229 protein-coding genes, 1 tRNA gene, 1 other RNA gene and 1 riboswitch (1 of these 232 running past the window's edge) are annotated in these 222,824 nt (G+C 61.0%); of the genes, 103 read left to right on the top strand and 128 right to left on the bottom strand.

All coding sequences use genetic code 11. The features are described from left to right. Window positions 1-400, top strand: partial view of a uroporphyrinogen decarboxylase gene (gene hemE / locus AB3Y40_RS01155; RefSeq protein WP_369436973.1) — the end only. The gene continues 629 nt to the left of window position 1, outside the view; the window shows 400 of its 1,029 coding nt (coding positions 630-1,029); the start codon falls outside the window, past its left edge; it ends in the stop codon at window positions 398-400. 18 nt (window positions 401-418) lie between these two features. Beyond that, window positions 419-751: a hypothetical protein gene (locus AB3Y40_RS01150; protein WP_369436972.1), complete on the top strand. Its 333-nt coding sequence runs from the start codon at window positions 419-421 to the stop codon at window positions 749-751. A 143-nt stretch (window positions 752-894) separates the two neighbouring features. Here the strand turns inward: AB3Y40_RS01150 and hemF are convergent, their stop codons facing one another. Beyond that, window positions 895-1,785 carry an oxygen-dependent coproporphyrinogen oxidase gene (hemF, locus tag AB3Y40_RS01145; protein WP_369439575.1) on the bottom strand — a complete coding sequence of 297 codons (891 nt, stop codon included), beginning with the start codon at window positions 1,783-1,785 and terminating at the stop codon, window positions 895-897. 99 nt (window positions 1,786-1,884) lie between these two features. Between hemF and AB3Y40_RS01140 the strand changes: the two genes are divergently transcribed. Beyond that, window positions 1,885-2,277, top strand: coding sequence for a hypothetical protein (locus tag AB3Y40_RS01140; protein ID WP_369436971.1), 393 nt, complete (start codon window positions 1,885-1,887; stop codon window positions 2,275-2,277). Here the strand turns inward: AB3Y40_RS01140 and AB3Y40_RS01135 are convergent. From AB3Y40_RS01135 to clpS, 3 genes are read right to left on the bottom strand one after another with little or no spacing between them, the layout of a single operon-like run. Continuing rightward, the gene (locus AB3Y40_RS01135; RefSeq protein ID WP_369436970.1) at window positions 2,274-3,080 is read right to left on the bottom strand and encodes an SDR family NAD(P)-dependent oxidoreductase; all 807 of its coding nucleotides are present in this window, start codon (window positions 3,078-3,080) and stop codon (window positions 2,274-2,276) included. The two genes, AB3Y40_RS01140 and AB3Y40_RS01135, sit on opposite strands and share 4 nt — an antisense overlap. 37 nt (window positions 3,081-3,117) lie before the next feature. Beyond that, window positions 3,118-4,092 carry a class I SAM-dependent methyltransferase gene (locus AB3Y40_RS01130; RefSeq protein ID WP_369436969.1) on the bottom strand — a complete coding sequence of 325 codons (975 nt, stop codon included), beginning with the start codon at window positions 4,090-4,092 and terminating at the stop codon, window positions 3,118-3,120. A 25-nt stretch (window positions 4,093-4,117) separates the two neighbouring features. Continuing rightward, window positions 4,118-4,459, bottom strand: coding sequence for an ATP-dependent Clp protease adapter ClpS (gene clpS / locus AB3Y40_RS01125; RefSeq protein ID WP_369436968.1), 342 nt, complete (start codon window positions 4,457-4,459; stop codon window positions 4,118-4,120). Window positions 4,460-4,870: 411 nt separating this feature from the next. Here clpS and AB3Y40_RS01120 point away from each other — a divergent pair, with 411 nt between their 5' ends. Next, a complete protein-coding gene (locus AB3Y40_RS01120) occupies window positions 4,871-6,286 on the top strand; it encodes a D-alanyl-D-alanine carboxypeptidase family protein (RefSeq protein WP_369436967.1) in 1,416 nt (471 codons plus the stop codon). A 3-nt stretch (window positions 6,287-6,289) separates the two neighbouring features. Here the strand turns inward: AB3Y40_RS01120 and AB3Y40_RS01115 are convergent, their stop codons facing one another. From AB3Y40_RS01115 to AB3Y40_RS01095, 5 genes are all read right to left on the bottom strand, one after another. After that, the gene (locus AB3Y40_RS01115) at window positions 6,290-7,885 is read right to left on the bottom strand and encodes an ABC transporter ATP-binding protein (RefSeq protein WP_369436966.1); all 1,596 of its coding nucleotides are present in this window, start codon (window positions 7,883-7,885) and stop codon (window positions 6,290-6,292) included. Next, complete coding sequence (locus AB3Y40_RS01110) at window positions 7,882-9,033, bottom strand: ABC transporter permease (protein WP_369436965.1); 1,152 nt, start codon at window positions 9,031-9,033, stop codon at window positions 7,882-7,884. The genes AB3Y40_RS01115 and AB3Y40_RS01110 overlap by 4 nt, the downstream gene beginning before the upstream one ends. Beyond that, window positions 9,033-10,106 (bottom strand): microcin C ABC transporter permease YejB, encoded by a 1,074-nt coding sequence (locus AB3Y40_RS01105; protein ID WP_369436964.1) that lies wholly within the window; start codon window positions 10,104-10,106, stop codon window positions 9,033-9,035. Before AB3Y40_RS01105 ends, AB3Y40_RS01110 begins: the two co-directional genes overlap by 1 nt. Before the next feature lie 6 nt (window positions 10,107-10,112). Beyond that, window positions 10,113-12,032 (bottom strand): extracellular solute-binding protein, encoded by a 1,920-nt coding sequence (locus AB3Y40_RS01100; RefSeq protein WP_369436963.1) that lies wholly within the window; start codon window positions 12,030-12,032, stop codon window positions 10,113-10,115. A 174-nt stretch (window positions 12,033-12,206) separates the two neighbouring features. After that, window positions 12,207-12,728 (bottom strand): c-type cytochrome, encoded by a 522-nt coding sequence (locus AB3Y40_RS01095; RefSeq protein ID WP_369436962.1) that lies wholly within the window; start codon window positions 12,726-12,728, stop codon window positions 12,207-12,209. A gap of 128 nt (window positions 12,729-12,856) precedes the next feature. On the opposite strand from AB3Y40_RS01095, the gene AB3Y40_RS01090 reads away from it, so the two are divergent. After that, a complete protein-coding gene (locus tag AB3Y40_RS01090; protein ID WP_369436961.1) occupies window positions 12,857-13,699 on the top strand; it encodes a prephenate dehydratase in 843 nt (280 codons plus the stop codon). Here the strand turns inward: AB3Y40_RS01090 and AB3Y40_RS01085 are convergent. The 4 genes from AB3Y40_RS01085 to AB3Y40_RS01070 are packed head-to-tail and all read right to left on the bottom strand — an operon-like array spanning window position 13,696 to window position 16,503. Continuing rightward, window positions 13,696-14,076 (bottom strand): carboxymuconolactone decarboxylase family protein, encoded by a 381-nt coding sequence (locus AB3Y40_RS01085; RefSeq protein WP_369436960.1) that lies wholly within the window; start codon window positions 14,074-14,076, stop codon window positions 13,696-13,698. The two genes, AB3Y40_RS01090 and AB3Y40_RS01085, sit on opposite strands and share 4 nt — an antisense overlap. Window positions 14,077-14,131: 55 nt before the next feature. Next, window positions 14,132-14,548, bottom strand: coding sequence for a GFA family protein (locus AB3Y40_RS01080; protein WP_369436959.1), 417 nt, complete (start codon window positions 14,546-14,548; stop codon window positions 14,132-14,134). Further along, window positions 14,541-15,620 carry an aromatic ring-hydroxylating oxygenase subunit alpha gene (locus AB3Y40_RS01075; RefSeq protein ID WP_369436958.1) on the bottom strand — a complete coding sequence of 360 codons (1,080 nt, stop codon included), beginning with the start codon at window positions 15,618-15,620 and terminating at the stop codon, window positions 14,541-14,543. The genes AB3Y40_RS01080 and AB3Y40_RS01075 overlap by 8 nt, the downstream gene beginning before the upstream one ends. Continuing rightward, window positions 15,613-16,503 carry a MurR/RpiR family transcriptional regulator gene (locus AB3Y40_RS01070; protein ID WP_369436957.1) on the bottom strand — a complete coding sequence of 297 codons (891 nt, stop codon included), beginning with the start codon at window positions 16,501-16,503 and terminating at the stop codon, window positions 15,613-15,615. The genes AB3Y40_RS01075 and AB3Y40_RS01070 overlap by 8 nt, the downstream gene beginning before the upstream one ends. Window positions 16,504-16,565: 62 nt before the next feature. Between AB3Y40_RS01070 and AB3Y40_RS01065 the strand changes: the two genes are divergently transcribed. The 10 genes from AB3Y40_RS01065 (at window position 16,566) to AB3Y40_RS01020 (ending at window position 27,782) form a co-directional block, all read left to right on the top strand. Continuing rightward, on the top strand, window positions 16,566-19,010 hold the full coding sequence (locus AB3Y40_RS01065) for an FAD-dependent oxidoreductase (protein WP_369436956.1): 2,445 nt from the start codon (window positions 16,566-16,568) through the stop codon (window positions 19,008-19,010). Continuing rightward, complete coding sequence (locus AB3Y40_RS01060) at window positions 19,007-20,089, top strand: alcohol dehydrogenase family protein (RefSeq protein ID WP_369436955.1); 1,083 nt, start codon at window positions 19,007-19,009, stop codon at window positions 20,087-20,089. Before AB3Y40_RS01065 ends, AB3Y40_RS01060 begins: the two co-directional genes overlap by 4 nt. Window positions 20,090-20,197: 108 nt before the next feature. Next, window positions 20,198-20,479, top strand: coding sequence for a hypothetical protein (locus AB3Y40_RS01055; RefSeq protein WP_369436954.1), 282 nt, complete (start codon window positions 20,198-20,200; stop codon window positions 20,477-20,479). 28 nt (window positions 20,480-20,507) lie between these two features. Beyond that, window positions 20,508-20,690, top strand: coding sequence for a hypothetical protein (locus AB3Y40_RS01050; RefSeq protein WP_369436953.1), 183 nt, complete (start codon window positions 20,508-20,510; stop codon window positions 20,688-20,690). Further along, entirely contained in the window at window positions 20,687-21,790 is a 1,104-nt protein-coding gene (locus tag AB3Y40_RS01045; RefSeq protein WP_369436952.1) for a mandelate racemase/muconate lactonizing enzyme family protein, read from the top strand. The genes AB3Y40_RS01050 and AB3Y40_RS01045 overlap by 4 nt, the downstream gene beginning before the upstream one ends. A gap of 1 nt (window position 21,791) precedes the next feature. Continuing rightward, window positions 21,792-23,066: an aspartate aminotransferase family protein gene (locus AB3Y40_RS01040; RefSeq protein ID WP_369436951.1), complete on the top strand. Its 1,275-nt coding sequence runs from the start codon at window positions 21,792-21,794 to the stop codon at window positions 23,064-23,066. A gap of 88 nt (window positions 23,067-23,154) precedes the next feature. Beyond that, window positions 23,155-24,024, top strand: a complete 870-nt coding sequence (locus AB3Y40_RS01035; protein ID WP_369436950.1) for an NAD(P)-dependent oxidoreductase — start codon at window positions 23,155-23,157, stop codon at window positions 24,022-24,024. A 119-nt stretch (window positions 24,025-24,143) separates the two neighbouring features. After that, on the top strand, window positions 24,144-26,258 hold the full coding sequence (locus AB3Y40_RS01030) for a type VI secretion system Vgr family protein (RefSeq protein ID WP_369436949.1): 2,115 nt from the start codon (window positions 24,144-24,146) through the stop codon (window positions 26,256-26,258). 43 nt (window positions 26,259-26,301) lie between these two features. Then, on the top strand, window positions 26,302-27,351 hold the full coding sequence (locus tag AB3Y40_RS01025; RefSeq protein ID WP_369436948.1) for a polymorphic toxin type 44 domain-containing protein: 1,050 nt from the start codon (window positions 26,302-26,304) through the stop codon (window positions 27,349-27,351). A 2-nt stretch (window positions 27,352-27,353) separates the two neighbouring features. After that, the gene (locus AB3Y40_RS01020; protein ID WP_369436947.1) at window positions 27,354-27,782 is read left to right on the top strand and encodes a hypothetical protein; all 429 of its coding nucleotides are present in this window, start codon (window positions 27,354-27,356) and stop codon (window positions 27,780-27,782) included. Here AB3Y40_RS01020 and AB3Y40_RS01015 read toward each other — a convergent pair. The 13 genes from AB3Y40_RS01015 to AB3Y40_RS00955 form a co-directional block, all read right to left on the bottom strand. Further along, window positions 27,779-28,978: a hypothetical protein gene (locus AB3Y40_RS01015; protein WP_369436946.1), complete on the bottom strand. Its 1,200-nt coding sequence runs from the start codon at window positions 28,976-28,978 to the stop codon at window positions 27,779-27,781. The two genes, AB3Y40_RS01020 and AB3Y40_RS01015, sit on opposite strands and share 4 nt — an antisense overlap. A gap of 1 nt (window position 28,979) precedes the next feature. Next, window positions 28,980-29,444 (bottom strand): DUF6484 domain-containing protein, encoded by a 465-nt coding sequence (locus AB3Y40_RS01010; protein ID WP_369436945.1) that lies wholly within the window; start codon window positions 29,442-29,444, stop codon window positions 28,980-28,982. Between the two features lie 10 nt (window positions 29,445-29,454). Further along, window positions 29,455-30,237, bottom strand: coding sequence for a hypothetical protein (locus tag AB3Y40_RS01005; protein WP_369436944.1), 783 nt, complete (start codon window positions 30,235-30,237; stop codon window positions 29,455-29,457). Continuing rightward, window positions 30,230-31,261, bottom strand: coding sequence for a type VI immunity family protein (locus AB3Y40_RS01000; RefSeq protein WP_369436943.1), 1,032 nt, complete (start codon window positions 31,259-31,261; stop codon window positions 30,230-30,232). The genes AB3Y40_RS01005 and AB3Y40_RS01000 overlap by 8 nt, the downstream gene beginning before the upstream one ends. Next, window positions 31,248-32,093 carry a tail fiber domain-containing protein gene (locus AB3Y40_RS00995; RefSeq protein ID WP_369436942.1) on the bottom strand — a complete coding sequence of 282 codons (846 nt, stop codon included), beginning with the start codon at window positions 32,091-32,093 and terminating at the stop codon, window positions 31,248-31,250. The genes AB3Y40_RS01000 and AB3Y40_RS00995 overlap by 14 nt, the downstream gene beginning before the upstream one ends. 16 nt (window positions 32,094-32,109) lie before the next feature. Beyond that, on the bottom strand, window positions 32,110-32,631 hold the full coding sequence (locus tag AB3Y40_RS00990) for a DUF4150 domain-containing protein (RefSeq protein ID WP_369436941.1): 522 nt from the start codon (window positions 32,629-32,631) through the stop codon (window positions 32,110-32,112). Window positions 32,632-32,642: 11 nt separating this feature from the next. After that, window positions 32,643-33,677 carry a hypothetical protein gene (locus tag AB3Y40_RS00985; protein WP_369436940.1) on the bottom strand — a complete coding sequence of 345 codons (1,035 nt, stop codon included), beginning with the start codon at window positions 33,675-33,677 and terminating at the stop codon, window positions 32,643-32,645. Then, entirely contained in the window at window positions 33,674-34,711 is a 1,038-nt protein-coding gene (locus tag AB3Y40_RS00980) for a DUF2169 family type VI secretion system accessory protein (RefSeq protein ID WP_369436939.1), read from the bottom strand. Before AB3Y40_RS00980 ends, AB3Y40_RS00985 begins: the two co-directional genes overlap by 4 nt. Before the next feature lie 440 nt (window positions 34,712-35,151). Beyond that, window positions 35,152-35,228, bottom strand: a tRNA-Pro gene (locus AB3Y40_RS00975). A gap of 42 nt (window positions 35,229-35,270) precedes the next feature. Further along, window positions 35,271-36,335: a DMT family transporter gene (locus tag AB3Y40_RS00970; protein ID WP_369436938.1), complete on the bottom strand. Its 1,065-nt coding sequence runs from the start codon at window positions 36,333-36,335 to the stop codon at window positions 35,271-35,273. 26 nt (window positions 36,336-36,361) lie between these two features. Beyond that, window positions 36,362-37,114, bottom strand: coding sequence for an SDR family NAD(P)-dependent oxidoreductase (locus AB3Y40_RS00965; RefSeq protein ID WP_369436937.1), 753 nt, complete (start codon window positions 37,112-37,114; stop codon window positions 36,362-36,364). Then, a complete protein-coding gene (gene leuB, locus AB3Y40_RS00960) occupies window positions 37,101-38,204 on the bottom strand; it encodes a 3-isopropylmalate dehydrogenase (protein WP_369436936.1) in 1,104 nt (367 codons plus the stop codon). The genes AB3Y40_RS00965 and leuB overlap by 14 nt, the downstream gene beginning before the upstream one ends. A gap of 56 nt (window positions 38,205-38,260) precedes the next feature. After that, window positions 38,261-39,142: a LysR family transcriptional regulator gene (locus AB3Y40_RS00955; RefSeq protein ID WP_369436935.1), complete on the bottom strand. Its 882-nt coding sequence runs from the start codon at window positions 39,140-39,142 to the stop codon at window positions 38,261-38,263. A gap of 88 nt (window positions 39,143-39,230) precedes the next feature. Between AB3Y40_RS00955 and AB3Y40_RS00950 the strand changes: the two genes are divergently transcribed. Further along, complete coding sequence (locus AB3Y40_RS00950) at window positions 39,231-40,142, top strand: NAD-dependent epimerase/dehydratase family protein (RefSeq protein WP_369436934.1); 912 nt, start codon at window positions 39,231-39,233, stop codon at window positions 40,140-40,142. Here the strand turns inward: AB3Y40_RS00950 and AB3Y40_RS00945 are convergent. From AB3Y40_RS00945 to leuC, 7 genes are all read right to left on the bottom strand, one after another. Continuing rightward, the gene (locus tag AB3Y40_RS00945; protein ID WP_369436933.1) at window positions 40,077-41,069 is read right to left on the bottom strand and encodes an endonuclease/exonuclease/phosphatase family protein; all 993 of its coding nucleotides are present in this window, start codon (window positions 41,067-41,069) and stop codon (window positions 40,077-40,079) included. The two genes, AB3Y40_RS00950 and AB3Y40_RS00945, sit on opposite strands and share 66 nt — an antisense overlap. Window positions 41,070-41,086: 17 nt before the next feature. Next, the gene (locus AB3Y40_RS00940) at window positions 41,087-41,866 is read right to left on the bottom strand and encodes a hypothetical protein (protein ID WP_369436932.1); all 780 of its coding nucleotides are present in this window, start codon (window positions 41,864-41,866) and stop codon (window positions 41,087-41,089) included. A 388-nt stretch (window positions 41,867-42,254) separates the two neighbouring features. Next, window positions 42,255-42,860, bottom strand: a complete 606-nt coding sequence (gene leuD / locus AB3Y40_RS00935) for a 3-isopropylmalate dehydratase small subunit (RefSeq protein ID WP_369436931.1) — start codon at window positions 42,858-42,860, stop codon at window positions 42,255-42,257. A gap of 126 nt (window positions 42,861-42,986) precedes the next feature. Continuing rightward, on the bottom strand, window positions 42,987-43,445 hold the full coding sequence (locus AB3Y40_RS00930) for a hypothetical protein (protein WP_369436930.1): 459 nt from the start codon (window positions 43,443-43,445) through the stop codon (window positions 42,987-42,989). Beyond that, entirely contained in the window at window positions 43,442-43,927 is a 486-nt protein-coding gene (locus AB3Y40_RS00925) for a hypothetical protein (protein ID WP_369436929.1), read from the bottom strand. Before AB3Y40_RS00925 ends, AB3Y40_RS00930 begins: the two co-directional genes overlap by 4 nt. After that, entirely contained in the window at window positions 43,924-44,400 is a 477-nt protein-coding gene (locus AB3Y40_RS00920; protein ID WP_369436928.1) for a hypothetical protein, read from the bottom strand. Before AB3Y40_RS00920 ends, AB3Y40_RS00925 begins: the two co-directional genes overlap by 4 nt. Window positions 44,401-44,409: 9 nt before the next feature. Then, complete coding sequence (gene leuC, locus AB3Y40_RS00915) at window positions 44,410-45,813, bottom strand: 3-isopropylmalate dehydratase large subunit (protein WP_369436927.1); 1,404 nt, start codon at window positions 45,811-45,813, stop codon at window positions 44,410-44,412. A 278-nt stretch (window positions 45,814-46,091) separates the two neighbouring features. Here leuC and AB3Y40_RS00910 point away from each other — a divergent pair, with 278 nt between their 5' ends. The 6 genes from AB3Y40_RS00910 to AB3Y40_RS00885 all read left to right on the top strand — a co-directional run bounded on the left by AB3Y40_RS00910 (window position 46,092) and on the right by AB3Y40_RS00885 (window position 50,355). Then, a complete protein-coding gene (locus AB3Y40_RS00910) occupies window positions 46,092-46,325 on the top strand; it encodes a hypothetical protein (RefSeq protein WP_369436926.1) in 234 nt (77 codons plus the stop codon). Continuing rightward, window positions 46,322-47,308, top strand: a complete 987-nt coding sequence (locus tag AB3Y40_RS00905) for a LuxR C-terminal-related transcriptional regulator (RefSeq protein WP_369436925.1) — start codon at window positions 46,322-46,324, stop codon at window positions 47,306-47,308. The genes AB3Y40_RS00910 and AB3Y40_RS00905 overlap by 4 nt, the downstream gene beginning before the upstream one ends. Window positions 47,309-47,366: 58 nt before the next feature. After that, window positions 47,367-47,993, top strand: coding sequence for an SOUL family heme-binding protein (locus AB3Y40_RS00900; RefSeq protein WP_369436924.1), 627 nt, complete (start codon window positions 47,367-47,369; stop codon window positions 47,991-47,993). Between the two features lie 230 nt (window positions 47,994-48,223). After that, window positions 48,224-48,616, top strand: a complete 393-nt coding sequence (locus AB3Y40_RS00895) for a hypothetical protein (protein ID WP_369436923.1) — start codon at window positions 48,224-48,226, stop codon at window positions 48,614-48,616. 109 nt (window positions 48,617-48,725) lie between these two features. Beyond that, entirely contained in the window at window positions 48,726-50,105 is a 1,380-nt protein-coding gene (locus tag AB3Y40_RS00890) for a mechanosensitive ion channel family protein (protein WP_369436922.1), read from the top strand. Beyond that, window positions 50,098-50,355, top strand: a complete 258-nt coding sequence (locus AB3Y40_RS00885) for an MBL fold metallo-hydrolase (protein ID WP_369436921.1) — start codon at window positions 50,098-50,100, stop codon at window positions 50,353-50,355. Before AB3Y40_RS00890 ends, AB3Y40_RS00885 begins: the two co-directional genes overlap by 8 nt. Here AB3Y40_RS00885 and AB3Y40_RS00880 read toward each other — a convergent pair. Further along, window positions 50,352-50,555 (bottom strand): helix-turn-helix domain-containing protein, encoded by a 204-nt coding sequence (locus AB3Y40_RS00880; RefSeq protein ID WP_369436920.1) that lies wholly within the window; start codon window positions 50,553-50,555, stop codon window positions 50,352-50,354. The genes AB3Y40_RS00885 and AB3Y40_RS00880 overlap by 4 nt on opposite strands. After that, complete coding sequence (locus AB3Y40_RS00875; protein ID WP_369436919.1) at window positions 50,555-51,085, bottom strand: hypothetical protein; 531 nt, start codon at window positions 51,083-51,085, stop codon at window positions 50,555-50,557. The genes AB3Y40_RS00880 and AB3Y40_RS00875 overlap by 1 nt, the downstream gene beginning before the upstream one ends. Before the next feature lie 70 nt (window positions 51,086-51,155). On the opposite strand from AB3Y40_RS00875, the gene AB3Y40_RS00870 reads away from it, so the two are divergent. The 6 genes from AB3Y40_RS00870 to AB3Y40_RS00845 all read left to right on the top strand — a co-directional run bounded on the left by AB3Y40_RS00870 (window position 51,156) and on the right by AB3Y40_RS00845 (window position 56,773). Beyond that, entirely contained in the window at window positions 51,156-51,692 is a 537-nt protein-coding gene (locus tag AB3Y40_RS00870; RefSeq protein WP_369436918.1) for a hypothetical protein, read from the top strand. Between the two features lie 164 nt (window positions 51,693-51,856). After that, on the top strand, window positions 51,857-52,222 hold the full coding sequence (gene rsfS, locus AB3Y40_RS00865; protein ID WP_369436917.1) for a ribosome silencing factor: 366 nt from the start codon (window positions 51,857-51,859) through the stop codon (window positions 52,220-52,222). Continuing rightward, window positions 52,222-52,692: a 23S rRNA (pseudouridine(1915)-N(3))-methyltransferase RlmH gene (gene rlmH / locus AB3Y40_RS00860; protein ID WP_369436916.1), complete on the top strand. Its 471-nt coding sequence runs from the start codon at window positions 52,222-52,224 to the stop codon at window positions 52,690-52,692. The genes rsfS and rlmH overlap by 1 nt, the downstream gene beginning before the upstream one ends. Window positions 52,693-52,790: 98 nt before the next feature. Further along, complete coding sequence (gene gpmI / locus AB3Y40_RS00855) at window positions 52,791-54,305, top strand: 2,3-bisphosphoglycerate-independent phosphoglycerate mutase (RefSeq protein WP_369436915.1); 1,515 nt, start codon at window positions 52,791-52,793, stop codon at window positions 54,303-54,305. Next, the gene (locus tag AB3Y40_RS00850) at window positions 54,305-55,417 is read left to right on the top strand and encodes a murein hydrolase activator EnvC family protein (RefSeq protein WP_369436914.1); all 1,113 of its coding nucleotides are present in this window, start codon (window positions 54,305-54,307) and stop codon (window positions 55,415-55,417) included. The genes gpmI and AB3Y40_RS00850 overlap by 1 nt, the downstream gene beginning before the upstream one ends. Window positions 55,418-55,429: 12 nt before the next feature. Continuing rightward, window positions 55,430-56,773 carry a S41 family peptidase gene (locus AB3Y40_RS00845; protein ID WP_369436913.1) on the top strand — a complete coding sequence of 448 codons (1,344 nt, stop codon included), beginning with the start codon at window positions 55,430-55,432 and terminating at the stop codon, window positions 56,771-56,773. A gap of 221 nt (window positions 56,774-56,994) precedes the next feature. On the opposite strand, the gene AB3Y40_RS00840 is transcribed toward AB3Y40_RS00845, so the two are convergent. The 9 genes from AB3Y40_RS00840 to AB3Y40_RS00800 form a co-directional block, all read right to left on the bottom strand. Next, the gene (locus AB3Y40_RS00840; RefSeq protein WP_369436912.1) at window positions 56,995-59,439 is read right to left on the bottom strand and encodes a GcvT family protein; all 2,445 of its coding nucleotides are present in this window, start codon (window positions 59,437-59,439) and stop codon (window positions 56,995-56,997) included. Window positions 59,440-59,450: 11 nt separating this feature from the next. Further along, complete coding sequence (locus AB3Y40_RS00835; RefSeq protein WP_369436911.1) at window positions 59,451-60,323, bottom strand: homocysteine S-methyltransferase family protein; 873 nt, start codon at window positions 60,321-60,323, stop codon at window positions 59,451-59,453. Then, on the bottom strand, window positions 60,320-60,769 hold the full coding sequence (locus AB3Y40_RS00830) for a pyridoxamine 5'-phosphate oxidase family protein (RefSeq protein ID WP_369436910.1): 450 nt from the start codon (window positions 60,767-60,769) through the stop codon (window positions 60,320-60,322). The genes AB3Y40_RS00835 and AB3Y40_RS00830 overlap by 4 nt, the downstream gene beginning before the upstream one ends. After that, entirely contained in the window at window positions 60,769-63,231 is a 2,463-nt protein-coding gene (locus AB3Y40_RS00825) for a GcvT family protein (RefSeq protein WP_369436909.1), read from the bottom strand. The genes AB3Y40_RS00830 and AB3Y40_RS00825 overlap by 1 nt, the downstream gene beginning before the upstream one ends. Beyond that, a complete protein-coding gene (locus AB3Y40_RS00820) occupies window positions 63,224-63,604 on the bottom strand; it encodes a GFA family protein (protein WP_369436908.1) in 381 nt (126 codons plus the stop codon). The genes AB3Y40_RS00825 and AB3Y40_RS00820 overlap by 8 nt, the downstream gene beginning before the upstream one ends. Continuing rightward, window positions 63,601-64,221 (bottom strand): LysE family translocator, encoded by a 621-nt coding sequence (locus AB3Y40_RS00815; RefSeq protein WP_369436907.1) that lies wholly within the window; start codon window positions 64,219-64,221, stop codon window positions 63,601-63,603. The genes AB3Y40_RS00820 and AB3Y40_RS00815 overlap by 4 nt, the downstream gene beginning before the upstream one ends. Beyond that, a complete protein-coding gene (locus tag AB3Y40_RS00810; protein ID WP_369436906.1) occupies window positions 64,221-64,790 on the bottom strand; it encodes a helix-turn-helix domain-containing protein in 570 nt (189 codons plus the stop codon). Before AB3Y40_RS00810 ends, AB3Y40_RS00815 begins: the two co-directional genes overlap by 1 nt. 113 nt (window positions 64,791-64,903) lie before the next feature. Beyond that, a complete protein-coding gene (locus AB3Y40_RS00805) occupies window positions 64,904-65,356 on the bottom strand; it encodes a GAF domain-containing protein (protein ID WP_369436905.1) in 453 nt (150 codons plus the stop codon). 68 nt (window positions 65,357-65,424) lie between these two features. Next, the gene (locus AB3Y40_RS00800; RefSeq protein WP_369436904.1) at window positions 65,425-66,573 is read right to left on the bottom strand and encodes a thiolase family protein; all 1,149 of its coding nucleotides are present in this window, start codon (window positions 66,571-66,573) and stop codon (window positions 65,425-65,427) included. Window positions 66,574-66,824: 251 nt separating this feature from the next. Between AB3Y40_RS00800 and AB3Y40_RS00795 the strand changes: the two genes are divergently transcribed. After that, window positions 66,825-68,402, top strand: coding sequence for a gamma-glutamyltransferase family protein (locus AB3Y40_RS00795; RefSeq protein ID WP_369436903.1), 1,578 nt, complete (start codon window positions 66,825-66,827; stop codon window positions 68,400-68,402). Between the two features lie 2 nt (window positions 68,403-68,404). On the opposite strand, the gene AB3Y40_RS00790 is transcribed toward AB3Y40_RS00795, so the two are convergent. The 4 genes from AB3Y40_RS00790 to AB3Y40_RS00775 are packed head-to-tail and all read right to left on the bottom strand — an operon-like array spanning window position 68,405 to window position 72,277. After that, window positions 68,405-69,883 (bottom strand): aldehyde dehydrogenase, encoded by a 1,479-nt coding sequence (locus AB3Y40_RS00790; protein WP_369436902.1) that lies wholly within the window; start codon window positions 69,881-69,883, stop codon window positions 68,405-68,407. A 9-nt stretch (window positions 69,884-69,892) separates the two neighbouring features. After that, window positions 69,893-70,927, bottom strand: coding sequence for an LLM class flavin-dependent oxidoreductase (locus AB3Y40_RS00785; RefSeq protein WP_369436901.1), 1,035 nt, complete (start codon window positions 70,925-70,927; stop codon window positions 69,893-69,895). A 2-nt stretch (window positions 70,928-70,929) separates the two neighbouring features. Then, window positions 70,930-71,706, bottom strand: coding sequence for an alpha/beta fold hydrolase (locus AB3Y40_RS00780; RefSeq protein WP_369436900.1), 777 nt, complete (start codon window positions 71,704-71,706; stop codon window positions 70,930-70,932). Further along, window positions 71,678-72,277 carry an amino acid synthesis family protein gene (locus AB3Y40_RS00775; protein ID WP_369436899.1) on the bottom strand — a complete coding sequence of 200 codons (600 nt, stop codon included), beginning with the start codon at window positions 72,275-72,277 and terminating at the stop codon, window positions 71,678-71,680. Before AB3Y40_RS00775 ends, AB3Y40_RS00780 begins: the two co-directional genes overlap by 29 nt. A gap of 106 nt (window positions 72,278-72,383) precedes the next feature. Here AB3Y40_RS00775 and AB3Y40_RS00770 point away from each other — a divergent pair, with 106 nt between their 5' ends. Further along, window positions 72,384-73,223, top strand: a complete 840-nt coding sequence (locus AB3Y40_RS00770) for a LysR family transcriptional regulator (protein WP_369436898.1) — start codon at window positions 72,384-72,386, stop codon at window positions 73,221-73,223. Here the strand turns inward: AB3Y40_RS00770 and AB3Y40_RS00765 are convergent, their stop codons facing one another. Continuing rightward, window positions 73,224-74,540: an aspartate aminotransferase family protein gene (locus tag AB3Y40_RS00765; RefSeq protein WP_369436897.1), complete on the bottom strand. Its 1,317-nt coding sequence runs from the start codon at window positions 74,538-74,540 to the stop codon at window positions 73,224-73,226. Next, complete coding sequence (locus AB3Y40_RS00760) at window positions 74,537-75,319, bottom strand: 3-keto-5-aminohexanoate cleavage protein (RefSeq protein ID WP_369436896.1); 783 nt, start codon at window positions 75,317-75,319, stop codon at window positions 74,537-74,539. The genes AB3Y40_RS00765 and AB3Y40_RS00760 overlap by 4 nt, the downstream gene beginning before the upstream one ends. Window positions 75,320-75,434: 115 nt before the next feature. Here AB3Y40_RS00760 and AB3Y40_RS00755 point away from each other — a divergent pair, with 115 nt between their 5' ends. The 4 genes from AB3Y40_RS00755 (at window position 75,435) to AB3Y40_RS00740 (ending at window position 80,633) form a co-directional block, all read left to right on the top strand. After that, window positions 75,435-76,322, top strand: a complete 888-nt coding sequence (locus AB3Y40_RS00755) for a MurR/RpiR family transcriptional regulator (RefSeq protein WP_369436895.1) — start codon at window positions 75,435-75,437, stop codon at window positions 76,320-76,322. 100 nt (window positions 76,323-76,422) lie between these two features. Continuing rightward, complete coding sequence (locus AB3Y40_RS00750) at window positions 76,423-77,388, top strand: TAXI family TRAP transporter solute-binding subunit (RefSeq protein ID WP_369439574.1); 966 nt, start codon at window positions 76,423-76,425, stop codon at window positions 77,386-77,388. A gap of 161 nt (window positions 77,389-77,549) precedes the next feature. Further along, complete coding sequence (locus AB3Y40_RS00745; protein ID WP_369439573.1) at window positions 77,550-80,195, top strand: TRAP transporter permease; 2,646 nt, start codon at window positions 77,550-77,552, stop codon at window positions 80,193-80,195. A 12-nt stretch (window positions 80,196-80,207) separates the two neighbouring features. Beyond that, complete coding sequence (locus tag AB3Y40_RS00740; RefSeq protein WP_369436894.1) at window positions 80,208-80,633, top strand: universal stress protein; 426 nt, start codon at window positions 80,208-80,210, stop codon at window positions 80,631-80,633. Between the two features lie 172 nt (window positions 80,634-80,805). Here the strand turns inward: AB3Y40_RS00740 and hspQ are convergent, their stop codons facing one another. Further along, window positions 80,806-81,132 carry a heat shock protein HspQ gene (hspQ, locus tag AB3Y40_RS00735; protein ID WP_369436893.1) on the bottom strand — a complete coding sequence of 109 codons (327 nt, stop codon included), beginning with the start codon at window positions 81,130-81,132 and terminating at the stop codon, window positions 80,806-80,808. Between the two features lie 83 nt (window positions 81,133-81,215). Between hspQ and AB3Y40_RS00730 the strand changes: the two genes are divergently transcribed. Together AB3Y40_RS00730 and AB3Y40_RS00725 are read left to right on the top strand one after the other, a co-directional pair. Then, entirely contained in the window at window positions 81,216-82,097 is an 882-nt protein-coding gene (locus tag AB3Y40_RS00730) for an AEC family transporter (RefSeq protein ID WP_369436892.1), read from the top strand. 80 nt (window positions 82,098-82,177) lie between these two features. Continuing rightward, window positions 82,178-82,762, top strand: a complete 585-nt coding sequence (locus AB3Y40_RS00725) for a transglycosylase SLT domain-containing protein (RefSeq protein WP_369436891.1) — start codon at window positions 82,178-82,180, stop codon at window positions 82,760-82,762. 4 nt (window positions 82,763-82,766) lie between these two features. On the opposite strand, the gene AB3Y40_RS00720 is transcribed toward AB3Y40_RS00725, so the two are convergent. The 7 genes from AB3Y40_RS00720 to AB3Y40_RS00690 all read right to left on the bottom strand — a co-directional run bounded on the left by AB3Y40_RS00720 (window position 82,767) and on the right by AB3Y40_RS00690 (window position 90,313). Further along, entirely contained in the window at window positions 82,767-83,819 is a 1,053-nt protein-coding gene (locus tag AB3Y40_RS00720) for an NAD(P)-dependent oxidoreductase (RefSeq protein ID WP_369436890.1), read from the bottom strand. Then, window positions 83,816-84,886, bottom strand: coding sequence for an ABC transporter ATP-binding protein (locus AB3Y40_RS00715; RefSeq protein ID WP_369436889.1), 1,071 nt, complete (start codon window positions 84,884-84,886; stop codon window positions 83,816-83,818). Before AB3Y40_RS00715 ends, AB3Y40_RS00720 begins: the two co-directional genes overlap by 4 nt. 3 nt (window positions 84,887-84,889) lie before the next feature. Then, window positions 84,890-85,876, bottom strand: a complete 987-nt coding sequence (locus tag AB3Y40_RS00710) for a glycoside hydrolase family protein (RefSeq protein WP_369436888.1) — start codon at window positions 85,874-85,876, stop codon at window positions 84,890-84,892. Between the two features lie 3 nt (window positions 85,877-85,879). Beyond that, window positions 85,880-86,758, bottom strand: coding sequence for a carbohydrate ABC transporter permease (locus tag AB3Y40_RS00705; RefSeq protein ID WP_369436887.1), 879 nt, complete (start codon window positions 86,756-86,758; stop codon window positions 85,880-85,882). Between the two features lie 3 nt (window positions 86,759-86,761). Next, window positions 86,762-87,829 carry a carbohydrate ABC transporter permease gene (locus AB3Y40_RS00700; protein ID WP_369436886.1) on the bottom strand — a complete coding sequence of 356 codons (1,068 nt, stop codon included), beginning with the start codon at window positions 87,827-87,829 and terminating at the stop codon, window positions 86,762-86,764. A gap of 64 nt (window positions 87,830-87,893) precedes the next feature. Further along, entirely contained in the window at window positions 87,894-89,156 is a 1,263-nt protein-coding gene (locus AB3Y40_RS00695; protein WP_369436885.1) for an ABC transporter substrate-binding protein, read from the bottom strand. Then, window positions 89,153-90,313 carry a LacI family DNA-binding transcriptional regulator gene (locus AB3Y40_RS00690; protein ID WP_369436884.1) on the bottom strand — a complete coding sequence of 387 codons (1,161 nt, stop codon included), beginning with the start codon at window positions 90,311-90,313 and terminating at the stop codon, window positions 89,153-89,155. The genes AB3Y40_RS00695 and AB3Y40_RS00690 overlap by 4 nt, the downstream gene beginning before the upstream one ends. Window positions 90,314-90,492: 179 nt before the next feature. Here AB3Y40_RS00690 and AB3Y40_RS00685 point away from each other — a divergent pair, with 179 nt between their 5' ends. The 5 genes from AB3Y40_RS00685 to AB3Y40_RS00665 all read left to right on the top strand — a co-directional run bounded on the left by AB3Y40_RS00685 (window position 90,493) and on the right by AB3Y40_RS00665 (window position 93,674). Further along, window positions 90,493-90,846, top strand: coding sequence for a PepSY domain-containing protein (locus AB3Y40_RS00685; protein ID WP_369436883.1), 354 nt, complete (start codon window positions 90,493-90,495; stop codon window positions 90,844-90,846). Between the two features lie 67 nt (window positions 90,847-90,913). Next, window positions 90,914-91,597, top strand: coding sequence for a winged helix-turn-helix domain-containing protein (locus AB3Y40_RS00680; protein ID WP_369436882.1), 684 nt, complete (start codon window positions 90,914-90,916; stop codon window positions 91,595-91,597). After that, complete coding sequence (locus AB3Y40_RS00675) at window positions 91,590-92,864, top strand: sensor histidine kinase (protein ID WP_369436881.1); 1,275 nt, start codon at window positions 91,590-91,592, stop codon at window positions 92,862-92,864. The genes AB3Y40_RS00680 and AB3Y40_RS00675 overlap by 8 nt, the downstream gene beginning before the upstream one ends. Before the next feature lie 77 nt (window positions 92,865-92,941). Continuing rightward, entirely contained in the window at window positions 92,942-93,145 is a 204-nt protein-coding gene (locus AB3Y40_RS00670; RefSeq protein ID WP_369436880.1) for a hypothetical protein, read from the top strand. A 25-nt stretch (window positions 93,146-93,170) separates the two neighbouring features. Beyond that, window positions 93,171-93,674 (top strand): cytochrome b, encoded by a 504-nt coding sequence (locus AB3Y40_RS00665; RefSeq protein WP_369436879.1) that lies wholly within the window; start codon window positions 93,171-93,173, stop codon window positions 93,672-93,674. A 57-nt stretch (window positions 93,675-93,731) separates the two neighbouring features. On the opposite strand, the gene AB3Y40_RS00660 is transcribed toward AB3Y40_RS00665, so the two are convergent. Both AB3Y40_RS00660 and nudC read right to left on the bottom strand, forming a co-directional pair. Then, a complete protein-coding gene (locus AB3Y40_RS00660) occupies window positions 93,732-94,196 on the bottom strand; it encodes an SRPBCC family protein (protein ID WP_369436878.1) in 465 nt (154 codons plus the stop codon). Between the two features lie 55 nt (window positions 94,197-94,251). Beyond that, a complete protein-coding gene (gene nudC / locus AB3Y40_RS00655; RefSeq protein WP_369436877.1) occupies window positions 94,252-95,199 on the bottom strand; it encodes an NAD(+) diphosphatase in 948 nt (315 codons plus the stop codon). A 125-nt stretch (window positions 95,200-95,324) separates the two neighbouring features. On the opposite strand from nudC, the gene AB3Y40_RS00650 reads away from it, so the two are divergent. The 3 genes from AB3Y40_RS00650 (at window position 95,325) to rsgA (ending at window position 98,573) form a co-directional block, all read left to right on the top strand. Further along, window positions 95,325-97,154 carry a 5'-nucleotidase C-terminal domain-containing protein gene (locus AB3Y40_RS00650; protein WP_369436876.1) on the top strand — a complete coding sequence of 610 codons (1,830 nt, stop codon included), beginning with the start codon at window positions 95,325-95,327 and terminating at the stop codon, window positions 97,152-97,154. Between the two features lie 52 nt (window positions 97,155-97,206). Next, window positions 97,207-97,304: signal recognition particle sRNA small type (gene ffs, locus AB3Y40_RS00645), an RNA gene on the top strand. A 231-nt stretch (window positions 97,305-97,535) separates the two neighbouring features. After that, window positions 97,536-98,573: a ribosome small subunit-dependent GTPase A gene (gene rsgA / locus AB3Y40_RS00640; protein WP_369436875.1), complete on the top strand. Its 1,038-nt coding sequence runs from the start codon at window positions 97,536-97,538 to the stop codon at window positions 98,571-98,573. Window positions 98,574-98,669: 96 nt separating this feature from the next. Here the strand turns inward: rsgA and AB3Y40_RS00635 are convergent, their stop codons facing one another. Both AB3Y40_RS00635 and AB3Y40_RS00630 read right to left on the bottom strand, forming a co-directional pair. Continuing rightward, on the bottom strand, window positions 98,670-98,801 hold the full coding sequence (locus tag AB3Y40_RS00635; RefSeq protein WP_369436874.1) for a hypothetical protein: 132 nt from the start codon (window positions 98,799-98,801) through the stop codon (window positions 98,670-98,672). Further along, the gene (locus tag AB3Y40_RS00630; protein WP_369436873.1) at window positions 98,801-99,502 is read right to left on the bottom strand and encodes a DUF6502 family protein; all 702 of its coding nucleotides are present in this window, start codon (window positions 99,500-99,502) and stop codon (window positions 98,801-98,803) included. The genes AB3Y40_RS00635 and AB3Y40_RS00630 overlap by 1 nt, the downstream gene beginning before the upstream one ends. Before the next feature lie 82 nt (window positions 99,503-99,584). On the opposite strand from AB3Y40_RS00630, the gene AB3Y40_RS00625 reads away from it, so the two are divergent. Further along, entirely contained in the window at window positions 99,585-100,202 is a 618-nt protein-coding gene (locus AB3Y40_RS00625; protein WP_369436872.1) for a hypothetical protein, read from the top strand. Between the two features lie 100 nt (window positions 100,203-100,302). On the opposite strand, the gene AB3Y40_RS00620 is transcribed toward AB3Y40_RS00625, so the two are convergent. Both AB3Y40_RS00620 and AB3Y40_RS00615 read right to left on the bottom strand, forming a co-directional pair. Then, complete coding sequence (locus AB3Y40_RS00620; protein WP_369436871.1) at window positions 100,303-100,797, bottom strand: phosphatase domain-containing putative toxin; 495 nt, start codon at window positions 100,795-100,797, stop codon at window positions 100,303-100,305. Further along, on the bottom strand, window positions 100,790-102,310 hold the full coding sequence (locus AB3Y40_RS00615) for an ankyrin repeat domain-containing protein (protein ID WP_369436870.1): 1,521 nt from the start codon (window positions 102,308-102,310) through the stop codon (window positions 100,790-100,792). Before AB3Y40_RS00615 ends, AB3Y40_RS00620 begins: the two co-directional genes overlap by 8 nt. A 237-nt stretch (window positions 102,311-102,547) precedes the next feature. On the opposite strand from AB3Y40_RS00615, the gene AB3Y40_RS00610 reads away from it, so the two are divergent. The 3 genes from AB3Y40_RS00610 (at window position 102,548) to recR (ending at window position 105,379) form a co-directional block, all read left to right on the top strand. Beyond that, entirely contained in the window at window positions 102,548-104,296 is a 1,749-nt protein-coding gene (locus AB3Y40_RS00610) for a DNA polymerase III subunit gamma/tau (RefSeq protein ID WP_369436869.1), read from the top strand. 45 nt (window positions 104,297-104,341) lie between these two features. After that, window positions 104,342-104,686 carry a YbaB/EbfC family nucleoid-associated protein gene (locus tag AB3Y40_RS00605; protein WP_369436868.1) on the top strand — a complete coding sequence of 115 codons (345 nt, stop codon included), beginning with the start codon at window positions 104,342-104,344 and terminating at the stop codon, window positions 104,684-104,686. A 99-nt stretch (window positions 104,687-104,785) separates the two neighbouring features. Next, window positions 104,786-105,379 carry a recombination mediator RecR gene (gene recR / locus AB3Y40_RS00600; protein WP_369436867.1) on the top strand — a complete coding sequence of 198 codons (594 nt, stop codon included), beginning with the start codon at window positions 104,786-104,788 and terminating at the stop codon, window positions 105,377-105,379. On the opposite strand, the gene AB3Y40_RS00595 is transcribed toward recR, so the two are convergent. Then, window positions 105,376-106,158: an endonuclease/exonuclease/phosphatase family protein gene (locus AB3Y40_RS00595; protein WP_369436866.1), complete on the bottom strand. Its 783-nt coding sequence runs from the start codon at window positions 106,156-106,158 to the stop codon at window positions 105,376-105,378. The genes recR and AB3Y40_RS00595 overlap by 4 nt on opposite strands. Here AB3Y40_RS00595 and AB3Y40_RS00590 point away from each other — a divergent pair. After that, the gene (locus AB3Y40_RS00590; RefSeq protein WP_369436865.1) at window positions 106,157-106,792 is read left to right on the top strand and encodes a hypothetical protein; all 636 of its coding nucleotides are present in this window, start codon (window positions 106,157-106,159) and stop codon (window positions 106,790-106,792) included. The genes AB3Y40_RS00595 and AB3Y40_RS00590 overlap by 2 nt on opposite strands. A 33-nt stretch (window positions 106,793-106,825) precedes the next feature. Here AB3Y40_RS00590 and AB3Y40_RS00585 read toward each other — a convergent pair whose 3' ends face one another. Next, entirely contained in the window at window positions 106,826-107,584 is a 759-nt protein-coding gene (locus AB3Y40_RS00585; protein WP_369436864.1) for a DUF1013 domain-containing protein, read from the bottom strand. Window positions 107,585-107,714: 130 nt separating this feature from the next. Here AB3Y40_RS00585 and AB3Y40_RS00580 point away from each other — a divergent pair, with 130 nt between their 5' ends. Then, window positions 107,715-108,344: a ribonuclease T2 family protein gene (locus AB3Y40_RS00580; protein WP_369436863.1), complete on the top strand. Its 630-nt coding sequence runs from the start codon at window positions 107,715-107,717 to the stop codon at window positions 108,342-108,344. Here AB3Y40_RS00580 and AB3Y40_RS00575 read toward each other — a convergent pair. The 7 genes from AB3Y40_RS00575 to def (AB3Y40_RS00545) all read right to left on the bottom strand — a co-directional run bounded on the left by AB3Y40_RS00575 (window position 108,341) and on the right by def (AB3Y40_RS00545) (window position 112,750). Further along, window positions 108,341-108,973, bottom strand: coding sequence for a YdeI/OmpD-associated family protein (locus AB3Y40_RS00575; RefSeq protein ID WP_369436862.1), 633 nt, complete (start codon window positions 108,971-108,973; stop codon window positions 108,341-108,343). The two genes, AB3Y40_RS00580 and AB3Y40_RS00575, sit on opposite strands and share 4 nt — an antisense overlap. Beyond that, entirely contained in the window at window positions 108,942-109,454 is a 513-nt protein-coding gene (locus tag AB3Y40_RS00570) for a VOC family protein (protein ID WP_369436861.1), read from the bottom strand. Before AB3Y40_RS00570 ends, AB3Y40_RS00575 begins: the two co-directional genes overlap by 32 nt. Window positions 109,455-109,456: 2 nt before the next feature. Beyond that, complete coding sequence (locus AB3Y40_RS00565; protein ID WP_369436860.1) at window positions 109,457-110,275, bottom strand: aldo/keto reductase; 819 nt, start codon at window positions 110,273-110,275, stop codon at window positions 109,457-109,459. A 60-nt stretch (window positions 110,276-110,335) separates the two neighbouring features. Continuing rightward, complete coding sequence (gene fmt / locus AB3Y40_RS00560) at window positions 110,336-111,232, bottom strand: methionyl-tRNA formyltransferase (RefSeq protein ID WP_369436859.1); 897 nt, start codon at window positions 111,230-111,232, stop codon at window positions 110,336-110,338. A gap of 62 nt (window positions 111,233-111,294) precedes the next feature. After that, on the bottom strand, window positions 111,295-111,792 hold the full coding sequence (def, locus tag AB3Y40_RS00555) for a peptide deformylase (protein ID WP_369436858.1): 498 nt from the start codon (window positions 111,790-111,792) through the stop codon (window positions 111,295-111,297). Next, on the bottom strand, window positions 111,789-112,232 hold the full coding sequence (gene def, locus AB3Y40_RS00550; RefSeq protein WP_369436857.1) for a peptide deformylase: 444 nt from the start codon (window positions 112,230-112,232) through the stop codon (window positions 111,789-111,791). Before def (AB3Y40_RS00550) ends, def (AB3Y40_RS00555) begins: the two co-directional genes overlap by 4 nt. Beyond that, complete coding sequence (def, locus tag AB3Y40_RS00545) at window positions 112,229-112,750, bottom strand: peptide deformylase (protein WP_369436856.1); 522 nt, start codon at window positions 112,748-112,750, stop codon at window positions 112,229-112,231. The genes def (AB3Y40_RS00550) and def (AB3Y40_RS00545) overlap by 4 nt, the downstream gene beginning before the upstream one ends. A 107-nt stretch (window positions 112,751-112,857) precedes the next feature. Here def (AB3Y40_RS00545) and AB3Y40_RS00540 point away from each other — a divergent pair, with 107 nt between their 5' ends. Both AB3Y40_RS00540 and AB3Y40_RS00535 read left to right on the top strand, forming a co-directional pair. Further along, a complete protein-coding gene (locus AB3Y40_RS00540) occupies window positions 112,858-114,039 on the top strand; it encodes a MalY/PatB family protein (RefSeq protein WP_369436855.1) in 1,182 nt (393 codons plus the stop codon). Next, window positions 114,036-114,554 (top strand): L,D-transpeptidase family protein, encoded by a 519-nt coding sequence (locus AB3Y40_RS00535; RefSeq protein ID WP_369436854.1) that lies wholly within the window; start codon window positions 114,036-114,038, stop codon window positions 114,552-114,554. Before AB3Y40_RS00540 ends, AB3Y40_RS00535 begins: the two co-directional genes overlap by 4 nt. On the opposite strand, the gene AB3Y40_RS00530 is transcribed toward AB3Y40_RS00535, so the two are convergent. The 9 genes from AB3Y40_RS00530 to AB3Y40_RS00490 all read right to left on the bottom strand — a co-directional run bounded on the left by AB3Y40_RS00530 (window position 114,544) and on the right by AB3Y40_RS00490 (window position 122,334). Further along, window positions 114,544-114,894, bottom strand: a complete 351-nt coding sequence (locus AB3Y40_RS00530; RefSeq protein WP_369436853.1) for a hypothetical protein — start codon at window positions 114,892-114,894, stop codon at window positions 114,544-114,546. The genes AB3Y40_RS00535 and AB3Y40_RS00530 overlap by 11 nt on opposite strands. Window positions 114,895-114,992: 98 nt before the next feature. After that, on the bottom strand, window positions 114,993-115,763 hold the full coding sequence (cobM, locus tag AB3Y40_RS00525) for a precorrin-4 C(11)-methyltransferase (RefSeq protein ID WP_369436852.1): 771 nt from the start codon (window positions 115,761-115,763) through the stop codon (window positions 114,993-114,995). Between the two features lie 247 nt (window positions 115,764-116,010). Beyond that, window positions 116,011-117,822 (bottom strand): precorrin-3B C(17)-methyltransferase, encoded by a 1,812-nt coding sequence (gene cobJ / locus AB3Y40_RS00520; RefSeq protein WP_369436851.1) that lies wholly within the window; start codon window positions 117,820-117,822, stop codon window positions 116,011-116,013. After that, on the bottom strand, window positions 117,813-118,514 hold the full coding sequence (gene cobI, locus AB3Y40_RS00515) for a precorrin-2 C(20)-methyltransferase (RefSeq protein ID WP_369436850.1): 702 nt from the start codon (window positions 118,512-118,514) through the stop codon (window positions 117,813-117,815). The genes cobJ and cobI overlap by 10 nt, the downstream gene beginning before the upstream one ends. Further along, window positions 118,511-119,713 carry a precorrin-6y C5,15-methyltransferase (decarboxylating) subunit CbiE gene (gene cbiE, locus AB3Y40_RS00510; protein WP_369436849.1) on the bottom strand — a complete coding sequence of 401 codons (1,203 nt, stop codon included), beginning with the start codon at window positions 119,711-119,713 and terminating at the stop codon, window positions 118,511-118,513. Before cbiE ends, cobI begins: the two co-directional genes overlap by 4 nt. Next, entirely contained in the window at window positions 119,710-120,204 is a 495-nt protein-coding gene (locus tag AB3Y40_RS00505) for a DUF5946 family protein (protein ID WP_369436848.1), read from the bottom strand. Before AB3Y40_RS00505 ends, cbiE begins: the two co-directional genes overlap by 4 nt. Next, window positions 120,201-120,839 carry a precorrin-8X methylmutase gene (locus AB3Y40_RS00500; RefSeq protein ID WP_369436847.1) on the bottom strand — a complete coding sequence of 213 codons (639 nt, stop codon included), beginning with the start codon at window positions 120,837-120,839 and terminating at the stop codon, window positions 120,201-120,203. The genes AB3Y40_RS00505 and AB3Y40_RS00500 overlap by 4 nt, the downstream gene beginning before the upstream one ends. An 86-nt stretch (window positions 120,840-120,925) precedes the next feature. After that, a complete protein-coding gene (locus AB3Y40_RS00495) occupies window positions 120,926-122,119 on the bottom strand; it encodes a sirohydrochlorin chelatase (protein ID WP_369436846.1) in 1,194 nt (397 codons plus the stop codon). Continuing rightward, window positions 122,116-122,334 (bottom strand): DUF6732 family protein, encoded by a 219-nt coding sequence (locus AB3Y40_RS00490; protein ID WP_369436845.1) that lies wholly within the window; start codon window positions 122,332-122,334, stop codon window positions 122,116-122,118. Before AB3Y40_RS00490 ends, AB3Y40_RS00495 begins: the two co-directional genes overlap by 4 nt. Before the next feature lie 287 nt (window positions 122,335-122,621). Here AB3Y40_RS00490 and AB3Y40_RS00485 point away from each other — a divergent pair, with 287 nt between their 5' ends. After that, window positions 122,622-123,596 carry a glutathione S-transferase family protein gene (locus tag AB3Y40_RS00485; protein ID WP_369436844.1) on the top strand — a complete coding sequence of 325 codons (975 nt, stop codon included), beginning with the start codon at window positions 122,622-122,624 and terminating at the stop codon, window positions 123,594-123,596. Here AB3Y40_RS00485 and AB3Y40_RS00480 read toward each other — a convergent pair. After that, window positions 123,553-123,954, bottom strand: a complete 402-nt coding sequence (locus AB3Y40_RS00480) for a response regulator (protein WP_369436843.1) — start codon at window positions 123,952-123,954, stop codon at window positions 123,553-123,555. The genes AB3Y40_RS00485 and AB3Y40_RS00480 overlap by 44 nt on opposite strands. 198 nt (window positions 123,955-124,152) lie before the next feature. On the opposite strand from AB3Y40_RS00480, the gene AB3Y40_RS00475 reads away from it, so the two are divergent. The 4 genes from AB3Y40_RS00475 to AB3Y40_RS00460 are packed head-to-tail and all read left to right on the top strand — an operon-like array spanning window position 124,153 to window position 127,575. Beyond that, on the top strand, window positions 124,153-124,527 hold the full coding sequence (locus tag AB3Y40_RS00475; RefSeq protein WP_369436842.1) for a DUF1636 family protein: 375 nt from the start codon (window positions 124,153-124,155) through the stop codon (window positions 124,525-124,527). Further along, window positions 124,524-125,459 (top strand): threonine-phosphate decarboxylase, encoded by a 936-nt coding sequence (locus tag AB3Y40_RS00470; RefSeq protein WP_369436841.1) that lies wholly within the window; start codon window positions 124,524-124,526, stop codon window positions 125,457-125,459. Before AB3Y40_RS00475 ends, AB3Y40_RS00470 begins: the two co-directional genes overlap by 4 nt. Window positions 125,460-125,473: 14 nt before the next feature. Next, entirely contained in the window at window positions 125,474-126,364 is an 891-nt protein-coding gene (gene cbiB, locus AB3Y40_RS00465; RefSeq protein WP_459553985.1) for an adenosylcobinamide-phosphate synthase CbiB, read from the top strand. Between the two features lie 38 nt (window positions 126,365-126,402). Beyond that, window positions 126,403-127,575, top strand: coding sequence for a lytic murein transglycosylase (locus tag AB3Y40_RS00460; protein ID WP_369436839.1), 1,173 nt, complete (start codon window positions 126,403-126,405; stop codon window positions 127,573-127,575). Here AB3Y40_RS00460 and AB3Y40_RS00455 read toward each other — a convergent pair. Continuing rightward, complete coding sequence (locus tag AB3Y40_RS00455) at window positions 127,572-127,979, bottom strand: hypothetical protein (RefSeq protein ID WP_369436838.1); 408 nt, start codon at window positions 127,977-127,979, stop codon at window positions 127,572-127,574. The two genes, AB3Y40_RS00460 and AB3Y40_RS00455, sit on opposite strands and share 4 nt — an antisense overlap. Before the next feature lie 78 nt (window positions 127,980-128,057). Continuing rightward, window positions 128,058-131,513: a chromosome segregation protein SMC gene (smc, locus tag AB3Y40_RS00450; RefSeq protein ID WP_369436837.1), complete on the bottom strand. Its 3,456-nt coding sequence runs from the start codon at window positions 131,511-131,513 to the stop codon at window positions 128,058-128,060. 432 nt (window positions 131,514-131,945) lie between these two features. On the opposite strand from smc, the gene hemP reads away from it, so the two are divergent. Genes hemP through AB3Y40_RS00435 form a run of 3 tightly spaced genes read left to right on the top strand, consistent with a single transcriptional unit; the run spans window position 131,946 to window position 132,862 of the window. Next, complete coding sequence (gene hemP / locus AB3Y40_RS00445) at window positions 131,946-132,113, top strand: hemin uptake protein HemP (protein ID WP_369436836.1); 168 nt, start codon at window positions 131,946-131,948, stop codon at window positions 132,111-132,113. Next, window positions 132,110-132,589: a hypothetical protein gene (locus tag AB3Y40_RS00440; RefSeq protein ID WP_369436835.1), complete on the top strand. Its 480-nt coding sequence runs from the start codon at window positions 132,110-132,112 to the stop codon at window positions 132,587-132,589. The genes hemP and AB3Y40_RS00440 overlap by 4 nt, the downstream gene beginning before the upstream one ends. Before the next feature lie 27 nt (window positions 132,590-132,616). Further along, complete coding sequence (locus AB3Y40_RS00435; RefSeq protein WP_369436834.1) at window positions 132,617-132,862, top strand: DUF1289 domain-containing protein; 246 nt, start codon at window positions 132,617-132,619, stop codon at window positions 132,860-132,862. Window positions 132,863-132,918: 56 nt separating this feature from the next. On the opposite strand, the gene AB3Y40_RS00430 is transcribed toward AB3Y40_RS00435, so the two are convergent. Both AB3Y40_RS00430 and AB3Y40_RS00425 read right to left on the bottom strand, forming a co-directional pair. After that, window positions 132,919-133,389 (bottom strand): Dps family protein, encoded by a 471-nt coding sequence (locus tag AB3Y40_RS00430; RefSeq protein ID WP_369436833.1) that lies wholly within the window; start codon window positions 133,387-133,389, stop codon window positions 132,919-132,921. Between the two features lie 106 nt (window positions 133,390-133,495). Beyond that, entirely contained in the window at window positions 133,496-133,924 is a 429-nt protein-coding gene (locus AB3Y40_RS00425; RefSeq protein WP_369436832.1) for a hypothetical protein, read from the bottom strand. A gap of 237 nt (window positions 133,925-134,161) precedes the next feature. Here AB3Y40_RS00425 and AB3Y40_RS00420 point away from each other — a divergent pair, with 237 nt between their 5' ends. Continuing rightward, window positions 134,162-135,175: an extracellular solute-binding protein gene (locus tag AB3Y40_RS00420; protein ID WP_369436831.1), complete on the top strand. Its 1,014-nt coding sequence runs from the start codon at window positions 134,162-134,164 to the stop codon at window positions 135,173-135,175. Window positions 135,176-135,232: 57 nt separating this feature from the next. On the opposite strand, the gene AB3Y40_RS00415 is transcribed toward AB3Y40_RS00420, so the two are convergent. From AB3Y40_RS00415 to AB3Y40_RS00380, 8 genes are all read right to left on the bottom strand, one after another. Then, a complete protein-coding gene (locus AB3Y40_RS00415) occupies window positions 135,233-136,858 on the bottom strand; it encodes an ABC transporter permease (RefSeq protein ID WP_369436830.1) in 1,626 nt (541 codons plus the stop codon). 105 nt (window positions 136,859-136,963) lie between these two features. Continuing rightward, window positions 136,964-137,560, bottom strand: coding sequence for a hypothetical protein (locus tag AB3Y40_RS00410; protein ID WP_369436829.1), 597 nt, complete (start codon window positions 137,558-137,560; stop codon window positions 136,964-136,966). Between the two features lie 3 nt (window positions 137,561-137,563). Further along, window positions 137,564-138,181 (bottom strand): hypothetical protein, encoded by a 618-nt coding sequence (locus AB3Y40_RS00405; protein ID WP_369436828.1) that lies wholly within the window; start codon window positions 138,179-138,181, stop codon window positions 137,564-137,566. After that, window positions 138,178-139,161 (bottom strand): DUF4123 domain-containing protein, encoded by a 984-nt coding sequence (locus AB3Y40_RS00400; RefSeq protein WP_369436827.1) that lies wholly within the window; start codon window positions 139,159-139,161, stop codon window positions 138,178-138,180. The genes AB3Y40_RS00405 and AB3Y40_RS00400 overlap by 4 nt, the downstream gene beginning before the upstream one ends. Beyond that, window positions 139,158-139,559 (bottom strand): PAAR domain-containing protein, encoded by a 402-nt coding sequence (locus AB3Y40_RS00395; protein ID WP_369436826.1) that lies wholly within the window; start codon window positions 139,557-139,559, stop codon window positions 139,158-139,160. Before AB3Y40_RS00395 ends, AB3Y40_RS00400 begins: the two co-directional genes overlap by 4 nt. A gap of 11 nt (window positions 139,560-139,570) precedes the next feature. After that, a complete protein-coding gene (locus AB3Y40_RS00390; RefSeq protein WP_369436825.1) occupies window positions 139,571-140,242 on the bottom strand; it encodes a hypothetical protein in 672 nt (223 codons plus the stop codon). Further along, a complete protein-coding gene (locus tag AB3Y40_RS00385) occupies window positions 140,243-141,121 on the bottom strand; it encodes a hypothetical protein (protein WP_369436824.1) in 879 nt (292 codons plus the stop codon). A gap of 11 nt (window positions 141,122-141,132) precedes the next feature. After that, window positions 141,133-143,217 carry a type VI secretion system Vgr family protein gene (locus AB3Y40_RS00380; protein ID WP_369436823.1) on the bottom strand — a complete coding sequence of 695 codons (2,085 nt, stop codon included), beginning with the start codon at window positions 143,215-143,217 and terminating at the stop codon, window positions 141,133-141,135. A gap of 268 nt (window positions 143,218-143,485) precedes the next feature. Beyond that, window positions 143,486-143,703, top strand: a riboswitch (cobalamin riboswitch). 111 nt (window positions 143,704-143,814) lie between these two features. Here AB3Y40_RS00380 and AB3Y40_RS00375 point away from each other — a divergent pair. From AB3Y40_RS00375 to bluB, 10 genes are all read left to right on the top strand, one after another. Next, a complete protein-coding gene (locus tag AB3Y40_RS00375; protein WP_369436822.1) occupies window positions 143,815-144,459 on the top strand; it encodes a HupE/UreJ family protein in 645 nt (214 codons plus the stop codon). A gap of 74 nt (window positions 144,460-144,533) precedes the next feature. Further along, on the top strand, window positions 144,534-145,601 hold the full coding sequence (cobW, locus tag AB3Y40_RS00370) for a cobalamin biosynthesis protein CobW (protein WP_369436821.1): 1,068 nt from the start codon (window positions 144,534-144,536) through the stop codon (window positions 145,599-145,601). Then, the gene (locus AB3Y40_RS00365) at window positions 145,598-146,050 is read left to right on the top strand and encodes a GNAT family N-acetyltransferase (RefSeq protein ID WP_369436820.1); all 453 of its coding nucleotides are present in this window, start codon (window positions 145,598-145,600) and stop codon (window positions 146,048-146,050) included. The genes cobW and AB3Y40_RS00365 overlap by 4 nt, the downstream gene beginning before the upstream one ends. An 82-nt stretch (window positions 146,051-146,132) precedes the next feature. Next, on the top strand, window positions 146,133-149,837 hold the full coding sequence (cobN, locus tag AB3Y40_RS00360) for a cobaltochelatase subunit CobN (RefSeq protein WP_369436819.1): 3,705 nt from the start codon (window positions 146,133-146,135) through the stop codon (window positions 149,835-149,837). Window positions 149,838-150,238: 401 nt separating this feature from the next. Next, the gene (locus tag AB3Y40_RS00355) at window positions 150,239-150,691 is read left to right on the top strand and encodes a GNAT family N-acetyltransferase (RefSeq protein ID WP_369436818.1); all 453 of its coding nucleotides are present in this window, start codon (window positions 150,239-150,241) and stop codon (window positions 150,689-150,691) included. 33 nt (window positions 150,692-150,724) lie between these two features. Then, complete coding sequence (cobO, locus tag AB3Y40_RS00350) at window positions 150,725-151,333, top strand: cob(I)yrinic acid a,c-diamide adenosyltransferase (RefSeq protein WP_369436817.1); 609 nt, start codon at window positions 150,725-150,727, stop codon at window positions 151,331-151,333. A gap of 3 nt (window positions 151,334-151,336) precedes the next feature. Next, window positions 151,337-151,792 carry a cupin domain-containing protein gene (locus AB3Y40_RS00345; RefSeq protein ID WP_369436816.1) on the top strand — a complete coding sequence of 152 codons (456 nt, stop codon included), beginning with the start codon at window positions 151,337-151,339 and terminating at the stop codon, window positions 151,790-151,792. Window positions 151,793-151,794: 2 nt separating this feature from the next. Next, the gene (locus tag AB3Y40_RS00340; RefSeq protein WP_369436815.1) at window positions 151,795-152,139 is read left to right on the top strand and encodes a Lin0512 family protein; all 345 of its coding nucleotides are present in this window, start codon (window positions 151,795-151,797) and stop codon (window positions 152,137-152,139) included. After that, complete coding sequence (locus AB3Y40_RS00335) at window positions 152,136-152,498, top strand: Lin0512 family protein (protein ID WP_369436814.1); 363 nt, start codon at window positions 152,136-152,138, stop codon at window positions 152,496-152,498. Before AB3Y40_RS00340 ends, AB3Y40_RS00335 begins: the two co-directional genes overlap by 4 nt. Beyond that, window positions 152,495-153,118, top strand: a complete 624-nt coding sequence (bluB, locus tag AB3Y40_RS00330) for a 5,6-dimethylbenzimidazole synthase (RefSeq protein WP_369436813.1) — start codon at window positions 152,495-152,497, stop codon at window positions 153,116-153,118. The genes AB3Y40_RS00335 and bluB overlap by 4 nt, the downstream gene beginning before the upstream one ends. Window positions 153,119-153,214: 96 nt before the next feature. Here the strand turns inward: bluB and AB3Y40_RS00325 are convergent, their stop codons facing one another. Next, window positions 153,215-154,858, bottom strand: a complete 1,644-nt coding sequence (locus tag AB3Y40_RS00325; RefSeq protein ID WP_369436812.1) for a thiamine pyrophosphate-binding protein — start codon at window positions 154,856-154,858, stop codon at window positions 153,215-153,217. 118 nt (window positions 154,859-154,976) lie between these two features. Between AB3Y40_RS00325 and AB3Y40_RS00320 the strand changes: the two genes are divergently transcribed. Then, window positions 154,977-155,507 carry an NADPH-dependent FMN reductase gene (locus AB3Y40_RS00320; protein WP_369436811.1) on the top strand — a complete coding sequence of 177 codons (531 nt, stop codon included), beginning with the start codon at window positions 154,977-154,979 and terminating at the stop codon, window positions 155,505-155,507. A 7-nt stretch (window positions 155,508-155,514) separates the two neighbouring features. On the opposite strand, the gene AB3Y40_RS00315 is transcribed toward AB3Y40_RS00320, so the two are convergent. Further along, window positions 155,515-155,904 (bottom strand): VOC family protein, encoded by a 390-nt coding sequence (locus AB3Y40_RS00315; RefSeq protein ID WP_369436810.1) that lies wholly within the window; start codon window positions 155,902-155,904, stop codon window positions 155,515-155,517. A 38-nt stretch (window positions 155,905-155,942) separates the two neighbouring features. On the opposite strand from AB3Y40_RS00315, the gene AB3Y40_RS00310 reads away from it, so the two are divergent. Beyond that, on the top strand, window positions 155,943-156,731 hold the full coding sequence (locus AB3Y40_RS00310; protein ID WP_369436809.1) for an HTD2 family dehydratase: 789 nt from the start codon (window positions 155,943-155,945) through the stop codon (window positions 156,729-156,731). Here the strand turns inward: AB3Y40_RS00310 and AB3Y40_RS00305 are convergent. Then, window positions 156,728-157,735 carry an NAD(P)/FAD-dependent oxidoreductase gene (locus AB3Y40_RS00305; RefSeq protein ID WP_369439572.1) on the bottom strand — a complete coding sequence of 336 codons (1,008 nt, stop codon included), beginning with the start codon at window positions 157,733-157,735 and terminating at the stop codon, window positions 156,728-156,730. The genes AB3Y40_RS00310 and AB3Y40_RS00305 overlap by 4 nt on opposite strands. Before the next feature lie 49 nt (window positions 157,736-157,784). Here AB3Y40_RS00305 and mnmC2 point away from each other — a divergent pair, with 49 nt between their 5' ends. Together mnmC2 and AB3Y40_RS00295 are read left to right on the top strand one after the other, a co-directional pair. Beyond that, entirely contained in the window at window positions 157,785-158,468 is a 684-nt protein-coding gene (gene mnmC2 / locus AB3Y40_RS00300; protein ID WP_369436808.1) for a tRNA (5-methylaminomethyl-2-thiouridine)(34)-methyltransferase MnmC2, read from the top strand. Then, the gene (locus AB3Y40_RS00295) at window positions 158,468-159,331 is read left to right on the top strand and encodes a DMT family transporter (RefSeq protein WP_369436807.1); all 864 of its coding nucleotides are present in this window, start codon (window positions 158,468-158,470) and stop codon (window positions 159,329-159,331) included. The genes mnmC2 and AB3Y40_RS00295 overlap by 1 nt, the downstream gene beginning before the upstream one ends. On the opposite strand, the gene AB3Y40_RS00290 is transcribed toward AB3Y40_RS00295, so the two are convergent. Then, entirely contained in the window at window positions 159,332-161,446 is a 2,115-nt protein-coding gene (locus AB3Y40_RS00290) for a lytic transglycosylase domain-containing protein (protein ID WP_369436806.1), read from the bottom strand. A 126-nt stretch (window positions 161,447-161,572) separates the two neighbouring features. Here AB3Y40_RS00290 and dapA point away from each other — a divergent pair, with 126 nt between their 5' ends. The 3 genes from dapA (at window position 161,573) to AB3Y40_RS00275 (ending at window position 163,512) form a co-directional block, all read left to right on the top strand. Then, window positions 161,573-162,445 (top strand): 4-hydroxy-tetrahydrodipicolinate synthase, encoded by an 873-nt coding sequence (dapA, locus tag AB3Y40_RS00285; protein ID WP_369436805.1) that lies wholly within the window; start codon window positions 161,573-161,575, stop codon window positions 162,443-162,445. Between the two features lie 108 nt (window positions 162,446-162,553). Then, window positions 162,554-162,853, top strand: coding sequence for a hypothetical protein (locus AB3Y40_RS00280; protein WP_369436804.1), 300 nt, complete (start codon window positions 162,554-162,556; stop codon window positions 162,851-162,853). An 86-nt stretch (window positions 162,854-162,939) separates the two neighbouring features. Next, window positions 162,940-163,512, top strand: coding sequence for a hypothetical protein (locus AB3Y40_RS00275; protein WP_369436803.1), 573 nt, complete (start codon window positions 162,940-162,942; stop codon window positions 163,510-163,512). On the opposite strand, the gene AB3Y40_RS00270 is transcribed toward AB3Y40_RS00275, so the two are convergent. Then, the gene (locus AB3Y40_RS00270) at window positions 163,509-164,699 is read right to left on the bottom strand and encodes a winged helix-turn-helix domain-containing protein (protein WP_369436802.1); all 1,191 of its coding nucleotides are present in this window, start codon (window positions 164,697-164,699) and stop codon (window positions 163,509-163,511) included. The two genes, AB3Y40_RS00275 and AB3Y40_RS00270, sit on opposite strands and share 4 nt — an antisense overlap. Continuing rightward, on the bottom strand, window positions 164,696-165,130 hold the full coding sequence (locus tag AB3Y40_RS00265) for an ion channel (RefSeq protein WP_369436801.1): 435 nt from the start codon (window positions 165,128-165,130) through the stop codon (window positions 164,696-164,698). Before AB3Y40_RS00265 ends, AB3Y40_RS00270 begins: the two co-directional genes overlap by 4 nt. A gap of 74 nt (window positions 165,131-165,204) precedes the next feature. On the opposite strand from AB3Y40_RS00265, the gene smpB reads away from it, so the two are divergent. The 6 genes from smpB to AB3Y40_RS00235 all read left to right on the top strand — a co-directional run bounded on the left by smpB (window position 165,205) and on the right by AB3Y40_RS00235 (window position 170,561). Continuing rightward, complete coding sequence (smpB, locus tag AB3Y40_RS00260; protein ID WP_369436800.1) at window positions 165,205-165,678, top strand: SsrA-binding protein SmpB; 474 nt, start codon at window positions 165,205-165,207, stop codon at window positions 165,676-165,678. Between the two features lie 126 nt (window positions 165,679-165,804). After that, window positions 165,805-166,062, top strand: a complete 258-nt coding sequence (locus tag AB3Y40_RS00255; protein ID WP_369436799.1) for a hypothetical protein — start codon at window positions 165,805-165,807, stop codon at window positions 166,060-166,062. A gap of 125 nt (window positions 166,063-166,187) precedes the next feature. Continuing rightward, window positions 166,188-167,030: a 3-mercaptopyruvate sulfurtransferase gene (gene sseA / locus AB3Y40_RS00250; protein ID WP_369436798.1), complete on the top strand. Its 843-nt coding sequence runs from the start codon at window positions 166,188-166,190 to the stop codon at window positions 167,028-167,030. 131 nt (window positions 167,031-167,161) lie between these two features. Beyond that, window positions 167,162-168,346, top strand: a complete 1,185-nt coding sequence (locus AB3Y40_RS00245) for an amino acid aminotransferase (RefSeq protein ID WP_369436797.1) — start codon at window positions 167,162-167,164, stop codon at window positions 168,344-168,346. Between the two features lie 224 nt (window positions 168,347-168,570). Continuing rightward, the gene (locus AB3Y40_RS00240) at window positions 168,571-169,527 is read left to right on the top strand and encodes an L-malyl-CoA/beta-methylmalyl-CoA lyase (RefSeq protein ID WP_369436796.1); all 957 of its coding nucleotides are present in this window, start codon (window positions 168,571-168,573) and stop codon (window positions 169,525-169,527) included. A gap of 71 nt (window positions 169,528-169,598) precedes the next feature. Next, entirely contained in the window at window positions 169,599-170,561 is a 963-nt protein-coding gene (locus tag AB3Y40_RS00235) for an acetyl-CoA carboxylase carboxyltransferase subunit alpha (protein WP_369436795.1), read from the top strand. Here the strand turns inward: AB3Y40_RS00235 and AB3Y40_RS00230 are convergent, their stop codons facing one another. From AB3Y40_RS00230 to AB3Y40_RS00215, 4 genes are read right to left on the bottom strand one after another with little or no spacing between them, the layout of a single operon-like run. After that, window positions 170,562-171,167: a pyridoxamine 5'-phosphate oxidase family protein gene (locus AB3Y40_RS00230; protein WP_369436794.1), complete on the bottom strand. Its 606-nt coding sequence runs from the start codon at window positions 171,165-171,167 to the stop codon at window positions 170,562-170,564. Beyond that, window positions 171,164-171,892, bottom strand: a complete 729-nt coding sequence (locus AB3Y40_RS00225) for a lysophospholipid acyltransferase family protein (protein ID WP_369436793.1) — start codon at window positions 171,890-171,892, stop codon at window positions 171,164-171,166. Before AB3Y40_RS00225 ends, AB3Y40_RS00230 begins: the two co-directional genes overlap by 4 nt. Next, window positions 171,889-172,794 (bottom strand): cell division protein FtsX, encoded by a 906-nt coding sequence (locus tag AB3Y40_RS00220; protein WP_369436792.1) that lies wholly within the window; start codon window positions 172,792-172,794, stop codon window positions 171,889-171,891. Before AB3Y40_RS00220 ends, AB3Y40_RS00225 begins: the two co-directional genes overlap by 4 nt. Continuing rightward, window positions 172,791-173,465, bottom strand: a complete 675-nt coding sequence (locus tag AB3Y40_RS00215; protein ID WP_369439571.1) for a cell division ATP-binding protein FtsE — start codon at window positions 173,463-173,465, stop codon at window positions 172,791-172,793. Before AB3Y40_RS00215 ends, AB3Y40_RS00220 begins: the two co-directional genes overlap by 4 nt. Before the next feature lie 169 nt (window positions 173,466-173,634). On the opposite strand from AB3Y40_RS00215, the gene AB3Y40_RS00210 reads away from it, so the two are divergent. Beyond that, window positions 173,635-174,513 (top strand): zinc-ribbon domain-containing protein, encoded by an 879-nt coding sequence (locus AB3Y40_RS00210; protein WP_369436791.1) that lies wholly within the window; start codon window positions 173,635-173,637, stop codon window positions 174,511-174,513. Here the strand turns inward: AB3Y40_RS00210 and AB3Y40_RS00205 are convergent. From AB3Y40_RS00205 to argH, 5 genes are all read right to left on the bottom strand, one after another. Continuing rightward, a complete protein-coding gene (locus tag AB3Y40_RS00205) occupies window positions 174,510-177,137 on the bottom strand; it encodes a DUF4175 domain-containing protein (RefSeq protein ID WP_369436790.1) in 2,628 nt (875 codons plus the stop codon). The two genes, AB3Y40_RS00210 and AB3Y40_RS00205, sit on opposite strands and share 4 nt — an antisense overlap. A gap of 65 nt (window positions 177,138-177,202) precedes the next feature. Beyond that, window positions 177,203-178,468 (bottom strand): diaminopimelate decarboxylase, encoded by a 1,266-nt coding sequence (lysA, locus tag AB3Y40_RS00200; protein WP_369436789.1) that lies wholly within the window; start codon window positions 178,466-178,468, stop codon window positions 177,203-177,205. A gap of 152 nt (window positions 178,469-178,620) precedes the next feature. Beyond that, complete coding sequence (locus tag AB3Y40_RS00195) at window positions 178,621-178,938, bottom strand: DUF2834 domain-containing protein (protein WP_369436788.1); 318 nt, start codon at window positions 178,936-178,938, stop codon at window positions 178,621-178,623. Further along, window positions 178,938-179,165 carry an argininosuccinate lyase gene (locus tag AB3Y40_RS00190; protein ID WP_369436787.1) on the bottom strand — a complete coding sequence of 76 codons (228 nt, stop codon included), beginning with the start codon at window positions 179,163-179,165 and terminating at the stop codon, window positions 178,938-178,940. Before AB3Y40_RS00190 ends, AB3Y40_RS00195 begins: the two co-directional genes overlap by 1 nt. Beyond that, window positions 179,162-180,550: an argininosuccinate lyase gene (gene argH, locus AB3Y40_RS00185; protein ID WP_369436786.1), complete on the bottom strand. Its 1,389-nt coding sequence runs from the start codon at window positions 180,548-180,550 to the stop codon at window positions 179,162-179,164. The genes AB3Y40_RS00190 and argH overlap by 4 nt, the downstream gene beginning before the upstream one ends. Here argH and AB3Y40_RS00180 point away from each other — a divergent pair. Together AB3Y40_RS00180 and AB3Y40_RS00175 are read left to right on the top strand one after the other, a co-directional pair. Then, on the top strand, window positions 180,549-181,127 hold the full coding sequence (locus AB3Y40_RS00180) for a TlpA disulfide reductase family protein (RefSeq protein ID WP_459553956.1): 579 nt from the start codon (window positions 180,549-180,551) through the stop codon (window positions 181,125-181,127). The genes argH and AB3Y40_RS00180 overlap by 2 nt on opposite strands. A 63-nt stretch (window positions 181,128-181,190) precedes the next feature. Next, window positions 181,191-181,796, top strand: a complete 606-nt coding sequence (locus AB3Y40_RS00175) for a baseplate J/gp47 family protein (RefSeq protein WP_369436785.1) — start codon at window positions 181,191-181,193, stop codon at window positions 181,794-181,796. A gap of 2 nt (window positions 181,797-181,798) precedes the next feature. Here AB3Y40_RS00175 and AB3Y40_RS00170 read toward each other — a convergent pair whose 3' ends face one another. Together AB3Y40_RS00170 and AB3Y40_RS00165 are read right to left on the bottom strand one after the other, a co-directional pair. Further along, window positions 181,799-183,859 (bottom strand): cation:proton antiporter domain-containing protein, encoded by a 2,061-nt coding sequence (locus AB3Y40_RS00170; protein WP_369436784.1) that lies wholly within the window; start codon window positions 183,857-183,859, stop codon window positions 181,799-181,801. Between the two features lie 61 nt (window positions 183,860-183,920). Further along, the gene (locus tag AB3Y40_RS00165) at window positions 183,921-184,490 is read right to left on the bottom strand and encodes a YqgE/AlgH family protein (RefSeq protein WP_369436783.1); all 570 of its coding nucleotides are present in this window, start codon (window positions 184,488-184,490) and stop codon (window positions 183,921-183,923) included. A gap of 105 nt (window positions 184,491-184,595) precedes the next feature. Here AB3Y40_RS00165 and AB3Y40_RS00160 point away from each other — a divergent pair, with 105 nt between their 5' ends. Further along, window positions 184,596-185,384 carry a protein-disulfide reductase DsbD domain-containing protein gene (locus tag AB3Y40_RS00160; RefSeq protein WP_369436782.1) on the top strand — a complete coding sequence of 263 codons (789 nt, stop codon included), beginning with the start codon at window positions 184,596-184,598 and terminating at the stop codon, window positions 185,382-185,384. On the opposite strand, the gene AB3Y40_RS00155 is transcribed toward AB3Y40_RS00160, so the two are convergent. From AB3Y40_RS00155 to AB3Y40_RS00140, 4 genes are all read right to left on the bottom strand, one after another. Then, window positions 185,381-188,767 (bottom strand): efflux RND transporter permease subunit, encoded by a 3,387-nt coding sequence (locus AB3Y40_RS00155; RefSeq protein ID WP_369436781.1) that lies wholly within the window; start codon window positions 188,765-188,767, stop codon window positions 185,381-185,383. The genes AB3Y40_RS00160 and AB3Y40_RS00155 overlap by 4 nt on opposite strands. Further along, window positions 188,767-190,221, bottom strand: coding sequence for an efflux RND transporter periplasmic adaptor subunit (locus tag AB3Y40_RS00150; RefSeq protein ID WP_369436780.1), 1,455 nt, complete (start codon window positions 190,219-190,221; stop codon window positions 188,767-188,769). The genes AB3Y40_RS00155 and AB3Y40_RS00150 overlap by 1 nt, the downstream gene beginning before the upstream one ends. Before the next feature lie 85 nt (window positions 190,222-190,306). Next, on the bottom strand, window positions 190,307-190,849 hold the full coding sequence (moaB, locus tag AB3Y40_RS00145) for a molybdenum cofactor biosynthesis protein B (protein ID WP_369436779.1): 543 nt from the start codon (window positions 190,847-190,849) through the stop codon (window positions 190,307-190,309). After that, complete coding sequence (locus AB3Y40_RS00140; protein WP_369436778.1) at window positions 190,846-191,637, bottom strand: uracil-DNA glycosylase; 792 nt, start codon at window positions 191,635-191,637, stop codon at window positions 190,846-190,848. The genes moaB and AB3Y40_RS00140 overlap by 4 nt, the downstream gene beginning before the upstream one ends. A 119-nt stretch (window positions 191,638-191,756) precedes the next feature. On the opposite strand from AB3Y40_RS00140, the gene AB3Y40_RS00135 reads away from it, so the two are divergent. The 6 genes from AB3Y40_RS00135 (at window position 191,757) to AB3Y40_RS00110 (ending at window position 197,680) form a co-directional block, all read left to right on the top strand. Continuing rightward, a complete protein-coding gene (locus tag AB3Y40_RS00135; RefSeq protein ID WP_369436777.1) occupies window positions 191,757-192,716 on the top strand; it encodes an aspartate carbamoyltransferase catalytic subunit in 960 nt (319 codons plus the stop codon). Continuing rightward, window positions 192,713-193,237: a hypothetical protein gene (locus tag AB3Y40_RS00130; protein ID WP_369436776.1), complete on the top strand. Its 525-nt coding sequence runs from the start codon at window positions 192,713-192,715 to the stop codon at window positions 193,235-193,237. Before AB3Y40_RS00135 ends, AB3Y40_RS00130 begins: the two co-directional genes overlap by 4 nt. A 600-nt stretch (window positions 193,238-193,837) precedes the next feature. Next, complete coding sequence (locus tag AB3Y40_RS00125) at window positions 193,838-195,010, top strand: matrixin family metalloprotease (RefSeq protein ID WP_369436775.1); 1,173 nt, start codon at window positions 193,838-193,840, stop codon at window positions 195,008-195,010. 73 nt (window positions 195,011-195,083) lie between these two features. After that, the gene (gene pyrC / locus AB3Y40_RS00120; protein ID WP_369436774.1) at window positions 195,084-196,364 is read left to right on the top strand and encodes a dihydroorotase; all 1,281 of its coding nucleotides are present in this window, start codon (window positions 195,084-195,086) and stop codon (window positions 196,362-196,364) included. 1 nt (window position 196,365) lies between these two features. Next, window positions 196,366-196,983: a glycerol-3-phosphate 1-O-acyltransferase PlsY gene (plsY, locus tag AB3Y40_RS00115; RefSeq protein ID WP_369436773.1), complete on the top strand. Its 618-nt coding sequence runs from the start codon at window positions 196,366-196,368 to the stop codon at window positions 196,981-196,983. Window positions 196,984-197,110: 127 nt separating this feature from the next. Continuing rightward, complete coding sequence (locus AB3Y40_RS00110; protein ID WP_369436772.1) at window positions 197,111-197,680, top strand: DUF805 domain-containing protein; 570 nt, start codon at window positions 197,111-197,113, stop codon at window positions 197,678-197,680. 11 nt (window positions 197,681-197,691) lie between these two features. On the opposite strand, the gene urtE is transcribed toward AB3Y40_RS00110, so the two are convergent. From urtE to AB3Y40_RS00055, 11 genes are all read right to left on the bottom strand, one after another. Continuing rightward, window positions 197,692-198,387, bottom strand: a complete 696-nt coding sequence (urtE, locus tag AB3Y40_RS00105; RefSeq protein ID WP_369436771.1) for an urea ABC transporter ATP-binding subunit UrtE — start codon at window positions 198,385-198,387, stop codon at window positions 197,692-197,694. Further along, entirely contained in the window at window positions 198,380-199,129 is a 750-nt protein-coding gene (gene urtD / locus AB3Y40_RS00100) for an urea ABC transporter ATP-binding protein UrtD (protein ID WP_369439569.1), read from the bottom strand. The genes urtE and urtD overlap by 8 nt, the downstream gene beginning before the upstream one ends. Beyond that, window positions 199,129-200,295: an urea ABC transporter permease subunit UrtC gene (gene urtC, locus AB3Y40_RS00095; protein WP_369436770.1), complete on the bottom strand. Its 1,167-nt coding sequence runs from the start codon at window positions 200,293-200,295 to the stop codon at window positions 199,129-199,131. Before urtC ends, urtD begins: the two co-directional genes overlap by 1 nt. 110 nt (window positions 200,296-200,405) lie before the next feature. Further along, entirely contained in the window at window positions 200,406-202,331 is a 1,926-nt protein-coding gene (gene urtB / locus AB3Y40_RS00090; RefSeq protein WP_369436769.1) for an urea ABC transporter permease subunit UrtB, read from the bottom strand. A gap of 62 nt (window positions 202,332-202,393) precedes the next feature. Next, window positions 202,394-203,668 (bottom strand): urea ABC transporter substrate-binding protein, encoded by a 1,275-nt coding sequence (urtA, locus tag AB3Y40_RS00085; RefSeq protein ID WP_369436768.1) that lies wholly within the window; start codon window positions 203,666-203,668, stop codon window positions 202,394-202,396. A gap of 336 nt (window positions 203,669-204,004) precedes the next feature. After that, the gene (locus tag AB3Y40_RS00080; RefSeq protein WP_369436767.1) at window positions 204,005-204,976 is read right to left on the bottom strand and encodes a peptidoglycan-binding domain-containing protein; all 972 of its coding nucleotides are present in this window, start codon (window positions 204,974-204,976) and stop codon (window positions 204,005-204,007) included. A gap of 204 nt (window positions 204,977-205,180) precedes the next feature. Next, on the bottom strand, window positions 205,181-205,450 hold the full coding sequence (locus AB3Y40_RS00075; RefSeq protein ID WP_369436766.1) for a hypothetical protein: 270 nt from the start codon (window positions 205,448-205,450) through the stop codon (window positions 205,181-205,183). Between the two features lie 35 nt (window positions 205,451-205,485). After that, on the bottom strand, window positions 205,486-206,856 hold the full coding sequence (locus AB3Y40_RS00070) for a glutamate--cysteine ligase (protein ID WP_369436765.1): 1,371 nt from the start codon (window positions 206,854-206,856) through the stop codon (window positions 205,486-205,488). 53 nt (window positions 206,857-206,909) lie between these two features. Further along, window positions 206,910-207,428, bottom strand: a complete 519-nt coding sequence (locus AB3Y40_RS00065; protein ID WP_369436764.1) for a hypothetical protein — start codon at window positions 207,426-207,428, stop codon at window positions 206,910-206,912. Next, window positions 207,421-208,257, bottom strand: coding sequence for a GNAT family N-acetyltransferase (locus AB3Y40_RS00060; RefSeq protein ID WP_369436763.1), 837 nt, complete (start codon window positions 208,255-208,257; stop codon window positions 207,421-207,423). The genes AB3Y40_RS00065 and AB3Y40_RS00060 overlap by 8 nt, the downstream gene beginning before the upstream one ends. A 219-nt stretch (window positions 208,258-208,476) precedes the next feature. After that, on the bottom strand, window positions 208,477-210,084 hold the full coding sequence (locus AB3Y40_RS00055) for a thiamine pyrophosphate-dependent enzyme (protein WP_369436762.1): 1,608 nt from the start codon (window positions 210,082-210,084) through the stop codon (window positions 208,477-208,479). A 168-nt stretch (window positions 210,085-210,252) separates the two neighbouring features. On the opposite strand from AB3Y40_RS00055, the gene AB3Y40_RS00050 reads away from it, so the two are divergent. Next, window positions 210,253-211,734, top strand: a complete 1,482-nt coding sequence (locus AB3Y40_RS00050) for an aldehyde dehydrogenase family protein (RefSeq protein ID WP_369439568.1) — start codon at window positions 210,253-210,255, stop codon at window positions 211,732-211,734. Here the strand turns inward: AB3Y40_RS00050 and AB3Y40_RS00045 are convergent. Further along, window positions 211,723-212,493, bottom strand: a complete 771-nt coding sequence (locus AB3Y40_RS00045) for a DNA-binding transcriptional regulator (protein WP_369436761.1) — start codon at window positions 212,491-212,493, stop codon at window positions 211,723-211,725. The two genes, AB3Y40_RS00050 and AB3Y40_RS00045, sit on opposite strands and share 12 nt — an antisense overlap. A 94-nt stretch (window positions 212,494-212,587) precedes the next feature. Here AB3Y40_RS00045 and AB3Y40_RS00040 point away from each other — a divergent pair, with 94 nt between their 5' ends. From AB3Y40_RS00040 to AB3Y40_RS00005, 8 genes are all read left to right on the top strand, one after another. After that, the gene (locus AB3Y40_RS00040; protein ID WP_369436760.1) at window positions 212,588-213,601 is read left to right on the top strand and encodes a VOC family protein; all 1,014 of its coding nucleotides are present in this window, start codon (window positions 212,588-212,590) and stop codon (window positions 213,599-213,601) included. Then, on the top strand, window positions 213,598-214,575 hold the full coding sequence (locus AB3Y40_RS00035; RefSeq protein WP_369436759.1) for a fumarylacetoacetate hydrolase family protein: 978 nt from the start codon (window positions 213,598-213,600) through the stop codon (window positions 214,573-214,575). The genes AB3Y40_RS00040 and AB3Y40_RS00035 overlap by 4 nt, the downstream gene beginning before the upstream one ends. Further along, window positions 214,575-214,961, top strand: a complete 387-nt coding sequence (locus AB3Y40_RS00030; protein WP_369436758.1) for a RidA family protein — start codon at window positions 214,575-214,577, stop codon at window positions 214,959-214,961. The genes AB3Y40_RS00035 and AB3Y40_RS00030 overlap by 1 nt, the downstream gene beginning before the upstream one ends. A 116-nt stretch (window positions 214,962-215,077) precedes the next feature. Beyond that, window positions 215,078-216,079: a TAXI family TRAP transporter solute-binding subunit gene (locus AB3Y40_RS00025; protein WP_369436757.1), complete on the top strand. Its 1,002-nt coding sequence runs from the start codon at window positions 215,078-215,080 to the stop codon at window positions 216,077-216,079. A gap of 51 nt (window positions 216,080-216,130) precedes the next feature. After that, a complete protein-coding gene (locus AB3Y40_RS00020) occupies window positions 216,131-218,050 on the top strand; it encodes a TRAP transporter permease (RefSeq protein ID WP_369436756.1) in 1,920 nt (639 codons plus the stop codon). 22 nt (window positions 218,051-218,072) lie between these two features. Further along, entirely contained in the window at window positions 218,073-219,647 is a 1,575-nt protein-coding gene (locus AB3Y40_RS00015) for a sulfatase family protein (RefSeq protein ID WP_369436755.1), read from the top strand. Between the two features lie 30 nt (window positions 219,648-219,677). After that, on the top strand, window positions 219,678-220,859 hold the full coding sequence (locus AB3Y40_RS00010; RefSeq protein WP_369436754.1) for an amino acid aminotransferase: 1,182 nt from the start codon (window positions 219,678-219,680) through the stop codon (window positions 220,857-220,859). Window positions 220,860-221,055: 196 nt separating this feature from the next. Beyond that, the coding region (locus AB3Y40_RS00005; protein ID WP_369436753.1) for a calcium-binding protein at window positions 221,056-222,824 on the top strand (1,769 nt) is incomplete at its 3' end.

Genomic DNA, 222,824 nt, shown 5'->3' with positions numbered 1-222,824 from the left:
GCAGGGTCAAGACTTTGTCGACTTTGCACTGCGCCCCACCGCCAGGATCGTGCTGGCACTCAAGGCGCGACACCCCGGCATCCCGGTCATCGCCTTCCCGCGTGGCGCGGGCGACAAATACGTTGGCACCCATGCCGCCACCGGGGCCGACTGCGTGGCCCTTGACGATGGTGTGACGGCCGACTGGGCCGCCGCAAACGTCCAGACCCAGGGCTGTGTGCAGGGCAATCTGGCCTCTTCGCATATGGTTACCGGCGGTCAGACGCTGGTTGATGAAACCCGCCGCATCGTGGATGCCTTCCGCAAAGGCCCCCATATCTTCAACCTCGGCCACGGCATCACGCCCGATGCCGACCCCAAAAATGTCGCATTGATGGTTGAGACTGTGCGCAACAGCTGAATTGCCACGGAAACGCCCATGCGGCACCTGATCAGAATTGTCTGGGTCACTGTCACCGGAACCGCCGCCATGCTTTGCGCGGCCTATCTGCTGGTCCCTGCCACCGCTGCGGAACAGGCAGCCCTCGCATCCGAGGACCGCATTGCACTGGTGCAACTGCGGCTGGCCCGCACCTTGCTGACCGTAGCACCAGACCAAACCGTCACACTTCTCGCCAGTCGCACCGGCCTGCCCGACGATCTTGTCCGCGCCGGGCTAGAGGCTTATGCCTACGGCGCAGACACAACACCACCCGTCACCCCCAACCGCCAAACCCGCGCAGGCGGCGCCCTTTTTGTCACTCCTGACTAGGGCCCTGACCCCACGTCTTTCTTTTGAATAAAAATATGCCCGCCGGAGGCGCAAGGCACCCGCGCCACATCCGGTCAAAAAGGCGGACCCGCACCACAGGCACCAAAATGTCGTGCGCGCCCCGCAGGGCGCGCTCCGCTGTTTCAGACCCACTTGGCCAGGGGTGGCAAGCTCATCAACACCGCATTGGCATCATGCCCCGTGGCCAGACCAAACTTGGTGCCCCGGTCGTAGACAAGGTTGTATTCGGCATAAAGCCCGCGATGCACAAGCTGCGTATCCTTGTCCGCGTCATCCCACGCCTGCATCCGCCGTTTTTCAACCAGCGGGACATAAGCCGGCAAAAACGCCCGCCCGATATCCTGCGTCAGAGCAAAATCCTTGGCCCAGTCCCCAGAACAATGGTCATCCATAAAGATACCGCCCACCCCACGCGCCCGGTTGCGATGCGGGATATAGAAATACTCATCCGCCCAGGCTTTCAGTTTGGGATAGAAATCCACCCCATGCGGGTCCAGATGGGTTTGCTGCGTGGCGTGAAAATGGGCCGTATCGTCTGCATATTCGATGCACGGGTTCAAATCCGACCCGCCACCAAACCACCAGGCATGCGGTGTCCAGAACATCCGGGTATTCATATGCACCGCAGGCGCATGCGGGTTCTGCATATGCGCCACCAGCGAAATACCTGACGCCCAGAACCGCGGATCATCGGCCATGCCCGGCACACCGCGCGCGGCCATCGCTTTTTGCGCAGCCTCCCCCAAATGCCCATAAACGGTCGAGGTATTCACCCCCACCTTTTCAAACACCCGGCCGCCGCGCATCACGCTCATCAGCCCGCCACCTGCGTCAGATCCGTCATCGGCTGTGCGCGTCGTGGCCGTCTGTTCAAACCGCCCCGCTGCCAATCCGGCCGTCGGCCCGCTGTTCTGGCTGTCTTCCAAAGCTTCAAAGGCTGCGACAATTTCGTCGCGCAGTGTCTCAAACCACGCCGCCGCCTGTGCCTTTTCCTGCTCCATTCCGCCTGTCATCGCCGTCATATCCCACTGCTATTGCATAACATCTCGTGTTCTGCACCCTAGCAGCCAGCGGACCAGAATCTTTGTCCCAGATCAACAGCGGAGATGGCAATGCGCCTATCAATCCTTCTTTTGCCGGTTCTTGCCCTTTCGGCATGCGCCACACAGCAGGAACAATGCCTTGGCAAGGTCACGCGCGACGCGCGGATCAACGCCAGCCTGATCACTCAGACACGTGCCAATCTTGAACGTGGCTTTGGCCTCCGCACCGAAGACCGGGTGCGTGAGGTCCGCAGCTTCTGCCGGGGTGAAACCGAAAGCGGCGAAAGCGTCGTCACTCGCTGTGAAAAGGTGCGCGTGACCAAGGTGCAGGTTCCCGTGGCGCTCGATCTGGCAGCAGAACGGGCGAAACTGGCCTCGCTGATTTCACAACGCGACCGTCTGGCCGTCGCCACAGCCGATGGCGTGGCGCAATGCCGCGCGCTTTATCCCGAAAGCGCCTAGTGGGCTGATACGTCGGCGGGATCAATCAGCGTCCGGCCACCATCAACGGTAATGATCTGGCCTGTGACAAAGCCCGCCGCGTCCGAGGCCAGATATTGCACCGCGTCCGACACTTCGCTAGGCCCCGCAATCCGGTGCAGCGGCGTGTTTTCGACAATTGTGTCGCGCATTTCGTCGTCTTCTTTCAGGGACCCCTTTAGGCTGGCACTCATCACCGACCCGAATGCAACGGCATTGACCCTGATCCGATTGGGGGCCAGGGCCACGGCAAGCGACCGTGTCATCTGGTCCAATGCCGCATTGCTGACCGAATACGCCAGCAGATTGGGATGCGCCCGGCGCGCCGAGATAGAGCTGATGTTGACGATCGACCCAATAGGGCCGCCGTCTTCGTCGTCCTTGGCAAGCTTGATCATCCGCCGCGCGGTCGCCTGGCTTAAGCGCAGGGCTGCCATCAGGTTTTGCTGCAACAGCTCTTCCATGCTGCTGTCATCGGGGTTCAGCGCATCGGTTTCCATCACCTGACGCGCGGCATTGACCAGAATATCCACCCGGTCAAAGGCATCGACGGTGGCCGACAGCAAATTGGCAATCGTCAGCTTTTTGCGCAGATCGCCCGCAAAAATGCGCGCCTGCCCTTCGTCCGATGCGGCGTCCCCCATTTCACGTTGCAGGGTTTCCTCGTCCATGTCAGCGAACATGACATTGGCTCCACCGGCCAGAAAGTGCCGCCCGATGGCCAGCCCCACCCCGTTGGCGGCCCCTGTGACAATGGCGGTCTTGCCCGCAATCGAAAATGACATCGACGTACTCCCGTTCGTCTTTCCCGCGCGGCTTATATCAGCGTCGGGGCCGTGTGGCGTGGAAAATCTTGAAGCCGCCTGAAACCGGCAATTCCGCGACATGTCGGAACGCGGCGTCCAGCGTCGCCTCGTAAGGCAGATGGCGGTTCGCCACCATCCACAGCTTACCCTGCGGCGTCAGCATCTTGGCAGCCTGCGCAATAAAGGCCTGCCCCAGGCCCGTGTCGCCCTTGCGGCCGGTGTGAAACGGCGGGTTCATGACGATCCCATCAAAGGGCGCGTCCGGCAAAAACCGCGTTGCGTCCGCCCAATGGAACTGCGCGCGTGGGTCGCTGACATTCATCCGGGCGCAGTCCAGCGCCAGCGCCTCATCCTCGATCAGGTCAATGCTGCTGACGCCGTCGCGCTGCAAAACCGCATCCGTCAGATACCCCCAACCGGCGCCCAGATCCGCCATGCGTCTGGGCAGTTTGGCCGGCAATTCCGCAGCCAGAAGGGCCGAGCCCTTGTCGACACCACCGTCCGAAAACACCCCGGCAGTGGTAAAGAAACCATGGTCGCCCTTGGCAGGTGGCGGTGCGGCCCAATCAGCGAAGGCATTTGTCTTTTCAAACCAGAAGATGCGCCCGTGATCCTTGGTCACGCTGGGCAACGGACCAAGCACTTTGCGCGTGGCGGTCCACAGGCTGTCGACCCCATCGGTCTTGGCCCCGTCGATCACCACCAGATCAGCCTTGTCCGCGGCCTCGGCCACCATCGCGCGCGCCAGCGCCTTGGCCCGTGGCACCACCACAATCGCCGTGCGGCATGGGGCAAGTGCTGTGCCAACGTCATAGCCCGCCTGCGTCGCGGCGGCATGGGCTGTGTATCGGCTGTGCATTAAGCGGACGTCATGGGCCTTCAACACGGCCAGATCATACTCGACCGGCGGACGCATCACCGTGACCGGCCCATCGGGCAGGACAAGCAGGCCATCGTCAATGGCAGTGCGCAGGCGTGAAACAGAAGCCATCAGCGGCGAATAGCGCGACGCGGCGCTATTCCTTCTCCATCGTGCATTGCAGCGGGTGCTGGTGTCGCTGGGCGAAATCCATCACCTGCGCCACTTTGGTTTCCGCAATCTCGTGGCTGTAAACCCCGACCACCGCGACACCTTTCTTGTGTACGGTGAGCATCAGATCAAAGGCCTGTGCATGGGTCATGCCAAAGAACCGCTCCAGCACCATGACGACAAATTCCATCGGCGTGAAATCGTCGTTCAGGATCAGCACCTTGTAAAGCGGCGGGCGCTTTGTCTTTGGCTTGGTTTCCAGAACGACGGCGATATCACCATCATCGTCGTCCTTGTCCGCTGCCATCATTTTCACATCAGCATGCATGCGCCGATCGGGTCCTGATCCAATTTACGATTGAACTGCTTATATAGAGCAGCGGGCCCCCGTGAAAACCCCCTGTCTTGACCGGGTACACCCGCTATCGCAGCGGAGGATCGCAAAAAATTTGCCCGCCGGTTGTCGCAACAACCACCCTTGGGAACGCTTTATCTAGCGTGGATCGCCCAGCATACCCCCTACATCCAGTAGATGTGCAGGAAAAACACACCTCAGAGCTTTGAAAATAAGGTGTTTTCGCGCGCACCACGCCTGTGCTAGCGTGATCGCAATCAATAAAGGCCACCGAAAAAATTCGGGGCCATCGAGGCAGTGTAAGAGGCAAACGACGTGGCAAGTCGTCCGGGATTCCAGGCCCTTCGTGGGCTATTTCTTTTCGTTTTCGTTTTGGCGTTTGCAATGGCTCCATTGCGCACGGTCGCAGCACCCTATGCCGCGATGGTGATGGATGCCCGCACCGGCGAGGTGCTGCATTCGCGCAATGCCGACACCCGGCTGCATCCGGCATCACTGACCAAAATGATGACGCTTTATGTGGCCTTCCAAGCTATTCAGCGCGGCGAGATCGGGTTGGACACAGAGGTGACGATCTCTCGACTGGCGGCCTCTGAACCGCCTTCAAAACTGGGCCTGCGTGCGGGCCAGAAAATCAAGCTGCGCTACCTTTTGCGCGCGGCAGCCGTCAAATCCGCCAATGACGCGGCCACCGCCATTGGTGTTGCAATCTCGGGCTCTGAAAGCGCATTTGCCACGCGGATGAACCGCACCGCGCGGGCGATGGGTATGACCAACACCACGTTCCACAACGCCCACGGGCTGACGCAAAACGGGCACCTGTCAACTGCGCGCGATATGTCGATCCTCGGGCGGCACGTGATTTATGATTTCCCGCAGTACTATAACCTTTTCTCGCGCCGCACAGCGGACGCGGGCATCAAGCGCGTGTCGCATACCAACACCCGCTGGCTGAACGCCTATGAAGGTGCTGACGGGATCAAAACCGGCTACACGCGCGCTGCCGGGTTCAACCTTGTGGCCTCGGCCCAGCGCGGCCAGCAGCGCGTGATTGCTACGGTATTTGGGGGCCGCTCGACCGCGACGCGTAACGCCAAGATCACCGAACTGATGGACCTCGGCTTTGCCCGCGCGCCCAATTCCGCGACCCTGCGTCGCCCCGATGTGCCCGCAGCACCCGAACCGTCTCAGGAACTTGTGGCAGGCAATAGCACCGCCGCCACCAACGGCGGCGCAGGCAAGACGATCCGTGTGACCGGCGTCATACGCACCAGTCTGCGCCCGGTCAGCCGCCCGGTCAGAGAAGCTGATCCAGTGCTGACCGCGACCGTTGAAGACATGATTGATTCAGCCGTGGCAGAGGCGATTGATGCCGACGCTATCACATCCGTGCTGGAAGAAGCTGTGCAAACCTCGGCCGTGACAACCTCTGCCGTTGTGGCACCACAGGCCCGCCCCACGGAAGAAGTGACGCTGGCCGCAGCCCCTGCAGCACGTCCCGCCGCCATCCTGCCCAGTCCCGCCCCGCAGCCAGAGATTGTTACCCGTATCTCCACCTCTGGTGGGCGACACTGGGGCGTGAACGTCGGGCGCTATGGCTCCCGGTATGAAGCAGAGCGTGTGTTGCTCAAGGTCGCCTTGAACGAGATGTCATCGCTTGATGGTGCGTTACGCCGCGTGGTGCAGCGCTCTGGCGGGTTTGATGCCAACTTTATGGGGCTGACCCGCGAAGGCGCTGATCTGGCCTGCCGCAGGCTTCAGGCGCGCGGAACAACCTGCTTCATGCTGGGTTCGGAATAGCGGTCAGACCGCCCGCCCCTCGAACGCGGCGGCCATCAACGTACGTGTGTAGTCGGTCTGCGGCGCGTCAAAGATGTCTGCCGCATTGCCCGCCTCGACCACATCGCCCTGTTTCATCACCATCACCTTGTGCGACAGCGCGCGCACGACCTTCAGGTCGTGGCTGATGAACAGATAGGCCAGCCCGAACTTCTTTTGCAGGTCGCGCAACAGTTCCACGATCTGCACTTGCACCGTCATGTCCAATGCGCTGGTTGGTTCATCCAGCACCACCAGTTTTGGCCGCAGGATCATCGCGCGCGCGATGGCAATCCGCTGCCGTTGCCCGCCGGAAAACTCGTGCGGGTAGCGGTGCATCATATCAGGATCAAGGCCCACTTCGGACATGATCTCGGCCACCATCTCGCGCGGGTCGCGGGTGGGATCTACATCGTGGATGGTCAGGCCCTCTGCGATGATCTGTTCAATCGTCATCCGTGGGCTCAGACTGCCGTAGGGGTCTTGAAACACAATCTGCATCTCTGACCGCAATGGTCGCATCTGCCGTTGGTTCAGGTGGTGAATGTCCGTGCCTTCGAAACTGATCCGCCCTTCGGACTGGATCAACCGCATCATCGCCAGCGCCAGCGTGGTCTTGCCCGACCCGCTTTCCCCCACGATCCCAACAGTTTCGCCCGCGCGGACCGTCAGCGTTGCGCTGTTGACCGCTTTGACATGCCCCACCGTCCGCTTGAGCAACCCGCGCTGGATCGGGAACCAGATTTTTAACGCATCGGTTTCGGCCACCGTGGCCGCTTCTGCGGGCACTGGGTCGGGAACGCCTGCACTTTCCGCGGCCAGCAACATCTGCGTATAGGGATGCTGCGGGTTGTCAAAAATCTCGGCTGTGGGGCCGGTTTCGACGATCTCGCCGTCCTTCATCACACAGACCCTGTCCGCGATTTTGCGCACGATCGTCAGATCATGCGTGATGAACAACATCGACAGCCCCTCTTTGCGTTTGAGGTCTTCGAGCAGGTCCAGAATTTGCGCCTGAATGGTCACATCCAGCGCCGTTGTGGGTTCATCCGCAATCAGCAAATCCGGCCCATTCGCCAACGCCATTGCGATCATCACCCGCTGACGCTGCCCCCCCGACAACTGATGCGGATAGGCCGACAGGCGGCTTTCGGCGTCGCGGATGCCCACCTGGTTCAGCAATTGAATGATCCGATTGGTGACCTTGGCCCCGCGCAGCCCCTGATGCAGTTCAATGGATTCCGACAACTGCCGCTCGATCGTGTGCAGCGGGTTCAGCGATGTCATCGGCTCTTGGAAGATGAAACTGATGTCATTGCCCCGCACGCGGCGGAGCTCATTTTCGTCGGCATCCACCATCTCGGCACCTTCGTAGCGGATCGACCCGCTGACTTCTGCGCTGTCGCCCAGCAATTGCACCGTCGACAGGGCCGTCACCGACTTACCCGACCCGCTTTCACCGACCAGCGCCACCGTCTCGCCTTTGACGATCTGGAACGAGACATCGCGCACCGCGGGGCTGACCTGCCCGTCCTGCCGGAAACCGACATTCAGGCCTTTGACGTCCAGAACAACACTCATGAAAAGGTCTTTCTGGGGTCAAATGCATCGCGCACGCCTTCAAAGACGAAGACCAGAAGCGACAGCATGATGGCAAAGGTAAAGAAGGCCGTGATACCCAGCCAAGGCGCTTGCAGGTTCTGCTTGGCCTGCAACGTCAACTCGCCCAGCGACGGGGCAGAGGACGGCAGGCCAAAGCCCAGAAAATCCAAGCCCGCCAGCCCGCCAATTGCGCCGGTGATCATAAAGGGCAGCATTGTCACAGTTGCCACCATCGCATTGGGCAGCATGTGGCGGAACATGATCGTGCGGTCGCCCACGCCCAATGCCTTGGCCGCGCGGACGTATTCAAAATTGCGCGCACGCAGGAATTCCGCCCGCACCAAGCCGACCAACGCAGGCCAGCCAAACACGATGGATAGTATGACAAGCAGCCAAAAACTTCGGCCCAGAATCGCGGTCATGATGATGATCACGTACAGCGACGGAATGCCTGACCAAACTTCGATGAACCGCTGGAACAGCAGATCAGTCCAGCCCCCGAAATAGCCCTGGACAGCCCCGGCCATAATGCCCAGAACGGCAATGCCTGATGTCACGATCAACGCATAGAAGATCGACAATCGAAAGCCGTAGATGATCCGCGCCGTCACATCGCGTTTGGTGTCATCGGTGCCCAACCAATTGGTATCCGATGGGGGTGCGGGTGCGACCCCGCGCACATCGACAATTGTGTCATAGCTGTAGGGAATGATCGGCCAAATCGCCCAGCCCTTCTGGAACCCTTCGATGTCCAGATCTACGCCTTGCTCGACAGCCTCGACCAGTGATTCCGGCTCAAACAGGCACTCTTCCAGACCGCCCGTCGCGATCAGGCATTTGACCTCGATGTCGTTATAACCCGCTTCAGTCGGGAAATCCCCGCCAAAGTCACGCTCGGAATAGAACTGGAAAATCGGCATCCGCAACTCGCCGCGATAGCTGACAAGAATCGGTTTGTTGTTGGCGATGAACTCTGCAAACAGCGAGAACACAAAAAGCACCAGAAAAATCCACAGCGACCAAACGGCCCGGCGGTTACGGTTGAAGTTCCGTAGACGGCGCTGGTTCAGAGGTGACAGCCACATGCGTTTCGGGGGCGAGGAGGGTGCAAAAAATGTCTCGGCCATCATCCGCGCCCTTCAAAGTCGATCCGTGGATCAATGAAGACATAAGTCAGGTCCGTCAAAATGCCGACCACGAGCCCGATGAGTGAAAAGGCAAAGAGCGTGCCAAAGACCACTGGATAGTCCCGTGCGACTGCGGCCTCAAAACCCAACCGCCCAAGCCCATCAAGGCTGAAAAACGTCTCGATAATCAGCGACCCACCAAAGAACACACCAATAAAAAGTGCGGGAAAGCCCGAGATCACGATCAGCATCGCGTTGCGAAAGACATGGCCATACAACACGCGGCTTTCGGTCAGGCCCTTGGCCTTGGCGGTGATTACATATTGCTTTTTGATCTCGTCCAGAAAGCTGTTCTTGGTCAACAGCGTCAGCGTCGCAAAGGCGCTGATGGTCGAGGCGAGCACCGGCAGCGTGATATGCCAGAAGTAATCCAGCACTTTGCCGATCAACGACAGTTGTTCCCAATTGTCGCTTGTCAGCCCACGCAGCGGGAAGATGCGCCAGTAAGACCCGCCTGCAAAGAACACAATCAGCAACAGTGCGAACAAAAAACCCGGGATCGCGTAGCCAATTATGATCGCGCCACTGGTCCAGGTGTCAAACTTTGACCCGTCGCGAATGGCCTTCTTGATCCCCAACGGGATCGAGACAAGATAGGCGATCAGGGTCGACCAAAGCCCCAAGGTGATGCTGACCGGCATCTTTTCAAGCACCAGATCAACCACGCTCACCGACCTGAAATAGCTCTCGCCGAAATCAAACCGCATGTAGTTCCACATCATGTTCAGGAACCGTTCCAAAGGCGGCTTGTCGAACCCGAATTCGCGCTCCAATTCTTCGATGAAGTCCTGCGGCAGCCCTCGGCCCCCGATGAAATCACCGTCACCGCTTTCCACCAATTCGCTGCCGCCGCCCGAGATGCTTTCGAAGACGTTTCCGCCGCCTTCCATCTCCGCGATGATTTGCTCAATTGGGCCACCCGGCACAAACTGGATCAGGCCAAAGTTGATAATCATGATCCCCAATAGAGTCGGGATCACCAGCAGCAACCTGCGTAGGATATAGGCGCCCATCGGTGGTTACTGGAACGCGCCTGCGGCTTCCAGTTCGGCCGCCGCTTCTGAATCGTACCACCAGTTGTCAAGTGGCGACAAGCCAAGCGCCGGGACAGGTTCCTTATACCGGAACACATCGTAATAGGCGATAAAGTGCTTGTCGTTCTGCCACTGTGGGATCCAAAAACCTTCGGCCCGCAGAACCCGGTCCAACGCACGGGTCGCGGTTGTCAGCTCGTCAAGGGACTCAGCATCCACAATCACGTCGATCAACCGATCCGACGCCTCCAATTTCAGCCGCATAGGGTTGCGCGAACTGTCATCAGCGGCGGCGCTTCCGAAGAATTGCGCCAATTGCTGGCCCGGCTCGTACCCCTGCCCAAGCGAGGCATTGACGATATCGAAATCGCCGGACCGACGCCGTTCAATCCATTGCGACGGGTCAACACGATCCAGCTTTGCATCGACCCCAAGCCGTTGCAGATTTTCAACGATCGGGTTGATGACCCGGTCAAACTGCGGCGAACGCTCAAGGAATGACAGCGTCAGACGCTTGCCATCCTTCACCCGCATCCCGTCATCCCCGATCACCCAACCAGCTTCGTCGAGAAGGGCGCTGGCGGCGCGCAGATTGCGGCGGTCAAGTGGGCGGTCAGTTGTGCTGGAAACCGGCGGTATCCGCGCCTCGTCTGTCAGGATCGAAGCATCCAAAAGCCCCTCGTCGACCAGCGGTTGCAAGATCGCAACCTCACCCTCACTCGGGGCACCGGTCGCCTTCAAGTCAGAGTTGTCCCAAAACGACTCGGGCCGCGCATACAGCCCATAGAACAAACTGTCGTTCATCCATTCAAAGTTCACCATCAGTGCAATGGCGTCACGCACACGCGGGTCCTGCCAGGTCTCGCGATTCAGGTTAAAGACAAAACCCTGACCCGACCCGATGGACCCGTCTGGCAGTTCCTCAACTTTCACCCAGCCATCATCAATGGCGGGAAAATCGTATCCGGTTGCCCACTGCTTTGAACTGTTCTCTGTACGGAATGTGTAGGCCCCGGCCTTGAACCCTTCAAACGCGGCAGAGCTATCTGCAAAGTATTCAACGCGGATCGTCTCGAAATTGTTGCGGCCCTGATTGATCGGCAGTTCTGCACCCCACCATTCGGGGTCATAACGATAAACGATCTGTCTTCCGATATCGACGCTGTCCAGGCGATAGGGACCCGTTGCCATAAACGGCGCGTCTGACGCTTCGTCCAGACGGGTTTCAGTGCTTTCAAACCAATCCTTGGAGAATGCTGATGTCCCGCCAACCCACGTCACCACGTCCCGGCGCGGCGCGCTTTCGGTGAAAGTGAACTTGATACGGTGGCTGTCCAAGACCTCAACGCTATCGATGAATTGCGAATAAACATTGCGATATTCTGTGATGCCCTGCTCAAGATAAAGCTCAAAGGTGAACTTGATGTCTTCGGCATCCATCGTTGTGCCGTCCCAGAACTTCACATCGTCGCGCAGATTGAAAATCACCCAGTCCCGGCTTTCGGGGTATTCCAATGTCTCGCAAAGGTAGCAGTACGCGCCATAAGGGTCATCCAGCGTCGAAGTCAGAATGCTTTCATAACCGATCGTGCTGAGCGCGGCAGGCGTCCCCTTGCGGGTCGACAGATTGAAGCTGTCAAAGGTGCCAAAACCCCACTGGCTGAACTCTCCGCCCTTAGGGGCATCCGGGTTCACATAGTCCAATACCGCATCAGGCCCGTACTTCAATTCGCCAAAGTTGGAATAGCCGTGGCTTTCGATCACCGTCTCGTGGCTGTCGGCAAAGGCTTGCCCGGCCCAGATCGCCGCGCCAATCAAGATTGCGGTCCCCGTCGTTATCAGTTTCAAAGGTACCGAAGGCTGGGCAGCTTTGGCTTTTGACACGCGGCGGGGGCGATCTGGCATCTTGTTCTCCATTCGTCGTTTGTGGCGTTCTACCACATGTGTAGCTAAAGCCGGGTTTGGCAAACATTCAAGTTGAGAATGTGTGAACAGCCCGTGAACCAACCGTGCGTTGCCCCCTCAATCACGAAAAAAGCCGCCCATCGGGCGGCTCAATTCGTTTGATCGTCTGGCGATTTAGTCGTCCAGGCTGTCCAGATAGGCGATCAGGTCAGCGCGATCTTCGATCTTGCGCATCCCGTTGTAGCCCATTGCGGTGCCAGGTGCGTAACCCTTGGGGTTTTCAAGGAACGCGTTCAGGTTCTCGGCCGTCCAGGTTTCGGCCACGGCGACAAGTGCGCCGGAATAGTTGAAGTCGTCATAGAACGCGACTTGGCGGTCAACCACACCGTAAAGGGCGGGGCCGGTACCGTGCTTGCCGGGTTCCAGCGCATGGCAGGACTGACAGTTGCGCCACAACCCTTCGCCATCCTCGGCAGAGGCAGAGGCCATAACTTCGGCAAAATCAATCTCTTCGACCACTTCTTCGGTCTCATCCGCACCGGCCACCTCGATCAGGTAACCCTGTGCATGGTCCTCACCATGATGCCCTCCACCACCGTGATAGATGATCTCGGCAGCCCAGCCACCCAGCAGAAACACCAAAAGCGCGCCACAAAAGCCACCCAGTGCCTTGGTCATCGTCATTGTGTCGAACATGTCGCGATCCATTCCGTTCGTCTTGTTTGGCGCTATGTATCCGTTTCCCTGTCCCAAGTGCAAGCTATAGTGCCGCGACGAATTCGTCCTTTTTGTGTGTCCAATCAGTTAACGGAGGCAGCGCTGCCATGACTGCTCGAATTGCCTTTCAGGGAGAGTTGGGCGCATACGGCCATCAGGCCTGTGTCGAAGCACGCCCCAACCATGACCCGTTGCCCTGTCCAACGTTTGAAGCGGCAATCGAAGCTGTGCGCAAAGGCGATGCAGACCTGGGCATGATAGCCGTCGAAAATTCGACCTATGGCCGCGTTGCGGACGTGCATTCACTGCTGCCTGACAGCGGGTTGCACATCGTGGACGAGGCCTTCGTGCGTGTGCATATCAACCTTCTGGCGCGTCCCGGCGCACAATTGGCGCAAATCGACCGCGCCTTGGGGCATGTGGTGATTCTTCCGCAATGCGCGGGGTTCCTGCGCGAACACGGGATCACCGGGCAGACAAGTTCCGACAATGCCAAGGCCGCGCGCGATGTGTCCGAAGGCGATGACATGACCATCGGCGCGCTCGCCTCCGAACTGGCCGCCGATATCTACGGGCTAAACATCGTGGCCCGCCATATCGAGGATCACGACCGCAACACCACCCGCTTTCTGGTGATGAGCCGCGAGCCCGATTACAAGAAACGCGGCAAACACGGGATGATGACCAGCTTTGTCTTCCGTGTCCGCAACATCCCTGCCGCGCTCTACAAGGCGATGGGTGGCTTTGCGACCAATGGCGTGAACATGACCAAGCTCGAAAGCTATATGGTCGGCGGCAACTTCAACGCCACGCAATTCTACGCGGAAATCGAGGGTCACCCAGATGACCGCAATGTCGCACTTGCGCTGGAAGAACTCGACTATTTCACCGACCACATCAAACTGATGGGCGTCTATCCCACCGCACCACGGCGGCACGAGCGCGGTTAGTCTTCGTCCAGCACCTTGCGGGCCACGCGAAAGCACTCCAGCGCCTGCGGCACGCCGCAGTAGATGCCAACGACGTGAATGATCGCGCGGATCTCTTCGCGCGACACACCGTTGTTGATCGCCCCCCGGCAATGGATCTCCCATTCGTGCATCTTGCCCAGCGCGCCAATCATCGACAGGTTCATCATGCTGCGGGTCTTGGCGTCGATCACATCGTCGCCCCAGCCAAAGCCCCAGCACCAGGCGGTCATCGCCTCTTGAAAAGGCCGGGTGAAATCGTCTGCGGCGGCAAGGTTCTTGTCGACATATTCCGCCCCCAACGTCGCCTTGCGCTGTTCCAGCCCCTTGAGAAACAGGTCTTCGTCAAATGTGCTCATGTCATTCCTTCTCGTGGCTTACGTGTCCGGCGTAGCTGCGCCACGCTGACGCGGTCTAGGGCAGCGGATCGGCGTTCTCAGCAGACGCCGCATATCGCGGCAGGCCATCGGTGATGCGGACCCATGGGAGGGCCTCGGCAAAGTGATAGTGCGCCTGCGGTTGAAACGCGGCGGGGTCGTCCAGTGTGGCGGCATAAAGGTGGGTCTCATCGGGCCAGCCAACATACTGATATGTAATCTGCGCGCCGCACTCTGGGCAATGCTGCCGCCGCACCTGCCCGCCTGATGACCGGCGTTCGGCAAGCCGGCCAATTATCTGACACGTGGCACGCGGCACACCGAAAAAGCTGGTAAAGGGTGAAGACGTGGCGCGGCGACAGCTGTCACAATGGCAGTGACCGGCCCAAAGCACCGGCCCCGGTGAGGTCCACCGCACTTGCCCGCAGGCGCAACGCCCTGACAAATCAGCCATCTATGCCCTCTCGCATCCAGCGCTGCAGATGCATGACCGGATGTTCAGAGTTCACACCGCCTTTGGGGTCCACCACCAGCGGGCCGGGGCGATAGCCGCGCGACTGCAGTCCGCGCTGCACCGATTCCACCAGATGGATGTCTTCTGCAACAGTGGTCGCGCGGTCCTGCTGCGCCAGCTGCCGCACGGTGGCATCCTCGGCCCCATCGACCGCATACCACCCGCGCCAGACCACCACCCGCCCCGCGCCATCGGGTCGCCAGTGATAGGTGTTCAGCACGTTGCCGGGATAGACCTGAAAGCTGAACATCGGCCAGAGGAACCAGCTGGAATATTCATGTGCGTGGGCAAAGCCAGAGTTGATGTCATAAGTCATCTGATCCAGCGCCTGACATTCGGTGGTGTGGCGCAGGCACATGCCCTGTGGCTGAATGTCATAGGTTTCAGGCTTGATCACGCCCTTGGCAAAGGTCGGGTGGTTCAGGCTGCAATGATAGCATTCCGAATAATTCTCGACCGAGACTTTCCAGTTGCAGGCCTCTGGCACGTCAACCCATTGAAGCGGGCGCAGGCTGGCCCAATGCGGCACCCAGTCTTCCAATTCCGCGCGCACGCGCGGGAACCAATCCTCCATCGGGGCCGCGTCAGGATCAAGGTTCACAAAGACAAAGCCCAACAACTCTTCGGTGCGCACTTCTGTCAGGCAAACGCTGGATTTGTCGAACCCCTCAACAGCGTTGAGGTTCGGCCCCGACCGCAACTGCCCTGTCAGCTCGTAGGTCCAGGCGTGATAGGGGCAAACCACGACCCGTGTGGTGCCCGTGCCCTGCACCAACTGATGCGCGCGGTGCTGGCAGACATTGTAAAAGGCGCGGATCTTGTCGTCCTGTCCGCGAACCGCGAACAGGCTCTCACCCGCGATTTCAAAGGTGGCATAGGCCCCCGGCTCTGCCAGATCAGAGGCATGGCAGCCGAACTGCCACGTCCGCGCCAACAGGCCCGCCTGCTCTGCGGCAAAAACATCCGGGTCGGTGTAATACCGCGCCGCGAGCGTTCTGACCGGTTCACCCATCCAGACCCTCATCATAGATGCCAAAGGCGTGGCGGCGCGCGTGAAACTTGGCAACGCGCCCGGCAATCTCGTCACTCGCCACGGCGATCACGAAGGACAACAGCGTCTCAAGCATGGCAATTGTGCTGACCGACGATGGAAAGAACTGCGGCGTGTCGGCTGACACGACAAAGCCGTGCGTGGCATTGCGGATGATCGGGCTTGCGGGACTGTCCGACAGACCAATCACCGTCACGCCCTGTTCGTTTGCAATGCGCACCGCCTCGACCACTTCGCTGCGATAGGGCTTACAGGTAATCGCGATCAGCACATCCTGATCGTCTGCCCAGGCCAGATCATCAATCGGTGTAGACCCCGCGCGCGGTATGGCGTGAAACTGCGTCATTCCGGTCGAGGCAAGGTAGGTAAAGTTGCGCGCGTTGGCGTTATTCACACCGACACCAAGCGTAAAGACATGGCGCGCGGCCCAGATCGCCTCGGCCGCTGCCTGCAGGTCATCGGCGGTGACGGCGGCAAAGCTGTCTTCGATATTGCGCAGCGCGGATTGGACCATATCAGCATAAAGCCCGCCCAGATCGCCCGATTTGCGAATGTCCTGCAACCAGCGCACACGGTCCGGGAAATCGGCATTGCCCGCGCGGATCGCGGCGCGAAACGGTTCTCGGAAGTCCTCGTAGCCTTCAAATCCAACCTGCCGTGCCATGCGCACCACCGTGTTGGGTTTCACCTTTGCCGCCTGCGCAATCTCGCGCACGGTCGATACGCCGACGTCGCGCGGGTTTTCCAACACGTAAGTCGCGGCCTTGCGCGCTTCTGGCGTCAGGGCGGGCAATTCGCCCGCGAGCCGTTCAAGGATTGTCGATGATACATCTGTGCCATTCATGATTGACGATGGTATATCTGTCCGATTATCCTGTCGAGGACTTTCAGCAAAGGTGATGCACCGTGCAAGACTTTCCGACGCAGGCAAAGGTTGTGATCATCGGCGGCGGCGTGATGGGCTGCGGGCTGGCCTATCACCTGACCCACGAAGGCTGGACCGATGTGGTCTTGCTGGAAAAGGCAGAGCTGACATCAGGCAGCACCTGGCATGCGGCAGGCCAGATCACCCATTCCACCAGCTCTTTCGGGTTGGGCAAATGCGTCGACTACAACATCGGGCTTTATGCAGGCGGGCTTGAGGCTGAGACAGGCCAGCCCGTGACATGGCACGGATGCGGGTCATTCCGGCTGGCCTACACACCGGATGAAATGGACTGGCTGCGCCACACGCTTTCGGTCGGCACTGCCTTGGGGTTCAACATTGAACTGGTCGGGCCAGACCGCGTGGCGGAACTGCATCCGTTCTATAACCTCGATGGCGTTCTGGGCGCATTGCACACACCCGATGACGGCCACGTCGACCCGACCAATGTCACCATGGCGCTGGCTGCTGGCGCGCGGGCCAAGGGCGCGCGGATCGTCCGCCGTTGTCGCGCCACCAATGTCACCCAAACGCCGGGCGGCGAATGGCTGGTCGAGACCGAAAAGGGCACGATCCGCTGCGAACATGTGGTCAACGCAGGCGGCACCTACGCGCGGCAAATGGGCGAATGGTCGGGTCTGCAACTGCCGATGACCTCGATGACGCACCATTATTTCGTCACCGAACCGGTGCCTGAATTTGCGGCTCTTGATACCGAACTGCCGGTCATCCGCGATGACCACAAGGTGTCCGGCTATATCCGCATGGAACAACAGCGCGGGTTGATCGGCATCTATGAAAAGGCCAACCCCAATTCGGTCTGGCACGATCATTGCCCGTGGGACTATGAAAACTGGCTCTTTGACGCCGACTACGACCGGGTCATGCCATGGCTCGAAGAATCGTTGAACCGGATGCCGGTGCTGGCCGATCGTGGCATCACCCGCGAGGTACACGGCGCCATCAGCCACCCGCCCGACGGCAACCCGCTGATTGGCCCCGCACCGGGTGTGTGCAACTACTGGTGCTGCTGCGGCACCCAGATCGGCATCGGCTGGGGGCCGGGCCTGACCCGCGAACTGGCCCGCTGGATGGTGCATGGCTCCGCCGATATCGCGATGCGTGAATTTGATCCGCGCCGCTTTGGGGCCTATGCCACGCCCGATTGGCAGGTGGTCAAGGCCTGCGAGGATTATTGCCTGCGCCACGAAATCCCCTTTCCGCATTTTAACCGGCTGGCCGGGCGTCCGGTCAAACCCTCACCACTTCATGACATCCTGACCGCCAAGGGCGCGGTCCACGAAGAGGTCTACGGCTTTGAACGCCCCCGTTGGTTCGCGCGCGATGGTGTGCCACAGCACGACCACTACGGGTTTCGTCGCAACGCCCTGCACGACCTTGTCGCGCAAGAGGTGCGTGCCGTGCGCGAACGTGTCGGCATCATGGATGTGACCGCCTTCACCAAGATCCACGTCTCTGGCCCGGACGCCGCCACCACGCTTGACCGGTTGACCGCCAACCGCCTGCCGTCTGTGGGCCGCATCGGCCTGACCCACCTGCTAAACCGCCGTGGCCGGATCGAGGTTGAGGCGACAATCGCCCGGTTTGACGACGACAGCTTTTATCTGGTCTGCGCCGCCTTCTTTGAACAACGCATGCGCGATCACCTGACCCACAACGCAAACGGTGCGGACATCACCATCGACGTGCTCAGCGACAGCCACGCCGCACTCAGCCTCAATGGTCCTGCCGCGCGCGAGGTGTTGGCAGCCTGCACACCCACACCATTGGACAATACCAGCTTCCCCTGGATGAGCCTGCAAACCATCACCATCGCCAGTCACCCGGTCTGGGCCTTCCGCATGTCCTACGCGGGCGAATTGGGGTGGGAATTGCACATGCCCGCCGAGGCCTGTGTGGATGTCTATGACGCGCTGACTGCGGCGGGCTCTGCACACGGCATCACCGACTACGGCAGCTTCGCGATGAACGTCATGCGCATGGAAAAGGGCTTCAAGGGCGCGGGTGAGCTGACAAACGAAGTCACGCTGGCCGAGGCTGACGTGCTGCGCTTTGCTCGCACTGACAAGTCCTATCTGGGCCGCGAACTGACGTTGAACAGCGATTTGCCCTGGGTCTGCGCCTATCTAGAGATTGAACCTGACGGCGAAGTTGACGGCCACGGCGGCGAACCGGTGCTATTGAACGGCTCTGTTGTTGGCGCAACCGCCTCTGTTGCCTATGGTCATACGGTCGGCACGATCCTGGCCTTTGCTTACATTGCCCCGTCCGCTGCTGCCCCCGGCACGGCGCTGACCGTGATGATCCATGGCACACCGCGCGCGGCCCGCGTTTTAGGTGAACCGGCCTATGATCCCCAATCCCTGCGCCCGCGAACGGACGCCATCAAGGAACCAGCAGAATGAACTTGCCCAAGACAATGCGTGCGATGGTGACAATGGGTCATGGTGATATCGACCAAGTGGTGCTTCACACCGACTGGCCCCGGCCCGACCCCGGCCCTGGACAGGTGCTGGTCAAGGTCGCCGCCTGCGGGCTGAACAACACCGACGTGAACACCCGTTCAGGCTGGTATTCCAAGGCCGTGACCGACGCCACCACCGGCGGCAGTTTTGCGGACGTGAACGACGAAGACCCCGCATGGGGCGGCACCCCGATCCAATTCCCGCGCATTCAGGGCGCGGATGCCTGCGGCCAGATCCTGGCCGTGGGTGACGGTGTTGACGCGGCCCGCATCGGCGAGCGGATCATCACCGACAACTGGCTGCGTGACCCTGACGACCCGTTGGACAAGTCCAAAACCGGTTATTTCGGGTCCGAGATGGACGGCGGCTTTGCCGAATACACCGTCATGCCGGCCCAGAATGCGCTGGCAATCACATCGGACCTCACCGATGCAGAACTGGCGACCTTTTCGTGCTCTTATTCGACGGCAGAGGGGATGCTGACCCGCGCCGCAGTGACACAGGCCGACACCGTGCTGGTGCCCGGTGCCTCGGGCGGGGTCGGCGGCGCTGTGGTGCAATTGGCAAAGATGCGCGGCGCGCGGGTGATTGCGCTGGCCTCTCCAGCGAAACATGGCGATGTGGCCGCCTTGGGGGCGGACCGCGTCCTGCCGCGCGCGCTCAACAACTTGCACACGGCCCTTGGCGACGAAAAGATCACCGTTGTCGCCGATGTGGTCGGTGGCCCTTATTGGCCGACGCTGATCGACGTGCTGCAACGTGGCGGGCGCTATACCTGTTCCGGTGCCATCGCCGGTCCGATCGTTGAATTTGACCTGCGCACCTTCTATCTGCGCGACCTCACCTTCACCGGCTCGACCGTCATCGACCCCGCTGTGATGACCAACCTCATCAGCTATATCGAAAGCGGCGCGATCAAACCCGCTCTGGCCGCCACCTACCCGCTGGACCAGCTTCATGATGCGCAAAAGACGTTCATCGCCAAGGCGCACACCGGCAATATCGTCGTGGTCCCCTGATGCCGCCGCACAATCGCAACACCTTCAGGCTTTCTGTCGCTGAAATCTTGCAAAATTTCGCATTTTCAGATAGTTATACATCAGAAACCCAATGTAGGAGGATTGCCATTGAAGGCCGTATTGTCGCGCCCGCCCAAGACACATGTCACCCATCTGACGTCTCCGCAGGTCCAACGATACTCCAAACCCGGCCATACCGTGCTGATCCTGTTTCTGGCAGCCCTGATGCTGCTGGCCTCGCTGATCCTCGCCGATGGCGGCGGGCCGCTCTTTGCGCTTGGCGCTCTTGCCACCGTGATCCTTGCAATCTGCGCCGCCGTCGCCCTGTTGCGGCAGACGCGGGCACACCTTGCGGCCCTCCTGGCGCGGCACCGCGCACCCAGCGGCTAGGCCCGCGCCTTTCTGCGGGGCATCAGCCATGAAAATCACCCGCAACACCGACAATCAAATCGGTCTCTCGCGCGCGCATCCCTACTGGCTGTCGGGCGGGCGACTAAAGTTTGAAACCCGCGCTGCGACCCTGGTAAAAATGGGCACCACCGCCGGGCCGATCGACTGGGGCGACGGTACGCTTGGCGATCCCGTGGCGGTCTATTCATGAAGGTCAGCAAAATCACCCTCTGGTCGGTCGCACTGACCAGCCACGACACCTATTACATGGCCGAAGGCAAGACCTGCGCCACCGTCACAACCCACGTCTTGCGGCTGGACACCGACAGCGGCCTCTCAGGCTGGGGAGAGGTCTGCCCAATCCCTCATTACCTACCCGCCTTTGCAGGCGGCATTCCCGCCGCGATCACCGAAATGGCCCCTGAAATCCTCGGGATCACACCCACAGGCATCGACGCGCCGATGCGCAAGCTTGATGGCTTTCTGCCCGGTCACGCGGCGGCAAAATCCATCGTGGACATGGCCCTGTGGGACCTCTACGGCCACGCGACCGATCTGCCGCTTTATCAATTGCTGGGCGGACGCACGCGGGCCGATATGCCGGTTTACCACTCGATCACCTGCGTTGCCCCGGATGAAATGGCCCGCATCGCGGCAGAGGCCTATGCCACAGGCGTCCGGCAGTTTCAGGCCAAGCTTGGCGCGGATGACAACTGGGAAGCGGACGCCGAACGCCTGATCAAGGTCCGCGCCGCTGTGGGCGACGGGCCGCTGGTTTACGGTGACTGGAACTGCGGCGCGTCCAAACTGCACGCCACCCGCACCGGTCGCGCCGTGGCGCATCTGGACGTGATGCTGGAACAGCCCTGTGCGACGCTCGAAGATTGCGCTGCCGTTCGGCAGGCGACGGGCCTGCCGATGAAGATTGACGAATGCGCCTTCGATCAGTCAACGCTTTTGCGCGCGCATGAATTGGGCTGCCTTGATGCGGTCGCGTTAAAGCTGTCCAAGTTCGGCGGATTGTCTGCGATGCGCCGCGCCCGCGATCTAACCGTCCACCTTGGTGCGCAGATCTGTGCCGAATGCACATGGGGGTCCGACATCGTGACTGCCGCATCGCTGCATTTTGCCGCCTCAACCCCGCGTGGCGCACTCCTCAACACCTGCGATCTGGCCTCCTATGTGGCCCCGCGACTTTGCGCGGACGCCCCCACCCGCAGGAATGGCCGCATCGCGCCACCCGAAGGTCCAGGATTGGGCGTCACCCCTGACCCGGACGTCCTTGGCAACCCCATACTGGAGCTTGGCTGACATGCACAAACTGACCTCTCAGGCCGATTGGATCGCCCGCGCACAAGCGGTCCTGCCCGCCGGTGGCTTTGGCAACTTTGACCCCGGCATCATCATCGCGCGCGGTGCAGGCAGCAGGGTCTGGGACGAAGACGGGGCGGAATATGTCGACTACCTGATCGGCTCTGGCCCGATGTTGCTGGGCCACGGCCACGCGGAAGTGACCGAAGCTGTGCTGGAACAGCTGCCCAAAGGCATGACTTTCTTTGCCAACAACGCCCAAGGCATCGCACTGGCCGAAGCGATCGTTGACGCGGTACCGTGCTGCGAACAGGTCCGGTTTGTCACCTCAGGCGGCGAAGCGGACATGTACGCCATCCGCCTCGCCCGCGCCTTCACCGGGCGCGACAAGATCCTCAAATTCGAAGGCGGCTACCACGGGATGAGCGCCGAGGCGCAGATGAGCCTCGCGCCCGCAACCCGCGTCAACTTTCCGCAAGCGGTGCCTGACAGCGCGGGCATCCCGCAGGGCGTCGCCGATCAGATGCTGATCGCCCCGTTCAATGATCTGGGCGCCGTTGCTTCGCTGCTGGACGAACATAGCGATATCGCCGCGATCATTGTGGAACCTTTGCAGCGGATCATCCCAGCCGCCCCCGGCTTTCTGCAAGGCCTGCGCGACCTCTGCGACCGGCACAACGGGCTGCTGATCTTTGACGAAATCGTCACCGGGTTCCGGCTTGCTTATGGCGGCGCGCAGGAACGCTATGGTGTGACCCCCGACATCTGCACATTGGGCAAGATCATCGGCGGCGGCTTTCCACTCGCCGCCGTTGGTGCCAGCGCCGACATCATGCGCCACTTTGACCTCCGCGCCGTTGGCCACGACAAATGGCTGATGCAACTGGGCACACTGTCCGGCAATCCCATAGCCGCCGCCGCAGGCCTCAAAACGATGGAGGTGCTGCGCCGCCCCGGCACCTACGACCGCCTGCGCGCGCTGGGACAAACTTTGCAGGACATGCAGTCCTCCGCGCTTGCAAAGGCAGGCATCCCGCACCAAATCTGCGGCGATCCCACACTCTTTGATCTGTACTTTACCGACACACCTTGCACCGACTACCGCACAGCACAGCACCGCGACCCAAAGACCAACGCGACCTACAATGCTGTCTTGCGGCAGCACGGCGTCTTCAAATCACCGGGCAAGCTTTACCCCTCGCTGGCGCTGACCAAGGCTGATCTGGACCTGACCCGTACAGCAGTGCAGGCCGCCGTTGCCGCCATCGCCGCCTGACAATCCGGTTGCCATCGGATCACCCCGCGATAGACTTTGCAGCAACGGCGCGCCGACGGCGCGCATTCGTCAGGTAAGGACCACATAAATGGCAAAACTCGCATTCCTTGGCCTTGGTGTCATGGGCTACCCCATGGCCGGACATCTGGCCGCCGCCGGGCATGACGTCACCGTCTACAACCGCACGAGTGCCAAGGCCGCGGCCTGGGTGGCGGAACATGGCGGCGCATCTGGCGACACGCCTGCCGCTGCCGCTGCCGGGGCAGAGATCGTGTTCGCCTGCGTTGGCAACGACGACGACCTGCGCGCCGTCTGTACCGGCCCCGACGGGGCCTTTGGCGCAATGTCGGCCGGCGCGCTTTTTGTGGACCACACCACCGTCTCCGCCAAAGTCACGGCAGAGCTTTATGCCACAGCCAAAGACGCGGGCCTTGGCTTTGTGGATGCGCCGATTTCGGGCGGTCAGGCAGGGGCCGAGAACGCGCAACTGTCGATCATGTGCGGCGGCGATCAGGCGCACTACGATCAGGCCGAACCGGTGATGAACACCTACGCCAAGCTGTGCCGCCGCATCGGCGACAGCGGCGCGGGCCAGATGACCAAGATGTGCAACCAGATCGCCATCGCCGGGCTTGTTCAGGGCCTGTCAGAGGCGCTGCACTTTGCGGATAAGGCGGGCCTTGATGGCCGCGCGGTGGTCGAAGTCATCAGCCAGGGTGCTGCTGGCAGCTGGCAGATGGCGAACCGGTTTGAAACCATGCTCGATGACCACTTTGACCACGGCTTTGCCGTTGACTGGATGCGCAAGGATCTGGGCATCTGCCTTGATACCGCAGATGAAAACGGTGCCAGCCTACCGGTGACCGCGCTGGTGGATCAGTTCTACAAGGACGTCCAGAAAATGGGCGGCGGACGCTGGGACACCTCATCCCTGTTCAAACGTCTGCAAAAGCTCTGACAGGCAGAATCTGGCCTGACGGGCCTGACAGGCCTGTCAAGACCGGGAACCCCTGATTGCCAAAAGTTCAATCCATGTTAGCCTGTGATTGTATTTTTCGACACAACCGGATTTGAGCCATGAACGCGCCATTCAAGCAAGATGCCCGTATGGGCCGCCTGTCCACGGCAATTGGCAAGGACAAGCTGAACCTGCTGCAGTTCGACGGGCAGGAACACGTCAACAGCCTGTTCTGCTATCGGGTCGAGGCTTTGGCAGATACCGATGCCGTCGATTTCGACGCATTGATCGGTACCCATGCGACCGTGCATCTGACAAGTTTTGACCTGCCAGAGGTGCCGTTTGACGGCGTAGTCTCCGAAACGCAACTGTTGGGGCCCGGCACAAACGGCTGGCGCTATGAACTGACCCTGCGCCCGTGGCTGTGGTTGCTCAGCCTGCGGCGCAAGCAGCAAATTTATCACAACATGACCGTTGTCGACATCATCGAAGAGGTATTCGGCCCCTACGGCAAAGACCATGAATTCAAGCTGTCCGACAGCTATCCGGTGCTGGAATACACCGTTCAATATGGCGAAAGCGATATGGCCTTCGTGATGCGCCTGATGGAACGCTTTGGCATCAACTACCACTTCACCCACAGCGAGGGCACGCACAAGCTGGTGCTGACCGACACGCTCAGCGCGCATGACGAAACCCCCGGCAAGGCCCGCCCGTTTCTGGGGGTCGAAGATCATCACCGCGCCGAAGAGGAACACTTTTGGGAAATGCGCCCAGTCCGCAGGTTGACCACCGGTGCGATCCGGCTGACCGACTACAACTTTAAAACCCCCACCGCCGCGATGGAGGCAGAGCGTGCAGGCGATGCCGCCTATACCGAAGGCCAACTCGAAAGCTATGACTACCCCGGTCTCTACCTCGATCAACCGCAGGGCAAGGGCGTGGCCCGTCTGCGCATTGATCAGGAACGCGGCCAGGACCCGCGCCACCGTGGCGTCGGCGATTGTGCGTCGCTGCGGGCGGGCCAGACCGTCAAGGTCACAGGGCTGACCGTCCCCGGCGTGGGCGAGGCGCTGTGCCTGTCTGCGCAACACAGCTACCGCGCGGGCGACTACAATTCGGCTGGCGACGATGGCGGCCCCAGCTACGAAGGGCGTCACCTCCTGATGCCCAGCACCACCCCCCTGCGCCCCGAGAAAAAGACCCCGCTGGCCCGCGTACAGGGCCCGCAAACGGCGACTGTCGTTGGCGAAGGCGAAATTGATTGCGACGAATATGGCCGCATCCTCGTACACTTTCACTGGGATCTGGAAAAGCGTTACTCCATGCGCTGCCGGGTCAGCCAGAACTGGGCTGGCAACGGCTGGGGTGGCATGGTCATCCCGCGCATCGGGATGGAAGTACTCGTCGAATTCCTTGAAGGCGACCCTGATAAACCGCTTGTCACCGGCTGCGTCTACAACGGCAAGAATGACGTCCCCTACCCGCTGCCTGACAACAAGACACGCAGCACCTTCAAGACCGACACGCACCAGGGCACCGGCTTTAACGAGTTGCGGTTCGAAGACAAGAATGGCGCGGAAGAGATCTATGTCCACGCACAGAAGGACCGCAACGAAAAGACCCTCAACAACCATTCCGAACGGATCGACAACAACTGGGTGCAATCCGTGGGCCACAACAAATCCATCGAGGTCCATAACAACCACGTCGAATCAATCGGCGGCAACATGAGCCTGACCGTCGGCCCCTCTGGCATAGGTCAGGTGGTCAGCGGCGCGGTGACTGGTATCGCGGGTGGCATTGGCAATATCGCCAAAGAACTTGGCATCCCCGGCGCGCTGAACCCCGGCGAGGGCAACTTGCAGGTTCTGATCGAAAAGGTCCGATCCGAAACCATCGGCCTTGCCTCGACCACGATGATTGGCGTCTCCTCCAGCACCACAGTCGGCAAGTCGATTGAGGTGACATCCGGCAAGACCATGGGTGTGACGGTTGGCGAACGCTCCACCGAAAGTGTCGGCAAAACCAAGTCAATTGACGTGGGCGATGAGCTGACAATCACCGTCGGTGCCAGCCGCCTGATCATGAAAAAGGACGGCACGATCCAACTGATTGGCAAGGACATCCAATTCAAGGCCTCCAGCAACATCAACAATGAGGCGGGCAGCAAGATGACCGTCAAGGCGGGTGGTGACATCATCTTGAAAGGCTCCAAGGTCAACATGAACTGACCGCCCTCGCGCGCCTATCCGTCAGTCAAGCTGGAAAAACCAAATGCATTGGATCGTTGTCAAACTACGCGCGCATGGGACCCACCCGGTGTCCCATGACACGGACATGATCCTGAAAACCTACTTTGACGAAGCTCCCGGCGAACACTCCGACCGCAACACTGATGGGGACCAATACACCGTTGATGCCGAACACGCGGTCACGATCCGCAACCCCCGCGCCAACAATTGCTGGCACCGGATCACAGAGGCTGAATTCAACACCGGCACCTATCATTTCTACGTCTGGGCCGAACCCTATGCGACCGCCGCCTTTGCTCATGGCAGCGATGTGGCCGTGGGGCGGGTGAAACTGGAACGCAGGCACGAAACCTATCGCGGCCCCGCCTCAGGCGCGGGCATGACACTTTACGCCGGTGTCGACCCAGAGGATGAACTGATCGTCTATGACCTCAAGATCGCCAATTCGGTGATCCAATATATCGTGGACGAGATGAACACCAACCGCACCAGCGGCTTTGTCATGCGACATCTGGATATGCGGGACGACGCGGCCTTTCTGCGCTGGCTGCAATGGCCCTGGGCCACCGGTGATGCCTTTCGCAGCTTTTTGACTACCTATGGACCCTGGGATCACAAACCCAAGATTGGCCCGCATTGGGGCGAATTGAACCGGCTGGGCAATGCGACCGAATACTATTTCTACGATTTCTGGAGCAACATTCACTACGGTTTCATCATGCGCATGGCAGGCTACAGCGAAGACGGCATGCTCTGGGGGTCAAACGCGATGCAATGGATCGATCACGCCGAAGGTGACAGCCAGTTTGATCAGGAACCGATGAAAGCCGGATGGCGTCTGGCGCAGGCGATGGGCGGCAATCCCAACGGGCGCGACGTGACCCGCACCGATATCCTGACCATCCTGCAAAACCACACCCACTGGAACCACCCCGTGCGCATGTCCCAAGGCGCCACAGCCGCGCCTGCACGTCCTTCGACGCTGCAACAGTTCCAGGACGAGATGAACCGCTTTGACAATATGTCACCCATAGATCAGGCCAACATGCTGCGCCGTATGTTAGGGGGTTAGCCATGAAACGTGTGCTTCTGGCCCTGATCGTCGGCGCAATTGTGGCGCTTTTCGTGTTCGGCAAAACGCCCTATCGCAACAGCATCATTGCACAGGCCGCCGGGATCGCGGGCAGCGATTTGACCTGCTTCTTTGACGGCCACTACATCCAGGGCGACGTGCCTGTGGCGGTGCTTTTGCCCGAAGGCACGGCGTTTCTGTCGCCTTTTGCCGATCTGCGCGACACGTTCCTTAACAGCGAAATGGCAAAACCATTTCACTTTGGCATCGTGGTCATCCGCAACGCGGGAACCGATGCGGCTTTCGCCGAACCTTGGGGCTGGTCGTACCGCGAAACGGCGTTCTGGCAGGATGGGGCATTTAACCCCTTTGATCTGGCCTACACCGGCGATCCCGTGGCCGATTGCGAACGTGCTTTGGTTGGCGGCTAGACGCGTTGAACAAACGCAGGCGCCTCGCACTGAAAGCCGGGCACCACACCAAACGTGATCCGCGCGCGCAAGGCGATCAACGGGCGGTCCCCCAATGCGGCAGCCTTCTGCGCCTCTGCCCAGTCGATTGTCGCCACCGCCTGCCCATTCAGATAGGGCCCGTTCGCCAGCTCTCGCTCCGCCTTGTCCCACCACTCCGCGACCTTCTGCGCCTTGCTGCGCAAAGGCGGCGGCGCATCCGTCGCAAAGGGGTCCGCGGCAACCGGCGGTAGGTCATCCTCAAAACGTGCGCTCAGGTCCACGCCTGTAATCCGCGCGATGCTGGCTTCTGCAATCTCGGCAAAGCTGTCGTGGCCCGCGCAATCCAGCAGCCACCCAATGCGCGCCGGATGCCCCGCGTATCCTGCCACCTCAATCTTTTGGTCCGGGCTGGCTGGCCCCTCTTCACTGGCGACCCAATCCGCAAGGTCCTGATCCGAAATCGCCACGCCCAGCACCATCCGCGCCAGCGCGCCACCTGCATCCATCGCGGCGGCGGCGTGTTTCAACCGCGCAAGGTAATCCACCGGGGCCACCATCATCGCAGCCGCCACCGCGCGCGCAAGCGCGCAATCCGCATCATCGTCGTCGCGCGCCTGCGCAATTTGTCCGGCGACAGCACTCACATTGCCCCACCCGGCCAGCCGCAGTGCCCAGACCCGCACAGCCGGCGGCCCGTCCAACCCTGTGGCAATCGCCTCTGCCGGGTAGACGCCGATCAACAGACAACAGGCCAGCCCCAGCGCCTGATGCTGCGGCGACGGCCCGCCCAACAACCGCAGCGCCAGATCATGCACCGCCGCGCGCCCGTGCCAGCAAAGGCCCAGTGCGGCACCGCGCATCAGGTCCGCATCTTCGGCCAATGCGGCCATCAGCACCGGCACCCGCGCGCGCCGGTCGCCCACATTCGCCAAATAGGCCAATGCTGCCACGGTGTCGGCGTCGGGGTCATCCTCGAACCGTTCCAGCGCGTGATCCCAGCCCACGGACCCGGCCAGCATCAGCCCTTCCAGATTGGCGCTGATCTGCGCATCGAGAGCCGCCAGATCATCCAGATCCGCCTCAGTGCTGCGCTGCATGTCGCGCCGCATCCGCAGCAGGATCGGCACCTCTGCCGCATGCTGTACGATGACCGGAACGATGACCTTGGCGTTCATGTCAGTTGATCTTGACCGACGCCCCGGCGATCCGGTTGGTGCCCTTGGCGGTGCTCAGAAGGTATTCACCGTTCAATTCGATCCGGCCATCCGCCGTCAGGGTGATCGCCGCTTTGCCACAGGTCAGTCGCAGCTTGCGGGGATGCGAAATCACCGTCTGATCACTGCCCTTGGTCACCACCAACGCCGCATCCTCGGGTGGCTGTTCCACCACCGGGGCCGGTTCACCCTGATCCTGCATCCGGCCCAGAATGATCGGCTTTGCCGCATCCCCGCCCTCGCACATCACTGCAACCTTGTCGCCCGCCGCCAAGGTATCAGCGGCCACCAGCAGCCTTGCCGCGCGGATCGTCTGTCCGGCCCAGCGGATGCGCACCGCGCCCTGCGCCACGCCAATCACCTGCGCCACCACAACCCCGTGAACCGCACCGGTGTGCTTTTCGATCTCTGTTACGTCGTCGCGCATGTCAGACCTCCTATCGGATCTTGATATGTTGCAGCGGGGCCGCGCGCCCCGCGCCGCTGTGAAAATAGGTGATGATCGGGGCAAAGGCAGCCTCGTCACAGGCAAAGGCAATGTCGATTGGCTGCACCACAAGCGTCGGCTCTACCAAGCCCGCCACCTCTGGCACAAGGCCCGCGGCCCGCGCACTTTGCCCCCTTCGCGGATAGGCCCCCAGCAGGGCCAACTGCCCCCAAAGCGTCAGCATCTCATAGGTCCCGGCCAGCACCGTATCATCGGGCGGCGCTGTAAAGGCGATCTCGACACTGCGGTCCTGTCCCAGCTTTTGCGGGCGCTTGTAATCCACCCCGAACCGCAGCCCTTTGGGCAACGGTGGATAGGGCAAATCGGCCGGGATCACCGGGGCTGCAATCGCCTCTGGCAATTGCAGAAACGCCAAATGGGTCACACCGCGTGCAATCAACACATGCGCGAGCAGCTTGATCGCGCCGGGATGCAGGTTCTGGGCCGCAATCGTCCAGGTCTGGCGCATCTTGGCTTCGTTGAATTGCGCCTCCTGCACGGCGCAGCTGACAGGCAACTCTGGATCGGCTGCCACGAAAAAGCCCGCCGTCACGCACCGCGCCCAAAACACCACGGGATCAGGGGTGACTGCATGTGGATCAGCGGGTTCATCCACCACGTTCGCCTCGAACAATGCCACACCCGGCCCCATCGCGATCACCTGAAACTGACCGGCCGATGCCGGGTCCATCGCAAAGCGAAACGTGTCGGATGGGGTCGGAAACTCAATCATAATCGGTCTCGAACGCCGCCAGCCAGGCATCCGCCACATCCTGATTGAAATAGCGATTGTTGCTCTTGAATTTTGGCAGGCGCGCGGGCGCAAGGGCAGCGGCCACCGCGCGGTAAGGGGCGATATAATCACCTGTGGTCACATCCCCGATCTGCGGTGCAGCACCGGCTTGCAAGATCATCCCATCGCTCAGATCGTGGCCGATCACGCCATCCGCACCTGACAGCGCGGCCTGCACGCTCTCCTGCCCGCCGCACAATTCCTCAAGCATCTGGTTGCGCACCAGCGTCAGCCATTGCGCCCGCTTGAAGCGCGGCAGGAACCACGGATGGTCCGGCCAATACTTCAGCAATTGCGTTGCCACACTGCCAAACACCTCATAGTCCAGCCCCGGATGCCGGGCCAGCATCGCCGCCAACCCGCTGTCCATCGTCTGACGCAAAGGACGCGATGAAACTTCGGTATGCGCCTTGATGCCATAGCCCGCATGACCACTAACAAACGCCGATTGCTGCACGCAGGCCAGCCCCTGCACCCAAGCCAACAACGCCTCGGGCGCGGCCAGCGGATGATCCAGCGGGAAGGACACCGAGATGGAGGACACCATCGGCATGAAGATCGCGTTCTGCACCTCGTACTTCTTGTAATTCGCCTCGACCGCCTCAGCGATGCCGGCCTCTGTCGTTGGCAGTGGCGGCAGCGGCTTGTAATGCACAAACAGCTCTGCCGCACTGACCCCATCGCCGGTGCCACGCATTTCCAGCCATTGCCGCGCGCCCACGCGGGGGCGTTCGAACAAGGCGGCAAAGGCCGCATCCGATTTTGCCCCGCGCTTGGCAAACCCACGCATTGTGCCGGTCACAAAATGCGTCAGTTGCCCGTCCAGTGCTGCCATCGCCTGATCCGCCATATCGCGCAGCAAGGCGGGATCGGCATGGTCAAAATACAGCGTGCAGGACATGCAGGGTGCCAGCAGCGTGGTCCCGTCGTCCGCCGTAACTGTCAGGGCCTCAGTTGTTGTCATCTTGGTCTTTCTGCAAGGCCGCAACCTGATCGGTCAGTGCTGCAATCTGGGCCTGCTGGGTCTTGATCAGCTCCAACAGGTAGAACGGCAATTGTGCCGCCTTGATGCCGCTGAACGACCCGTCCTTGTAGTAAAGCTCTGGCACCTGTGCCTGCACCTCTTCGGCGATCAACCCGACCTCTGGTGCGCCGTCATGCGCCCAGTTGAAGGATTTTACATCCAGCTCCAACAATCGCTCCGCCCGCAGATCAGCCTCGGCAATATCGGTTTTGTAACGCTTTGACGATGGAATGCGAATTGGGATGCCGCTACCACCGGGTACCCGTACAGGCGCACCCGACGTCCCCGGTGCCCCGCGCGGGATGCCAATGCCGCCGGTTTGCGGCATCCCAAAGGGGTCAAGTGCGGGCACTTCGACGCCCACCGGATTGGCCCCGCGCGCATCGCACTGGCAGGTCTCGGGGTCCAGCTTGGGGTCGTCGTTGTCAAAGTCGGGGTTATGCTGGCGGTTGATGTCGTTGTAATCATCGCGCTGCAATTCGCCATTGCCTTGCCCCGGCCTGCGCGACCAATCGTCCACCGTTCCATCATTGCGGGTGAACTTCAGGTCCACCACGGTATCGCCATTGATCGTCAAATCCGGCCTGCGGATTTGCGCGGCATTGCCCGACAGATAGGAATTCACCGTGGACCACCAGGAACTGCCACGCTCCCATGTGCCGTCCTGCAGCAGCCGCCACGGCTGCTGATGCTCCAACCCAAGGTCCTGGCCCGTCGCGTTCTGAAAGGCGTCGGCGGCATCCTCGAAACACTTTTCCTTATCTGTCGTCATCGCGCATCACGCCCCATCAGATCGACCCTTCGGGATAGAATTCGACAAAATCATCGCCATCATTGCCCGCATCACACCAGCAGAATATCCGGCACAGGATATCCTCGATATCGCCCAGCCCGGTCATGTTGCCCTGCAACTCGGCCGGGTTGGTGGTGTTGGGCGAATTGCCGTTCATCGTCATCGGATCGCTCAGCCGGGCGACATTCTTGCCCTCGGCCATCACGTCAAAGCTGTAGTTGATGAACTTGGCCTTGCCCTTGATCTTGCCTGATACGACGCCGCCGCCTGCCGTGCCGCCCTCGTCACCTGTGCTGGTCGAAAACTCCGACGTCTTCAACGCGATCGGCACACCATCGGCCTTCACCGTCTTGGTGCCTTTTGCCAGATGCTTCGACAAGGCGATGTTGGGATAGGGGATTGGCACCGGCCCGCCGGGGGACGGCGTCTTGCACACATCAGGCGGGCCACAGATCGCGATGCCATCGCTTTTCTTGTGCACGACCGTCAGCTTGTTGACGACAACGGTGGGGATCATGGTCTTCCCTTTCAGGCCTGTTGCTGCGCTGCCAGCAGGACAGCGCTGCGGTGCGGGTTGGTGTCAGAGGCGCAATAGACCAGCGCCGATTGCGGGCCGCCGGGTGCGGCATGGGTCAGATCGCGCCACGCAAGGGCTGCCAGCAAGGGGCCAGAGGCCGCCCCCACATCGCCCCAGCAATCCGCCGGATGTTGCAGGTCCAACGGGTGGCCGTGTTTGGCCCCGGTCCGCAGATACGCAGTCGACCATTCGTCGCTGCGCCAGACCTCGCCGTTCTGGTCGCAATAGGTCACATCAGCCTGATGCCCCTCAGGGTCCAGCAAGGCCTTGAGAACCGTGCTCAGCCCATCGCCAGTATTGGGCGCGCCATCATACCACGGGCTTGGTTCTTCGGCCTGGGCGGCGGCTTGCAGCAGCACCGCTTGCGACAAGTCCGCAATATGGGCCGCTGATGTCAGCATCACGAACCCCGCGCCCTCGCCGGGGATCAGGCCCATCGGGGCCTCGTCGCCCTTCAGCCGCCCCTGCCGGTCCAGCCAGTCCAGCGTCGCCTGCCCCTGACTTTCCAAACCGCCGACAAGGCACATCTCTGCCTCTCCGGCGGCGATCAATGCGGCTGCCTCGCCCATCAGTGCCAGCCCGCCATGATGGCCTGTTGCCACCATCCGGCTGCGGTCAGCATCCGCCGGGCACGGCAAGTTAGTGATCACCTCTGCGGCCAGACGGGCAATCTCGGCCTCGCCCCAGCCGGGGCGTTCCGCGGGCAGCGACAGGAACACCGGCACGGGTGCCGTGACCCGCAGCGTGGCGACACAATCGGCTGCGGCCATCAGGGCCATCTGGCGCAGGCGCGCGACCTCTCCGGGTACGGTCTCTGCACCGGGCAGGCGCGCCAGCGTCAGCGGCTGACCTGTGGTCGTGCTTGGATAGCGCGGGCTTTTGCGAAACTGGTTGATCCTTGCCCGCACCGCCGCCGACACCGCAGGCAATCCAATCCCGACAGAGGCAACAGCGCCCGCGCCCGCCAGATAGACCGCGCCGCTCATGCGGCGGCCTGTGCGTCAGCGCGCACGATGCGCTTTTGATCAACCGAAATGCGCGTGATCTTGCGCCCATCGGCACCACAGGGATAGACCGCGCGCCACATCAGCACCAGCTTGCCAAGGTCAGGCTCAATGATGATCCGGCGCATGTTCACCTCTTGCTGTACCCAACGTCCGGCCACCATCGTGCGCACAGTGGGGATCACGCGCGGAATGCGAAATGCCATTTCGCCGTCGGGGGTCAAATTGCGCAGGCTGACCGGCTCGTGCCCGCGCAGCGTCTTGGGGGATTGCAACGCCGGGGTAGCGACACGGAAAAATCCGGGCTGCACGTCATCAGGCCAAAACGGCATCCGGGTGTTTTGCCAGTGTTCGTCATAGGTGCCACCCATGCCGCGCCGCGGGAACCATGTGACCGGTTGGGCCGCGAACCCCGCCACCGGTGTGACGGTCCGTGCCGTGGCACGGCCGACCGGGTCATCGGGATCCTCGACCGTCGGGGCAGGTTGCCCCAGCAATTGCGCAGGATCCGCGGCAAAGCCACTGCCCGCAGGGTTGCGTTCGTCCCAAATAGGGCCTTTGGCGGTCTCTTGCCCGCCGCCCCAGGCGTTCTCATAAATGATCGGCATCCGGGTGAAGGGTTCGGGCGCATCCGGCACCACACCGGTCAGCCCGCGCACCCAGACCCGCGGCCCTGTCACCCGCACGCGGTCCGAGACAGGCCCGACGGTGACACCGGCCAAAACTTCGCTGACCATCTTGCCACCGGGCGCATGGGCCGAACCGTTGACCACCACGTCCGTGCCGGGATGATCTAGCGTCAATTCCAGATCGCGCAGCAGCGTGGCCTTGGGGTCATCGCCCAGATAAAGCGGTGTCTTGACCACCGGTTCCTGCACAGCTGACATCACAGGCGCCGCACCCTGCGCCAGATCAAATGTCGCCTTGATCACCACCACCAGCACATGCTGCCCATCTACCCCTGTCAGCAAGGCGCGCTCGCTGGCCATCTGGGTCAGATTGACAAGTTGCAACATGACGATCCTCGAAATTCATCCGGCTCAGGAAAACGGGGGAGCCACCGTTCATAATGACCCAAGGGTAACGCCGTTTGACAGGCCACCGCAAGCCTGCGCGAGGGTTAGGAATTCCTGACCTTCGCACCCCTGCGTGGCGCCCGATGTGCGGGCAACGCGCCTGCGCTTCAAACCGACCCGATCTCTGAAATCATCCCCAACGACGCGCGCGATCTGGGACAAAACAGACTTTCACGAAAGTCTGGTGCCAAATCCTTTCAAAGGATTTGAAGCCAATTTCTTTGAAAGAAATTGCCCCTCCACGTGGCTCACGTATTTGTAGCACCCAGTCCGTCGGGCTTTCACGCGCCCTCACAGCACCCGGATCAAAAGCCACTCGCAATCCAGATCAATCACCATCCTTTGGGGGTAAGTCAGCCAAGCTTTTCGCGTCGGCGATCTGGTCGGGCTGAGAGGATTCGAACCTCCGACCCCCTGCTCCCGAAGCAGGTGCGCTACCAGGCTGCGCTACAGCCCGACCGTGGCGGCGTCCTAGCCGGAGGCGCGTATTTTGACAAGCCTATTCGGCATCATCCCGGCGCGCCTCAGCCACCGGCGGGACACGCCCCGGCAGGCCGCGCATATGCGGCTTGGCGGTTGCCGATGGTGCTGTTGTGGCGGGTGCTGCGCGCGGGGCCGGCGTGCGCTTAGGGATACCCATGCGTGGGGTGCGCAGAAATGTGCCGGTCTCAAACCGGCTGCGGGTCCGCAGCACCGGCGCGTTCTGCGAAGCCTCGGGCCGGCTTTCGCGCAACACGATGTAAAGACCGCTGGCGATGATCACCGCCGCGCCAATGATGGTTGGGGTCTCCACCGCTTCGCCAAAGATGAAAAAGCCAAAAAGCGCGGCCCAAATGATCTGACTGTATTGCATCGGGGCCACAATCGCCGCCTCGCCCGCCTTATAGGCCGAGATGACCAGCCGCCCGGCGACAAAGGCCAGCACCGCGATCACCGCCAACATCGCCAGATGCGTAAACGGCATCGGCACATACACAAAGCCAACTGCAATCCCCATCAGCACAAAGTTGGCCACCATCGGGTACAGCATCAGCACCACGGGCCGCTCATCCGCACCGATCTTGCGCACAATGATCGAGGCCACGGATCCACCCACCGCCGCTGCCATCGCCGCCAGATGGCCCAGCGTCAGATCGGTTGCACCGGGTTGCAACACGATCATCACCCCTGCCAAGCCGACCAGAACCGCCATCCACCGGCGCAACCGCACGGTTTCGCCCAGCACGGGAATCGCAAGAACGGTGATCAGCAAGGGGGCCGCAAACAGGATCGCATAGGTCTGCGCCAGCGGCAGCACACTAAAGGCATAGAACGCCGACAGGCCAGTGATCACGGCTGCCACCGTGCGCAGCGCCATCCACCACGGGTGTACCGGCAACAATGTGCCCGGCTTGGCGTCGCGCATCAGGGTCAGCGTCGCCAACGGAAAGCTCAGCAGCACGCTGTAGAACACGATCTGGATTGGCGAATAGATTCCACCCAGAAACTTGATCAGCACGTCATGCGTGGCAAAGATCGCAAAAGCAAGCAACGCAAAAAGAGCGCCCCGGGCATTGGCAGACATAGCGTTTCAATCCAGTTTGTGGCGGGTCAGTCGCGAAGCGCAGGCAGGCCCACACCTGTGGCCTCGAACCCGCCATCCACGGCCAGAACTTGCCCCGTAATATAACTTGCACGCTGCGATGCAAGGAACACGATGGCTTCGGCGATTTCGCTTTCCTGCCCATAGCGGTTCAACGGGATCGCATCATGATAGGCATCAATGATATCTTGGGTGTGCACCGCCATCGCCAGCTTGGTGCGTACCGGACCGGGGCAAATGCAATTGGACCGCACGCCAAATTCGCCCCATTCCGCCGCCTGCTGCTTGGTGAGCTGGATCACAGCAGCCTTTGAGGTGCCATAGGCCACCCGCAGCGTGCTGGCCCGCAAGCCAGAGATGCTGGCGATATTCACAATCGCACCCTTGCGCGCCTTCAGCAGTGGTGCCGCCGCCTGACTGGTCAGGAACACACCGTCCAGATTGGTCTCCATCACGGTGCGCCAACGGGCGAAATCGGTGGTGTCAATCGGGCCGAAATCGGCCACACCGGCGTTGTTGACCAGCGCATCTAACCCAGTGCCCAGATCACCCATCAGCGCCGCAACCTGCTCCGCGTCCGAAACATCGACCACCTTCGGTGTCACACCGTCCAGCCCGGCACAGGCTTCTGCCAAGGCGTCCGCATCACGGTCGACCATCACCACCTGCCAACCCTCGGCCAGCATCAGCTTTGTGGTCGCCAATCCGATGCCGCGTGCGGCACCGGTGACAAGGGCAAGTGGCGCGTCAGAGGCTGTCATCAAGTGCGGCCAAAATCACATCGCCCATCTGCACGGTGTTCAGCGGGGTGCCGCCTTCTGGCCCCATCAGATCACCGGTGCGCGCGCCATCGGCCAGCACCTTTTCAATCGCCGCTTCCAGACGATCCGCTTCGGCGCCTTCGTCAAAGGAATAGCGCAGCGCCATGGCAAAGCTCAGGATACAGGCAATCGGGTTGGCCTTGCCCTGACCGGCGATGTCGGGGGCAGAACCGTGGACCGGTTCATACATCGCCTTCGGGCGTCCATTTGCCATCGGCAGACCAAGCGAGGCAGAGGGCAGCATCCCAAGGCTACCGGTCAGCATCGCGGCGCAATCGGACAGAATATCACCAAACAGATTGTCCGTCAGAATGACGTCAAATTGCTTGGGCGCGCGCACCAACTGCATCGCGCCATTGTCGGCATACATATGCGACAGCTCGACCTCGGGGTAATCCGCATGGACCTCTGTGACCACATCGCGCCACAGAATACCGCTTTCCATCACGTTGGCTTTTTCCATCGAACACAGGCGCTTGTCGCGCTTCATCGCCAGATCAAAGGCGGCGCGGGCGGCACGCTCAATCTCGGCCTCGGTATAGCGTTGCGTGTTGATGCCCACGCGCATGTTGTCCTCGATATGCACGCCGCGCGGCTCGCCGAAATAGACACCGCTGGTCAACTCGCGCACGATCATGATGTCGAGCCCGGCAACCACGTCCTTTTTCAACGACGAAAAATCGGCCAGCGCGTCAAAGCACTGCGCCGGACGCAGGTTGGCAAACAGGTCCATTTCCTTGCGCAGGCGCAGCAGGCCCCGCTCTGGCTTGACGCTGAAATCAAGGTTGTCATAGGCCGGGCCGCCCACGGCCCCCAGCAGCACCGCGTCCACCTCTTGCGCCTTGTCCATCGTGGCATCCGCCAACGGCACACCGTGCACGTCATAGGCAGCACCTCCCACCAGATCCTCGGACACATCAAAGGCAAGATCGCGCTTGTCACCGAACCAACCGATGATCCGCTTGACCTGATCCATCACTTCGGGGCCGATACCATCACCGGCCAGGATCAAAAGAGAGTGCTGCGACATGGTGCTTTTCCTTGACTGAAACTGTTGCGCTGCCCTAGCGCGACAGGGGCCGGGGATCAAGCCACCAAGGGTGCCAACCCATCTCGCAGCATATTCCAGACCCGCCTGATCCGTGGTGTCTGACGCATGGTTTCATGCGCGGTCAGCCAAACCGGCAGTTTGGGTAGCGGGATGCCAATGTCGATCCGGGTCACCGCATCGTCACCCTCCAGCAAACCCGCCTGATGAAACCCCACACCACAGCCTGCACGCACCAGTTGAAAATAGGACAACGGGTCATCGCAGCGCACACCAAAGAAATCAGGCGTCAGGTCAAACCCCGCCGCCGCGAAACCGTCAATGATCCGCTGGTCAGTGTCATAGCCAACAAAGTCATGGTCCATCATCGTCTCGACCGTCGGCATCCCGCGCCGCGCGATGTAGTCGTTGCTGGCAAATAGCGCCAACTCCAGATCACCCAGATGCTGCGTGACCAGATCAAGCTGCGTGGGCCGGTACATCCGCACCGCGATATCCGCTTCGCGGTAGGTCAGGTTGCGGCTGTCGTCTGTCGGTACCAGCTCGATCTGAATGGCCGGTTCCGCCGCCCTGATCTGGGCAATGATTGACGGCAGCAAATAGGCCGAGGCGATAACACTCGCCGTGATCCGCACGGTGCCCTCCAACGCGGTTTGCTGGCCCGCCGCTGTCAGCGCGATCTGCTGCATCGCCGCCTGCATCGCGCGCGCAGGCACCATCAGTGCCGCACCTGTGTCGGATAGCACCAGCCCGCGCGGTTGGCGCAGAAAAAGCTCGGCCTGCAACTGATCCTCCAGCGCCCTGATCTGCCGCCCCAGCGTTGGCTGGCTTGCCCCCAGCACCCGCGCAGCACCCGACAGGCTGCCCTGTTCGGCCACCGCCAGAAACGCCCGCACCAAAGACCAATCCAGATTATCCATTCAAACATGAATACATGATCTTCAATTTTCCGCAATTCCATTCATTTTCGGCAATAGCCATATTTGGATCAACACGAAAGGAAAGCACATGACACAAACAGTTTTGATCCTCGGCGCCAGCGGCAAGATCGGCTCTCATGCCGCAGATACCTTTTTGAATGCGGGCTGGCAGGTCCGCCGCTATGACCGCGCCACCGGTGATATGACCGCCGCCGCGATGGGCGCGGACGTGATTGTCAACGGGCTGAACCCGCCTGCCTATCAGAATTGGGCGGTCACGATCCCCGCCATCACCCAGCAGGTTATCGCCGCCGCCAAGGCCAGCGGGGCAACGGTGATCATCCCCGGCAACATCTACAACTATGGCGACCAGCCCGGTGTTCTGTCGGAAAACACGCCGCAAACACCCAACACCCGCAAAGGCAAGATCCGGGTTGAGATGGAACAGGCGTACCGTGCCTCCGGTGTGCGCACAATCGTGCTGCGGGCCGGCAACTTCATCGACCCCAACGGCAATGGCGACGCCATGTCGATGATGCTGCTGCGAGCGATAAAACAGGGCAAGGTTACTGCGATGGGCGACCCGGACGTGATGCAAACCTACGCCTATGTGCCCGATTGGGCGCGGGCGGCGCAGATGCTCGCCGACAAGCGCGACACGCTGCCCACCTTTGCCGACATTCCCTTCCCCGGCCATGCGTTTAGCACCACGCAATTGCGCGACGCGATTGCCCAGGCCACCGGACGGCGCATTACCATGACCCACTTCCCGTGGTGGCTGATGACCGCTCTGGCCCCGGTCTGGACACTAGCGCGGGAGTTGCGCGAGATGCGCTATCTGTTTGAGATGCCGCACACGCTGTCTGCTGACCGCTTTGATACGGTCCTGCCGGACTTTGCACCGACGCCGCTGGAACAGGTCATGCTCTGCGGGCTACCGGCTGACATCTACCCAGACCAACCGATGCGGCCCGGCCAGAAGACCATCCTCGCCAAGTAAGCTGGCCTCATCCGGTGCGGGCCAATAGACGCCCGCGCCCTTCACATCCCAAGTGGCGGCGGGCAACACATAGCTGACCCGCAGATTGCCCGGCGCCCCGTCCCGCCAATCGGCGGTGTCCAGCGCCGGGTCGCCATTGTGGTCGGGGTCAGCCGCCAGATCGCCACCCTTGCTGCGCGGCTGCGGGTCTTGCAGGCGCGGATCGTTCAGAAAATCCACCATCGCCGTGCTGTACCCCTGCCCGTCCACCGGGTCCAAATTGGCATTGCCCAGCACCACAAAGTTTTCGGGCGCATCCTGATCCAGCACCCATGACCACAACCGCAACTCATCGCGATTGCGCAGCCCGTTGCGATCCTCTGGCCCATCAAACACGGGCGGCGACGCAGAATAGGCCATCAGGTTCACCGCACCACCCGGTGCCGCGACCGGCACCACCCAATGACCACCGTGTGACAGCCGCTGGATCGCATGCACCTCGTCAGGCCACCCCTCGGGCAGGGTTGCGCCCGGCAGGTCCTGCCACAACATCGCGGAATAATCCGTGACCTCGCCAATCGGCCAGCGGCTTAGCACCGCCATCCCGCCATCCCCGCGAAACCGGCCGTAACCCTGCGCATCGCGTGGCTCTCCCAGCTTGCCGTTCTGATCCAGGTCCTGATCGGTCATCAGCCCGGTATTGGGTGGATTGGCAAACCAATGGGCGTATCCTGCGCGCGCGGCAAAGGCCGCAAGCGCGCGGCCTTCCATATCGTGATCAAAATCCGTCAGCAGCAGAATATCCGGCCCGATTTCGGCGATAATCGCCAGCACCGCGTCGATCTGGTCATCCTCGCGCCCCAGATCGCGCAACAACAGCCCCGGCCCATCACGGGACAACGGGGCTGCAAAGGTGGCAATGCGAAGCGTATCAGCCGCGGCAGGCATCGCCGCCAAAGCGGCAATCAGGCCGGCAGCATGCCTTCGGCCACGGCCTTGGCATAAGCTTTCTTGCGCTGTTTGTAGATCATCTGCGCCACCCGGCTCAGGGCCACACCGCGCATCAGCAAAGAGGCAGGCAGGAACGCCCATGCCGTAATCGTCCAAATCAGGGTCTGCGGGTCATTCAATGACACCGGCGTGACAAAAAGCGAGATCAGCTTGATCGCCGCGGGAATAATGAATGGCAGCAGAAATCCTAAGATAAGGTTAACCTGACTGTCCCGGTTGAGGCGCGCCACCACGTCTCCGCCGACTGTCGGGTCAAACGTGGGCAGGTTCACCCAGACGTTGAAGGTGCCATTTCGCTTAGGCCAGCGTTTCATCCGCAGCATGACAATGAAGATCGTGATCGAGATCAGCGAGATCAGATAACTGATGCCTGCCGCCGTGCGAATGTTGTTGAGCACCTCAAGGCTGGTGCCCTGCGGCATCATCAACACAGTCAGGCGCACCGGCGAATAAGGAAAATCGGTCGAGGCCCCGATGCGATCACCCAGCACATGCACCAACCTGCTAAAGCTGCCCACGTCCTCGTTCCCGCGCAGGATCAGCGACAGGACCAGCACGGTGACAAATAGCGCTGTAAAGCGCAGGCGGTTAAACGGCGGAGCATCGCGGAATTCAATGATACTGGGCGAGGCGGCGCTATATTCCACAAGCGTGAAAAGGGCCGCAAAGATCGCGACCAGCGCCACAATCTGCGGACCATCGGTGCCACCGACCGGCAAGATCAATGACGGCATTGCAACCAGCAACACCACAAGCATCGCGCGCGAAACCGCGCCTGGCAGTCTGGAAAACACTGCGTTCTTACCCTCATTCCGGCCGGATGCGATACGATGCCGCGTCCTTGTTCCGTTCTGATCCTGCGTTTGCGGCGCAGGGTGCCTCATTCTTGTCATAATTTTGCCCACATTCAGAAAGCCCTGCAAGTCACGGTTAACAATGACGAAATGAGTGGGGCTCTTTTGCGGTGGGGGTGGTGCGGAAAGGCAACCATTTTGCGACAGACCTGTGGCGATCTTGTTGCGGGCCCGAAATGTAGGGGGTCTGGCGGGCAGCGCACACAAGTCGCGGGCCCATATTGTTTCGCCCCACGCGACGGAAGACCCGCCGCGCAGGGCTTTGTCATCAGACCCAGGGACGTGCCTGGCTGGCCTGTTCTTCAAACGTCGCGATGCTGCCGGCCTTTTCCATGGTCAGGCCAATGTCGTCCAACCCGTTCAAAAGGCAGTGCTTCTTGAAGGAATCCACTTCAAACGCGATCTCGCCGCCATCAGGGCCGCTGATGGTCTGGTTTTCCAGATCAACGGTGATCACCGCATTGGCGCCACGCTCGGCGTCGTCCATCAGTTTGTCCACGTCTTCCTGAGGCAGCGCGATTGGCAGGATGCCGTTCTTAAAGCAGTTGTTGTAAAAGATGTCGGCAAAGCTTGGCGCGATCACGCAGCGAATGCCAAAGTCCTTGATCGCCCAAGGCGCATGTTCCCGGCTGGACCCGCAGCCAAAGTTCTCGCCCGCAACCAAAATCTCGGCGCTGCGATACTGCGGCTTGTTCAGCACGAAATCAGGGATTTCCTTGCCGTCGTCGTCATAACGCATCTCGTCAAACAGGTTCACCCCAAGGCCCGACCGCTTAATCGTCTTGAGAAACTGCTTGGGGATGATCATGTCGGTGTCGATGTTCACAAGCGGCATCGGCGCTGCAATCCCGCTGAGGGTAGTGAATTTGTCCATGTTAATGAACTCCTAATTTCGGCCTACCAGATGTAGACGGGTTAACGGGAAATGACGGGATGCACATGGCATGCACATTCCATACAGATGTCGGATGTCTAAAAGTCTGAAGCGGCGCTTGCGGCATCATGCAACGGCCCCCTTGGCCGCAAAGTAATCCGCGGCCAGCCGCTGCAGATGAGCCATCATCGTGGACATCGGCGCGTGGTCATCACCGCGCAGTTGCCGTGCTGCCTCCGACCGCTGCCGGGCCGCCTTGCGCGCGGCGCGCAGGCTGATCGCCTCGCTGGTCATCACGCGGCTACTCGCCCAACGCCCACCAAAGGTGGTGCCTTGCAACGGCCCCAGCACGCCGCGCTGGGACAAATCATGCATCAACGCCTCTGCACTTTCGGCCGAAACGTTCAGCGCCCGCGCCAACCCCCAGACGCTGAAGACCGCGCGCGATTGCGCGTGGATGATCGCGGCATGCACTGCAGCCGCTGAATAGGGTGCAACCTTGGCGGTTTTGGCCATCGCAGGTGCGGGCAGGAAAGGTGTCGCCGCCGCAGCCCCAAAAAGGCCCAAAAACTTGCGTCGCTTCATACTGCACCTCCCATCGCAGCACCGGCGCAGCGCGGGCTAAGCGTCAGGCCGTAGTCCACGCACATCCGGTGCAAATGCGCCATCATGGCAGAGCTTTCGGGCGCATCGCCGCGCGCCTCTGCCAACCGCTTTTGTCGCGCCCGCGCGCGGGCCTGTCGCGCAGTGCGTTCCAGCCCCCATGCATCCGGCGTCAGGATATTGCTGACCGCGCGCACATGCCCGCCCGCAGCCCCAAGGACGGGACGCACCATGCCCTTGGCCGACATCTCGCCGATCATCGCCTCGGCCTGTGGCACGGTCACCTTCAGGCAGTAGGCAAGGCCCCGTGCGCTGACATGGGCGCGGGTGCGCGCGTGAAACACCGCCAGCCCAAAGGTGTAGCGGTTATAGGTCGCAGCCGTCGCCACTGTGCCGCCCATCGCAGGCATTATAGGGGCCGCAATTGCAGCACCAAACATCCCAAGGAACCCGCGCCGCTTCATGCGAAACACCGGGGGCTCAACGTCATGCCGCGCTGACTGCAGATGTCCTGCACATGCGCCAGCCAAGGTGCAACCTTGGCCCGCGCGGGCTGCACGTCCGGCTCTTGGGCCTCAGCCGCGCGCTTCTGCGTGGCCGCCGCCTGTCGTTCCTGCGCCGTGCGAGCAATGCCCCAGGGATCATTGGTCAAAATCCGGCTTGCTGCGCGCGCAGCACCCGACCGGGACGGCCCGATCAGCTTGACCTTGCCTTCGGACGCCAGCCATTTGATCATCGCCTCGGCCTGTTCCGCCGTCAGCTTGCCGTGCTTTGACAGGCCTGCCGTGCTGATCACCGGAAACTTCTGCGCATGGGCCACGGCCACGTCAAACGCGGACTTTGACAGGCCCGCCGCGGGGGCCGCAGCCCCTGCCGCTGGCAGCATCGGCGCACCCATCGCCGCGCCAAGCATCGCCAAAAATCCGCGTCGCCGCATCGTCATGCCTTACATCATCTCCCGCACGTCGGTCAGCTTGCCGGTGATCGCGGCAGCGGCAGCCATTTGCGGTGACATCAGGTGGGTGCGTCCGCCCCGGCCCTGACGGCCCTCAAAGTTGCGGTTGCTGGTCGCCGCACAACGCTCGCCCGGGGCCAGCTGATCGGGGTTCATCGCCAGACACATAGAGCACCCTGCAAGACGCCATTCGAACCCGGCCTCTTTGAAGATGTCGGCAAGACCTTCTTCTTCGGCCTGTGCCCGCACAAGGCCTGATCCGGGTACGACCATCGCGCGTTTCACGGCGATCTTCTTGCCCTTCAGGATTTCAGCCGCAGCGCGCAGATCCTCGATCCGACCATTGGTGCAGGACCCGATAAAGACCGTGTCGATGGCGATATCGCTCAGCGGAGTACCGGGGGCGAGGTCCATATAGTCAAGGCTGCGCTGCGCGGCCCCAACCTTGCCGCCTTCGAAATCATCCGCCGCTGGCACGGCTGCAGTGATCGGCAGCACATCCTCGGGCGAGGTGCCCCATGTGACCACCGGGGCGATGTCTTCGCCTTTGAGCGTGATCACCGCGTCCCAATGGGCGTCGTCGTCAGAATACAGCGTCTTCCACCAGTCCATCGCTGCTTCCCATTGCGCGCCTTTGGGGGCGTGCGGACGACCTTTGCAGTAGTCAAAGGTCTTCTGATCCGGGGCGATCAGGCCTGCGCGTGCGCCGCCCTCGATGGCCATGTTGCAGACGGTCATGCGGCCTTCCATCGACAGATCGCGAATGGCCTCACCACAATACTCGATGACATAGCCGGTGCCGCCTGCGGTGCCGGTGGCGCCGATAACGGACAGCGTGATGTCCTTGGCGGTCACACCGGGGCGCAGTTTGCCGGTGATCTCGACCTTCATGTTCTTGGACTTCTTCTGGATCAGGGTTTGCGTGGCCAGCACATGTTCCACCTCTGACGTGCCGATGCCGTGGGCCAGTGCGCCGAATGCCCCGTGGGTGGCAGTGTGGCTGTCGCCGCAAACCACGGTCATGCCCGGCAGGGTCCAGCCCTGTTCAGGGCCAACGATATGCACGATGCCCTGACGCACGTCCGAGACGGGGTAATAGTGGATGCCGAAATCCCGCGCGTTCTTGTCAAGTGCGGCGACCTGAATGGCGCTGTCTTCGGTCATGTTTTTGGGATCTTCGCGGCCCGGCGTGGTCGGTACGTTGTGATCCGGCACCGCGATGGTCTTATCCGGCGCGTGGACCTGACGGCCCGCCATGCGCAGCCCTTCAAACGCCTGCGGGCTGGTCACTTCGTGCACCAGATGCCGGTCGATATACAGCAAACAAGTGCCATCCTCGGCCTCATGCGCCACATGGGCATCCCAGATTTTATCGTAGAGTGTCTTGGGGGACATCGGTCCTCTCCCGTTGATTATGTGTGGAATTGCGTCGTGATGGGGGTCAGACGGCCAAGGGCCGGGTGGTCATAGATGCGCCAGAATGGTGCAGCTTGCACCGTAAAAGCGCCACGGCAGGCGGGCGCGATCATCCATGTCAAAAACCATGTTCATATGCCTGATCTATGCGTTTGCGCGTCCCGGCGCAAGGCAGGAAAGGCCTTTGCGCCTGCCGCCGGGCGTGTCCACCAGCGGTGGGACAGATGGCGCAGGCGGCCTAGGGCAAGGTGGTTCTCATGAAGAATGGAGGACCAAACTTGACCTATTTCGAACACAAGATGCGCCAGCGGCTGGTCGATCAAAGCGGCGCGATCGACCGGGGGCAGGAAGAAGAGCTGTTTTATGCTAGTTACGGGGCGGGCACGGCTTTCTTCGCGAATCTGTGGGGCTGGCTGGCCCGCCGGACCAAGGCACCCGCCCGCCCGCGCCCGCAGGTGGCACGGCTTCACGCAAAAAGGGCCACCGGATGAAAGATGACACCGTCGCCACGGACCAAGGGATCACCGCCGACACGCAGGCCATCGAGAACCTGCTGACGCGCGAAATCAATGCGTTCTTCGCGCTCGACTACGATGCATGGGCCGATTGCTACCTGCACAGCGACCGGCTCCGGTCGACCATGATGAGCCATGAACTGGGGCTGGATGTGCGGATCGGCTGGCAAGCCCATGCAGAAGGCACGCGGCTGCACTTTGAAGGTACACCGCCCGGCGATGCGCAGTGGGAAAAGCAGACCGATCAGATCGTTGTGCGTGGCGACATGGCCTGGGTGACCTGCCGGGCGCGCACCAACACCGCGTTGTGCATGATGGGCGAGACCTATGAAACATGGGTGCTGGAACGCCATGACGGCGCGTGGAAGATCGCTTGCGTCAACGTCATGGCCGCCCGGTCCAACCGGCACGAGGTGGACGGTATCGCTGTTGATGCCGAAGGCCGGGTTGTGGGGCTGAACGCACGCGCCAGTGCCCGGCTGCAGCAGCACCCCGCCTTCACCATCCGTGACGGCCGCCTGCGGGCCACGGATGCCGACACCGACCGCGCACTGCAGGCCGCGATTGGCCGCGCCGGTGCCCTGCACGGCTTTTTCGAACAGGCAGCCTATGCCGAGATGGAAGGCCAGCGCTTTGCCTATCCGATCGTGATCGCGGGCGACGATGATAGCGGCCACGCGGTGATCATGCTGACCGTGCAGGATCGCCTGACCTATCTGGACATTGGCGCAAGTCAGGCGACGATGGCGCGTGTCGACGTGGCAGCCACAGTTTTCGCCCTGTCCGAGGCACAGCATAGGGTGGCCGCTGGCATCGTCGCGGGGCAAAGCCTGCCCGAGATCGCGGCCGCCCTGCAGATCAGCCCGGCCACCGCCAAGACCCACCTGCAACGGGTTTACCTCAAGACCGGCGCCAGCACGATGACCGCATTGGTGCGGACCTTGCTGAGTATCGGATAGCCGGCCAGTCATCCGATCGCATGTTTGCTGCGTAAAAACAGCAAAGGAGACCGGACAGTTGTCACTCTTCAAACGCGCGGCCTTTGGGGCTGCCATCGCTGCCACGCCGCTTGCGGCGGTGGCAGACACCTACGGCAAATACCAATCGCCGCCTTATCAGGTCGACGCGGTTCTGAACGCGGTTGAGCTGCGCAGCTACGCGCCGCATATCCTGGCAGAGGTCACCGTGCAGGGCGACCGCAGCGCTGCGCTGAACGCAGGCTTTCGGGTGCTGGCAGGCTATATCTTTGGCGGCAACACTGCACAGGCCAGCGTGGCGATGACCTCGCCCGTGGCGCAAAGCCAGACCATCGACATGACATCGCCCGTTGCGCAATCAGGATCGGGGGATCAATGGGTGGTCAGCTTCATGATGCCGCGCGACTGGACCATCGACAGCCTGCCGCGCCCCAACACCCCCGCGATCCGCTTTGTGCAAACCCAGCCGGAACAACGTGCCGTGCTGCGTTTCAGCGGGCGCGCGACCACGGCGGCGCTCGCGCGGGCAGAGACAACCCTGCGCGACACGCTGGCGCAAAACAGGATCGCGGTCAGCGGCCCGGCGGCGTTCTACTATTATGATGACCCGATGACCTTACCGTGGAACCGCCGGAATGAGGTGGCGCTGACGCTCAGTGGCAACTGACCCTGCCTCACAGGTTCCATGTGACCCCGGTGTCCGCACACACCTGCCCCAAAACCTGCAGCAACGAAATCTTAACAGTGATTTGGTGAAACCTGAACAGTGGCAACCACGATGCCACACCCCGACCTCTGCCAAAAAACTGCCATTTTCTATGCCTATGACCCCTGTTAAATTTTCTGCAACGCGCCACTATCCCCCGATGGTGCGCGCCCCGCACGATGGAGAATGCGATGTGTAGTTTTTGCGGTGGACGTCTCAGAGGCAGCGACATTGACCGGCTCAAGGAAGAACTGCCGCCCACGGCGGTCGAAATCGGCACCGCATATATGGCGGCGGTCGTCAGCTCTGGCGCGTCAGAACTCCGCGATGTGCAGCCCGCGCAAGACACCAGCTTTACCTTCCCGCTGGAACAAGACGCTGCCCGGACGACAACCGCAGCCGACGCCTTTGTCTTTGCCGCCACACCCGGCGACGGCACCAGCGTTTCCGACTGGGTGGCCTACTACATGTCCGACGCGGCCCAGAATGACGCCGCAGCGCGCCTGCCGCAGTTTGACGGCATGCCGCGCAGCGAAGACCTGTCACAAACCGTGTATTTCTCGGCAGAGGATTGGGTGTCCTAAGCGCCGCGCGCGGACACCTCACCACCCCACCACCACTGCGATACACCCGGCGAGAACTTGATCGCCCGGCCCCGCCTGTGCCACGGTACGTGGCAAAGCAGGGCGGGCCATGGCAGAACACACCACGACACTTACCGACGATCTGGTCGAGGCTTTGCCCGAAGACGCCCCGATTGAGGAAATTCTTAACGTTGGCAGTGCGTTGTTCCAGCAGGCCGATACCTTTCTGAACTCACTCTTCCGGCCGTGGAACGCTTATCAGTTGGGCATCATCGTGGGGTTGTTCATTGCAGCCCACCTGCTACGCACGGTTTTTGCACCGCGCCTGCATAGCTGGATGCGCAGCCGCGAAGGCTGGCCCAAATGGCGCATCCGCTGGATGGTGGTGATCCACAAACGCCTGCGCGCGATCTTCTTTGTGGCGTTGATCTGGATCACCCTGTTGATCATGCGCGAGATCACATGGCCCAGTCGCAGCTATCTTGTCGGCATCGCCGCCAATCTGGCACTGGCCTGGCTGATCGTGGCCTTTACCACCCGGTTGATTGGCAACAATTTTCTGCGCGCCATCGTGCGGTACGGCGCGTGGACGTGGATCACCCTGCGCATCCTCAACCTGACGGGCGAGTTTGAGGCGCTGCTTGATTCCGTCGCGCTTGAAATCGGGGCGATGCGCATCTCGCTTTGGCTGATCCTGCAGGCGCTTTTGATCATTGGTGTGCTGTTCATGGCCGCGCGGTTTCTATCGCGTACCGCGACCAGCCGGATCAGGGACAACAAGGACATCAGCCCCTCGATGCAGGTGCTGGCGGTCAAGGCGCTGCAAATCACGCTTTATGGTGCTGCGTTCTTTCTGGGCCTCAAGGCAATCGGGATCGACCTGACCGGGCTTGCTGTGCTGTCCGGTGCGATTGGTGTGGGCCTTGGCTTTGGCCTGCAAAAGGTGGTGTCCAACCTTGTGTCGGGCGTCATCATCCTGCTCGACAAGTCGATCAAACCCGGCGACGTCATCAGCCTTGGGGACACCTTCGGCTGGATCAACAGCCTTGGCGCGCGCTATGTCTCGATCACCACCCGCGACGGGCGCGAATACCTGATCCCGAACGAGGATCTGATCACCGGACAGGTGGTCAACTGGTCGCATTCCAATGACTTCGTACGGCTCGATATCCACTTTGGCACCGCCTATCACGACAACCCGCACGAGGTGCGCCGCATCGCGATTGAAGCGGCACAAAGCGTGGATCGGGTGCTATCGACCCGGCCAACGGTCTGCCATATCGTCGGCTTCGGTGACAGTTCAGTCGACTACATTCTGCGGTTCTGGATTTCCGATCCCACCGGCGGGCTGACAAACATTCGTGGCAATGTCTATCTGGCCCTGTGGGACGCCTTTGCCGACCACGGCATTTCGATCCCCTTCCCGCAGCGCGAGGTCAAAGTGCTGGCAGGGTCCGAGGTGCAAGCAAGGACGCTTCCAAGTGATTAAGATCGCCGATGGGGTGCATCAGATCCCCGTCACGCCGTTTCAGACCATCAATTGCTATCTTGTGGATGATGTTCTGGTGGATGCCGGGCTGAAGGTGTCAGGGCGCAAGCTCTTGCGGGTTCTGCGCGACACGCCACTTCGCGCCCATGTGCTGACCCACGCCCACCCCGACCATCAAGGCGCCAGCCACCGCATCTGCGCCGACCACGCGATCCCGCTCTGGTGTCACGCGGATGGGTGGCCCCCCTAAGGAGCCGCCTCCAGCAGATCACCGGGCTGGCACTCCAGCACCTCGCAAATCTTCGCCAATGTCTCGAACCGGATGCCTTTGACCTTGCCTGACTTCAGCAGGCTGATGTTCTGTTCTGTGATCCCGACGGCGGCCGCCAGATCACGCGACTTCATCTTGCGCGTCGCCAGCATCACATCCAGCCGCACCACGATCTGCATCACACAAACGCCCGGTTTTCTTCGGCCGCATGCGCGGCCTGCCCCATCGCCCAGCCGATCAGCACCAAGAGGCCCGACACAAAGGCAAAGCCCAGCATGTCACTGCTCAGCCCGATGCTGACCTGCCGCGCGCCGGGTGCGGCGTTCCAGCTCAGCAGGACCGATTGCGCGGGCTGCACCACCAGCGGCACCAGTGCCAGCACCAAAAATCCCTGCCCGATCCGCCTGATCCGCGCGGCCGATCCTGCCGTCAGCGCCGCCCCTTTGGCAAAGGCCGCAAACAAAAGCTGCATCTGCCGAAACGTCCAGATCAGCACCGCGACCGGCAACAGGCCCACGGCCACCGACGCCCAAAGTTGTGCCGTGCTGACCTCTGGCGCGACGGGCAGGCCGGACGTCGTCGCAAGCAGTTCCGCCGTAACGGGCATCAGGATCAACGCCAATGCGATCCCGACGGGCAAGACCACCATCGCGGCCAGACACAACCAGGCCAGGACCGCCGCCAGGCGTGGAATGGATTCATTTGTCATGTAATTTTCACCTTTTCATTTCTATCTTTTATCGTAAAACAATAAAAATTAGATGTCAAAGGAGATTCTCATGCGTTCCCTGATCCTCAGCGCCTTCATCCTCTTGGGCCTTGCCCTACAAGGCTGCGGCAGCGTCAACCCGCTGACCGCCGCACGGCTGTCTGCCGTCTCACCGCTCAAGGTTGATCCGGCTGACCTTGCCGTGGCGATCCGCTTGCCGGATGGTGTTTCAATCCCGCCCGGTGCGGCGCGCATGGTAATGACAGCCCAGAACCAGACAACCGGCGAAACCCTGCAAGACCGCATCGTTCTGGCCGAAAGCGGCGGGCAAACCCGTCTGTACAACGTGGCCCCCTCTGATCACGCGAAACTGCGTGCTTTTCAGGCACAGGCCCTTTCCTGGGAAGAAACCGACCCCGACGCCAGCAATGGCAGCATGTCATTCGACATCAGCTTTTGTCGCACCGGCGATGGCCCGGCCCCTGATGCCACGACCGACATCGCGATCCGGCTGACGGCGGGCGGCCCGCTTTTGCCACTGATCACCGGCGCACCCCTGTCCGAGGTGGCAAGCGCCTCTGACATCGCAGCCATGCCCCCTTGCTGACGACGCCCCACGTCACCCCACCGTCTTCATTGAAATGACACGAAGGGCTTGTTAAGTTTGACCCATGCCTCGCGCCGGGGCATGGGCCGGCGCTATCTTTGGAGGACAATGCACTGTCTTTATCCACAACGGCAGACCCATCTGCCAAACGCACGGCCGCTGCAATGAGTGCTGTGCAAACGCCCACCAGCGAAAAGCTGTTGGCTGCCATCCTGAAATCGCTGGACGACGACAAGGCCGAGGATGTGGTGCAAGCCGATCTGCGCGGTAAATCCGAAATGGGTGACTATATGGTCATCGCTTCGGGCCGCTCGACCCGGCAAGTCTCGTCGATGGCCGAAAAGCTGGTCGACCGTGTCAAACAGACCTTTGGCGTGATTTCCAAGGTCGAGGGCAAAGACACCGGCGATTGGGTGCTGATCGACACCGGCGACGTGATCGTCCACATCTTCCGCCCCGAAGTGCGCGAGTTCTATCAGCTTGAAAAGATGTGGGTCCCGGGGGCCGCAGGCGCGCAACAGGCAACCTGATGCGCGTGCATCTCTGTGCAGTGGGCCGCCTGCGCGGCGGGCCCGAGGCTGCGCTTTTTGACGACTACCAAACCCGATTTGACCGCACGGGCCGGGCGCTGGCGCTTGGCCCGCTGTCCCTGTCCGAGGTTGAGGACAAGAAAGGCGGCGGCATGGCGGCAGAAGCCACGCTGCTGGGCCGAGCCCTGCCCAAAGGTGCTACGGTCTGTGTGCTGGACGAACGCGGCAAGGTGATGACCTCACCCGCCTTTGCCGACAAACTGGGCAGCTGGCGCGATCAGGGGGTCAGCGATCTGGCCTTTGTGATCGGCGGCGCCGACGGGATCGACCCTGCCTTGCGGGCCCGCGCCGATTTCGCGCTGTCCTTTGGTGCGATGGTCTGGCCGCATATGCTGGTGCGGGTGATGCTGGCCGAACAACTTTACCGGGCCGCCTCTATTCTGGCCGGATCACCCTATCATCGGGCGTAGGACGCCTCCGGCGGGCATATTTATGTTCAAAAGAAAGACCAAGGGCGGTTTTGTTGACCGGATGGTTGCGTTAGGTCAAAGGCCAAGGAGATTTCAGCATGACCACACCCAAACCTGTTGCCCTGTGTATTCTGGACGGCTGGGGCCTGCGGGACGACACCACCGCAAACGCCCCCGCATTGGCGCAGACCCCCAACTTTGACCGGATCTGGGCGGAATGCCCCCACGCGCAGCTTTTGACGCACGGGCCAGATGCCGGGCTGCCCTCGGGGCAAATGGGCAATTCCGAGGTGGGGCATACCAACATCGGCGCGGGCCGTGTCGTGGCGATGGATCTGGGACAGATTGATCTGGCGATCGAGGATGGGTCATTTGCGCAGAAGCCCGCGATCCTTGATTTCGTGGCCAAGCTGAAAGAGACCGGCGGCTGGGCGCATCTGATGGGTGTTGTCTCTGACGGCGGCGTGCACGGGCATATCCACCACATCGTCGCCGCCGCCCATGTGCTGCGCAGCCATGGGATCACCGTGGTGGTCCATGCGATCACCGATGGCCGCGATGTGGCCCCGAAATCCGCCCATGATTTTATGGCCAAACTGCTCAAATGGCTGCCCGAGGGCGTGATGGTCGCCACCGTCACGGGCCGCTATTTTGCGATGGACCGCGACAACCGCTGGGACCGGGTCAAGACGGCCTATGACGCCATCGTGTTGGGCGAAGGCGCAACCGCCAAGGACCCGCGCGTGGCGATTGATGACGCCTATGCCGCCGACAAGACCGACGAATTCATCCCCGCCACCGTGATCGAAGGCTACACCGGGTTTGAACCCGAAGACGGCCTGTTCTGCCTGAACTTCCGCTCTGACCGGGCCCGCGAAATTCTTGAGGCGATTGCCAACCCCGATTTTGACGGCTTTCCGCGCGCCTTGCCGGAACTCGCCGCCCGGATCGGAATGTCGCCCTATTCCGACCGGCACGACGCCTGGTATCAGACGGTGTTTCCCAAGGAAAAGATCGTCAACACGCTCGGCGCATGGGTCGCGTCCAAGGGGTTGCGGCAATTCCGACTGGCCGAGACCGAGAAATACCCGCATGTCACGTTCTTCCTGAACGGCGGGCAGGAAACGCCCGAGCCGGGCGAGGATCGGCATATGCCAAAATCGCCATCCGTCGCGACCTATGATCTGCAGCCAGAAATGTCGGCAGGCGAAGTGTCAGACCATTTCGTAAAGGCCATCGCAGAGGGTTACGACCTGATTGTCACCAATTTCGCCAACCCTGATATGGTCGGCCACACCGGCGATCTGGACGCCGCGATCAAAGCCTGCGAGGCGGTGGATGCGGGCCTTGGCCGCGCGCTGGACGCGCTGGAACAGGCGGGGGGTGCGATGATCGTCACCGCCGATCACGGCAATTGCGAGGTTATGGTGGACCCTGACACCGGCGGGCCGCACACCGCCCATACGCTCAACCCGGTGCCAGTGGTGCTGGTCGGCGGGCCGGACGGGGCGCGCCTGCACAATGGCCGTCTGGCTGATCTGGCCCCCACGGTGCTGCAACTGATGGGGCTGGACCAGCCATCCGAAATGACCGGGCAGAGCCTGATCGACTGATGCGCGCGCTGCTCCTCTGCCTTGGCCTTTGGGCCGGTGCTGCCGCAGCACAAGACAGCCCCGCCGTGGCCGCGCAATCAGCGGCCAGCGGGCTGTCAATTGCCCAGGCCCTGCTCGACACCGCAGAGACAAAGCGCGACCGGGTCGCGGCCCTGACCGAAACCGTCAAAGCCTATGAGGCCGGGCTGATCGCCATGCGGGACGGGTTGCGCCGCGCAGCAATCCACCAGCGCACGCTGGAAGGCGCGCTTGCGGCGCAACAGGCCGAAGTGGGGCAATTGCTGGGTGTCTTGCAAGCGATGGGCCGCGCGCCTGCGCCGCTGCTGCTGCTGCACCCCAATGGCCCCTTGGGCACCGCGCGCGGCGGCATGATCGCCGCAGACGTGACACCGGCGCTGCAGCAAAAGGCCGATGCGCTGGCCGTCCAACTGGAAGAGCTTGCCGCACTTTATGCATTGCAGGAAAACGCCGTCGACACGCTGGCCGATGGGTTGCGCGGCGCGCAAGACGCGCGGTCGCGCCTGTCGGCTGCCATTTCCGACCGCACAGACCTGCCCAGCCGGTTTTCCGACGACCCGGTGCAAACAGCGCTGCTGCTGGCCAGCACCGAAACGCTCGAGGCATTCGCCTCGACCCTGACAGACGCTTTCCTGTCGGATACCGAAAACGCCGCCGCCGCAACCGCCACGGGCGACCTGCCGCTGCCGGTGCAGGGCCAGCTCTTGCGCCGCTTCAACGCGCCCGATGCCGCAGGCATCACCCGCCCCGGTGTGATCCTCGCCGCGCGCCCCCGCGCGCTTGTCACTTCGCCCACGGCGGCCACGATCCTGTTTCGCGGCCCGCTTCTGGACTATGGCAACGTGGTGATTACCGAACCGGCGGCAGGCGTTCTGTTCGTCTTTGCCGGTCTGGCAGAGGTCTACGGCGACCCCGGCCAAGTCATCCCCGAAGGCACACCCCTTGGCCTGATGGGCGGCGATCAGCCCACAGTTGACGCGATTTTGACTGAAACGGCGGGCGCCGGGGGTCCCGGTGCCACACAGACCCTTTATCTTGAGGTCAGAGACGGGCAAAGTCCCGTGGACCCGGGTGCATGGTTTGCGCTGGAATGAATAGGATGTGAGATGAAGAAACTGATGATGGCCGCTGCTGGCGGCACCGTTCTGGGCCTGGTCGCAACCACGCAAGTGGCAGGCCCGCTGGTCGCACAAGAAGCCGGGCAAGAGGTCAACATCTACGAACAGCTTGACCTGTTTGGCGATATCTTCAGCCGCATCCGCGAAGAATACGTCGAACCGGTCAACGAAAAGCAACTGGTCGAGGCCGCGATCAACGGCATGCTGACCTCGCTTGATCCGCACTCCAGCTATCTGTCCGAAGACGACGCCGCCGACATGCGCGTGCAGACCCGCGGTGAATTTGGCGGTCTGGGGCTCGAGGTCACACAGGAAGAAGGCTGGGTCAAGGTGGTCTCTCCCATCGACGATACGCCCGCCGCTGCCGCTGGCATGGAATCGGGCGACTTTATTACCGCCGTGGATGGCGAAAGCCTGCTGGGCCTGACGCTGGACGAGGCGCTGGAATTCCTGCGCGGCCCGGTGGGGTCAGAGGTGATTATCACCGTGGTCCGCGAGGGCGAGATTGAGCCCTTCGAGGTTTCGATCATCCGCGACACCATCAAACTGACCGCCGTGCGTCACCGCACCGAAGGCAATGCCGTGGTGCTGCGCGTGACCACGTTTAACAACCAGACATTCCCGAACCTGCAAGAAGGCCTTGCCGAACAGATCGAGGCTGCGGGCGGGATAGACAACATCGACGGTGTTGTGGTCGATCTGCGCAACAACCCCGGCGGGCTGCTCAATCAGGCGGTCTTTGTCTCGGACGCCTTCCTTGACGCCGGTGAAATCGTCTCGACCCGTGGCCGCGACCCGCAGGACGGCGACCGCTACAATGCCACGCCCGGCGATCTGGCCCAAGGCAAGCCGATTGTCGTGCTGATCAACGGCGGCTCTGCCTCAGCCTCTGAAATCGTGGCCGGTGCGCTGCAGGATCACCGCCGCGCGATTGTCGTCGGCACCAAGAGCTTCGGCAAAGGCTCTGTCCAGACGGTGGTGCCGCTGCGCGGCAATGGCGCGATGCGTCTGACCACGGCGCGCTATTACACGCCTTCAGGCCGGTCCATTCAGGCGCTCGGCATCTCGCCTGACATCATCGTCGAACAACCCCGCCGCGAACCCGAGGATCCCGATGCGGAAGAGGATGAAAACACTGGTTTCCGGTCAGAGGCCGACCTGCGTGGCGCCCTTGGCAACGACAGCCTGACCGACGACGAAATCCGCCAGATCGAAGAAGACCGCGCCCGCGCCGAAGCCGCCGCAGAGCTGCGCGAACAGGATTACCAACTGGCCTATGCCATTGATATCCTCAAAGGTCTGAACGCGCTGGGGCCGGAAGACGCCGAGTAATCACCGACGTGCGGCGCTACGGCAAAAGCGCCGCCACTGTCGGAATGGTAAAGGCCAGCAGGAAAAGCAGGACTGCAATGCGTAAGGTCATGGAAACACCGGACAAAAGATAATCCCGTACAGGGTGTACGGAATTTGGTTAACGTAACGTTAACTTCGCAAGAGGCACCCCGCCGGATGGCGGAATGTCGCCCGATGTTATCTTGACCCGATGCCCGCCATCAGGCTTTCACCCGCTCTGACTTGGGATCGTAAAAGGGCCGCGTCTGCGCCTCGGCCTTCACGCGCGTCCCCATCACGTCGATCTCATAGGTGCTGTCCAGCATCTCGGCCAGTGTCTCGCCCTTACACGGCACATAGCCCATGCCAAGTGCGGCCCCCAGATGGTGGCCATAGCCGCCCGACGACAGATATCCCACAACCTCGCCATCGCGCACAATCGGTTCATTGTGGTAGAGCAGCGGTTCCGGATCGGTCAGTTTGAACTGCACCAACCGCGCGTTTAGCCCCGTCTCTTTCTTGCGCAGCACCGCGTCACGACCAATGAAATCGGGCTTGTCGGTTTTCACCGCAAAGCCAAGCCCCGCCTCTAACACGTGATCCTCTGCAGTGATGTCATGCCCAAAGTGGCGGAACCCTTTTTCCATCCGCGCGGCATCCATCATGTGCATCCCGCACAGCTTCAGGTCCATGTCCTGCCCCGCAGCGTGCAATGTCTCAAACGCATGGGCGGCCATGTCGGAACTGACATAAACTTCCCACCCCAACTCGCCCACGTAAGTCACGCGATGCACCCGGGCGAGGCCCATTCCCAGCTCGATCTCCTGCGCCGTACCAAAGGGGTTCGCGTCATTGGAAAAGTCCGCAGGCGATACCTTTTCCAGCAGCTTGCGCGCATTCGGCCCCATCACTGCCAGCACACCTTCGCCCGCCGTGACATCGGTGATGACCACGTTGAAATCACCCTGATTGCGCCGCATCCATGTTTCATCCGCCAGCCGCGTGGCCGCCGGTGTCACCACCAGAAACGCGGTTTCCGACAGGCGCGTGACGGTCACATCCGCCTCGATCCCGCCATTGCGGTTCAGGAATTGGGTGTAAACGATCTTGCCCACATCGACGTAATATTGCCCGCCGCCCACGTGGTTCATGAACGCCACGGCATCGCGCCCTTCGACCCGGATTTTGCCGAATGATGACATGTCATACATGCCGACATTGGTACGGATCGCATTCACCTCTGCCGCGACGTTGCCAAAGAAGTTCTGCCGCTTCCAGGAATACGCATATTCCGGTGTCTGGCCTGCATCCGCGAACCAATTGGCCCGCTCCCAACCCGCCAATTCGCCCATGACAGCGCCCTGATCCAGCAGGTGCTGGTGGAACGGCGTGCGCCGGATGCCCCGCGCTGTGGCCTTTTGCAGATAGGGGAAATGGTCCGCGTAAAGCAGGCCCAGAGTCTCTTTCGACCGCTCAAACAGATAGGTCTTGTTGCCCTGAAACGGCTGCATCCGGGAAATGTCCACATCGCCCAGATCAAACGACTTTTCGCCCGCATCCATCCATTGCGCCAGCGCCATGCCCGCGCCACCCGCCGACTGAATCCCGATGGAGTTGAACCCCGCCGCGACCCAGACGTTATCCATCTCGGGCGCTTGGCCAAGGTGATAGGCATCGTCGGGGGTAAAGCTTTCGGGGCCGTTAAAGAACGTGTGAATCCCCGCCTCTGCCAACATCGGCAGGCGTTCCACTGCCGCCTCCAGAATCGGCTCAAAGTGGTCGAAATCTTCGGGCAATTGGTCAAACTCGAAATCTGCCGGGATACCATCCATCGCCCAGGGTTTCGCGTTGGGTTCAAACGCGCCCAGCAGCATTTTGCCCGCGTCTTCCTTGTAATAGGCGCATTCATCCGGCACCCGCAGCACCGGCATCTGGGTCAGGCCCGCAATCGCCTCGGTCACGATATAGAAGTGCTCGCAGGCATGGAGCGGCACATTCACCCCCAGCATTTTGCCCACCTGATGGCCCCACATGCCGCCGCAGTTCACCACCATGTCACAGGTGATATGACCGATCTCATCGCCTTGTTGCCAGTCCACACCGGTGATCCGGCGGCCATCGCGTTTGACACCGGTCACCAGTGTCCGCTCGATCACCTGCGCGCCCTTCTGGCGCGCGCCTTTGGCCATTGCCAGTGCGATATTGGCGGGGTCGCCCTGCCCGTCCAGCGGCAGATAGACCCCTGCCGTCACACCGTCGATGTTCAGATGTTCATAACGCTGCTTGACCTCAGCAGGGCTGATCTCTTCAACCTCAACGCCAAAGGCCCGTGCCATCCCCGCTTGGCGGAAAATCTCTTCGCGGCGCTCTTCGGTCAGCGCCACGGTGATCGACCCGCAGCGTTTGAACCCGGTGGCGACGCCAGTTTCGGCCTCAAGGTTGCCGTACAGCTCTTGGGAATACTTCGCGAGCTTCGTCATATTCGCCGTCGCGCGCAGTTGCGCGATCAGGCCAGCGGCGTGCCACGTGGTGCCGGATGTCAGCTGCTTGCGTTCCAGCAGCACCACGTCTTTCCAGCCCTGTTTGGCCAGATGATAGGCGACCGAACAGCCGATAACACCGCCACCGATGATGACGACACGCGCGGAAGAAGGGGGAGTTCCCATTTTGTTTAACCTTAAACTATCTCGTGTCCGGCTGCGTTCAACCGGTCAGCGATGGCTGCGATATGGGCCGGGCCGACCTCGCAGCAGCCACCCACAATAGTGGCCCCCGCATCGACCCATGACATGACGTGGTCGGCATAGACGTCCGGTGTGAAATCCCGCCGCATTTCCAAGGCATCAACTGTGGGTTTGTCCTTGAGGAAATCCTTGGTGATCTGGGTAAAACCGTTGGCATATCCGCCAAACGGCACCTCACCTTTGGCAAAGACCGCCAACGCCGCCGGGATCGCCTCGGGGGCAGAGCAATTGGCCAAAAGTGCCGCATAGCCGTCCAGCGCCAGCACCTCTGCCACCGGCTCTCCTGACCGCAACAGCGTCCCGTCTTCGTCATCGACGCTGACCGCCAGCCAGACCGGTTTCCCCCCCGCGGCCGCCCCTTCAAGGATCGCGCGGGCATGCGCCACAGAGACCACGGTTTCGCAGACAATCAGATCGACTTGGTGGGCCAAAAGCCCTGCGACTTCAGCGTATAACGGCACCGCGACGTCATGGCTGGGGTGCAGATCAGGACGATAGCTTTGCACCAAGGGGCCGATCGACCCCGCCACCCTGCCGTTGATCCCAGACACCTCTGCCAGCGCGCGGGCATACAGCACGGCAAACTGGCCTTCCATCGCCGTACCGGCCAATCGGTCGCGGTGAATGGCATAGGTGTTTGTGGTGGCAACCGTCGCTCCCGCCTTGGCGAAGTCCTGATGGACCTGCGCCACAAGTCCGGGGTGATCCACCATCACCTGCGTCGACCAAAGTGGCGTGGGCCTGTCCCCGGCGCGGTGCACCAGTTCCTGTCCCATCCCGCCATCCAGCAAGGTAATTCGGCTCATGGATACATCTCCGCAAATTTGGATTGATAGAGCGCAATCATCTCGCCTTCGGTTGCGCCATCGTCATAGGGCGGTGTGGTCAGGGGCCGCACATAGCCGACCTCGATCACCACCACCGCCTTGATCCGGTCCGCAAGATCGCCCCAGACCGCGCGCCACTTGGGCAGCAATGCCGCCATCGCATCGCCCTCCAGAACCTCCGCGCGGCCCTTCACCTCTGCCCCCTTGCGGGTGAACACGTCGATGAAATTGACCGACACCGCCGGGTTGCGCCCGATATTGGCGACCGTCCCGGCAGAGCGGATGTGCCCGAAAGCAATCCGCGCGTCATCCAGCACCAGAAACGTCCCCTTGGGTGCCAGCGACGGCGCGCCATCGGCCCCCACCGTGGCGACAAAGCCCAGTGGATGCCGTGCGATCAGGTCTTTGGTGGCGGCGTCCAGCATCAGGCCCGAATCCGCGCGTTGTCAGGGTCCCACATCGGCTGATCAGGCTGCACTGTCGCCTTGACGCGGGTGCCGTAGATCTCAACTTCCAATGCCGTACCCGGCTCCGCCAGATCGGCCCGCACCATGCCCAGGGCGATGCACTTGTCCACCCTGTAACCCCAGGCGCAGGACGTGGTCTCGCCCACAACCTCGCCGCCATAATGCACCGGCGACATATAAGGCGCATCCGCCTCGGTCGCGCCATCCAGCGTCAGTGTGACAAACCGCTTTGCAACGCCTTGCTGCTGTTCGGCTTGAATGGCGGCTTTGCCGGGAAAGTCCTTGTCCAGCTTGATGAACCGCTCCAACCCGCCTTCGAGCAGCGAGTAATCGGTCGACAAATCGCCCTTCCACGCGCGATAGCCCTTTTCGATCCGCAGCGAATTCAGCGCGTACATCCCGAAAGGCTTCAGCCCCAGCGGCTCACCCGCCGCCATGACCGCGTCAAAGACCGCGGGCGTATCCCCCACAGCAGAGTGGATTTCCCACCCCAATTCGCCCGCAAATGACACCCGCACCAGCCGCACCTCTGCGCCCGCAATCGTGGCCGTCTGATGGGTCAGCCAGCCTTGGCTCAGGTCCGCATCCGCACAAGCCGCCAGCACGTCCCGAGACTTTGGCCCGGTCAATATCTGACAGGTGAAATCGCGGGTGATATCGGTCAGCGTGAATGCAGCATCGGCTGGCATCCGGTCGCGCAGTACCTCAAAATCGTGCCACTGCGCAGGTGCGGCTGTGATCAGCACAAAGCTATCCTCGTCCAGCCGCATCGCCGACATCTCGGTCAGGATTTTGCCGCGCGTATCGGCAAAATAGATTAGACCGATCCGGCCCACCTTGCAGATGCCACCAGTGCAATTGTCGCGCAGGAATTGCGCCGCACCGGGACCTTCCAGCCGAAAGCGCGAGAACCCGGGCAAATCCAGAATGCCCGCCGCATCTCGCACCGCTTCCGCCTCTGCCTTGACGCGCGGTTCCCACGGGCCATTGCGGCCCCAGGTCTCAGTCGCCTCAAGCGACGTATCGTCGCCCGCTTCGGCATACCAATTCGCCCGTTCCCAACCGTTATACGGGCCCATCTGGCCGCCCATCGCGACAACGCGGTCATGCACCGGCGAATGTTTCTTGTCGCGCCCGGCGGGCCATTCCTTATGCGGGAAATGCATCCCGTATTCGTGGCCGTAGGTCTCAAGCGCCTTTTGTAGGCAATAGTCGTGATCGGCATAGTCGGTGTAGCGGCGCGGATCGACCGCCCACATGTCCTGACTGGTTTCGCCATGGATCAGCCATTCCGCCATGGTGCGCCCGGCACCACCGCCCTGCACAATACCAAAGGTAAAGGAATGCGCCTCAAACGCGTTCTTCACGCCCGGCATCGGGCCGATCATTGGCAGGCCATCGGGCGCATAGGGGATCGGGCCGTTGATATTGCGGCCAACGCCACCTGTGGCCAGCACCGGAACACGCGCCATCGCGTCCTCGATGTACCATTCCAAACGGTCCAGATCGTCCGGGTACAACTGAAAACTAAAGTCATCCGGCATCGGATCACTGGGTGTTACCCAATGCGCCTTGCAGTTCCGCTCATAAGGGCCAAGGTTCAGCCCGTTCTTGTCCTGCCGCAGGTAATAGCTGCTGTCGACGTCACGGATCATCGGAGTCTTCTTGCCATTCTCCTTGGTCCAGGCCTCGATCTCGGGGATCTCCTCGGTCAGGAAATACTGATGCGACATCACCACCATCGGCACCTCGCGCCCACCAAAGGGCTTGAACCATTCGCCCACCCGCTGGGCATAATATCCGGCGGCGTTGACCACCTTTTCGCAGGTGATGTCACCCTTGTCGGTGTGCACGACCCATTCGTCTGCATCATTCTGGCTGACGCCAGTGGCCGGACAGAAGCGTTCGATCCGGGCCCCCAGATCGCGGGCACCCTTGGCCAGTGCCTGCGTCAGCTGCGCGGGGTCAATGTCGCCATCCAGCGGGTCCCACAACACACCCGACAGATCATGCGTTTCCACGAAGGGGTTGTAGTTCTTCACCTCTTCGGGGCTGATCATCTCCAGCGGCAGCCCCATGCCCTGGGCCTGCCCGCAGACCCGCTCAAATTCCTGCCGGCGCTCTTTGGTGTGGCCCAGACGCAGCGCGCCAGTGACGTGGTAGTTCATCGGGTAATCCACGTCTTCGGCCAACGTGCGATACATCTCCAGCGAATAGCGCTGCATGTTCATCACCGCCCAGTTCGGCGCAAAGTTCGGGCAATTGCCCGCGGCGTGCCATGTGGACCCCGCCGTCAGCTCGTTCTTTTCCAGCAGCACGCAATCGGTCCAGCCTTCCTTGGCCAGATGATACAGCGTCGATGTACCCACGACACCGCCGCCGATGATGACCACGCGGGCCGTTGTTGGAAACTCAGCCATTCTCTTGCTCCTCCTGCGGGTCTGCGCCCGGAATGTCGTAATAATCGCCCTTGTCGGCGGTAAAGATGTGGCGGGTCAGGGTCAGCCCGGTCGCGCCATCCACTGCCCCAAGCGACACGCCCGTGTCGGGGTCCACGTCGGATTTCCAAAACAGGAACGACCCGCAATTGGGGCAGAACCCGCGCTTTGCACTGGCGCTTGATGGATACCAGCGCACCTCGCCCTGCACGGTCAGATCGGCATCCATCACCTGAACACTGGCCCAGTGATGCCCCGATTGCTTGCGGCATTGTCTGCAATGACAGGCCGCCGGTGCGCGGGCGACAGCTGCCGCCTCAAACGAAACCGCCCCACATAGACATGACCCCTTCATGCCGCCCTCCCCGGTGTCGCGGCACTGCCCAACAGCAGGCCGTAGATGATGAAACAACTTGCCAGCACCCGGCGCAGCCAGACATTGAACACAGCACCCAGCGCCGCGCGGCCCAACCCCGCGCCAAGTGCGGTGTAGGTCAGATAACTCGCCGCCGTCAGCGTCAGCGCCGTGGGCACGATCACCCACATCTGGATGGGCAAAGGCACGTCGGGCTGCACGAACTGGCTGAACGCAGCCAGATATCCCGCCACCGACTTGGGGTTGATGGTGGCAATCCCAAACGCCCGCCAGAACACCGACCCGGCCCCGCCGACCTGCGGCAGCGGTCGATGTGCCATCAGCCAGCCCCGGACCCCCAACCAGATCAACCAGCCGGCACCCGCCAGCTTGACCCACCAGAACAGACCGGGCGAAGCGACCAACAGCGCCGTCACCCCCGCCGCCGAGAGCGTCAGAAACAGGCTCGCCTGACACAGGATCGCTGCAACCCCCGGTAGGCTGCGGCGAAAGCCAAGTGTCATGCCGTTGCTGATGCAATTCACCGCATTTGGCCCCGGCGTGGTGACAAACACCAGCCAGAATAGCGCGAATATGATCCAAGCCTCAAACGTCATCAGTAGACCGGCGGTGCAATGACCCAGATCACCACACAAGGGGCGTCATGGGGGTTGGCCCAGCGATAGGCGGTTCCGCGAATGCGGAAGCTGTCGCCCGCGCCCACGTCAAAGGCGGTGCCATCAATCCAGACCCGCATCCGCCCGCTGACCACATAGCCCAGCTCTTGCGTGGCACGGGTCACTGGCTCGACCATCTCGGCCCCGGGGGCAAAGGTTGAATGCACGACCTCAAAATCATCCGTCAAATCGGGCGACAGCAATTCCTCGACCAGCCCTGCCGCGCGGCTGCCAATCGGCCTGCGCGCATCACAGCGCACCACGAACCCCTCTTCGCCCGCCGCGGCCGCCACGCGGAAGAGCGATGAAACGGACACATCCAAAACCGCGGCCAAACTGCGCAAATCGGTGATCGACGGCTCCGAGATGTCGCGCTCCACCTGAGACAGCCAACCAACCGACCGCCCCAGTGCATCCGCCAGCTCATGCAGCGTCAGCCCGCGCGCCTTGCGCAGGGCACGCAGGTCCGCCCCCAGCGTGCGTAGGTCTTTCGGCACATCATGCAGCATTGCGACTCACGTGAAAAATTGTTCCCGAATTTCACAATGCACCAGCTTCGTGAAATTCCAAAGCCATTTTTCATCTTCTTCTGGCCAAAATAATCCCCGCCGGAGGCAAGAATCTATGTCGCAAAGACCTCTCTCAGCACGCGGCTCAGGCCATCTGCGTCGTTTCGATCAAACGCACCCGGCTGATCGCTGTCGATGTCAAAGACACCCAACAGCGCGCCGTCCCGGTCCCAGACCGGCAGCACAATCTCGGACCGCGTGGAACTGGCGCAGGCGATATGGCCGGGGAAGGCATCCACATCGTCAACCAATTGCACCTCACCGGTGCGGGCGGCTGCCCCGCACACCCCGCGCGCAAAGGGGATCACAAGGCACCCATGCCCACCCTGATAGGGGCCGATCTTCAACAGCTCCGGGGCCACAACCCGGTAAAACCCGGTCCAGTCAAACCGGTCATCGCGCTGATGCACCTCGCAGGCCACCGTGGCCATCAACGCCACCACATCATCCTCGCCCGCCGTCAGCGCCGCCAGCACCTTGCTCAGGTCGTCGTAATCTATCCGCATCCTATCCTCTCGCGCCCCAGACTTTTGCAAAAGTCTGATCCAAATTCTGTCACAGAATTTGCCCCGCTCTACATCACCTCGATCGCGATGGCCGTTCCCTCACCGCCACCAATACAGATCGCGGCCACCCCGCGCTTCAGCCCGCGCGCTTCCAGCGCATGCAGCAATGTCACGATAATCCGCGCGCCCGACGCGCCAATCGGATGGCCCAGCGCACAGGCCCCGCCGTTGACGTTGATCTTGTCGCGCGGCACACCCATCTCGGTCATGAAGGCCATCGGCACCACGGCAAAGGCTTCGTTCACCTCCCACAGGTCCACATCCGCAACCTGCCAGCCAATCCGCGCCAAAAGCTTCTGCGCCGCAGGCACCGGTGCTGTGGTAAACCACCCCGGCGCTTGCGCATGACTGGCATGGCCCAGAATGCGCGCGCGGCCCGCACCGGTGCCCAACACCAGCGCCGCCGCCCCGTCAGAGATGCTCGAGGCATTGGCCGCCGTCACCGTGCCACCCTTGCGAAACGCCGGCTTCAGCGTCGGGATCTTCTCGGGCCGCGCCTTGGCCGGTTGCTCATCGCGGGCAATCACCTCTTCACCGTGGCGGGCATGGACCGTCACCGGGGTGATTTCAGCCTCAAACTCCCCCGACCGTTCGGCGGCCAGCGCATTATCCAGCGACCCAATCGCATATTGGTCCTGATCGGCGCGGGTAAACTGAAACTTCTCGGCGCAATCCTCGGCGAAGGTGCCCATCAGACGCCCCTTGTCATAGGCGTCTTCCAGGCCATCCAGAAACATCGAATCCACCACCTGCTGATGCCCGATCCGCGCACCACCGCGCATCTTTGGCATGAGGTACGGCGCCTCTGTCATGCTCTCCATGCCGCCGCAGACCATCACCTCAGCCCCGCCCAATGCGATCTGGTCAAACCCCATCATCGCGGCCTTCATCCCCGAACCGCACATCTTGTTCAGCGTGGTCGCAGGCACATCCTCGCCCAACCCGGCGGCAAAGCTGGCCTGCCGCGCCGGTGCCTGCCCCTGCCCGGCAGGCAAGACGCAGCCCATCAAGACCTCATCCACCCGGTCCACATCCGTTTGCGCCAAAGCCGCCTTAATCGCAGCCCCACCCAGCACCGGTGCCGCCACCCCGGCAAACACCCCCTGAAAGCCGCCCATCGGCGTGCGCGCGGCCCCTTTGATCACGACGTCCCGCATCGGTCACCTCTTTGTTCATCACTTCGAAACTACGTCCCGAAACGACCCTTGGAAAGCCCACCAATGACCACAATCGCGACATGACCCCGCCACAGCAATCCGCGACACCTGTCCTTGTAGCTGCATAGGCTCACCCGGCGTCGCTCAGTCATAGCCCCCACCCAGTTGGGCGGCGCCGGGACTTCCCCCCACACGCATTGCATCCCGCGCGATTTATCCTAACTTGCCGCCTGTTACGCGGGGAGGATCAGATGCGCGACTTTCACCAACCCGGCCGCTCGGCGGTCTATGCCACCAATGGCATGTGCGCCACGTCACACCCGTTGGCCGCCAAAGTGGCGGTGCAGATGCTCGAATCCGGCGGCAACGCAATGGATGCCGCGATTGCAGGTGCGGTGCTCTTGGGACTCTGCGAACCGCAGATGACTGGCATCGGTGGCGATTGCTTTGTGCTGTTCACCCCGCCCGGCAGTGACGAGGTGCGCGCGATGAACGGCTCGGGCCGCGCGCCTGCCGGTCTGTCCGCAGATGCGCTGCGCGCCGCAGGCCATACCAATGTGCCGCTTTATGACCCTGCCGCCGTGACCGTGCCGGGGGCGATTGACGCCTTTTGCCAGCTTTCCTCTGACTGGGGCAAACTCGGCCTGAAAACCCTGCTCGCACCCGCAATCCACTATGCCGAAGCTGGGGTGCCCGTGGCCCCCCGTGTCGCGTCTGACTGGGCCAAGGACGCGGCCAAACTGCAAGGGCAAGCCAAGACCGACTTTCTGCTGGGCGGCAATATCCCCCGTCCGGGCCAAATCTTCCGCGCCCCGCGCCAGGCCGAGGCCCTGCGCGAGGTTGCCTCCGAAGGCCGCGCCGGTTTCTACGAAGGCCCCGTAGCCGAAGACATGGTTGCCACGCTGCAGGCCCTTGGCGGCAGTCACACGCTGGATGACTTCGCGGCCCAAACCGCAGACTACGTCGATCCTATCACCGGCGGCTATGCCGGGCTGGAACTGCTCGAACACCCGCCCAACGGACAGGGCGCGGCTGCGATCCTTTTGCTGAACATTCTCAAACACTTCGACATCGCCGCGATGGACCCCTACGGCACCCAGCGCGCCCATATCGAGGCGGAGGCGACAAAACTCGCCTATGACGCCCGCAACCGCTTTGTTGCGGACCCCGATCATGTGACCCGGCTGGACCACCTGCTGTCCGAAGACACCGCCGCCGCCCTCGCCGCGATGATCGACCCCACCCGTGCCCTGCCGGCGGGCGAACCGCTGGCCGAATCCGTCCATAAGGACACGATCTATATTACTGTCGTTGACCGCGACCGCATGGCGGTATCGCTGATCTATTCGATCTTCCACGGCTTCGGCTCTGGTATCGCGTCAGAGAAATACGGCATTCTCTTTCAGAACCGCGGCGCCGGTTTCAACCTCACCCCCGGCCACCCGAATGAGGCCGGGCCAGGCAAGCGCCCGATGCACACAATCATCCCCGCCATGCTGCGCCGCGGCGGCAAGCTGCACATGCCCTTTGGCGTGATGGGCGGGCAATACCAATCCACCGGCCACGCGCGGTTTGTCTCCAACCTCACCGATTTCGGCATGGACCCGCAGGCGGCCATCGACGGCCCCCGCTGCTTTGTCGAGAATGGCGAACTTCGGGTCGAAAACGGCTATGCCGATCAGGTCAAACAGGACCTTGCCGACCTTGGTCACACCGTCGTGGCCCCACCCACCGCCATTGGCGGCGCGCAGGCGATCCTTGTGGGCGCTGACGGTGTGCTGGTGGGCGGCTCTGACCCGCGCAAGGACGGCTGCGCGCTGGGGTACTGACCCTAGCGGATCACAAAGGGGTTCGGGATCGGCGCGTCAGATGTGTTGATCCATGTGGTCTTGGTGCGCGTGTAATCGTGGATCGCATCCACCCCCGCCTCGCGCCCATAACCTGACTGGCCGTAGCCGCCAAAAGGCGCAATCGGCGACACCGCGCGATAGGTGTTCACCCAACAGATGCCCGCCTTCAACCGGGCAGAGACCCGGTGCGCCCGCGCTAGGTTCTGCGTGAACACCCCCGACCCCAGCCCAAAGGGCGTGTCATTGGCCAGCGCGATGGCCTCGTCCTCGGTGTCAAATGGCAGCAAGGACATGACCGGGCCAAACATCTCGACTTCCAGCGTCGCGGTGGACCTGTCCGCGCATTCCACCAGCGTCGGCGGCATGAAGTTCCCCGCCCGGTCCAACGGCACACCGCCAAAGCGGATCGTGGCCCCGCCTTCCACCGCGCGCGCCAAGGTCTCTCTGATCCGGTCGATCTGTGCCGCCGTGCACAGTGGCCCGATATGCGTAGCCGCATCCAGCGGATCACCGATGGTTACGCCCTTCACCTTCTCCGCAATCCGCGCCACCAGATCGTCATAGATGCTGCGCTGCACGAAACCCCGCGACCCCGCGACACAGCTTTGGCCAGATGCCCCAAAGTTCCCCGCAATCAACCCATTTGCGGCCCCATCCAGATCGGCGTCTTCAAAGACAATGATCGGCGATTTGCCCCCCAGTTCTAATGATGTGACTGCGAAACTCTCGGCCGAGTTTCGCACCACATGGCGCGCGGTCTCCGGCCCGCCGGTGAACGCGATCCGGTCCACATCCGGGTGCGCGGTCAACGGAATGGCACAGCCTTCTGCGTCGCCAGTGATCACCGACACGACCCCCTTGGGAAAGCCCGCCATCTCAATCAGCTTGGCAAACTCCAACATCGGGGCCGGGGCCATTTCAGAGGCTTTCAAAACGACAGTGCAGCCCGCCGCCAGCGCCGGGCCCAGCTTGGTTGCGGTCAGGAACATTTGCGCGTTCCACGGCACCACAGCGGCGACCACGCCAATCGGTTCGCGCCGGGTAAAAACATGCATGTCCGCCTTATCAATTGGCAGCACCGCGCCTTCGATCTTGTCCGCCAGCCCCGCATAATAGCGATAATAATCCGCGACATAGGCGCTTTGGGTCGCGGTTTCCGACAGCAGCTTGCCGCTGTCCAGCGTCTCCACCCGGCCAATTTCAGCGGCATGTTCCGCAATCAAATCCGCTAGGCGATACAGCAACTTGCCCCGCGCCGTCTGCGTCATATCCCGCCACGCGGGATCACCCAGTGCCCGCCGTGCGGCTGCCACCGCGCGGTCCACATCCGCAGGCGCGGCACAGGCAAATGTCGCCCAATCGGCCCCGGTCGCGGGGTTCTGGCTGGCCATCACCTGACCCGCCGACCCCTCTACCCAAGCTCCGTCGATGAACAATTGATAATGCGTCAGTTCTGTCATCGGTCCATCCTATTGAAACGCGGGCATCACTTCGTCGATGAACCGCCGCAGCGACGCGCGCTTGCGTTCAAAACTCATCCCACTGTCGATCCAGAACGCATATTCGTCGTACCCAAGGTCCTCGTAACGCTTGATCTGGTCAATCACCTCTTGTGCGGTGCCAATCGTCAGATCGCGGTGCATGTTTTCGGGCGACATCATTTTGTTGCCCGCCAGCTCTGCGTCGCTCAGTTCCGCGATTAGGCCCTGTTCCACCGGGCGCTTGTTCTGGAACCACGCGCCAAAGTAGCAATAGAACCGCGACAGCTCTTGCGCCGCGACACTCACGTCCGCCGCATCGGACCCGACATAGGTATGGTGCAGCAGCATGATCTTGGGGCGCGGCCCGTCATAGCTGGCGCAAGCCGCGTTGAACCGCTCCATCAGCACCTCGATTTCTTCAATCCCCTGCCACAGCGGCGTTACCTGAATGTTGAACCCGTTGTGCACCCCAAATTCATGGCTGTTTGGGTCGCGCGCCGCAATCCAAATGGGCGGGCCGCCGTCCTGCTTGGGTTTCGGCGCGGACGAGGTGCTGGGAAAGCTGTAAAATTCCCCCGTATGGGCGCAATCCCCGGCCCAAAGCTGTGGCAGCAGCGGCACGGTTTCGCGCATGCGCAGCCCCGCCTCCATCGCGTCCATGCCGGGCATCAACCGCTCGTATTCATAGGAATAGGCCCCGCGCGCCATCCCCAACTCGACCCGCCCTCCGGTGATCAAATCGGTTGATGCCGCCTCTCCGGCCAGTTTGATCGGATGCCAGAACGGCACCACAATCGTGCCGGTGCCAAGGCGCACATGTTTGGTGTGATGCGCCAAATTCACCAGATTCAGGAACGGGTTTGGCGCAATGGTGAAATCCATCCCATGATGTTCGCCCGTCCAGACCGCGCGCATCTTGGCGTCATCGGCCATCTGACACAGGGCAATGAACTCTGCATTCAACTGCTCTTGGGAATGTTCCGGCGTCGTGCGCTCCATATGCGCGAAAAGCGAAAACTCCATTCTCAGGTCCCTCCGGTGGCTGTGGCTAGGGCATGCAAGGCGCGGGTTACCGCATCCGCATGTGTCATCGGCATCATATGTGCGGCCCCCGGCACGATCACCGCGCGGCCTTTGGGGGCCAGACCCGCCATTGCCCGTGACATGGCAGGCGTTGAATTGGGTTCTTCCGCCCCGGTCATGAACAGCGCGGGGCAATCCAACCCCTGCAAAGCCGCAGGCGCTGGCCCATCGCCTTGTGCAAAGGCGGAATAGGCCGCGCGATAGGCCGCCGGGTCCACCCCGCGCAACCAAGCCTCGCAGGCACGCCGCTCCGCGCTGTCGGCCTCGCCGAACCACCGTTGCAAGGTCAGCGCCGGGTCCACAGCGCTGACCCCATCCAATGCCGCCGCCCGCGCCTGCACCGCCGCTGACGCCACCGGGTCACGCTCAAAGATCGCATTCAGCGCCGCAACACCGCACAGCTTGCCCGGATGACGCGATGCAACCTCCAGCGCGATCATCGCGCCCATCGAATGCCCCGCCACCAGTGCTGGTGCGTCCAATGATGCGGCCAGTTCCCCCGCCACGCGCGCCAGATCATCCACCACGCCGCCGCTTTCGCCATGCCCAGGCAGGTCCACCGCGATCACCCGGAATGCCCCTGCCAACGCATCAATCTGCGCCCCCCAGGCCTCTGCCCGCAGACCAACGCCATGCAGCAACAGAAGCACCGGCCCATTGCCCGCCACAACGGCGCGCAGGCCTGCAAAGTCAGACCGCTGCCGGGTTGTCCACGTCATGTCCCAGATCCTTTAGGTCCTGATAGCGGTCGCCAATCCGGTGATGTGGCCGCCCGCCATCGGCCCCGCCCAGCACCACCACAACCTCGTTATCGCGCGGCGCGTCAGGGATCGCGAATTGCAAGGTCAGGTAATGCGACCGGCGGCCCGCATCGTTCTTGTCCATCAGCGGCACCATGATCGGCGCATTGGCCCCGCCGCGCGTATTGGTGAACGACAGATAAGACTTCGCGCCCACCGCCTCGCGATAGAAATTGCCAAACCGCAACGTGTGGATCAGACCAGAGGCGTGCTCAATTTCGCCATTCAGCCCGACAACGGCGGCCTTGCCATAGGCCTCGATCCGGTCACCGCCGCCTGCCAACGCGATCATCCGCTCTGTCATCATCTGGCCCAGCACCGGGCCCATCGCCTGAATCTCGGGCTTCAGGTCATCCACAAACCGCCCCGCCCAAGGGTTCGTCAGCACAGCGGCCACCGCAAACATCCGCAACGGGCGCTTGGCAGTGCGAAACCCCTCGATCAGGGTCTCTTCTTCATAGGTCACGATCTTGCGGATTTCGGGGGTCATGGCGGTGCTTTCCTGTCAGTCGGCAGATGATCCGCGCGCGCCCCCGCTTTGACAAACGAATGTTCTTTGGGCTTAGGTATTAGCAAAGCTAATAGGTGACTTGTCCATGGCGAAATCCCTGCCGCCGCTCACATGGTTCCGCGCGTTCGAGGCGGCAGGCCGCCACCTCAGCTTCACCGCTGCGGCGGCAGAAATTGGCATGACCCAATCCGCCGTCAGCCAGCAGGTCAAAGCACTGGAAACCCGGCTGCGGGTGCCGCTGTTTACCCGTCGCGCGCGGGGGCTGTCGCTGACCGACGATGGCCGCCGTCTTTTGCCGCAGGTCGAGGCGGCACTGGGCCAGTTGCAGGCCGCGACCAAGGGCTTTGACGCAGGCCCCGCTGCCGATACGCTGACCGTCGCCAGTTCGGTCAGCGTCGCGCAATGGGTGATCGCGCCGCACTTGCAAAACTTCACAGCCGCACACCCGGCGCTGAAAATCCGCTTTCTGTCCGCCGTCTGGCCCGATGACTTTCACACCGCCCGTGCGGACGTGGAAATTCGCTTTGGCAGTCAAAAACAGGTGGGCCGTGATGCCCGGCTTTTGACACCGAACCACTTGATCGCGCTCAAGGCCCCCGGCCTCTCCGGCGACCTCAGCACGCTGCCGCTGATCGAGGCTGTCGGCACCTCCACCGGCTGGGCCGCATGGGGGCAAAAAATCAACCCCGTGCCAGACCCCGCACTTTTTGCCGACAGTTTTGGCATGGCCCTGCACATGGCCGCACTTGGCAACGGCGTGGCACTTGTCAGCGCGCTGCTGGCAACCCACGCACTGGACAGCGGCCAGTTGACCCGCGCCCATCCCGGCACGATCCCGTCGCAAGAGGGGTATTACCTTTCGGCCAGCGACACGCCCGCTGCGCGCGCGTTTCATGACTGGCTGCTAACCCGTCTGCCCGGCTGATCAGATCACCGCAAAGGCGGCATCCAGCTTGTCGACCAGCTCTGCCACGTGGTCCTCTGAATAGATGAACGGCGGGGCGAGCAGCACGTGATCGCCATGTTTGCCGTCGCGCGTCCCGCTCATCGGGTAACAGATCAACCCCGCCTCAAACGCCGCCGCCTTGATCGATGCGGCCAGCTTGCGCGCGGGGTCAAACGGCGCTTTGGTCGCCCGGTCCGCGACCAGCTCCAGCCCGATGAACAGCCCCCGCCCGCGGATATCGCCCACATGGGCGTGCTGGCCAAAGCGGTCCTGCAAGGCGGTGAACAACTGGGCAGAGGTGCGATTGACCGCCCGCAAGAGGTCACGCTCCAAAATCGCATTCACCACCGCCAGCCCCGCCGCGCAGGCCACCGGATGACCCAGATAGGTGTGACCATGCTGGAAAAACCCGCTGCCCCTGCCGATGACATCATAGATGGCGGCCGTGCACAGCATCGCGCCAATCGGCTGGTATCCGGCCCCTAACCCCTTGGCGATGCACAGGATATCGGGTGCGACACCCTCTGCCTCGCAGGCAAACAGGTGCCCGGTCCGTCCCATGCCGCACATCACCTCATCAAGGATCAGCAAGACCCCATAGCGGTCGCAGATTTCGCGGATGCGCCGGAAATAGCCCGCAACTGCAGGCACCGCCCCCATCGTGGCCCCCACCACCGGCTCGGCCACAAAGGCCATCACCGTTTCTGGCCCCAGCCGCAGGATTTCATCTTCCAGCTCTTGTGCCGCCCGCGCGCCGTAATCCTCTGCGCTCTCGCCGTCCGCCCGTTCCACATATTCATAGCAAGGCGCAATATGGCTGACCTCGACCAGCAGCGGCGCAAATTGCGCCCGCCGCCAGACATTGCCGCCCGTGGCCAGCGCGCCCAGCGTGTTGCCGTGGTAGCTTTGCCGCCTTGCGATGATGCGCTGGCGCTCCGGTTCGCCGTTTTCAATATGGTACTGCCGCGCGAGCTTCAGCGCCGCCTCCACCGCCTCGGACCCCCCCGACACGAAATAGACCCGGTCCAGATCGCCGGGCGCATGGGCGATCAACAGATCGGCCAGCGCCTCTGCCGGATCACTGGTGAAGAACCCGGTGTGGGCAAAGGCCAACTGGTCCACTTGCGCCTTGATCGCGGCTGTCACCTCTGCGTCGCCATGGCCCAGACAGGACACCGCCGCACCCCCCGACCCATCCAGATAGCGTTTGCCGCTGGCGTCGGTGATATAGCACCCCTCTGCCGCCACGGCTGTCGGCGGCGGGGCTTTGATCTGGCGTGGGAAAACATGGCTCATGCGGGCACCTCCATCGGTGTGAAACCGGCCTTTGCGGCCGCTGTGACAAACGCCGCGACCGATGCGGCGTTATCTTGAAATACGCGCCCATCCGGCGCTGTGCGGTTGTTCTCAAACCCGATCCGCGCATGCCCACCGGCCTGCAAGGCGGCCAACAAACAGGCCTGTTCCTGCGCGCCAAAGGCGCAAGCCGACCAGCGCAGCGGCACCTGCCCCATCTGCCGCAGGAACGGCGTCAGATCATCGGGCGTGGACACCTGCCCTGGCGCATAACGCCCCAGCACAAACAGCACCCGGCGCTGCCCCTCAGCAATCACGCCTTCGTCAAAGTACCGCAGCAACAGCGCCAGATCGTCGGTATCATAAAGGATATGCTGCACTTCGATCCCGCGCCCCGCCGCCATTGCATAGGTCGCGCGCAACCCTGCCGGATCGCGCGCAATCTCCCGCAGGGCGACGCTGGCGTCCGTGGCGTCAACTTCGGCCAGACAGCGCCGCTGTGCGTCCACGTCATAGATCCCCGCCGCCTCGGTCGTCACCTGCATGCGCAGCGTGGTCCGCGCCCTGATCTGCACCAAAACCTCGGCATAGGCCGCTGCATCCAGCGTGTGCCGGCCTGCCGCGTCGCGCGCATGGACATGGATCGCGCTGGCCCCTGCATCTGCACAGGCGGCCGCCGTCGCGGCCATCTCGGCCGGGGTGATTGGCACGCCCGGGTGGTCCGCCTTCTGCAGGCGCGCGCCATTTGGGGCGACCATCAGTTCAAACGGGGTTCCCACGGGGTGCCTCCTTTTGGCGAAATGCCGCCCAATCACAAAGGCCAGCATTACGAACGAAGTCAATCGCCGCTAAAAATAACATCCGTTATGTTCTTTCGAACCAAAGGCGAATCGCATGGACCCGACGCTCAAGACCAACACCATCACCGCGCTGATGCAGGGCATCCCTGCGTTTTCACCGCAGATGAAATCGGCGGCGAAATACGTGGTCGATCACCCCTCTGCCTTTGGGCTCGATTCCATCCGCGAAACCGCGCGCAAGGCGCATGTCAGTACCTATACCCTTGTAAACATGGCGAAAAGGCTGGGCTTCCCAAGTTTTGAGGCGTTCCGCGAGCCCTTTCGTCAGGCGCTTGTGTCCAGCACCAACACCCGGTCTGATCCGCTTTGGCTGGCAAACGTGCGGGACCAGTCCGACCTTGGTCCGACCTATGCCGATGCGGCGCAAAACGCGATGTCGGTGGTGTCGCACTCGCTCGAACGGCAGCAATTGGACAAGATGGAACAGGTGGCCGACATGCTGATGTCGGCCCGCACGGTCTATGTCACGGCGATCCGGTCCAGCTATGCGGTGGCCTATTACCTGCACTACGTGGGCCGGATGGCCCTGCCGTCGCTGCTGTTGATCCCGCGCCACCGCAACAGCGCCATTGACGATCTCAATGACGCAGGCCCGGGCGACGTGCTGATTGCGATCACCGTCACCCCTTACTCGCGCGAAACAATCGAGGCCTGTGATTTTGCACGCAAAAAGGGTGTAAAGCTCCTGCTCATCACGGATTCAGAGGTCGTCTCGCCCGAATTTCAGGCCGAACATACGCTGGTGGCCTCGGTCATCAGCAGCCACAACTTTGGCTGCTATTCGGGCATGATGGCCGTGGTCGAACTCTTGCTGGCGCTCTTGATGAAACGCGGCGGACGCGCGGCAATGGATCGAATCAAGTCCTACGAACAGGTCCGCACCGAGAACAACGCCTACTGGGTCCGGCAAAAAAAACATTAGTTTTTCCGTGACATCCCGGCAATCTCGTTAGACGCTCTTTGGATGGTTGCGCCGGTCAGGCGCTCCACGAGAGAGTTTTAGGGAGAACCTCATGAAACATATGAAAATGATGGGTGGCGTCTTTGCCGCGGCCATGATGGCCCTTGGTGGCGCTGCATCCGCGCAGGACCAGCAGTTTATCTCAATCGGCACCGGTGGCGTCACGGGCGTCTACTACCCCACTGGTGGTGCCATTTGCCGTCTGGTGAACCGCGACCGCAAGGATCACGGCATTCGCTGTGCTGTGGAATCGACCGGTGGCTCGGTCTACAACATCAACACCATCAAGGCAGGCGAGCTGGAATTTGGCGTCGCTCAGTCCGACTGGCAATTCCACGCCTACAACGGCACCTCCAAGTTCGAAGGCGATGCTGCATTCCCCGGTGTCCGCGCGATGTTCTCTGTCCACCCAGAGCCCTTCACGCTGATCGTGCGTGCTGACAGCGGCATCGAAAGCTTCGAGGATCTGGCAGGCAAGCGTGTCAACGTCGGAAACCCCGGTTCCGGCCAGCGCGCCACAATGGAAGTCGTCATGGACGCTTTCGGCATGGGCATGGACAGCTTTGCGCTCGCGACCGAATACAAAGGGTCAGAGATGGCCAAGCAGATCTGCGACGATAACATCGACGCAATGATCTACACCATCGGCCACCCGGCCGCTGCGATCAAAGAAGCGACAACCACCTGTGACGTGAAACTGGTGTCAGTTGTGGGCGAACCGATTGACCAGCTGGTCGCGGACAACCCCTACTACCGTGTCGCCACCATCCCCGGCGGGATGTACGCGGGCACAGACGGTGACACCACCACCTTTGGTGTGGGTGCGACGTTCGTGACCTCTGCCGACGTGTCCGACGATGTGGCCTATGTGGTCGCCAAGGCGGTGCTGTCGAACCTCGATGACTTCCGTGGCCTGCACCCGGCATTTGCCAACCTCGATGCGGCACAGATGATCAGCGATGGTCTCTCAGCGCCGCTGCACCCCGGTGCAGAACGAGCCTACAAAGAACTGGGCCTGATGGAATAATCAGACCTGTTGCGCCGGAGATGGGGAACCTCTCCGGCGCAATTGCATAGGCCCCGCGCATGCAGGGTCAGCTGATCGGGGCCAACATGCTTGGCCCCGATCACACCGGAACCGGGCCGCGTGCGGGTTCCGACAGAATTCAGGGATGGGGGGCCGCGGCAATGACCGACGCAGCGATGAAATCAGCAGAAGACATGGTGGCAGAGGCCGATACCGGCGCCCGCAACGCCGGTCCATTTGCCACCAAACTGGTCTTTGGACTTTGCATCGCATGGTCGATCTTCCAGCTTTATATCGCCTCCAAAGTGCCCGGCGTTCTGGCGCAGGCCACCGGCATCAGCATTTTCGCCAATATCGTGGCCCAGGCCCGTTTTGTGCACCTCGCCTTTGCCATTGCGCTGGCCACGCTGGCCTTTCCGATGTTCGGCCACCGCAACCGCATCCCGCTTTATGACTGGGCGCTGGTGATCCTTGGGGTCTCGGCCTGTCTCTATCTGGTGGTCTTCCGCTTTCAGATCGCGGATCGCCCCGGCCTGTGGAGCACCACCGATATCGTGATGTCGGGCATCGGCATGGGCGTGCTGATGGTCGCCGTTTTCCGCTCACTTGGCCTGCCGCTGGTGATCATCGCCTCGGCCTTCCTCGCCCTAGCTTTCTTTGGCGGCTACTCGGAATGGATCGGCAGCATCACCAACTACGGTGGATCGTCCTTCTCCAAGGCGATGGGCCACTACTGGATGCAGACCGAAGGCGTCTTTGGCGTGGCCTTGGGTGTCTCCACCTCGATGATCTTCCTGTTCGTTCTGTTCGGCGCGCTTTTGGAAAAGGCAGGCGGCGGCAATTGGTTCATTAAGGTCGCGATCGCCCTTCTGGGTGCCCTGCGTGGCGGCCCGGCCAAGGCGGCGGTGCTGTCCTCAATGATGACCGGGATGATCTCTGGCTCATCCATCGCCAACACCGTGACCACCGGCACATTCACCATCCCGCTGATGAAACGGATCGGCTTTAGCCCTGAAAAGGCAGGCGCGGTCGAAGTGGCCTCGTCCACCAACGGCCAGTTGACCCCGCCCGTGATGGGCGCTGCGGCCTTCCTGATGGTCGAATATGTGAACATCCCCTACATCGAAGTCGTCAAACACGCCTTCCTGCCTGCGGTGATTTCCTACATCGCGCTCTTGTACATCGTCCACCTCGAAAGCCTGAAGCTCGGCCTGCAGGGCCTGAAAAAGCCCGGCCGCCACATCGGCATCGTGATGATTATGATCCTGTTCCTGACCGGATTCTTCGCGATGGCCGCAATCACTTTCCTGGTCATCGGCTTCCGCGCCCTGCTGGAACCGATGATGCCCGGTGCAACGATATATCCCGCGCTGGTGCTGCTGGGCGTCGCCTATCTGGTACTCCTCTTTGTCGCCTCGCGCTTTCCCGATGTGGTGCCCGACGATCCCAACGCGACAGAGGTAGAGGCACCGCGCCTCACCCCCACCTTCCTCGGCGGCGCATACTATGCCCTGCCGATCTTTGTGCTGGTCTGGAACCTGATGGTCCGCACCGACACGCTGGACCGCCTGTCGCCTGCGCTGTCAGCCTTCTGGGCAACCATCGTGATGATCATCGTGGCGCTGACACACCGTCCGCTAAAGCAAATGATGCGCGGTCAGGGCTTTGCCCATCTGGCCGCCTCGCCCACCGGCAATAGCTTTGGCACCGCCTTCCGCGACTTCGTGGCGGGCCTTGAAAGTGGTGCCCGCAACATGATCGGGATTGGTGTCGCTACCGGGGCCGCCGGCATCATCGTCGGCACGATTTCTCTGACAGGCGCACACCAGATCATCGGTCAGGTGATTGAAACCATCGCCGGTGGCAACCTGATCATCCTGCTGGTTCTGGTGGCCGTGCTGTCACTGATCCTTGGCATGGGCCTGCCGACCACGGCCAACTACATCGTTGTGTCATCGCTCATGGCCCCTGTGATCGTTAGCGTCGGCGCGCAATCGGGCCTGATCGTTCCGCTGATCGCCGTGCACCTCTTTGTGTTCTACTTCGGGATTCTGGCAGATGACACGCCGCCCGTGGGCCTTGCGGCCTATGCGGCGGCGGCAATTTCGCGCGGTGACCCGATCAAAACCGGCGTTGTGGGCTTTAGCTATGACATCCGCACCGCCCTGCTGCCGTTCATGTTCATCTTCAACACAGACCTGTTGCTGATCGACGTAGGCCCCGGAAAGGCGGTGTTCGTCTTCTTCATCTCGCTCATCGCGATGCTGGTCTTTGCCGCCGTGACCCAAGGCTACTTCATCGCCAAAACCCGCAAGTGGGAGGCGGTCGTGATGATGCTGATCGTCTTCATGCTGTTCCGCCCAGATTTCTTCCTCGATCAATGGCAGGACAAATACACCGAAACCACCGGCCCTGCGGCGCTGACAGCACTAGAGGAGCTGCCAACCGGTGCCACCGCACGGCTGCGCATCTCGGCCCCGGACTTTGATACCGGCCTCGTCGGCAATACCACCGTGACCCTCACGCCAGAGGCAGACGGCTCTGCTATGGAACGCCTTGATGCGGTGGGCCTGACGGTCTTTGAAGACGGTGACATCCTTGCGCTGGATGAACCCTTCCCCGGCACGCCCTATTTCGATCAGCTTGCCAATGACTACGATTTCTACGGCGATGAACCCGCCCAGATCGAAGCCATCCAGGTCGAAAATGAACGGATGCCCAAGGAAATCTTCTTCATCCCGGCCTTGCTGCTGCTCTTGATGATCATCTTCATCCAGCGCCCACGCGCCACGCAACCGGCCTTCTAAGGGGGACACCTCATGTTCAAAACCGTATTGATCGCCGTCGACGTGTCTGTGCGCGATGATGCAACCCGGCTGCTGACCGCTGCCAGCACGCTCACCGCCAGTTGGGATTGCACTCTGCATGTGGTGACCGTGATCCCCAACGTCGGCATGGCCATCGTCGGGTCTTTCCTGAACGACACGTTCGAGGCGGACAGCCAGACTGCCGCCAAGGCAGAGCTTGCCAGCCTTATCGCAGCGCAAGGCATCACCGCGCAGGACCATGTGCTGTCCGGGCGGGTCTACGACAGCGTGATCTCGCAGGCGGACGCAGTCGGTGCCGATCTGATCCTTGTGGGCGCGCACCAGCCGGACTTTGGCGACTACCTGCTGGGGGCCAATGCCGCGCGCATCGTGCGCCACGCCCATCAGTCGGTGATGGTGCTGCGCGACGGGGCCTGACCCCGGCCACGCGGATGACCGGCGGCCCGCCCTGTGCTATGCTGCATCAAAGATCGAAAACATCCTGCGCCAACAACGTCGCGCGCCCGTAGGCCGGGCTTCAGACCGGTAGGCATCCCCGCAGATCAGGCGTCACACCGTCCGTAGACCGCTCTTCAGACCGGCTTGGCGCTTAGTTCAGCTGCACCTGCAACGGATAATGCCCATCCTCGAACGGGCCAAAAAGATCATCCAGATCGGGGTGTTCCACCGGTTCGCCGCTGTAATCAGCGACAAGGTTCTGCTCTGACACATACGCCACGTAGTAGCTTTGGTCGTTTTCAGCCAGCAAATGATAGAACGGTTGGTCCTTGTCGGGGCGCGATTCCTCTGGAATGGCCTCGTACCAGGCGTCGGTGTTCGAAAACATCGCATCCACATCAAACACCACACCGCGAAAAGGATGCTTGCGGTGGCGGACAACTTGTCCCAGATGATATTTTGCACGCGTCTTGAACATAACTAACGTTCCCCCAACGACCTTCTACGCCCGCGCACGGGGCAGAGTCTACGGTAACACCGTTAAATTTAAGGAAACAGTCTGTGAACCTGGCACTGACAGTGATGAATATCACCGCCCCGGTTTTCCTTTTGGCGACAGTTGGATTTGTCTGGGTCAAGCTGGGTTTTGAATACCGTCTGCAGTTCGTGACCCGCCTTGCAATGACCATTGCGGTGCCTTGCCTGATCTTCGTGGCGCTGATGCGCACAGATGTCGACCCTTCCGCCCTTGCTGACCTGTCCGTGGCAACCCTGGTGGCCTATGCGCTTGTCACGCTGGCCTGTTTTACACTCGTCAAACTGATGCGGCTGGACCTGCGCACCTATCTGGCCCCGCTGATCTTTGGCAATACCGGCAACCTTGGCCTGCCGCTGGCACTCTTTGCCTTTGGTGAGGCGGGGTTGGGCTATGCGGTGGTCGTCTTTGCGGTGATGGCGGTGCTGTCATTCACCTTTGGGATCTGGCTGGTCGCGGGCGCCGGGTCGCTTCTGCGCGTGGTGCGCGAACCGATGGTCGCTGCCACGCTCTTGGGTGCGCTGTTTCTGTGGCAGGGCTGGGAAACACCGCTTTTTCTGACCAACACGCTTGATCTCATTGGGCAACTGGCGATCCCGCTGATGCTGATCACGCTCGGCGTGGCCGTGGCCCGGCTGGAAATCGGCGGTTACGGGCGGGCAATCTTTCTGTCGCTGATCAAGGTGGCCCTTTGCGTGGCCGCCGCATGGGCTGCCGCCCTCTGGTTCGCACTGCCCGCCGTGGCCGCCGCCGTGCTGATCGTGCAGGTCGCCACGCCCGTGGCCGTCACATCCTATATGATCGCTGAAAAGTACGGCGCAGATGCGCAGCCCGTCGCGGGGCTTGTGGTGGTCTCAACTCTGCTGTCGGTGATCACATTACCGCTTATCCTGTCATTTGTGATCTGACGCAGGCCCTTTGACCGTTCACAGGGGCTGTAATTCGCGCTATAGTCCCCGCAATAAATATAAAGATAAGCGAGAGGCAGATGAGCAGTTTCTTTCGCGCAATGATCCTTTTGGTGCTTCTGGGCTCATGTTCCGGTGGCTATGGGTCTGCGCCCCGCAACCTCGATAACGCCTGCTCTATTGTGAGCGAACGGCCCGAATATCTGCGCGCCTTCAAACGGGTAGAACGCAAGTACGGCGTGCCTGTGCCCGGCCTGATGGCGATGATCTATCAGGAAAGCAAATTCATCTCCAACAACCGCCCGCCGCACCGCTTTGCGCTGGGTGTGATCCCGCTGGGGCGGCAATCCTCTGCGGTGGGGTACTCACAGGCGCTTGATGGCACATGGGCCGAATACAAGGCCGAAACCGGCGACCGCGGCGCGAAGCGGGACAATATCAACGATGCCACCGACTTTATGGGCTGGTACATGGTGCAGACCGTCGCCGAAAACGGCATCCCGATCCATGACATCCGCAACCAGTATCTGGCCTATCACGATGGTCGCACCGGGTATCGGCGCGGCACATGGAAATCCAAAAGCTGGCTCATTCGCATCGCCGGAGAGGTTGAAAGCCGCGCCGTGCTCTATGACCAGCAGTTGCGCGCCTGCGGCAAGCGGTGATGTCTTAGCGCTGGCCTGCGATCATGGCGACCTTTTCGGCGTCACCGACACCGGCAAGTGCTGCAATCGTGGCGGCATTGGCGCGCGCCAACTGCCGGTCATCGCGTCCCGCCGCGCTGGCCTGTAGGTCCGACAGGATCATATCCCCGATCAACTGCCGCCCGCCCTTGACGGCGGCGGCACGGTGCGGCGACAGGATCGCACCGGGGCTCTGCCTCAGGGGCGCATCCGCGTCCACTGGTTCGGTGGGAAAGACATCAATGCAGGCCCGCAACCGGCCCTGATCCAGCACCGCGCCCAGCGCATCGAAATCCACCAGATGCGCCCGGCTCAGCAAGACCAGCAGCGCGTTATCGGGCACCAGTGCCAGCCGTGCCGCGTTCAGCAGGTGGTAATTCTCGGACGTGGGAATGGCCGTGACAAACAGGCAGCGTGACGCGGTCAGCACTTCATCCAGCGGCAGCAACGTGACGTGATGCGCTTCCGCCACCGCCTCTGGCAACCACGGATCATAGGCCAGCAGTTTGGGCCGGAACGGTGCCAGCAGCCGCCCCATTTCCTGTGCGATCTGCCCAAACCCGATAAAGCCGATCGTCGCCCCAAACAGGGTGAAATCCGTCTCTGGGTTGTCGGCCAGCCAGCGTTCCCGGCCCGCACGAAACGCTTCGTGTTCCGTCACCAGCCCGCGCGCGCCCGCCAGCGCCATCGCCAGCCCCATCTCTGCCACCGACTGCCGGAAACCGGGCGCACAGCTCAGAACTTCGACGCCGCGCGCAAAGCAGGCAGCATAGTCGATCGTGCCGGGAAAGGACCCCGAAACCTCGATGATCATGCGCAGTTTGGGCGCGCGCGCCAGCACAGCTTCATCAACTTGCGGCATCGCCGCGATCAGCACCTCTGCATCCTGCAATGCCACGTCCAGCACATCGGGCGGGATCGCCCCATCCTTACCCCAGACCACCTCAAACTGGTCGCAGATCGCGCGCAGGGTCTTGGGCGCGAACAGCTCGTCCATCTGCCGCCAACCGGGGTCAAGGATCACAACAGGTCTGGTCATCGCGTCTCTGGAAACAGATGCGCCTGATTGGGGTCAAAGTCGAAATTGGCAACCGTGCCGGGGGCCTGAATGCTGTCCTCGGACAGGGCGGCGATGATCTTGCTGCCATCATCCAGTGCCACGTCAATCACCGTCTCGCTGCCCAGACGCTCGGTCAGCATGACCTTGCCGTGCAACTTGCCGCTGCCCTCTGCGACGGGGTGCAGATACTGCGGCCGGACGCCCAGCGTGGCAGTCTGCCCCACGGTCAGGGCACGGCCCTTGTGCGGCACCTCGATCCGGTCCAGCGACGCGTTGCTGACCGTCGCCGTGGCCTCGCCCACCGCCTCGACCGTGACATTGAGAAAGTTCATCGACGGCGCACCCAGAAAGCCTGCCACAAACAGGTTCGCCGGTTCGTGGTACAGCTCCATCGGGGCACCCACCTGCATCACCTTGCCATCCTTTAGCACCACGATCTTGTCGGCCAGTGTCATCGCCTCGACCTGATCGTGGGTCACATAGATCATCGAGGCACCCAGATCCTGATGCAGCTTGCCAATCTCCATCCGCATATCCATGCGCAGCGCGGCATCCAGGTTGGACAGCGGCTCATCAAACAGGAACACCTTGGGATCACGCACAATCGCGCGGCCAATCGCAACCCGCTGCCGCTGCCCCCCCGACAGCTCTGACGGACGCCGGTCCAGCAGATGTTCCATCTGCAAAATCCGCGCGGCCTCTGCCACCTTTTGCTCTTTCTCGGCCTTGCCCGCCTTGTTGATCGTCAGACCAAAGGCCACGTTCTCGCGCACCGTCATATGCGGGAAAATCGCATAGGACTGAAACACCATCGCAATCCCGCGCTTGGACGGCTCAAGATCGTTGACCCGCGTTCCGTCGATTTCCAGCGTGCCGCCGGTGATATCCTCCAGCCCCGCGATCATCCGCAACAATGTGGATTTGCCGCAGCCCGAGGGGCCGACGAACACAACAAACTCGCCGTCTTCAATGTCGATATCAACGCCCTTGATGACCTCGACCTTGCCATAGCTCTTGCGAATATCGCGCAGTTTGACATTGGCCATGATTTACTCCGCCGCTTTTACGTGTGATTTGATTTCAAGATGCCCGTCTTCGGTCACATGCACCGGGTCGGGGTCGGTGATCTGGCCCACGAATTCAGCGCCGCCGGGCCGGTCGGCAAAGCCAAGGATCACAAGGCCCGTGTCGGTGTCCAAGATCCGCGACGCATAGCGTCGGCAGGGCATGTCCCCATCCAGAAAGCCCGGTGCGATCCGCCAAGGCCCGCGCGGGCTGTCCCCGATCAGGTAATGGCTGCCGGTGACCCGTGGCCGCTGTGTCGCCTCATGGGCTGAAAAGTGATCCGCCGAGGTGCAGAACAGGCAATACCAGCGCCCCTGCACCTCAAACACCTGCGGCACCTCAAGCTGGCCGAAGCCGCCCGCAAATACCGGCGGCTGCAAGGTCCAGACATAACCGTCGGACGAGGTGGCAAAACCGATGCAGCCGCCGTTGTTCGCCTCTGCTTCGCCCGCGACCCGCGCGGTGAAATACATCAGCCAGCCGTCCCCGTCCGGATCGCGCATCACCCAAGGGTCGCGCATCGCCCGGTCGTGCCAGATGCTGTCTGCGAAATCCGCGTCATAAAGCGGCGCATGCGGCCCGGTCAGATCAAGGGCAAAGCCATCGCCAACCCGCTGCCAATCGTGCAAATCCGTCGATGTGGCGTGTCCAATACGCTGCGGCAGGCCAAACTCATCCTTGTGGGTGCCGGTGTAGTAGAGATGCCAAAGGTCATCATCCCCGCGCACCACCGACCCGGTCCAGACGGTGTAATTGTCCCACCCATCCCCGGTGCTGGGCTCAAAACAGGTGCCCAGATGTGTCCACGTGGTCAGATCATCGCTGACCGCATGGCCGTAGCTGACGTTGAAATGCCGCAACTCGGGGTCACCAATGGACTGCGGCGCTTTCAGGAAATAGCCGTGCCACCGCGTGCCGTCATGCACATACCAGCTGTCCCAGACAAAGTGATCTTTCAGCGCAAGCACCATCGGTCAGCCCTTCACGCCGGTTGATGCAATCGACGCGATAAAGGCGCGCTGCAGAACCAGATAAAAGCCCAGCACCGGCACGGTGATCACCGTCAGATAGGCCATGATCTCGCCCCAGGCGGGGTTCAGTTGGAAAAAATAGCCAAGGCCGACCATGACCGGGCGATAGGTTTCTTGCTGCACCACGATCAGCGGCCACAGGTACTGGTTATACATCACCAGAAACTTCAGGATCGCGGCGGTGGCAATCACCGGTCCCGCCAACGGCATGACCACGCGGCGGTAAATCTGGAACCACGTGGCCCCTTCCACCCGGCTCGCCTCGATCAAGTCGCGCGGCAGATCCTTGAAGAACTGCACGAACAGGAAAATCGTCAGACCGTCGGCAATCCACGGGATGATCTGCACGCGATAGGTGTTCAGCCACCCGGTTTCGAACCCGCCAAACCCGATCCACGGCATCTGACTGACCAGCAACAGCAGCGGGATGGCGATGGTCTCGAACGGGACAATCAGCGTCGCCAGCACAATCGACAACAGCACATTGCGCCCGGTCCAGCTCAGGAAGACAAAGGAAAACGCCGCCAGCGAACAAAACAGCAGCGACAGCAAGACTGTCAGCCCCGTCACAAAGACAGAGTTAAAGATAAATGTCGCCACCGGCGCGCGGTTAAAGGCGGCGGTGTAATTGTCAAAGCTGACATCGCCCACCGGCAGAAATGCCCGCATGCTGGATGTGTCGCGTAGCAATTGCAGATCGGGCTTCAGGCTCGACATCACCATAAAGACCAGCGGCATGATGAAAATCAGCGCGATCAGGGTCAGCACGACATAGCGCATGATCAGGCGCAGCCCATGGTTGTCGGATGTGACAGTCGCCATGCTTTATCTCTCCCGCGTCAGATAGCGTTGGATCAGGCTGATGGTCAGCACGATCAAGAACAGGATCACCGAAATGGCCGACCCGCCCGAGATGTCTTGCTTGCCATAGCCCCGTTCGACCGCCTGAAAGACCACCGTTGTGGTGCTGTCGAGCGGACCGCCATTGGTCATCACGTCGATCTGCGCAAACAGGGCAAAGGCCTGCATGGTGATCACGATCAGTACCAGAACGGCTGTGTTGCGCAGTCCCGGCCAAGTGACATAGCGGAAGGTCTGCCATTTGCTGGCGCCTTCGATGGATGACGCCTCGTACAGGGTCGGGCTGATGGTTTGCAGCCCCGACAGCCAGATCACCATGTGAAACCCGACCGCCTGCCAGATTGACATCGCCTTGATGGCACCCAGCGCCGTGTCCTCGCTGCCCAGCCAGTCAGGCCCGTCAAACAGCCCGAAACTCAACGCCCCCAGCACCGAATTTAACAGCCCCTCTTCGGCGTAAAGGAACCGCCACAAGAGCGAGACAACGACGATCGAAACCACGACAGGCATGAAATAGATCGCGCGGTAAATGTTGATCCCGCGCAGGCGCTGGTTGATCAGCAGCGCCAGCCCCAACGCCAACGCGCCCTGCACGGGGGCGACGACCAGCACGAACATGAAAGTGTTGCGCAGCGACTTCCAGAACACCACATCGGTGGCGACCACCACCTTTGCGTCATCGCCGCTGTGCCAGCGGAACCACTCGCGCATGCCCGCATATTGCGGATAGTCCGGGTTGTTGCGGGTAAAGGTTCGCACGCGGGGGTATTCCGCATTGCCCTCTGCATCGCGGATCACCGCGCCATTGTCGTCCCGCTCGGGCTCAATCGTCAGCACCGAAATGCTTAGCAGGTTGCGATAGTTGTCCAGCCCCACGAACTCCGTCGGATTGGGCGAGATCAGCCGCTGATTGGTCAGCGACAGATAGAAGGCGAAAAAGAAGGGCACCACGATGAACAACGCCAAAAGGCCAAAGCCCGGCAGCGCAAAGGCCCAGCCCGCGCGATTTGATGTGGTCAGCTTGGATGCCATTGTCTTGCTCCTTCACGAAAGGGGTGCAAGGGCGGCAGATGCGCCGCCCCCACACGCGGGAGGATCAGTGCCCGTAGCCGCCGTTGCGCTCGATGTCGGTGTTGATCTCGTCAACGGCTGCATCCAGCGTATCAGCCACGTCAGCGCCATTGGCGATGTCGGCCAGCGCCTTTTCAAACACCTTGGCCGCGACCACATAACCGGGCGAGACGGGCCGCACCAAAGCCTGCTGATTGCTCAGTTCAAAGAAGACGTTCAGCGGGCCACCTTCCTTGTAGGTCTCGGTCATCTCTGCGGCTGTTGGCGTCGATGGGATCAGGCCGATGCCATCGGTAAAGGCCGCCAGATACTTGTCCTGCAAGGCAAACTCGATGAACGCATTGGCCCCTTCAGGTGCCTCGGACGAGGCCGCGACACCAAACTGCCAGGATGCTGCGCCAATCGTGTTGCCGGCACCGAAATCAGGCGCGGGCAGGAACACCACGTCGTCCACACCTGCGTCCAGCGTGGCGACCGCAGCCCAGTTGCCGTTCCAGCTAAAGCAGTATTTGCCGTCGATGAAACCGGTGTCGCGATCCGCCGGGTCTTGACTGGTGCCGGGCGCATAGCCTTCGGTGAACAGCGATTGCCACCAGTCACCGAATTCCAGCGCAGCGTCGCCGTTCAGCGCGCCTTCTGCGGTCTGATAGGTGGACCGATCCACGATGTCGCCGCCAAAGGACTGCAACAACGGGCTAAAGGCGTATGGATACCACTCGCCCGTCCAGGCCATGCCCAGATCCAGCGCATATTCACATGACCCCGAGGCTTTGGCCGCATCCAGCGCCGCCATGAACTCCTCTCCGCTCCAGGGTGCGTCCAGCGTTGGCGTGCGCAGGCCCAGCTCATCCAGCATCGACTGGCGCGCGTAAAGGGCGACCGCTGCATCCCAAAGACCAATCGAATAAAGCTGCCCGTCCCACATGCCCTTGGTGCCCGGCAGGAAATCCGCGATCAGGCTTTCGTCAATGTCGAGTGGCTGCATATAGCCTGCCCATGCCCAGTTCGGCATCACGGGCCCGTCCACATCAATGATGTCCGGCAGATTGCCCGCCAATGCGGCAGCCACGATGGAATCGTTGTAGCTTTCTTGCGGAAAGCTTTCGAGCGTCACAGTATAGTCGCCCTGACTGGCGTTAAAATCATCCACGATCTGACGAATGATCGCTCCTTCCACTTCGCCACCGGCGCCGTGATACCACATCGAAAGCTCGGTTTGTGCCGCCGCCCCGCTGACCAGTCCCGTGGATGCCAGCAGCGCACCTGCCAAGGTTGCTCTCAGTTTCATGTTGTCGTCCTCCCTATGGATGAAAGTTGGGTAATGGGTGTCGCAATCTGTGTGACCGACTGGCGGTGATGCACCTGCCCGCTGACCAGCACCGGCTCGGTTGGCATCATCTCGTTGCGGTCAATGGCCCCCAGCAACAGCTGCGTGGCCCGAATACCAATCGCGTGATACGGCAGATCAACCGAGGTCAGCGGCGGATACAGCGTCTCTGTGATCAGCCGGTAATTGTCATATCCCACGATCGAGATGTCGTCGGGCAAGGTCAGCCCCCGTGACCGCAAAATGCCATAAGCACGCATCGCCATCCGATCATTGCCAAAGCAGATCGCCGTGGGCGGCTGTGGCATCGACAGCACCCGCTCGATGGAATCCCACAGCAGCTGCGCCTCTCCGTCGGGGTCATCGGTATCAATGTCAGAGGGGATCATCAGCGCGGGGTCCACCGCGACACCCGCCGCCGCCATCGCATCCTCAAACCCAAGCGTCCGCAGCACCGTGGCGTCCATTCTGGCCGACAACGACAGATAGGCAATCCGCCGGTGCCCCTTGGCCAGCAGCGCCTCGACAATGCGGCGCTGACCCTGCCGGTCGTCAGGCAATACACACGGCGTGCCCTTGTCGTCATAACAATTCGCAAGGATCATCCGCGTGTCCCGCGAAATCTCTGGCAAGGTGATCTGCCGGTGGTAATCAGCCACATAGATCAGCCCTTCGACCCGGTGTTCCTCAAAGGTGCGGATCAGTTGCGGCACCCGCTCCTGCCGCCCGCCGGTGTCGGCAATCAGCAGCGTCTTACCGCTGGCCTCAATCGCCTTCTGAATGCCCTGCACGATCAACAGATCCGGCAGGCCCGAAATTTCCTGATGCTGTTGCCGCAATGAAATCGCGCCGGTGATCAGCCCCACCAACCCGGATTTGTTTGACCGCATCGCCCGCGCAGCGGTGGACGGCACATAGCCCAGTTCGGCAATCGCCTTTTCCACGGCTTCCTTGGTGGATGCCTTGACCGCCGCATCGCGGTTGATGACCCGGCTCACCGTCTTGGGCGACACCCCGGATACCCGTGCAACATCGTAAATTGTGGCCAAATGCCGTCCCCCCAGCGCCTGCAGATCGCAATAAAGAATCGCAATCCACCAAAATGACACCGATGTCATGACACCGATGTCATAGCCCTGTCAAAGGTTTTTTGCCCAACCCCGCGCATCGGCCCCGACAACCTTCCGGAAACTTACAGATTTGTAATCCACACCTCAGGCGCTTGTAATTTGGCACCCCCATCTCTGTCTCATCGCAAGGCAACACCGCCTTGCACACAACAAACGGAGACAACGACATGAACACGAAACTCATCGCAGGCGGCGCACTTTCGGGCTTGGTACTGGCGGGTGGCTTTGCCGGCATGGTCTCGGCGCAATCCGTGGCCGACGCCACCGGGCTGACCGAAGCAGAGGTGATCGAAATTGCCCTGATGGAAGTCCCCGGCGAGGTGCAAGAGGTCGAAATGGAAACCGAAGACGGCCAATCAATCTTTGAGGTCGAAATCCTCTCTGCCGACGGGGAAGAGTTCGAGGTTGAGATCGCAGCAGAGACCGGCGATGTTCTCAAAGTCGCGGCAGACCGCGATGACAATGGGTGCGACCATGATCGCGACAACGACGATGATGACGACGACAGCGAAGACGCATAAACGTCCCGCTCTGCTGGGGGCCGCACCGCGCGGCCCCTTTGCGCGCGCTTGGGGGGTGTAACGCCAGATGCGGATTCTGCTTCTTGAAGACGACACACAGCTTGGCCCGTGGATCGCAGGCGGCCTGCGAGAAGAGGGCCACGTGGTGGACCACTTTGCCGATGGCAAGGACGCCCTGATCGCCGCGATGGGGCAGGATTTTGACCTGTTGATCCTCGACCGCATGGTCCCCGGCCTTGACGGCCTTGCGGTGCTGAAATCCCTGCGCGCCTCCAAGGACCAGACGCCCGCCTTGTTCCTGACCGCATTGGGAGAGGTTGACGCCCGCGTCGAAGGGTTCGAGGCAGGCGGCGATGATTATCTGACCAAACCTTTCGCCTTTGCCGAACTTTCTGCGCGTGTCAGCGCGCTGGGGCGGCGGCGCGATGTCCCTGACGGGGCGGATGCAGCCCCCACCACCCTGCGCTATGCCGATCTGACGCTCGATCTTCTGGCGCGGCGCTGCGACCGGCAGGGGCAGGCCATTGATTTGATGGCCAAGGAATTCAAATTGCTGGAATATTTCATGCGCCGCCCCGGTCGGCTGGTGACCCGCACCATGCTGCTGGAACAGGTCTGGGACATGAGCTTTGACCCCACCACCAGCGTCGTTGAAACCCACATCAGCCGGTTGCGCGCCAAGATCGACAAACCCTTTGATGCGGCCCTTTTGCGCACCCGCCGGGGCGAAGGCTATGTCTTTGGTGACTAGGCTGCTGGGTCATATCCGCTGGCTCTGGCGTTCCTCGATGGTGCGCCTGTCGCTGCTGTTGTCGGGCATCTTTGCGCTTGGCATGGCGGTGGCGGTCTTTGTGGCGCTGACCGTCGGGCAAGGGGCGATCGAACGACGGATCGACACCACCCTTGCCGCACTTGCCGCCACCTCTGATCTTTCGCAGGCCACGTCTGATACGCGCGCGATGATCCTGCGCGCGCCCGAAAACCTGCGGGGCCTGCCGCGCCCGTTTGGTCGTGCCGTGGCGCAAGGCGGTGGCACCGTCGCGCTCGACCGCAACTTTCTGAACGCCGACATCTGGCGCGTGCTGGTCGCCACCGACAGCACCGGCAACCCGGTGATGGTCGCGGTCCCGCTGGAAGAAAGCGAAGAAACCCGCGAATTGCTGGCTGGCATCCTGTGGACCACCGCGGCAGTGGTGATCGTGCTGGCCCTTGCGTTGGGGCTGGGGACCGGGCTTTTGGCGCAGCGCCGGTTGCGCCGCATCAACCACACGCTGGGGCAGTTGGCCGCCGGCGATCTGACCGCGCGCACCGGCCACGCGCGCAACCGCGATGACCTTGACGACATCGCCCGCCAGCTGGACGTGACCGCTGGCGCGCTGGAACGGCTGGTCACCCAGACCCGCCACCTTGGTGCCAGCATCGCACATGATCTGCGTACCCCGCTGGCCCGTCTGCGCGCCCAGCTTGAAATGCTGCCCGAAGACGACGCGCGCGGTGCAGCCCTTGAAGAAGCAGGCAAGCTTGCGGCGATCTTTGACACCATCATGCGCGTCGCGCGGATCGAAGCGGCACAAGGAAGCGACGGCTTTGAACCCGTGTCGCTGGCCGATCTCGCGGCGGAACTGGCAGAGGTCTTTGGCCCGGTGATCGAAGACGGCGGCAAAACCCTGACGCTTGACGTCGGCCCTGCCGCCACCGTGCAGGCCGACCGGCAAATGCTGATGCAAGCGATGGCAAACCTCATTCAAAACGCGCTGGTGCATGGCGGTGATGCGATCACACTCCATGCGCGGGGCCTGCGGCTGGGCCTCTCGGACAATGGCCCCGGCGTGCCGCCCGAGGCCTATGCCGAGATCGTCAAACCCATGGTCCGCCTTGATGCGGCCCGGTCAACCGAAGGCTCAGGCCTTGGGCTTGCGCTGGTGCGTGCTGTGGCCGAACGCCACGGGGCCAGGCTCGATCTCGGGGCCGCCAACCCCACTGGCCTGCGCGTCACGTTGGACTTTGCAGATTTGTAAGGTTCGGGTCAGGCGCCCGTAAAACCCGGTCTCCATATCGGTGTCATCACACAACAGATGATATCGGAGACCACAACATGACCACCCAAATCACCAAACTCAAAAACGCCGTGTCCCACGCCGCCCTGTTCACCATCGGTGTGATGATGCTGGGCCTCGGCTTTGTCTTTGCAGGCACGTTGGCGCTTTTTGCGCTGGTTGCCGTGGGCTTTGCCATGCTGGCGGCCCCCTTCGTCAAACTGGCGCAACCGGCCACGGCTGACACCCAGTCCGCCGCCTGATCCCAAGAGAACAAAGGATCCCGCCATGACCACCCAACCCGCCACCCCCCACGGCTTTGTCACCAAGGGCATCCATTGGCTCTCTGCCGGGCTGATCGGCTTTGGCTATTTCAAGGGCCTCGACAGCGTCCGGCAATTGGCCGACCCCGCCCTTCTGCAGTTCGAGGTGGTCTATGCCCTGCTGCTCGGCGGGCTTTTCGTGGCGCGCTACGCTTGGACCCGCGGCGTGGCCGGGACAACCCGCCTGCCCGCCAGCGCGCCGCGCTGGGAACACGTGGCATCCAAGACGGTCCACATGGGACTTTATGCCGCCGTCTTTGGGATCATCCTGTCCGGCCTCGGCATCGCTCTTGGTGTTTCGGTGCCAGCACTGGGCGGGCTGTTCCTGGTGGCAATGCTAGGCCTGCACGAGGTCGCATTGGTGGCCATGCCGCTTTTGCTGGTGGCCCATATCGCAGGCGCGCTCTGGCACAAACTGGTGCGCCGGGATGGTGTGCTTGAAAGCATGACAGGCAAGCTGCCAATCTAAGCGGCAGCACCCTTCTTGCAGCAGGCGGCCATCACATCGCGATGTGGTGGCCGTTTGCTATGCACCGGGTTTGTAACGTCCTTCGACGTCGCTGGCGAAATCGGCGACCCGCTTCTTGAAACGTGTGGTCAGGCTGGCCTTGGCCAGCTTGAGCGATTGCAGCAGCAACCGCGCCGACAGCGTCTTGGCCTTCAGCTCGATTGACACCGCCAACCGCGTGCGCCGCGGTGACAGCGGCACCAGATCAACCACCGTCTGCCCGTCAATCCCTGACGATACCGTATCAAGCTGCAAGCCCTGATCGTCCAACCGCGCAAGCAGCGCCTTCATGTTGCGTTCCTTGCCACGAAAGCTGAACTTTACGTCCCAGGTGGCCCCCACGGTGGCACCGCCGCTAACATCTGTGCGACGCACATCCGCACCGCGCCGCAGCGCCTGGCGTTCGAACGCGGGAAAATCGGTGATCGCGCGATAGACATGGTCCATCGGCGCTTCGATATCTTCGCGTGCACTGAATTTCATGATACAGCCCTTTGCTGGCGCACCGCTTGTGTGCGGCATCTTCGCTTATATGCGGTTAATCCAGCCTGTCCGCCAGCCAGTTTTCCAGCAGAAAGTGGGCAATAGAGCCCTTGCGGGCTGGCAAAATCTCTGGGTGTTGCCCGGCGAATACATCCGCCATCTCCTCACGTGTGATCCAGCGGGCATCATCAATTTCTGCGGGATCAATGGTGATCTTGGCGTCCAGTGCAATGCCGCTGCACCCAAACATCAGGCTGGACGGGAACGGCCAAGGCTGACTGCTCAGGTAATTCACCTCACCCACCGTGATCCCACTCTCCTCAAACACCTCACGGCGCACGGCAGCCTCCAGCGTCTCGCCGGGTTCGACAAAGCCTGCCAGCAGCGAAAACATCCCCGCGGGCCAACCGGGTGAGCGACCGACAAGCACGCTGTTGCCGTGGGTGATCAGCATGATCACCACCGGGTCAGTGCGCGGAAAGTGATGCGTCCCGCAAGCCGCGCAATTGCGCTGCCAGCCTCCCATGGCAAAGGCACTTTCAGCCCCGCACGCGGCGCAAAACTGGTGGCTGCGGTGCCAGCCGAACAGCGCCCGCGCCGTGGCCGCCAATTCCGCGTCAACGCGGCTCAACCGGGTCATCACGCTGCGCAATTCCAGAAAGGCGTGGCTTTCGGGCAGCGCGGGGTGATGCTGCGCGCTGGGATCGACAAAGTTCTGTAACACGGCCTCATCCAGATCATCAGGCACCCAATCCGACAGATCAGCCGCAAAAACGGGCGTGCCTGCATCCCGGCCCAACAGGATCTTGCCCGGGCGGGCATCGGCCATCACCGGGTGATCGGCGGCCACCCGCACCAAAGCGTCGCCCACCAGCATCGGCTTGCCGCGCCACATCAGGATGATCTGCCCGGCGGTCTGGGCCAGCGCACTGGCATCGTTGCGTAAATTTGCGGCACGGTCCAATTGCCCGCTGCCAAATGTGACTGTTTCTGCATGCTTCATGCGGCTTTGGTGACACGCTGTGACGTGATGTGCAATTCACCAACGTCTGGCCTTTCTTTCGCCCCAAGGTTGTGACACGCAGCAATAGCATCATACTCTGAATTACCTTCACCTTTCGGATACTCATGGTCACCGCTCAGCTGCGCCTTTTGCAAACCACCGACCTGCACATGCACCTCTTGGGGTATGATTATCTTGCTGACGGCCCCGCCCCGGCGCAGGGCCTGACCGAACTTGCTCCGCTGATTGCGGCGGCGCGGGACGAAGGGCCAGCAACGCTCTTGTTTGACAATGGCGACTTTCTGCAAGGCAACCCGGTGGCCGATCACATCGCCCGCCACGGCAGTGCAGCCGCCGTCCACCCGATGATCGCGGCGTTCAATACGCTGGACTATGACGCGATCACGCTGGGCAACCATGAATTTGACTACGGCCTCGACTTCTTGATGCAAGCGCTTTCGGACTGCACCATGCCTGTCGTCTCGGCCAATGTGCGCCGCACACCCACCCGCAACCTTGTCGCGCCCTGGACCGTGCTGACCCGCGATGTGCAAGGCTCTGACGGGCAATCCCATCAACTCAAGATCGGGGTGATCGGCTTTGTCACGCCGCAAGTGGTGAACTGGGATGCCCACGCGCTGGGCGGCGCGATTCAGACCGATGACATCCTTGATGCGGCCCGCAGCCACCTGCCCGCCCTGCGCCGTGCGGGGGCCGATGTGGTGGTGGCACTTTGCCACGCCGGCATCTCGGACGCGCCCTATCAGCAGCGGATGGAAAATGCCGCCCTGCATCTGGCCGGGCTGCCGGGTATCGACGTGGTGCTGGCCGGGCATACCCATGACCGCTTTCCCGGCCCCGATTTCGCGGGCTTTGCCCACGCCGACACGGATGCCGCCACCCTGCATGGCAAGCCCGGTGTGATGGCCGCCAGCCACGGGCAGGCGCTGGGGGTGATCGACCTTGACCTGCTGCTTGATCCCGACACCGGCTGGCGGATCGACACGCACCACTGTGAACTGCGGGAACTTGCGGATCTCCCGACCCTGCCCGCCACCCCGGCAAGCGCTGCCATCGCCCGTGACGTGGCCGCCGATCAGGACAAGACACTGGCGCATCTGGGCCAGACGATTTGTGACACGCCACGCCGCCTGACCAGCTATTTTGCGGCCATCGGGCGCGATGACACCGCCCCGCTTGTGGCCGCTGCCCAGCTTCTTCATATGCGCACCGCACTGGCCAAGACCGACTTTGCCGATCTGCCGCTCTTGGCAACGACGTCGCCCTATCGCGCAGGCGGGCATGGCGGCCCGGGCAATTACATTGACGTGGAACCGGGGCCCATGGCCCGGCGGCACGTGGCCGCCATTGTCCCCTTTGAAAACCCGATCTGCGGCGTGCTGCGGCGTGGCTGGCAAATCCGTCACTGGCTGGAAAACGCCAGCCGGTTCTACAACGTGCTGAAACCGGGGCTGCCGGGTCAAAAGCTGCTCGACCCTGCGGTGCCTGCCTATCACTTTGACCAATTCCACGGGCTGCGCTACCGGATCGACCTGACGACACCACCGCGTGATGGTGACGACCCGACCCGCCCCGCGCGGGTCCGCGACATCACCTATGAGGGCGCACCACTGGCCGACGACGCATTGTTTCTGGTCGCCACCTCCAGCTACCGCGCCCATGGCGGCGGCGGGCTGTCGCCGATCCCGACGCAGGACGTGGTCTATACGTCGCTCTTGGGGCTGCCCGATATCCTGATCGACTGCGTCGCCAATGACGGCATTCCCGCCACGCCGCCCGTCCCGAACATGGGCTTTCTGGCACAACCCGGCACCGGCGCCCTTTTCCCCGCCAGCCCGGCGACCGCCGACATCCCCCTGCCCTGCGACAGGCTCAGCCTGCTGGACAGGCCAGCAGACGCGCGCGGTTTCCGCACCATGCAGCTGACGCTCTAGGATCAGGACCCTAGCATCTTGCGCCGCTGGCCCGCCCGGCTTATATGACGCTTGAGGGGTTGGCGCGGGCAGGCGCCTCGCCAACCTGGTCAGGTCCGGAAGGAAGCAGCCATAACGAGCCCCGCTTGGGTCGTTGTCAGCCTCTCACCGTCAATGTCGCCTTTGGCGACTTGACGCGTTGGATAGAGCGAAAATCGCCCTTCGCGATTTTGGCGGAGTCCAACACCAACGTTCAGAAACCCCACAGAGGGAGGACAGCCATGACCCAGTCGCACACCTTCCCGGTCCGGGCACACTGACCTATTCCCTGCTGTCCCGACCGGAAATGCCCGGCCCCGCAACACTGCGGGCCGCCCTTTTCCTTTGTCACAGGACAGTCCATTGACCTCTGAACTCACCCTCGCCGACCTCGGCTGGACCAACTTTTACATGTCGCAATGCGACCTCGACGAAATCGAAACCCTGACCCCCGCCCGTATCTCGGGCGTGCAACGCGCCTCTGTCACCGGGCTGACCGTGGACGGCGCATTTGACCTCACACTTGATCCCGGCACCTCGACCGGCGAACTCGCCGTTGGTGATTGGGTGCTGGCCGATCTGGACCGGCACCGCGTGATTCGGCTGCTGGACCGGTCCAGCACCCTGCAACGGGGCAAAGAGCACCTGACAGGCGACCGCCAGCTGATCGCGGCCAACCTTGATACGCTCTTTATCACCACCTCCTGCAACGCGGATTTCAACCCCGCGCGGCTGGAACGCTACCTGGCGCTTGCCAATGACGCCGACATTACCCCGGTGATCATCCTGACCAAGGCTGACATGGCCGAAGACCCCGACAGCTATACCGACCGCGCCCGCGCGCTCGGTCGCGGGCTGGAGGTTGTGACGCTGAACGCCAAATCCCCCGACACCGCAGACAAGCTTTCGCTCTGGTCGGGCAAAGGACAGACGGTGGCGCTGGCCGGGTCATCCGGTGTCGGCAAAACCACCATCGCCAACGCGCTGACGGGTGGCGATGCCGCAACCCAGGGCATCCGCGAAGACGACGCACGCGGCCGCCATACCACCACCGACCGCAGCCTGCACCGCATCCCGGGTGGCGGTTGGCTGATCGACACGCCCGGTATGCGCGGTCTTGGCGTCGCTGATGTGGCCGCCGGGATCGAGGCGACGTTTTCCGAGATCACCGACCTGATCGGCCAGTGCAAGTTTCGCGATTGCCAACACGACAGCGAACCGGGCTGCGCCGTGCAGGCCGCCATCTCCGCCGGTGACATCGACCCCGAACGCCTGACGCGCTACAAAAAGCTCAAACGCGAAGACCAATACGCGACAGAGACAATCGCCCAGGCCCGCGACCGCTATCGCAAATTGGGCAAGATGTACCGCTCTGCCACGCAGAAGAAAAAGAACCGCTAGAGGTAGGGGGTGGGCCACCGGCCCACCCTATTCAGCCGCCACCGCGTGATCCGTCAGCGCAGCAAACAGCGCGGGGCATTGCCCGCCTTGGGCCTTCTAATGCGCTGCCTCCTGCGCACAGCCACCGGTGCCGCCAATGCCCCCGTCGCGGCCTCCCTCGCAGCTCGGCACTGTGGCCGCGCACCCCGCCAGCGCAGCCAGCGCCATCACCAAGATCAAACGCCGCATCAATCGCTCTCCTCTGCATAGAAAAAACCGCCCGCACGAAACCGATGCGTGCCGGGGCTGTCGTCTTGCAGGTCCCGCGCCCGTGCGGCGACCTCTTCCAGCACCGCCATCTGCCGGTCGGCAAACAGCGCCTGCAAGTCCGCCACCGCCTCGGGCGACAACTGGTTGAAATGCGCCGCCCGTTCAAAATGCCCGGCCCCGGCGATCACATTCTGCACCCCCGCGTTCAGAAAGTCCCCGCCATTGGCCGCCAGGAAATCCAACTGATCCACCGACCCCGCTGCCGGCTGGTAGGACCGTTTGACCCGCGTCACCCGGTCTGCATCCACCACCACCGTGCCTGCATCGACCAATTGCTCCAACAGCGTGCGCGGATGCACATCCTTGCGCACCGATGCCGCCAGCGCGTCAAAGCTTTTGCGGTCCAGCACCTTGGGATGATCCGCCACCCATATGGCCACCAGCCGCGACAAATGATGCACCACCGGCGCGTCTTCTGGCAGGGCGCGCAGTCTTGCAATATCGCGCCGCTGCAACCCGGTCATCACGCTGATCCGGCTGTCATTGGGCGCATCGGCCAGCGCCTCGGCCCCGCGCAGAAATTGGACTTTCAGCCGCGCGGCGGCCTGCGGAAACATCACGCCGCGCGCCACTGCAAGGCGGGCAATCGGGGCAAAGAGGGCATCCAGAATCCGGTTCATATGTGCATTTCACACATTTTCCTTGCGCGTGCAAGATTTTCAAATTATGTGCAATTTACACATTTATCTGAAAGGTTAACACATGCGCCTGTTCTTGATCCTGATCCTGCTGCCCCTGCTGGCCGCTTGTTCCACCACCACCCAGACCTCATCCGGGGCTGCGTTTCTTGCCGCGCGCAGCGGGCCAGTGGACCCTGCGGTCGCCCGTGCTGCCGCTGGTGAACCCGACCTGCGCCTGCCCGCCCGCATCGGCCTTGCGCGCGTGGTCAATGGACAGCTGACCCTGCCGACCGAGGAAGAGCTTGCGGGCCTGCCCTTGCCACCCGGCATTGGCCAAGTCACTGTCATCAACCCCTTGATTTCAAACGCACTCAAGTCCCGTCCACACAATCCAATCCGCCTTGCGCAACTGACCGCTGCGCGGCAGCACCAGGACTATGTGCTGATCTATGACATGTCCCAGATCGGGCGCGGGCTGGGCAAGATGGGGCAGGCCAACGCGGTGCTGATGGACGTCCGCAGTGGTTATATCTATGGCTCCGCTTCGGTGCGCGAAAACCTTGGCACCTACAACGGTATCTGGCTCGGCTGGGGTCGCGGCTACGGGTTGTCAGACCCCGCCGCCGCCCGTCTGGCGCGCGCCTTAGCACCCGAAGTCGTGGCGATGTTTTCTGAACTCACCGCGCGGGTAAATGGTTAATCACGGTGCCTTAACCCCCGGCTGCGCGCCCACTGTGCAGCCGGGATGTGTATGGGATGTGCATGCAATGTGCATCGGTTAACGCACCGCCTGACGCACCTTAACCCTTTGATTCGGCTTGGTCTTGCAGCGCCCAGGCCATCTGGTCTTCGGTTTCGACCGCACAGGGCCGCACCCGCCGCAAAACACGTAACGCATCCGGCACACCAGCGGCGATCATCAGCCGCAGCACCACCATCCCCGACCGCCCGCAACCACCAAAGCAATGCACCAACACCCGGCCGCCCTGCCGCAGCGTGTCCAGCACCTCGGCCTGCACCTCCGGCCAGGCTGCATCAAGTGCGGCATCAGGCGTGCCATAGTCCGGCACCGGCAGGTGCCGCCAGACAACGCCCGCATTCCGCAAATCCGCGCCAAGCGTGCCTGCGCCCTTGCGTTCCAACTCGTGCATTTCGGTCATGGAAACAACCACTTGCGGACCCCAGTCCGCCAGCCGCAGCCAGTCGGTATAGTAATGCCGCGTGCGCCCCGGCAGGGGCGAAATCGCAAGCACTCCGCCCCCGACCTGCATCTCGTGGATGACAAACTCAGGCACCGGTCACCTGCCCCGGATGCGCCTTAGCCCAATCCGTCAGAAACGCCGCCATCGCCGGGTCACCGGCCAGCCGCAGCGCCTCTTTCGGCAGGGCCACGCCCTGTTCCAGCGCGATCCGCGCACAGCCCACGTGATCCGATCTTTCTGACCGTGGCGCGTTTTCTGACCCGTGGATAATCGTGCTCAGCAGGGTGCCGCCGAACCCATTGATATGGCTCAAATCAGGACGCAACGTCAGGAAATAGGCCATCATCTCTGTTAACCCTTCCCAACCGGCCACCTGCACCGGCGTCAGCCCTTCGGTGTCGGGCTTGTCATAGAACAGCCCCAACGCCACCAAACCCTTGATATGTGGCAGTTTCCCCGGCAGATGCACCATCTCCCGAATGATGTTGCGATAGGCGCGCGGCAGCTGCGCCTCATCCAGATAGGTCCCTGCTGGCACTTGCCCTTCGGCCGCCAATGCCAACAATTCCTCTTCCGGTGACAACTTTGGCGCGGCGCCCAAATCCTCGATCATTGCCGCCAAACCGCGATGCCCAAAGACCCGCGCAAAGGCATAGGCGCTGGCCCATTGATAGTCGCGCCCCGGATCAGCCCCGGCCTCCAGCAAGACCTTGCACATCGCGTCTGACACTTGCCGCCTTGCCGCCTGATGCAGCGCCGGAATGACCCACGGCATTTCGCCCCCAACGGGCCCATCCTCAAACGCATTAGGGTCTGCGCCTGCGTCCAGCAACATCTGCACCGCTGGCACATCGTCAAAGTCCATCGCCCGCAGCAAGGCATTGGTCCCGTTGGGTTTTGCGCCGTGTTCCAGCAGCATCTTCAGACCCTCGTGATGGCCCAGCTCGGTCGCATGATAAAGCGATTCACCATCGTTCGGATCAGCACCCCGTTCCAGCAACCAGCGGCCCAACACCATGTTGTCCGCATGTCCAATCGCCCCATAGAGCGCCGACAGTGGGTGCCCGTCATGATCCATCGCGCTGTTCACATCGGCCCCATGCGCGATCAGCGCCTCAGCGATCCGCAGCATCGCTGCCTCGCGGTCAGGCCAGATGTGAATGGCGCGGGAAAAGGCCAGATGCAGCAAGGGCTTGCGCGGACCAGCGGGCCGCACCGCCAGCCCCGGATCATCGGCCAAAGCAGCCATAACTGGCGCATCCTGCAACAGCGCAACCTGAAGGCCGAAATGCCCCTCGGCCAGATCGGGGGTCTCTTCCAGCAAACGCTGCACCACGCCGTTCTGCCCGTGTGCCAAGGCAATCTTCAGCCGCTGCACCTTGGCCGCGCGGTCCATGCCAAGTGTCCCCACCGCCTCCTTCATCTGCGGCCATGTGGCAAAGCTGCGCTCGCGCGCAATCACATGCAGAAAATCGGCCCGTTTCAGCGGGTCTTTCTGGGGCCGCAGATGCGCAGCAACGCGTTCCAACGCCGACGTATCGCCATTTTCATATTGTTTTTGAAGGGTTTTTGCCTGCCTGCGCAGGTTATCCAATGGATCTGTCATGGGCTTCCTCATCCATGCGCCCCGTGGTCCGCTGCCCGGGCAATGAGAAAAACCAGATGTGGTCGTCTCGGTCTGTCAAAGGGTGCTGTGATCAGCTTTCCGCGAACCAGGATGCCGCCCATACGGCGCGTTAAGGGTATCGCAACCCCAATGGCGATACAATCCCGCCGACGTGGTGGACCTCTGGCACCCGGCCCCCTAGTCTGATCCGGTCATCCGAATCCGTCGAAAGTGCCCATGTCAGACCAACCCGCTTATCAGGTCCTCGCCCGCAAATACCGGCCCGAAACCTTTGCCGATCTGGTGGGACAGGATGCAATGGTCCGCACGCTGCGCAATGCCTTTGCCGCAGACCGGATTGCACAAGCCTTCATCATGACCGGCATCCGCGGCACTGGCAAAACCACGACCGCGCGGATCATCGCCAAAGGCATGAACTGCATCGGCCCTGATGGCACCGGTGGCCCTACGACCGATCCGTGTGGCCAGTGCGAACATTGCACCGCGATCATGGAAGGCCGCCATGTGGACGTCATGGAAATGGACGCGGCATCCAATACCGGTGTGCAGAATATCCGCGACGCGATCATTGAAACCGTCAGTTATCGCGCCGCCTCAGCCCGGTTCAAGATCTTCATCATTGATGAGGTGCACATGCTCTCGACCAGCGCCTTCAACGCGCTCTTGAAGACGCTGGAAGAACCCCCCGCCCACGTCAAATTCATCTTTGCCACGACCGAAATACGTAAGGTGCCGGTCACCGTCCTGTCGCGCTGCCAACGGTTTGACCTGCGCCGCATCGAACCCGAAGTGATGATCGCAATGCTGCGCCGGATCGCCACCGCCGAAGGCGCGGAGATTTCCGATGACGCGCTGGCGCTGATCACCCGTGCCGCCGAAGGCTCGGCCCGTGACGCGCAATCGCTTCTGGATCAGGCGATCAGCCACGGCGCCGGCGAAACCACCGCTGATCAGGTCCGCGCCATGCTGGGTCTGGCCGACCGGGGCCGGGTGCTGGACCTCTTTGACATGATCCTGCGGGGCGAGGCTGCAGCGGCCCTGAATGAGTTGTCGTCGCAATATTCCGACGGCGCCGACCCGATGGCCGTGCTGCGCGATCTGGCAGAGGTCTGCCACTGGGTCAGCGTCATCAAGATCACGCCCGAAGCGGCAGAAGATCCCACCATCAGCCCCGATGAACGCACCCGCGGGCAGGCGATGGCCGCCGGTTTGCCGATGCGGGTGCTCAGCCGGATGTGGCAGATGCTGTTGAAATCGCTGGAAGAAGTCAGCGTCGCGCCCAACGCCATGATGGCGGCCGAGATGGCAGTGATCCGCCTGACCCACGTGGCGGATCTGCCCACCCCGGATGAGCTGGTCAAGAAATTGCAAGACGCCACACCACCGCCCTCCGGCGGTCCAACGGGTGGCAGACCAGCGCCCACGGGTGGCACGACAACCACCGCTATGTCGTCGTCACCGGCCCCAACCCATAGCGGCCCATCTGGCCCCTCTGCGGCACTGGCCGTGGCGGCGGACACCGCAGCGCTGGCGCATTACGCCCGGTTCGAAGACGTGGTCGACCTGATCCGCACGCACCGCGATGTGAAACTGCTGGTGGACGTTGAAACCTCGCTCCGGCTGGTGGCCTATCAACCGGGCCGGATCACGGTGAACCCCACAGATAAAGCACCGCGCGATCTGGTGCAGAAACTGGGCAGCCGCCTGCAAGCCTGGACCGGCAACCGCTGGGCGATCACTGTGGTCAGCGAAGGTGGCGCGCCAACAATTGCAGAAGTCCGGGATGCCGCCGAAAACGCCCTGAAGGAAGAAGTGCAGAACCACCCGCTGATGCAGGCGGTGCTGGCCACGTTTCCGAAGGCCCGGATCACCCGGATCGAAACCCAACAGGACAAGGCCCAAGAGGCGCTGGAAGACGCGCTGCCAGAGGTGGACGACGAATGGGACCCCTTTGACGAGGACTGACCAAACACCTATCTGGAACCAGAACAAAGATAGCGGAGAAATGTGATGCTCAAAGGATTAGGCGGCCTTGGCGACATGGCCAAGATGATGAAACAAGCCCAGGAAATGCAGGGCAAAATGGCCGAGATGCAAAACGACCTCGACAACATCATGGTCGTGGGCGAAAGCGGCGCAGGTCTGGTCAAGGCAACCGCGACCGCCAAGGGCGAACTCAAGGGTCTCGACATCGACCCAAGCATCTTCAACGGCGATGACAAGGAAGTGGTCGAAGACTTGATCCTTGCCGCCATCAAGGACGCACAATCGCGCGCCTCCGAACGCAGCCAGCAGGAAATGTCAAAAATGGCAGAGGCCATGGGCCTGCCACCCGGCATGAACCTGCCGTTCTAAGGACGGTCCCCTGCTTCTTCTGGCCAAAATAATCCCCGCCGGAGGCATCAAATCCTTCCAAGGATTTGAACAAAATCCTGTGTCAGGATTTTGCCCCCGATGACGCAGGGCACCGAAGATCTCGACGACCTGATCGCACTTCTCGCCAAGCTCCCCGGGCTTGGCCCCCGCTCTGCCCGGCGGGCAGTCCTGCATCTGATCAAGAAGCGTGGGCAAGTCCTGCTGCCCTTGGCCGAAGCCATGCAGCGCGTCGGCACCACGGCGCGCGAATGCCTGAACTGCGGTAATATCGGCACTACGGACATCTGCGACATCTGCGCCTCTGAAAAGCGCGCCACGGGCGAGATTTGCGTGGTCGAAGACGTGGCCGACCTTTGGGCGATGGAACGCGCTGCGGTGTTCAAGGGCCGCTACCATGTGCTGGGCGGCACCCTTTCGGCGCTGGATGCTGTGGGCCCCGAAGAATTGCGCATCCCCAAGCTGATCGACCGGGTCAAAACCGAAGAGGTGACAGAGGTGATCCTCGCCCTCTCCGCCACCATCGACGGCCAAACCACGGCGCACTACATCGCAGATCAATTGCCGGGCATCTCTGTCACTTCACTGGCGCAAGGCGTGCCGGTAGGCGGTGAGCTTGACTACCTTGACGATGGCACCATCACCGCAGCCCTGAACGCGCGACGCCGGCTCTAGACAACGGCAGGCCGCGTGATTTCTGCCAAGATGGGCAAGTGGTCAGAGGCATGCGCCCCCTTGGGCAACGGCGGCAGCGGTAGGGTGGACAGGTTCAACTCCGGGCTATGTGCGATCCGGTCCAGCGCCAAGAGCGGTAGACGCGAAGGAAAGCTGCGCCCTGGCGTCTTTATGACAAATCCCCTCGCGATCCGCCCTAAACCGCGCCGCAAACTCCACTCATTGAAGTCCCCGATGATGACTGTCGGACGCTGATGCATGTCGCCCAAAGTTTGACGCAGATGATCCAACTGGCGGCGGCGGGCAGATCGGAGCAACCCCAAATGCACCCCAACGATCCGCAATGGTCCGATTGGGGTCTCGGCATCGGCAATGATCGCCCCGCGCGGCTCCAGCCCCGGCAGATCGATACAGACCCGGTCATTTACCGTGATCTCCGGGGCCACGAGCAGCGCGATCCCGTGCCAACCCAGGCTGTCGGGATGCCCGCCAAAATCGACAGCGCACAGACCCGCGTCAGCGATCAGGCGGCGTGGCAGGGCGCTGGGTCGATGCCCCATGCGAAAATCAGCCTCCTGCAACACCATCATCTGCGTCTTGAGCCCGATGATCGTCGCCAAGGTTCGCGCCGGGTTGCGGCGCAGGTCTGTCCCCAGTCCGGCACGGATGTTGTAGCTGCCGATGCGCAGGCTTATGTCAGATACATCACACATCACCCCGATATAGAAACAACGACAAGGCGTTGCGATGGTGAAGTCAGAGACATTCGTGCGGATCATGCAAGCCATCCTGCTGATTTCAGCTGGCTTTGCGCTTTTTGATGGAAAATGGTCGGTGGTCTTTGTGGCTCTTGCCACTTGGGTCCTGACACTGTCACCGCGTCGCTTTGCCCGCTGGTTGGGGATTGATCTGCCACCCAGCTTCTTGCTGGCGATTGTGGTCTTTACTTTTGGCACCTTGTTTCTGGGCGAAGTCTTTGACTTCTACGAACGATACTGGTGGTGGGACATCGCCCTGCATTTCGGCTCTGCCATGGGGTTCGGGTTGATCGGTTTTCTGTTTATTTTCATGCTGTTCGAGGGGGACCGCCTTGCCGCACTACCGCTTGCTATTGCGGTGCTGTCCTTTGCAACCGCTGTCGCCATCGGCGCGCTTTGGGAGGTGTTCGAATTTGCGATGGATCAGCTGTTCGGGCTGAACATGCAAAAGTCCGGGCTGGTCGATACCATGGCCGATCTTATCGTGGACATTTTGGGCGCATTCCTTGGGGCGACGGCAGGCTATTTCTACCTGAAGGGGCGGCAGCTTGGCGGATTGGGGGCGGCGATTGATGCCTTCGTGCAGCGCAATAAATCACTTTATCGGAAAATCAGACCGGGGCAGAAGTCGCCCAAACGCAAAAAGCCCCGCTAAGGTGGCGGGGCTTTTCGCATCGTACGGTCGGGATCAATCCTCGTCGGTGTCGCCGCCCTCTGGCAGGTTAAAGAAGCTGTCGGCATCCGCCACGTCGCGGGTATCCTCTTCTTCTTCGCCCTCTTCATCGCGTGGGTCGGACAGGCTGAACGTCTCAAGGCCAGCAATCGCACTTGGCATCTTGGGTTCTGGTTCCATGCCCAGCGACTGCTCGGTGCTGACCAGCTTGCGCCGCTCATCATCGGACATCACGCCGCCCTCTTTCGCCTTCTTGGCATTGGCCTTTTGCACAGCCGCATCCAGTTCGGATTGCTTGCACAGGCCCAGCGCCACGGGGTCAATCGGCTCAAGATTGTTGATGTTCCAATGGGTCCGTTCGCGGATCGCCTGAATGGTCGGCTTGGTCGTGCCCACCAGTTTAGAGATCTGGCCGTCGGACAATTCGGGGTGGAACTTCACCAGCCAATAGATTGACGCCGGGCGATCCTGACGCTTGGACAGCGGCGTATAGCGCGGACCACGGCGCTTTTCCTCACCGGCAGAGGCGGGGTTATAAAGCAACTTCAGCTTGTGCATCGGATCAGCCTCGGCCTTGTCGATCTCGGCCTGGGTCAGCTGTTTGTTGGCAATGGGGTCAAAGCCCTTCACACCGGTGGCCACATCACCATCGGCAATGCCCTGCACTTCCAGCTCGTGCAGGCCGCAGAAATCCGCGATCTGCTTGAATGTGATTGTCGTGTTATCGCAGAGCCAGACCGCCGTGGCCTTTGCCATAATCGGTAGATTTGCCATTCTCATCTCCATCTCATCAGACATGCCTCTCCCGCGCCCTTGAAGGGGCAGACCGCTGTGGGCCGGGTTCGCATTGTCGGGGAACTTGAGCCGTATATAGTGCGAGCGTTCCCGGTTGGAAAGACCCCAAATGCGCCGCCTGATCGCCCTTTTGCTTTGCCTTACCTCGCCCGCTGCCGCACAAGATGTGGCCGGAGAGTTCGACTATTACGTGCTGTCGCTGTCATGGTCGCCCAATTGGTGTGATCTGGAAGGGCGCGCCAAGGGATCTACCCAATGTGACGAAGGCGCAGGGTTCGGCTGGATCATGCACGGGCTTTGGCCGCAATACGAACGCGGCTGGCCTGCCAATTGCCCCACGAGCCAGCGCAACCCTTCGCGGGCCATGACTGCCGAGATGGCTGATATCATGGGGACCTCAGGCCTCGCCTGGTATCAATGGAACAAACATGGCGTCTGCGCGGGGCTTGCGGCAGATGACTATTTCGCGCTGGCGCGGCTGGCCTATGAAAAGGTCACGCGCCCGGCGGTTCTGCGCGAACTGACCCGCGACGTGACCCTGCCCGCTACGCTGATTCAAGAGGCTTTTCTGCGCGACAATCCTGACCTTGAGCCTGATCAGATCACCATCACCTGCAAGGCCGGTGCCATTCAAGAGGCGCGGATCTGTCTGACCCGTGATCTGGAATATCGCACTTGCGGCGCGGATGTGATCCGCGATTGCAGTCTGGACAGTGCCGCCTTCTCGGCGATTGATTAGCGTTCCTGCGCCCCTTTGCCCGCGATGATTTTGTCGCGAAATTTGGCGATCCGCGCGATGCGTGTCGCCGATTGTTTTGCCTGGTTCAGGTTGAACGCATAGCTTTTCTGCCGTCCCGGTGTCAGCGCCGCAAAGGCCTCTGCCAGTTCCGGGTCAGCATCCAGCGCTTCGATCAGCTCATCAGGGATCGGCACCTCACGCACGACCTTGGGGGGGTGAAAACCTGCCGCGGCATATTCCATTGCCTCTTTCAAATAGGCGATGATGACCGGGGCCATTGCGGCCGGTCCCGCGTTGTCTTCAAAGCGGATCATATCGGGGTTTTGCGTATTTGGGCCTTGCCTTTGCAGAACCCCCTCGGGGTCTTTCATCAGGGCGGCATTGAAGAAACTCAGGCGGAAATTGCTTTGAAACGCGCCGATAATCGCAATGTTGCGCCCAGCAAACATGTAACACGGATGCCCCCATTTCGCGGTCTCTTCCAGCCCCGCGTCGCGGCAAAGCTGCCTCAGTGTCAGCAGCCCCTCTTGCCAGATCAAGCTTGAACAACTTGGGCTATCGAACCTGTCGCAACGGCCACACCCCTTGGCAAAGTAGTCATCCGGCTCTGTGATCATCGCGCGTGTCATGCCCGGACCCTAACGCAACTGCGGCACTGTCATCAAACCCGCGGCCGTAGCGTCCGTCGGGATATTCCGCCGGGCCCTTGATCTCCAGCTTGTTGCCAAACGGATCACGCACATAGAACGAATGGCCCATGCCGCGCGCACCGCCGTGCATCGCCTCGCGTTCAATCGCGACACCGTGGGCGGCCAGATGGGCGCGCAAGGCGTTGTGATCAAAGGGCGTGGTGGCGATGCACACGTGATCGACATTGCGACCACCCGGTACCGGTGGCACGGCAGAGGCGGCACCGGGGTGGGTTGTGTCCCACAGGACGATCAGCGCCGAACCGGCCCAAACCTGGTCCATCCCCAAATCAGGGTAGGAATAGCCCGGCGGACAGCCCAGCACATCGCGATACCACGCAACCGCCCGGTCAAGGTCGTCGACCAGAAAGACAACATGGTCGATCCCGACCAAAGCAAAGGGCAACTTGCGATGAGGCATGGTCAGACGTCCCATTCCGGGCACCAGGGGCCGTTCACCAGCCGCATGTTGCGATCCAGCGCGTCGATCCGCGCAATCTGGTCAGGCGACAGGGTGATGTCCCCGGCGGCCAGGTTTTCAGCAATCCGTTCTGGGTTGCCAGAAGATGGGATCACCCAGTGCCCCTTCGCCAACAGCCACGCCAGCGCCACCTGACCGATGGTGGCACCCAACTCTGTCGCGACGGCCTGCAAGACTGGGTCATCCGCCACAGCACCGCGCGCAAGTGGCGAAAAGGCGGTCATCGCGATACCTTTTGTGCGGCAGTAATCCACGATGGGGCTGTTGTGCAGGAACGGATGCAATTCCACCTGATTGGTCAGGATTGGACGGTCACCCAAAAGCGCCAGCGCGCGGTCCATATAACGAATTGTAAAGTTTGAGACGCCAATATTGCGCGTCAGCCCCGCGTCATAGACGTCGGCAAACTGCGCCATGTAATCCTCGATCTGATACTCGTCGTTGATCGACGGATAATGCAGCAGCAACAGGTCGACAGGGCCGACACCCAGCTTGTCCAGCGAGGCCTCGACATGGCTGCGGATCTGGCCGGGGGCAAAGCTTTCGGGGGCGACCTTGGTGGTGACCCACAACTGGTCGCGCGGAATGCCCGCGTCGGCAATGGCGCGGCCCACGTCCGCTTCATTGTCATAGCCTTCTGCCCCGTCGATATGGCGATAGCCCACCTTTAGCGCCGTCAGGACACCCTGATAGGCGGCATCGCCCGGGCGGTTCCATGTGCCGTAACCAATCGGTGGCGGGGTGGTCATCATTGCTGACATGCGCTGCATCCTATCTATTGGAGGGCGCAGCCTATAACGATTTAGACGCCCTTGCCAATATCAATCAAGACGGTCCGGCAACGACAACCCCTTTAGAACATCCCCCGCCGCCATTGCCGACTTTCCGGCACGCTGCGCGCGCGTGATTTCAACAGCACCGTCACCGCACGCCACTCTAAACCCGCTCAGAACCGCCCCCGGCGGGCCAGAGCCTTCGGCCAGTCGCGACGACAGCAGCTTGACCCGCTCGCCCGCAACCTCGCACCATGCGCCCGGAAATGGCGACAGACCGCGGATCAGGCGGTCAACCTCTTGCGCGGGGCGCGTCCAATCCACCCGCGCCTCTGACTTGTCGATCTTGGCTGCATAGGTCACGCCGTCCTCGGGCTGCGCCTCTGCGTCCATCGGCAACCCGTCCAGCGCCTGCACGATCAGCCGTGCACCAAGGACCGACAAGCGGTCATGCAAGGCACCGGTCGTCTCTTCGGTGCCGATTGCCACAGCCTCACGCAGCAACACAGGGCCGGTGTCCAACCCTGCCTCCATCTGCATGATGCAGACGCCGGTTTCGGCGTCCCCGGACATGATCGCACGATGGATCGGGGCCGCCCCCCGCCAGCGCGGCAAAAGGCTCGCGTGGATATTAAGACAGCCCAGGCGCGGGGCGTCCAACACCGCTTGCGGCAGGATCAGCCCGTAAGCCACCACAACAGCCACGTCCGCCGCTAGCGCGGCAAACTCCGCCTGCGCAGCCGCATCTTTTAAAGACACCGGGTGGCGCACGTCCAAACCCAAGGCTGCGGCCTTGGCCTGCACGGGACTGGGCCGATCTTTCTTGCCGCGCCCCGCGGGCCTGGGCGGCTGGCAGTAGACGCAGGCGATATCATGGCCCGCATCGACCAGCGCCTGCAAAACCGGCACCGAAAAATCAGGCGTACCCATGAATATGACGCGCATCGTGGTCCCTTCTTCTGGCCAAAAATATCCCCGCCGGAGGCACAGAATTTTCGACGAAAATTCTACCCCCGTGCTTTGCGGGCCTTTTTGAGTAACATATCCCGCTTCACCCGGCTGAGATGATCAAAATACATCTTGCCCGCCAGATGATCGATCTGGTGCTGCACACTGGTCGCGGCAAGGCCCACAAACTCTTGCCGATCCCAAATCCCCTGATCGTTCAGGAACCGCACGGTCACGGCCCGGGGGCGTTTGATCGTGGCGCGGACACCGGGCAAGTTGGGCGACCCTTCGGAATGTTCGCGCAGCTCAACACTCGCATGCAGCACTTGCGGGTTCGCCAGCCGCACCGCTTTGCCTCGGCTGGTGCTGGCATCAACCACGGCCAGAGCCAGCGGGATGCCCAATTGTACCGCTGCCAGCCCCACACCAGGCATCGCATCCATCGCCACGATCATCTCGTCCCAGATCGCGCGGATTTCATCGTTGACCTCATCCACCGGCTGGGCCGGGGTGCGCAGGGCCTTGTCAGGCCACATCACAAAGGGGCGGTGCATCATATCGCGTAGTCCGTGCATAAAATCCCATCAAGGTGGTCACGCTCGTGCTGAATGCACCGCGCGGCAAATCCGTCAAATGCGGCTTCATGTGGCGCGCCTTCAAGGTCCTGCCACGTCAGCCTGATTGCCACGGGTCGGGTCACCATGCAGGGCGTATCCGGGATCGACAGGCATCCCTCTTCGCTCGCTTCGCAACGCTCATCGGCCCATGACACCACTGGGTTCACAAAAATCTGTGGGTCAGGCGCGCCGTCTTTCCACGTCGCATCCATGACGAAGATGCGTTTCATCACCCCTACCTGTGGTGCCGCCAGCCCGCGTCCCTGTGCGCGATACATCACCTCAAGCATGCCCTTGGCGAGTGCTGCCAGCGCCGGGTCAACCGGCTTGCAAACAGCCCGTAACACCGGGTCCGGTGCAAGGCGTAACGTCAGGCTCACGCGCGTGCCTTCTCGCGCTTCAGCTTTTGCATCTTTCGGGTGATCATCTGGCGTTTGAGCGGCTTGAGGTAGTCGATGAAAAGCTTGCCGTGCAGGTGGTCAATCTCGTGTTGCACACAGGTCGCCCAAAGCCCGTCAAACCGTTCCTTATGGGTTTCGCCGTCCAGCCCAAGCCATTCAACTTCGACCTCGGACGGGCGTTCGACATCGGCATATTGATCCGGGATCGACAGGCACCCTTCTTCATAGACCCCGGTTTCTTCCGACGCCCATGTCACAACCGGGTTCATCAGGACCATCGGGCGCGGCTCTTCCTCGTCTTCCTTGACGCAATCCATCACCAGAATCTGCTGCATCACACCGATCTGTGGTGCGGCAAGTCCAATGCCCGGTGCGGCATACATGGTTTCCAGCATGTCATCCGCAAGCGTGCGTAGTTCATCAGTGACCTCGGCAATCGGATCAGTTTCTTTCTTCAACCGCGGGTCGGGATGGATCAGGATGGTACGTTTTGTCATGGCGCTGATGTAATCGGGACCGCGTCAAAGCGCAACGGGCGTGGCCTTTCATCTTGCGCTTGCCGGACGGGGGGCTAGCTTGCACCCAAAGCCCCAAAGGACACCAAATGCAGTTCGATTTCGAGACCACCAAAGACCAAACCACCGGCCGCAGCTCTAAATGGGCGATGATGGAGGCGATGCTGGGCCGCGCGGTGCCGCAGGATATGATCCCGATGTGGATCGCGCAGTCTGACCTGCAACCTGCCCCGGTGCTGCTGGACGTCTTGGATGATCTGAGAGCCTGTGGCGAGTTTGGTTATTTCGACTATTCCGCTTTCGCCCGTCACGTGGCGTGGTGGTACGAACACCGCCACGGTTGGCGCCCGAATACCGATCACATTTTTGAGCTGCATGGCATCGGCAACGCTGTCGGTGTGACCTTGCAGGCGCTGACCGATCCCGGCGATGGCATTATCGTTTTCAGCCCGGTTTACCACGAGTTTGCCAACAAGATCCGCAAGAACGGCCGTGTCATGGTGCAGTCCCCGCTGCTGATAGATGACCAGGGCCTCTTTCGCATGGACCTTGAAACGCTGGAAACCCAACTGACCGGCAACGAAAAGGCAGTGATGTTCTGTTCCCCCCACAACCCGGCGGGCCGGGTCTGGGAAGCGGCCGAAATTCAGGCGCTGTCCGCCTTTTGCGCGCGCCATGATCTGATCCTGATCTCGGACGAGATTCATATGGATCTGGCCTTTCCCGGCCACACCCACCTGCCCACGGCCCTGCATGCGCCGGATTCACTGCCCAAGCTGGTGGTGATGTCGGCTGCCTCGAAAACCTTCGATATCGCTGGCCTGCGCACCGGCTATGTCATCATCCCCGATGATGACTTGCGCGCCCGGTTCGCCGCACTTTATGCAGCACTTGATATTCAGCCCAACCGACTGGGCGCTGATCTGACCTGTGCCGCCTACACGCCCCAAGGCGCGGCATGGGTTGATGCGATGGTGCAGCTGATCGATGGCAACCGCGCAGCCCTTTGCGCGGGTATGAATGCGATCCCCGGTGTGCAGGCGATGCCGATGCAATCCACCTTCCTGTCATGGGTCGATTTTTCCGGCACGGGTATGTCGGACGCGGACATCCGAAGCCGTCTTTATGATAACGCCCGCGTGCTTCCTACACCTGGTGACGGGTTGGGCATTGGCGGCGCGCTGCACCACCGCTTCAACGTTGCAACCACCCGCGCGGTGGTGGATGAGGCTGTCGCCCGCGTGCAGGCGGCCTTTGCCGATCTGCAATGACGCTGCGCGCCTCCCTTTTGGCCACGCTGCTGGCGCTGGCCTTTGCCATCTGGGGCGCGCTGAAACCACAGCCACCTTTGCCGCCAGAGATCACCGGTCAGATTGACCGCATCCTGATCGACAAATCCGACCGTATGTTGCTGGCCTATCAAGATGGCCGGGTCGTGCGCCGCCTGCCGGTCAACCTTGGCTTTGCGCCCGACGGTGACAAGGTCCGCCAAGGCGACGGCAAAACGCCCGAAGGCCTCTTTCGTGTTGACCGCCGCAACGCGCACAGCCGGTTCCACTTGTCACTGGGTATCGACTATCCGCAGCCCGACGACATCGCGCGCGCCCGCGCAGGCGGCTATTCACCGGGGGGCGACATCTTCATCCACGGCCAGCCGCGCGGCATCACCGGATTGCAACGGATCGCTTATGACTGGACCGAAGGCTGCATCGCCATCAACAACGACGCCATGACAGAGCTTTTCCACGCCACACCGCTGGGCACACCGGTGGAAATCAGACCCTAGGGATCAGTCCCGCAGGCACAAAATCGGGCCGTTCAAAATCAACGGGTGCAGTATCCGTGACCGGATGCAGCCATTTGAAGTCGAACACGATCTCTGCGCCCTCTTCCTGCCCATTCACGATCAAGGCCTGATACAGATGCCGCGCGCCGTCATAGATCTCGACCCGGCCACGCAGCTTGTCGCCGTGGTGACCGTCGATCGACATGCCGTTGTCCCAGAAACGGCGGATGCGGTACACTTCATCCCCGTCATGCACGCATAGCCGATCATTACGATGCAATGCGGCGCGGCGCGCCTGTTCCAAACCTTCACGAACAGCCTTTGGCAAAAATGATGACACGACTCGGTCCTCCTTGACCCTCAGCCAGCTAACTAGCTGAGAAGGTTAAAGATCAAGTGACAATTTCCGCCGCAATGCAGCAGTGCTGCTGCAACACATCAGCTGATTTTGACCTTGGGCCGCAAGACATGCGGTTTCGCCGCGTCATAAAGCGCTGAATCGGGGAACCCGTGACTGTCGCCCAGCGCGGTCCCCACCATGATCAGCGCGGTCCGGGTAATCTTAGCCGCGCGCACCTTCTCGCGCACATCGCTCAGCGTGCCGCGAATGATCATCTGATCCGGCCAGGACGCGCGATAAATCACCACACAGGGGCAATCTTCGCCGTAAAACGGGATCAACTGCCGCTCTATCTCGCGCAGCGCCCGCACACCCAGATGAATGGCCAGCGTCGCCCCGGTGCGGGCGAAATTCTCAAGCGTCTCGCCCGGCGGCATACCGGTCGATTTCATCGACATCCGTGTCAAAACAATGGATTGCGCGATTTCCGGCACTGTCAATTCGGTCCCAAGTGCAGCGGCCGCAGCGGCATAGGCGGGCACACCGGGGATGATCTGATAATCAATCCCTTCGGCCTTCAACAGCCGGATCTGCTCGGCAATCGCGCCATAAAGCGATGGGTCGCCCGAATGCACACGGGCCACATCCACGCCACGCTGATGGGCCGCCACAATCTCGGCATGGGTGTCCTCAAGCGTCATCGGCGCGGTGTCCAGCACCCGCGCATCCGCGGGTGCGCATCCCACCACCGCCTCTGGCACCAGCGATCCGGCATAAAGGCACACCGGGCATTCCCCGATGATACGCGCGGCCTTGAGCGTCAAAAGCTCCGGATCACCCGGACCCGCGCCAATAAAGAAAACAGTCATCGCATCACTCCTGCACGATTCGGGGCCGGGTCAAGGATCGCGGCACGCGACCGCGCTTGCGCGGCTTGTCCTTGAGGCGGGCGCGAATCGGTTTCATCCTCGATGTGGCCTGTTTGCGGCAGACCTGCCCGCAAACGGCCTCTCAGCAATTTCAAGCCGCCTGGACACCGCGCAGCAGCCGCATGGCGCCCCATCCGGGACGGCGGGCGGGGCGTTTTGCCCGACAGGGCAAGAGCGGCGCACGACGTCACGCCAGATCACCGTCAATCTTGCGCGCGTAGCCACGCGGCGTGAACATGCGTGGCCCCTCGCCCAACTGCGCCAGCCGTGAATTGCTCGACCCAACCAGCACGACGGTCAGCATATCTACCTCGTCCACCTGCAATTCATCCAGACGCCGATAGCGGATATGCTCCTCGGGTCGGCCCAGTGACGACGCCAACATCACCGGCGTGTCGGCGGGCCGGTGCTGCAACAGAATGTCCCGCCCTTCGGCCAGCAAAGTTCGCCGCGTCTTGGACACCGGATTGTAGAACGCGATCACGAAATCGCCCTCTGCGGCCGCCTTTAGCCGTCGCAGGATATCATCGCGCGGGGTCAGCAGGTCCGACAGGGATATCGCACAGAAATCATGCCCCAGCGGTGCCCCCGCCCGTGCCGCCGCGCCTTGCAAAGCACTCACACCGGGCGAACATTGCACCTCGACCCGACGCGCTGCGTCCGAGACACCCATCTGGTCCGGACCGCGATCCAGCAATTCAAAAACCAGCGCACCCATCGCATAGATGCCCGCATCGCCGGAACAGACAAGGGCCACGTTCTTGCCCTTGCCCGCCTGTTCAAGCGCATAGCGACAGCGGTCCTCTTCCCCGCCCAAGGGGAAATCCGACCGGTCCTTGCCAGCGGCCAACGGCCCAAGCAGATCGATATAAAGCCCGTAACCCACCAATTCCTCGGCATCTGCCACCAGCCGTGACACCTCTGGTGTGCGCCACGTCGCCTGCCCCGGTCCGATGCCCACAACCGACAGCTTGCCGCGCGGCCGTCCGCGCATCTCAATCAGCGGTGCTGGCACTTGCACCAACGCGCAGGTCGCATTGGCGGTCTTGCGCTTTGTCACGATCAGTTCTGCGTCAGCCCCGCCCTGCGCCAGGGCTGCCGCTTCGGCCACGCCATGCGTGCCGACCTCGGCAAAGACCACCTCGGATGGGTTCGCCAGGCGCGGCGTCTCGGCCTCAAGCTCTTGGGCTTCAAACAACCGCATCGGGACACCCAGATTACGGGCGAGGTTGATGATTGCCGGTTCATCGGCCTTGAGCGTGATCGTGTTGACGGAATGCACGGCTTGCGCGCAGATGTCCGCCTCGTCCAACACAACCTTGACCAGTGCCGACAGCTCCTCTGGCGGGCAGTTGCGGGCGCAGCCGACACCCAGCACCGTCCGCAAAGGCGTAAATTTCAGTAAGGTTTGCGTCGGTACGGGATGTGCATGAGTTGTGCATGCAATGTGTATCCCGTCGCCGCGCGGCAATTCCTGCAACCAATCGGCGGGTTCATCCCCTGTTAACGTCGCACCCTGCCCGTCCAACAGGGCCGCCATCGCACCCTTGGCTGCGTCGGGATTAACAAGCCGCCATCCCGGTGGTGGCGCATCAAGGGCCACCCCCAGGGCGACATCCCCTGCGGTGGTAACAGCCGCAACCCCTTCCAAAACATCAGCGATTTCCTTGGCCAACCGGTTCGCCCCGCGATGCCCACCAAGCAGCGGCACGATCACAGCCCCATCATCACTGACAGATATCACCGGCGGCTCTGTTGTCTTGTCCGCAAGTAGCGGCGCCACAGCCCGGATCAAAATTCCGCTCGCACAGACTCCAATCACCGGGTAACCCGCCGCAAACAGATCACGCACATGATCCAGCGCGTTTGCAAAAAATGCATCGGCCTGTTCAACCCGATCCTGCCGTCCATGCAGCGAGGCATCCAACAATTTGGCGATACGATGGGCTGTTGGTTCGCCGGATTTCGACAACGCCACAACAATGGGTTTCAAAGCCACGGATCGGCCCCCTTGGTCAGAAGTATCATGGAAAAATAGGGTGCCTTTTCAGGCGCTTGCGCCAGCGGCGTGACCACCTCTTGCGGCAGACTGACGCGTTCGACATAGACCGCCTGATCCAAGAGCCCCAGTGCTTCGATCACGCCGCGGATCTTCGGCAGATGCCGCCCCACTTTCATGATCGCCACGCTTTCGGCGCCTTCGATCCGGTGGCGCAGCTCATCCTCGGGCAATGGCCCGGGAAGGATGGTCAAACGCTCGTTCCGCGCCGCCAACGGCAACCCAGCTTGCGCAGCACAGGCGGTGACAGATGTCACACCGGGAACAACCTCGACCCGGTAAGCCTCTGACAGTCTTGCGAAAAGATACATGAAAGAGCCGTAGAAAAACGGGTCGCCTTCGCACAGACACACCACGTCCAGGCCTGCGTCCAGCGCGGCGGCAATTTCGGCAGCACCGGCGTCATAGGCCGCCTGAGCGGGGCCGCGTTCCACCGTCATCGGCACGTCCATCACGATCTCTTGGCAGCCGTCCGGGATCAGGTCCTTTGCAATCGCGCGCGCAAAGCTTTCGCCGCCTGCAAGTGTTGGATAAGCCACGACTTTCGCGCCCTCGATCAACCGTGCAGCCCGCAAGGTCATCAGGTCGGCCGCACCCGGCCCGACGCCCACACCATAAAGAACCCCTGTCATCTTTTCACAAGGCTCCACTGGGTGACGGGCATCGCGGGACGCCAGCCGGTCAATCGGCCCACAGGCTCTGCCCGGTGGACCGAAATACGAACCAATTCACCGCCGAATTTCTTATGTAATTCAATCAGTTCCGCTTCGCTTTCGAGCGTGACCGCATTGGCAACCAGCCGCCCCAGCGGACGCAGTGCGGCCCATGCTGTATCAAAAGTTGCGCGGCTTAACCCGCCACCGATGAAGATTGCGTCGGGTGCGGGCAGCCCGTCCAATGCAGCCGGCACCGATCCATCAATCAGTTCCAACCTTGGCGCGCCAAGGGCGGCAGCATTGGCCCCGGCCATCGCCCGGCGATCGGCGCGCGGTTCAATGCCCACGGCCCGCGCATAGCGTGCCGCGCGCATCCATTCGATGGCAACAGAGCCAGACCCACACCCGATGTCCCACAACAATGCTCCGCGCATTGGCATCAGTTTCGCAATCGTCGCGGCACGCACTTCGCGCTTTGTCATTGTGCCATCGGATTGAAACAGCTCATCAGCCAGCCCCGGCACCCGAGGCTGCAAGGCCGCATCAGGTGCAGCGATGCATTCGACAGCAAGCGTGTTGAAGGCTGGAACCGTCTGTTCCCAAGCCTTTGCCGTACCGTCAAAGCGCGCCTCGTCCTTGCCACCCATCGCGGCCAGCACGGTCATCTTTGACGCGCCATATCCGCGTTCAGCCAGATAGGCCGCAATCTGGGCAGGCGTGTCGGCACCCGTGGTCAGGATCAACAGGCGCGCGTCAGGCTGGATAAAGGCGATCATCTGTTCGACCGGGCGACCATGCACCGTCAACGTCTCGACGTCCGGCAGCGACCAGCCCATGCGGGCCGCGGCCAGTTGAAACGCGGAAAGCTGCGGATGGTAGGTGATCTCGGACGGGTCAATCGCGCGCCCGATCCGCGCACCGACCGAGAACCAAAGCGGATCACCGGTGACCAGCACCACCGCGCGACGCCCCTTCAGCCCCCTGATCGTGTCGATCATCGCGTCAAAGGGCGACGGCCAAGCCAGCCGTTCCGCCTCTGGATTGGCGGCCAGTGTGTGATGCCGATCGCCGCCCAGAATGACTTCTGCCGCTTCGACCACGGCGCGGGTCGCAGGGGTTAGTCCGTCTAAACCGTCCTCGCCAATGCCGACGATGTGCAACCACGGCGCACTCATGCTGCGACCTCTTGGATCAAACCCTCAAAGGCCGCGCGATGCGGGGCCCAGACGTCATGCACCGCGCGGGCGTAGGTCGTGACCTCGGCCACATGCGTGGCGGCGTCTGGTGCAGCGTGGATCGCGTCAATGTTAACGGTCAAGTTGGCATATGGCATGTCGAGCGGTGGGAAATCATACCCGGACTTTGCGGCCGTGCGCAGGAATGTCACGATCCTTTCCTCCGGGGACTGATGTTCAAAGTGCAGGATCAGCGCGGCCATGTGGATCCACAGCGATTGCCGCGCCCGCCGATCCGAGCCAATGGAATGCTGCCCGCAATAGGCATCAGTCAGCAATCGGTGTGATGTCCAATAGCGGGCGTCGCTATACTCGCGCGCCAAAACTTCGCCATAACGCGCCCAGCAGGCGGCAGAGGGGCTCATATAGGCGTGGGTCGGGCCATCGAGGTGGCCAGCAAATCCGCAGGCGGGGCAGCGCCGCGTTGTCATGACGTCACCTCTGGCAGGCCCGCGGCGAGCGCGTTGACCGCAGCCGAGGCCATTGCAGAGCCGCCGCGCCGACCGCGCAGGGCGACAAAGTCGCAGCCGCGCGGGTTGGCGGCCAGTTCGGCCTTGCTTTCCGCAGCACCAATAAAGCCGACGGGAAATCCAAGGATCACGGCAGGCTTTGGGCCGCCCGCGTCGATCAGTTCAAGCAGATGAAAAAGTGCGGTGGGCGCATTGCCCACTGCCACGACAGCACCATCGAGATGTGGTTCCCAAAGGTCCACGGCTGCCGCGGACCGCGTATTGCCGATGACCTTGGCATGGTCAGGGACAGATGGATCATTCAGCGTGACTATCACTTTGTTTTTCGCGGGCAGGTAGCGGCGGATAATGCCCGCGCCGACCATCTCGCAATCACACAAGACGGGCTTGCCAGCTTGCAGCGCCGCATGCCCAGCGGCAAATGCCCTGTCCGACCAGACCAGCCGATCGGCCACTTCGATCATCCCGCAAGCGTGGATCAACCGGGTGATCAGCGGGCGCATGTCTGTCTGAAACCGATCCAGCCGCGCCTCTGCCGCGACAGTGGCGAAACTGGCGGCATAGATCGCGGCTGGGTCTTTTTCATAAGGGCGCATTGGCGGGCCTTGGGTTGTCGTATGCGGTGGCGATCATTCGACGCATAATCGTGTCTCCGGCGGGGATTACTTTGGCCAGAAGAAAATCAGGCCTTGTTTGATTTGCGCGCGCTTTCCGGTCCATGCGGGTGATCCGCATGGGGATAGACAGCGTGGTCATGATGGTGATCATGACCGTGGTCGTGATGATGATGGTGGTGGTGATCATGTGTCGCTTCGAGCCGGCACATGCCCGTGCAAAACGTGTCGCACAGCGCGCAATCAGCCACATTGGACCCCGGCGCAGAGGCCCCCTGGCCTTCGACGTGGTGGTGGTGGCTTTCCTGAACCGCGCCCACCTCTGCCTCGAACCCCAGCACCTGCACACGGTATTTGCACAATACGCACGTGGGCGGTGGGACGCTGCCAAAGGCGGGGTGCTGGCGGTCTTCGGGGGTGATGTGGTGGTGGCCGCCATCCTTGGTCGCCAGCACCTGTTCGCGGTAGGCACAGATGCCACAGTTTGGCGGCGGAGTGGCGCTGTCTTGTTCCAGAATTCGTTCTGCAAAAGTCTCGAGCACCTTGGGATGGTCCCCCAGATAGGGCGCTTTGATGAACTGGATATTGGGGTGTTCGGCGGCGACCTGATCGGTAAAGCCATAGATACGGTCAATCAGGATGCCTGAGAACAGGAAATAGGGGAATACGATCACGCGCTTGTAGGGCAGATGCGCCACGTGTTGCAGGCAGGGTTCCACCAGCGGGAAGGTCACACCGGAATAGCCGACCTCGCACCAGCCAAAGCCCATCCCTTCTTGCAGCATCCGGGCGATTTTTGACACGTTCCCGTTGGCATCTGGGTCCGACGCACCGCGCCCGATGACGACCAGACAGGTCTCTGTCAGTGGCAGGTCGCCATGGGATGCGTTTGCCTGATCGACAGCCTCCTGGATACGGCCAGCGGCGGCGTCGATCATCTTGGGGTCTACGCCCAGCTCTCGGCCATAGCGGACGTCCAGCCCGTGTTTGCGGGCGTAGGTGTTCAAGACCGTGGGGATGTCATTCTTGGCGTGCATCGCGGCAAAAAGCATGCCGGGCACCGCCAGAATGCGGTCACAGCCGCCCTCGCGCAGCTTGTCCAACCCGTCGCGGATCACCGGGTTGGCGAATTCCAGATAGCCATAATCCGTTTCCCAGCTGTCGGGCAGATAGGCGGGCAGCTTTTCGGCGAGCACAGCGAATTCATCAACCGCCGATTGGCTACGCGAGCCGTGACCGCAGATCATCACACCGGTTTTCATGCCGCTTCCTCTTCCAGCTCGAGCTCGTCCTCGGGGCCGTCACCGTCGGTTTCTTTCTTGCCTTTCAGCACGCCCCACAGCCCGATCAACACGGCGGCACCAATGGCCGCACCCGCGACCCAGTGGTCGTGGCCCGCGACATCGACCAGGTGGCCGGGGTGCGCCGCAGCCATTTGGGCGCAAATGATCAGCAAAAGCGAAAGTATCAGGCGCATGGCGTGTCCTTGTGTCTGGTCAGGCCGAGAAGGACCGCGCGCAACGGTGTCGGACGACGTGGCGTTTGGTCCCCGTCAGGGTCGACCGCGCGCCACCACCTCTCTGGCCCATGGGCTTCGTCAGGGGCTGGTATATGGGCGGTGGCGGGTCGGCGCAAACGATTCCACGGCCTTTGTGGGCCATTTGCGACCTGTGCAGCCATGCAGAATGGACTGCGCGGGGGTGGGGGTATGCGCGGGCATGTGCCGCCGCTACCTGTGATGCAAGCAAAGAAAGGACCACTCAGATGGGACAATTGGTAGATGGCGTTTGGCATGACGTCTGGTACGACACGAAATCCACCGGCGGCGCGTTCAAGCGCACGCAAGCCAAGTTTCGCAACTGGATCACAGCAGACGGGAGCGCCGGCCCCTCAGGCGAGGGCGGATTCGCGGCCGCATCCGGGCGCTACCATCTTTATGTCTCTTATGCCTGCCCTTGGGCCCACCGCACCCTTGTGTTTCGCCAGTTGAAGGGTCTGACGGACCACATCAGCATCTCGGTGGTGCACCCCGATATGCTGACAGACGGTTGGACATTTGAGACGGATGACAAAGGCGCCACTGGTGACGATCTTTATGGTTTGCCTTTTGCGCGCGATATCTACCTCAAGGCGCAGCCCGATATGTCCGGCCGGGTGACCGTACCAATCTTGTGGGACAAGGAACGCGAAACCATCGTCTCCAACGAATCGTCCGAAATCATCCGCATGTTCAATAGCGCCTTTGACGGAATCACCGGCAATAAGGACGATTATTGGCCCACCGATTTGCGCGATGCCATCGCCCCGGTGAACGACCGGATCTATGACACATTGAACAACGGTGTCTACAAGTCAGGCTTTGCCACGACGCAATCGGCCTATGATGCCGCGGTGGGGCCATTGTTCGACACATTTGACTGGCTTGAGGCACGGCTGGCTGACAATCGCTATCTGATGGGCGACATACTGACCGAGGCGGACTGGCGCCTGTGGACAACCCTGATCCGCTTTGATCCGGTCTATCACCTGCATTTCAAGTGTAACCTGAAGACCCTGCGCGAGTACCCCAATCTATGGGGTTACACACGTGAATTGTACCAAATGCCCGGCATTGCTGCGACGGTGAACATGGACCATATCGTGCGCCATTATCACTTTAGTCACGAGAGTATTAACCCTCATCGGATCGTGCCGATCAACCCACGGTTGAACTATGCAGAGCCTCACGGTCGCGGCTAGCGCTGTGGCCATAGTGTTCCACAATCGCCGCCAGATCCGCTGGCGGCGTCGCCTTTTCTACAAAGGCACGGGCATTGGCGCTATGCGCGAAAATTGACCCGTCCGAAAAGAACGTCGTGTCGGTAACGAACACCACATTGGCGTCTGGTTGGCGGAAATTCGCAACATCAGCGACGGTCAATGCACTGCCTTCGCGCAGGACAAGGTCCAAAACAATCACATCAAAGGGCACATCTTCAATAATCTGAACGGCATCGGAACCGCTGGTTGCCAAAACAACCGACATGCCCAACCGCTCCAGATGACGTTGCCACAATGACCCCAACTGTGCGTTGCTCTGAACAATCAGAACGTGCATCTCACCTCCACATCCGCAACTCTTTTGTAACGGTTTCGTCACAAATTGACTAGTACGTTAAGCTGTCATTCATCCTTAGGGTAAACGAATGGTTAACATTTCGGCGGATCAGAGAAAGCAGACGATTTTCCGCTCATCATCTTGTCACTCAGGCCGAAATCCGCTTGAAAGTCGGCTTGGACCAACGGGATTTTTGCCATGACAACCTGGATCACCATTTGCGACACCTGCAAGCGCGAGGGGTGGGAATCAGGCGATATGTCCCAAACTGATGGCGAACGGCTGGCGGCCTTGATTGAGGCGGCGGCAGAAGATGCCCCCAACGTGCAAACCCGGCGCGTGTCCTGCCTGATGGGCTGCAAGAAAGGTTGCAACGTCGCGGTGCAGGGCCAAGACAAGCTGAACTACACCATCGGCGATTTTGAACCAGACGCAGAAGCAGCCGCGGGCATTGTCGACTATGCCGCCAAACACGCGGCCAGCGACACAGGCCAGGTGCCTTACCGCGAGTGGCCGCAGGCGATCAAAGGCCATTTTGTCACCCGCCACCCGCCATTGCCTGACGTATCATGACCACTCAGCGCGATCATGGCGGCGGTCTGGACGCGGCAATCAAACGATATGGTGGCGTGCGCGCCGAATGGCTTGACCTGTCGACCGGGATCAATCCGGTGCCTTATCCTATTCCGCCATTGCCTGGCCACGTCTGGACGGGCTTGCCTGACACGGACGCGATGGAACGCCTGATCGGGCTTGCCCGCAGCTATTGGCAGGTGCCGGAAGGTGCTGCGATTTTGCCGGCCTCGGGCGCCTCGGCGCTTATTGCGCAACTGCCCCGGATGCGCCCGGCGGGCCGCGTCGAAATCCCCGGCCCCACATACAATGAACATGGGGCAGCCTTTCGGGCAGCAGGCTGGACACTGGATGAAGACGGCTATGACGCGCTGGTGGCGGTTCACCCCAACAACCCGGATGGCCTGATGTGGGATGCGGACAATCTGAATGCGCCGCTGACAATCATCGACGAAAGCTTTTGCGACGTCACACCGGGCGAAAGTCATATCGCCTTGTCCGCAAGACCCGGCACTATTGTGCTGAAGAGTTTCGGCAAATTCTGGGGGCACGCGGGTCTGCGGCTGGGCTTTGCCATCGGGGACCCCGTGATCATCACCGACCTGAAAGAGGCGCTTGGCCCCTGGCACGTATCCGGTGTGGCGCTGGCCATCGGCGCAGAGGCGTTGTCAGACCCCGCATGGGCGGATGAAACGCGGACGCGATTGGCACAAGACGCAGCAAAGCTGGACAAGATCGTCACGGCCAAAGGTGCTGTCAGCCTTGGTGGAACGGACCTGTTCCGGCTTTATCAAGTGCAGGATGCCGCCGCCGCGCAAGCACATCTGGCCCGCCACAAGATCTGGTCGCGCATCTTCCCTTATGCCGACAATTGGCTGCGTCTGGGCTTGCCGCACCCAGACCGCTGGGCACAGGTTGAGGCCGCGTTTTGACCCTAACCATTGGCATGATCCTTGATGCGCTGCTGGGAGAGCCCAAGTGGCTGTGGTCCCGTGTGCCGCACCCTGCCGTATTGATGGGGCGGGTGATTGGATGGATGGATGAGGCGCTGAACCAGGGTGCCGCGCGCAAGGCCAAGGGGATCGCCGCGTTGGTGATCATGGTCCTGTCGGCACTGGCCATTGGCCTGCTGTTGCGCGCAATCCCCGGCACCGTGGTCGAGGTGATCGCACTGGCAGTTCTGCTTGCGCAACGTTCGCTGTGTGACCATGTGCTGGCCGTCGCGCGCGGGCTGCGCATCAGCCTTGGCGATGGCCGCCGTGCGGTCGCGCAGATCGTTGGCCGTGATACAAATGACATGACCGAGGCAGATATTGCCCGCGCGGCCATCGAAAGCGGGGCAGAAAACCTGTCGGACGGGGTGATCGCACCGATCTTCTGGTTTGTGATCGGCGGATTGCCGGGGCTGCTGATCTACAAGATCACCAATACCGCCGACAGCATGATCGGCTACCGCACTGACCGCCACGCAGAGTTCGGCTGGGCCGCCGCCCGGTTCGATGACTTGCTGAACTGGGTGCCCGCGCGCATCACCGCTGGGCTGATCCTGCTTGTGACCTTGCGCTTTGACGTCTTCGACGGGGTGGTCGACGATGCCCCGCTGCACCGGTCCCCCAACGCAGGCTGGCCCGAAGCGGCATTGGCCCATGCCCTGAACTTTGCCCTTTCAGGTCCGCGCGTCTATGACGGCACGGTGCAAGACTATCCTTTCGTCAACACGCGCGGCATCCGAGAGCTGAATGCCGACCACATCACAGAGGCTGTCTGGATTCTGTGGCGCGTCTGGGCGGCGGTTCTTATGCCTGCACTGTTGATCGGTCTCTTTCTGATCAGCTGACCCGCTGCTAGGCTGGGCCAAACCAGACAGGAATTGCCATGCGCCTTGCCTTTGCCCTCGCCCTTCTTGCCAGCCAGACCACCGCCCAGACCTGCGGCGGCCCGCTGCCCGCCTTTATTGACGGCGTAAAGGCTGAGGCAGCAGCGCAGAGCATCAGCGCCGCTGCGTCAGATGCGTTCTTCGCAGGTGCCGCGCTAGACCCTGCGGTGATCAAGGCGGATCGGTCGCAGGGCGTTTTTCAACGCGACTTTATCGACTTTTCGCGGCGCCTGATCAGCCAAAACCGGTTGGACAATGGCCGCATTTATGGCGACCGAAATGACGCCGTCTTTGACCAAATCGCCCGCGACTATGGCATCCCCCGTGGGGTGTTGCTGGCGTTTTGGGCGTTCGAGACGGATTACGGGCAGGTGCAAGGCGATTTCAACACGCGTAACGCGCTGCTGACGCTTGCGCATGACTGCCGCCGGCCAGAACTGTTTCGCCCGCAACTGATCGCCGCGATTGAACTGGCCGCGCGCGGCGACATGGACCCGGCCACCACTACCGGGGCCTGGGCGGGCGAGATTGGGCAGGTCCAGATGCTGCCCGAAGATATCATCGCCTACGGTCGCGACGGCGATGGCGACGGTCAGGTGACGCTCAAGACCTCAAGCGCCGATGCGCTTTTGTCGGGGGCGCATGTGCTGTCCGCATTGGGGTGGCGCGCGAATGAGCCGTGGTTGCAGGAAGTTACCGTGCCGCAAGACCTGAACTGGGCGCAGACCGGCCTTGATCACAAGATGTCGGTGGCCGATTGGCAAGCCGCAGGGGTGGCCGCGCGCAACGGCGACCTTGGCCCCGCAGACCTGCCTGCCGCGGTCCTGTTGCCGATGGGGCGCAAGGGGCCTACGTTCCTCGCCTATCCGAATTTCGAGGTCTATTTCGAGTGGAACAAAAGCTTTGTCTACGTCACCACCGCCGCCTACTTTGCAACCCGGCTGATGGGCGCACCGCCCTATGACGCGGGCAACCCAGACGCCGGGCTTTCGGGCGATCAAATGATGGTTTTGCAAGAACGTCTGACCGCACTGGGACACGATGTCGGCGGCATTGACGGAATCCTTGGTGCCAAGACGCGCGCCGCTGTGCAGGCCGAACAACAGCGCCTTGGGCTACCGGCTGATGCCTGGCCAACCCCTGCTTTTCTGTCAGCACTGTCCGCCGGTTAGCTTTCTGCGCGCACCGGGAACCGGGTGCCGTCCTCGGTGATCAGCACCAGCCGGGTGCCGTCATGCACATACATGTCGCAGCGCGAGAAACCGGCCTCGAAAGAGGTGCAAATGACGCCACCCGCACCATCATCGCGCAGCTGCCATTCACCATAGGCACGTGCACCGTCGTTGTAGGTATAGGTGTAAATGCCTGAGACCGAAAAGAACGAGACACCACCATCAAAAAACTCGTGCGTGCGACCCACAACCTGTGCCGCCATCGCGGCGGCATCCAGCACCTGGTCACTGGCCTTGGGTTCGAACTCCTGCGCCGCCGCTGGTCCCGCCAGCAGGGCCAGCATCCACAAAATCCGCATCGACATCCCTTCCGTTTGGCGCAGCTTAGCGGGTTTGAGCCTCATCAAACGTCACAACTGCGCGAGGGGTCAAACCTCTGCCGCAACACCGGCCTGCTTGCGCGCTCAGGTCGGTGTGGGTGCTCACGCCACCATTGCCTCGGCTTTCTTCAGATCGACAGAGACAAGCTGGCTCACGCCCTGTTCGCCCATGGTGACGCCAAACAGCCGGTCCATCCGGCTCATGGTCACCGCATGGTGGGTGATGATCAGGAACCGTGTTTCAGTGCGGCGCGTCATTTCGTCCAGCAGGTCGCAGAACCGGGTGACATTGGCATCGTCCAGCGGCGCGTCGACCTCGTCGAGCACACAGATCGGCGCGGGGTTAGCAAGGAACACCGCAAAGATCAGTGCAAGGGCCGTCAGGGTCTGTTCGCCCCCCGACAACAGCGACAGCGTCGACAGCTTCTTACCCGGTGGCTGGCACATGATTTCCAGCCCCGCCTCAAGCGGGTCATCGCTTTCGACCAGCACCAGTTTCGCTTCGCCGCCACCAAAGAGGTGGGTGAAAAGCAGGCCAAAGTTCTCGTTCACCTGCTCGAAAGCGGTCAGCAGACGTTCGCGACCTTCCTTGTTGAGGCTGGCAATCCCGGACCGCAATGCAGCAATGGCGGCTTCCAGATCGGCCTTTTCGGTGACAAGCTGGTCATGTTCGACCTGCACTTCCTTGGCGTCTTCTTCGGCGCGCAGGTTCACGGCCCCCAGCGCATCGCGCTGCCGTTTGAACGTATTGACCTGCGCTTCGATGGTTTCGGCGTCCGGCATTTTGTCGGGGTCCACGTCCAGCGCGTCAAGCAGTTGATCGGGGGACACCTCTTGTGCTTCCATGATCCGTTCTGCAGCTGCGGCAACGGTTTCTTTCGCGGCATCTGATCGCGCCTCCGACCGCGCGCGCGCCTCGCGCGCCTCGGACGCGCCGCGCTCGGCATCTCGCTCGACATCACTGCAGACACGCAGCGCATTTTCCGCCGCAGCCAGCGCATCGGCAGAGGCTTTGCGCCGCCCCTCGGCCTCGTCAATCGCGTCGGCAAGTTCGGCGCGCTTGGCCGCAATCTCTTCGGGTGCGGTGACGGCAGCTTTCAACTCTTCTTCGGATTCCGCCTTGCGCGATGCCAGCTCTGCGGTGCGCTTGTTGGCTGTCTCCAACCGATGCTTCCAGCCGCTGATTTCCTTGGTGATTTCCTGACTACGCTTCAGGCGCGCCTCACCCTCGCGGCGGACCTCGTCATGGGCCGACCGGCGAGACATCATCGTGATCCGCGCGGCCTCGACCGTCATCTTGATGTCTTCGACTTCGGCCCGTGCCGCATCCAGATCGCCCAAGCCCTGCGCAGCCTTTTCCGCTTCGCCCAGCGATTTGCGCGCGGTCATCGCTTCTTCTGCATGACGTTTGGCGGCCAAGCCAAGGCTTTCCACCTTGCCCGCGCCCAAATTGCGGTCCGCCTCTGCCCGGCTGAGCGCGCGATTGGCGTCGGCAACCAGCCGGTCCGCATCGCGCCGGGCCTGCCGTGCTTTCTGGTCGGCCTCGGTCAAGTCAGCCAGACGCCGGGTCAGGCTTTCGTGCGCCTGCACCATACCCGCCGCCTTGGCGTTGGCCTCTTCAAGATCAAGCTTCAGCGTCGCCAACCGGTTCAACTGCTGCAGCCGCAGTGCTGCGGCCGATGGCGCATCCTCGGCCCCGGCGCGGAACCCGTCCCAGCGCCACAAGTCGCCTTCGACACTCACCAATCGTTGGCCCGGTTTCAGATCAGCCTGCAAACGCGGGCCATCTGCGGCCTCGACCAGTCCCACCTGCCCCATGCGGCGCACCAACACCTCTGGCACGCTCACGAAATTGGTCAGTGCCTTGACCCCCGCAGGCAAGGTCTGTGGATCGGCATAGCCGGGAAGCGCTGCCCAGCCAGATGCCGCATCAGGCCCGACTGCAGGGGCGCGCAAATCGTCGGCCAAGGCAGCCCCAAGCGCTTTTTCATAACCGCCTTCGACGCGCAGCAGGTCCAGCACCTGCCCGCCTTCTGCGGTGTCACGTTCGACCATCCGGCTGAGCGCCGCGACCTCGGCCTTGAGTGCGTTTGCTTCGCCTTCGGCTTCGGACCGCATCACGCGCGCGTCGCTTTCGCGGGTCTGGGTTTCGGCCCGCGCTGCCTCTGCCTCAAGCAATGTTTCATCGGCCTTGGCTGCGGTCTCAACCGCCTGTGCCTCGGCCGCCTGTGCCGCGCCAAAGCGCGCCTCGGCATCGACAAGTGCCTGCTGCGCTTCGGCCATTGCGGCCTTGGCGCGGGCCTCTTCAGCCTCTGATTTCTCGAGCGTGGTGCGCGAATCCTCGAGCAGTCGCTGTGCCGACTGGTGCCGCGCGGCAAGGCGAGCCACATCTTCGGTCAGCTGCGAAAGATCGCCTTCGCGCGCTTGCAAGGTCTGAGCGGCCTCTGCCGCTGCTGCCTTTGCCGCATCAAGGCGGCTTTCGTGCCCTTTTCCGGCCTTGGCAAGTTCTGCCGTTTCCCATTCCAACCGTTCGATCGTCTCGCCTGCGTCCTTGTTCAACCCCGCCTCGCGGTCGATATCGCGGCCCAGCTGGTCAATCCGGCCTTGCAGCGTCTCGATCATCGACAGTGCGCGCACTTCCTGATCCTTGAGAGTATCGCGCTGCACCTGCAGGCGTTGCAGCACGGCAGCCGCGATGGCCTCTTCCTCACGTAGGGGCGGCAGCGCCGCTTCGGCTTCGGTTCGACCTTTGGACGCTTGCTGGGCCGTCTTCTCGGCCTGGGCTGCGGCAACGGTGCGTTCGCGCAATTGGTCGGCGGCTGCGGCCAGTGCCTGATCCGCTTCTTTCCAGCGCCGGTAAAGCAACATGCCCTCGGCTTTGCGCAGCCCCTCGCCAATCTGGCGATACCGCTGTGCCTGCCGCGCCTGCCGCGCCAGCTGGCCCAATTGCGTCGCAAGCTGTTCGATCACATCATCCACACGGGTCAGGTTGGTTTCCGCCCCTTTCAGCTTCAGCTCAGCCTCGTGCCGCCGTTGATATAGCCCCGAGATGCCCGCCGCCTCTTCCAGAATGCGCCGTCGCGCCTTGGGTTTGGCGTTAATCAGCTCTGATATCTGTCCCTGCCGCACCAGCGCCGGGCTATGCGCCCCGGTCGAGGCATCCGCGAAAAGCATCTGCACATCGCGCGCGCGCACATCCTTGGTGCCGACCTTATAGGCCGAACCCGCATCCCGCGTGATCCGGCGCACGATTTCCAGGACGTCGCTGTCGTTAAACGCCGCAGGTGCCAATCGTTCGCCATTGTCGATGTGCAGCGATACTTCAGCGAAGTTACGGGCAGGCCGGGTTGCGGCACCGGCAAAGATCACGTCTTCCATGCCACCGCCGCGCATCGCGGTTGGACGGTTTTCACCCATGACCCAGCGCAGGGCTTCCAGCAGATTCGACTTACCGCAGCCGTTTGGACCAACCACACCGGTCAGCCCGTCGGCGATAATCAAATCGGTCGGGTCCACAAAGCTTTTGAAGCCGTTCAATCGTAGCTTGGAAAAACGCAAAGGTGCCTACCCCGATTCCCACATGGACCCGAAACATGACCTCCGCATCCGCCTCAAGTCAACGCAAGAGCCCCTCATATGGCCCATTTCCGCCACTTATCCACAAGATATTGCGGGTCGCTGCCCCTTTCAGTCACCAAACCGGCCTTGTTGATAGGTCCCATTCCCCATGACCATCAACCTCTGCGGCATCCACCGGTTGGCTGCATTGCGAAAGACGTGCCTACCCGCGTTTCCGCGTCTTCAATGGCACGCTGCCCGTTTCAATTGACATCTCCGACTAAATCACTCAGGTTTATAGTATCAATCCAGCCACCCTGTTCACCGCACGGGAAGCCCGACAATTCATGAGATGAAAGGACGTCTTCGCATGTCAAAATCGTGGGTTCCGGTCAAACCGTCTGGCCGCTCAACACAAATGGAAACAGACTGATGGACCTTCAATCCAAGGCCCCCAAGACTGACCGATCCAAGGTGGCGCCATTACGTTATGATGCCCGCGATCTGATCAAGACCGGCGCAGAGGCGCGCATTGATCTGGACGGTCAGGTCTACGTGCTGCGGATCACCCGCGCTGGCAAATTGATCCTCACCAAATGAATGCGATGATCCCAGAGCGTGGCGGCGCAGCCGTTGGTCATTTGCAGGATTACGACAGCCTGAAGGCGACCGCTGTGATCTATCTGCGGATGTGGTGCGACGGCCCCGACATGCAGTCGATTGTTCAGCATGACATGACTCAGGCATTGGGCGCGGCGCGAGGTCAGCGCGTCTTTGAAGCCTTCTGCGATCTGTGCAGGTTATGCGCCCATCATGGGCGGCGGCCGCTTGCGCACCATGCCTTGCACTGCAAATGTGTCGGCGCCGACGAGGCGAGCTTTGCACAGTTTATCGCATCCGCGACAGAGGGCGACCGTGAAGATGCCATGCTGATCGCGATCTTGCTGGTGCGGCCCGACGTCGCCCCCGTCATCACTAGCCTTGCCACCCAATTTGGCATTTCGCTGAAACAGATGAAACTTTGCGCTCGGCGCGCAGCGGCCCCAAAGCCGACTGGGCGGCACCGGCTGCATTGATGCTGCACATTCACACCGGAACCAACGATGCCCAAGACCCCGAGCCCCTGCATTGACGTGTGCAAATACAAGCGCCAGGGCCATTGCATCGGCTGCGCCATGACCAAGACGCAGAAGTCGCTGTTCAAGTCACTAAAGAAGAATGCTCACCGTGCAGCCTTTGTTGACATGCTGATGGCGCAGCAGGCGCAGATGGGGAAATTTGATGGCTGGAAAACCGCCTATGCCAGGAAATGCCGCAAAAAGGGTGTGCCACCCCCGTTCGAGGTCTAGCAGGCAAAGGCGGGCCGCAGTGCGGCCCGTCTTTGATCGTGTTCAGCAGTGCTGACTTAGCCCAGATGCGCCCGCAGCATCCACGCGAATTTTTCGTGGGTCTGGCCGCGTGCGATGCACAGGTCTTCGGTCAGCGTATCGCCGTGGTGCGCCGCCAATTCCCCGCATTCCGCAAGCGTCGCGGCTAGGGTTTCTTGCGCGGTCTGCATCAGCTTGATCATGTCTTTGTCGCTGGCGCGACCATCATGTTCTGCCACTTTCGCCCGCTTCACCATGCCCGCCAAAGTACCTTCGACATGGGCATCGAGGGCGCGAATACGTTCGGCCAGATCATCTTGTGCCACGAAATGGTCTTCGTAGATCGTCTGGAACAGGTCATGCAGGGGGCCAAAAGCCATGCCCTTAACGTTCCAATGAAAATTCTGCGCAAGCATCGTTGTCACGGCGGTTTCCGCGACCGCTTGGTTCAGCGCTTCGGCAATCTGCGTCTGGGCGTCGGTGCTCAGTGCTGCTGCTGTTTGTGTCATTTCCAGTCTCCACTTTCGTTGAAATATGCTGGCTGGCATCAAGCTGGCTGGCTTGGACCATACATAATCGCTGCGGCCTCTGAGGCAAGCACTTATTAGAATTATTCTAAGTCTTGTTTGCGTGCTGCGCGATTCCGCTGATTAGAAAGCGGATGTGTCGCCGATGCACCTTTGGCACACGGCTGCCGACCAAGAACCGCAGGCTACCTTCGTCACCTTCGGTGGCAGCCATGACAGCGCGGATCAGCCACGCCTCGTCGAATGACACTTCGGTCGTTCCGGGTCGATAAAACACCGGGTTGCGTCCAATCGCATCGCCGATGCAGCGGAATAGGGCCTGCGCATAATTTTCATGTGTTGCAGACTTGGTGTTTGCAATCAGCGCACAGGCCCTGAACAAATCCGTCCGGGGCGCAACCCGGCAACGCCGCGCCACAACGCGCAGCGCATCCAGTGTCTCGTACCATGCCGCGGGAAATTGCGGAACGGGCTGCGGTGTAACTTGTGGTGTGGCGAGAGGGGCAACGGATCGCATCTTTGACAACCTGCGGGCTCAGGGTTCTGATTCCTGACTATATTTATAAGGAAAGTGAAAAATGTGAAGGGCTGCGGTCACACTCCTCAAGCTTTTTCGCATGTTTCCGGCGTTCTACGCCGCCAGATACGATCAGAAGATAAACCTGAGTATTTTGATCAGAAAGGCTTGCCATATCCCACTGATCGGGTATTTGACTAAAACAGTCAGATAACAGACCAACCTGGAGACCTCCCCATGAAACCCATGACTTCAATCCTTGCGACCGCGCTGGCCCTGACGGCCGCCGGCGCCACAGCAGAGGGCGAGCTGAACCTTTATTCCTCGCGCCACTATGACACCGACGAGCGTCTGTATTCGGACTTCACCGAACAAACCGGCATCACCATCAACCGCATCGAAGGTAAAGCCGACGAGCTGATCGCGCGTATGGAAGCCGAAGGCGACAATTCCCCCGTTGACGTCTTCCTGACCGTCGACACCGTGCGCATCACCCGCGCCAAGGACCTGGGCCTGCTGCAATCCATTGACAGCCCTGTGCTGGAATCCGCAATCCCTGCTTATCTGCAAGACGATGACAACCAGTGGTTTGCCTTTTCCCAGCGTGCGCGCATTCTGTTTTATGACAAGAACGATGTCGCCAACCCGCCGATGACCTATCAGGATCTGGCCAAGCCGGAATATGCAGGCATGGTCTGCATCCGCTCATCCTCGAACGTTTATACACAGAACATCGTTGCAGCATTGACCGCACATCTGGGTGAAGATGCGGCAGCGGATTGGGCCAAGGGCGTTGTTGCCAACTTTGCCCGTGACCCGCAGGGTGGCGATACTGATCAGTTGCGCGGGATCGTGTCGGGCGAATGCGATATCGCCATGTCCAACACCTATTACTTTGCCCGCGCCTTGCGTCGCGATGTATCTGATCTGTCCGACAGCATCGACACCATCGGCTGGGTCTTCCCCAACCAAGACGATATCGGGGCACATATGAACATCTCTGGTGGTGGCGTGGCGGTGAATGCCCCCAACAAGGACAACGCTGTGAAGTTCCTTGAATACCTCGCATCCGAACAGGCGCAGGAATATTTCTCGGCCGGGAATGATGAATACCCTGCCGTGCCGGGCGTGGGCCTCGCCCCATCGGTGGCGGCCCTTGGCATCTTCCGCCCTGATGCGATTGCACTGTCGGATATCGCCGACAACATTGCTGCGGCACAGACCATCCTGAACGAGGCGGGCTGGAAGTAATTCGCCCACATCGGCACTACACGATCCAAAGGCGCGCCACTCTCGGCGCGCCTTTCTTTATGACCGCTGTCGCCTGTCCCCGATCCGGACGCACAACAAGATCACCGGCAACAGACCGATCGCCGCAATCATCAGGCTTGGCACCGCCGCTCCTTCCAGCCGCTCGTCCGAGGCGAGACGAAAGGCCTGCACCGCCAGCGTGTCATAATTGAAGGGCCGCAGGATCAGCGTGGCGGGCAATTCCTTGATCGTATCGACAAAGACAATCAGCAGCGCCGTCAGGATGCTGCCCCGCAAGATTGGCATATGGATTGACCGGACGGTTCCCCATGCGCTGCGCCCCAGCACCCGCGCTGCCGCATCCACGTTCGGGGTGACCGTCGACAACCCGCTGTCATAGGCCCCGATTGCAGCGGCCAGAAACCGGATCAGATAGGCCGCAATCAACAACCAGATCGAACCCGAGATCAGCAGCCCGGTCGAGATGTCGAACCAGTCTTCCATCCGGGCATCAAACCAGTTGTCGAACCGTGCAAAGGGCACCATCAGCCCCACCGCGATTACCCCACCCGGAACCGCATAACCAAGCCGCCCGACGAACAGCGTCGCAAGCGACGTGCGGCTTTTCAGGATCCGGTCAAAGGTGCCAAGAATGATCGCAGCACTCACCGTCAGCACAGCGGCAATAGCTGCAAGCAGAAGCGAATTCTGGATGAACCCCACATAGCGCGGGCTAAAGATATCCTGTTCGGACCGCAGCCCCATCAGGATCAGTGTGATCGTTGGGATGACCACCCCCAGTAGCACCGGCAATGCACAGGCAATCTGTGCGGCCAAGGCGCGACCACCTGACAGATGGAACCGCGAAAACGGCTCTTGCTGGCCTTTGGTGGCATAGGTCGCCCTGCCCCGGTTGATGTATTCAAGGGCCGCCACCAGCAGCGCAAAGGTCAAAAGACCCAACGCCAATTGCGCCGCCGCGCCACGATCTGCCAACCCGAACCAACTGGTGTAGATACCCGTAGCAAAGGTTTGGACACTGAAATGCGCAACGGTGCCAAAATCGGCAATCGTCTCCATCACCACCAAAAGCGCGCCTGCGGCAATGGCGGGACGCGCCAGCGGCAAAGAGACCCGCAAATAGGCGTGCAACGGCGATGCACCCAGCGACCTTGCAGCATAGAACGGCGCGGCCGCCTGCAAGCGAAACGCGGTGCGTGCCAGCAGGTAGACATAAGGATAAAGTACCAGCGTCAGCATCAATGCCGCACCACCCAATGACCGGATTTCCGGGAACCAATAATCGCGCGGCCCCCATCCCATCAGATCGCGCAAAGTGGATTGCACAATGCCTGGATGGTCCAGCACATCGGTGTAGGCATAGGCCAAAACATAGGCCGGAAACGCCAGCGGGATGACCAGCCCGACTTCCAGCAACCGGCGCCCGCGAAACTCTGTCGTGACCACAAGCCAGGCAGTGACACTACCAATGAGGATGCTGCCGCTTGCGACCAGCACGACCAAAACCAGCGTCGTCCAAGTATAGCGCCACAGCACGGTCTGGGCGAGCTGTGAAAGCGTATCAAACGTCCCAAGAGCAGCGGCCGCAACGACGCCCAGCAGTGGCAACAGACACACCGCAGCAATCAGCAACGCTGTCCCGGTAATGATGTGCTTGTCCATGAAGTGTGCTCTGCTTGCTGGTCGCGGCGGTTTTAGCCCGATCCGTCGCACAATGACAGGCCCGATTGTTTTAGTCGGGATTGTGTCGCAGCCGAAAACGCGCCGTTAAGCAGCAGCTTGCCATGTCTCGAGGATTTCGGGCTGCAACTTTGACACGGCGGGGTCATAGCGTTTCAACAGAACCGCGCCTAACATCGGGGGCAGATCAACCAGCCACGCAGTCGAGACATCCATGACGATAGGTGCCGGATCGCAGAGCGCCACAAGCACTAACGCCTTGATGTCATAGCTGACCGCCTCTGCCAGTTGCATCAGGGATCGGCTTTGCGGTCGCATGGCCGGATTGAAAAGCCTGATCGCGCGTTCATCTATTTGCGCAGGCTCTTCGATGTCCAGCAGAACACCGTCCGCCACAGCTTGCAGATCCGCGCCCTTGCACCAGGACAGCGCAATCGCACCGATCTGAGTGATCCCCTGTGCCTCGATAAAGGCCTGCCACCGCGCGGCCTCGCAAGTGTCCAGAACCGCCAATAGCGCGTTGGTGTTGTCGGCCACCGCTGCCCGCTGCCGCAGCGTATCGGGCGCAAACGCGGCGCGCTGCCATTGCTTGGCGTCGCTGTGCAGTCCGATCCAGATGTCGGCAAGGCTCAGGTCCTGACCAAGGCGGAAGACGCCTTTTTCGGGGTCGTTTGGGCGGGTCATGGCTTAGAATGTCTCGGTCAGGTTTGGGGCGTAGTTAGGATTGGCGTTATGCGGGCTGACGTCCATGCTCATGTGCATCGACGTCCCACCGTCGGCATAATCGAATGTGCCCAGATCAAGGCTGGTGTCATCCAGAACACCGCCAAAATAGCGGCACTGCCAGCCGCGCCCGCCGGACAATGACAGGGCGACCCTGTAGGTCATGTTGGGCGCGTCTCGCGCCCCCAAACCGGCATCTCCATGAAAGCGCGGCGCTGAAAACATGCTGTCGGGCAGCCAATGGTTTCCTTCTGAGTCCTCGTAACGAACCACGACCTCTTTGTCGGGCAATGGCCACATCCGGCTTTGCACCTCTGTCACCGGGGTCGGATTGGTGGCAGGGCACCGGTTGCAGGCATTGCGCTCGACATGTTCGCGGCTGTCAGGGGCGATGGTATCGCCTGGCTTTACCTCTTCACACGGCTTGTCAGTGGCGCAGGTGCCCGTTGGGCAGTCATAGGGCGGCAATGGCCGCGTTGCCGGGTCCAGCGCCTCGCGCCGGGCCAAGCCTTCGGCCCAACGTCCCCCCTCGCGGCCCAGTTCGGCCAAGGCTTCCGCAGATTTTTGCGATGGGATGATCAAAGTTCCATCTCCTCTTCTGCTTTTCCAAACTCCCACCACCCGTTCAGCCGCTGATAAAAGGCAATGGCGGCGTCAGGTTCCAGTTCGATGATGATCCGGCCCAGAAACGCGCCAGAGCGTTGGTTCGGATTTGGCTTCTGGGCGATGACGGCCTCCCAGAATTCATCAGATGCGACCAGCGCAGGTTTGCGCATGCGCACGATCGCCATTGTGACGATATCCATCTCGCGACACACCTCGAGCCGGGCGCAATCGGCAATGGAAGCACCGATCAGGTCCTGCACCTCGTCGGGGGTGCGGTCACCAACATCGCCGCCCCATTCCGTGGTCAGGTAGGCCTGCAGCCGCTCACGAAAGACCGTGTCGGTGACCTTGCTCATTTGTTCCATCTGGTTGCTGTTGATCTGTTGCAGCACAGGGGGGCGGATATCACCTTCGGCGGGCTCAAGGTCGGTGGCGACGGACGCACCGGGAAGCAACGGCATATTGATCTTTGCGATCCCGGCGCCGCGCGCCACATAGGCCTGATCGACGGGTCCCCAGAACGCCGCCGCCTCTGTTGTGGTAAGCGAAGCCAGGAACGCCAGCAGAATGCGGGTGTCATAAAACCGGAAAAGCGCCATGTCTTGACCCTCGTTGATGATGACGTGCAAACGCCCGGCAAAATGCCTGCGCAGATCATCCAATGATGCATCGCTTTGCGCAACAAAACCCGCGTGGCGATGATTTGCCGCCTTGATCAGGTCCCGGACAGCTTTGGGCCTGTCCGGATCCAGAGCCACGACATAAGGGGCCTCACCCGACAACATGATCGCATCTTCGCCGGAAAACAGGCTTTCGAATGTCAGGCGGGATGCGCCGATAGTGGCCAGCAGATTATCATAGCTTGTGGCATCCAGCACGGCCGTCAATTGACCTGCGCGAAACGCGCGGCGCAGGCCGAACAGGGTCCTGCGGGATATGGGTGTCGCGCCGTTCATCCGGAACTGGTCACAAAGGCCTGACCCTTGCGGTTGGCATCGCGCATGCATTCGCGCACGCAGGGCGCACCTCGCGCCAGCCGCAGGGGTGAAAAGGTCGGTGCGGGCTGAACATCCGCCGTGACAGTGCCGGACCCGGCAGACACCGACCCACCGCAATCAACCCCATCCCCGATCCGGGCCAAAGGCCTGCCATTCACAAAGACCGTCGGTGACCCGGCAGAGACTGAACGCCCATGCGGCGGGCAGTTCGAACAGCCATGTGGCGCGACTGCATCGCCTTTGCGCAAGGCCGGAATGCCGTCAATAGAGACATTGGGGCTGCCCGCAATCGACGGTGTCGGCGGGAAGCATCCGTGACCGACGCAGATATCACCCTTGCGAGAGGCGGCTGGCATCAAGTTTTCCCCTAATCGGTCAAGGCATCCCACGCATTGCGCGCGGTTTCCTCGATCTGTTCCATCCCGGCGTCCGAGATGATCTCTTGCGGCATGAAATCGCGAGTCGGCGCGCCATTGCCCACCTGCACCGTGACGTCATAGCCCGCTTCGCCCATCGACAGCAGGCGGAACCCACCGCGTGTCAGCCAACCAGCGGTCTTGATCGCCTGGCGCAAGGCACGTTTTCCGGCCATTTCCGCCAGCCCCTGCCCGGGCAGGTTCCCTGACTTGATGATCACATAATAAAGCGCACCCCAGCCTTCTTCGCCATCCGGGCCACCACTGCTGACCTCAAGCTGGAACGATGCGGAGGACGTCGGCGGGCCAACGTAAAAGCTGGTCACCTTTTTGGGGCCGGGGCTGTCGTTGTGATAGACGTAAAGAATACCCGGCGGCAGGGCGAGGCCACTGCCCAATGTGCGGACATTAAAGCGCGCGGTAACTGTGCCGCTTGTGGTGATCACATTGGCAAAGCCCACAGCATAATTTTTGATGTCGCGAAGCTGAATTCCGTCCGCGTCGCGGCCCGATCCACCTAAGCGGCGCTCTTCCAGAAATGCTTCCCAATCTGAGGTTTTGGAAAAATCAAAGTCGGTCTTTGACAGAAACGCATCAAGGTCTTCTCTGGTGAATTCAACCATTTAACTGCCTCCGGCGGTCGTAAGATATGCAGTGGCTTCGGGATAGGCGGATTGCATGACACGCAAAGTGCCAGCCGACACGCCATCGATCCCGTTTGCGCGCACTAGGCGTGGGTAGTCGGCTGATCCAATGGCGGGCAATGCGCTGGCATCGAGCCCTGAAGGATAGCATGCCGTGCCAAGGGTTGCGGGATCAGCCATCGCACGGTTCACCGCCAACGTGCTGGTACATGCCGTATCAACAAGTCCCGCGCGGCGCAGACCCAGCACCCAACCGGGGCTAACTGGGCAAGCTGTCTGCACCTCTGCCAGTGTTGCAGTCCCCTGCGCGACCAGCAACTTGTCCGCCAAACCCACATAACCGGCGCAATCACTTGCATCAGTCGCGCAATCGAAATCACCGCATCCGTCCACGATGACTTCCATATTCGCATCATTGCCCCAAATCGGGATTGCCCGCAAAACCGCACCAACATCATCAGCTTGCGCCAACGCGCTCTGTGCATCGCGAGAGGCGCGCACAAAGTCTGCCGTCGGACCATCGGGCAGCCGATCAAGAATGGCAGGATCAGAGGCAAAGAATCCCCGGTCCCCCTCGCCTGCGGTCGCGTCGATCACTGCGAGCACTTCGTTTTCATCCGCATGATCAAAGGCCAAAGACGGGTAGCCCAAATCAAATGCGCGAGACGCATCGGTGTCGGCAACAAAGGCTGCCGCACAGGTCCGATCGAGCATCGCAGCCAATTCGGTCGGTACCTCTGCGCCGATTGCCTCGGTCACCGGCGCGCAGGCCGTGGCTACATCCGGTGCCTTTGGCCACATGGTCCAAGCCGCAAAACCGACCAGCGCCAGGCCACCAATTCCAATGACTGCTTTCATGTCGATGGCTCCTAGTTCAGGTCGATTTTCTTGGCGCGTAGCTTGATATGCGTGCCAACCAGCTCAATCTCGCCAGAGCGTTTCATGATGAACCGTGATGCCCCGCAGCGCAGGTCGATTTCCTTGCCAACATGCATGTAGCGGCCGCCGCCGACAGTTTCATACGACCCGTCACCCACCGTTTCGTTCTTTTGCGAACCCACGTTCATCTGCAAGCTTGTGCCAATTGCAATCGTGCTGCTGGACCCGACCCGTGTGTTTGATTGGGTGCCGATCACCTCTGTCATGGATTGCGCGACCATCAATTTGTAATGGCCACGCCCAGCATCGGGTTTGCCGTGGATCGTCGTTTTGTAGGCGAGCTGCAACGGCCCGTCATCATAGGCCTCCATCGGTTTTGGCGCATGCACGCTGACATCCGGCACACCAATCGCGGTAACCGCATTGCCACCGATTTGAAAGTTATAGTCCTTGCCGATCTCGGAAAATTTGCTGTTGCCGATGGATTCCACTTCACTGACATCAACGCGCTTGGCGCTGTTGTTCTGGATATGAACCTCGTGGTCCTTTTGCGCATGCAGATAGATGCGTTCGTCGCCACGTTCGTCTTCAAACGTGAATTCGTTGAACCCCTGCCCCTTGTGCGTATCGCTGCGAAAAACAGACCGGGTTTTGTGTTCCGGCAACGGATAGGGGACGTCATTCTTGCCGTTGTAAACACAGCCCGTGACCAGCGGTTTGTCAGGATCGCCTTCAAGGAATTCGACCACGACCTCCATCCCGATGCGCGGGATCACCATGCCACCCCAGCCCTTTGACGCCCAGTTCTGACTGACCCGGCAGCGCATCGAATAGCGCTTGTCGAGGTCCCAGTGGAAATGCACCAGAATCCGCCCGTATTCGTCGCAATCAATCTCGCCCTCGCCCACCACCGTGGCGGTTTGCGGGCCCTGCACGACGGCGCGTTTCGTCTTGCGTTCGGGGCGCATCTGCGCGCCCGAGGGCATCAGCAGATAATCACCCTGATACATGGTACCCGCATCATCGCCAGACCCATAGCCGCCCGAGGCATAGCTGTGCTGGGCAGACAGACAAAGTGACTTCCCTACACCGGGCACCTTGTCGCCCCTGATGTCGATGATCTGGCCCGCGCGCAAGCTGGCGCAATCGCCCTGCGCCTGATGGCGTGGATCTTGACCGCGTTCCTGATCGACACGCAACCGGGCAACCTTTTTGCCAGTGCCCTGTTCAAGGTAGTCGCCGGGGTAGTCGTAGCTTTCGATCTGACCCTCTTCGTAGACCGCATCACCTGATCGCTCGGTTTCCATCGCCGCCGTTGGGGTTTTGAAGTTGTAGTCCGTCAGCCGGATTGCCCCGGTGGTCATGCGCCGTGCCGGGCGCATCTCCCAGAAATGTTCTTCATCTGCCCGGTGGCCCGTTGCGGTGCTGATGTATTTGCGCGATCCACCCGGCAAAGGTTCGTGGGCGGTGATATTGTCGGTCAGCACCAACGTGTGGCTGCCCATGTCGTGGGCAAAATGAAAGCTGATACCAAAGCGTTCCATCATGCGCCGCGCAAAAGCCAGATCGCTTTCGCGATACTGCACTGTGTATTCAAGCACGGGATAATCACCGGCCAGCCTGACCTCGAACGCTGGCTCACCCAGCCCGGTGTAGGGTGCAAACAATTCCTGCAAGATTTGCACCACGGTCATCTCGTGATAGATTTGTTGCTTGCGGCGCAGTCCGAGCATCCAGAACCAGGGCCGCAAGATCAGTTCGTACCGCCACCCGTTGTCGCCTGGCCCCAAAAGCTGTGCTTCGGTGACGATGCCGTCAAAGGGGATGTCCGGCAGATCAAATGACGTCAGGCTGACGGTGGCGTGCGTGCCAATCAGGGCGTCAAAATCCACGTCATTGCGATTGGAAATCGCCTCGACCCGATAACGGAAAAGGTCGTTCATGTGTTCTTCGCCAACAAAACGCACAAGGCTAAGCTTGTCGGGACCCAAAACAGTCGTCAGCACGCCCATACGGGCGTCCTGTTTGAAGGAAACATTCATCTGAAAATACTCGTTTTCGCCTCTCCAACTCAACTTTGAGGTTAGCCATCAAGATTGTCAAATTTCAGGCAAATTGGGGTCAAATTTTGTGGGAATTTCATGATCTTGTTTGGTGTGCCACTGGTTTGGATCAGCAAGCTGATGCGCGAGCTTTCCGTCATCCTCCCGCGGAATGCAGTTTCAGGCCCACGATCATCCAATAACTGATCTTCGGTCGCTAAACCCCAATCACGACACCGGCGCGTGTCGTGACGTCGCCTGATGACGTCGCTTTCACCCTTGACGCTGGCTGCAGCGAAGGCGCACACATACGGCGCACGGTTCCCCCGACAAAGGCCAAGCCTTGGGGGATGAAATGGGAATGCGACGGGGCCGATCCTGACACGGGAGACCCTTAACCGCAGCCGCCCCCGCGACTGTAAGCGGTAAGTGCCTTGTGACGACGCCACTGGGAAACCGGGAAGGCAACAAGGTGCAACGACCCGCAGCCAGGAGACCAGCCATGCACGGCCCCGACATTGGGGACGGACTTGAAACAACGGACGGGGTGTTCCGTGGGGGTCTGATCCGGGCAGATAAACCGGACACTCCATGAAATCCCCCCTTTACGCGATCCAAAAGGGGACAGACATGAAAAAACTTCTTACCGCCGCGGGCCTCAGCCTTGCTGCCACACCAGCCTTGGCGCACCACCCACTGGGTGGATTGCCAATGGAAACCTTCGCGCATGGGCTTTTGTCCGGCGTGGGCCACCCGCTCTTGGGCTTTGACCATCTGTTCTTTGTGCTGGCGATGGGCATTGCAGCCACGTTCACAGCAGCCCGCTACACCGGGCCTGCCGCGTACATCGGTGCAATGCTGGCAGGCTGCGGCCTGATGTATGCAGGCGTTGCGATGCCGCTGGCAGAAACGGTGATCGTGATCTCGCTGCTGGCGATTGGCGGGTTGGTCCTTTCGGGTCGCGCAATTGACGCAGGCGTGGCGATAGCCATCTTTGCTGTCTTTGGCCTGTTCCACGGTTCTGCTTTCGGCGGCTCGATCGCCGCACAAGAAGGCGGCGTTGGCGGCGCAGTCCTCTTGGGTTACTTTATCGGCCTCGCTGTTCTGCAATATGCAATGGCGATCCTGGCTGGCTGGGCTGTTCGCAAACTTGGCGCATCTGACGCGGCTGCAGTCAACGCCCGCCTCGCGGGTGCAATGGTCGCCGGCGTCGGCGTCTTCTTGGCACTCGAAATTGTCGAGGGTCCGATTGTTGCTGCCCTTACGGGCGCCTAAATATTCGCCACCGTACCATGACGAGGGGGCCCGCGGCCCCCTTTTCACGTCAACCAAACGACAGGACCGTCACCATGCCCGCAAAAATCCCCGCTACCGTTGTCACCGGCTTTCTGGGCGCTGGCAAAACCACGCTAATTCGCCACATGCTGCAAAACGCAAATGGTCGCCGCATCGCGCTGATCATCAATGAATTCGGTGATCTAGGCGTCGATGGTGACATCCTTAAAGGCTGCGGCGACGAAACCTGCCGCGAAGAAGACGTGGTTGAACTGTCCAACGGCTGCATCTGCTGCACTGTTGCTGACGACTTCATACCGACCATGGAAAAGCTGCTCGCCCGCGAAGACGCACCCGACCACATCGTGATTGAAACCTCTGGCCTCGCCCTGCCGCAACCGCTGGTGCGCGCCTTCAATTGGCCCGGCATTTCGACAAAAGTGACCGTCGACGGCGTTGTCACCGTGGTTGACGGCAAGGCCGTAAATGACGGCCAATTTGCCCACAATCTTGCCGCCATCGACGCCCAGCGCGCGGCGGACGAAAACCTTGACCACGAAACACCTCTGTCAGAGCTTTTTGAAGATCAGATCGCCTGCGCCGACATGATCGTCGTCAACAAGACCGACCTTTTGACCGACGCCGAAACCGACAACCTGACAGGAAAGCTCAAATCGGACAGCCGGAACGGCGTGCAAGTTGTCCGCGCCGCGATGGGTGCGCTGCCCGTTGACGTGCTGCTGGGTCAGGGCGTTGGGGCTGAAACCGACCTCGCCGCCCGCCACGAGGTACACCACCATCACCACCACGATGACGACCACCATGACGATCATCATCACGACCATGAACATGAACACGGGCATGACGAATTTGAATCCTTCGTCGTCACTCGCCCCGAAATCACCGACGCAAATGCCTTTGCCGAACAGGTGGCAGAAGTGATCCGCGCCCATAACATCCTGCGCCTCAAAGGTTTTGCCGCTGTCGCAGGCAAGCCCATGCGCCTGACCCTGCAAGCCGTCGGTCCGCGCGTAGACACCTATTTTGATGGTCCCCTGACCGGCCCGCGCCAGACACGGCTGGTCGTGATTGGCGAGGCCGGACTTGACCAAGATGCGATCACCGCTGCGCTTTCAGCATGATCATCGTTGAACCCGGCAATCCCCATGACCCACAGGCGACGGCGCTGCTGCAAGCCAGTCACGCGCTTATGAAATCCCTCTTTCCGCCAGAAGATAACTTCTATCTCGACATCAATGACCTCACCGCAGACCATATCCGCTTTTTTATTGCGCGCGAAGGCGAGACGATCTTTGGAACCGGGGCGCTCGCACTGAAAGACACTTACGGCGAGGTCAAGTCCATGTTCGTGTCAGAAACGGCGCGCGGTCGTGGAATTGCCGATGCCTTGCTGCGCCAGATCGAGGACGAGGCCCGCGCCAACGCCTTGCCCGTCCTCAAACTTGAAACCGGCAATGTGCTGCATGCCGCCCACAAGCTCTACCGTCGCCACGGCTTTGTCGATTGTGGTGTCTTCGGCGACTATTCCGCCGCCAAATCCTCGATCTTCATGGAAAAGCCGCTGACATGACGCCGCTTGTTGCTTCTGGCCAAAAACGTGCGCGTGGGGGCCACTTCGCAGGGGGCGGCGTGCCCAAACCGGGGCGTCACTGATGCACCTGCTCGCCGCAACGCCGGGACAGATCGACGACGGCAAAGAACCCGTCGATCTAGGCCAAACCCCGGCCGACGTTATTTTCATTTCTGCCGCCGACACCGAACTGGCCGCACTGGCAGAGGCCCGCGCCGCGATGGACAGCCCGCCCTCGCTGCGGCTGGCCAATATGATGCACCTTCAGCACCCGATGTCGGTTGACCTGCACCTTGACGATTGCGCCACCAAATCCCGTCTTGTGGTTGCACGTGTCCTTGGTGGGATGGGCTACTGGACCTATGGCGTCACCCAATATGCCGCACGCCTGCGCGCCGCTGGCGTCCCTCTGGCCCTGCTGCCCGGTGATGACAAACCAGACCCCGATTTGCGTGGCCTCTCAACCGTCACTGATGCCGATTACGATGCGCTTTGGGCCTATCTGGTCGAAGGCGGTCCGCAAAATGCCACACAATTTGTCACCTATTGTCACGCAATCATCAACAAGGCGGACAAACCTGCCGCCGCCAACCCGCTGTTACGCGCTGGTGTCTACTGGCCCGGTAGCGGTCTCGCCGATCTGACGACCGCGCAATCCGCATGGACCCCCGACGCCCCCGTTGTCCCGATCATCTTTTATCGTGCGCTTGTGCAAGGCGGCGGGCTAAACCCGATCAACCGCCTAACAAAATCTCTGTTGCGCGCTGGTCTCAACCCGCTGCCCATTTTCGTAGCCTCACTCAAAGATCCCGTTTCAACTGCCACGCTTGCACAGATTTTCGACCTTGCCCCACCAGAGGTCATTCTCAACTGCACCGCCTTCGCGGTCGGCTCTCCGCATGACGGCGATGACAGCCCGGCCAACCCTCTTCTCGCCAATGACGCGCCGGTATTCCAAGTCATCCTGTCCGGCAGCTCAGAAACCGCATGGGCTGAAAACCCGCAGGGCCTCTCTGCCCGCGACATTGCCATGAACGTCGCCCTGCCAGAGGTGGACGGCCGCATCTTGTCGCGCGCCGTCTCTTTCAAATCGGAAGCTTTCTTTGATGAGGCAACCCAATGCCCCATCGCCACCTATCAAGGCGTCGGCGATCGCATCGACTTTGTCATGCAACTGGCCAAAAACTGGGCCGCTTTGCGCTGCAAGCCCCCCAAGGACCGCAAAATCGCGCTGATCCTCGCCAACTACCCCAACAAAGACGGACGGCTCGCCAATGGGGTGGGTCTCGACACCCCAGCCGCCACGGTTCATGTGATGAACCTCTTGGCCGGTGCGGGCTACACCACCACCCCACCCAAAAGCGCCCAATCTCTGATGGATCAGATGATGGCTGGACCCACCAACTGGCTCACTGACCGTGCCGACAAAGACGGCGGCGAAACCATGCCGCTGGACACCTACCTCACCCACCTCGCGGATCTGCCATGGTCCGCAAAGGAACAGCTGACCGACCACTGGGGCGCACCGGAACAAGACCCCTTCTTCTGGCCAGAAATATCCCAGGGGGAGGCGCAGCCGGGGGACAGCGTCCCCCAACCCGGCCTGAAACTCTCGATCCACAGGTTCGGCAATGTGGTCGTCGGTTTGCAACCCGCGCGCGGCTACAACATAGACCCGACCGAGACCTATCATTCTCCCGACCTTGTCCCGCCGCATAACTACGTCGCCTTCTATCACTGGCTGCGGCACGACTGGGGGGCTGACGCCATCGTCCACATGGGCAAACACGGCAATCTGGAATGGCTGCCCGGCAAGGCGCTGGCGCTGGATGCCGCAAGCTGGCCTGAAATCGCCCTTGGCCCGACCCCACATGTCTACCCCTTCATCGTCAACGACCCCGGCGAAGGTACGCAGGCGAAACGCCGCGCCGCAGGTGTCATCGTCGATCACCTCACACCGCCGCTGACCCGCGCCGAAACCTATGGCCCTTTGCGCGACCTCGAAGCACTGGTGGACGAATATTATGAGGCCGCAGGCGTCGATCCCCGCCGCATCGACCACCTGCGCCGCGAAATCCTGTCCCTATCGGATGTTACCGGCCTTGCCAAAGACGCGGCCTTCACAGGCGATGAAGACACCGATCTTGCAAAACTCGACGCTTACTTGTGCGAACTGAAAGAGGCGCAGATCAGGGATGGCCTGCACATCTTCGGCCAATCCCCTACCGGCCAGCAGGAAACCGACCTCGCCATTGCACTCGCGCGCATCCCGCGCGGCGACGGCAAAGGGGCGAACGCCTCACTCCTGCGCGCCCTCGCCGCTGATCTCAAACTCACCCTCGACCCGCTCGACTGCGACATGGCCGCCCCCGCCGCCGAAAGACCTAAGGCCCTCGCTGGCGGCACATGGCGCACAAATGGCGACACCATCGAACGGCTCGAATCCCTGGCGCAACGCCTCGTCACCAGCGATGAGGGACCACCGGGACCGAAGAGCGCCGCCGTCCTGCAAGAGATCAAGACCCATATCATCCCCACCATCGCCCAATGCGGCATTAACGAAGGCAGCAACCTGCTGACCGCCCTTGACGGCCGTGCCATCCCACCCGGCCCGTCCGGAGCACCGACCCGAGGCCGTCTTGACACCCTGCCCACCGGCAAAAATTTCTACTCCGTCGACAGCCGCGCCGTGCCCACCCCCACCGCTTGGGCGCTTGGTTGGAAATCCGCCAATCTGCTGATCGAAAAGCATCTGCAAGACCACGGCGACTGGCCGCGCAGCTTGCTGCTGACAGCCTGGGGCACCGCCAATATGCGCACCGGTGGCGATGATATCGCCCAAGCACTGGCGCTGATGGGATGCAAACCCACGTGGGACGCTGCCAACCGCCGCGTCACGGGGTTCGAAGTCATCCCGCACACCACCCTCGGCCGTCCTCGTGTTGATGTCACCTTGCGCATCTCCGGCTTCTTCCGCGACGCCTTCCCGCAGCTCATCGCGCTGGTGGATTCCGCCGCCCGCAAAGTGCAATCGCTTGATGAACCCGCCGGTCTCAACCCCGCTGCCGCCCGCGCGGCACAGGGCGAAAACCAATCTCGCGTTTTCGGCTCCAAACCCGGTGCCTACGGCGCGGGCCTGCAGGCGATGATCGACGAACAGCTCTGGGCCTCCAAGGCCGATCTGGCAGAGGCCTATTTGCAGTGGGGCTCTTACGCCTACAACGCCGGCGCAGAGGGAACCCAGAACCGCGCAGCCTTTGAAACCCGCTTGAAACAAACAGAAGCAATCGTCCAGAACCAGGACAACCGCGAACACGACATCCTCGATTCCGACGATTATTATCAGTTTGAGGGCGGTGCAGCGGCGGCGGTTTCAACCCTGCAGGGCACAGATCGCCCGATCTACCACAACGACCATTCCCGCCCCGAACGCCCCGTGATCCGCACGCTGGATGATGAGATTGGCCGCGTCGTCCGGTCCCGCGTGGTGAACCCAAAATGGATCGATGGCGTCAAACGCCACGGCTACAAAGGCGCGTTTGAAATGGCCGCGACTGTCGACTACCTGTTCGCCTTCGCGGCAACGACAGGGGCCGTGCGCAACCATCACTTTGATCTGGTGGAAGAAGCCTATCTTGCCGATGACACAACCCGTGACTTCATCGCCGAGGTAAACGCCCCGGCGCTGCGTGATATCGCAGCACGTCTGCAAGAAGCCATCGACCGCGACCTTTGGACTCCAAAATCCAATTCCGCCCGCGCCCGTATCGCGGGGCTTCTTGATTAGATGCCAGCTGCCATCGCCGCGACGCCCAGGTAACTCAGGAATAACCCCAAAACCACAAACTTCATCATGTCCCATACTCCCTCTTGGGCAGCGGGATAGGCCGGTCACACAGCTTAGATCAGGGGAATAGTTTGCCCGCAGGCCCCGTCAAAGACCCGTCGCAAGGGCGGCGGTTCCAACGTAGGCGGCAAACATGCAAAGGACGAAAATACGCATTTTTTGTCTTTCTTTTCTTCTTGGCGTCAGCGGCTGCTTCTCCCGCTGTTGCCTCGGTCATAGCGAAACTGGCACCGCCCGGTTAAGCCTTCGTGATCATCCGCCCGCAAATCCACAAAAACTGCGACCAAGCGGCCACACTCCGATGCTGGACCTGAAATTCGTAGCGTCATAACGTCACCCAAATGACACCCCGCCGCATTTCACCTGATGATCCGGACCTGCCAGCAATGCACGCCCTGATTCACCGCTGTTTTGCCGGAATGGAGGGGCGCGTAGATCCGCCGTCGTCGGTTCACCGCCTCACGCTCAAGGCGCTTAAGGCGCAGGCCCGTGACGCAGAGCTTTGGGCCCTGCCCGATGCCTGCATGATCCTGGCGCCCAAAGCGGACACGCTCTATCTGGGAAAGCTCGCCGTGGATGCTGCGGCCCGTGGTCAGGGCCGTGCACGCCAACTGATCACATGGGCCAAAACCCGCGCCCGCGCCTTGCAAAAAACCAGCCTCACATTAGAAACCCGGATCGAGTTGACAGAGAACCATGCCATCTTCCGCGCACTGGGATTTCGCGAAACCGCTCGTACCGCCCACCCGGGATTTGATCGCCCCACAAGCATCACATTTACCCTTCTCCTCTGACCCGCTACACCCATGCTATAGGGGGATCACATCATGACCGAAGACACCGACCGCCACGCCACCAAAATGGCCAAGAAAAAGGCCGCCCGTGATAAGATCATGGCCACAAAGACCGACAAAAAAGGCCTGATCATCGTTCATACTGGTAAGGGCAAAGGCAAATCCTCTGCCGCCTTTGGCATGATCTTCCGCTGCATCGCCCACGACATGAAATGCGCTGTGGTCCAGTTCATCAAGGGCGGCATGTCCACCGGCGAACGTGACCTCATCATGGGCAAATTCTCCGACACCTGCGCCTTCCACACGATGGGTGAAGGTTTTACTTGGGAAACCCAGGACAAGACCCGCGATACCGAAATGGCCCAGGCCGCTTGGGCCAAAGCCAAGGAACTCATTCTGGATGAGACCAACCACTTGGTCCTGCTGGACGAAATCAACATCGCGATCCGTTACGACTATGTCGATATCGCCGAGGTGGTTGAATTCCTCGCGACCCAAAAACCTGACATGACCCATGTGGTGCTGACGGGCCGCAACGCCCACGACGACCTGATCGAAATCGCCGATCTGGTGACAGAGATGGAGCTGGTCAAACACCCCTTCCGGTCCGGCGTAAAGGCGCAGATTGGCGTGGAATTCTGATCCATGCCAAAGATCACCAACCCGCGGATTGAAACCGGCACGGATGAACTGGGCAGCTTCACCGCGCACCTGTGGTCGGACGCCGGCGGGTTGACCCAATTTGGCGCTTTTACCGAAACGCTGACACCCGGCAGCGCCTCTTCCCGCCCGCATTGGCACCTTCACGAGGATGAGATGATCTATATGGTCTCGGGCACCGTCACCTTGCTGGAAGGCGATGAACAATCACCCCTGCACCCCGGCGATGTCGCCACCTTCAAAGCTGGCACACCGGTCGGCCATTGCCTGCGCAACGACAGCACAAAGGACGCCACCTATCTGGTGATCGGCACACGCTCCGGCCACGACGTCGGCACCTACACCGACAATGGCGATACCGTCACCATCGCCGATGGGGTCAAGACCCTGCGCAGCGCTGATGGCACCGTGCAAAAAACCTCACCCTACCACGGAGCATGACGATGCCGCGTCACCGCCTCTTGACTGAATTTGGCATGGGCACATCGTTGCGCCGTCAAGACTATACACAGGCCGCCACCCGCGCGCTGCAGAACGCGCTCTGGCACAATTCGATCAACCTTGCCGAACTCTTTGATCGGCCCAAGTCCGACATGCTGATCGACGTTGAAATCGGCGTGCAGCAACCCGATCTGGTCGACACATCCGCGCTCGCCAAGGTTTTTCCCTACGGCCAATTCACGTTCCACGTCACCCATGGCGGCCTCGATATCCCCCGCCCGGATGGCAAACCCACGGTAATCGCCAATGTCGCAATCCATGTTTCGTTCGATATGGTGCCCGCATGACAGATCAGCGTTTCATCATCGAAATGGGCATGGGCAATGACCTCTATGGCATGGATTATCAAAAGGCCGCCTCTCGCGCGATAGAAGACGCGATGCGGCATTCCTCAATTCCGATGTTCGAGGTACTCGACATCCCGCACGAACAGATGCGCATTTCCGTCACCATCGGCGTGCAAGACCCGGATCAAATCGACACTGCCAAGCTTGCCGCCCTGCTGCCACGTGGTCATGCGACCGTGACAGCCGTCAAAGGCGGGCTGAACTCCACTCACCCCCAGACCGGCAATACCATCGTCATCGCCACCGCCGCGATCGAAGCGTTCCTGCCCAATCAAGCCGCAAACTGGTCGCCTGCGTGATCCTGACAAAGGCCCATCGCAGCGCGCTGCATGACATCCTGGAATGGCGACGTGATGTCCGCCACTTCCGCACCGATCCAGTTGACCCCGCGGTCTTGGACCGCCTGAAATCCGCAATGGATCTGGCCCCTTCTGTGGGCAACGCCCGCCCCTGGCGTATCATGCAGGTTGAAACGCCAGCCCTGCGCGACACGGTGATTGCCAACTTCGAAGCCGCCAACACAAAGGCCGCCAAACGCTACACCAGTGAACGGCGCGCCGCCTACGACCGCTTGAAGCTCGCCGGCCTGCGCGACGCCCCGATTCACCTTGCCATCTTTACCGAAACGGACCCTGCGGCAGGTCACGGCCTTGGCCGCCAGACCATGCCCGAGATGCTCAACTATTCGACCGTTGCCGCAATCCACACGCTCTGGCTTGCCGCACGGGCCGAAAACATTGGGGTTGGATGGGTTTCAATCCTCGACGCAGCTGCGCTGCAAAGCAGTCTCAATGCCCCCGCCAACTGGACCCTGACCGCCTATCTCTGCCTCGGCCACGCCGAAACCCAGGACGACACACCCTTGCTGCACCGCACAAACTGGCAGGAAAACACCGCAACCCGGTGGCGCGTGGTCTAGGGTCCTGACCCTAGCTTCTTCTGGCCAGAATAATCCCCGCCGGAGGCACCGCGACGCGGAACGCGGCGCAAAACATCGTGCGCGCGCTTTGCGCGCTCAATGCGACAGATCACTCAGGCGCTGCCCGGTGCTCAACACGTCCGGGTCCAGCACGCATTCGATCACCGCAAGCACACCGCTGGCCCGCGCACGGTCAAAGGCCGCCGCGAATTCCGCACCATCTGTCACCGTCTCTCCATGCCCGCCATAGGCCCGCGCAAGGGCTGCGTAATCGGGCGAAGCGCAATCCGTCCCCGACACCCGCCCCGGATAGGTCTTTTCCTGATGCATCCGGATGGTGCCATAACGACCATTGTTCATCACGATCACAATCGGCTTCGCCCCGTGCTGCATGGCCGTCGACATCTCGTTCAGGGTCATCTGAAAACAGCCGTCTCCGGCCAGACACACCACATCACGTCCGGGGTACTCCAGCGATGCCGACACAGCGGCAGGGAACCCATAGCCCATACTGCCAGAGGTGGGCGCCAATTGGGTGCCATAGCCCTTATGCAAAAAATAGCGATGCAACCATGCTGCGTAATTGCCCGCACCACTGGCCAGAATGGCATCTTCCGGCAGAGTGTCGGACAGCCACTTGATCACCTGTTCCTGCTTCACTGCACCCGGGCTTTCCTGCGGCTGCTGCCACTTTTCAGCATCACGCCGCGCAGCTTTCAACCATTCCGACGGCTTGGGCGCTTTGCGTTTCTGTGCGCCCTGCCAAAGCGCTGCGATGGCATAATCCGCGCGGTTCACCCAACCGTAAGTCGCACCATAGACCCGACCGATTTCCGCTGCATCTGCATGAACATGCATAATCGTCTTGCCCGACCCACCAACATCCACAAGGCCGTAACCTTGTGTCGGAATGTCGCCAAACCGCGTCCCTAACAACAGCAAGCAATCCGCGTCGCGCACGCGCTGGGCAAGGGCGGGATCCATGCCCACATTCAGCGCGCCCGCAAAGTTTTCATGGCGGTTGTCGATATAGTCCTGCCTGCGAAATGATGTCACAACCGGCACACCCATTACTTGCGCATAGTTCTGCAACTGGGTCTGGGCCAGCGCCGACCAATGTGGCCCGCCCACGACAATCAGGGGCCGAACCGCCTCGTCAAGCGTTTCGGAAAAAAGTGTCGCACTCTCAAACTGTCTGGCATTGTCCGGCAAAATGGTGCCTTCAAAATCCGGCACGTCCGCACTGGCGCTCAGCATATTCTCCGGCAATGCCAGAACAACCGGCCCGGGCCTTCCGGACGTGGCCATCCGCCAGGCCCGCGCGATGTACTCCGGCAGACGCTCTGTCTGGTCGACCTGTGCTGCCCATTTCGCCAAACCACCAAACATGGCGCGGTAGTCCACCTCCTGAAAGGTCTCGCGATCGTTTTGTCGATTGTCGATCTGGCCCACAAACAGCAGCATCGGCGTGCTGTCCTGCATCGCAACATGCACGCCCGCACTGGCGTTTGTGGCCCCCGGCCCCCGCGTGACAAAACACACACCGGGCTGACCGGTCATTTTGCCATAGGCCTCGGCCATCATCGCGGCCCCACCCTCTTGGCGGCAGACCACATTCTGAATGCCGCTGTCACGCAACCCGTCAAGGGCGGCCAGAAAGCTCTCTCCCGGAACAGAAAAGACCCGTCGGACCCCCAGTTTCACCAACTGATCACTCAGGATTTTTCCGCCGTGCCGCATCGTGCCGAACCTCTTGCCTCTGCATGGCCGCACATTGGGTGAGCCATGGCGCAGTGACAACCCACTTGGCAGAAGACACAAGGCCGCTAAGTAAGTTGAAACGACAAAGGACATCACCATGACCACGCTACTTGGCCTCTCGGGCAGCCTGCGCGCCGACAGCACCAACACCAAACTGATGCGTAACGCAGCAAAGCTATTTGCAGCCGACACATTTATCGAAGGGGACATTCGCCTGCCGCTTTATGACGGAGATCTTGAAACGGCAGAGGGCATCCCCGCAGCGGTCCAGACCCTTGCAGACCAAATTGCCACGGCAGATGCAGTGATCATCGCAACGCCGGAATACAACAAATCCTTGTCCGGCAGCCTCAAAAACGCACTCGATTGGGTCAGCCGCACCAAGGGCAGCCCGTGGTCGGGTAAGCCCGTGGCAATCATGTCAGCAGCAGCTGGGCGTGCGGGCGGCGAACGCGCGCAATACGCGCTGCGCCACGCCATGACCCCGTTCCGCCCAATGATCCTTCAGGGACCAGAGGTGATGGTGGCCGCCAGCGGCAGCCAGTTCGACGATGCCGGAAAGCTGATAAATGAACAGAATATCAAGGCATTGACGGACCTGATGACCGCCCTGCGCGCCCTGACCTGAACAAACCTCAGCCGTTATCCTGTGTGGCAACCTCGATCAGGTTGCCGTCCGGGTCGCGCAGATAAAGCGATGTGATCGGTCCCTGTGCGCCAGTGCGCGCGACCGGCCCCATGATAACCCTGTCGCCCAGGTGCGCCTGCCACTCCGCCAGCGGTGTGGCGGTCAAAAAGCAAAGATCGGCACTGCCCGGTGTTGCCGCTTTTGCTTTGGGTTCAAACGGAGCGGCCGCGGCGTGCAAGTTGATCTTTTGTGTCCCAAAGGTCAGCGCGACACGCCGCGACCCATCGGCGGGATAAAACACCTCGACCTCCATCCCCAACACGTCGCAATAGAACGCGATGGTGGCGTCGATATCCGCAACCGTCAGCACCAGATGGTCCAGGCCAGTCAGTTTCATGGTTTGCACCCCCACAGATTTCCTGCGACCACATATGGATGACCAGTGACCAAGTTCAAACCCTGATCGACGTGATGGACCCCGCCCGCGCGCGCGCCTTGCAGGCCACGCTGGGCGCACCACCAACGCTGCAAGCGGGCGATGCCTTGCCGCCCTTTGCGCATCATATCTACTTTTGGGATCCGCAACCGCCCGATGCCCTTGGCAGCGACGGACACCCCGCCACCGGGGCGTTATTGCCCGAAGTGGGGCCGCTGCGCCGCATGTGGGCGGCAGGTAAGCTGACCTTTCACCGCCCATTGCTGGCCGGTGTGCGCGCGGAAAAGATCACCCGCATTGACAGCATCACACGCAAGTCAGGACGCTCCGGCCCATTGGCCTTTGTCCGGCTGCGCCATGACATCCGCCAACGCCAGACGCTTGCACTGACCGAGTATCAGGAACTCGTCTATCGCCCCAAAAGCGATGCACAACCCGCTACCCCGCCGCAGGCCCCAACGGTTGCGGACTGGGAAGAGGAGATCCGCTTTGATCCCACGATGTTGTTTCGATACTCTGCCCTGACCTTCAACGGCCACCGCATCCACTATGACACGCCCTATGCTCAGGGCGTTGAGGGATATTCAGGCCTGATCGTGCACGGGCCGCTCTTGGCACATCTGCTGATGGGGCAGGCGTCGCGGCGGATAAGTGCGCTTTCGGAATTCACTTACCGCGCCACGGCCCCGCTCATGGTCGATGAAATCGCAACGCTCTGCGGCAGGGATGGTGCCTATTGGGTGCGCGGACCGGATGGGCGGCTTTGTATGCAGGCCAGCGCGCGCTAGGCCACGCTGAACCCGTCCGGGATTGTGTCGCGCCCCTCAAGCACCAAATCGGCCATGACCTCACCCACTTTGGGGGCCATGCCAAACCCGATCTTGAAGCCGCCATTGGCGATGAACTGACCGGGGTGCAGCGGATGATGCCCCAAGAGCGGCGCGCGGCTTTTGGCGCGCGGGCGAACCCCAGCCCACCGCGCAATAACGGGCGCATCCGCGAGCACCGGCATCGCCGCGCGGGCACGTGTGATCACATCCTCAAGCGTGGCATCGGTGCTGCAAGCATCCACAAAGTCACGCTCTGACGTGGACCCAACTGCCACCGTGCCGTCGCCGTGCGGAATGATATGCAAGCTATCGGCAAAAAGTTGCGGCGCGCCCCGCGCATCATATTCCAGCAATGCCGCCTGCCCTTTGACGCCATTGCCAAGACCTCCGTCCAGCCCTTGCCAGCCTGTGGCCCAGACAACCTGCCCTTCGGTCGCGCCCTCTGCGCCGATCTCTCCGCCCTGCGCCTTCACAGCTGCTGCCAGCGCGGTGGTGGCCCGTCGCGGATGTATCAGCGCCGACAGCGTGTCGTGAATCAAAAGTCCAGTGGGCGAATGCGGCTCCCACGGGGCACCTTGCGCTGGGATCACGTCCCATGTCGCATCATCGCCCCAGTGATCCAGCGCTGTCATCGCCCGTCGGCGCGCATGTGCAACGGCGCGGTCATCGGCCAGCGGCTGCAAACGACCTGATCTGGCGTAGCCCGTGGGCAACCCGGCTTTGGTGGCGACACCGGCCCAAAAGTCCTCTGCCATCAGCAGGCTGTCCAGCTGAAACGCTTTCTTGGGGTTCCAGTTTTCTGGCACATGGGGGGCCAGCGCCCCCACCACTCCGCCAGAAGCTCCGGCGGCCACGCCACCGGGGTCGATAACCCGCACTTTTGCGCCGCGCAACACACAGGCATAGGCGACCGACAGGCCAAAGATGCCTGCCCCCATCACCGTGACGTCCGCGATTGCCATTTGGTGCATCCCTCGTGCAAAGTCTGCCTGACACCTAAGGCAAAGCCGCATGACCGACCAGACCGCAACGCTTGACTGGCGCGATACCGATCACGGTGCCGTTCCTGTCTCCACCCAATTTGACGACCCTTACTATTCGCTCTCCGGCGGGTTAGAGGAAACCCGACACGTGTTTCTGGCAGGCAACGACCTGCCCGCGCGGTTTCGCGGCGATTTCCACATTGCAGAGCTTGGCTTTGGCACCGGCCTCAACCTTTTAACCACATGGGCCGCATGGGATGCCGCAGGCGCGACCGGGCAACTGACCTTTACCAGTTTTGAGGCTTTCCCGATGGCCACCGCAGACATGGCCCGCGCACTGGCCGCATTCCCAGAGGTCGCGCCTTTGACCGAAACACTCTTGTCGAAATGGTCCCCCGATGCTGGGCCCACACAGTTGACCGACAGCCTGACGCTCAACGTGATCACCGGCGACGCGCGTCGGAGCTTGCCTGCCTGGGACGGCCGCGCCGACGCGTGGTTCCTCGATGGCTTTTCGCCCGCCAAAAACCCGGCGCTTTGGGAACCCGAACTGCTGGCGCAGGTCCACGCGCACTCGGCCCCTGGCGGCTCTGCTGCCACCTATTCGGCAGCCGGTCATGTGCGGCAGGCGCTGACCGACGCGGGCTTTGTCGTGGCCCGCATCCCCGGCTTTGGCCGCAAGCGGCACATGACCACGGCGCGGCGCGGCTGATGCAGTCCAATACCCGCCTTGGCATCGCGCTGATGTCGCTGACCATGCTGATCTTTGCCACACAGGACGGACTTTCGCGGCATTTGGCAGAGACCTACAACGTGATGATGATCGTGATGATCCGCTATTGGTTCTTCGCGGCTTTCGTGATTGCGATTGCCCGCCGTCAGGCTGGATCAATCCGGGCAGCCGCCACCACCGACCAACCCGTCCTTCAGGCGTTTCGCGGCGTTCTTCTGGCGCTCGAGATTAACGTGATGGTGTTGGCTTTTGTGCTGCTGGGGCTTGTCGAAAGCCTCGCGATCTTTGCCAGCTATCCGCTGCTGGTCGCGGCCCTGTCCGGACCGGTGCTGGGTGAAAGCGTGGGCTGGCGGCGGTGGGTCGCGATTGGGATCGGCTTTGTCGGCATCCTGATCATCCTGCAACCCGGCGTCGCGGTCTTTAGCCCCTATGCGCTTGTCGCGCTGACCTCGGCGCTGATGTTTGCGCTTTATTCCCTGCTGACCCGCTTTGCAGCCCGCAAGGACACCACTGCCACCAGCTTTTTCTGGACAGGCACCGTGGGCTGCCTTGTGACCACGGCCATGGGCATCGGATTCTGGGAACCGATGAGCACGCAAGATTGGATGTTAATGGGCATCCTTTGTGTCACCGGTGCGACGGGACACTGGCTGCTGATCAAGACTTACGAAGTGGCAGAGGCGAGCGCCGTTCAACCCTTTGCCTATCTACAACTGGTCTTTGGCAGCGCCATCGGCATCTTCGTCTTTGCTGAGGTGCTGGAACTGCACGTCGCGATTGGGGCGATGATTGTCGTAGCTGCCGGCGTCTTTACCCTGCTGCGCAGCCGGGCCAGCGCCTGATCACTCGCCCGGGCGCGCAATGGGGCGGATGCCCGGTGGCGCTGCGGGACCGCTGGGTCGGGTGGGTCTTGCCACGGCGCGCAACGGCGGGGCATCCGATGTGCTGACCGCTTGCTCGGTCACCGCGCTTTCGCCTTGGACTGGCGCCTGCCCGCGCGCAATCGGGCGGACGACAGGCTTTGCCCCGCGCAAAAGTGCCGTGAACCGGATTGGTGCCGATTCACCGCTTAGCCTTGCGCGGTAGATCGGGATCGATTCCGATACGCGCTGCACGTAGTTGCGGGTTTCGCGGAACGGGATGTGCTCGATCCAGTCGACCACATCGACATCGCCCAACCTTGGATCGCCGCGTTCATCCATCCAGATTTCCGGGCGACTTGGCCCAGCGTTGTAGCCCGCTGCAATGTGTACGACCGAAGGTCCGAATTGCGCCGTCAACTCGGCCAGATACCGATCCCCCAGCCGCGCGTTATAGGCCCAATCGCCGGTCAGGCGCGGGCGGCTATAGGCCACGCCTTCGAACCCTGCGACCTCTTCTGCAGTCGCGGGCATCAGCTGCATCAACCCCAGCGCGCCTACCGGGCTGCCGACGCCCGCGTTGAATTCGCTTTCGCGGCGGGCAATCGCCAATGCCAGCGCGGGTTCAACCTTCAAGTCCGTTTCGGCAAGCGGGTGCAGCGGAAAGTAGATGCTGGGCACGATCTTTCCTTGGGTGACCGCCGCCTTGCCCATTGCCACCGCGTAATAGACTTCGTCCGCATCCCGCAACGCCGCCCCCACGTGGGCAAGATCGGTGGCAGGCAAGTCCCGCCCGGCCTGCACAAAGAACTGCGTGGCAAAGCCGCGTTCCTCTGCCGCCAGAAGCGCAAAGCCCGCCTTGACCAGCGCGTGATCCATCATCGTCGGGTCCCAGTCAGGGGCGGTGGCGGCCAATGCCGGGTCCATGGTGCGGCCCAGCTTTTCGGCCGCCAGCAGGCCATAGAACGCCGTCTGATGTTGCGCCGCTTCGGCATAGGCCGTTTCCGCCGCCTCTGCCGCCCCCAAAGTTTCATGCGCGCGACCTTGCCAATAGGCCATGCGCGCCACGGAAATCGGGCTGTCGACGGCTGCGCGGGCGGCGTTGAAATGCGCCAAAGCTGCGGTTGCGTCATCCAGATCTGTCAACTTCACAAAGCCCGCAAGCCATTCGAGGTCCGCATAAGACGCCCCCTCAGTCAGGAAATGCCGAGACGCCAGTTCATAGGCAACCTCTGGTCGCCCCTCGCGCATTTCCCAGCGCGCCAGCGACCGCCGCCAGCCAGACCAGCGGAACGGCTCGCCCAGTTTTTCCGCGCTGACAGATTGCGCGCGCAACATTGTCACCGCCTCGGACCAGCGGCCCTGATCGGCCAGCCAATTGTAGCGGTCATAGGCAAGGCCCGGATGGTCCTTCAACGTCTCTGGCACCGCAGCAACTGCGTTTGAGATGTCGCTGGTCCTGCGAATATAGGCAATCCGGGCCTGCGCCAGTGCCTGTTGATCATCGTCCAGCAAATCCATCATCCGCCGGGCCTCATCCGTGCGCCAGCGCCACAGCAACTGGTCCACGCGGTCGGCGTGAACAGGTTCCAGCACATCGGCGAAGCCTGCAACCATCACCTTTTGGCCGCTGTCGGTCAGTCGCAGATCGCGCCACGCAGCCTGCACCACGGCATCGGCCTTTGTGATCTCGCCCTTGGCAATCAGCGCCTCTGCCAGCCGCACTGCACCTTCGCCGGTGCGCGGCGCTTCGGCACTGAAAAAGGCGACAACAAGGTCTGGGTTCGTACCTTTGGGCAAGGCTTCTTCGGCGCGGGCGCGGATCACTGACTGGCCCGGCCAATCGGGCCGTTCAACCAGAAACGCAGCATATTGCCCGAATGTCCCGTCGCCCTGTCGCAACTGAATCCAGCGCGTCAGGTCGCGGATCACGGGATCACCCGTCAGCTCTACCGCTACGTCATATTGGCCATCGTCTGCCGCGCGCAGCGCGTCAATGTCAATCTGAGGAATGCTTTGCGCCACGGCTGGCACGCCCAGACAAAGCAACATCAAAACAAGGCCGCGCAGCATATGAAAGCTCTTGTTGGGGTACATCACAAATGATCGTATCGCATGGCCTTTTGGGTGCAACGCACATTCTTGGCATTCGGCGGAAAGGCGTCTAGTGTCCGCGCGAAATCAACCGGGGCAATCCCGCCCCATCACCAAAGGAAGCGCGTCATGTTCAAAGGCTCTTTGCCCGCCCTCGTCACGCCGTTCACGGACGGCCAGGTGGATTTCGATGCGCTCAAAAAACTTGTGGACTGGCACGTGGACCAGGGCAGCCATGGGCTGGTCCCGGTTGGCACAACAGGCGAAAGCCCCACGCTCACACATGCAGAGCATGATCAGGTCGTTGAAACCGTCGTGACACAAGCTGCGGGCCGGTTGAAAGTGATCGCAGGGGCAGGGTCGAACAACACCGCCGAAACCGTGCGTCTTGTACAAGCGGCAAAGACCGCAGGGGCGGATGCCGCCCTTGTCGTCACGCCCTATTACAACAAGCCAACGCAGTCCGGTCTGATCGCGCATTTCACCGCTGCCGCCGATTGCGGCCTGCCGATCATCATCTACAACATCCCCGGCCGTTCGGTGGTGGATATGTCAGTGGAAACGATGGCCGAACTGTCCAAGCACGACATGATCGTCGGCGTCAAGGACGCCACCGGCGATCTGGCCCGTGTCCCGCAACAGCGCCGCCGCTGTGGCACGGATTTCATCCAGCTGTCGGGCGAAGACGCAACCGCGCTGGGGTTCAACGCCCATGGCGGGGTTGGCTGCATCTCTGTCACCGCAAACGTAGCACCCAAGCTTTGCGCTGAATTCCAAGAGGCGACGCTGGCGGGCGATTACGCCACGGCCCTGACCTATCAGGACCGTCTGATGCCCCTGCACGAGGCGATCTTTATGGAACCGGGTCTTGTCGGTGCCAAATATGGCATGTCACTGCTGGGCATGGGCAATGAAGAGGTCCGCGCGCCACTTGTGGGCCTGACTGATGGTACCAAGGCCGCGATCCGCGACGGCATGGTCCACGCTGGACTGCTGAACTAAGGCCTCTCGGGCGGTCCGCATCGGACCGCCCCATTCCACAGTTAACGAAATCTTCGGGCTGATACTGTCTGATTGCGCGCACTTGTCTGCGGCTTTCAGGGAACAACCATGTTCGGAGAGTACAAGTTGACCATCGCACTTTGCGCCGGAATGGCGTTGGTCCTCTATGTGGGCTCTACATTCTCGCCGGTCATCCCGCGCGGGGAACAACCCGCAGGCGTCCCCGAACTCGCCCAGAACACTGCGCAGGCCTATGGTTATTGCCGCACAAATCTTGATCGGGTGGATTGTGGCTGCTTTGCCAGCCGCGCTGGGCAGATCATGTCAGAACCGGGCTTGAACATCCGTGGCGCTGAAACCATCGACCGCACCGAATTGGCCCGCCTGCAGGCCACCGACAGTTGTTAGCACAGCGCGCACGCGTGACGATCACGGATTGACCCGCCAGACTGCTGCGTATTCGATAAGGCATCTCACTGCCACGGATCGCCCGCATGCCGACCGCCAAAGCACTTATGTTCCTTTTGTTGCTCGCCGCCCCCGCGCAGGCAGAGGATTGGCTGACCCAGACCATCTCACGCAGCGTGGAAGGCCCCGGTCAGGCCGCTTTGATGAAACTGATCGCCCGCCCGGATACCACGCTTTCCGCCTTCCAGACCGATGGCTGCAGCGGCGGGCTATCGGACGCATGGCGGGTCATCGCGCATAGCTTTCCTGATCTGGTGCCCGCAGATCAAAGCCGCCCTCCATGGGAAGATTGCTGCATCACCCATGATCGGGCCTATCACAACGCCAGCGCCGCAACTGATATCAGGCGCAGCTATGACGCGCGTCTGACTGCCGACGTGGCGCTTCGGGCCTGTGTCATTCAAAATGGTGAGGACACGGCAGAGACGCTAGCGCAGCAGTCTGGGCTTACTCCCCAACAGGTCATGACCGCATATGGCAGCATTGCAGATGCGATGTTTCTGGCGGTCCGCGTGGGCGGGATGCCCTGTTCCGGCCTGCCTTGGCGTTGGGGCTACGGCTATCCCAATTGCACGGCCTTGACCGGGGTGCTGGACTAACAGCGCAACCATTCTTCGGCCAACTCGACCGATCCGCAGCCACCAAAGCGCGCCGCGCGGGCCAGTTCGGATTGCAGCCGCGCCAACCGACCCGACCCGATCCGCACGCCACGTTCTGGCCAGAACGCGCGGACGGCCAGCACCGCGCCTTCGCGCTTCATGTCGATCCGTCCAATCAGGCGGTCGCCTTCCATCACCGGGAATACGTAATAGCCATACTGCCGCTTGGCTTCCGGTACGAAAATTTCGATCCGGTAGTGAAAGCCAAACAGCCGCTCGGCCCGCTTGCGGTCGCGCAGCGCGGGGTCAAAGGGCGACACGATCCGCACCTTGCCAGGCGGTGCGGGCGCAGGTGCGTCCATCACGCCCGGCGGGGCAAAAGACCGGCGCAGCCTGCCGTCAACGCCTTCCACATCCACCTCGATCACCCGCCCATCGGCAAGTGCGGCCCGGCACCACTCCTTGGCCTCGGCGGGCGTTGCGGTATCCCAGAACGCCGCCAACTCACCGCTTGTGGCAAAGCCCAACCGGTCCAGCGCACCTGCGCACAGCCAGTCAATCGTCTCATCCGGGTGCGGGCGTGCGTTCAAGTGTTCCGCCGGGATCACCCGCTCTGGCAGATCATAGACCTTGCGAAATCCGGTGCGGTGGCAAACCGTCAAAGCCCCCGACCGCCATAGATACTCCAAGGCCGTCTTGCTGGGATGCCAATCCCACCAGCCACCTGACCCTTTGACCTCGTCCGTGCCAACGTCGCTGGACGAACATCCACCCTGGGTCTGAATTTGCGCCAAGACCTCTTCGGCCTTTTCAAGAAATCCAGCGCGCCTGTCCTTGCCCCACCGGTCGCGAAGTCGCGCCGCGTCGCGGTCAAATCGCAGTTTCCAGTGGGGGTAGAACGCCATCGGAATGGCGGCGGCGTCATGGGTCCAGTGTTCGAACACCGCCCGGTCCCGCGCCAGCGCCAATTCCAAAGCGCGCGGCCTGTAGGATCCGCGTCGCGCCCAAAGGATCAGGTCATGCGCGCGGGCAAAGGTGTTCACACTATCAAGCTGCACAAACCCAAGATCATCCAACACAGCCGCCAGATCATCACCCCGGCCCGCGCCGCCACCAGCATGGCACAGCCCGTGCCTGTGCAGGAACAGACGCCGCGCCTGTGCGTTTTTCAAGACGGGGATGGTCATGATCCCTGCTCCATCTGGTTCAGCCTGATCTGGCGCATGGTTTCGACCAGCACAGCAGTCACCAAACCGATGTTCAACAGCCCGTTGAGCGAGGCCATGCCGCCCAGCAGCCGCCATTCAACCGGCAAAAGGATGTCGCCAAATCCCAAGGTGGTAAAGACCACCAGCGCGAAATAGACCGCCTCTTCCAGCGTCGCAAAGATGTCCAGCGCCACAAAGGTCAGCGCCCATAACCAGACGCCCACCGTCAGTTGCGCCAATATCCACACCGCGGTCGTCACAAGCACCGCCAGCAGCTTTGGCGCATGCGGCGCGCGCATCAGCCAGGGCCGCACCCGCAACAGCACGCGATCCATCGCCCAGAAACTGACACCGGCAATCATGATCGACACCAACAACAGTCCGGCACCCAAGACGATTTGAACAAGCAACCCGCACCCCCTTTGTTCTCGCCCGCATCCTATGGCTTGTAGCGCAGACGTCCATCGCCTATCTCAGGGCGATCATGGCCAAGAAAGACACAAACAAGAATTACAAGGTCGTCGCCGAAAACCGGCGCGCGCGCTATGATTATGCAATCGAGGATGATCTCGAAGTCGGCATCATCCTTGAAGGGCCAGAGGTCAAATCCCTGCGCACCGGTCAATCCAACATCGCTGACAGCTATGCCTCGGTGGATGACGGTGAACTTTGGCTGACAAACGGCTATATCGCGCCCTATGAGCAGGCAATGTTCAGCCACGAACCACGGCGAAAGCGCAAGCTTTTGGTCAGCCGAAAAGAGCTGTCAAAGCTCTGGAACGCCACCCGCCGCGAAGGCATGACGTTGGTTCCCCTTGTGATGTATTTCAATGATCGCGGGCTGGTAAAACTGAAGATCGGCATTGCTAAGGGCAAGAAAAACCACGACAAAAGGCAGACAGACGCGAAACGCGACTGGGCCCGCCAAAAGCAACGCCTCTTGCGCCACGACACCTAGCGGGAACGCTGGACGATTTCTCCCCTATGCCGCTGTCGCCAAATGGTTAACCTGCCTTAACCTTTGGCGCTGGGGCCGCGCCTTGGGTCAACAATGCCATGGCCCCGTGAACAAGGAATAGGGACGATGGAACAACTTATTATTCAGGCCATTTCAGGTGCCGTTGGCGGCAATGCGGCTGGTGCAGGGGTCAAGAACATGTCGCTGGGCGGCCTTGGCAACACGATCGCCGGTCTTGTCGGCGGTGCTGGCGGTGGCGCTATCCTATCCGGCCTGATGGGCGGCGACATGAGCGGATTGATCAGCCAGATCGGCGGCGGTGGTGCTGGCGGCATCATCCTGACGCTGGTCGCTGGCTTCATCAAGAACAAGATGGCCGGTTGATCCGGTTCCATTGACGCAAAGGGCGCTCCGATCCGGGGCGCCCTTTTGCGTTGGTGACCTTGCCTCACTCCGCCCCCTGCGCTACCCCCTTTGGCAAGCGCGACAGGGCAATGGCGGGTGCAAAGATGACGGACGATCCCAAAACACTGGTCAGCACCTCTTGGCTGGCCGAACACCTCAAGGATCCGGATCTGCGCATTCTGGATGCCAGCTGGTACATGGCCTCGGATGGCCGCGACCCACAGGCCGAATACGCCGCCAGCCACATCCCCGGTGCGCGGTTCTTTGACATCTCCGAGATCAGCGACCACCGGTCCGAGATGCCGCATATGGCCCCGCCGGTTGAAAAATTCATGTCGCGGATGCGCGCCATGGGCGTGGGCGACGGACATCAGATCGTGGTCTATGACACAGCTGGCCTGTTCTCTGCCGCGCGCGTCTGGTGGCTGTTCCGCCTGATGGGCAAAACCGACATCGCAGTGCTGGACGGTGGCATGCCCAAATGGATCGCAGACGGCCACAGGGTCGAAGACCTGCCACCCGTGATCCGCGACCGTCACATGACCGTCAGCCGCCAAAACCAATTGGTGCGCGATGTCACGCAAGTGGCCAGGGCCGCCAAGCTGGGCGATCACACGATCATCGACGCCCGCTCACCCGAACGCTATGCCGGGGCCGCGCCAGAGCCGCGCGAAGGGCTGCGCGCGGGTCATATCCCCGGCTCTGCCAACGTCTTCTACAAGGATCTGCTGAACGCAGACGGCACCATGAAAGACGCGCCTGCCCTACAGGCCGCCTTCGCCAAGGCTGATCTGACCAAGCCGGTGATCACAACCTGCGGGTCCGGCATTACTGCTGCCATCCTCAGCCTGGCACTGGAACGGATCGGCAAGACAGATCACAGCCTTTACGACGGCTCTTGGGCCGAATGGGGCATGTACGATGATCTGCCCATCACAAACGGCTAAGCTGACGGCCCAAGATGCCCAAAGTCTTGCAGGTTTTGTTGCACTGACGCTCTGGTTATGGCACTGGCGCTTTGTGCGTCGGACGCGCGCTGCGCTGACGCCTCTTGCCGCAGCCGATCAGGAACAAAACCATGCTGTCTAACCTCAAGGCCCAACCCGCTGACAAAATCCTGGCCCTTATGGCCGCCTACCGCGAAGACCCGCGCGACACCAAGGTCGACCTTGGCGTCGGTGTCTACAAGGACGCGACCGGCAACACCCCCGTCATGCGCGCCGTGAAAGAGGCAGAGCGTCGGATTCTCGCTGATCAGACGTCCAAGGCCTATACCGGGCTCGCCGGTGACCCCGCATTTGGCACCGCAATGAAAAACCTCGTGCTGGGGGACGCCGTCGACCACGCCCGCGTGGCGGCCGTGGCAACCCCAGGCGGAACCGGCGCGATCCGCCAAGCGTTGGAGCTGATCAAATTGGCAGCCCCCGGCGCCACGGTCTGGCTATCCGACCCCACGTGGCCGAACCATCCGTCGATCATCAAATATCTGGGCATGAAATCCCAGACCTATCGCTATTTCGACACCGCCTCGCGCGGCGTTGACTATATCGGCATGCTGACCGATCTGGGCGCCATGTTGCCCGGCGATGTGGTGCTGCTGCACGGCTGCTGCCACAACCCAACCGGTGCCAACCTGACGCTGGCGCAATGGGACGGCGTGATCAAACTGATCCGCGAAAAGTCCGCTATTCCCTTTGTCGACATTGCCTATCAGGGCTTTGGCGATGGGCTGGACGATGATGCCGCCGCCACGCGGCGCGTGGCCGGTGCCTTTGACAACGTGCTGATCGCCGCCTCCTGTTCCAAGAACTTCGGAATCTACCGCGAACGTACCGGCATTCTGATGGCCGTGGCCAAGAACACAGACGAACAGGCGCTGACGCAACAAAACCTCGCCTTCCTGAACCGGCAGAACTACTCCTTTCCCCCCGATCACGGCGCGCGCGTTGTCACCACCATCCTGAACGATCCCGACCTGCGCGCCGATTGGGAGGCTGAACTGGAAGAGACCCGCAATGGGATGCTGGACCTACGCAAGCAGTTGGCAGACGAATTGCGCCGCCTGTCCAATTCCGACCGGTTCGACTTTCTGGCCGATCACCGCGGCATGTTCAGCCAGCTTGGCACCACGCCAGAGCTGGTTGAAAAGCTGCGCGCAGACCACGGGATCTACATGGTCGGAGACAGTCGAATGAACATCGCCGGGCTGAATGCGCAGACCGTGCCGATCCTCGCCCGCGCAATTATCGACGCCGGGATCTAGGGCGCCAGCGCTGAAAGTTTGGGTAGGCCGGGGTTCACCCCGGCGCCCTGCCTTAACTATCCCTAACCGATCTTAAGACATTCATATGCATGGGTTGTGCATAGGATGCGCATACAATGTGCATCCCCCGGAATGCTGCGCGCGCAAAATGATGCTTGCGCAGCATTGCGCAATATTCTAACCCCATGGGCAACAGATACGAAATAATCAAACAAGGCCGCATCATGTCATTTCGCCTGCAACCCGCAGCCCCTGCCCGCCCGAACCGCTGCCAATTGTTTGGCCCCGGCTCGCGCACCGCGCTGTTTGAAAAGATGGCGGGCTCCAGTGCGGATGTGATCAACCTCGACCTCGAAGATTCCGTCGCACCCTCTGACAAGGATACCGCCCGCGCGAACGTCATTCAGGCAACCCATGATATTGACTGGAATACCAAACACTTAAGCGTGCGGATCAACGGGCTCGATACGCCGTTCTGGTACCGCGATGTGGTGGACCTTCTGGAACAGGCCAGTGATCGGCTCGACCAGATCATGATCCCAAAGGTCGGGTGTGCTGCTGACATCTATGCCGTTGATGCGCTTGTTACCGCGATTGAAGCCGCCAAGGGTCGCCGCAAACCTGTGGCATTTGAGGTGATCATCGAAAGCGCTGCAGGCATCTCCCATGTGGAAGAGATCGCCGCCGCCTCCCCCCGCTTGCAAGCGATGTCCCTTGGTGCCGCTGACTTTGCCGCCAGCATGGGCATGCAGACCACCGGCATCGGTGGGACGCAGGAAAATTACTATATGTTGCAAGGGGATACGCGCCACTACAGCGACCCTTGGCATTGGGCGCAAACTGCGATTGTTGCCGCTTGCCGCACCCACGGCGTGCTGCCGGTTGATGGCCCGTTCGGAGACTTTTCCGATGATGAAGGCTACCTCGCGCAATCTCGCCGCAGTGCAACATTGGGCATGGTCGGCAAATGGGCGATCCATCCCAAGCAAATTGCACTGGCAAATCAGGTCTTTACCCCGTCAGACGCGGCCGTGACAGAGGCGCGCGAAATCCTTGCTGCAATGGAAGAGGCCAAGAAAAACGGCGAAGGCGCGACGGTCTACAAAGGTCGCCTCGTCGATATCGCCTCGATCAAGCAAGCTGAAGTGATCGTTAAGCAATATGAAATGATTGTCGGCTAAACTCCCTCCGACATTGCAAATTGTCCCTGCGGCCCATTATATCGGGCAAAGATCGCAGCAGGGGCCGTTTGATGACGCAATATCTCGATTTCGAAAAACCTTTGGCCGAAATTGAAGGCAAGGCAGAAGAATTGCGCGCGTTGGCCCGCGAGAATGATGAGATGGACGTCGAAAAAGAGGCCGCAGCCCTTGATCGCAAGGCCGAGGACCTGCTGAAATCTCTTTATGAGGGGTTAACACCCTGGCGGAAATGTCAGGTCGCGCGGCATCCGAACCGCCCGCATTGCCAAGACTATATTAACGCTTTGTTTACCGAATATACGCCGCTTGCCGGGGATCGTAACTTTGCCGATGACCATGCCGTCATGGGTGGTTTCGCCCGCTTGAACGGGCAACCGGTAATGGTGATTGGCCATGAAAAGGGTAACGACACCAAGTCCCGGATCGAACGCAATTTCGGCATGGCCCGGCCCGAAGGTTACCGCAAAGCAATTCGCCTGATGGGCCTCGCCGATCGTTTTGGCCTACCGGTGATCACTCTGGTCGACACACCCGGCGCCTACCCCGGCAAAGGTGCAGAAGAACGCGGTCAGTCAGAGGCCATCGCCCGCTCAACCGAAAAATGCCTGGAACTGGGCGTGCCGCTGATTTCTGTGGTGATCGGCGAAGGTGGCTCTGGTGGCGCTGTGGCCTTTGCCACGGCCAATCGCGTGGCGATGTTGGACCATTCGATCTATTCGGTCATCAGCCCCGAAGGCTGCGCCTCAATCCTTTGGAAAGACGCCGAAAAAATGCGCGAGGCGGCAGAGGCGCTGCGCCTGACTGCCAAGGATCTGAACGAATTGGGGGTTTGCGACCGGATTATTCCAGAACCCATGGGCGGCGCGCACCGCGATCGTGACACCGCGATCAAGAACGTCGGGGCCGCGATCGAGGCGATGCTGTCGGAACTGTCATCAAAAAGTGCCGAAGAGGTCCGCGCTGACCGTCGCAAAAAATATATGGCGCTGGGGTCCACCGGCCTCGCGGCTTAGTCACCACATGGTTTTGGCCGCGCGGTCCGGCCATTCCGTGTCATAGGCGGCACCATCAAATCCGGCCTCAATTTCGGCCAGCATGTCGCCAACGGTTGGCAGGCCTTCGCTTTGATCGCCATCTGTCCACAACCCCGAACGCATCACCGCCCGCGCGCACTGGCTGTAAACCTCTGCGATATGGATCACGATCACGGAACGCGGCGCGCGGCCTTTGTCGCTGAAACGCGCGATCAGATCGGGTGCAACAGACACCTCTGCCCGGCCATTGATGCGCATCACATTGCGCGATCCCGGCACCATGAACATCGCACTGATCCGCCCGTCTTCGACGATGTTACGCAATGTATCCATACGGTTATTGCCACGCCAATCGGGCATCAGCAGCGTTTTGGGGTCCATTTCCGTCACAACTGGCCCATCGTCGCCACGCGGGCTGCCGTCCGTGCCGCCGGGCCCAATGGTCGACAAGACGCAGAACCGGCTGCGCATGATCCATGCGCGATAGGCAGGCGTCAGATGGTCTGTCACCTTAATGATCGAGGCCTTGCCCGGTGTGCCGTAAAGCGCCTCAAGTGCTTCGATATCGGTGATTGTCCCGGTCATACCTGAAACCCTGCTTCGGCGTTCAGACGGTTTGAATGGCCTTCGATGTCGTTCTCCAGCCGGGTCATGAAGTCCGCACTCTCTAGTCCCGGTTCAATTGGTGTCAGGAATTCGACAACCGCATTGCCCGGCTTGCGATAGACCCCCCGCTTGGGCCAGAACACACCGATGTTTGTCGCAACCGGCACGCAGGGCTGATCCAATTGCCCATAAAGGGCCGCTGTGCCGACCTTGTAAGGGGCTTTGACACCGGGCCCGACACGGGTGCCTTGCGGATAGATAATCAACTGGCCGCCCTGCACCTTGCCTGCGCTGACGTCTGATAGCATGCGTTTGATCGCCGCCCCGCGCTTGCCACGGTCCACCGGCACACAACCGATGCGCAGCCCGAACCAACCCAGAATGGGTGCATATTTCAGTATGCTCTTCATAATGAATTTGCCGCGTGGCACGGACCCGTAAATCACAATCACGTCCAGAAAGGACTGGTGCTTGGCAGCGATCATCACTTCGCCCTCAGGCGGGACGCCGCGCACCTCGGTTTTCAGCCCAATCATCCAGGACGCAAGCCAACGCACCGTGCGGCAATATTGCTGACAAGCGGCCACCGCCCCATCAGCCGAGATGATGGCCCACGGCAGGTAAAGTACCCCATAAACCAGCATCATCACATACATCATCGCGTTAAAGGCAAGGGAACGCAGCCATTGGATCGCATACATCATGATTGCTCTTTCAATGTGCGCAGCGCTGCGGCGCGGGTTGCAAAAAAGGCGACAATTGCTGCAAGTGGCGGCAGGCAAAGCGGCCAGAACCAGCCAAAGCCGCGAAAACCGACGTCGGTCAGGAACCCGCCCACGTCATCGGCGTCCGGTAGAATGGCAACAGCGACCATGCCGACGATCGTGCCTGCCAATGCACCCAAAAATGCCCGGCTGGTGAAGCGCCTCACAAATGCCCGCGCGATGTAAGAATCCTCGGCACCGACCAGCCGCATGACCCTGATCACCTGCGCGTTTGCAGCAAGTGCGGATTGCGCGGCCAGTGTGATCATCGCAGCCGTTGCGGCACCGATCAGCAAGATGGCAAACCAGCCCAACGACCGGAGGCGACCTGCGGCGGCGACCAGCGGTTCGCGCCAGCGGGTATGATCGTCCAATACGGCGCCGGGCACCTCTGCTTGCAACCGCGCCCGCAGGCCCGTTGCATCGTATCCACGTCCTTCTTCAATAATCTCAACAAGTTGTGGGATCGGTAGCGCCTCTATCGGCAGATCAGGTCCGAACCAAGGCTCCAACAGATTGCGCTGTTCTTCCGCTGTCAGGGCGCGCGCGGCGGCAACACCCGGCGTCGTCTCCAAAAGGGCGATGGCTGCCCGAACCTGCGCTGCAGCCTGGTCCGCTGGGGCCGAAATTCGTAGGGTCGAGGTCCGCGCAAGTTCTTCTGACCAGCGATCTGCCAGCCGCCCCGTCGCCATTGACAGCGCCAGCGCAAAAACAGCCAGAAAGGCCATGGCGGCTGCTGTGAACAAGGTCAGTCGCGCGGTAAAGCCAGACGGCGGCACGGCCCGATCTGCTTTTGGGTCACCCATGACAATGTCCAAAACGCGGCGCGGATGCAGCTTCATAGCTCTGCTCCCGCCAGCTGCAGTTTTCCGTCCCGCAGTCGCAGAACGCGCGCACTGACCTGATTTTTGGCCGTGCGGATCAGGTTCAGATCATGGGTCGCAATCAAAACGGTCTTGCCCATCTTGTTGAGTTCGATCAGCAGCGTCAGCAGGCGCTGCGACATTTCCCAGTCGACATTGCCCGTGGGTTCATCGGCAATAATCACATCAGGTGACATGATGACCGCACGGGCCAATGCAGCGCGCTGGCGTTCGCCACCTGACAATTGCGGCGGCGTCTGATTGGCCTGCGCACGCAGCCCCACCCATGTCATCAGATCATCAAGGTTGCCGTCAGCTTCGTCTTCGCGCCCCGCAACCTTGAGCGGGAGGGCGATGTTTTCCGAGACGGGCAGGTGGTCCAGAAATTGGCAATCCTGATGCACCACCCCGATCCGTCGTCGGATCATCGCAACCCCATCGCGTTGCAAGGCTGCGGCGTCGTCCCCAAACAGACGTACCTGGCCCGCGGTTGCCAGCAATTCGCCGTAACACAGTTTCAGCAAGGTAGTTTTACCGGCACCTGACGGGCCGGTCAGAAAATGAAACGATCCAGCCGCCAACGACAGGTTCAGCTGCGCAAAAAGCTCTGCCCCGCCATAGCTATAGGCCACTCCGTCAAGCTCGATCACACTGATTTCCCCGCCATTGCCCGCCCGTTTTGCCCAAATCTGCAACAGGTTACAATCATAACGCAGGCCCGGAGTGTGCAAATCCTTTGCGTTCGGGGCGGACATTGTTAACAAATGGAAAACAATGCCGAGCGAAAGAGGCGGTTGGCAGGCCGCGAGGACAGGTGAGATGCGACTGATTTGCCCCAATTGTGGTGCACAGTACGAGGTTTCGGATGATGTCATTCCGGCCCAGGGTCGGGATGTGCAGTGTTCCAATTGTGGCCACACATGGTTTGAGAGCCCCGGCGCATCAGTTGCGGCCGAAGAAGAGTTGATCGCAGCGGAAGACGCCGACGCAACCAACGCAGCCCCCCCTGCACCCGAACCTGATCCAGCGCCCACGGTCGCCGCAGAACCAGAGCCGGAGCCAGAGCAGGACCCCGAACCCAACGACGACACGGAAGAGGACGATCTGTCCCCCGCCCCGCAGCACGCCCCCGTCAAGCGCCAGCCGCTGGACGATTCCATCGCCGCGATCCTGCAGGAAGAAGCCGCCCGCGAAGAGGCGAGCCGTGCCGCAGAGGCGCAAAGCGGTCTGGAAAGTCAGGGCGATCTGGGTATCGACGAGATGCCGACCATGACAGAGGCAAAAAAAGCGGAATCCGCTGAAAGGATCGCGCGCCTGAAAGGCGAAGAGCCGGAAACCGATGTCTCTGCCGCTGTGGCTGCGACTGTAGCCGGGTCGCGCCGGGAATTGCTGCCGGATATCGACGACATCAATGCCACGCTACGGTCAGATTCAGAACGTGACGCGCCCCCGCCTCTGCCTGAAGAGGAAGAAGCGCAGGAACGCCGCGGCTTCAGGTTCGGATTTTTCAGCGTGCTGATCCTGATCGGGATTTTGGTGGCGATCTACGTTTTTGCCGATCAGATCAGCGCCGCGGTTCCGGCACTTGAGAGCGCGCTAAATGCCTATGTCGCAATGGTCGACAGACTTCGAATTTGGTTTGACGTGCAGATGCAGACGTTACTGACCATGCTCGAAGGAACAGAGCCAGAGGCCTAGAAACGCTCTAGTAGTCGCCTCAGATAGTCCTTTTCAACCTCTGGCCGGTCTTGTTCGGCGGACCGGCGGCGAATTTCGCCCAAAAGTTCTTCGGCGCGGCGATAAACATCTTCGCCCTGAAGCAAGTTCTCATCGGTACCAAATTGCCCGGTATTTCCCATTTGGCGACCCAGCGGGTCACGCTGGCCGGGTGTCGGGCGACCGGCCACATCGCCTTCAGCATTGCCTTGGCCCGGTTCAGCGTTTTGGTTCTGCGCCAGCGCCTCACCCAATGACCGCATTCCGTTGCGCAAGGCATTCATCGCTTCGGCCTGACGGTCAATCGCTTCTGCCAAATCGCCTTCGCGCAAGGCGTCTTCGGCGCCTTCCATCGCACCTTCGGCCCGGTCGAGCGAATCGCGCGCGATCTCTCCGGCTTCGCCATCAAGGGTCGGCAAATTGCCCCTTTGACGGGCAAGTTCATCGCGCAGCGCTTGCTGGCGTTCAGCCAGTGACCGGCCATCGGGCGCATTGCCGCTGCCTTCGCCACCTTGACCATTGTCGGCCTGCTGACCCTGCTGACCGTCTTGTCCTGTGCCGTTGCCCTGACCTTGCTGGCCGCCCTGTTGTTGGCCTTGCTGACCTTGACCTTGTTGGCCTTGCTGCTGTCCTTGCTGGCCCTGTTGACCTTGCTGGCCCTGTTGACCTTGCTGGCCCTGTTGACCTTGCTGGCCCTGCTGTCCTTGTTCGCGACCTTGCTCCTGCAAATCGCGAAAGGCGTCGTCTGACAGGTCTTCTTGATCGCGCAGTGTGTCAGCCAAGTCCTGCATGGATTGCTGACCGGGCGTGCGCGGGCCGCCTTGCCCACCTTCGCCTTGCGTGATGCGCATGTTTTCCAACAGTTGGTTGAGTTGCTCCATCAATTCCTGAGCTTCGGCCATCCGGCCTTCTTCCATCAGCTCTTGAATGCGGTCCATCAGCGCCTGAAGCTCGTCTTGCGTGAATTCCATTGTCTCGCCACCGCTGTCAGCCTGATCGGTCCCGTCTTCGTTGGGGTCCATCTGATCGGCCAGCATCTGCATGTAGTCGTTGGTAGCGTCGCGCAGTTCCTGCATCAGTTCGGCAATTTCCTCGTCGCTGGCCCCGTTACGCATCGCCTCTTCCAGACGTTCCTGCGCGCGGCGCAGACGTTCGCGGGCATCCGCGAGGGTGCCGTCTTCGAGCTGGATTGCGAGGTCCCACAGGGCCTGCACGATCTCGTCCTGTCCGGTGTCGGTCAGGCCAAACTGATCAAATGTCTCAAGCTGGCGAATAATCGCGCGGGTGCGCAAATATGTCGTCTCATTGGTGAACAGATCATTGGGACGATGCGACACCGCACGCAGGATCTGCGCCACACGCGGCGCATTGGCCTTGGACCACATCAGATCGCGGCGTTGCTCAATGACGGCCTTGGCAACCGGCTGAAAGAAACGCCGTCCAGGCAGCACCATTTGTTCCGGTTCTGCTTGACCGACCTGTCCTGCTGCGTCCGTTACATCCAGCGTCAATGTCACCGGCAGGTTCGCCAACGGATGTTCGGACAAGTTTTCGATCAGGAATTCCTCGAACTCGGTCCGGTCGCCGGTGAACGGCATCGGCAAATCAAGCAACAGTGGCTCAATGGGGTCGGGGTCAATCGTCAGCCCGTGCCTGCGATCGACATTGACCAGATCAAGCGCGATTTCAGCTGTGCCGCTTTCGACGCCATAGTCGTCCATAGCCAGAAACGGCTGGCTCATCTCGCCCATCGCGTCTGATTCCACGCCGCCGGTCAGCTCGACCAATGGCAAGATATCTTCGACCAAGGTGACGTCCCACGACGCGCCGTTTTCGCCATCAATCGTCAGAACGCCAGAGGTGGTCGCCACAAATGTCTGCTGTGCGTCAGACGCGGCACCGATTTCGCTGACCCGGCCAGACACTGTTTCAGCCACCGTTAAGGCGCCCACTTCGCCGTAAAGGCGCAGCGTGATTTCTGACCCATCTGGCACGCGCAATGGCCCCGGTGGGATGTCATTCAGGTAAAGCGTCGGTTTGCCGGTGTAGGCCGGCGGGGTCACCCAACCTTCCCAAACCGGACCGGTTGCAAGTGTTTGCTCGCTGCCGGTGGCGATGTCGGCCACGGATGTGACCCGCAAAAGCGAACCGAACAGAACGGCGCAGACAAAAAACAGCAGCGCCACAAAGCGCAACCCGTAAGGATCAGCCTTCGAAACGCGCAAGTCGGGCGACACGGCTTGCGCTTGCAAGGTACGTTCCCGCATCTGTTCCAGATGCGCGCGCCAAACGGCTTCTGACGCGGGATCGCCTGATCCGATAGCCTGTTGATCCGCGACCGCGGCAATCGGGCGGCCGGGCATCTGCGCATCCACACGCGCCACCGCGGCATCGCGGCGCGGCCAGCGAAAGCGGCGTAGCCCCCAAATCAGCGCGGCCACAAGTGCCAGCAACGACCCGACGGCAAAGGCCCAGAACACCTCGACCCCGACCTGATCCTGCCAACCAAAAAACAGCGGAGCCGTGATGATAAACGCCACGGTCCAAAGCGGCCAGAATGCGCGCACCAATGCCTCTGCCCCCATCCCGATGCGGGTCAGGGCCACAGGCCATTTCAGGTGGCGATACGGTGGCGGTGGGGTCAGTGGACCTCTCCCATCATGTCAAGCGGCTACAGCCACTCAGGTATGGTATCGCGCGAAAGCATTTCGTCAAAGGTCGGACGTGGGCGGATAACCGCAAATTGATCGCCTTGCACCAAAACCTCGGGGATCATCGGGCGCGAATTGTACTCGCTGGACATCACAGCACCATAAGCCCCCGCAGATCGGAACGCGACCAGATCGCCGGTCACCAGCTGCGGCATCATCCGGCCCTTGGCAAATGTGTCGCCGCTTTCGCAGATCGGTCCGACAATATCGTAAGGCACCTGTTCGGCACCCGGTGTAGGTTCGATGACCGGAACGATGTCATGGTGCGCTTCGTACATCGCCGGACGGATCAGATCGTTCATCGCCGCATCAATGATCAAGAATTGCCGGTCAGCCCCGTCTTTGACATAGATGACATCCGACACCATCAGCCCCGCATTGCCCGAAATCAGGCGACCGGGCTCAATCTCAACCTCACAGCCCAGATGGCCCACGGTCCGCTTGATCAGCGCGCCATAGTCGGTCGGCAAAGGCGGCGCCTCATTCGAGCGGGTGTAGGGGATGCCCAGCCCGCCACCCAGATCAAGGCGACTGATCTCATGTCCATCGGCACGCAACTCTTCCGTCAGCTCTGCAACTTTCTGGTAGGCCGCTTCAAACGGGGCCAAATCGGTCAATTGCGACCCGATGTGCACGTCAATACCAATGACTTTCAGCCCCGGCAGTTTTGCGGCCGTCGCATAGACTTCGCGGGCGCGGGCAATCGGGATGCCAAACTTGTTCTCTGATTTGCCGGTGGCGATCTTGGCATGTGTCTTGGCGTCAACATCGGGGTTCACGCGAATGGTGATCGGCGCGGTTTTGCGCAGCTTGGTTGCCACAGCAGACAGCACTTCCATCTCGGGTTCACTTTCGACGTTGAATTGCCGGATGCCCCCTTCAAGTGCAATTTTCATCTCTGCCGCGGTCTTGCCAACGCCAGAGAACACGATCCTGTCGCCAGACACGCCCGCCGCCTTGGCGCGCAGGTACTCACCACCCGACACCACATCCATGCCCGCACCCGCGTCGCCCAAGAGCTTGAGCACGGCAAGGTTCGAACAAGACTTCATCGCAAAGCAGACCAGATGGGGCAGACCGTCCAGCGCGTCATCAAACAATTTGAAGTGCCGCAGCAACGTGGCCGCCGAATAGACGTAGAACGGCGTGCCGACGCTTGCGGCGATATCCGTGATCGGCACGTCCTCGGCCCACAAGGCCCCGTCACGATAAAGAAAATGATCCATGCCAGACCTCTTGGAAACACCCGTGCCGACATATCAGATCACGCGCAAAGCCCAACCCTACTTCTGGCTAAAAATATCCCTGCAAGAGGCATCATCCGGGACGGTGGGCGGGGCGCATTGACAGCTTTGCTGGCAACAGCGGCGCCCGACCGTCACGCAACCGGCTTGGCGCGCAAAAAAAGATAAAGCGGCAGACCGCAGCTGACCCCAATGCAAAACGTCGCAGGGATCGCGATCAGCGCAAGCCAATTCCGTCGCACCGCAACCTCTGCGATGATCCAGATCGTCAGCGTGACGGCTGCGATGGTCAGATCCCACACCAGTCCGCTTGTGGCCGCGTTCAGATGCCAGGCATCGAACATCGCCATGATCGACCAGCCGTTTTCCAGAAACCACTGGACGAAATAATACATCGGGTGGATCGCACCCCAGATGGCAAGCGCCAGCCAGACCCACCGCAAAGGCGACATCACAGGCTACCGCCTACACTGACAGGCCCCGCACGCGTGCCAGCTGTGACACCGCCAGCGCCAACACCAACCTTGCTAGTTCCATCGGTCACGCCGACATTGGGCCGGATTTTGACCCCACCTGGCCCGATTCCGATCCCCAAACCGGCGGTCGGGCGCAGCGGATCACCTTCGGCACCACAACCCGCAACAAAACCAAACACAAACACGACCAAGATCTTCTTCATGCCAATCGTTCCTTCCATGCGGCGACCTGTTCGCGCACACGCACAGGCGCTGTGCCACCAAAACTTGTCCGCGACGCGACAGAGTTCTCGACCCCCAACACGTCAAAGACGTCCTGCGTGATACCCTGATGGACGCCCTGCATATCCGAAAGGGTCAAATCGGGCAGATCCTCCCCCTTGCTTTCAGCAAGTGCGACCAGCGAACCCGTTACATGGTGCGCGTCCCGGAAAGGTAGCCCAAGTTCACGTACAAGCCAGTCGGCCAGATCGGTCGCGGTGGAAAAACCGGTTGCAGCCGCCGCGCGCAGGCTTTCGCGATTGGCGGTCATGTCCGCCACCATGCCTGCCATCGCCGCCAGCGCCAGCATCAGGTTGTCGGCGGCGTCAAAGACCTGTTCCTTATCTTCCTGCATGTCCTTGGAATAGGTCAGCGGCAACCCCTTCATCACTGTCATCAGTGCCACGTTGGCCCCGAAAATCCGCCCGATCTTGGCGCGGATCAGCTCTGCCGCGTCAGGGTTGCGCTTTTGCGGCATGATGCTCGACCCGGTCGACCACTTGTCGGACATCTTCACAAAGCGGAACTGCGCCGAGGACCAGATCACCAACTCTTCGGCCAGACGGCTCAGGTGCATCGCACAAATCGTGGCACTGCTCAGGAATTCCAGCGCGAAATCCCTGTCACTGGTGGCATCCAGCGAATTGGGCATCGGCCCGTCAAAGCCCAGCGCCTTGGCAGTCATCTCACGATCAATCGGGAAAGAGGTGCCTGCCAGCGCTGCCGCACCCAGCGGCGACAGGTTCATCCGCTTGCGCGCATCCGCAAACCGCGACCGGTCACGCGCCAGCATTTCCACATAGGCCAGCATATGATGGCCCCAAGTCACCGGCTGGGCCACCTGCAAATGGGTAAATCCCGGCATGACCCAGTCCGCCCCTGCCTCGGCCTGGCCCAGCAGCGCCTTTTGCAAAGCTGCCAGTGCGGCGTCCGCTGCATCGCATTGATCCCGCACCCACAGCCGGAAATCGACAGCCACCTGATCGTTGCGCGACCGGGCGGTATGCAGCCGACCGGCGGGCTCACCAATGAGTTCGCGCAACCGTGCCTCTACATTCATGTGGATGTCTTCAAGGGCCGCGCTGAACGCAAAGTCACCTTTTTCAATCTCTGACAAAATGGTGAGCAGCCCTTCCCCAATCGCCTGTTCATCTGTAGCTGAGATGATGCCCGTCGCCGCCAACATGGCAGCATGGGCACGCGATCCTGCGATGTCCTGTGCGGCAAGTCGCTGGTCGAACCCGATTGAGGCATTAATCGCCTCCATAATCGCGTCCGGTCCGGCAGCAAACCGCCCACCCCACATCGTATTCGCAGCCTTGGTCATGAAAGGACGTCCCTTGCGCAATCTAAAGTCAGCCCTGCTTTATACAGCCCTGTGTCTGGTGGCAAACACTGCCCTTGCCGACACCGCAGCACTTGAGGCGCTGCGCGAAGGCGACATGCGCAAATTGGCGTTTCACAGCGAACCCATGCCGGGGTCCGAGGTGACGTTTCTGGCCGAAGACGGGTCCGAGATGACGCTGGCCGCCTATCAGGGCAAATATGTTGTGCTGAACTTCTGGGCCACATGGTGCGCGCCCTGTCGCAAGGAAATGCCGCACCTCGAAGCGCTGCAAACGGAATTGGGTGGCGAGACGCTGGAAGTGGTGACCGTCGCCACGGGTCGCAACCCGCGCCCCGGCATTGATGCCTTCTTTGACGAAATCGGCGTTGAAAATCTGCCCAAACATACTGACGAGCGCCAGAACCTTGCCCGTTCCTTGGGTGTTCTGGGCTTGCCGGTTACGCTGATCCTTGACCCCGACGGCAACGAGGTTGCCCGATTGCAAGGTGACGCGGATTGGGCCAGCGACAGCGCCAAAGCGATCCTGAATACGATGACCGCTTCGCTGACACAGTGATGTCATTGCACTGACAAGACTGTCGGGTAATCTGGGTCCAAATCGACAGGGACCTGGACCAAAATGAGCTTTCAGAACAAACTTTTCAGCATCACCACACTTGCCAGCCAGATCGAGGCGACGCGCCTTGCCTTGCCCGGCGACCGGCCGAAACCCGGTGACGCGGCCTTTGTGGCGCTGCAACGCAAGATCGATGGCTGGGAACAGACCGTCAAGACGATCCAGCGGAACCTGAAATCGCAGAGCCATTTCAATCACATGGTGCATCAGCACAATCGGTTCGGTGCCGGGGCCTTTGCGGCCAAACAGCGCCTGAACAGTCAAGAAAACAATGTTGCGGCCCTGATGCGCGAACTGCTTCGCGCTGCGGCCAGCCTGTCGGCATTGAACCGTGATCTTTATGCGGGCGGCCCGGATGAGCAAAAGATCATGGAGGCCATCGCACAGGCGATGGACAATTGGCAGGCCAAGGCAAAGACCGAAAAGGATTTTTCAGAATTGTCGCTGGCCCCGCCGCAGGTCACCAACGCCTTGCGCGAGGTGCAAGTCAGTGCCTCCTCTGACTTGCCCGTAGGCGCGCCACAGGCGCAATTCACCGCACCCGGCATCGACACGGTGATCATCGCGCTCTTGACGCTGATCGCCTTGTTGAAATCAAAGCGAACATAAAACTAGGCCTTAGTCGCCTTTGCGGCTTTTGCAGCCGCTTCAGCCTCGCGTTGCGCGCGCACCTCTGCCACGCGTGCATCCGCGTCCTGACCGTGTTTGAGCATCCGTTCGCGCAACTTGCCAAAGGATTCGGGGCCTTCCTTGTACATCGCCTCTTGCTCGTCGATCAGAATGCGCGCGGCGGCCATATAGGGCTCATTCTCGGTTGCGGGGATATCGGCATCGAAGGTCTCCGCCATCAGGATCATGCCTGTGGCATCATCTGCACGAATACCTTCGGCCATCTTTTCCGCGTCCTCATGCGAAATCCCCAGTGCTTCATAGGCCGAACGCCCCATCCTGATTGAGCTGTCAAAAGTCTCGCGAATGATGTCGCGACAGCCGGCCGACCAAAGTTCATAAACGTGGTGGCGGTCGCGTGCCCGCGCGATGATGTGCACGTCGGGATAATTGGTGTGCACGTAATGCACCAACTCCGTCGTGCGATCCCGGTCATCAATCGCAATGACGAACAGCTTCGCCTCTTTGATGCCTGCTGCCTCTAGCAGGTCCGGGCGGGTCGCGTCACCGAAATAAGCACGAATGCCAAAGGCGCGTAGCATGTCCAGCTGTGCCGCCGAATAATCCACAACCGTGGTCTTGAACCCCGCCGCACGGGTCATCCGCGCGACAATGCCGCCGACCCGTCCGTGACCGGCGATGATCACCTGACCTTGCTCATCAATTTCATCGGCCTCGCGTTCCTGCGCCTCGGAAAAGCGAGGTGCAATCACGCGGTCATAAAGGATGAACAGCGCGGGCGTCAGCAGCATCGACAGTGCCACGACCAGCAACAATTGATCTGCAATGGCGTCAGGCAGGATATCCCCTGCCGTCATCGACGACAGCAGTACAAAGCCAAATTCACCGGCCTGCGCCAGCCCAAGCGCAAACAGCCATTTGTCCGCCCCTTCGATTTTGAACACAAAGGCCAAACCCAACAAGACAACGGCTTTCAAAGCCATCAGACCCAGCGTCAGACCCAAGATCGTGCCAAGGTTGGCAAAGAGCAGTGCAAAATCGATGCCCGCACCTACGCTCATGAAGAAGACACCCAACAGCAGCCCCCGGAACGGATCAATATCACTTTCCAACTCATGCCGGTATTCGCTGTTGGCCAGCACCACACCCGCAATGAACGTCCCTAGTGCCGCCGAGACCCCCACCAGCGACATCAAAAGCGCGATTCCCACAACCATCATCAGCGCCGCTGCGGTAAAAAGCTCTCGTAGGCCCGCACCTGCAATAAAGCGAAAGATCGGACGTGTGAGCGAGTTGCCCGCGAAGACAACAAAAGCCACTGCAGCAATGGTCACCAATGTGGTCTGCCAGCCATTGAGACCGGCGACAAGGCTCATGCCTGATCCGTGACCGTCGCCATGATCGTCGCCGTGTGCTGCGTCACCGTGATCATCGCCATGATCTTCCGCACCGTGGCTATCCTCCGCCGCCTCAACCGCGTGTCCAACATCTGCGGCATGCGCTGCATCCGCGCCAATATCCATCAAATCGGGCATTGCAAGCAGCGGCAAAAGCGCCAGCATCGGGATCACGGCAATGTCCTGGGTCAGCAGAACCGAAAAGGCCGATTGCCCACCGTCGGACTTCATCAGGCCCTTTTCGTTCAACGTTTGCAGGACAATCGCGGTCGATGACAGGGCAAAGACCATGCCGATCGCGAGCGCAAAGCTCCAGGGTTGGCCGAACATCATGGCGATCCCGGCAACCGCAAACATGGTGATCAGCACCTGCCCGCCGCCAAGACCCAAAAGACGCGCGCGCATGTCCCAAAGCACCTTGGGTTCAAGTTCCAGACCAACAAGGAACAGCATCATCACTACGCCGAACTCTGCGAAGTGCTGGATCGACAGGACATCCACGTTCAGAAGCGCCAGAACCGGACTGATCACGATGCCCGCGATCAGATACCCAAGGACCGATCCAAGCCCCAGGCGGGTTGCAATCGGCACGGCCACCACGCCCGCACACAGGAAAATGAATGCCAAAAGCAGAAAATCGGTCATGTACGCCCCCGCGGATTTTGTCCAAAGCTACATCGTGGAGGTTTCGGGTGAAACCCGTAGATTACGCGTGACCAGCGGTGGGTGACAAAAGCACCGGATCAATGCCCAGCACCTTCAGCGCCGCTGTCCACTTATGTTCGTTCGCGCGGCCAAACACGATGTCTTGCCGGGCGTCACACGACAACCAACCATTTTGCGCGATTTCGTCTTCCAGCTGCCCCGGTCCCCAACCTGCATAGCCCAGCGCCAGCATTGAAGTTTCCGGCCCCTTTCCACGTGCGAGGTCTTCGAGCACATCAAGCGTGGCAGTCATGCCGATGTCATCATCAACATCCAGTGTCCCGGTTTCGGACCGGTAATCCAGCGTGTGCAGCACAAACCCACGTGCCATTTCGACCGGACCGCCAAAATGCACCCGGATGTCGCGGGCCTGCGGCGCCCGGTCGATATCCAACTGCTCCAGCAGTGCGGCAAACCTGATCTCGGTCTGCGGCTTGTTGACGATCAGCCCCATCGCCCCGTCATCGGAATGGGCGCACATATAGATAACGCTATGGGCAAAACGCGGATCGCCCATGTCGGGCATGGCGATCAAGAGCTTGCCACACAGGTTGCTTTCAGTGGTTTCCATATCGCGATGATGGGGGGCAAGACCCGCAGGCGCAAGGGCATCTGATGACAGAATATCGCCCATTCGTGATTTCCCATTGCAGCGCGAATATCCGATGGAAAAGGGATGAAACACTTTGCCACCGCCCTTTGCCTTTTGGCGACGCCCCTTGCCGCCCAAGGTTTTGACCAGATTGCCCTGCTTGAGGTTCTGCCTGGATGGCGTGCGGTGGATGGCACGCATATGGCGGGGCTCAAAATCACACTTGCGCCCGGATGGAAGACCTATTGGCGTGCACCGGGTGATGCGGGCATCCCGCCGCAGATTGATTTTTCGGGCTCTGACAACATCGAAAGTGCACGGTTTTTGTGGCCCGTCCCGGATGTCTTTGATCAAGCTGGCATGCGCTCGGTCGGGTATGCCGACAGTGTGGTCGTGCCGATAGAGCTGACGCCTGACTCCAGTGGCCAAATCGGCCTGTCCGGCGTGATGGACATTGGCGTCTGTGAAGAGATTTGTGTACCGGTTCGCCTGCCCTTTGAACTGGCCTTGCCAGATGTTGGCAAGCGTGATCCGCAGATCGTGGCGGCGCTGGTGAATCGCCCGATGACGGCCACAGAGGCTTCGGTGACCAACGCGACCTGCGCTGTGCAACCAACGGCGGACGGCCTGACACTCACCGCGCGCGTGACGATGCCGCAAGCAGGGGCGACCGAACATGTGGTGGTCGAGGCAGGCGATCCGCAAATCTGGGTGTCAGAGCCTGACGTGGCCCGCGCAGGTGCGGAACTGACGGCCACGGTGGACATGGTTCATATGACCGGTAATGGCTTTGCGCTTGATCGCTCTGCCGTGCGGATCACCGTGCTGGGATCAGACCACGCAGTTGATATTCAAGGCTGCGCCGCAGGCTAACGTGCGCGGCGCAAACCAAAGCCGATGGCGGTGACCAGATAAAGACCCGTCAGCACAGCCCCCAACCCTGCGACAAACACCCCAAACGCGGGTCCAAGCCCGCCATGTAGCAGCGGGACGAGGTCTGCAGCTGCCGCCCAAGCCGCACCCGTCCACAGAACGGGGCCGACGGTGACGCCAAAAAGACCCACGGCCAAGACCGCTCCCATCATGGCCGGCAAGTACATGGCCGGACGGCGGCCGCGCAGCGCGCGGCGGGCCGATCTGACCTGTTTGGCGACATCTGCCTGCATCGCCATCAGTGACGGCACGATCAGCAGCACCAACAACATCCCAAAGGCCAAACCGAAGACCAAGGTCACTACAGTCGGTTTCAGGAACTCTGCCTGATTGGACCCTTCGTACAGCAGTGGCGACAGCCCAAGGACCGTGGTCAACGTGGTCAGCAGGACCGGGCGCAATCTGTCCGACGCCCCGTCAATAATCGCAGGTACCAACCCACGTTCCTTGGCGTATTCGTCGATTGTTGTGACCAGGACGATGCTGTCGTTGATCACAATCCCGGTCATCCCGATCAGCCCCACCACGGTGAACATGCTCATCGGGATGCCCCACAGGTTATGGCCATAAATCGTACCGATAAGGCCAAATGGAATGATCGCCATCACGACCAAAGGCCGTGTCCACGACCCAAAAATCCAGGCAAGCGACAGGAAGATGCCACAAAGCACAAGGATCAGCCCGTTGCGCGCGTCGGTCAGGAACCGGCTTTCCTGCTCACTTAGCCCCGAAAGCTGTGTGTCCACGCCAAAGCGTTCCTGAATGTCAGGCAGAATCGTTTCATTGATGATGCTTTGAATGTCGCTGGCGCGTTCGGCGTCTTCATCATCCAAGTCGCCAGTCACAGAAATCAGCGGGATGCCATTTTCACGCTGCACGACAGAGAACCCGGTGCGACTGGTGACCGTCACCACATCGCCCAGCGGCACATAGTCGCCGGTATCGGTGCGAATAAGGGTGCGTTCCAAGAAATCCGCCGACAGCTCTCCGGGTGGCAGTTCCACACGGATCGCTGCAGATCGCGGCCCAACGGGATAAGTCGCAGCCTCGATCCCGCCCAGCCGATTGCGCAAAACCCGACCCAGCCCGTCGATATTGAGCCCCAGCGCCTGACCTTGCGGCGTGAGGTCTAACAGCAATTCCTCTTTGTCATATGCAAGGCTGTCTTCCAGACCGCTGATCTCGCCAAACTGCGCTAGCTCGGATTTGAGCGCCTCTGCTGCTGCCTTCAACTGCTCTGGTTCGGCACCAAACATCTGAATATCCAGACTATCGCCACCGGGCCCCCGGCCCCATGACCGGAAACTGACGGTTTCGGCCATCGGGTGCTGGCGGACGGTCTCTTGCAGTTCACCGACAAATTGGAAACTCGAATAGGGACGGCTGTCAGCGTCGATCAAAGTGATTGAAATCGAACCCAGTTGATCGGTGTCTTTCTGGTCAGATCCGGCAATCGCACGGCCAGAGTTGCCGCCGATCTGCGCGATCATGAAATCAACGGGATTGGCACCATAGCGTTCTTCGTACTGCGCGCCGAGTTCGGTTGCAGCACGTTGCATTTCACGCATCATTTCAACGGTGTCGTCGCGTGTGGCAGCAGGCAGCATCGCAAAGTTGCCCGTGACTTGCCCTTGTTCCGGCGCGTTGAAGAACCGCCACTGCACGTCACCCCGAATGAACAGGGCCATTTGGCTGGCAAGGATCAGAAGCGCGCCTGCCACAACCGGATATCGCGCCCAGATCACACCTGCCATGAAGGGGCGGAACAGCTTGTCCCGGACCCAATCAAAACCCTTGTTCACAATGTAGGACGGCCAGTCGTACCACGGACGATCATTGCCGCGCTGGATCGAATGAGCCAGGTGGTGCGGTAAGATCAGAAAGCACTCGACCAGTGACGCGGCCAACACCACGATCACAGTGAACGGTATATCTGCAATCAGGTCACCAAACCGCCCCCCGATGATCACGAGGCCAAAGAAGGCGATGACGGTGGTCAATGTGGCCGAAAAGACCGGGCTAAACATACGCACCGCTGCACGTTCTGCCGCCACGACGGGTGTTTCGCCCAATTGCCTGACCCGGAAATCGGCGTGTTCACCCACAACAATCGCGTCGTCCACCACGATCCCCAGCGTGATGATCAGCGCGAACAAAGAGATCATGTTGATCGTGATCCCGAACACATACATCAGCGCAATCGCGGCAAGCATCGCCGCCGGGATACCTGCCGCCACCCACAACGCGGTGCGGGCATTCAGGAACAGGAACAACAGGCCGAGCACCAGACCAAGCCCCATCAACCCGTTGTCCATCAGGATGTTCAGACGTCCGGTGATCTGTTCGGCCAGCGTATTGGTCAGTTGGATTTCGACCCCCTGCGGCAGGGTCGCCGACATCTCTGCTGCAACCTCTTCGACCTGTTCCTGAAGACCGATTGCATCGCCGGTGGATGACCGGTTGACCCGCACCTGAATAGCCGGGTCATCGCCCACAAAGTAGGCCTGATTGCGGTCCGTACCTTCGACCACAACGCGGCCCACATCGCCGACCGTCAGGCTGGACCCGTCAGGGTTCGAGCGCAGCACGACGGCCGCGATATCCTCTGCCGTGCGCTTGGCCACACCTGTCCGGACACGTGAAGCCCCGGCATCGCCCGCAGGGTCGCCCACCGCCTCTTCCGCGATGCGGTCGGCAATCATGGCCATGGTGATGTCATGCTTGATCAGGTTCAGCGACGGCACTTCGATCACGGTCGATGGGGCAGCAACGCCACGGACGTTGGCCTGCGTAACGCCCGCTGCAAAAAGCCGGACCACCAGTTCGTCAGCAAAGCGTGCAAGTTGATCGACACTCACCGGTCCGGAAATGACGACATCTGTCACCCGGTCAGACCAGCCACCACGCCGGATTTCAGGGTCTTCGGCGTCGCTTGGCAGGTTCGTGGTACTGTCGAGCACGAATTGCACGTCTTCTGTGGCCGTCTCAATCTCCGTTCCGGGTTCAAACTCCAGCGTCAGGGATGCGCGCCCCTCAGTCGCACGGGCATAGGACGCGGTGACCCCGTCGACCGCCAGCAGCGCTGGCTCAAGAATTTGCACAATGCCTTCATCGACGGCTTCTGCGCCTGCGCCATCCCACCGCACGGTGATATCGACGTCATCGACCACCACATCGGGAAAGAACTGCGCCCGCATGTTGGGGAAGGCGATCAACCCTGCTGCGAGCATGAGCAAGAGCAGCAGATTGGCGATGGTCTTGTGCCGCGTGAAGTAGGACAGCAGGCTGCCCAGATTGCTTGATGTCGCCTCGCGGTATGCCATCAGCTGCCCATCCGGCTTTCAAGGCGGCTCACGACGTCTGCCGGCACTTCATCTTGCTCAAGTTGCGCCATCACCCGTGCCTTGGCCTCTGCGGGCATGCTGCTTTCTTCGACAAAGGCCACCAGTTTGGCGCGTCGTTCTGCATCAAGCGCCACGGTTTCCGGTTCGGCAGGTGGCGCATTCGCCGCATCAGGGTCAATCGGACGCACGCCGATCCCGGCCCCCAAAAGTGGCGAGCGTTCGGCCACGATCTGTTGCCCGGCAAGCGGACCAACCCGGATAATCACATCATCCTTTTGCCGCCGCAGCAGTGTGACCTCGCGGCTTTCAAGCCTGTTGTCGTCCGACACCACCAGAACGGTTTCATCCGCCGCCACGGCGGTCGCGGGCACAAGGGCGACATTGTCCAACGGCGGTTCGGCCACGCTGACGGTCACAAAATCACCGGGGCGAAAGCCGGGGGCCGCGTCAAGCTGGGCAAAGATCAGTCGCCCGGTCTGCCCACTGGCGACGGCTGCGCCTTCGCGACTGATCCGCCCCTCGGCCACCAGATCAACGCCAGAGACATCCAGACGGACCGACACTGGCAGGTTCGGCAAGCGGCCATCCTGCAAAAGCCGCGCGTATTGCGAGGTGGAAACCCGGAACGCGACCTCTAGCTGGTCAGGATCAACCAAGGTCGCCACGCGTTCATTGGCCGTAACACGGCCACCAAGGGCCACGGCCACCTCTGACAACATGCCGTCGAAAACCGCAAACATTTCTGTGTCATTCAACGTGCGCTCCGCCTCAGCCAAATCAATACGCACGCGGGCCAGACGCGTGGTTGACTGGTCAACGCGCGCTTCGGCGCTGGCAAGCGATTGTCGTCGCGCCAGAACCGCGGCATCGGCCGAAGAGGCCGCAAGTTCGGCGGTCTCGACCGCCGCCGCGGTGCCGACGCCGCGGGATTGCAGATCACGCGCACGGGTCAGCGCCGTCTTGCGCAGCGCTGCCTGCTCTTCTGCGGCCTGTTGTTCATCCTGCGCCAAAAGCAAGCCACGTTCTGCATCGCGCAGCTCGGCCTCGGCGTCCTGCAAATCCGCCGCGGTGCGATCCCGAGCGGCTTTGGCTGTTGTCGGGTCAATCGCGATCAGCAAATCGCCCTGCGCTACATCGCCGCCTTCCACAAAGCTGTCTGCCGCCTGCAGTACCGTACCGCCTACAGGCATTCGCAAATCCAGCGTCCGGGTGCTGCGCAATTCGCCAAAAACGGTCAATTCGGGCGTCAGGGTTTGTGGGGTCAATGTTACGACGTTGACTGCAAAGACCCGCTCACGCTGCGGAAAACTGCGTGGCTCTGCGTTCATCCGCGCCTCGACCGCGCCGCGCACGGTGTTCGCCGCAAGCGCCATCAGGCCCAGCGTGACCGCCAGAAGAAATATCCCAATCAATGATCGCCGTAGAAATCGCATGCCGAGCCACCTTTTTCGTCCGCCATAAACGGTAGCGCATTATGGACCGCTGACCAGCAGCCCAAGGATCAAACGTGATGACACGTCATTTCCGTCGCAAGTGTTCGTCCAGTCGCGGCATGATTTCGACGAAATTGCAGGGCCGGTGCCGAAAATCGAGCTGTTTGCCCAAAATCTCATCCCAAGCATCCTTGCAGGCCCCAGGCGATCCGGGCAGCGCAAACAGATATGTGCCATGTGCGACGCCACCTGTCGCACGGCTTTGTACAGCACTGGTGCCGATTTTTGCCATGCTCACATGGGTGAAAACCGTGCCAAAGGCGTCGATCTCTTTCTCGTAGACGTCGCGATGCGCCTCGACCGTGACATCACGTCCGGTCAGGCCGGTGCCGCCAGTGCTGATCACCACGTCAATGTCAGGGTTCTGACACCAGAGCCGCAATTGCTCTGCGATTTGATCCCGGTCATCGGGCAGAATGTGCCGCGCCGCAAGGGAATGGCCCGCGCCGGTCAACCGATCCACCAACACGTCGCCTGACCGATCATCTTCCGCCGTGCGCGTGTCGCTGACGGTCAGAACGGCAATCCGCACAGCAACAAATTGGCGGGCTTCATCAATTTGGGTCATGTGGCATCCTTTAGCCGCGCCTTGAGCGTGAGCAGATCGGCCCAAGCCTCTCGCTTGGCGGCGGTTTGGCGCAGCAGGTAGGCGGGGTGGAACATGGGCAATGCGGGGCGGCCCACGGCCTCTGCCCAAGTGCCGCGGATACGAGTAATCCCGGCACGGCCCAAAAGGGCCTGACATGGCGTATTTCCCATCAAAACAAGCACATCGGGGTTCGCCAGCGTGATGTGGCGCTGCAAAAACGGCAACATCATCGCGATTTCCTCAGGGCTGGGCGTTGCATTCGACGGCGGCCGCCAGGGCATGACGTTGGTGATGTAGACGGCATCGGTGAGGTTTTGGGCAGCGCGATCCAGCCCAATGGCGGCCAGCATCTTGTCAAGCAATTGCCCGGCCTGTCCAACAAAGGGTTTGCCCGCGATGTCTTCCTGACGGCCCGGTGCCTCGCCTACGACCATGACCCGCGCACCGGGTTGGCCATCGCAGAAGACAAAGGACTTGGCCCCGCGCTTGAGTTCGCAAAGGTCAAAGTCCTGCATCACTTGCGCCAACTGCCCAAGGTCTTGCGCGGCTTCGGCAGCGGCAGTTGCGACGGCCACAGCGTCGGGTTCGGCCTGCACCACAGGTGCCGAAATTTCCGGATTTTTTTCAACGGGTTGGACGGGCTTTTCGAGTGGAACATTCAGGGCATAGCGGTCAATTGGCGTCTCTTCCAGCGCCTCATCAGCGCCCAGATCGATGTACCATTCCAGCAAGGCACGGTCTGCCCAATATGTATTTGCCGATTCCATGCGCCAACTTACCCAGCCTCTGAGGCAAATGGCAGCCCCTTGCAAAACCGCCGCAGGACGCGCCATTGCCGCGCTTTGCGGGCTCTCTTATAAGGCGGGGAAATCACAAGAGGCCGCCCATGTCCTTTCGCGCCCGCCACCTGCTTGGTATCGAACACCTCGCCCCGGATGAAATCACCGAACTGCTTGATCTTGCTGATCAATATGCCGACCACAATCGCGCGGGCCGCAGCCACAAGGACGTGCTTGCCGGGCTGACGCAGATCAATATGTTCTTTGAAAACTCGACCCGGACGCAGGCGAGCTTTGAGTTGGCGGGCAAGAAACTGGGTGCTGACGTAATGAACATGGCAATGCAGGCCAGTTCGATCAAAAAGGGTGAAACGCTGATTGATACGGCGTTGACCCTGAATGCAATGCACCCTGATTTGTTGGTGGTGCGGCATCCGCATTCGGGGGCCGTTGATTTGTTGGCGCAAAAGGTCAATGGCGCGGTGTTGAACGCAGGAGACGGGCGGCACGAACACCCGACCCAAGCACTGCTGGACGCGCTTACAATCCGCCGCGCCAAGGGCCGCCTGCATCGGCTAAGTATAGCAATTTGTGGGGATATTTCCCATTCCCGCGTTGCGCGATCCAACATCATGCTATTGGGCAAGATGGAAAATCGGGTGCGGTTGATCGGGCCGCCAACCCTGATGCCAAGCGGCATTTCAGAGTTCGGGGTTGAGGTCTTTGACAATATGGAAGAAGGCCTGAAAGACGTGGACGTGGTGATGATGCTGCGCCTTCAGAAAGAGCGGATGGATGGTGGGTTCATTCCATCCGAGCGCGAGTATTTTCACCGCTATGGCCTTGATTTTACGAAGCTTTCCCATGCAAAATCCGACGCCATCGTGATGCACCCCGGCCCGATGAACCGAGGTGTTGAAATTGATGGCACCATTGCCGATGACATTAACCGCAGCGTCATTCAGACACAGGTTGAAATGGGTGTCGCGGTTAGGATGGCGGCGATGGATTTGCTGGCTAGAAACTTGAAAGAAAACAGAAAATCAGCGCAGGGCGTGATGGCATGAGCCTGACAATCCCCGCCACCGACCACGGGCAAATCCGTGTTTTCGCGGTCACTGGCCCGGTGCCGCCGGGGCTGGTGGATAAGGACGCGGATGCGCTGACCGACACCTTTGGCGTGACAGGCTTAGACGCTGATTTCATTGACGTTTTCGACACCCAAGCCCTGGGTGACATGACCCTAACCGACTTTCTGCAGCATGGCTATGACATCACGCCCGATGCGGCTGATCTGGCGATGCTGCAAGGGTTGGAAGGCATCGTAGTGCTGATGATGAGCCGGGCCGCGGGCGGAGAGACCACCGTACTGTCCCTTGGTGCCGGTGTGAAACACGTCACGACGCTGGGCGACAAGGCGCAACTGTCCGTCGCACCGCCGCTGGAAAGCCTGTCTTCTCAGGGAGTTATCGAACCCATTGCCGGCAAGCCCGCCAAGTCAGACGCCCGGATCGGTGGCATGGTCGCGATGGTCGCACTTGTGGTGATGATGCTGCTGGTGGGTCTGATGGTGTGGGTCGGCGGATAGCACCGTGCGTCCCGTTCCGGGTGATGCACAAACCATGCACATCCCATACACAGACCATGCAGCCGCCCGTCTGAATTTCGGTTAACCCAGACGGTCCCGTCACGACCACAAGATGTGGGATTGGGTCAGCCTTTGCAGATTTCCGCAATCCCGTCGCTGGAACCTGTCGCAGGCGATGGTTGAAAAATCCGGATCGCAAAAGTACGTCCGCGAATGGAAATGGGTCTATTGGCTTGACAATGGTGAAGGGCTGCTGTGCCACGGCAGTCCAGTGTCCGGTTTTCCCGTGCCGTGCCCAACATTTTCAATCACGGCCCCCCTGCTGACGACCGATTTCCATTTCGCGCCAAGTCCAGCGGTCAAAGTTGCATCATTTCGGCCTGATCCACCGCCGTCTTTTAACGCTTTCTTAGTCTTTGAGTTTCGCTCAATTTTATCTTTTTCGCAGCGTTGGAACTCGCGTGGGTCATTGGGCGGGACAAACGGCCCGGATGACCGGAGCGCCGTATTATGTTACACTTTTCCTATTGAAGCGACCGGGCCGCATATATTTCATCGCGCCCCCCACATTTGAAGACAATGATTAAAAGGAGTCCCGCCATGGCCGCGCGACCTACCCAGACAACCCGCATCGCGGAGTTGGAAGACCGTATTGAAGAATTAGAGGATCGGCTGTCAGACGCCGTAACAACCTATCGGCATGACCATCAGCACGGCGACAACGATGACATCGGGCATTTCTGTGCGTTGCCGGAATTGCCAAAGCGGGATTTTGAAGACGGCATCTCGCCGGATCGAGAAAACGCCATTTTGGCCACCGGGGACAAATGGGTGAATGGCACAAACATCAAATACTTCATGTTTGATGACGGGTTGTTCGGCGGTCCCCGCGCACAGCAGGATGTCGTCCGAGAGGCCTTTGACGTCTGGAAGGACGTGGGCATCGGGCTGACGTTCGAAGAGGTCAGCGACATCGCTGATGCCGAGTTGCGGATCGGGTTTCAGCGCAACGTCGGGTCCTGGTCCTATGTCGGGACTGTCGCCCTGCGCATCGGTCAGGCCGAGCGCACGATGAACTTTGGCTGGGACCTGACGCAGAGCGGGTCCAACGGGTTGGATACCGCGATCCACGAGATCGGCCATGCGTTGGGCTTCAAGCACGAACACCAGAACCCGAATGCGGGCATTATCTGGAACCGGCAGGCGGTTTACGACTATTTCGCCCGCACCCAGAACCCGCCCTGGGATGAGGCGAAGACCGACAACAACATTCTGAACACGCTGGACCCGTCATCGGTGGATGGCAGCAATTGGAACCCGGATTCGGTGATGCATTATGCCTTTGCCGCCGGTTTGATAGACCAGCCAACGCAATTCCGGGGCGGGTTGAACCCGGCCCTGGGATTATCGGACAAGGACAAGGAGGTCGTGCAACGGTTCTATCCGCCGATGGCCCGAGAGGGTGGGATGCGGCAAATGAAGCCGTTTGAATCGCAACGCTTGTCGCTGATGGCAGGGGAACAGGCCAATTTCGCGGTGATCCCGGAACATTCGCGCGACTATACCTTTTCCACCTTTGGGCGGTCGGACACAGTGATGGTCTTGTTTGAGGATATCGACGGCACACCGGTTTATCAAAAAGGCGACGACGACAGCGGCTTTGACCGCAATGCGCGGTTCACGGTCCGGTTGATCAAAGGGCGCAGCTACAAGCTGCGGATCAGGCTGTATTACAACTGGGCAGCAGGCGATACGGTTGCGATGATGTGGTAGCGCAAAACGCAGGGTGATTGACCCTGTGCGCTGTGGTCCATACACCGTGCGGAACTGCTGAGAAGAGCCGCACATGACAAAAACCCTGTTCACCAATGCCCGTTTGATCCAGCCGGTGGCCTTGACCGATAGCCTTGGGGCGTTGCTGGTTGAGGACGGGGTGATTACGGGGGTTTATGAGGACACACCAAAGGTCAAAGGGGCGCAGGTCATTGAATGTGGCGGTATGTGTCTGGCCCCTGGGATTGTCGACATTGGCGTCAAGGTCAGCGAGCCCGGTGAGCGGCACAAGGAAAGCTTTCGCAGTGCAGGCCGCGCGGCGGCGGCAGGGGGTGTGACGACGATCGTCACGCGGCCCGATACGCTGCCTGCAATTGACACGCCCGAGACGCTGGAGTTCGTGGAACGCCGCGCACAGGAAGACGCGCCGGTGCATGTTCTGCCGATGGCGGCCCTGACCAAGGGGCGCGCGGGGCGCGAGATGACCGAGATCGGGTTTTTGCAGGACGCGGGCGCGGTGGCGTTCACCGATTGCGACCGGGTGGTGGCGGACACCAAGGTTTTTTCGCGCGCGCTGACCTATGCCCGTTCGCTGGACGCGCTGGTGATTGCCCATGTGCAGGAACCGGGGCTAAGCGAAGGTGCTGCGGTGACCAGCGGCAAGTTCGCCAGCCTGCGCGGGTTGCCCGGTGTGTCACCGATGGCCGAGCGCATGGCGCTGGACCGCGACATTGGTCTGCTTGAGATGACAGGGGCGAAGTATCACGCCGATCAGATCACCACAGCCCGCGCCCTGCCCGCGCTGGAACGCGCCAAGCGCAACGGGCTGGATATTACTGCAGGCATTGGCGTGCATCATCTGACGCTTAACGAATTGGACGTGGCGGACTACCGGACGTTCTTTAAGCTTAAACCGCCATTGCGGTCTGAAGATGACCGGTTGGCGATGGTGCAGGCGGTGGCGGATGGGCTGATTGACATCATCAGTTCGATGCACACACCGCAGGACGAAGAAAGCAAGCGGTTGCCGTTTGAAGAGGCCGCAAGCGGGGCGGTCGGCCTTGAGACACTGCTGCCGGCGGCGTTGCGGTTGTACCACGAAGGGCACCTGACCCTGCCACAGCTCTTCCGGGCGATGGCGCTGAACCCCGCGCGGCGGCTGGGGCTGGCGGCGGGGCGGCTGCGGATCGGGTGTCCGGCGGATCTGGTGCTGTTTGATCCTGATGCGCCTTTTGTGCTGGATCGTGCAACACTGCAGTCGAAATCCAAGAACACCCCCTTTGACGGTGCGCGGTTGCAGGGCAAGGTTCTGGGGACCTGGGTGGATGGGGTCGAGGTGAGCGGGAGGCTCTGACATGCCGGTCATGGATGTGGCGGTGAATGTGCTGATGATCGTGGCGATCATCGGTTATCTGCTGGGTACGATCCCGTCGGGCGTCTTGCTGGCGCGGGTGATGGGCCTTGGCGATTTGCGCAAGGTCGGGTCGGGCAATATCGGGGCCACCAATGTGCTGCGCACAGGCAACAAGAAAGCCGCAGCACTCACGTTGATCTTTGATGCGCTGAAAGGGGCCGCAGCTGTAGCCGTGGGATACGCGATGGGCGGCGAGGTGGCGGCACAGGTCGCAGCACTGGCCGCGCTGGTCGGTCATTGCTTTCCGATCTGGCTGAAGTTTCGTGGCGGCAAGGGAGTCGCCACCTATTTCGGCGTGATCTTTGCGCTGGCATGGCCTGCGGGGCTGGCGGCGGGCGCGATCTGGCTTTTGACGGCCGCGGTGTCGCGCTATTCGTCGCTGGCGGCACTGATGACGGCAGGCTGGACACCGATTGCTGCTGTGCTGGTCGCGCAGGGCCAGATTTTCATTCTGGGGTGTCTGCTGGGCTTGCTGATCTATGGGCGCCATTGGGGCAATATCCAGCGGTTGCGCAAAGGCACAGAGACCAAGATCGGCAGCAAGACAGCCAAAAGCTGATATGGATCAGGGCGGCCCCGGAATTGCCCTGTTCCGTTCCAATTTGCGCCTTGGCCGCGCATTAGCCTGACGGGAACACAACCCAAGGGACAGGCAGATGGGACCTTTTGCAGCACTCGATTCAGTGATGAGCAAATACTTTACGCTGCGCGGACGCGCGACGCGGTCAGAGTATTGGTGGTATTTCCTGATGTATATCATCATCACCTGTGCCGCCTTGGCGTTTGACGTCTATCTTTATGACCCGTTCCAGCCCGTCAGCCTGAACCCGTTCAGCTATTTCACCAGCTTCTGGCTGATCGTGAACATCATCCCGCAGTTCACCGTCACGGTGCGGCGGTTGCATGACACGGACAAGTCGGGGTTCTGGTATCTGATTAATCTGGTGCCACTTGGCTGGGTGGTGATGCTGGTCTTTATGGTGCTGCCGTCTGACCCGCGTGACAACAGCTATGGCCCGCCGCCCTTTGGGCCACGCGGATCAAAATATCAGGGGCACGATCTGGACGATATCTCGCTCACCGGAAACAGTGCGGCCCGCGCGCAGGAACCGCACAACCCCTATGCTGCCTATGCGGCGTTGGAACGGTCGCGGCAGCCCGCCTCGCCCGAGATGATCGCGGCGCGCAAGGAACAGGTCACGGCGCTGTATCAGCAACGGGTGTTGGGACGGAAACCCATGGCAGAGGGGTCATGAACCGACGCGGCTCAGAGTGCCATTTCGGCGATCAGATCAGGCTTTGACAGCTCTGACTTGGCCGCAGACATCTGGTGACGGCCTGATGCAATCAGCGTAAAGGCATCGCCCAGCGCATAGGCGAAATCTGCGTTCTGTTCGACCAAGACAATCGCCATATTGCCCTGTTCACGCAGCAGGCGGAGGGCGTCGCCAATCTGTTCAATCACATTGGGCTGGATGCCTTCGGTGGGTTCATCCAGAAGCAGGACTTTCGGCTGCGCAATCAGCGCCCGCGCGATCGCAAGTTGCTGTTGCTGGCCGCCGGACAGGTCACCACCCCGGCGCGCACGCATGTCTTTGAGCACAGGAAAGAGGTCAAAGATCATGTCGGGGATCATGTGCTGATCCTTGGGCAGGCAGGCAAAGCCGGTTTCCAGATTTTCCTGCACGGTCATCATCGCAAAGACCTCTCGCCCCTGCGGAACATAGGCAATGCCTGCGCGGGCCGCTTGGTGCGGGTTGCCGAATTGGGCCGATTGGCCGTTCAGGGTGATCTGCCCGTCAAAGGCGGTGTGGCGACCGGCGATGGCCTTCAAGAGGCTGGTTTTGCCCGCGCCGTTGTTGCCCATCAGTGCTGTGATCTGGCCCGGCTGGGCGGTCAGGCTGATGTCATAGAGGATCTGAGACTGGCCGTAGCGCAGGTTGATGTTGCTGACTTCAAGCATGGCCGCGCCCCAGATAGACGTCGATGACGGTTTGGTTGGATGTGACGTGGTCGAGCGAGCCTTCGGCCAGCACAGCCCCTTCGTGCAGGACAGTGACCTTGCAATCGAGGCGGCGGACAAATTCCATATCGTGTTCGACCACCACAACGGACCGGGTTTCAGCGGCGCGGCGCAGGATGTCGGTGGTCTTCTCACGCTCCTCGACCGTCATGCCTGCGGCGGGTTCATCGACCAGCAAAAGGCGCGGATCTTGGGCCAGCAGCATCCCAATTTCGAGCCATTGTTTTTGGCCGTGAGAAAGCTCTCCGGCGATGCGGGTCAGGCTGTCGGTCAGGCCGATTTCATCGGCGATGGCTTCGATCTTGGCGGCGTTTTGTGGCGTCTTGCGGTGGGTGAGTACCGCGAAAGGGCTGCGCGGGTTTTTGAGCGCCATCGCGAGGTTTTGGCGGACGGTCTGCGCCTCGAACACGGTGGGTTTCTGGAATTTGCGCCCGATGCCACGGGTGGCGATATCGGATTCCGACAACCCGAGGAGTGAGACGTTTTCTTCGCCCCAGATGACGTGGCCTTCATCCGGTTTGGTCTTGCCGGTGACGATATCCATGAAGGTGGTCTTGCCTGCGCCATTGGGGCCGATGATCGCGCGCAGACCCGTAGGCGGGAACTGGATCGAGAGGTTGTTGATGGCGCGGAAGCCGTCAAAGGTGACGGTGACGCCGGAGACCTCGAGAAGTGTGGCGATCATGATGGCTTCCTTACCAGATAGTCAAAGAGCCCGCCGATGCCTTTGGGGAAGTAAAGCGTGACGACCACAAAGGAGAGGCCCAAGAGCACCAGCCACCAGTCGGTCCATTGGATTGTGTAGAACCCGAGGTTGATATCGGGCGCGCTTCCGCCGGTGAACCAGCTTGAGAGGAGCGAGACAAAGGCGGCCCCAATGACGGCGCCGTAGAGCCGGCCGCGTCCGCCGATGGCAACCCAGACCGCCAGATAGATCGAGGCGATGGGGGCGATTTCACCGGGGTTGATGATGCCCGCTTGCGGGTAGTAAAGCGCGCCCGCGATGCCGGAGACCACTGCGGTGATGGTGAAGATGAAGAGTTTGTAGTGCTCGACCTGATAACCGAGGAACCGCACGCGCGCCTCATTGTCGCGGATGCCTTGCACGACGCTGCCCATTTTGCCTGAGACCACCCAAGCAAAGAACAGGTAGCCCGCGCCAAGGGCAAAGGCGGAGGCGAGGAAGAAGATGATGGAGATCGTGGCTTGTGGCGTTGCCTCGAACCCGGGGATATTTTGCAGCCCAGAGAGGCCGTTGTTGCCGCGCAAGCCGCTGTCGTTCTGGAAGAGGTAGAGCGAGAGCGCCAGCGTCATGGCCTGGGTCAGGATGGAGAGGTAGACACCCGTGACGCGGCTACGGAAGGCGAGCCAGCCGAAGACAAGCGCCAGCGCGCCGGGGATCAGGACGACCATCGCCAGTTGCAGGATCAGGCTATCGGCAAAGGCCCAGATCACGGGAAACTCGGACGAACCGACCACGCCAAAGATCTGGTTGCCAATGGCGTCCGAAATCTCTTGCGGGGTGGCGGGGATGGTTTGGGAGGCGAGATTGTCAAGCACGATTGCCTCGGTCCGGGCGTACATCAGCCACATGCCGATGGCATAGCCGCCGATGCCGAAAAAGGCGAAGTGGCCCAGGCTGAGGATGCCGCAGTAGCCCCAGACCACGTCCATCGCGATGGCGATGAGGCAGAGGCAAAGGGTTTTGCCCAGTGTCTTGACAAAGGAGGTGGAGATCAGGCCGAGGCCGGTCGCCTCTGACAGGATCGTCACGCCGAAGGTGAAGAGGCCCAGGGCAGCCAGGAACCAAAGGACCGAAGGGTTGCGGGCGATGAAGCTATTTTGCATGTGTGGTGCCCTTTGACTTGGTTTGCGCCGCATTGCATGCGTCGCGACGCTGGAGGGGCGCTGCCCCTCCAGACCTCCCCGGGATTATTTTGGCCAGAAGAAGCATGGGGTCAGTCCGCCGCGGCCCGGCCTTTGAGAGCGACGATGCCTTTGGGCCGGAATTGGATGAAGAGGATGATGAAAAGGATCATGTAGGTTTGGGCGGCCAGCGTGTTGGAAGGGTTGAACCATTCGATGCCCTTTTGCAGGCCACCGATGAGGGAGGCCCCGGCGAGTGTGCCCCAGACGTTGCCGACACCGCCGACGACCACGGTCATGAAGCTTTGCACGATGTAGTCGGCGCCCATTTCAGAGGTCACTTTGGCGTAGAGGCCGATGGCGACACCGGCGATACCCGCAATGCCCGAGCCGAAGCCAAAGGTCAGCATGTTGATCCGATCGGGGTTGATGCCCATGGAGGCGGCCATGCCGGGGTTTTGCGTGACAGCGCGGACCTCGAGCCCCAGCCGCGTGCGTTTGAGCACGAAGAGGATCAGCGCCAGAAAGATCAGGGCCAGCAGGAAAATGGCGATGCGGATGTAGCTGATCTGGATCACGTCAGAGATGATCCATGCACCATCGAGCCAGGCCGGAGAGGTCAGCGGACGGGCCTGGGTGCCGAAGATGTTTTTGGCGAGCTGTTGCAGGGCAATAGAGATGCCGAAGGTCGCCAGCAAGGTTTCCAGCGGGCGGTGGTAAAGGTGGCGGATCACGAGGCGTTCCATCGTGACACCGGCGGCGAAGGTGATGGCAAAGGCCGTGGGCAGGGCGATCAGGATGGCGATGGTGTAATCGGGCACAAATAGCTGGATCACGTAGCCGGTGTAAGCGCCCATCATGATGAATTCGCCATGCGCCATGTTGATCACGCCCATGACGCCAAAGGTGATCGCAAGGCCGATCGCGGCAAGGAAGTAGATTGAGGCAAGCGAAAGCGCATCAAGGCCAAGGTCGACGGTTTGGGCAAGCGAGACCGCGCTTTCCACCCGATCAAGGGCGGTGCGGGCGGCGGCTGTGATGGTGGCGTCGTCTTCGGTATAGGTGTCAAAGAAGACATGAGATTGCAGGGCGGCGTCGCGTTCGGGCAGGCCCACGAGCGGTGGGATGGTGCCGGCAGCGGCGAGGGTTGCATAGGCCGCTGCACGGGCGGCGTCGGTGTTCAGCTGCGCGGTGGGGGTATTTCCGACGCGGCCGTCGGTGATGTTCGCCTCCATCGCGGCGCGGATGTCGGCGGCAGTGGTCAACGGCGGAGCGAGGTCTGCATCCACAAGGGCGGCGTAGAACGCATCGGGGTCGGTCATCGGGTCGTGTTGGACCGCGATATTGGCGTCGGGGAGCGTGGCGGCGACACTGGGCTGGGTGGCGAGGATCTGGTTGAGGACGGCGCGGGTTTCAACGGAGGTTTCCTGCGCCAAAGTCTCAATCGCGGCGATCCGCGCCTGAGGTGTTTCGGCGAAACGAGCGGAAAGAATAGTGATCAGGTTTTGTTTGCGGGCCAGCAGGTCTAGGTCATCTTCGCCGTCGAGGGAGGCCATGAGGGGTGCGAGTTGGGACGCCTCTGGCCTGCGCGCGATACTTTCGAGGGCTGCGGCGCGGCGGGTGGTGTCGGGGTCAATCAGTTGGAACTGCACAAGGGCGGTGCCAATGACACGGCGGACGCCGCCGTTGGGTTTGAGTTGTTTAAATCCGTCAGCGGGGGCGGTGGTTTGCGCGCCGCTGTCGATGTCTGTCAGGGTCAGGGTGTCGTCGTTTTCGGTTGCGATGAAGAAGATGCCGGTTTCTTCGTTCTGCCAGACGTTTTTGTCTGACCATTCTTCGAGGAAGGTGGGGACCTGTGGCAGGCCCGTGGCGACCATGTCATCCAGCACGGTGCCAATGGAATTGCGCGACGGCTTGGCGATTTGCGCGGCGTTGTCCTGCAGGAGCGTTTGCAGGTCTTGGGCCTGCGCGGTCATTGCACAAACGACAAAAGCGATGGCACTGAGCAGAATGCGCATTGGGGTCTTCCGGGTATTCAGGAGGGGGTGGCGGCGCGATGCCTCGCGCCGCCGGGGAGGTCTTAGTAGTTCGAGGTGAGCTGCACGCAGGTCTCTGTCTCGGTGTTGTACATGCCGCAGCCAAGGTCTTTCCAATCAGAGGTCAGCACGGCGCTTTCGGGCAGGAAGTCTGTCCATGCGTCGCCCGGAACTTCAGATGTCTGGCTGATGATGTCGAATTGACCGTCAGCGGTGATTTCACCGATCAGGACAGGCTTGGCGAGGTGGTGGTTGGGCAGCATGACGGCTGTGCCACCGGTCAGGTTCGGAAATTCCTGACCATACATCGCTGTGCGCACGGCATCGACATCCGTCGTTTCAGCCGCAGTGACGGCGTTCACCCACATGTTGAAGCCGATGTAATGCGCCTCCATCGGGTCGTTGGTCACACGCTCTTCACCGGCAAAGGCCTTCCATGCGGCGATGAACTCGGCGTTGGCCTCGGTGTCGGCAGACTGGAAGTAGTTCCAGGCGGCGAGGTGACCGACGAGGTTGGAGGTATCAAGGCCGGAAAGCTCTTCCTCACCTACAGAAAAGGCCACGACGGGGATGTCGTCAGCCGAGACACCGGCCGCGGCGAGTTCTTTGTAGAAGCCGATGTTGGCGTCACCATTGATGGTTGAGATCACGCCGACCTGTTTGCCGTCTTCGCCCAGTGCGACCACGTCAGCAACGATGGTTGCCCAGTCCGAATGACCGAAGGGTGTGTAGTTTACGAAGATGTCGTCTGCGGCAATGCCATTGTCCTGCAGATAGCTTTCGAGGATGTTATTGGTGGTGCGGGGATAGACATAGTCGGTGCCCAGCAGCGCGAATTTTTCGACGCCCAGTTCTTCAAGGAAGTAATCCACCGCAGGGATCGCCTGCTGGTTCGGAGCGGCGCCTGTGTAGAACACGTTCTTGGAGGACTCTTCGCCCTCGTACTGGACCGGGTAGAAGAGCAGTCCGTTGAGTTCTTCGATCACGGGCAGCACGGACTTGCGGCTGACCGAAGTCCAGTTGCCAAAGATCACGTCAACTTCGTGCACAGTCAGAAGCTCGCGCGCTTTTTCTGCAAAGAGCGGCCAGTCCGAGGCCGGGTCAACAACGACGGCTTCGAGTTCGCAGCCCAGAACGCCGCCAGCAGCGTTCTGCTGTTCGATCAGCATCAGCATCGTGTCTTTGAGCGTGGTTTCGGAAATGGCCATTGTGCCGGAGAGCGAGTGCAGGACGCCGACTTTAATCGGGTCGGCGCATTCGGCAGAGGCGATGGCGGTAGAGGCGAGCAGGCTGGCCAAGGTAAATGCAGGAAGGCGCATGGAATTGTGTCCCCATTTGTCGCAGCGGTTCGGCCAGACGCCACGAATGGTGTCGCGTTTGGGCCGTGGTCTGCTAAACAAACCCCGCAGCAGTGATGTTGCCGTCGCGTGGTGGTCAGTATCTTGCCGGATATTCACCGCGCGGCGTTTGCCCGTGATAGGCGCTGACAACTCTGTTCAAGTGCTGCCGAATATCCATGCGGCGGTGCAGCAAAAGCGGCCAAAAACAGCGATTGCCTAAAAATTGGGACATTGGTCACTGCAAAGTGGCAAAATTAGCCGCGCTTGAGTCCGTTGAACTGGCGCAAGCGCCGCTTTTTTGAGCGATCCCCGGAGTTAGCCGACGCCGTTGTTCTTGTATCTGCGGCGCCGCACGCCCCGGTACAGCGGGTTTTCATTGATCGCCTTTGCCAGCTTTTCCAGTTTGTCCTGATCCGGTGTGACGCGCAGTTTGATGAGGCGCGCGCAATCGTTTGCGGCAGAATAGATCGCGGCGAATTCGCCGCCGCCCAACGAAGCGTAGCCTTGGTTCAGGGTATAAAGGCTGCCTGCGATGTAGGCGATCATTTCGTTAAAGAGGGCGTTGCGGGGGCCGCGTTCCATATCCAACAAGGCATGGGTCAATTCGTGGATTGCGAGCGGTTCGTTGTCGCGTGCGGTCTTGTCGAGCAGCAGGATGGTGTTGGCCTTGCGGCTCTTGCCATAGCGACTGCGTTTTGTGGGGATGTATTCGGCCCCGGCGTCACCGGGGTGATCGACAAAGCCGAACTGGATATCGTCACGAACGATCGCACCGTTCAGCGAAAAGCCGTAGTCGATGAAGGTCGATATTTTGAAGTGGATCGGATCGGCCCCGGCGCGGGGACGCCAGTTGATTTCCCAACTGTCGGTCTTGTAGATCGGACTGCCTGGGCCGATGGCGCGCAGAGCTGTGTCCCGGAATGTCGCTGCCTCATTGCCGGCGTCGCCATCAGGTTTTCCGGGCAGCGCGGGGGGTGGTGCAAAGCCACCAGGTGCAGCGGCCAGTGGCGGGTCAAACTTGATGACCGATTTTGTGCCGAAGACTCCGTCGTCATAGAGGCCAAGCTTGGCCTGCGCCTTTTTCAGGGCAGATTTTGTTTCGCCTCCGAAATGTCCATCCGGCGAGCCATATAGTTGGGTTGAAAACGGCAGATCATGGCCGAGGTCTATTAGTCCCTGTTGCAGTAGGCGGACATGGTAGCCTTTGGCCCCGTCGCGCAGGGCGAGTGCGTTTTGGCGGATCAGTGAAAAGCGAGAATCGTTGTTGAAATGCAGACTTGCAAACATGGGTTACCTCTTGGCGGCCCCGCGAAAAATGCGGGGAGTTGGTTATCAAATGCCAAGAGGGTGCCATGGGTGGCCGATTCTGTCATGACAGACGGAAGGTGGCGCGCAAACCAGCGGAGGTTCGCGCAAGGGGGTCCTTTTGGGAAGATCAGGGTGCGGCGTTGGATGGCCCGACGCCCAAGGGCACCGGACCAAGCCAAAGGGTCAGGCGCTGCGGCCTGCCATCTTTTCGGTCGCATCTGCGGTGCGACGGGTGTTGTGATAGATGCCGAGGCCCAGATACATAAAGCCTGCCATGAAAGCCACGTAGAGCAAGCCAACCACCAGAAAGATCAGCCCGCCAATTGCACCGGCACCGCCCATTTCAGGCGGGGTCATCATCGTCATGCCCGCCCCAATAATCACGCCAATGATGCCCAACACGACAAAGACACTGATCAGTTTGTCCAAGGCATTAATGAAAAAATCACGCATGGAAATCTCCTGTTTTTATCCATGCGCGAAGTGAATCAGTAGGCGTATGCGTCGTAAATCCGGGAAAGGTCACCATTCCAGTCGCCATTGTAATGGTGCAACAGTTCATCCGCCGGGGTTTGGCCGCTGTCGATGCTTTCGTGCAGCGCATTGAGGAAGTGGGTTTCATCACCCACCAGCCCGCCTGCACCGGGCTTGGCACGGTTGCGCAACCCAAGTTCGGAAATCGCGACGACCTCGCGCGCGAGGTCATGCATGTTGATCCCGTCGACCTGTGCTTGCAGCCCATCGATAGAGGCCGCGACGCGCAGCGCCTCGCGCTGTTCGGCAGACCAGCCCTTGCAAAGATCCCATGCGGCATCGAGCGCGGTCTGGTCATAAAGCAGTCCGACCCAGAAGGCGGGCAATGCGCAAAGCCTGCGCCACGGGCCGCCATCGGCGCCACGCTGTTCGATGAATTGCTTGATCCGCGCCTCTGGAAAGACGGTGGTCAGGTGGTCAGCCCAGTCCGAAAGCAGCGGCTTTTCACCGGGCAGTGCGGGCAGTTCACCCTTCAGAAAATCGCGGAACGACATGCCAAGCGCGTCGATATATTTGCCATCGCGGTAGACGAAATACATCGGCACATCGAGCACCCACTGCACCCAAGCTTCGAACCCGAAGCCGTCGTCGAACACAAATGGCAACATGCCTGTGCGGTCAGCGTCAAGGTGTCGCCAGATGTGGCTGCGCCAGCTTTTGTGGTTGTTGGGTTTGCCTTCGAAGAAGGGTGAATTGGCAAAAAGTGCCGTGGCGACCGGTTGCAGCGCGAGGCTGACGCGGAGTTTCTGGACCATGTCCGCCTCTGACCCGAAGTCGAGGTTGACCTGCACAGTGCAGGTGCGGCGCATCATGGCTGTGCCGAGGGTCCCGACCTTTTCCATGTAGTTGTTCATCAGCTTGTAGCGCCCCTTGGGCATCAGCGGCATCTGCTCATGCGTCCATTCGGGTGCGGCACCAAGGCCGATGAATTTGACGCCGATCTCATCCGAGACGGATTTGACTTCGGTCAGGTGGACGTTCACTTCGTCACAGGTTTGATGGATCGTCTCAAGTGGAGCGCCCGACAGTTCCAGCGCGCCGCCCGGCTCTAAGCTGACGTTGGCACCGTCTTTGGTGAGACCGATGAGGTGACCGCCCTCCTCCACGGGGGCCCAGCCGAAACGGTCACGCAAACCAGACAGCACGGCGTGGATTGACCGTTCACCTTCGTAGGGCAGCGGCATGTGGGTATCTTTGCAGTAGCCAAATTTCTCGTGCTCTGTGCCAATGCGCCAGTCTGCCTTGGGCTTGCAGCCTTTGGACAGCAGTTCGGCCAGTTGGTCATGATGTTCGATCGGGCCGCCGCCGGATTGTGGGATGGACATGGGGGAGGCCTTTATTGATCGCGGTTGGAGAGTTTGGTGGCCCAGAATGCAGGCTAATGCAAGGCCGGGTGGTTGCGACGCCAGATCGTGACCCGCGCATCGGGTGTGCGCGACAGCACATCCAGCATGGATTGGGTTCTGATCCCCGGTAGGCTGGCGAAGGCATCAAAAAGCGCGTCCGCATTGGTGGCATTGACCGGGATTGCCAGCGATTGCCCGCCGATGCCAGAAATCACCCAATGGGGTGCGGGCACAGCTTTGGGTTCGAGTTCGAGGAGCGACATGTCAGCGATGTCGATCACGCCGCCGGTGAGCGGGCCAAAGTAGGCAAGGCGGCGTTCGTTGATCTGCACCACGCCGGGGCCGTCGCCGGTTGCACGGAACCGGGCGCGTTGCCAGCCAGCAGCCGCCCAGACAAGACCACCGGCACCGATCGCCCAACCGATCCATTGCACAGGTGAATAAAAGGTGTTCAGCCACCACGCGCCAAGCGCGACAACCGCAAGACCCAGCAGGCTTTCACGCCAGCGCCAAAGGCCTGCGCGCAATTCTGGCCGGATCAGATCAGCCACGGATGACCTGTGGCCGCTCAAACAGGCGGAAGGACCATGTGCTGACCTTCTGGAAGCCAATCCCTTCGTAAGCGCGGGCGGCGGCGGAATTGGCAGCCGACAGGGCCGCGTGCGTGACGCCGCGGGCGCGCGCCTCTGCCAGATGCAGGGCGACGACACGGCGGCCATGGCCCTTGCCGCGCAGATTGCGGGGGGTGAAGACGCCGCCGATTTGCACCATGTCGGGCAGTTGGGCGTTAAAGGCGGTCGTCGCAAGCGGCACGTCGCCCCACATCAGCACCCGGCGGTTGTCAGCGACCATCGCGGTTTCATAGCCAGCTGCCGCCCGGATCGGGGCCTGATCAGGAGGCGTTGCGAGGGTTTCGGTCTGGTACTGTGTCATCCAGTCCAACATGGTTGCGGGGTCGGCCTGCGACAAGGGGCGCAGATCGCCCGGACCATCCGGAATTTGCAGCTTTGCCAGATCAAGTGTGAAATGCGGTTCGTCCTGGTCGAGCGTCATGGGGGCATCTTCAAGCCCCAATTGGCGTTCCAGTGGAGCGACCTGATCAGCCGGCCCGATGATGCCACTGATCTTGCGGCCCTTAAGCGCGCGCGCCGCCCCCAGTACCGGCATCTGCGGCAGAAACGGGGCCACGATCCCTGCCCGCGTCAGCGCCAGCACATCAGTAATCTGGTCCCCGTCGTTGACCCAAAATTCCATGGTGCGGTTGCCCCGACCTGCAAAGCCATCGCGGTGCAGATAGCCGAGCGTAAACATCGCCTGATGCGGGGACGTCCGCAGACACGCAGTGATCCTGTCGACATCTTCGGCGGTTGCGGTTCTCATCCCAATTACTTTTCACGCTGACCTAAAGGTAAGGTCGCGGATGGCACCGCTGAGGTCAAGTTACCTTTGGGTGGCACTTTGGTTGACTGGGCGGACAATCTCTAATGGGGCGCGTCGGCGGTATTGCGGACGAAGCCGACTTTCGTGAATGTCTGGCATCAAATCCTCTGCGAGAAATTGCCTTTACGCCCAAATTTGGGTTTTGCGACAACAGGAAAGCTATATCGTCGGATGGATCAATGGCCAGGGAGATGTGTCGGAATCCCGCTCTAGCATGACTTCGATCACGGCGGGCCGGTTCGCGTCGAGCGCATCCTTTAAGGCAAGACCCAACGCCTCTGGGTCACTCACCCGCCGCGCCCATGCACCGAAGCTTTCGGCCAGCGCCGTGAAATCCGGGTTCTCCAACGCAGAGCCGATCAGCCGATTTGCATAGCGGTTCTTCTGGTCCCGCCGCACGTTCCCATAAGACCCGTTGTTGAAAACGATCGACACGACGTTGATGCCATGCTGGACCGCGGTGGCCAGTTCCTGAACCCCGAACATGAAGCCGCCATCGCCGGAGACCGATACCACCGCCTTGTCGGGATTGGCGACCTTTGTGCCAAGTGCCGTGTTGAACCCGAAACCCAGATTATCCTGATATCCACAGGTCATATAGGTCCGGGGCGCATAGACCGGGAAAGCCATGCGTGCGGTAAAGCCGACCTGACTGACCTCTTCGACGAAGAAACCGTCGCGCGGCAGCACAGAACGAATGACAGAAAGGTAGTCGACCTGCGGCTGGATCGCGGCGACGTCTGCGGCGACTGAGGACCGGAGCGGTCCGAGATCCCTGTCAGCACGCGTCTGCGACGGCAATTCGTCCAACATCGCCTGAACCCCAAGTGCGGCGTCAGAAAGAACGCAGCACGCGGCAGGAAGGCGCACGAATTCGATCGGGTCGGTGTCGATCCGAATTGTTTTCAGGCCGGGTGGCAACCATTTCCAACGCATATGCTGCAATTCTAGCCGCGACCCGATGCCGATCAGAAGGTCGCAGTCCTGCCAGTATTTCCATGCCCCAGGCGGCAAAAGCGACAATGGATCGTCCTCGGGCATGATACCCTTGCCCGACCGATGGGCCGTGACGGGGGCCTGTAGACGCCGCGCCAGTGCCTGCACCTCGGCGGATGCGTCGAGCGCCCCGCCCCCCACCATGATCAACGGGTTCTTGGCTGTTGAGATGGCTTTAACGGCTGCCTCGATCTCAGTTGAATCCGGGGTCAGCGCCACGGGATCGGGCGCGCGCGGAGACACGGCGTGTTCTGTTTCCTGTCCGAAGACATCCCAGGGAGCCTCGATCCCGACTGGCCTTGGGCGGCCAGCAAACATCTCGTGGAATGCGCGATCCATGATCTCGGACGCGTTTGCCGGGTGGGTGATCCGGTCTGCCCATTTGGTCAGACCTCGCATCAGGGCAAGTTGATCTGGGAGTTCATGGAGCTGCCCCCGGCCCTGACCAATCATATGCGACATGATGTTGCCGGTGATGCACATCACAGGCGTGTTTGCGCCGTAGGCTGTGCACAAGGCTGCCCCCGCATTCAACAGTCCGGGGCCGGGCACCACGGTAAAAACACCGGCACGCCCGCTGGACCGGGCATAGCCATAGGCCATGTAGGCAGCGCCTTGTTCGTGGCGTGTATGGATAAAGCGGAGGTCATCGTTCCGGGCAATTGCATCGCTGAGGTCATAGGTATGTGCACCGGGGATGCCGAATATCGTGTCGACACCATACTGCGAAAGCTTGGTGGCAATGATGTCACCAGTTGTCAGGCGTGTCATGGCGTCTCCTTCATGCTTTGCTCAGGATAGTTACACTGATCCGCCCGGTGCATCTGCCCCGGAGGCAAATTTCATCTATTGAAATCCTGTCCCAACGTCTTCCACCGTTTCTTTGCGCCCCCGGTATGCTGTCCGCACGATGACGCAGCAGAGGGCCTGACCGTGATTTTGACGCAAGAACTGATCGATGCCCATCGGTTTACCAAAATCCCGCCGGGCCGGAACCTGATCGACGGCGAACACATCAGCAGCGCCACGGGGCGGACGCTGGATGCGATCTCTCCGATCAACGGCGAGGTGCTGACCCAGCTTGCCGCGAGCGATGCCGAAGATGTGGCGCGGGCTGTGGCGTCGGCGCGGGCCGCGTTTGAGGATGGGAGATGGTCGAAAAGAACGCCCGCCGAGCGAAAGCAGATTTTGACAAAATGGGCTGATTTGATCGAAGCAAACGCCCTGGAATTGGCAGTTTTGGGCGCACGCGATAACGGCACCGAAATCCGAATGGCATTCAATGCAGAACCGCGCAATGCCGCCGCGACGATCCGCTATTATGGTGAGACAATCGATAAAACCTACGGGGAGATTGCACCGACACAGGCCGATGTCCTTGGGCTGGTCCACCGCGAGCCGGTCGGCGTTGTCGCGGCCATTGTGCCGTGGAATTTCCCGATGATGATTGGCGCTTGGAAACTGGGTCCCGCGCTTGCCGCCGGGAACTCGGTGGTGTTGAAACCACCTGAAAGCGCCTCTCTGAGCCTATTGAAGATGTGCGCACTGGCGCTTGAGGCCGGTCTGCCGCCGGGTGTTCTGAATGTTGTGACGGGCGATGGTTCAAAGGCTGGTGCTGCGCTTGCGCTGTCTGACGATGTTGATGTGCTGGCATTTACCGGTTCGGCGGCGGTTGGACGCACACTTTTGAAAAGTGCGGCAGAGAGCAACCTGAAGCGGGTCTATCTTGAGCTTGGCGGCAAATCCGCAAACATCATCTTTCCAGATGCCCCGATGGAGGCGGCATTGCGCGGAACGATCGGTGCGATATTCGCCAATTCCGGTCAGGTCTGCGTGGCGGCGTCGCGGCTTCTGGTCCACGCAAGTATCATCGAAGAAGTAACCGCGCAGGTCACCGATCTTGCGAAGGCTCTGCAGGTTGGGGACCCTCTGTCGTTGGACATTTCCGTTGGTGCGGTGCACAGCCCTGTGCAGCTTCAAAAGAACCTTGGCGTGGTTGAACAGGCCCTCGCCCAAGGTGCCAAGATCGTCACCGGGGGCAAGGCGCTGCATGCAGACAGCGGCGGCACCTATATGGAACCGACGGTTCTTACTGGCGCGACAGCCGAAAGCGCCGTGTTCCAGGAAGAAGTTTTTGGACCCGTTCTGACGGTTCATGGTTTTGAGGATGAGGCAGACGCCATCCGGCTTGCGAACAACTCAAAATACGGGCTGGCCGGAGTACTATGGACGCAAGAGCTGTCACGCGCGCACCGGATGGTCGGCGCGCTTAAGACCGGAATGGTGCAGGTCAACCGTGCGATGCCCGTCGACGTGACCTCACCACTGGGTGGCGTGAAGCAATCCGGCAATGGCTATGACAAGTCGCTTCATGCGCTCGATAAATTCACCAATCTGAAAACGGCTTGGCTACAGCTCTGATTGCTCGCTTGTGACCAGTTCCTCGATTTTCTCGGCGGCGAATTTCAGACCCGCCAGAAGTGTGGACACCTTTGGATGTGCGCCCTGAAAATAGGTTAGTCCGACCACCGCAGCAACGCCACGATGGTGCTTGATCGGGACCGCAATCGTGGTTGTTTCGGGGTCAATGTCGTGATCACGCTCTGCGAACCCCAGACTTCTGATACGCTCAAGATGTGGCTCCATTTGCGCTTCGAGTTCCTGAGGCGACAAGAAGGATTCTCGTGCCTCGCAAAGAGAGGAAAACAGCCTGCGGCGTTCTGCCAGAGGGCAAAACGCAAGATAGGCCCGGCCATGCGCACGGGTCAGCAGGTTGAGCCGTTTTTGAAGCGTCGAATGTGTGTGCGACAGCGGACTGTTCGGGATGGTCGAGAGCCGGATAATCATCGAGTTATTGTCGATCGTCGATAGCGCGGCGGGCCATAACAAATGGTGCGTCAGGTCTTCGAGGATGGGTTTGGCCTTGTTCACGAACGTGGGCAGACCGTGAAACCCCGACGACAATTCGCCCACTTTTTCGGTCAACGTGTATCCAGTGCGTCGGGACTGCTTTTGCACATATCCCAGAGCCGTCAGCGTTTCGAGCGCACGCACCACGGTCGCGGGTGCAAGGACCAGCTCGCTCGCCAGCTCTTGCACACGGCTGATCGGGCGCCGGTTCATTTGCGCAAGGATCATAAGGCTGCGTTCGACGGAACGGATGGAAGAATAAGACGCCATGGCTTTGGTTTCACTGAGTGAAATACGATCCTTTAACCCTAAGGGCCCGGTCCGCTATGTCTATAGTTGAAATATCCAGCAAAGGACGGGTTTAATGACATTGCTGCCCCTACCCGCGGAACCGCCATTCAACGTCACGCGCCTGAGCCATTGCGTGCTGGAATCGAAAGATTTGGACGCCACGCGGCAATTCTATGAGACCGGGTTGGGGTTGGAAGTCACACATGCCGACGCCAATATGCTGTGCCTGCGCGCCATCGAAGAAGGCGGTCATCATTCGATCGTATTCGAGCGCAAGACCAACGATGGCGAGGCACAGGCCCGCCGCATCGGGTTTCGCGTCTTTGAGGATGATGACCTGAAACGTGCGCAAGACTGGTTTGGTGCCGAGGGCATCGCGTCAGAATTCGTCGACCGGCCGTTTCAGGGCCCGACCCTGCAGGTGAACGACGGTGTGGGCGTGCCGCTGGAATTCTGTGCGACGATGGACACGTCCGAAAATCGCATGCGCCGGTTTCATACCCATGCCGGTGGCAAGCTGGCGTTTCTCGATCATGTACAGATTTCGTGCCATGACGTTGCAAGTGCCTATGCCTTTTACAACAAAATGGGCTTTCGGCTGACCGAATACACCGCCCGCGACGGAACCGACGAAATGTGGGGTGTCTGGCTGAAACGCAAGAACAACACTCAGGATATCGTGTTCGGCAATGGCCGCGGCCCGTGCCTGCATCACTTCGCGTTCCACACACCGGAAATTGCATCAATTGTGCATGCCGCAGATGTCATGTCATCGCTGGGGCTGGCGGATACGATGGACCGCGCGCCGGGACGACATGGGATCGGCAACGCCTTCTTTGTCTACTTTCGTGACCCCGACGGGCATCGTGTCGAAATTTTCTCAAGCCATTACAACGTCATAGATATCGACCATGCGCCAAAGCGATGGGATCTTTCGGACACACGGCGTTCGCAGCTGTGGGGGCTGCCGGCACCCAGAAAGTGGTTTTACGAGACAACGACATTCCTTGGAACTGCGCCGCAGCCGCCGGTTATGGACGCGCCGCCGATCACGCTGGAAGACTATCTTGAAAAGGTGAATTCATGAGGTTCGGAACGGCATTGGTAGACGACAAGCGGACAGCGATCGTGCAAGGGACCGACGGGCTGGCGCGAAAACTTTCGGACGTCTGTGCGTTGGCGGGACTTGAGCGATCAAACTCTGTGCTCGATTTTGTTGAACAAGGGCTCGACCCGCAATTGCTTGGGCCTCATATCGACGCCGCAGACCCGCTGCCCGAGCCCGTGAACTGGGTCGCACCATTGCCCAACCCCTCGAAAATTCTTGGTGTGGCCTTCAACAATGTCGAGTTAATGAAGAAAGCGCATGTCGATCCGGGCGTGCCGAACTTCTTTCTGAAGCCGCCATCGTCGTTGCAAGGGCACAGAAAGCCGGTGATCGTGGACCCGGCGTGGGGCGCGGTCATTCCAGAGCCCGAGATTTGCGCGGTCATCAAGACGCGCTGCAAGCACATCACCGAAGACGAAGCGCTGGACCACGTTTTTGGGTTCTTGATCCACAACGATGTCACGTCTCACGGGCTCAAGTTCCAGAAAGACAGCATTGCGGTGACATACGACAAGGATATGGCACGTCCGGAGTTCTATGGGTGGCGGAACCTGAACGGCCCCGACGATACGGACGCCTTTTATGTCTATCATACACGGTCAAAGGGCACCGACACCTTTGGCCCGATGGGCCCCTGGATCACAACGACAGATGTTGTCGGTGACCCGAACGATTTACACCTGACAGGCTGGCTTGACGATGAAAAGTTCACGTCTGACCACACCAGCAGCTACCGCTTTAGCGTGGAGCAATGCATCGCAGAGGCCAGTCGGTACTTTACGCTTGAGCCCGGTGATCTGATCTCTTTCGGGACCACGGGCAAAGGCGCGGGGCGGTTCCCCAGAGGGCACAAGAGCCTTCTGATGGGCGAAGAAACCGGGGTCGTGGCGATCGAGGTTGAGCCGCTTGGCCGCCTTGAAAATCCGATCCTCCATCAAAAGGGCGGCGCGTGATGGTTCGGTCGCTGGTCGCCAAAGGCGTCGCGCAGCACACGAACCCCGTGCCCAACGGCGCGATCCATCGCGGCGTACTTTGCACCTCTGGTATTCTTGGTAAGGACCCGGAAACAGACACCTATCCGGCGGGGGTCGAAGCGCAGGCCGCGCTTTGTTTTGAGTATCTGGACCGCATTCTCGCCGAAGGCGGCGCGACACGGCAAGATGTGGTTAAACTGGATCTTTATCTGGCGGACCGGGATGATCGCAGCGTCATCAACAGGTTCTGGCTGAGTTTCTGGCCGGACGAACAGCAGCGCCCGGCACGGCAAGCGCATATCGCGGAGTTACCGGACGGGTGCCTTGTGCAACTGGTGGCGATGGCCGTGGTGCAGCCCGGATGACACTTTTTTGGCGCGTATTAATTTCACATAGCGAAATTCGAGAGTGCCTGCGTTGATAGGTTCCTCTGTAAAAGTTCCAAATGCTTCACAATAGCCTTTTCAATCGGGAGAAGACCATGAACACAATTCGAACAATGATAGCTGCATCGGCGCTGGTTCTAGGCGCTACTGCGGGGGTTCAGGCGGACGAGCTGAAAGCAGAGTCCGCCGGGCAAACGGGACTGACATCAATCGTGCTGCAGGTTATGGGGCGGGATCTGGCGGGGACCGATACATCGATCACGCTGAACACAGGCCAGACCTTGTCACGCTCTGCCATCAAGCTTGCAGCCGAGCAAATCGACGTGGCGATCGTGCCGCCGCGCGCATTCAATGCCATGACGCGGGGGGCTGGCCCCTACAAGGAAATGGGCGATGATGCAAAGGAGTTGTCCGGAAATCTCCGCTCTTTGTTCGCCTTCACTGGCGGTGCGCTGCATTCGATTGTGCGCGCGGACAGCGGCATCGAACAATGGAGCGATGTCGCAGGCAAGCGTGTCTATATTGGGCCACCGGGCGGCAATGCGAACGCGCAGCTTTCTTCCTTTGTGAACCTGATGAGCGGGTTGGAGGCTGACGCGGATTACGAGACCGTCAAGATGGGCTGGGGTGCTGCGGTGCAATCCTTCCAGGATGGTCAGTTCGACGTTCTTAACTTCTCTACCGCTGTGGGGAGTGCTGCGATTGTACAGCTTTTGCTGCAGGGCGATTTCCGTTTCCTGCAAGCACCTGAAGGAATGGCCGAAAGTGCGGACTATGCCGATTTTCTATCCGTCGGCAGTGTGCCCGGTGGTATTCCCGCCAATTCCTACGAAGGTGTGGAAAACGGCGATGTCGATGTGCTCAGCTACAACTACACGATGCTTGTGGGCGTGAACCAAAACATGTCGGACGACGAAGCCTACCTGCTGACCGCCACGTTCTGGGACAATCTTGAGAAAAACAGTGACGAGATCGCGCTTTTGAAGTCGATCGCGAAGTCACCGTTTGCGGGCAATAACATGCCTCTGCATCCCGGTGCGGTGCGCTACTACACCGAAAACGGGATTGAGGTCCCGGCGGAGTTGCTGGCGCCCTGAGCGACCTGAAGCATCGTTGATACCCAAATACTGTACAGAAGGCAGTGATCCATGACCGACGCAAAACCCAAAGAGCCCATGCCATGGAACAAGCGTCTGGCCCTGATTATTGCTTTCTGTATGGGGATCATCCCCATCGCACACAGGCTGCCGGCGATCGGACCATTGCCCCGCATCGGGCCGTTCGATGCCGAACCCTACCGTGCGGCGATGCTTTTCCTTTGTGTGGTGGTGGTCTTGCTGGCGTCGCCGCTGGTTGCGACACTCAAAAACCGTTCCAGCAGTATCAAAACGGGTGCGCTGGTTCTTGATATCAGTGTTGGGCTTGTGATCGCCTATGCCTGCTGGCGCTTTTACGTTGATGTCACCAAGATGCACGACACGATTGTGTTCTTCCAGCCGTATCAGGCGTGGACGACCTTTGGCGCCTGTTTGTGCATCATGTATCTAACACTGCGGCTATGGGGCATCCCGCTGGTCGTCGTCTCTGCACTTTCGCTGGCCTACTTCATGTGGAGCTTTCAGGGGTCGCTTGTAAACGATCTGACTGAGAACCTTTGGCTGGCGCTGGATGACGGTATCCTTGGCAATGTAACAAGCATCGTTCTGTCCACGGTGTTTCCGTTCATCGTGCTGGGTGCGATGCTTGAAGGCACCGGCGCGGGCCTGTCCCTTTTGAAGATTTCGATCAAGCATCTCTACAAATTCCGAGGTGGTCCGGCGCATGCTGCTGTTCTTGGGTCTGGCCTGTTCGGCATGGTGTCGGGGTCGGCGGTGGCGAATGTCGTCGGCACCGGCGTGATTACCATACCAATGATCAAGAAACGCGGGTTCTCGCCCAGTTTCGCAGGCGGTGTTGAAGCCACAGCCTCGACCGGCGGTCAGATTATGCCGCCGATTATGGGGGCGGCTGCGCTGATACTCGCTGACTTTGTGGGCGTATCTTATGTCACCGTGATGACAGCTGCGATTGTGCCCGCCTTGTTCTATTATTCGTCGCTGTTCATGACGATCGTGTTCGAAAGCCGCCGGCTTGGCATCGAAGCCGCAGAAGAAAGGCCGCCCGAGCTTCACGTCACCTTTCAGGACTACGTCAATCTATTGCTGATCGTGCTGCCGATTGGCACCGTCATCTTTGCGCTGATCAGTGGTATGTCGCCCGCTGGGTCTGCACTTATTGCGCTTATGGTGCTGTTCGCTGTCAGCTTCATCAACCCCGACATCCGGCGCGAGCCTTTTCGTCTGGTCAAGGGCTTTGCGCAGGGCAGCCTGTCTTTCGCGCGGCTTCTGATCGCGGTGTGCTGCATCTCGATTGTTATCGCCACAATGCTGTCCACCGGGCTTCCGTCGCAACTATCGTACCTGTTGAACGGCGCAACTGACTTTAGCCTGTTGGCAACGCTCCTTTTGGCATCCGGCGCGTGCATGCTGCTGGGCATGGGCATGCCCACGCTTCCGGCCTACCTGACGATCATCATCGTGCTCGGTTCGACCATGCGCGGCTTTGGGTTGGAAGCACTGACCGCGCATCTTTTTGTGCTTTATTACGGCGTCGCCTCTGGCATCACACCGCCGGTGGCGATGACCGCATATGCGGCGGCGTCGATATCTGGCGGCAACCCGACGCGCACCGGGATCGCGGCACTGCGCATTGGGATCGTGATCTTCTTGTTGCCATTCTTCTGGGTCTACAATCCCATGATGCTTATCGTGCCAGAGGCGGGATCCGTTTTTGACATGCCGACCTTTGCTTACATTCTCGTGCGCCTTTTCGCGATGTGCTATTTGATCTCGACCGCGGCGAGCCGGTTTGACTACACAAAGCTCTCGACCCCAGAGGCTCTTGGTCGCGCGGTCCTTGGCCTTGCGATCATAAATCCCGACCCTATCGTCAACGGCGCGGCACTGGTTCTTGGCCTTGGACTTGTGCTGATGAACCGGGTGTCGGCGCGACGCATTTCAGCGGCTTAAATCTTCATCGCATGGTGACGCAATGACCAAGACATCTACACCGAACTTTCTTTACATCATGACCGACCAGCATCGCGCGGATTGGCTGGGGTGCTATGGTCATCCTGTTGTCAAAACGCCAAATATCGACGCGCTGGCACAGAACGGTGTTCGGTTCACGGATTTCCACGTTGCATCGCCCGTTTGCATGCCAAACCGGGGGGCATTCATGACGGGGCGTTACCCGACGACCAACGGGCTGCGGTACAATGGCTGTGTGCTGGCGCCGGGAAGCCAGACGTTTGTCGATGTCCTGCGTGCGGCGGGGTATCGCACCGCCACGATCGGCAAAAGCCATCTGGAACCGATGACGCACGGGGAGCCGCACGACTGGAACGATCCAAAGGATCAGCTGATCCCCGAGGCGAAGGACCAGACCGGACTGGAACACCTGGCCGAGGCCCCTGAAACCTATGCCAGCGAAGACGACACGGTAATCGGCACGCCCTATTACGGGTTCGACGAGGTCAACATTGTCACCGGTCACGGCGCGACGGCGCGGGGTCACTACCTGCAGTGGTTGCGTCGGAAATACCCGGACACTTGGGAAGCACTACGCGATCCGGCAAATCAGCTGCCGCATGATTACACCTGCCCGCAAGCGATACGCACGCCACTCGCCGAAGATGACTATCCCACAAATTACATCCGGGACCGCGCCATCGCACATCTGAAGGCCTGCGCTGACGATCCCCGTCCAAAGTTCACCTATGTCTCTTTCCCCGACCCGCACCATCCCTTCACGCCGCCGGGCAAATATTGGTCGATGTATGCGCCAGAGAATTTCGCCTTGGCCCATCCCTATGCCACGCATCAAAATCCGCCACCGCCACTTGAGGCCTGCCGCCGCGCCATGGAAAGCGGAGAGGCCCCGGACAAGGCCACCAATGCCATCATGGTCAGCGACCGTCATGTGCTAGAAGCGATGGCATTGACCGCAGGCATGACGACGATGATTGACGATGCCATCGGAGACATCATCCGGACGCTTCACGAAACCGGTCAGGCCGACAACACGATCATCATCTTCAACACGGACCACGGCGACTATCTGGGAGACTACAATCTTCTGCTCAAAGGGCCATGGATGAATGAGGCCGTCACCCACGTGCCGATGATCTGGTCAGAGCCGGATGCGCAGGGTTCAAGGACATGCGATGTGCTGGCTTCGACGACTGATATTGCACCGACCATTCTGGACCGCGTGGGCGCAGCCCCGTTCGTGGGGATGCAAGGGCGCTCACTACTGCCTGCGATGCAGTCGGAGGATGCTACGCTGCGCGACGATCTTCTTGTGGAATACAGCGACGGATTTGCGCGCATGGGGTTTGACACACCTGCGCGGGCGCGGTCGGTCATGACCAAGGAATGGCGCATCACTGTCTACCGCGACGAGGATTGGGGCGAGCTTTACGACCGCGTCAACGATCCCTCGCAATCCCGCAACCTTTGGGCCGAGCCTGACTACGCGGCCGTGAAGGCCGAAATGCTTGAACGGCTTGCGCATCAGCTGATCGCCCTCATGGACGATAGCCCGCGTGCGCTGCGCAGCGCCTGACCCTTCAATGCTTAAACGATCGGATGTCCCATGTTCGAAACTCTGACGGATACACCTCTATTCGGCGCAAACCTGATCACACAGCAGTTCAAGGCAGACCCGAGAGACGAAAAGATCGACCTTGGACTTGGTGTCTATCGCGACGAAGCCGGACAAACGCCGGTGATGGAGGCCGTCAAGAAGGCCGAGGCGCTTTTGCTGAAGTCGCAGACATCCAAATCCTACCTGGGCCTTGCAGGTGATGATGCGTTTTCCGACGCGCTTTTGCGTCTGGTTGTCGGTGACACTTCTGTGGCCGAACGTTTCAGCTATGTCCAGACACCAGGTGGGGTCGCTGCACTTCGTTTGGCGGTCGAGGTCATCGCCAATGTGTCGTCCGGATCACGCATCTGGATGTCGGACCCGTCCTGGGCCAATCACGGACCCATTATGCGGGCCAGCGGCCTTGAGGTCTTGGAATTCCGCTATCTTGATCAGGCAACGCAGAGGCTGGATTTCGACGGCATGTGCGAAGACCTTGCAGGCGCAGCACCGGGCGATGGCGTGCTCTTGCAAGCCTGTTGCCACAACCCGTCGGGCGTCGATCTGGAACCGGCGCAATGGGACATTCTGTGCAGTATCCTTGTGGACAAGGGTCTGCTGCCCATTCTCGATGTCGCCTATCAAGGGTTCGGGGAAGGGATTGAGGCAGATATGTACGGTGTCAGGGTTATCGCTGAAGCCGTGCCAGAGGCTTTCATGGCCGTCACCTGTTCCAAGACATTCTCGAACTACCGCGACCGGGCGGGTATTCTTGCGGCCCTCAGCCGCAAGCCAGACCAAAAACACCGCATCCGCCAGAAAATGCTGGGTCACATCAATACGCTATACGCAATGCCGCCGGATCACGCGGCTGCGGTCGTCCGCACGATCCTAACCGATCCGGACCTGCGGACCCTATGGCAGACAGAGTTGAATGACATGCGGCTGCGCGTCGTGAAATGTCGACAAAATCTGTCCCGCGCACTGCGGCAGGCAACCAACGGAGATCACTTTGACTTCCTGATGCATCATCGCGGGATGTTTTCGATCCTTCCACTCAGCCCGTCGCAGGTCGAGCGGCTGCGGCTTGAGTTCGGAATTTACATCCTCCCCAGTGGCCGGACAAACCTCGCAGGGCTTGGCGATCATCAAATCCAGCGTGTAGCCCAATCGATTGCTGCTGTGCTTTGACGGTCATCCGCTGTGTGGCAGCACCTTTCTTGATCGACACTTTGCTGTGGATCGGGTGTCCCCCATTGCGACATCCCGACATCAGCCCTCATGACGCGGCACAGGGAAGCGAAAGCGCGCCATCTGCAACCATTGTTTGCTTTTTGTCAAAATATCGGCAGACTATTTGCCTATATTTGAGCATTTTTGAAGATTGGTGGGTTATCTCGTGGCGACAATCAAAGGCGATGAATTTGACAATACCCTGAATGGCTTTGCGACCAACGATGAACTTTTTGGGTTCGAAGGCAATGACACTCTGGACGGGGGTCCTGGAAACGACACCATGTACGGCGGGGATGGCAATGACATCTTCATCATCCGCAATGATGGCGCCCAAAACACTATCCTGGGTGAGGCCGACACAGACGAACTCGATTTTAGTATCGCGACGGCAGGTTGGACGATAGACGCGGATTCGGGCCAGTCCGGCGGATCATCGATCCTGTTTTCGGGGATCGAAGTCATTACAGCCTCTGACTTTGACGATGTGGTTGTGGCCGATGCGGGGTTGTCGCGGGTTTATGGCGGGGCGGGGAATGACACGCTCAGCAATACCGCGGGCGCGGCCAGCATCTATGGCGGGGCGGGCGACGATACGATCACGGGCAGCGGGACCAGCGCGCAAGATCTGCTGTTTGGCGGCGCCGAAAACGACACCTTTGTGGTGGACGTAGCGGGCGGGGATTATTCCAACGACTTCATCTTTGCAGGCAGCGGCGAAGACCGACTGCTGATCCAGGGCACGGCTGACGGGCAGGTCTTTGACCTGAGCGGCATCGAGATCACCAGCATCGAAGAGGTGGAGTTCGCAGCCATCGGGGCCAACCGCAACATCACGGTAATCCTTGACCCCAATGAGTTCACGATCACCGGCGCAGAGTTCGCCAACGACCTGCTGATTGACGGCAACAACGTCGTCGGCTCGACCGATATCGTGCGGGTCGACCTGAACCAGAGCTTCACCGAGACCGTGCTGGACTTCTCGGGCTGGCAGTTCACCGGCTGGGGCGCGCAGAACGACTATGTCGAGATCATCGGCTCTGGCCGCGACGAGACAATCACCGGCACCTCCCAATCCGACAGCATCAACGGCGGCGCGGGAAATGATACGATCAGCGACGTGGGCGGCGGTCTGGATGTGACGCTGTTGGGCGGCACCGGCAACGATGAGCTGGACCTGTCGGGGTCAGCCTTTGGCTGGGACATCGACTTTACCGCGGCGGGCACCAACGCCAGCAGCGATACGGCCACCGGCCGCGTGGCAGAGTTTGAGACGCTGACGACCTCTGACTTTGACGATGTGGTTGTGGCCGATGCGGGGTTGTCGCGGGTTTATGGCGGGGCGGGGAATGACACGCTCAGCAATACCGCGGGCGCGGCCAGCATCTATGGCGGGGCGGGCGACGATACGATCACGGGCAGCGGGACCAGCGCGCAAGATCTGCTGTTTGGCGGCGCCGAAAACGACACCTTTGTGGTGGACGTAGCGGGCGGGGATTATTCCAACGACTTCATCTTTGCAGGCAGCGGCGAAGACCGACTGCTGATCCAGGGCACGGCTGACGGGCAGGTCTTTGACCTGAGCGGCATCGAGATCACCAGCATCGAAGAGGTGGAGTTCGCAGCCATCGGGGCCAACCGCAACATCACGGTAATCCTTGACCCCAATGAGTTCACGATCACCGGCGCAGAGTTCGCCAACGACCTGCTGATTGACGGCAACAACGTCGTCGGCTCGACCGATATCGTGCGGGTCGACCTGAACCAGAGCTTCACCGAGACCGTGCTGGACTTCTCGGGCTGGCAGTTCACCGGCTGGGGCGCGCAGAACGACTATGTCGAGATCATCGGCTCTGGCCGCGACGAGACAATCACCGGCACCTCCCAATCCGACAGCATCAACGGCGGCGCGGGAAATGATAC

This window comes from Yoonia sp. R2331 (genome assembly GCF_041103235.1).
In the GTDB taxonomy this organism is placed as follows: domain Bacteria; phylum Pseudomonadota; class Alphaproteobacteria; order Rhodobacterales; family Rhodobacteraceae; genus CANMYO01.
The sequence above is the reverse complement of the archived record's forward strand: the minus strand, read 5'-3'. Positions and strand labels throughout refer to the sequence as shown.

What these genes read in the sequence shown, in the direction of transcription:
- AB3Y40_RS01150 (WP_369436972.1), top strand. Translation starts at nt 419, where the DNA reads ATGCGGCACCTGATCAGAATTGTCTGGGTCACTGTCACCGGAACCGCC.
- hemF (WP_369439575.1), bottom strand. Translation starts at nt 1,785, where the DNA reads ATGACAGGCGGAATGGAGCAGGAAAAGGCACAGGCGGCGGCGTGGTTT.
- AB3Y40_RS01140 (WP_369436971.1), top strand. Translation starts at nt 1,885, where the DNA reads ATGCGCCTATCAATCCTTCTTTTGCCGGTTCTTGCCCTTTCGGCATGC.
- AB3Y40_RS01135 (WP_369436970.1), bottom strand. Translation starts at nt 3,080, where the DNA reads ATGTCATTTTCGATTGCGGGCAAGACCGCCATTGTCACAGGGGCCGCC.
- AB3Y40_RS01130 (WP_369436969.1), bottom strand. Translation starts at nt 4,092, where the DNA reads ATGGCTTCTGTTTCACGCCTGCGCACTGCCATTGACGATGGCCTGCTT.
- clpS (WP_369436968.1), bottom strand. Translation starts at nt 4,459, where the DNA reads ATGCATGCTGATGTGAAAATGATGGCAGCGGACAAGGACGACGATGAT.
- AB3Y40_RS01120 (WP_369436967.1), top strand. Translation starts at nt 4,871, where the DNA reads ATGGCTCCATTGCGCACGGTCGCAGCACCCTATGCCGCGATGGTGATG.
- AB3Y40_RS01115 (WP_369436966.1), bottom strand. Translation starts at nt 7,885, where the DNA reads ATGAGTGTTGTTCTGGACGTCAAAGGCCTGAATGTCGGTTTCCGGCAG.
- AB3Y40_RS01110 (WP_369436965.1), bottom strand. Translation starts at nt 9,033, where the DNA reads ATGGCCGAGACATTTTTTGCACCCTCCTCGCCCCCGAAACGCATGTGG.
- AB3Y40_RS01105 (WP_369436964.1), bottom strand. Translation starts at nt 10,106, where the DNA reads ATGGGCGCCTATATCCTACGCAGGTTGCTGCTGGTGATCCCGACTCTA.
- AB3Y40_RS01100 (WP_369436963.1), bottom strand. Translation starts at nt 12,032, where the DNA reads ATGCCAGATCGCCCCCGCCGCGTGTCAAAAGCCAAAGCTGCCCAGCCT.
- AB3Y40_RS01095 (WP_369436962.1), bottom strand. Translation starts at nt 12,728, where the DNA reads ATGTTCGACACAATGACGATGACCAAGGCACTGGGTGGCTTTTGTGGC.
- AB3Y40_RS01090 (WP_369436961.1), top strand. Translation starts at nt 12,857, where the DNA reads ATGACTGCTCGAATTGCCTTTCAGGGAGAGTTGGGCGCATACGGCCAT.
- AB3Y40_RS01085 (WP_369436960.1), bottom strand. Translation starts at nt 14,076, where the DNA reads ATGAGCACATTTGACGAAGACCTGTTTCTCAAGGGGCTGGAACAGCGC.
- AB3Y40_RS01080 (WP_369436959.1), bottom strand. Translation starts at nt 14,548, where the DNA reads ATGGCTGATTTGTCAGGGCGTTGCGCCTGCGGGCAAGTGCGGTGGACC.
- AB3Y40_RS01075 (WP_369436958.1), bottom strand. Translation starts at nt 15,620, where the DNA reads ATGGGTGAACCGGTCAGAACGCTCGCGGCGCGGTATTACACCGACCCG.
- AB3Y40_RS01070 (WP_369436957.1), bottom strand. Translation starts at nt 16,503, where the DNA reads ATGAATGGCACAGATGTATCATCGACAATCCTTGAACGGCTCGCGGGC.
- AB3Y40_RS01060 (WP_369436955.1), top strand. Translation starts at nt 19,007, where the DNA reads ATGAACTTGCCCAAGACAATGCGTGCGATGGTGACAATGGGTCATGGT.
- AB3Y40_RS01050 (WP_369436953.1), top strand. Translation starts at nt 20,508, where the DNA reads ATGAAAATCACCCGCAACACCGACAATCAAATCGGTCTCTCGCGCGCG.
- AB3Y40_RS01045 (WP_369436952.1), top strand. Translation starts at nt 20,687, where the DNA reads ATGAAGGTCAGCAAAATCACCCTCTGGTCGGTCGCACTGACCAGCCAC.
- AB3Y40_RS01040 (WP_369436951.1), top strand. Translation starts at nt 21,792, where the DNA reads ATGCACAAACTGACCTCTCAGGCCGATTGGATCGCCCGCGCACAAGCG.
- AB3Y40_RS01035 (WP_369436950.1), top strand. Translation starts at nt 23,155, where the DNA reads ATGGCAAAACTCGCATTCCTTGGCCTTGGTGTCATGGGCTACCCCATG.
- AB3Y40_RS01030 (WP_369436949.1), top strand. Translation starts at nt 24,144, where the DNA reads ATGAACGCGCCATTCAAGCAAGATGCCCGTATGGGCCGCCTGTCCACG.
- AB3Y40_RS01025 (WP_369436948.1), top strand. Translation starts at nt 26,302, where the DNA reads ATGCATTGGATCGTTGTCAAACTACGCGCGCATGGGACCCACCCGGTG.
- AB3Y40_RS01020 (WP_369436947.1), top strand. Translation starts at nt 27,354, where the DNA reads ATGAAACGTGTGCTTCTGGCCCTGATCGTCGGCGCAATTGTGGCGCTT.
- AB3Y40_RS01015 (WP_369436946.1), bottom strand. Translation starts at nt 28,978, where the DNA reads ATGAACGCCAAGGTCATCGTTCCGGTCATCGTACAGCATGCGGCAGAG.
- AB3Y40_RS01010 (WP_369436945.1), bottom strand. Translation starts at nt 29,444, where the DNA reads ATGCGCGACGACGTAACAGAGATCGAAAAGCACACCGGTGCGGTTCAC.
- AB3Y40_RS01005 (WP_369436944.1), bottom strand. Translation starts at nt 30,237, where the DNA reads ATGATTGAGTTTCCGACCCCATCCGACACGTTTCGCTTTGCGATGGAC.
- AB3Y40_RS01000 (WP_369436943.1), bottom strand. Translation starts at nt 31,261, where the DNA reads ATGACAACAACTGAGGCCCTGACAGTTACGGCGGACGACGGGACCACG.
- AB3Y40_RS00995 (WP_369436942.1), bottom strand. Translation starts at nt 32,093, where the DNA reads ATGACGACAGATAAGGAAAAGTGTTTCGAGGATGCCGCCGACGCCTTT.
- AB3Y40_RS00990 (WP_369436941.1), bottom strand. Translation starts at nt 32,631, where the DNA reads ATGATCCCCACCGTTGTCGTCAACAAGCTGACGGTCGTGCACAAGAAA.
- AB3Y40_RS00985 (WP_369436940.1), bottom strand. Translation starts at nt 33,677, where the DNA reads ATGAGCGGCGCGGTCTATCTGGCGGGCGCGGGCGCTGTTGCCTCTGTC.
- AB3Y40_RS00980 (WP_369436939.1), bottom strand. Translation starts at nt 34,711, where the DNA reads ATGTTGCAACTTGTCAATCTGACCCAGATGGCCAGCGAGCGCGCCTTG.
- AB3Y40_RS00970 (WP_369436938.1), bottom strand. Translation starts at nt 36,335, where the DNA reads ATGTCTGCCAATGCCCGGGGCGCTCTTTTTGCGTTGCTTGCTTTTGCG.
- AB3Y40_RS00965 (WP_369436937.1), bottom strand. Translation starts at nt 37,114, where the DNA reads ATGACAGCCTCTGACGCGCCACTTGCCCTTGTCACCGGTGCCGCACGC.
- leuB (WP_369436936.1), bottom strand. Translation starts at nt 38,204, where the DNA reads ATGTCGCAGCACTCTCTTTTGATCCTGGCCGGTGATGGTATCGGCCCC.
- AB3Y40_RS00955 (WP_369436935.1), bottom strand. Translation starts at nt 39,142, where the DNA reads ATGGATAATCTGGATTGGTCTTTGGTGCGGGCGTTTCTGGCGGTGGCC.
- AB3Y40_RS00950 (WP_369436934.1), top strand. Translation starts at nt 39,231, where the DNA reads ATGACACAAACAGTTTTGATCCTCGGCGCCAGCGGCAAGATCGGCTCT.
- AB3Y40_RS00945 (WP_369436933.1), bottom strand. Translation starts at nt 41,069, where the DNA reads ATGCCTGCCGCGGCTGATACGCTTCGCATTGCCACCTTTGCAGCCCCG.
- AB3Y40_RS00940 (WP_369436932.1), bottom strand. Translation starts at nt 41,866, where the DNA reads ATGCCGTCATTGATCTTGCCGGTCGGTGGCACCGATGGTCCGCAGATT.
- leuD (WP_369436931.1), bottom strand. Translation starts at nt 42,860, where the DNA reads ATGGACAAATTCACTACCCTCAGCGGGATTGCAGCGCCGATGCCGCTT.
- AB3Y40_RS00930 (WP_369436930.1), bottom strand. Translation starts at nt 43,445, where the DNA reads ATGAAGCGACGCAAGTTTTTGGGCCTTTTTGGGGCTGCGGCGGCGACA.
- AB3Y40_RS00925 (WP_369436929.1), bottom strand. Translation starts at nt 43,927, where the DNA reads ATGAAGCGGCGCGGGTTCCTTGGGATGTTTGGTGCTGCAATTGCGGCC.
- AB3Y40_RS00920 (WP_369436928.1), bottom strand. Translation starts at nt 44,400, where the DNA reads ATGCGGCGACGCGGATTTTTGGCGATGCTTGGCGCGGCGATGGGTGCG.
- leuC (WP_369436927.1), bottom strand. Translation starts at nt 45,813, where the DNA reads ATGTCCCCCAAGACACTCTACGATAAAATCTGGGATGCCCATGTGGCG.
- AB3Y40_RS00910 (WP_369436926.1), top strand. Translation starts at nt 46,092, where the DNA reads ATGAAGAATGGAGGACCAAACTTGACCTATTTCGAACACAAGATGCGC.
- AB3Y40_RS00905 (WP_369436925.1), top strand. Translation starts at nt 46,322, where the DNA reads ATGAAAGATGACACCGTCGCCACGGACCAAGGGATCACCGCCGACACG.
- AB3Y40_RS00895 (WP_369436923.1), top strand. Translation starts at nt 48,224, where the DNA reads ATGTGTAGTTTTTGCGGTGGACGTCTCAGAGGCAGCGACATTGACCGG.
- AB3Y40_RS00890 (WP_369436922.1), top strand. Translation starts at nt 48,726, where the DNA reads ATGGCAGAACACACCACGACACTTACCGACGATCTGGTCGAGGCTTTG.
- AB3Y40_RS00880 (WP_369436920.1), bottom strand. Translation starts at nt 50,555, where the DNA reads ATGCAGATCGTGGTGCGGCTGGATGTGATGCTGGCGACGCGCAAGATG.
- AB3Y40_RS00875 (WP_369436919.1), bottom strand. Translation starts at nt 51,085, where the DNA reads ATGACAAATGAATCCATTCCACGCCTGGCGGCGGTCCTGGCCTGGTTG.
- AB3Y40_RS00870 (WP_369436918.1), top strand. Translation starts at nt 51,156, where the DNA reads ATGCGTTCCCTGATCCTCAGCGCCTTCATCCTCTTGGGCCTTGCCCTA.
- rsfS (WP_369436917.1), top strand. Translation starts at nt 51,857, where the DNA reads ATGAGTGCTGTGCAAACGCCCACCAGCGAAAAGCTGTTGGCTGCCATC.
- rlmH (WP_369436916.1), top strand. Translation starts at nt 52,222, where the DNA reads ATGCGCGTGCATCTCTGTGCAGTGGGCCGCCTGCGCGGCGGGCCCGAG.
- gpmI (WP_369436915.1), top strand. Translation starts at nt 52,791, where the DNA reads ATGACCACACCCAAACCTGTTGCCCTGTGTATTCTGGACGGCTGGGGC.
- AB3Y40_RS00850 (WP_369436914.1), top strand. Translation starts at nt 54,305, where the DNA reads ATGCGCGCGCTGCTCCTCTGCCTTGGCCTTTGGGCCGGTGCTGCCGCA.
- AB3Y40_RS00845 (WP_369436913.1), top strand. Translation starts at nt 55,430, where the DNA reads ATGAAGAAACTGATGATGGCCGCTGCTGGCGGCACCGTTCTGGGCCTG.
- AB3Y40_RS00840 (WP_369436912.1), bottom strand. Translation starts at nt 59,439, where the DNA reads ATGGGAACTCCCCCTTCTTCCGCGCGTGTCGTCATCATCGGTGGCGGT.
- AB3Y40_RS00835 (WP_369436911.1), bottom strand. Translation starts at nt 60,323, where the DNA reads ATGAGCCGAATTACCTTGCTGGATGGCGGGATGGGACAGGAACTGGTG.
- AB3Y40_RS00830 (WP_369436910.1), bottom strand. Translation starts at nt 60,769, where the DNA reads ATGCTGGACGCCGCCACCAAAGACCTGATCGCACGGCATCCACTGGGC.
- AB3Y40_RS00825 (WP_369436909.1), bottom strand. Translation starts at nt 63,231, where the DNA reads ATGGCTGAGTTTCCAACAACGGCCCGCGTGGTCATCATCGGCGGCGGT.
- AB3Y40_RS00820 (WP_369436908.1), bottom strand. Translation starts at nt 63,604, where the DNA reads ATGAAGGGGTCATGTCTATGTGGGGCGGTTTCGTTTGAGGCGGCAGCT.
- AB3Y40_RS00815 (WP_369436907.1), bottom strand. Translation starts at nt 64,221, where the DNA reads ATGACGTTTGAGGCTTGGATCATATTCGCGCTATTCTGGCTGGTGTTT.
- AB3Y40_RS00810 (WP_369436906.1), bottom strand. Translation starts at nt 64,790, where the DNA reads ATGCTGCATGATGTGCCGAAAGACCTACGCACGCTGGGGGCGGACCTG.
- AB3Y40_RS00805 (WP_369436905.1), bottom strand. Translation starts at nt 65,356, where the DNA reads ATGCGGATAGATTACGACGACCTGAGCAAGGTGCTGGCGGCGCTGACG.
- AB3Y40_RS00800 (WP_369436904.1), bottom strand. Translation starts at nt 66,573, where the DNA reads ATGCGGGACGTCGTGATCAAAGGGGCCGCGCGCACGCCGATGGGCGGC.
- AB3Y40_RS00795 (WP_369436903.1), top strand. Translation starts at nt 66,825, where the DNA reads ATGCGCGACTTTCACCAACCCGGCCGCTCGGCGGTCTATGCCACCAAT.
- AB3Y40_RS00790 (WP_369436902.1), bottom strand. Translation starts at nt 69,883, where the DNA reads ATGACAGAACTGACGCATTATCAATTGTTCATCGACGGAGCTTGGGTA.
- AB3Y40_RS00785 (WP_369436901.1), bottom strand. Translation starts at nt 70,927, where the DNA reads ATGGAGTTTTCGCTTTTCGCGCATATGGAGCGCACGACGCCGGAACAT.
- AB3Y40_RS00780 (WP_369436900.1), bottom strand. Translation starts at nt 71,706, where the DNA reads ATGACGTGGACAACCCGGCAGCGGTCTGACTTTGCAGGCCTGCGCGCC.
- AB3Y40_RS00775 (WP_369436899.1), bottom strand. Translation starts at nt 72,277, where the DNA reads ATGACCCCCGAAATCCGCAAGATCGTGACCTATGAAGAAGAGACCCTG.
- AB3Y40_RS00770 (WP_369436898.1), top strand. Translation starts at nt 72,384, where the DNA reads ATGGCGAAATCCCTGCCGCCGCTCACATGGTTCCGCGCGTTCGAGGCG.
- AB3Y40_RS00765 (WP_369436897.1), bottom strand. Translation starts at nt 74,540, where the DNA reads ATGAGCCATGTTTTCCCACGCCAGATCAAAGCCCCGCCGCCGACAGCC.
- AB3Y40_RS00755 (WP_369436895.1), top strand. Translation starts at nt 75,435, where the DNA reads ATGGACCCGACGCTCAAGACCAACACCATCACCGCGCTGATGCAGGGC.
- AB3Y40_RS00750 (WP_369439574.1), top strand. Translation starts at nt 76,423, where the DNA reads ATGAAAATGATGGGTGGCGTCTTTGCCGCGGCCATGATGGCCCTTGGT.
- AB3Y40_RS00745 (WP_369439573.1), top strand. Translation starts at nt 77,550, where the DNA reads ATGACCGACGCAGCGATGAAATCAGCAGAAGACATGGTGGCAGAGGCC.
- AB3Y40_RS00740 (WP_369436894.1), top strand. Translation starts at nt 80,208, where the DNA reads ATGTTCAAAACCGTATTGATCGCCGTCGACGTGTCTGTGCGCGATGAT.
- hspQ (WP_369436893.1), bottom strand. Translation starts at nt 81,132, where the DNA reads ATGTTCAAGACGCGTGCAAAATATCATCTGGGACAAGTTGTCCGCCAC.
- AB3Y40_RS00725 (WP_369436891.1), top strand. Translation starts at nt 82,178, where the DNA reads ATGAGCAGTTTCTTTCGCGCAATGATCCTTTTGGTGCTTCTGGGCTCA.
- AB3Y40_RS00720 (WP_369436890.1), bottom strand. Translation starts at nt 83,819, where the DNA reads ATGACCAGACCTGTTGTGATCCTTGACCCCGGTTGGCGGCAGATGGAC.
- AB3Y40_RS00715 (WP_369436889.1), bottom strand. Translation starts at nt 84,886, where the DNA reads ATGGCCAATGTCAAACTGCGCGATATTCGCAAGAGCTATGGCAAGGTC.
- AB3Y40_RS00710 (WP_369436888.1), bottom strand. Translation starts at nt 85,876, where the DNA reads ATGGTGCTTGCGCTGAAAGATCACTTTGTCTGGGACAGCTGGTATGTG.
- AB3Y40_RS00705 (WP_369436887.1), bottom strand. Translation starts at nt 86,758, where the DNA reads ATGGCGACTGTCACATCCGACAACCATGGGCTGCGCCTGATCATGCGC.
- AB3Y40_RS00700 (WP_369436886.1), bottom strand. Translation starts at nt 87,829, where the DNA reads ATGGCATCCAAGCTGACCACATCAAATCGCGCGGGCTGGGCCTTTGCG.
- AB3Y40_RS00695 (WP_369436885.1), bottom strand. Translation starts at nt 89,156, where the DNA reads ATGAAACTGAGAGCAACCTTGGCAGGTGCGCTGCTGGCATCCACGGGA.
- AB3Y40_RS00690 (WP_369436884.1), bottom strand. Translation starts at nt 90,313, where the DNA reads ATGACATCGGTGTCATTTTGGTGGATTGCGATTCTTTATTGCGATCTG.
- AB3Y40_RS00685 (WP_369436883.1), top strand. Translation starts at nt 90,493, where the DNA reads ATGAACACGAAACTCATCGCAGGCGGCGCACTTTCGGGCTTGGTACTG.
- AB3Y40_RS00680 (WP_369436882.1), top strand. Translation starts at nt 90,914, where the DNA reads ATGCGGATTCTGCTTCTTGAAGACGACACACAGCTTGGCCCGTGGATC.
- AB3Y40_RS00670 (WP_369436880.1), top strand. Translation starts at nt 92,942, where the DNA reads ATGACCACCCAAATCACCAAACTCAAAAACGCCGTGTCCCACGCCGCC.
- AB3Y40_RS00665 (WP_369436879.1), top strand. Translation starts at nt 93,171, where the DNA reads ATGACCACCCAACCCGCCACCCCCCACGGCTTTGTCACCAAGGGCATC.
- AB3Y40_RS00660 (WP_369436878.1), bottom strand. Translation starts at nt 94,196, where the DNA reads ATGAAATTCAGTGCACGCGAAGATATCGAAGCGCCGATGGACCATGTC.
- nudC (WP_369436877.1), bottom strand. Translation starts at nt 95,199, where the DNA reads ATGAAGCATGCAGAAACAGTCACATTTGGCAGCGGGCAATTGGACCGT.
- AB3Y40_RS00650 (WP_369436876.1), top strand. Translation starts at nt 95,325, where the DNA reads ATGGTCACCGCTCAGCTGCGCCTTTTGCAAACCACCGACCTGCACATG.
- AB3Y40_RS00635 (WP_369436874.1), bottom strand. Translation starts at nt 98,801, where the DNA reads ATGCGGCGTTTGATCTTGGTGATGGCGCTGGCTGCGCTGGCGGGGTGC.
- AB3Y40_RS00630 (WP_369436873.1), bottom strand. Translation starts at nt 99,502, where the DNA reads ATGAACCGGATTCTGGATGCCCTCTTTGCCCCGATTGCCCGCCTTGCA.
- AB3Y40_RS00625 (WP_369436872.1), top strand. Translation starts at nt 99,585, where the DNA reads ATGCGCCTGTTCTTGATCCTGATCCTGCTGCCCCTGCTGGCCGCTTGT.
- AB3Y40_RS00615 (WP_369436870.1), bottom strand. Translation starts at nt 102,310, where the DNA reads ATGACAGATCCATTGGATAACCTGCGCAGGCAGGCAAAAACCCTTCAA.
- AB3Y40_RS00610 (WP_369436869.1), top strand. Translation starts at nt 102,548, where the DNA reads ATGTCAGACCAACCCGCTTATCAGGTCCTCGCCCGCAAATACCGGCCC.
- AB3Y40_RS00605 (WP_369436868.1), top strand. Translation starts at nt 104,342, where the DNA reads ATGCTCAAAGGATTAGGCGGCCTTGGCGACATGGCCAAGATGATGAAA.
- recR (WP_369436867.1), top strand. Translation starts at nt 104,786, where the DNA reads ATGACGCAGGGCACCGAAGATCTCGACGACCTGATCGCACTTCTCGCC.
- AB3Y40_RS00590 (WP_369436865.1), top strand. Translation starts at nt 106,157, where the DNA reads ATGCAAGCCATCCTGCTGATTTCAGCTGGCTTTGCGCTTTTTGATGGA.
- AB3Y40_RS00595 (WP_369436866.1), bottom strand. Translation starts at nt 106,158, where the DNA reads ATGATCCGCACGAATGTCTCTGACTTCACCATCGCAACGCCTTGTCGT.
- AB3Y40_RS00585 (WP_369436864.1), bottom strand. Translation starts at nt 107,584, where the DNA reads ATGGCAAATCTACCGATTATGGCAAAGGCCACGGCGGTCTGGCTCTGC.
- AB3Y40_RS00580 (WP_369436863.1), top strand. Translation starts at nt 107,715, where the DNA reads ATGCGCCGCCTGATCGCCCTTTTGCTTTGCCTTACCTCGCCCGCTGCC.
- AB3Y40_RS00575 (WP_369436862.1), bottom strand. Translation starts at nt 108,973, where the DNA reads ATGACACGCGCGATGATCACAGAGCCGGATGACTACTTTGCCAAGGGG.
- AB3Y40_RS00570 (WP_369436861.1), bottom strand. Translation starts at nt 109,454, where the DNA reads ATGCCTCATCGCAAGTTGCCCTTTGCTTTGGTCGGGATCGACCATGTT.
- AB3Y40_RS00565 (WP_369436860.1), bottom strand. Translation starts at nt 110,275, where the DNA reads ATGTCAGCAATGATGACCACCCCGCCACCGATTGGTTACGGCACATGG.
- fmt (WP_369436859.1), bottom strand. Translation starts at nt 111,232, where the DNA reads ATGCGCGTCATATTCATGGGTACGCCTGATTTTTCGGTGCCGGTTTTG.
- def (WP_369436858.1), bottom strand. Translation starts at nt 111,792, where the DNA reads ATGATGCACCGCCCCTTTGTGATGTGGCCTGACAAGGCCCTGCGCACC.
- def (WP_369436856.1), bottom strand. Translation starts at nt 112,750, where the DNA reads ATGACAAAACGTACCATCCTGATCCATCCCGACCCGCGGTTGAAGAAA.
- AB3Y40_RS00540 (WP_369436855.1), top strand. Translation starts at nt 112,858, where the DNA reads ATGCAGTTCGATTTCGAGACCACCAAAGACCAAACCACCGGCCGCAGC.
- AB3Y40_RS00535 (WP_369436854.1), top strand. Translation starts at nt 114,036, where the DNA reads ATGACGCTGCGCGCCTCCCTTTTGGCCACGCTGCTGGCGCTGGCCTTT.
- cobM (WP_369436852.1), bottom strand. Translation starts at nt 115,763, where the DNA reads ATGACTGTTTTCTTTATTGGCGCGGGTCCGGGTGATCCGGAGCTTTTG.
- cobI (WP_369436850.1), bottom strand. Translation starts at nt 118,514, where the DNA reads ATGACAGGGGTTCTTTATGGTGTGGGCGTCGGGCCGGGTGCGGCCGAC.
- cbiE (WP_369436849.1), bottom strand. Translation starts at nt 119,713, where the DNA reads ATGAGTGCGCCGTGGTTGCACATCGTCGGCATTGGCGAGGACGGTTTA.
- AB3Y40_RS00505 (WP_369436848.1), bottom strand. Translation starts at nt 120,204, where the DNA reads ATGACAACGCGGCGCTGCCCCGCCTGCGGATTTGCTGGCCACCTCGAT.
- AB3Y40_RS00500 (WP_369436847.1), bottom strand. Translation starts at nt 120,839, where the DNA reads ATGCGCCCTTATGAAAAAGACCCAGCCGCGATCTATGCCGCCAGTTTC.
- AB3Y40_RS00495 (WP_369436846.1), bottom strand. Translation starts at nt 122,119, where the DNA reads ATGAAAACCGGTGTGATGATCTGCGGTCACGGCTCGCGTAGCCAATCG.
- AB3Y40_RS00490 (WP_369436845.1), bottom strand. Translation starts at nt 122,334, where the DNA reads ATGCGCCTGATACTTTCGCTTTTGCTGATCATTTGCGCCCAAATGGCT.
- AB3Y40_RS00485 (WP_369436844.1), top strand. Translation starts at nt 122,622, where the DNA reads ATGGGACAATTGGTAGATGGCGTTTGGCATGACGTCTGGTACGACACG.
- AB3Y40_RS00480 (WP_369436843.1), bottom strand. Translation starts at nt 123,954, where the DNA reads ATGCACGTTCTGATTGTTCAGAGCAACGCACAGTTGGGGTCATTGTGG.
- AB3Y40_RS00475 (WP_369436842.1), top strand. Translation starts at nt 124,153, where the DNA reads ATGACAACCTGGATCACCATTTGCGACACCTGCAAGCGCGAGGGGTGG.
- AB3Y40_RS00470 (WP_369436841.1), top strand. Translation starts at nt 124,524, where the DNA reads ATGACCACTCAGCGCGATCATGGCGGCGGTCTGGACGCGGCAATCAAA.
- cbiB (WP_459553985.1), top strand. Translation starts at nt 125,474, where the DNA reads ATGATCCTTGATGCGCTGCTGGGAGAGCCCAAGTGGCTGTGGTCCCGT.
- AB3Y40_RS00460 (WP_369436839.1), top strand. Translation starts at nt 126,403, where the DNA reads ATGCGCCTTGCCTTTGCCCTCGCCCTTCTTGCCAGCCAGACCACCGCC.
- AB3Y40_RS00455 (WP_369436838.1), bottom strand. Translation starts at nt 127,979, where the DNA reads ATGAGGCTCAAACCCGCTAAGCTGCGCCAAACGGAAGGGATGTCGATG.
- hemP (WP_369436836.1), top strand. Translation starts at nt 131,946, where the DNA reads ATGGACCTTCAATCCAAGGCCCCCAAGACTGACCGATCCAAGGTGGCG.
- AB3Y40_RS00440 (WP_369436835.1), top strand. Translation starts at nt 132,110, where the DNA reads ATGAATGCGATGATCCCAGAGCGTGGCGGCGCAGCCGTTGGTCATTTG.
- AB3Y40_RS00435 (WP_369436834.1), top strand. Translation starts at nt 132,617, where the DNA reads ATGCCCAAGACCCCGAGCCCCTGCATTGACGTGTGCAAATACAAGCGC.
- AB3Y40_RS00430 (WP_369436833.1), bottom strand. Translation starts at nt 133,389, where the DNA reads ATGACACAAACAGCAGCAGCACTGAGCACCGACGCCCAGACGCAGATT.
- AB3Y40_RS00425 (WP_369436832.1), bottom strand. Translation starts at nt 133,924, where the DNA reads ATGCGATCCGTTGCCCCTCTCGCCACACCACAAGTTACACCGCAGCCC.
- AB3Y40_RS00420 (WP_369436831.1), top strand. Translation starts at nt 134,162, where the DNA reads ATGAAACCCATGACTTCAATCCTTGCGACCGCGCTGGCCCTGACGGCC.
- AB3Y40_RS00415 (WP_369436830.1), bottom strand. Translation starts at nt 136,858, where the DNA reads ATGGACAAGCACATCATTACCGGGACAGCGTTGCTGATTGCTGCGGTG.
- AB3Y40_RS00410 (WP_369436829.1), bottom strand. Translation starts at nt 137,560, where the DNA reads ATGACCCGCCCAAACGACCCCGAAAAAGGCGTCTTCCGCCTTGGTCAG.
- AB3Y40_RS00400 (WP_369436827.1), bottom strand. Translation starts at nt 139,161, where the DNA reads ATGAACGGCGCGACACCCATATCCCGCAGGACCCTGTTCGGCCTGCGC.
- AB3Y40_RS00395 (WP_369436826.1), bottom strand. Translation starts at nt 139,559, where the DNA reads ATGCCAGCCGCCTCTCGCAAGGGTGATATCTGCGTCGGTCACGGATGC.
- AB3Y40_RS00390 (WP_369436825.1), bottom strand. Translation starts at nt 140,242, where the DNA reads ATGGTTGAATTCACCAGAGAAGACCTTGATGCGTTTCTGTCAAAGACC.
- AB3Y40_RS00385 (WP_369436824.1), bottom strand. Translation starts at nt 141,121, where the DNA reads ATGAAAGCAGTCATTGGAATTGGTGGCCTGGCGCTGGTCGGTTTTGCG.
- AB3Y40_RS00375 (WP_369436822.1), top strand. Translation starts at nt 143,815, where the DNA reads ATGAAAAAACTTCTTACCGCCGCGGGCCTCAGCCTTGCTGCCACACCA.
- cobW (WP_369436821.1), top strand. Translation starts at nt 144,534, where the DNA reads ATGCCCGCAAAAATCCCCGCTACCGTTGTCACCGGCTTTCTGGGCGCT.
- AB3Y40_RS00365 (WP_369436820.1), top strand. Translation starts at nt 145,598, where the DNA reads ATGATCATCGTTGAACCCGGCAATCCCCATGACCCACAGGCGACGGCG.
- cobN (WP_369436819.1), top strand. Translation starts at nt 146,133, where the DNA reads ATGCACCTGCTCGCCGCAACGCCGGGACAGATCGACGACGGCAAAGAA.
- AB3Y40_RS00355 (WP_369436818.1), top strand. Translation starts at nt 150,239, where the DNA reads ATGACACCCCGCCGCATTTCACCTGATGATCCGGACCTGCCAGCAATG.
- cobO (WP_369436817.1), top strand. Translation starts at nt 150,725, where the DNA reads ATGACCGAAGACACCGACCGCCACGCCACCAAAATGGCCAAGAAAAAG.
- AB3Y40_RS00345 (WP_369436816.1), top strand. Translation starts at nt 151,337, where the DNA reads ATGCCAAAGATCACCAACCCGCGGATTGAAACCGGCACGGATGAACTG.
- AB3Y40_RS00340 (WP_369436815.1), top strand. Translation starts at nt 151,795, where the DNA reads ATGCCGCGTCACCGCCTCTTGACTGAATTTGGCATGGGCACATCGTTG.
- AB3Y40_RS00335 (WP_369436814.1), top strand. Translation starts at nt 152,136, where the DNA reads ATGACAGATCAGCGTTTCATCATCGAAATGGGCATGGGCAATGACCTC.
- AB3Y40_RS00325 (WP_369436812.1), bottom strand. Translation starts at nt 154,858, where the DNA reads ATGCGGCACGGCGGAAAAATCCTGAGTGATCAGTTGGTGAAACTGGGG.
- AB3Y40_RS00320 (WP_369436811.1), top strand. Translation starts at nt 154,977, where the DNA reads ATGACCACGCTACTTGGCCTCTCGGGCAGCCTGCGCGCCGACAGCACC.
- AB3Y40_RS00315 (WP_369436810.1), bottom strand. Translation starts at nt 155,904, where the DNA reads ATGAAACTGACTGGCCTGGACCATCTGGTGCTGACGGTTGCGGATATC.
- AB3Y40_RS00310 (WP_369436809.1), top strand. Translation starts at nt 155,943, where the DNA reads ATGACCAGTGACCAAGTTCAAACCCTGATCGACGTGATGGACCCCGCC.
- AB3Y40_RS00305 (WP_369439572.1), bottom strand. Translation starts at nt 157,735, where the DNA reads ATGGCAATCGCGGACGTCACGGTGATGGGGGCAGGCATCTTTGGCCTG.
- mnmC2 (WP_369436808.1), top strand. Translation starts at nt 157,785, where the DNA reads ATGACCGACCAGACCGCAACGCTTGACTGGCGCGATACCGATCACGGT.
- AB3Y40_RS00295 (WP_369436807.1), top strand. Translation starts at nt 158,468, where the DNA reads ATGCAGTCCAATACCCGCCTTGGCATCGCGCTGATGTCGCTGACCATG.
- AB3Y40_RS00290 (WP_369436806.1), bottom strand. Translation starts at nt 161,446, where the DNA reads ATGTACCCCAACAAGAGCTTTCATATGCTGCGCGGCCTTGTTTTGATG.
- dapA (WP_369436805.1), top strand. Translation starts at nt 161,573, where the DNA reads ATGTTCAAAGGCTCTTTGCCCGCCCTCGTCACGCCGTTCACGGACGGC.
- AB3Y40_RS00280 (WP_369436804.1), top strand. Translation starts at nt 162,554, where the DNA reads ATGTTCGGAGAGTACAAGTTGACCATCGCACTTTGCGCCGGAATGGCG.
- AB3Y40_RS00275 (WP_369436803.1), top strand. Translation starts at nt 162,940, where the DNA reads ATGCCGACCGCCAAAGCACTTATGTTCCTTTTGTTGCTCGCCGCCCCC.
- AB3Y40_RS00270 (WP_369436802.1), bottom strand. Translation starts at nt 164,699, where the DNA reads ATGACCATCCCCGTCTTGAAAAACGCACAGGCGCGGCGTCTGTTCCTG.
- smpB (WP_369436800.1), top strand. Translation starts at nt 165,205, where the DNA reads ATGGCCAAGAAAGACACAAACAAGAATTACAAGGTCGTCGCCGAAAAC.
- AB3Y40_RS00255 (WP_369436799.1), top strand. Translation starts at nt 165,805, where the DNA reads ATGGAACAACTTATTATTCAGGCCATTTCAGGTGCCGTTGGCGGCAAT.
- sseA (WP_369436798.1), top strand. Translation starts at nt 166,188, where the DNA reads ATGACGGACGATCCCAAAACACTGGTCAGCACCTCTTGGCTGGCCGAA.
- AB3Y40_RS00245 (WP_369436797.1), top strand. Translation starts at nt 167,162, where the DNA reads ATGCTGTCTAACCTCAAGGCCCAACCCGCTGACAAAATCCTGGCCCTT.
- AB3Y40_RS00240 (WP_369436796.1), top strand. Translation starts at nt 168,571, where the DNA reads ATGTCATTTCGCCTGCAACCCGCAGCCCCTGCCCGCCCGAACCGCTGC.
- AB3Y40_RS00235 (WP_369436795.1), top strand. Translation starts at nt 169,599, where the DNA reads ATGACGCAATATCTCGATTTCGAAAAACCTTTGGCCGAAATTGAAGGC.
- AB3Y40_RS00230 (WP_369436794.1), bottom strand. Translation starts at nt 171,167, where the DNA reads ATGACCGGGACAATCACCGATATCGAAGCACTTGAGGCGCTTTACGGC.
- AB3Y40_RS00225 (WP_369436793.1), bottom strand. Translation starts at nt 171,892, where the DNA reads ATGATGTATGCGATCCAATGGCTGCGTTCCCTTGCCTTTAACGCGATG.
- AB3Y40_RS00220 (WP_369436792.1), bottom strand. Translation starts at nt 172,794, where the DNA reads ATGAAGCTGCATCCGCGCCGCGTTTTGGACATTGTCATGGGTGACCCA.
- AB3Y40_RS00210 (WP_369436791.1), top strand. Translation starts at nt 173,635, where the DNA reads ATGCGACTGATTTGCCCCAATTGTGGTGCACAGTACGAGGTTTCGGAT.
- lysA (WP_369436789.1), bottom strand. Translation starts at nt 178,468, where the DNA reads ATGGATCATTTTCTTTATCGTGACGGGGCCTTGTGGGCCGAGGACGTG.
- AB3Y40_RS00195 (WP_369436788.1), bottom strand. Translation starts at nt 178,938, where the DNA reads ATGTCGCCTTTGCGGTGGGTCTGGCTGGCGCTTGCCATCTGGGGTGCG.
- AB3Y40_RS00190 (WP_369436787.1), bottom strand. Translation starts at nt 179,165, where the DNA reads ATGAAGAAGATCTTGGTCGTGTTTGTGTTTGGTTTTGTTGCGGGTTGT.
- AB3Y40_RS00180 (WP_459553956.1), top strand. Translation starts at nt 180,549, where the DNA reads ATGAAAGGACGTCCCTTGCGCAATCTAAAGTCAGCCCTGCTTTATACA.
- argH (WP_369436786.1), bottom strand. Translation starts at nt 180,550, where the DNA reads ATGACCAAGGCTGCGAATACGATGTGGGGTGGGCGGTTTGCTGCCGGA.
- AB3Y40_RS00175 (WP_369436785.1), top strand. Translation starts at nt 181,191, where the DNA reads ATGAGCTTTCAGAACAAACTTTTCAGCATCACCACACTTGCCAGCCAG.
- AB3Y40_RS00170 (WP_369436784.1), bottom strand. Translation starts at nt 183,859, where the DNA reads ATGACCGATTTTCTGCTTTTGGCATTCATTTTCCTGTGTGCGGGCGTG.
- AB3Y40_RS00165 (WP_369436783.1), bottom strand. Translation starts at nt 184,490, where the DNA reads ATGGAAACCACTGAAAGCAACCTGTGTGGCAAGCTCTTGATCGCCATG.
- AB3Y40_RS00160 (WP_369436782.1), top strand. Translation starts at nt 184,596, where the DNA reads ATGAAACACTTTGCCACCGCCCTTTGCCTTTTGGCGACGCCCCTTGCC.
- AB3Y40_RS00155 (WP_369436781.1), bottom strand. Translation starts at nt 188,767, where the DNA reads ATGGCATACCGCGAGGCGACATCAAGCAATCTGGGCAGCCTGCTGTCC.
- AB3Y40_RS00150 (WP_369436780.1), bottom strand. Translation starts at nt 190,221, where the DNA reads ATGCGATTTCTACGGCGATCATTGATTGGGATATTTCTTCTGGCGGTC.
- moaB (WP_369436779.1), bottom strand. Translation starts at nt 190,849, where the DNA reads ATGACCCAAATTGATGAAGCCCGCCAATTTGTTGCTGTGCGGATTGCC.
- AB3Y40_RS00140 (WP_369436778.1), bottom strand. Translation starts at nt 191,637, where the DNA reads ATGGAATCGGCAAATACATATTGGGCAGACCGTGCCTTGCTGGAATGG.
- AB3Y40_RS00135 (WP_369436777.1), top strand. Translation starts at nt 191,757, where the DNA reads ATGTCCTTTCGCGCCCGCCACCTGCTTGGTATCGAACACCTCGCCCCG.
- AB3Y40_RS00130 (WP_369436776.1), top strand. Translation starts at nt 192,713, where the DNA reads ATGAGCCTGACAATCCCCGCCACCGACCACGGGCAAATCCGTGTTTTC.
- AB3Y40_RS00125 (WP_369436775.1), top strand. Translation starts at nt 193,838, where the DNA reads ATGGCCGCGCGACCTACCCAGACAACCCGCATCGCGGAGTTGGAAGAC.
- pyrC (WP_369436774.1), top strand. Translation starts at nt 195,084, where the DNA reads ATGACAAAAACCCTGTTCACCAATGCCCGTTTGATCCAGCCGGTGGCC.
- plsY (WP_369436773.1), top strand. Translation starts at nt 196,366, where the DNA reads ATGCCGGTCATGGATGTGGCGGTGAATGTGCTGATGATCGTGGCGATC.
- AB3Y40_RS00110 (WP_369436772.1), top strand. Translation starts at nt 197,111, where the DNA reads ATGAGCAAATACTTTACGCTGCGCGGACGCGCGACGCGGTCAGAGTAT.
- urtE (WP_369436771.1), bottom strand. Translation starts at nt 198,387, where the DNA reads ATGCTTGAAGTCAGCAACATCAACCTGCGCTACGGCCAGTCTCAGATC.
- urtC (WP_369436770.1), bottom strand. Translation starts at nt 200,295, where the DNA reads ATGCAAAATAGCTTCATCGCCCGCAACCCTTCGGTCCTTTGGTTCCTG.
- urtB (WP_369436769.1), bottom strand. Translation starts at nt 202,331, where the DNA reads ATGCGCATTCTGCTCAGTGCCATCGCTTTTGTCGTTTGTGCAATGACC.
- urtA (WP_369436768.1), bottom strand. Translation starts at nt 203,668, where the DNA reads ATGCGCCTTCCTGCATTTACCTTGGCCAGCCTGCTCGCCTCTACCGCC.
- AB3Y40_RS00080 (WP_369436767.1), bottom strand. Translation starts at nt 204,976, where the DNA reads ATGTTTGCAAGTCTGCATTTCAACAACGATTCTCGCTTTTCACTGATC.
- AB3Y40_RS00075 (WP_369436766.1), bottom strand. Translation starts at nt 205,450, where the DNA reads ATGCGTGATTTTTTCATTAATGCCTTGGACAAACTGATCAGTGTCTTT.
- AB3Y40_RS00070 (WP_369436765.1), bottom strand. Translation starts at nt 206,856, where the DNA reads ATGTCCATCCCACAATCCGGCGGCGGCCCGATCGAACATCATGACCAA.
- AB3Y40_RS00060 (WP_369436763.1), bottom strand. Translation starts at nt 208,257, where the DNA reads ATGAGAACCGCAACCGCCGAAGATGTCGACAGGATCACTGCGTGTCTG.
- AB3Y40_RS00055 (WP_369436762.1), bottom strand. Translation starts at nt 210,084, where the DNA reads ATGACACGCCTGACAACTGGTGACATCATTGCCACCAAGCTTTCGCAG.
- AB3Y40_RS00045 (WP_369436761.1), bottom strand. Translation starts at nt 212,493, where the DNA reads ATGGCGTCTTATTCTTCCATCCGTTCCGTCGAACGCAGCCTTATGATC.
- AB3Y40_RS00040 (WP_369436760.1), top strand. Translation starts at nt 212,588, where the DNA reads ATGACATTGCTGCCCCTACCCGCGGAACCGCCATTCAACGTCACGCGC.
- AB3Y40_RS00035 (WP_369436759.1), top strand. Translation starts at nt 213,598, where the DNA reads ATGAGGTTCGGAACGGCATTGGTAGACGACAAGCGGACAGCGATCGTG.
- AB3Y40_RS00030 (WP_369436758.1), top strand. Translation starts at nt 214,575, where the DNA reads ATGGTTCGGTCGCTGGTCGCCAAAGGCGTCGCGCAGCACACGAACCCC.
- AB3Y40_RS00025 (WP_369436757.1), top strand. Translation starts at nt 215,078, where the DNA reads ATGAACACAATTCGAACAATGATAGCTGCATCGGCGCTGGTTCTAGGC.
- AB3Y40_RS00020 (WP_369436756.1), top strand. Translation starts at nt 216,131, where the DNA reads ATGACCGACGCAAAACCCAAAGAGCCCATGCCATGGAACAAGCGTCTG.
- AB3Y40_RS00015 (WP_369436755.1), top strand. Translation starts at nt 218,073, where the DNA reads ATGACCAAGACATCTACACCGAACTTTCTTTACATCATGACCGACCAG.
- AB3Y40_RS00010 (WP_369436754.1), top strand. Translation starts at nt 219,678, where the DNA reads ATGTTCGAAACTCTGACGGATACACCTCTATTCGGCGCAAACCTGATC.